Annotated in this window: 209 protein-coding genes, 6 tRNA genes, 1 other RNA gene, 1 pseudogene and 1 riboswitch (2 of these 218 running past the window's edge); of the genes and pseudogenes, 97 read left to right on the forward strand and 120 right to left on the reverse strand. The window is 40.1% G+C overall.

What is annotated here, in order from left to right:
• The 4 genes from F4W09_RS04415 to rpsB all read right to left on the reverse strand — a co-directional run.
• Positions 1-730, reverse strand: partial view of a helix-turn-helix transcriptional regulator gene (locus F4W09_RS04415; RefSeq protein ID WP_044739369.1) — the 5' portion only. The gene continues 101 nt to the left of window position 1, outside the view; the window shows 730 of its 831 coding nt (coding positions 1-730); its start codon is at positions 728-730; its stop codon lies off the left edge, out of view.
• Positions 731-825: 95 nt separating this feature from the next.
• Entirely contained in the window at positions 826-1,302 is a 477-nt protein-coding gene (locus F4W09_RS04420; RefSeq protein WP_026440986.1) for a DUF3465 domain-containing protein, read from the reverse strand.
• Between the two features lie 63 nt (positions 1,303-1,365).
• Entirely contained in the window at positions 1,366-2,241 is an 876-nt protein-coding gene (tsf, locus tag F4W09_RS04425) for a translation elongation factor Ts (RefSeq protein WP_016167396.1), read from the reverse strand.
• Positions 2,242-2,385: 144 nt separating this feature from the next.
• A complete protein-coding gene (gene rpsB, locus F4W09_RS04430) occupies positions 2,386-3,138 on the reverse strand; it encodes a 30S ribosomal protein S2 (RefSeq protein WP_016167395.1) in 753 nt (250 codons plus the stop codon).
• 208 nt (positions 3,139-3,346) lie between these two features.
• Between rpsB and map the strand changes: the two genes are divergently transcribed.
• From map to F4W09_RS04455, 6 genes are all read left to right on the forward strand, one after another.
• Positions 3,347-4,192, forward strand: a complete 846-nt coding sequence (gene map / locus F4W09_RS04435; RefSeq protein WP_016167394.1) for a type I methionyl aminopeptidase — start codon at positions 3,347-3,349, stop codon at positions 4,190-4,192.
• Between the two features lie 305 nt (positions 4,193-4,497).
• The gene (locus F4W09_RS04440) at positions 4,498-5,568 is read left to right on the forward strand and encodes an OmpW/AlkL family protein (RefSeq protein ID WP_016167393.1); all 1,071 of its coding nucleotides are present in this window, start codon (positions 4,498-4,500) and stop codon (positions 5,566-5,568) included.
• A gap of 426 nt (positions 5,569-5,994) precedes the next feature.
• A complete protein-coding gene (locus F4W09_RS04445) occupies positions 5,995-7,341 on the forward strand; it encodes an MFS transporter (protein WP_151504153.1) in 1,347 nt (448 codons plus the stop codon).
• A gap of 372 nt (positions 7,342-7,713) precedes the next feature.
• Positions 7,714-8,928, forward strand: a complete 1,215-nt coding sequence (locus tag F4W09_RS04450; RefSeq protein ID WP_151504154.1) for an MFS transporter — start codon at positions 7,714-7,716, stop codon at positions 8,926-8,928.
• Positions 8,921-9,058: a hypothetical protein gene (locus tag F4W09_RS17095; RefSeq protein WP_016167390.1), complete on the forward strand. Its 138-nt coding sequence runs from the start codon at positions 8,921-8,923 to the stop codon at positions 9,056-9,058. The genes F4W09_RS04450 and F4W09_RS17095 overlap by 8 nt, the downstream gene beginning before the upstream one ends.
• A gap of 107 nt (positions 9,059-9,165) precedes the next feature.
• Positions 9,166-10,122: a TauD/TfdA dioxygenase family protein gene (locus F4W09_RS04455; protein ID WP_151504155.1), complete on the forward strand. Its 957-nt coding sequence runs from the start codon at positions 9,166-9,168 to the stop codon at positions 10,120-10,122.
• Between the two features lie 74 nt (positions 10,123-10,196).
• On the opposite strand, the gene sthA is transcribed toward F4W09_RS04455, so the two are convergent.
• The gene (gene sthA, locus F4W09_RS04460) at positions 10,197-11,612 is read right to left on the reverse strand and encodes a Si-specific NAD(P)(+) transhydrogenase (protein WP_016167388.1); all 1,416 of its coding nucleotides are present in this window, start codon (positions 11,610-11,612) and stop codon (positions 10,197-10,199) included.
• Positions 11,613-11,807: 195 nt separating this feature from the next.
• Here sthA and lipA point away from each other — a divergent pair, with 195 nt between their 5' ends.
• Complete coding sequence (gene lipA, locus F4W09_RS04465; RefSeq protein WP_151504156.1) at positions 11,808-12,821, forward strand: lipoyl synthase; 1,014 nt, start codon at positions 11,808-11,810, stop codon at positions 12,819-12,821.
• A gap of 83 nt (positions 12,822-12,904) precedes the next feature.
• Here lipA and F4W09_RS04470 read toward each other — a convergent pair whose 3' ends face one another.
• On the reverse strand, positions 12,905-13,162 hold the full coding sequence (locus F4W09_RS04470; RefSeq protein ID WP_044739361.1) for a hypothetical protein: 258 nt from the start codon (positions 13,160-13,162) through the stop codon (positions 12,905-12,907).
• A 363-nt stretch (positions 13,163-13,525) separates the two neighbouring features.
• On the opposite strand from F4W09_RS04470, the gene F4W09_RS04475 reads away from it, so the two are divergent.
• Positions 13,526-14,758: an acetamidase/formamidase family protein gene (locus tag F4W09_RS04475; RefSeq protein WP_104440902.1), complete on the forward strand. Its 1,233-nt coding sequence runs from the start codon at positions 13,526-13,528 to the stop codon at positions 14,756-14,758.
• Positions 14,759-15,208: 450 nt separating this feature from the next.
• Positions 15,209-15,496, forward strand: a complete 288-nt coding sequence (locus F4W09_RS04480) for a hypothetical protein (RefSeq protein WP_151504157.1) — start codon at positions 15,209-15,211, stop codon at positions 15,494-15,496.
• A 139-nt stretch (positions 15,497-15,635) separates the two neighbouring features.
• Here F4W09_RS04480 and F4W09_RS04485 read toward each other — a convergent pair whose 3' ends face one another.
• Together F4W09_RS04485 and F4W09_RS04490 are read right to left on the reverse strand one after the other, a co-directional pair.
• Complete coding sequence (locus F4W09_RS04485) at positions 15,636-16,421, reverse strand: 3-hydroxybutyrate dehydrogenase (RefSeq protein ID WP_044739358.1); 786 nt, start codon at positions 16,419-16,421, stop codon at positions 15,636-15,638.
• A 58-nt stretch (positions 16,422-16,479) separates the two neighbouring features.
• Entirely contained in the window at positions 16,480-17,907 is a 1,428-nt protein-coding gene (locus F4W09_RS04490) for a GntP family permease (RefSeq protein WP_151504158.1), read from the reverse strand.
• A gap of 501 nt (positions 17,908-18,408) precedes the next feature.
• Here F4W09_RS04490 and F4W09_RS04495 point away from each other — a divergent pair.
• The 5 genes from F4W09_RS04495 to F4W09_RS04515 all read left to right on the forward strand — a co-directional run bounded on the left by F4W09_RS04495 (position 18,409) and on the right by F4W09_RS04515 (position 22,610).
• The gene (locus tag F4W09_RS04495; protein WP_026440987.1) at positions 18,409-19,302 is read left to right on the forward strand and encodes a LysR family transcriptional regulator; all 894 of its coding nucleotides are present in this window, start codon (positions 18,409-18,411) and stop codon (positions 19,300-19,302) included.
• 210 nt (positions 19,303-19,512) lie between these two features.
• Positions 19,513-20,214 carry a CoA transferase subunit A gene (locus tag F4W09_RS04500; RefSeq protein WP_016167380.1) on the forward strand — a complete coding sequence of 234 codons (702 nt, stop codon included), beginning with the start codon at positions 19,513-19,515 and terminating at the stop codon, positions 20,212-20,214.
• Positions 20,215-20,216: 2 nt separating this feature from the next.
• Positions 20,217-20,873 carry a CoA transferase subunit B gene (locus tag F4W09_RS04505; RefSeq protein WP_044739356.1) on the forward strand — a complete coding sequence of 219 codons (657 nt, stop codon included), beginning with the start codon at positions 20,217-20,219 and terminating at the stop codon, positions 20,871-20,873.
• Between the two features lie 81 nt (positions 20,874-20,954).
• Positions 20,955-22,136 (forward strand): thiolase family protein, encoded by a 1,182-nt coding sequence (locus tag F4W09_RS04510; protein WP_044739355.1) that lies wholly within the window; start codon positions 20,955-20,957, stop codon positions 22,134-22,136.
• Between the two features lie 84 nt (positions 22,137-22,220).
• Positions 22,221-22,610, forward strand: a complete 390-nt coding sequence (locus F4W09_RS04515) for a carboxymuconolactone decarboxylase family protein (RefSeq protein ID WP_016167377.1) — start codon at positions 22,221-22,223, stop codon at positions 22,608-22,610.
• Between the two features lie 54 nt (positions 22,611-22,664).
• Here F4W09_RS04515 and F4W09_RS17395 read toward each other — a convergent pair whose 3' ends face one another.
• Complete coding sequence (locus tag F4W09_RS17395; protein WP_016167376.1) at positions 22,665-22,790, reverse strand: KGW motif small protein; 126 nt, start codon at positions 22,788-22,790, stop codon at positions 22,665-22,667.
• Positions 22,791-22,982: 192 nt separating this feature from the next.
• On the opposite strand from F4W09_RS17395, the gene F4W09_RS04520 reads away from it, so the two are divergent.
• The gene (locus F4W09_RS04520; protein ID WP_151504159.1) at positions 22,983-23,855 is read left to right on the forward strand and encodes an alpha/beta hydrolase; all 873 of its coding nucleotides are present in this window, start codon (positions 22,983-22,985) and stop codon (positions 23,853-23,855) included.
• 51 nt (positions 23,856-23,906) lie between these two features.
• Here F4W09_RS04520 and purL read toward each other — a convergent pair whose 3' ends face one another.
• Positions 23,907-27,740 carry a phosphoribosylformylglycinamidine synthase gene (gene purL, locus F4W09_RS04525; RefSeq protein WP_151504160.1) on the reverse strand — a complete coding sequence of 1,278 codons (3,834 nt, stop codon included), beginning with the start codon at positions 27,738-27,740 and terminating at the stop codon, positions 23,907-23,909.
• A gap of 426 nt (positions 27,741-28,166) precedes the next feature.
• On the opposite strand from purL, the gene F4W09_RS04530 reads away from it, so the two are divergent.
• From F4W09_RS04530 to F4W09_RS04545, 4 genes are all read left to right on the forward strand, one after another.
• Positions 28,167-29,504, forward strand: a complete 1,338-nt coding sequence (locus tag F4W09_RS04530) for a deoxyguanosinetriphosphate triphosphohydrolase (protein WP_151504161.1) — start codon at positions 28,167-28,169, stop codon at positions 29,502-29,504.
• Positions 29,505-29,613: 109 nt separating this feature from the next.
• On the forward strand, positions 29,614-30,216 hold the full coding sequence (gene ruvA, locus F4W09_RS04535; RefSeq protein ID WP_016167371.1) for a Holliday junction branch migration protein RuvA: 603 nt from the start codon (positions 29,614-29,616) through the stop codon (positions 30,214-30,216).
• Between the two features lie 285 nt (positions 30,217-30,501).
• Complete coding sequence (ruvB, locus tag F4W09_RS04540; RefSeq protein ID WP_151504162.1) at positions 30,502-31,503, forward strand: Holliday junction branch migration DNA helicase RuvB; 1,002 nt, start codon at positions 30,502-30,504, stop codon at positions 31,501-31,503.
• A gap of 203 nt (positions 31,504-31,706) precedes the next feature.
• On the forward strand, positions 31,707-33,059 hold the full coding sequence (locus F4W09_RS04545; protein ID WP_151504163.1) for an amidohydrolase: 1,353 nt from the start codon (positions 31,707-31,709) through the stop codon (positions 33,057-33,059).
• Positions 33,060-33,165: 106 nt separating this feature from the next.
• On the opposite strand, the gene F4W09_RS04550 is transcribed toward F4W09_RS04545, so the two are convergent.
• A complete protein-coding gene (locus tag F4W09_RS04550) occupies positions 33,166-33,738 on the reverse strand; it encodes a hypothetical protein (RefSeq protein WP_151504164.1) in 573 nt (190 codons plus the stop codon).
• Between the two features lie 229 nt (positions 33,739-33,967).
• Between F4W09_RS04550 and ybgC the strand changes: the two genes are divergently transcribed.
• The 6 genes from ybgC to pal all read left to right on the forward strand — a co-directional run bounded on the left by ybgC (position 33,968) and on the right by pal (position 38,845).
• Positions 33,968-34,375, forward strand: coding sequence for a tol-pal system-associated acyl-CoA thioesterase (gene ybgC / locus F4W09_RS04555; RefSeq protein WP_044739346.1), 408 nt, complete (start codon positions 33,968-33,970; stop codon positions 34,373-34,375).
• Positions 34,376-34,398: 23 nt separating this feature from the next.
• Positions 34,399-35,097: a protein TolQ gene (gene tolQ / locus F4W09_RS04560; RefSeq protein ID WP_016165954.1), complete on the forward strand. Its 699-nt coding sequence runs from the start codon at positions 34,399-34,401 to the stop codon at positions 35,095-35,097.
• The gene (gene tolR / locus F4W09_RS04565; RefSeq protein ID WP_151504165.1) at positions 35,097-35,546 is read left to right on the forward strand and encodes a protein TolR; all 450 of its coding nucleotides are present in this window, start codon (positions 35,097-35,099) and stop codon (positions 35,544-35,546) included. The genes tolQ and tolR overlap by 1 nt, the downstream gene beginning before the upstream one ends.
• 1 nt (position 35,547) lies before the next feature.
• Positions 35,548-36,798, forward strand: a complete 1,251-nt coding sequence (gene tolA, locus F4W09_RS04570; protein WP_151504166.1) for a cell envelope integrity protein TolA — start codon at positions 35,548-35,550, stop codon at positions 36,796-36,798.
• A gap of 159 nt (positions 36,799-36,957) precedes the next feature.
• Positions 36,958-38,241 carry a Tol-Pal system beta propeller repeat protein TolB gene (tolB, locus tag F4W09_RS04575; RefSeq protein WP_171492395.1) on the forward strand — a complete coding sequence of 428 codons (1,284 nt, stop codon included), beginning with the start codon at positions 36,958-36,960 and terminating at the stop codon, positions 38,239-38,241.
• Between the two features lie 31 nt (positions 38,242-38,272).
• On the forward strand, positions 38,273-38,845 hold the full coding sequence (gene pal / locus F4W09_RS04580; protein ID WP_151504167.1) for a peptidoglycan-associated lipoprotein Pal: 573 nt from the start codon (positions 38,273-38,275) through the stop codon (positions 38,843-38,845).
• 55 nt (positions 38,846-38,900) lie between these two features.
• On the opposite strand, the gene F4W09_RS04585 is transcribed toward pal, so the two are convergent.
• On the reverse strand, positions 38,901-39,092 hold the full coding sequence (locus tag F4W09_RS04585; protein WP_016165948.1) for an NF038105 family protein: 192 nt from the start codon (positions 39,090-39,092) through the stop codon (positions 38,901-38,903).
• Between the two features lie 181 nt (positions 39,093-39,273).
• Here F4W09_RS04585 and F4W09_RS04590 point away from each other — a divergent pair, with 181 nt between their 5' ends.
• From F4W09_RS04590 to F4W09_RS04610, 5 genes are all read left to right on the forward strand, one after another.
• Positions 39,274-40,248: a class 1 fructose-bisphosphatase gene (locus tag F4W09_RS04590; RefSeq protein ID WP_016165947.1), complete on the forward strand. Its 975-nt coding sequence runs from the start codon at positions 39,274-39,276 to the stop codon at positions 40,246-40,248.
• Between the two features lie 52 nt (positions 40,249-40,300).
• On the forward strand, positions 40,301-41,077 hold the full coding sequence (locus F4W09_RS04595) for a TrmH family RNA methyltransferase (RefSeq protein ID WP_151504168.1): 777 nt from the start codon (positions 40,301-40,303) through the stop codon (positions 41,075-41,077).
• Positions 41,078-41,235: 158 nt separating this feature from the next.
• Complete coding sequence (locus F4W09_RS04600; RefSeq protein ID WP_026441292.1) at positions 41,236-41,850, forward strand: RNA polymerase sigma factor; 615 nt, start codon at positions 41,236-41,238, stop codon at positions 41,848-41,850.
• Positions 41,847-42,167, forward strand: a complete 321-nt coding sequence (locus tag F4W09_RS04605) for a hypothetical protein (protein WP_016165944.1) — start codon at positions 41,847-41,849, stop codon at positions 42,165-42,167. Before F4W09_RS04600 ends, F4W09_RS04605 begins: the two co-directional genes overlap by 4 nt.
• The gene (locus F4W09_RS04610) at positions 42,157-42,561 is read left to right on the forward strand and encodes a DUF3106 domain-containing protein (RefSeq protein WP_016165943.1); all 405 of its coding nucleotides are present in this window, start codon (positions 42,157-42,159) and stop codon (positions 42,559-42,561) included. The genes F4W09_RS04605 and F4W09_RS04610 overlap by 11 nt, the downstream gene beginning before the upstream one ends.
• A gap of 130 nt (positions 42,562-42,691) precedes the next feature.
• On the opposite strand, the gene F4W09_RS04615 is transcribed toward F4W09_RS04610, so the two are convergent.
• The 4 genes from F4W09_RS04615 to cxpE form a co-directional block, all read right to left on the reverse strand.
• Positions 42,692-45,106 (reverse strand): CSLREA domain-containing protein, encoded by a 2,415-nt coding sequence (locus F4W09_RS04615; RefSeq protein WP_151504169.1) that lies wholly within the window; start codon positions 45,104-45,106, stop codon positions 42,692-42,694.
• Between the two features lie 15 nt (positions 45,107-45,121).
• The gene (gene rbtA / locus F4W09_RS04620) at positions 45,122-46,942 is read right to left on the reverse strand and encodes a rhombotarget A (RefSeq protein WP_151504170.1); all 1,821 of its coding nucleotides are present in this window, start codon (positions 46,940-46,942) and stop codon (positions 45,122-45,124) included.
• Between the two features lie 360 nt (positions 46,943-47,302).
• Positions 47,303-48,007, reverse strand: coding sequence for a DnaA regulatory inactivator Hda (gene hda / locus F4W09_RS04625; protein ID WP_016165940.1), 705 nt, complete (start codon positions 48,005-48,007; stop codon positions 47,303-47,305).
• A 24-nt stretch (positions 48,008-48,031) separates the two neighbouring features.
• Positions 48,032-49,240 carry a chloramphenicol efflux transporter CxpE gene (gene cxpE / locus F4W09_RS04630; protein ID WP_151504171.1) on the reverse strand — a complete coding sequence of 403 codons (1,209 nt, stop codon included), beginning with the start codon at positions 49,238-49,240 and terminating at the stop codon, positions 48,032-48,034.
• A gap of 134 nt (positions 49,241-49,374) precedes the next feature.
• Between cxpE and purM the strand changes: the two genes are divergently transcribed.
• Positions 49,375-50,445: a phosphoribosylformylglycinamidine cyclo-ligase gene (gene purM / locus F4W09_RS04635; RefSeq protein WP_016165938.1), complete on the forward strand. Its 1,071-nt coding sequence runs from the start codon at positions 49,375-49,377 to the stop codon at positions 50,443-50,445.
• On the forward strand, positions 50,442-51,074 hold the full coding sequence (gene purN / locus F4W09_RS04640; protein ID WP_044740142.1) for a phosphoribosylglycinamide formyltransferase: 633 nt from the start codon (positions 50,442-50,444) through the stop codon (positions 51,072-51,074). Before purM ends, purN begins: the two co-directional genes overlap by 4 nt.
• 52 nt (positions 51,075-51,126) lie before the next feature.
• Here purN and F4W09_RS04645 read toward each other — a convergent pair whose 3' ends face one another.
• Entirely contained in the window at positions 51,127-51,927 is an 801-nt protein-coding gene (locus F4W09_RS04645) for an alpha/beta fold hydrolase (RefSeq protein WP_171492400.1), read from the reverse strand.
• Positions 51,918-52,943 carry a signal peptide peptidase SppA gene (gene sppA, locus F4W09_RS04650; RefSeq protein ID WP_016165935.1) on the reverse strand — a complete coding sequence of 342 codons (1,026 nt, stop codon included), beginning with the start codon at positions 52,941-52,943 and terminating at the stop codon, positions 51,918-51,920. Before sppA ends, F4W09_RS04645 begins: the two co-directional genes overlap by 10 nt.
• Before the next feature lie 130 nt (positions 52,944-53,073).
• Here sppA and F4W09_RS04655 point away from each other — a divergent pair, with 130 nt between their 5' ends.
• Positions 53,074-54,021 carry a lysophospholipid acyltransferase family protein gene (locus F4W09_RS04655; RefSeq protein ID WP_044740145.1) on the forward strand — a complete coding sequence of 316 codons (948 nt, stop codon included), beginning with the start codon at positions 53,074-53,076 and terminating at the stop codon, positions 54,019-54,021.
• Here F4W09_RS04655 and F4W09_RS04660 read toward each other — a convergent pair.
• The 3 genes from F4W09_RS04660 to F4W09_RS04670 all read right to left on the reverse strand — a co-directional run bounded on the left by F4W09_RS04660 (position 54,011) and on the right by F4W09_RS04670 (position 58,417).
• Positions 54,011-56,419 (reverse strand): DNA internalization-related competence protein ComEC/Rec2, encoded by a 2,409-nt coding sequence (locus F4W09_RS04660; protein ID WP_151504173.1) that lies wholly within the window; start codon positions 56,417-56,419, stop codon positions 54,011-54,013. The two genes, F4W09_RS04655 and F4W09_RS04660, sit on opposite strands and share 11 nt — an antisense overlap.
• 86 nt (positions 56,420-56,505) lie before the next feature.
• The gene (gene lolD / locus F4W09_RS04665; RefSeq protein WP_104440976.1) at positions 56,506-57,189 is read right to left on the reverse strand and encodes a lipoprotein-releasing ABC transporter ATP-binding protein LolD; all 684 of its coding nucleotides are present in this window, start codon (positions 57,187-57,189) and stop codon (positions 56,506-56,508) included.
• Entirely contained in the window at positions 57,182-58,417 is a 1,236-nt protein-coding gene (locus tag F4W09_RS04670; RefSeq protein ID WP_016165931.1) for a lipoprotein-releasing ABC transporter permease subunit, read from the reverse strand. Before F4W09_RS04670 ends, lolD begins: the two co-directional genes overlap by 8 nt.
• 25 nt (positions 58,418-58,442) lie before the next feature.
• Between F4W09_RS04670 and F4W09_RS04675 the strand changes: the two genes are divergently transcribed.
• Positions 58,443-59,012, forward strand: coding sequence for a PilZ domain-containing protein (locus F4W09_RS04675; RefSeq protein ID WP_016165930.1), 570 nt, complete (start codon positions 58,443-58,445; stop codon positions 59,010-59,012).
• Between the two features lie 9 nt (positions 59,013-59,021).
• On the opposite strand, the gene F4W09_RS04680 is transcribed toward F4W09_RS04675, so the two are convergent.
• Together F4W09_RS04680 and F4W09_RS04685 are read right to left on the reverse strand one after the other, a co-directional pair.
• On the reverse strand, positions 59,022-59,933 hold the full coding sequence (locus F4W09_RS04680; RefSeq protein WP_151504174.1) for a DMT family transporter: 912 nt from the start codon (positions 59,931-59,933) through the stop codon (positions 59,022-59,024).
• 12 nt (positions 59,934-59,945) lie between these two features.
• Positions 59,946-60,422: a YaiI/YqxD family protein gene (locus F4W09_RS04685; RefSeq protein ID WP_016165928.1), complete on the reverse strand. Its 477-nt coding sequence runs from the start codon at positions 60,420-60,422 to the stop codon at positions 59,946-59,948.
• Positions 60,423-60,703: 281 nt separating this feature from the next.
• Between F4W09_RS04685 and F4W09_RS04690 the strand changes: the two genes are divergently transcribed.
• Together F4W09_RS04690 and F4W09_RS17100 are read left to right on the forward strand one after the other, a co-directional pair.
• Positions 60,704-61,633: a hypothetical protein gene (locus tag F4W09_RS04690; RefSeq protein ID WP_016165927.1), complete on the forward strand. Its 930-nt coding sequence runs from the start codon at positions 60,704-60,706 to the stop codon at positions 61,631-61,633.
• Positions 61,634-62,052: 419 nt separating this feature from the next.
• Entirely contained in the window at positions 62,053-62,193 is a 141-nt protein-coding gene (locus F4W09_RS17100; protein ID WP_016165926.1) for a hypothetical protein, read from the forward strand.
• A 57-nt stretch (positions 62,194-62,250) separates the two neighbouring features.
• Here the strand turns inward: F4W09_RS17100 and serC are convergent, their stop codons facing one another.
• Entirely contained in the window at positions 62,251-63,330 is a 1,080-nt protein-coding gene (gene serC / locus F4W09_RS04695) for a 3-phosphoserine/phosphohydroxythreonine transaminase (protein WP_044740150.1), read from the reverse strand.
• Between the two features lie 1,042 nt (positions 63,331-64,372).
• Between serC and F4W09_RS04700 the strand changes: the two genes are divergently transcribed.
• The 5 genes from F4W09_RS04700 (at position 64,373) to gltP (ending at position 70,755) form a co-directional block, all read left to right on the forward strand.
• Positions 64,373-65,791 carry a TolC family protein gene (locus F4W09_RS04700; RefSeq protein ID WP_228155321.1) on the forward strand — a complete coding sequence of 473 codons (1,419 nt, stop codon included), beginning with the start codon at positions 64,373-64,375 and terminating at the stop codon, positions 65,789-65,791.
• Between the two features lie 18 nt (positions 65,792-65,809).
• Positions 65,810-66,973: an HlyD family secretion protein gene (locus F4W09_RS04705; RefSeq protein WP_044740151.1), complete on the forward strand. Its 1,164-nt coding sequence runs from the start codon at positions 65,810-65,812 to the stop codon at positions 66,971-66,973.
• Entirely contained in the window at positions 66,973-68,103 is a 1,131-nt protein-coding gene (locus F4W09_RS04710) for an ABC transporter permease (RefSeq protein WP_151504175.1), read from the forward strand. The genes F4W09_RS04705 and F4W09_RS04710 overlap by 1 nt, the downstream gene beginning before the upstream one ends.
• Positions 68,100-69,206 carry an ABC transporter permease gene (locus tag F4W09_RS04715; RefSeq protein ID WP_104440981.1) on the forward strand — a complete coding sequence of 369 codons (1,107 nt, stop codon included), beginning with the start codon at positions 68,100-68,102 and terminating at the stop codon, positions 69,204-69,206. The genes F4W09_RS04710 and F4W09_RS04715 overlap by 4 nt, the downstream gene beginning before the upstream one ends.
• 253 nt (positions 69,207-69,459) lie before the next feature.
• Entirely contained in the window at positions 69,460-70,755 is a 1,296-nt protein-coding gene (gene gltP, locus F4W09_RS04720; RefSeq protein WP_016165920.1) for a glutamate/aspartate:proton symporter GltP, read from the forward strand.
• Positions 70,756-70,814: 59 nt separating this feature from the next.
• Here the strand turns inward: gltP and F4W09_RS04725 are convergent, their stop codons facing one another.
• The 5 genes from F4W09_RS04725 to F4W09_RS04745 form a co-directional block, all read right to left on the reverse strand.
• The gene (locus F4W09_RS04725) at positions 70,815-71,252 is read right to left on the reverse strand and encodes a DUF3887 domain-containing protein (protein WP_228130554.1); all 438 of its coding nucleotides are present in this window, start codon (positions 71,250-71,252) and stop codon (positions 70,815-70,817) included.
• Between the two features lie 74 nt (positions 71,253-71,326).
• Complete coding sequence (gyrA, locus tag F4W09_RS04730; RefSeq protein WP_151504176.1) at positions 71,327-74,302, reverse strand: DNA gyrase subunit A; 2,976 nt, start codon at positions 74,300-74,302, stop codon at positions 71,327-71,329.
• A gap of 495 nt (positions 74,303-74,797) precedes the next feature.
• The gene (locus F4W09_RS04735; RefSeq protein ID WP_016165917.1) at positions 74,798-75,733 is read right to left on the reverse strand and encodes an FAD-binding protein; all 936 of its coding nucleotides are present in this window, start codon (positions 75,731-75,733) and stop codon (positions 74,798-74,800) included.
• 17 nt (positions 75,734-75,750) lie between these two features.
• Entirely contained in the window at positions 75,751-76,503 is a 753-nt protein-coding gene (locus F4W09_RS04740; protein ID WP_016165916.1) for an electron transfer flavoprotein subunit beta/FixA family protein, read from the reverse strand.
• A 505-nt stretch (positions 76,504-77,008) separates the two neighbouring features.
• Positions 77,009-77,614, reverse strand: a complete 606-nt coding sequence (locus F4W09_RS04745; RefSeq protein WP_151504177.1) for a LysE family translocator — start codon at positions 77,612-77,614, stop codon at positions 77,009-77,011.
• Positions 77,615-77,730: 116 nt separating this feature from the next.
• On the opposite strand from F4W09_RS04745, the gene F4W09_RS04750 reads away from it, so the two are divergent.
• Both F4W09_RS04750 and F4W09_RS04755 read left to right on the forward strand, forming a co-directional pair.
• Complete coding sequence (locus F4W09_RS04750; RefSeq protein ID WP_016165914.1) at positions 77,731-78,225, forward strand: Lrp/AsnC family transcriptional regulator; 495 nt, start codon at positions 77,731-77,733, stop codon at positions 78,223-78,225.
• 8 nt (positions 78,226-78,233) lie between these two features.
• Complete coding sequence (locus F4W09_RS04755; protein ID WP_151504178.1) at positions 78,234-78,794, forward strand: GNAT family N-acetyltransferase; 561 nt, start codon at positions 78,234-78,236, stop codon at positions 78,792-78,794.
• On the opposite strand, the gene F4W09_RS04760 is transcribed toward F4W09_RS04755, so the two are convergent.
• The 8 genes from F4W09_RS04760 to F4W09_RS04795 all read right to left on the reverse strand — a co-directional run bounded on the left by F4W09_RS04760 (position 78,774) and on the right by F4W09_RS04795 (position 86,704).
• Positions 78,774-79,142 carry a hypothetical protein gene (locus tag F4W09_RS04760; RefSeq protein WP_151504179.1) on the reverse strand — a complete coding sequence of 123 codons (369 nt, stop codon included), beginning with the start codon at positions 79,140-79,142 and terminating at the stop codon, positions 78,774-78,776. The two genes, F4W09_RS04755 and F4W09_RS04760, sit on opposite strands and share 21 nt — an antisense overlap.
• A gap of 213 nt (positions 79,143-79,355) precedes the next feature.
• The gene (locus tag F4W09_RS04765; protein WP_151504180.1) at positions 79,356-80,279 is read right to left on the reverse strand and encodes a tyrosine recombinase XerC; all 924 of its coding nucleotides are present in this window, start codon (positions 80,277-80,279) and stop codon (positions 79,356-79,358) included.
• Between the two features lie 10 nt (positions 80,280-80,289).
• Positions 80,290-80,904, reverse strand: coding sequence for an alpha/beta fold hydrolase (locus F4W09_RS04770; protein WP_151504181.1), 615 nt, complete (start codon positions 80,902-80,904; stop codon positions 80,290-80,292).
• Between the two features lie 104 nt (positions 80,905-81,008).
• A complete protein-coding gene (gene dapF, locus F4W09_RS04775; protein ID WP_151504182.1) occupies positions 81,009-81,854 on the reverse strand; it encodes a diaminopimelate epimerase in 846 nt (281 codons plus the stop codon).
• A 13-nt stretch (positions 81,855-81,867) separates the two neighbouring features.
• Entirely contained in the window at positions 81,868-83,112 is a 1,245-nt protein-coding gene (lysA, locus tag F4W09_RS04780) for a diaminopimelate decarboxylase (RefSeq protein WP_151504183.1), read from the reverse strand.
• Positions 83,113-83,136: 24 nt separating this feature from the next.
• Positions 83,137-83,361 carry an LPS translocon maturation chaperone LptM gene (gene lptM, locus F4W09_RS04785; RefSeq protein ID WP_016165907.1) on the reverse strand — a complete coding sequence of 75 codons (225 nt, stop codon included), beginning with the start codon at positions 83,359-83,361 and terminating at the stop codon, positions 83,137-83,139.
• A gap of 133 nt (positions 83,362-83,494) precedes the next feature.
• Positions 83,495-84,898, reverse strand: coding sequence for an amino acid permease (locus tag F4W09_RS04790; protein WP_016165906.1), 1,404 nt, complete (start codon positions 84,896-84,898; stop codon positions 83,495-83,497).
• A gap of 306 nt (positions 84,899-85,204) precedes the next feature.
• Positions 85,205-86,704: an alanine/glycine:cation symporter family protein gene (locus F4W09_RS04795; protein ID WP_151504184.1), complete on the reverse strand. Its 1,500-nt coding sequence runs from the start codon at positions 86,702-86,704 to the stop codon at positions 85,205-85,207.
• A gap of 350 nt (positions 86,705-87,054) precedes the next feature.
• On the opposite strand from F4W09_RS04795, the gene radA reads away from it, so the two are divergent.
• From radA to tehB, 3 genes and pseudogenes are all read left to right on the forward strand, one after another.
• Complete coding sequence (gene radA, locus F4W09_RS04800; RefSeq protein ID WP_016165904.1) at positions 87,055-88,437, forward strand: DNA repair protein RadA; 1,383 nt, start codon at positions 87,055-87,057, stop codon at positions 88,435-88,437.
• 125 nt (positions 88,438-88,562) lie between these two features.
• Complete coding sequence (locus tag F4W09_RS04805; RefSeq protein WP_151504185.1) at positions 88,563-89,537, forward strand: Tim44 domain-containing protein; 975 nt, start codon at positions 88,563-88,565, stop codon at positions 89,535-89,537.
• A 133-nt stretch (positions 89,538-89,670) separates the two neighbouring features.
• Positions 89,671-90,529 (forward strand): annotated as a pseudogene (gene tehB / locus F4W09_RS04810) (SAM-dependent methyltransferase TehB).
• A gap of 66 nt (positions 90,530-90,595) precedes the next feature.
• Here tehB and cysN read toward each other — a convergent pair.
• The 21 genes from cysN to F4W09_RS04915 all read right to left on the reverse strand — a co-directional run bounded on the left by cysN (position 90,596) and on the right by F4W09_RS04915 (position 114,576).
• Positions 90,596-92,206, reverse strand: coding sequence for a sulfate adenylyltransferase subunit CysN (gene cysN, locus F4W09_RS04815; protein ID WP_151504186.1), 1,611 nt, complete (start codon positions 92,204-92,206; stop codon positions 90,596-90,598).
• A gap of 84 nt (positions 92,207-92,290) precedes the next feature.
• Positions 92,291-93,199 (reverse strand): sulfate adenylyltransferase subunit CysD, encoded by a 909-nt coding sequence (gene cysD / locus F4W09_RS04820; protein WP_026441297.1) that lies wholly within the window; start codon positions 93,197-93,199, stop codon positions 92,291-92,293.
• A gap of 212 nt (positions 93,200-93,411) precedes the next feature.
• Positions 93,412-93,624: a hypothetical protein gene (locus F4W09_RS04825; protein WP_016165899.1), complete on the reverse strand. Its 213-nt coding sequence runs from the start codon at positions 93,622-93,624 to the stop codon at positions 93,412-93,414.
• 102 nt (positions 93,625-93,726) lie between these two features.
• Positions 93,727-95,172: an alpha/beta hydrolase gene (locus tag F4W09_RS04830; protein WP_151504187.1), complete on the reverse strand. Its 1,446-nt coding sequence runs from the start codon at positions 95,170-95,172 to the stop codon at positions 93,727-93,729.
• A 108-nt stretch (positions 95,173-95,280) separates the two neighbouring features.
• Complete coding sequence (ubiA, locus tag F4W09_RS04835; RefSeq protein WP_151504188.1) at positions 95,281-96,162, reverse strand: 4-hydroxybenzoate octaprenyltransferase; 882 nt, start codon at positions 96,160-96,162, stop codon at positions 95,281-95,283.
• 18 nt (positions 96,163-96,180) lie between these two features.
• Positions 96,181-96,651, reverse strand: coding sequence for a chorismate--pyruvate lyase family protein (locus F4W09_RS04840; RefSeq protein WP_016165896.1), 471 nt, complete (start codon positions 96,649-96,651; stop codon positions 96,181-96,183).
• 88 nt (positions 96,652-96,739) lie between these two features.
• Positions 96,740-97,015, reverse strand: a complete 276-nt coding sequence (locus tag F4W09_RS04845; RefSeq protein WP_016165895.1) for a hypothetical protein — start codon at positions 97,013-97,015, stop codon at positions 96,740-96,742.
• Between the two features lie 88 nt (positions 97,016-97,103).
• Positions 97,104-98,519: a type I glutamate--ammonia ligase gene (gene glnA, locus F4W09_RS04850; protein WP_171284946.1), complete on the reverse strand. Its 1,416-nt coding sequence runs from the start codon at positions 98,517-98,519 to the stop codon at positions 97,104-97,106.
• Between the two features lie 1,104 nt (positions 98,520-99,623).
• Positions 99,624-100,511: an aromatic amino acid DMT transporter YddG gene (gene yddG, locus F4W09_RS04855; protein WP_151504189.1), complete on the reverse strand. Its 888-nt coding sequence runs from the start codon at positions 100,509-100,511 to the stop codon at positions 99,624-99,626.
• Between the two features lie 172 nt (positions 100,512-100,683).
• A complete protein-coding gene (locus F4W09_RS04860) occupies positions 100,684-100,950 on the reverse strand; it encodes a PAAR domain-containing protein (protein ID WP_151504190.1) in 267 nt (88 codons plus the stop codon).
• Positions 100,951-100,972: 22 nt separating this feature from the next.
• Positions 100,973-101,737 (reverse strand): OmpA family protein, encoded by a 765-nt coding sequence (locus tag F4W09_RS04865; RefSeq protein ID WP_151504191.1) that lies wholly within the window; start codon positions 101,735-101,737, stop codon positions 100,973-100,975.
• 8 nt (positions 101,738-101,745) lie between these two features.
• On the reverse strand, positions 101,746-102,705 hold the full coding sequence (gene tagF / locus F4W09_RS04870; RefSeq protein ID WP_151504192.1) for a type VI secretion system-associated protein TagF: 960 nt from the start codon (positions 102,703-102,705) through the stop codon (positions 101,746-101,748).
• Between the two features lie 37 nt (positions 102,706-102,742).
• Positions 102,743-106,567 carry a type VI secretion system membrane subunit TssM gene (tssM, locus tag F4W09_RS04875; RefSeq protein ID WP_151504193.1) on the reverse strand — a complete coding sequence of 1,275 codons (3,825 nt, stop codon included), beginning with the start codon at positions 106,565-106,567 and terminating at the stop codon, positions 102,743-102,745.
• A 25-nt stretch (positions 106,568-106,592) separates the two neighbouring features.
• A complete protein-coding gene (locus F4W09_RS04880) occupies positions 106,593-107,999 on the reverse strand; it encodes a hypothetical protein (protein ID WP_151504194.1) in 1,407 nt (468 codons plus the stop codon).
• A gap of 1 nt (position 108,000) precedes the next feature.
• Entirely contained in the window at positions 108,001-108,993 is a 993-nt protein-coding gene (gene tssG, locus F4W09_RS04885; protein ID WP_044740175.1) for a type VI secretion system baseplate subunit TssG, read from the reverse strand.
• On the reverse strand, positions 108,957-110,765 hold the full coding sequence (tssF, locus tag F4W09_RS04890; RefSeq protein WP_151504195.1) for a type VI secretion system baseplate subunit TssF: 1,809 nt from the start codon (positions 110,763-110,765) through the stop codon (positions 108,957-108,959). The genes tssG and tssF overlap by 37 nt, the downstream gene beginning before the upstream one ends.
• Positions 110,766-110,782: 17 nt before the next feature.
• Positions 110,783-111,256: a type VI secretion system baseplate subunit TssE gene (gene tssE / locus F4W09_RS04895; protein ID WP_044740177.1), complete on the reverse strand. Its 474-nt coding sequence runs from the start codon at positions 111,254-111,256 to the stop codon at positions 110,783-110,785.
• 83 nt (positions 111,257-111,339) lie between these two features.
• Positions 111,340-111,843 (reverse strand): Hcp family type VI secretion system effector, encoded by a 504-nt coding sequence (locus F4W09_RS04900; RefSeq protein ID WP_016165884.1) that lies wholly within the window; start codon positions 111,841-111,843, stop codon positions 111,340-111,342.
• 48 nt (positions 111,844-111,891) lie between these two features.
• Entirely contained in the window at positions 111,892-113,373 is a 1,482-nt protein-coding gene (gene tssC / locus F4W09_RS04905; protein WP_044740178.1) for a type VI secretion system contractile sheath large subunit, read from the reverse strand.
• The gene (gene tssB, locus F4W09_RS04910) at positions 113,366-113,875 is read right to left on the reverse strand and encodes a type VI secretion system contractile sheath small subunit (RefSeq protein ID WP_016165882.1); all 510 of its coding nucleotides are present in this window, start codon (positions 113,873-113,875) and stop codon (positions 113,366-113,368) included. The genes tssC and tssB overlap by 8 nt, the downstream gene beginning before the upstream one ends.
• Positions 113,876-113,901: 26 nt before the next feature.
• Complete coding sequence (locus tag F4W09_RS04915) at positions 113,902-114,576, reverse strand: hypothetical protein (protein ID WP_052662108.1); 675 nt, start codon at positions 114,574-114,576, stop codon at positions 113,902-113,904.
• A 358-nt stretch (positions 114,577-114,934) separates the two neighbouring features.
• Here F4W09_RS04915 and tssH point away from each other — a divergent pair, with 358 nt between their 5' ends.
• The 6 genes from tssH to F4W09_RS04945 are packed head-to-tail and all read left to right on the forward strand — an operon-like array spanning position 114,935 to position 122,494.
• Entirely contained in the window at positions 114,935-117,601 is a 2,667-nt protein-coding gene (gene tssH / locus F4W09_RS04920; protein WP_418655080.1) for a type VI secretion system ATPase TssH, read from the forward strand.
• 25 nt (positions 117,602-117,626) lie between these two features.
• A complete protein-coding gene (tssA, locus tag F4W09_RS04925; RefSeq protein WP_151504197.1) occupies positions 117,627-118,739 on the forward strand; it encodes a type VI secretion system protein TssA in 1,113 nt (370 codons plus the stop codon).
• A gap of 5 nt (positions 118,740-118,744) precedes the next feature.
• A complete protein-coding gene (tssK, locus tag F4W09_RS04930) occupies positions 118,745-120,109 on the forward strand; it encodes a type VI secretion system baseplate subunit TssK (protein WP_151504198.1) in 1,365 nt (454 codons plus the stop codon).
• Positions 120,110-120,121: 12 nt separating this feature from the next.
• Positions 120,122-120,925 (forward strand): DotU family type IV/VI secretion system protein, encoded by an 804-nt coding sequence (locus F4W09_RS04935; protein WP_151504199.1) that lies wholly within the window; start codon positions 120,122-120,124, stop codon positions 120,923-120,925.
• A 14-nt stretch (positions 120,926-120,939) separates the two neighbouring features.
• Positions 120,940-121,518, forward strand: a complete 579-nt coding sequence (locus F4W09_RS04940; protein WP_044740182.1) for a hypothetical protein — start codon at positions 120,940-120,942, stop codon at positions 121,516-121,518.
• Between the two features lie 7 nt (positions 121,519-121,525).
• The gene (locus F4W09_RS04945; RefSeq protein WP_016165875.1) at positions 121,526-122,494 is read left to right on the forward strand and encodes a M15 family metallopeptidase; all 969 of its coding nucleotides are present in this window, start codon (positions 121,526-121,528) and stop codon (positions 122,492-122,494) included.
• 135 nt (positions 122,495-122,629) lie between these two features.
• Here F4W09_RS04945 and F4W09_RS17220 read toward each other — a convergent pair whose 3' ends face one another.
• The 8 genes from F4W09_RS17220 to F4W09_RS04985 all read right to left on the reverse strand — a co-directional run bounded on the left by F4W09_RS17220 (position 122,630) and on the right by F4W09_RS04985 (position 133,311).
• Positions 122,630-122,779 (reverse strand): zinc ribbon-containing protein, encoded by a 150-nt coding sequence (locus F4W09_RS17220; protein WP_304521100.1) that lies wholly within the window; start codon positions 122,777-122,779, stop codon positions 122,630-122,632.
• A 362-nt stretch (positions 122,780-123,141) separates the two neighbouring features.
• Positions 123,142-123,285 carry a zinc ribbon-containing protein gene (locus tag F4W09_RS04955; RefSeq protein ID WP_213064793.1) on the reverse strand — a complete coding sequence of 48 codons (144 nt, stop codon included), beginning with the start codon at positions 123,283-123,285 and terminating at the stop codon, positions 123,142-123,144.
• Between the two features lie 175 nt (positions 123,286-123,460).
• Positions 123,461-124,321, reverse strand: a complete 861-nt coding sequence (locus F4W09_RS04960) for a hypothetical protein (RefSeq protein WP_151504200.1) — start codon at positions 124,319-124,321, stop codon at positions 123,461-123,463.
• Positions 124,322-124,441: 120 nt separating this feature from the next.
• Complete coding sequence (gene acnD, locus F4W09_RS04965) at positions 124,442-127,066, reverse strand: Fe/S-dependent 2-methylisocitrate dehydratase AcnD (protein WP_151504201.1); 2,625 nt, start codon at positions 127,064-127,066, stop codon at positions 124,442-124,444.
• Positions 127,066-128,217 carry a bifunctional 2-methylcitrate synthase/citrate synthase gene (prpC, locus tag F4W09_RS04970; RefSeq protein WP_044740185.1) on the reverse strand — a complete coding sequence of 384 codons (1,152 nt, stop codon included), beginning with the start codon at positions 128,215-128,217 and terminating at the stop codon, positions 127,066-127,068. The genes acnD and prpC overlap by 1 nt, the downstream gene beginning before the upstream one ends.
• A gap of 96 nt (positions 128,218-128,313) precedes the next feature.
• Positions 128,314-129,198 (reverse strand): methylisocitrate lyase, encoded by an 885-nt coding sequence (gene prpB / locus F4W09_RS04975; RefSeq protein ID WP_044740186.1) that lies wholly within the window; start codon positions 129,196-129,198, stop codon positions 128,314-128,316.
• Positions 129,199-129,221: 23 nt separating this feature from the next.
• Positions 129,222-129,905: a GntR family transcriptional regulator gene (locus F4W09_RS04980; RefSeq protein ID WP_104440997.1), complete on the reverse strand. Its 684-nt coding sequence runs from the start codon at positions 129,903-129,905 to the stop codon at positions 129,222-129,224.
• Between the two features lie 430 nt (positions 129,906-130,335).
• Complete coding sequence (locus tag F4W09_RS04985) at positions 130,336-133,311, reverse strand: heavy metal translocating P-type ATPase (RefSeq protein ID WP_151504202.1); 2,976 nt, start codon at positions 133,309-133,311, stop codon at positions 130,336-130,338.
• An 82-nt stretch (positions 133,312-133,393) separates the two neighbouring features.
• On the opposite strand from F4W09_RS04985, the gene F4W09_RS04990 reads away from it, so the two are divergent.
• From F4W09_RS04990 to F4W09_RS05005, 4 genes are all read left to right on the forward strand, one after another.
• Positions 133,394-133,789 carry a MerR family transcriptional regulator gene (locus F4W09_RS04990; protein WP_044740189.1) on the forward strand — a complete coding sequence of 132 codons (396 nt, stop codon included), beginning with the start codon at positions 133,394-133,396 and terminating at the stop codon, positions 133,787-133,789.
• A gap of 71 nt (positions 133,790-133,860) precedes the next feature.
• Positions 133,861-134,451, forward strand: coding sequence for a 5-formyltetrahydrofolate cyclo-ligase (locus F4W09_RS04995; RefSeq protein ID WP_151504203.1), 591 nt, complete (start codon positions 133,861-133,863; stop codon positions 134,449-134,451).
• A gap of 148 nt (positions 134,452-134,599) precedes the next feature.
• A complete protein-coding gene (lon, locus tag F4W09_RS05000; protein WP_151504204.1) occupies positions 134,600-137,029 on the forward strand; it encodes an endopeptidase La in 2,430 nt (809 codons plus the stop codon).
• 131 nt (positions 137,030-137,160) lie between these two features.
• Positions 137,161-137,541, forward strand: a complete 381-nt coding sequence (locus F4W09_RS05005; RefSeq protein ID WP_151504205.1) for a VOC family protein — start codon at positions 137,161-137,163, stop codon at positions 137,539-137,541.
• Positions 137,542-137,823: 282 nt separating this feature from the next.
• Here F4W09_RS05005 and F4W09_RS05010 read toward each other — a convergent pair whose 3' ends face one another.
• The gene (locus F4W09_RS05010; RefSeq protein ID WP_151504206.1) at positions 137,824-138,762 is read right to left on the reverse strand and encodes a M20/M25/M40 family metallo-hydrolase; all 939 of its coding nucleotides are present in this window, start codon (positions 138,760-138,762) and stop codon (positions 137,824-137,826) included.
• 154 nt (positions 138,763-138,916) lie between these two features.
• Between F4W09_RS05010 and rlmH the strand changes: the two genes are divergently transcribed.
• The 3 genes from rlmH to F4W09_RS05025 all read left to right on the forward strand — a co-directional run bounded on the left by rlmH (position 138,917) and on the right by F4W09_RS05025 (position 141,176).
• Positions 138,917-139,399 carry a 23S rRNA (pseudouridine(1915)-N(3))-methyltransferase RlmH gene (gene rlmH / locus F4W09_RS05015; protein ID WP_026441300.1) on the forward strand — a complete coding sequence of 161 codons (483 nt, stop codon included), beginning with the start codon at positions 138,917-138,919 and terminating at the stop codon, positions 139,397-139,399.
• A 114-nt stretch (positions 139,400-139,513) separates the two neighbouring features.
• Positions 139,514-140,290 carry a DODA-type extradiol aromatic ring-opening family dioxygenase gene (locus tag F4W09_RS05020; RefSeq protein WP_151504207.1) on the forward strand — a complete coding sequence of 259 codons (777 nt, stop codon included), beginning with the start codon at positions 139,514-139,516 and terminating at the stop codon, positions 140,288-140,290.
• A gap of 115 nt (positions 140,291-140,405) precedes the next feature.
• A complete protein-coding gene (locus F4W09_RS05025) occupies positions 140,406-141,176 on the forward strand; it encodes an META and DUF4377 domain-containing protein (protein ID WP_151504208.1) in 771 nt (256 codons plus the stop codon).
• 65 nt (positions 141,177-141,241) lie between these two features.
• Here F4W09_RS05025 and gdhA read toward each other — a convergent pair whose 3' ends face one another.
• Positions 141,242-142,585 (reverse strand): NADP-specific glutamate dehydrogenase, encoded by a 1,344-nt coding sequence (gdhA, locus tag F4W09_RS05030; protein WP_026441301.1) that lies wholly within the window; start codon positions 142,583-142,585, stop codon positions 141,242-141,244.
• A 342-nt stretch (positions 142,586-142,927) separates the two neighbouring features.
• Here gdhA and F4W09_RS05035 point away from each other — a divergent pair, with 342 nt between their 5' ends.
• Complete coding sequence (locus F4W09_RS05035) at positions 142,928-143,719, forward strand: RnfABCDGE type electron transport complex subunit B (RefSeq protein WP_151504209.1); 792 nt, start codon at positions 142,928-142,930, stop codon at positions 143,717-143,719.
• A 2-nt stretch (positions 143,720-143,721) separates the two neighbouring features.
• Positions 143,722-144,420 (forward strand): endonuclease III, encoded by a 699-nt coding sequence (gene nth, locus F4W09_RS05040; RefSeq protein WP_151504210.1) that lies wholly within the window; start codon positions 143,722-143,724, stop codon positions 144,418-144,420.
• 51 nt (positions 144,421-144,471) lie between these two features.
• Here nth and F4W09_RS05045 read toward each other — a convergent pair whose 3' ends face one another.
• The 4 genes from F4W09_RS05045 to F4W09_RS05060 form a co-directional block, all read right to left on the reverse strand.
• Positions 144,472-144,654: a hypothetical protein gene (locus tag F4W09_RS05045; RefSeq protein ID WP_151504211.1), complete on the reverse strand. Its 183-nt coding sequence runs from the start codon at positions 144,652-144,654 to the stop codon at positions 144,472-144,474.
• Between the two features lie 85 nt (positions 144,655-144,739).
• Positions 144,740-145,399 carry an adenylate kinase gene (gene adk / locus F4W09_RS05050; RefSeq protein WP_016165854.1) on the reverse strand — a complete coding sequence of 220 codons (660 nt, stop codon included), beginning with the start codon at positions 145,397-145,399 and terminating at the stop codon, positions 144,740-144,742.
• Between the two features lie 85 nt (positions 145,400-145,484).
• Entirely contained in the window at positions 145,485-146,801 is a 1,317-nt protein-coding gene (locus F4W09_RS05055; protein WP_016165853.1) for a DUF445 domain-containing protein, read from the reverse strand.
• Positions 146,802-146,860: 59 nt separating this feature from the next.
• Positions 146,861-147,388 (reverse strand): hypothetical protein, encoded by a 528-nt coding sequence (locus tag F4W09_RS05060; protein ID WP_016165852.1) that lies wholly within the window; start codon positions 147,386-147,388, stop codon positions 146,861-146,863.
• Positions 147,389-147,640: 252 nt separating this feature from the next.
• On the opposite strand from F4W09_RS05060, the gene mrdA reads away from it, so the two are divergent.
• Positions 147,641-149,686 (forward strand): penicillin-binding protein 2, encoded by a 2,046-nt coding sequence (gene mrdA, locus F4W09_RS05065; RefSeq protein ID WP_151504212.1) that lies wholly within the window; start codon positions 147,641-147,643, stop codon positions 149,684-149,686.
• Positions 149,686-150,240: a 16S rRNA (guanine(966)-N(2))-methyltransferase RsmD gene (gene rsmD, locus F4W09_RS05070; RefSeq protein ID WP_104440998.1), complete on the forward strand. Its 555-nt coding sequence runs from the start codon at positions 149,686-149,688 to the stop codon at positions 150,238-150,240. Before mrdA ends, rsmD begins: the two co-directional genes overlap by 1 nt.
• Before the next feature lie 128 nt (positions 150,241-150,368).
• On the opposite strand, the gene F4W09_RS05075 is transcribed toward rsmD, so the two are convergent.
• Both F4W09_RS05075 and F4W09_RS05080 read right to left on the reverse strand, forming a co-directional pair.
• Positions 150,369-150,578, reverse strand: coding sequence for a hypothetical protein (locus tag F4W09_RS05075; protein WP_044740202.1), 210 nt, complete (start codon positions 150,576-150,578; stop codon positions 150,369-150,371).
• A gap of 268 nt (positions 150,579-150,846) precedes the next feature.
• Positions 150,847-151,140: a hypothetical protein gene (locus F4W09_RS05080; RefSeq protein ID WP_151504213.1), complete on the reverse strand. Its 294-nt coding sequence runs from the start codon at positions 151,138-151,140 to the stop codon at positions 150,847-150,849.
• Positions 151,141-151,776: 636 nt separating this feature from the next.
• On the opposite strand from F4W09_RS05080, the gene F4W09_RS05085 reads away from it, so the two are divergent.
• Together F4W09_RS05085 and F4W09_RS05090 are read left to right on the forward strand one after the other, a co-directional pair.
• Positions 151,777-151,986: a hypothetical protein gene (locus F4W09_RS05085; RefSeq protein ID WP_151504214.1), complete on the forward strand. Its 210-nt coding sequence runs from the start codon at positions 151,777-151,779 to the stop codon at positions 151,984-151,986.
• Positions 151,987-152,314: 328 nt separating this feature from the next.
• Positions 152,315-153,940, forward strand: coding sequence for a bifunctional 3-(3-hydroxy-phenyl)propionate/3-hydroxycinnamic acid hydroxylase (locus F4W09_RS05090; RefSeq protein ID WP_151504215.1), 1,626 nt, complete (start codon positions 152,315-152,317; stop codon positions 153,938-153,940).
• 76 nt (positions 153,941-154,016) lie between these two features.
• On the opposite strand, the gene F4W09_RS05095 is transcribed toward F4W09_RS05090, so the two are convergent.
• From F4W09_RS05095 to F4W09_RS05150, 12 genes are all read right to left on the reverse strand, one after another.
• Positions 154,017-154,628 carry a glutathione S-transferase family protein gene (locus tag F4W09_RS05095; protein WP_151504320.1) on the reverse strand — a complete coding sequence of 204 codons (612 nt, stop codon included), beginning with the start codon at positions 154,626-154,628 and terminating at the stop codon, positions 154,017-154,019.
• Between the two features lie 115 nt (positions 154,629-154,743).
• Complete coding sequence (locus tag F4W09_RS05100) at positions 154,744-155,637, reverse strand: LysR substrate-binding domain-containing protein (RefSeq protein ID WP_151504216.1); 894 nt, start codon at positions 155,635-155,637, stop codon at positions 154,744-154,746.
• Positions 155,637-156,842: an MFS transporter gene (locus tag F4W09_RS05105; RefSeq protein WP_151504217.1), complete on the reverse strand. Its 1,206-nt coding sequence runs from the start codon at positions 156,840-156,842 to the stop codon at positions 155,637-155,639. The genes F4W09_RS05100 and F4W09_RS05105 overlap by 1 nt, the downstream gene beginning before the upstream one ends.
• Positions 156,843-157,424, reverse strand: a complete 582-nt coding sequence (locus tag F4W09_RS05110) for a TetR/AcrR family transcriptional regulator (protein WP_151504218.1) — start codon at positions 157,422-157,424, stop codon at positions 156,843-156,845.
• Positions 157,425-157,577: 153 nt separating this feature from the next.
• Positions 157,578-158,102 (reverse strand): acyl-CoA thioesterase, encoded by a 525-nt coding sequence (locus tag F4W09_RS05115; protein WP_016165841.1) that lies wholly within the window; start codon positions 158,100-158,102, stop codon positions 157,578-157,580.
• 476 nt (positions 158,103-158,578) lie between these two features.
• Positions 158,579-159,508: a patatin-like phospholipase family protein gene (locus F4W09_RS05120; RefSeq protein WP_244948548.1), complete on the reverse strand. Its 930-nt coding sequence runs from the start codon at positions 159,506-159,508 to the stop codon at positions 158,579-158,581.
• A gap of 322 nt (positions 159,509-159,830) precedes the next feature.
• Positions 159,831-161,309: an alanine/glycine:cation symporter family protein gene (locus F4W09_RS05125; RefSeq protein ID WP_044740207.1), complete on the reverse strand. Its 1,479-nt coding sequence runs from the start codon at positions 161,307-161,309 to the stop codon at positions 159,831-159,833.
• 78 nt (positions 161,310-161,387) lie between these two features.
• Entirely contained in the window at positions 161,388-162,629 is a 1,242-nt protein-coding gene (gene gltS / locus F4W09_RS05130) for a sodium/glutamate symporter (RefSeq protein WP_016165838.1), read from the reverse strand.
• Positions 162,630-162,845: 216 nt separating this feature from the next.
• A complete protein-coding gene (locus F4W09_RS05135; RefSeq protein WP_151504219.1) occupies positions 162,846-163,295 on the reverse strand; it encodes a hypothetical protein in 450 nt (149 codons plus the stop codon).
• Positions 163,296-163,599: 304 nt separating this feature from the next.
• Entirely contained in the window at positions 163,600-164,934 is a 1,335-nt protein-coding gene (locus tag F4W09_RS05140) for a DcaP family trimeric outer membrane transporter (protein ID WP_151504220.1), read from the reverse strand.
• Between the two features lie 648 nt (positions 164,935-165,582).
• Positions 165,583-166,494 (reverse strand): KPN_02809 family neutral zinc metallopeptidase, encoded by a 912-nt coding sequence (gene ypfJ, locus F4W09_RS05145; protein ID WP_044740210.1) that lies wholly within the window; start codon positions 166,492-166,494, stop codon positions 165,583-165,585.
• Positions 166,495-166,533: 39 nt separating this feature from the next.
• Positions 166,534-167,460, reverse strand: a complete 927-nt coding sequence (locus F4W09_RS05150; RefSeq protein WP_044740211.1) for a DUF808 domain-containing protein — start codon at positions 167,458-167,460, stop codon at positions 166,534-166,536.
• 198 nt (positions 167,461-167,658) lie between these two features.
• Between F4W09_RS05150 and trpS the strand changes: the two genes are divergently transcribed.
• The 4 genes from trpS to F4W09_RS05170 all read left to right on the forward strand — a co-directional run bounded on the left by trpS (position 167,659) and on the right by F4W09_RS05170 (position 172,380).
• Positions 167,659-168,672, forward strand: a complete 1,014-nt coding sequence (gene trpS / locus F4W09_RS05155) for a tryptophan--tRNA ligase (RefSeq protein WP_016165833.1) — start codon at positions 167,659-167,661, stop codon at positions 168,670-168,672.
• Between the two features lie 379 nt (positions 168,673-169,051).
• Entirely contained in the window at positions 169,052-169,693 is a 642-nt protein-coding gene (locus F4W09_RS05160) for a YqiJ family protein (protein WP_151504221.1), read from the forward strand.
• A gap of 24 nt (positions 169,694-169,717) precedes the next feature.
• Complete coding sequence (locus tag F4W09_RS05165) at positions 169,718-171,427, forward strand: flotillin family protein (protein WP_151504222.1); 1,710 nt, start codon at positions 169,718-169,720, stop codon at positions 171,425-171,427.
• Between the two features lie 143 nt (positions 171,428-171,570).
• On the forward strand, positions 171,571-172,380 hold the full coding sequence (locus F4W09_RS05170) for a VOC family protein (RefSeq protein WP_171492396.1): 810 nt from the start codon (positions 171,571-171,573) through the stop codon (positions 172,378-172,380).
• Positions 172,381-172,397: 17 nt separating this feature from the next.
• On the opposite strand, the gene F4W09_RS05175 is transcribed toward F4W09_RS05170, so the two are convergent.
• The 13 genes from F4W09_RS05175 to sdhC form a co-directional block, all read right to left on the reverse strand.
• Positions 172,398-172,760 carry a hypothetical protein gene (locus tag F4W09_RS05175; protein ID WP_244948549.1) on the reverse strand — a complete coding sequence of 121 codons (363 nt, stop codon included), beginning with the start codon at positions 172,758-172,760 and terminating at the stop codon, positions 172,398-172,400.
• Between the two features lie 246 nt (positions 172,761-173,006).
• A complete protein-coding gene (locus F4W09_RS05180) occupies positions 173,007-173,768 on the reverse strand; it encodes a TorF family putative porin (protein WP_151504225.1) in 762 nt (253 codons plus the stop codon).
• A 70-nt stretch (positions 173,769-173,838) separates the two neighbouring features.
• Complete coding sequence (gene tynA / locus F4W09_RS05185; protein WP_151504226.1) at positions 173,839-176,139, reverse strand: primary-amine oxidase; 2,301 nt, start codon at positions 176,137-176,139, stop codon at positions 173,839-173,841.
• Between the two features lie 130 nt (positions 176,140-176,269).
• Positions 176,270-176,944: a response regulator transcription factor gene (locus F4W09_RS05190; protein WP_044740216.1), complete on the reverse strand. Its 675-nt coding sequence runs from the start codon at positions 176,942-176,944 to the stop codon at positions 176,270-176,272.
• A gap of 130 nt (positions 176,945-177,074) precedes the next feature.
• Positions 177,075-177,965, reverse strand: a complete 891-nt coding sequence (gene sucD / locus F4W09_RS05195; RefSeq protein WP_044740217.1) for a succinate--CoA ligase subunit alpha — start codon at positions 177,963-177,965, stop codon at positions 177,075-177,077.
• 11 nt (positions 177,966-177,976) lie between these two features.
• Positions 177,977-179,143: an ADP-forming succinate--CoA ligase subunit beta gene (gene sucC, locus F4W09_RS05200; protein WP_016165824.1), complete on the reverse strand. Its 1,167-nt coding sequence runs from the start codon at positions 179,141-179,143 to the stop codon at positions 177,977-177,979.
• A gap of 173 nt (positions 179,144-179,316) precedes the next feature.
• Positions 179,317-180,750 carry a dihydrolipoyl dehydrogenase gene (lpdA, locus tag F4W09_RS05205; RefSeq protein WP_151504227.1) on the reverse strand — a complete coding sequence of 478 codons (1,434 nt, stop codon included), beginning with the start codon at positions 180,748-180,750 and terminating at the stop codon, positions 179,317-179,319.
• Positions 180,751-180,810: 60 nt separating this feature from the next.
• Entirely contained in the window at positions 180,811-182,028 is a 1,218-nt protein-coding gene (odhB, locus tag F4W09_RS05210; RefSeq protein WP_044740220.1) for a 2-oxoglutarate dehydrogenase complex dihydrolipoyllysine-residue succinyltransferase, read from the reverse strand.
• A complete protein-coding gene (locus tag F4W09_RS05215; protein ID WP_016165821.1) occupies positions 182,028-184,868 on the reverse strand; it encodes a 2-oxoglutarate dehydrogenase E1 component in 2,841 nt (946 codons plus the stop codon). The genes odhB and F4W09_RS05215 overlap by 1 nt, the downstream gene beginning before the upstream one ends.
• A 744-nt stretch (positions 184,869-185,612) precedes the next feature.
• Positions 185,613-186,323: a succinate dehydrogenase iron-sulfur subunit gene (locus tag F4W09_RS05220; protein WP_016165820.1), complete on the reverse strand. Its 711-nt coding sequence runs from the start codon at positions 186,321-186,323 to the stop codon at positions 185,613-185,615.
• A 14-nt stretch (positions 186,324-186,337) separates the two neighbouring features.
• Positions 186,338-188,236 (reverse strand): FAD-binding protein, encoded by a 1,899-nt coding sequence (locus F4W09_RS05225; RefSeq protein ID WP_016165819.1) that lies wholly within the window; start codon positions 188,234-188,236, stop codon positions 186,338-186,340.
• A gap of 12 nt (positions 188,237-188,248) precedes the next feature.
• A complete protein-coding gene (sdhD, locus tag F4W09_RS05230; RefSeq protein ID WP_004695554.1) occupies positions 188,249-188,614 on the reverse strand; it encodes a succinate dehydrogenase, hydrophobic membrane anchor protein in 366 nt (121 codons plus the stop codon).
• Complete coding sequence (gene sdhC / locus F4W09_RS05235; protein ID WP_026441307.1) at positions 188,614-189,012, reverse strand: succinate dehydrogenase, cytochrome b556 subunit; 399 nt, start codon at positions 189,010-189,012, stop codon at positions 188,614-188,616. The genes sdhD and sdhC overlap by 1 nt, the downstream gene beginning before the upstream one ends.
• A gap of 996 nt (positions 189,013-190,008) precedes the next feature.
• On the opposite strand from sdhC, the gene gltA reads away from it, so the two are divergent.
• Entirely contained in the window at positions 190,009-191,286 is a 1,278-nt protein-coding gene (gene gltA / locus F4W09_RS05240; RefSeq protein ID WP_016165817.1) for a citrate synthase, read from the forward strand.
• A 73-nt stretch (positions 191,287-191,359) separates the two neighbouring features.
• On the opposite strand, the gene F4W09_RS05245 is transcribed toward gltA, so the two are convergent.
• The 4 genes from F4W09_RS05245 to F4W09_RS05260 all read right to left on the reverse strand — a co-directional run bounded on the left by F4W09_RS05245 (position 191,360) and on the right by F4W09_RS05260 (position 195,477).
• Entirely contained in the window at positions 191,360-192,958 is a 1,599-nt protein-coding gene (locus tag F4W09_RS05245; RefSeq protein ID WP_151504228.1) for a flavin-containing monooxygenase, read from the reverse strand.
• Positions 192,959-192,974: 16 nt separating this feature from the next.
• Positions 192,975-193,820, reverse strand: a complete 846-nt coding sequence (locus F4W09_RS05250; protein ID WP_151504229.1) for an SDR family NAD(P)-dependent oxidoreductase — start codon at positions 193,818-193,820, stop codon at positions 192,975-192,977.
• A gap of 18 nt (positions 193,821-193,838) precedes the next feature.
• Complete coding sequence (locus tag F4W09_RS05255; protein WP_151504230.1) at positions 193,839-194,795, reverse strand: metal-dependent hydrolase; 957 nt, start codon at positions 194,793-194,795, stop codon at positions 193,839-193,841.
• A 196-nt stretch (positions 194,796-194,991) separates the two neighbouring features.
• Positions 194,992-195,477 carry a type IV secretion protein Rhs gene (locus tag F4W09_RS05260; protein WP_104441004.1) on the reverse strand — a complete coding sequence of 162 codons (486 nt, stop codon included), beginning with the start codon at positions 195,475-195,477 and terminating at the stop codon, positions 194,992-194,994.
• Between the two features lie 239 nt (positions 195,478-195,716).
• Here F4W09_RS05260 and F4W09_RS05265 point away from each other — a divergent pair, with 239 nt between their 5' ends.
• A complete protein-coding gene (locus tag F4W09_RS05265; RefSeq protein ID WP_044740225.1) occupies positions 195,717-197,342 on the forward strand; it encodes an NAD+ synthase in 1,626 nt (541 codons plus the stop codon).
• Between the two features lie 118 nt (positions 197,343-197,460).
• Here F4W09_RS05265 and F4W09_RS05270 read toward each other — a convergent pair.
• From F4W09_RS05270 to coaD, 5 genes are all read right to left on the reverse strand, one after another.
• Positions 197,461-197,537: transfer RNA gene (locus F4W09_RS05270), tRNA-Met, on the reverse strand.
• A 464-nt stretch (positions 197,538-198,001) separates the two neighbouring features.
• Positions 198,002-198,078: transfer RNA gene (locus F4W09_RS05275), tRNA-Met, on the reverse strand.
• A 73-nt stretch (positions 198,079-198,151) separates the two neighbouring features.
• Positions 198,152-198,529, reverse strand: an RNA gene (gene rnpB, locus F4W09_RS05280) — RNase P RNA component class A.
• Between the two features lie 26 nt (positions 198,530-198,555).
• Positions 198,556-198,819: a YfhL family 4Fe-4S dicluster ferredoxin gene (locus F4W09_RS05285; RefSeq protein WP_016165811.1), complete on the reverse strand. Its 264-nt coding sequence runs from the start codon at positions 198,817-198,819 to the stop codon at positions 198,556-198,558.
• Between the two features lies 1 nt (position 198,820).
• Entirely contained in the window at positions 198,821-199,312 is a 492-nt protein-coding gene (gene coaD, locus F4W09_RS05290) for a pantetheine-phosphate adenylyltransferase (RefSeq protein ID WP_016165810.1), read from the reverse strand.
• A 252-nt stretch (positions 199,313-199,564) separates the two neighbouring features.
• Here coaD and smpB point away from each other — a divergent pair, with 252 nt between their 5' ends.
• Entirely contained in the window at positions 199,565-200,041 is a 477-nt protein-coding gene (smpB, locus tag F4W09_RS05295) for an SsrA-binding protein SmpB (protein WP_016165809.1), read from the forward strand.
• A 42-nt stretch (positions 200,042-200,083) separates the two neighbouring features.
• Here smpB and F4W09_RS05300 read toward each other — a convergent pair whose 3' ends face one another.
• The 3 genes from F4W09_RS05300 to rluD all read right to left on the reverse strand — a co-directional run bounded on the left by F4W09_RS05300 (position 200,084) and on the right by rluD (position 202,634).
• Positions 200,084-200,650 (reverse strand): flavodoxin family protein, encoded by a 567-nt coding sequence (locus tag F4W09_RS05300; protein ID WP_044741216.1) that lies wholly within the window; start codon positions 200,648-200,650, stop codon positions 200,084-200,086.
• 108 nt (positions 200,651-200,758) lie between these two features.
• A complete protein-coding gene (pgeF, locus tag F4W09_RS05305) occupies positions 200,759-201,499 on the reverse strand; it encodes a peptidoglycan editing factor PgeF (RefSeq protein ID WP_151504231.1) in 741 nt (246 codons plus the stop codon).
• A gap of 82 nt (positions 201,500-201,581) precedes the next feature.
• A complete protein-coding gene (gene rluD / locus F4W09_RS05310; RefSeq protein ID WP_151504232.1) occupies positions 201,582-202,634 on the reverse strand; it encodes a 23S rRNA pseudouridine(1911/1915/1917) synthase RluD in 1,053 nt (350 codons plus the stop codon).
• A gap of 71 nt (positions 202,635-202,705) precedes the next feature.
• Here rluD and F4W09_RS05315 point away from each other — a divergent pair, with 71 nt between their 5' ends.
• Entirely contained in the window at positions 202,706-203,695 is a 990-nt protein-coding gene (locus F4W09_RS05315; protein WP_151504233.1) for an outer membrane protein assembly factor BamD, read from the forward strand.
• A gap of 185 nt (positions 203,696-203,880) precedes the next feature.
• Positions 203,881-205,764 (forward strand): DNA primase, encoded by a 1,884-nt coding sequence (locus F4W09_RS05320; protein WP_044741217.1) that lies wholly within the window; start codon positions 203,881-203,883, stop codon positions 205,762-205,764.
• Between the two features lie 16 nt (positions 205,765-205,780).
• Here F4W09_RS05320 and hemA read toward each other — a convergent pair whose 3' ends face one another.
• Positions 205,781-207,064 carry a glutamyl-tRNA reductase gene (gene hemA / locus F4W09_RS05325; protein WP_151504234.1) on the reverse strand — a complete coding sequence of 428 codons (1,284 nt, stop codon included), beginning with the start codon at positions 207,062-207,064 and terminating at the stop codon, positions 205,781-205,783.
• A 79-nt stretch (positions 207,065-207,143) separates the two neighbouring features.
• Here hemA and F4W09_RS05330 point away from each other — a divergent pair, with 79 nt between their 5' ends.
• The 12 genes from F4W09_RS05330 (at position 207,144) to ribB (ending at position 214,355) form a co-directional block, all read left to right on the forward strand.
• On the forward strand, positions 207,144-208,856 hold the full coding sequence (locus F4W09_RS05330; protein WP_215899320.1) for a tetratricopeptide repeat protein: 1,713 nt from the start codon (positions 207,144-207,146) through the stop codon (positions 208,854-208,856).
• A gap of 9 nt (positions 208,857-208,865) precedes the next feature.
• A complete protein-coding gene (gene lolB, locus F4W09_RS05335; RefSeq protein WP_151504236.1) occupies positions 208,866-209,447 on the forward strand; it encodes a lipoprotein insertase outer membrane protein LolB in 582 nt (193 codons plus the stop codon).
• Between the two features lie 12 nt (positions 209,448-209,459).
• The gene (gene ispE / locus F4W09_RS05340; RefSeq protein ID WP_151504237.1) at positions 209,460-210,290 is read left to right on the forward strand and encodes a 4-(cytidine 5'-diphospho)-2-C-methyl-D-erythritol kinase; all 831 of its coding nucleotides are present in this window, start codon (positions 209,460-209,462) and stop codon (positions 210,288-210,290) included.
• Positions 210,289-210,363: transfer RNA gene (locus F4W09_RS05345), tRNA-Gln, on the forward strand. The genes ispE and F4W09_RS05345 overlap by 2 nt, the downstream gene beginning before the upstream one ends.
• A gap of 24 nt (positions 210,364-210,387) precedes the next feature.
• Positions 210,388-210,462 (forward strand) — tRNA-Gln (locus F4W09_RS05350).
• Between the two features lie 18 nt (positions 210,463-210,480).
• Positions 210,481-210,555: transfer RNA gene (locus tag F4W09_RS05355), tRNA-Gln, on the forward strand.
• A gap of 92 nt (positions 210,556-210,647) precedes the next feature.
• Positions 210,648-210,722: transfer RNA gene (locus tag F4W09_RS05360), tRNA-Gln, on the forward strand.
• Between the two features lie 36 nt (positions 210,723-210,758).
• Positions 210,759-211,712 carry a ribose-phosphate pyrophosphokinase gene (locus F4W09_RS05365; protein WP_016165799.1) on the forward strand — a complete coding sequence of 318 codons (954 nt, stop codon included), beginning with the start codon at positions 210,759-210,761 and terminating at the stop codon, positions 211,710-211,712.
• A gap of 100 nt (positions 211,713-211,812) precedes the next feature.
• On the forward strand, positions 211,813-212,109 hold the full coding sequence (gene rplY, locus F4W09_RS05370; protein WP_016165798.1) for a 50S ribosomal protein L25: 297 nt from the start codon (positions 211,813-211,815) through the stop codon (positions 212,107-212,109).
• A 19-nt stretch (positions 212,110-212,128) separates the two neighbouring features.
• Positions 212,129-212,710 (forward strand): aminoacyl-tRNA hydrolase, encoded by a 582-nt coding sequence (gene pth, locus F4W09_RS05375; protein ID WP_151504238.1) that lies wholly within the window; start codon positions 212,129-212,131, stop codon positions 212,708-212,710.
• Positions 212,711-212,854: 144 nt separating this feature from the next.
• Positions 212,855-213,235, forward strand: a complete 381-nt coding sequence (gene panD / locus F4W09_RS05380) for an aspartate 1-decarboxylase (RefSeq protein ID WP_016165796.1) — start codon at positions 212,855-212,857, stop codon at positions 213,233-213,235.
• A gap of 193 nt (positions 213,236-213,428) precedes the next feature.
• A riboswitch (FMN riboswitch) is annotated at positions 213,429-213,584 on the forward strand.
• Positions 213,585-213,695: 111 nt separating this feature from the next.
• Positions 213,696-214,355, forward strand: a complete 660-nt coding sequence (gene ribB / locus F4W09_RS05385; RefSeq protein ID WP_151504239.1) for a 3,4-dihydroxy-2-butanone-4-phosphate synthase — start codon at positions 213,696-213,698, stop codon at positions 214,353-214,355.
• A gap of 54 nt (positions 214,356-214,409) precedes the next feature.
• On the opposite strand, the gene F4W09_RS05390 is transcribed toward ribB, so the two are convergent.
• Both F4W09_RS05390 and F4W09_RS05395 read right to left on the reverse strand, forming a co-directional pair.
• Entirely contained in the window at positions 214,410-215,021 is a 612-nt protein-coding gene (locus F4W09_RS05390; protein ID WP_151504240.1) for a LysE family translocator, read from the reverse strand.
• A gap of 44 nt (positions 215,022-215,065) precedes the next feature.
• A complete protein-coding gene (locus F4W09_RS05395) occupies positions 215,066-215,551 on the reverse strand; it encodes a DUF1289 domain-containing protein (protein ID WP_044741220.1) in 486 nt (161 codons plus the stop codon).
• Positions 215,552-215,754: 203 nt separating this feature from the next.
• Between F4W09_RS05395 and trhO the strand changes: the two genes are divergently transcribed.
• Positions 215,755-216,687, forward strand: coding sequence for an oxygen-dependent tRNA uridine(34) hydroxylase TrhO (gene trhO, locus F4W09_RS05400; RefSeq protein WP_044741219.1), 933 nt, complete (start codon positions 215,755-215,757; stop codon positions 216,685-216,687).
• A 70-nt stretch (positions 216,688-216,757) separates the two neighbouring features.
• Here trhO and F4W09_RS05405 read toward each other — a convergent pair whose 3' ends face one another.
• Positions 216,758-217,888, reverse strand: coding sequence for a hypothetical protein (locus F4W09_RS05405; RefSeq protein ID WP_151504241.1), 1,131 nt, complete (start codon positions 217,886-217,888; stop codon positions 216,758-216,760).
• A gap of 333 nt (positions 217,889-218,221) precedes the next feature.
• On the opposite strand from F4W09_RS05405, the gene F4W09_RS05410 reads away from it, so the two are divergent.
• Together F4W09_RS05410 and F4W09_RS05415 are read left to right on the forward strand one after the other, a co-directional pair.
• Positions 218,222-218,845: a DedA family protein gene (locus tag F4W09_RS05410; protein ID WP_044737327.1), complete on the forward strand. Its 624-nt coding sequence runs from the start codon at positions 218,222-218,224 to the stop codon at positions 218,843-218,845.
• A gap of 23 nt (positions 218,846-218,868) precedes the next feature.
• A complete protein-coding gene (locus tag F4W09_RS05415; RefSeq protein WP_044737326.1) occupies positions 218,869-219,282 on the forward strand; it encodes an ABZJ_00895 family protein in 414 nt (137 codons plus the stop codon).
• Positions 219,283-219,294: 12 nt separating this feature from the next.
• On the opposite strand, the gene F4W09_RS05420 is transcribed toward F4W09_RS05415, so the two are convergent.
• On the reverse strand, positions 219,295-220,188 hold the full coding sequence (locus tag F4W09_RS05420) for a LysR family transcriptional regulator (RefSeq protein WP_151504242.1): 894 nt from the start codon (positions 220,186-220,188) through the stop codon (positions 219,295-219,297).
• A gap of 103 nt (positions 220,189-220,291) precedes the next feature.
• Between F4W09_RS05420 and F4W09_RS05425 the strand changes: the two genes are divergently transcribed.
• The gene (locus F4W09_RS05425) at positions 220,292-220,894 is read left to right on the forward strand and encodes a LysE family translocator (RefSeq protein ID WP_151504243.1); all 603 of its coding nucleotides are present in this window, start codon (positions 220,292-220,294) and stop codon (positions 220,892-220,894) included.
• 123 nt (positions 220,895-221,017) lie between these two features.
• On the opposite strand, the gene F4W09_RS05430 is transcribed toward F4W09_RS05425, so the two are convergent.
• Together F4W09_RS05430 and F4W09_RS05435 are read right to left on the reverse strand one after the other, a co-directional pair.
• Entirely contained in the window at positions 221,018-221,542 is a 525-nt protein-coding gene (locus F4W09_RS05430; protein WP_044737323.1) for a YecA/YgfB family protein, read from the reverse strand.
• 68 nt (positions 221,543-221,610) lie between these two features.
• The gene (locus tag F4W09_RS05435; RefSeq protein ID WP_016165788.1) at positions 221,611-221,820 is read right to left on the reverse strand and encodes a PA3496 family putative envelope integrity protein; all 210 of its coding nucleotides are present in this window, start codon (positions 221,818-221,820) and stop codon (positions 221,611-221,613) included.
• A 420-nt stretch (positions 221,821-222,240) separates the two neighbouring features.
• Between F4W09_RS05435 and rpoD the strand changes: the two genes are divergently transcribed.
• The 6 genes from rpoD to F4W09_RS05465 all read left to right on the forward strand — a co-directional run bounded on the left by rpoD (position 222,241) and on the right by F4W09_RS05465 (position 228,777).
• The gene (gene rpoD, locus F4W09_RS05440; RefSeq protein ID WP_151504244.1) at positions 222,241-224,130 is read left to right on the forward strand and encodes an RNA polymerase sigma factor RpoD; all 1,890 of its coding nucleotides are present in this window, start codon (positions 222,241-222,243) and stop codon (positions 224,128-224,130) included.
• Positions 224,131-224,252: 122 nt separating this feature from the next.
• Positions 224,253-224,540 carry a YbeD family protein gene (locus tag F4W09_RS05445; RefSeq protein ID WP_026441310.1) on the forward strand — a complete coding sequence of 96 codons (288 nt, stop codon included), beginning with the start codon at positions 224,253-224,255 and terminating at the stop codon, positions 224,538-224,540.
• 133 nt (positions 224,541-224,673) lie between these two features.
• Positions 224,674-225,336: a lipoyl(octanoyl) transferase LipB gene (lipB, locus tag F4W09_RS05450; protein ID WP_151504245.1), complete on the forward strand. Its 663-nt coding sequence runs from the start codon at positions 224,674-224,676 to the stop codon at positions 225,334-225,336.
• Between the two features lie 81 nt (positions 225,337-225,417).
• Positions 225,418-225,951: a hypothetical protein gene (locus F4W09_RS05455; RefSeq protein WP_044737322.1), complete on the forward strand. Its 534-nt coding sequence runs from the start codon at positions 225,418-225,420 to the stop codon at positions 225,949-225,951.
• Between the two features lies 1 nt (position 225,952).
• Positions 225,953-227,137 (forward strand): iron-containing alcohol dehydrogenase, encoded by a 1,185-nt coding sequence (locus F4W09_RS05460; protein ID WP_016165783.1) that lies wholly within the window; start codon positions 225,953-225,955, stop codon positions 227,135-227,137.
• 242 nt (positions 227,138-227,379) lie between these two features.
• Positions 227,380-228,777 carry an APC family permease gene (locus F4W09_RS05465; protein WP_016165782.1) on the forward strand — a complete coding sequence of 466 codons (1,398 nt, stop codon included), beginning with the start codon at positions 227,380-227,382 and terminating at the stop codon, positions 228,775-228,777.
• Between the two features lie 45 nt (positions 228,778-228,822).
• Here the strand turns inward: F4W09_RS05465 and F4W09_RS05470 are convergent, their stop codons facing one another.
• Together F4W09_RS05470 and F4W09_RS05475 are read right to left on the reverse strand one after the other, a co-directional pair.
• Complete coding sequence (locus tag F4W09_RS05470) at positions 228,823-229,377, reverse strand: flavodoxin family protein (protein ID WP_016165781.1); 555 nt, start codon at positions 229,375-229,377, stop codon at positions 228,823-228,825.
• A 69-nt stretch (positions 229,378-229,446) separates the two neighbouring features.
• On the reverse strand, positions 229,447-230,163 hold the full coding sequence (locus F4W09_RS05475; protein WP_151504322.1) for an SDR family NAD(P)-dependent oxidoreductase: 717 nt from the start codon (positions 230,161-230,163) through the stop codon (positions 229,447-229,449).
• Positions 230,164-230,342: 179 nt separating this feature from the next.
• Between F4W09_RS05475 and F4W09_RS05480 the strand changes: the two genes are divergently transcribed.
• A protein-coding gene (locus F4W09_RS05480; RefSeq protein WP_016165779.1) for a winged helix-turn-helix transcriptional regulator crosses the window boundary here: on the forward strand, positions 230,343-230,686 show its 5' portion. The gene runs 43 nt beyond the window's last position; the window shows 344 of its 387 coding nt (coding positions 1-344); the start codon lies at positions 230,343-230,345; its stop codon lies off the right edge, out of view.

A 230,686-nucleotide genomic window follows, 5' to 3' on the forward strand; every position in this document is an offset into this window, starting at 1 on the left:
CCAAAGCAATATTTTCACCACGTTTTAAAAGCTGTTTCGCTTGGTGCAAACGAAACTGAATGAGCCATGCGTGGGGTGGAAGACCCGTATATTTTTTAAATTGTCGCAAAAAATGCCAAGGGCTTAAACCTGCTGTTTCAGCCAACTCATTCAGGGAATAATCTTTTTCAGGTGCACTCGCTAATAAATCTTTAATCATCAATATACGATTCTGAGCTTCAGGTAATGGCAACTCACCTAGCTTAGTGCGGCTGTGATGTGACATTAAATAAGCCAGCGTAGATAGATATAAAGTTTGTTTAAATAGTTGATTATCTTTATTTTCTAGTAAATCGAACAGCAAGCTAAGTTGTTGTGCCAAGCCTTCATCCTGAATCACTGCGTGGGGAAACCACGGCATGGTTCCTGACGGTTGAAAAAAATCCTGACTCACATCCCTTAACATTTCAGGTGTTGGATAAATAGCACGATAGCGCCACCCTGTTTCTACTGCAGATGAACCTGTATGCACTTCATCAGCATTCACCAAAATGATATGCCCTTTAGGTGCAATATGCAGTGCACCTGTCCGATAAAACGACTGTGCCCCTTCTTCTATTACCCCTATGCAATAGCCTTCATGCACATGTTTAGAAAATTGTTTTTGTACATAAGAAGCATTCAGTAATTCCAAGCCGCCCAATTCTTGGACATGCTTAAATTTAACAAACTCATGCTTCACTTCGCTCATACAATCAATTCTTTATTCATGCCAGTCAAATCTATTTCACATGCAAAATATCATGTTTATTTTTACTGTATAGAACAAAATTGCTCTCTAATTCCCTATTGGTACATTCTGCCCTGATATTTTAACCAGCCATCAATATGCTGTCGTTGCGGATCATGATGCGTCCAATGAATAACACCTCCCTTTGAGTTGTATTCATATTCACCATAAAACTCAACCGTATCGCCTTTTTGCAGATTTTCTATTCTCGGTGCCAAATCAATATTATGTGCAACCAATACTGTTAATCCGTCCTTTAATAACAATATAAATTTCTGGTGTCTGGAGCCTTCATGATCATCAGCCAGAATTGCTTTAACTACGCCACTCGCACGGACTTGCACATTATTTTGTTGCTGTTGAAATGCCTGTTGTATTTTCTGATGGTCATCAACCGTAGATACTGATTCCGGAGAAGTTGCAATTGGAGATTCATTTTTAGGAGGCGTTTGCTGTTGTTGATTTATGCCAAGATATGCAGCAATAAGAACCAGAATCACCACAACAATTCTAAAATTTGTTTTATTCATCATTTTTTATCCTTTTTATTCGATATAAAAAAAGCCCCTTTTGGGGCTTTTTTTTGCAAAATAAAATTATTTTGCAGCAGCTTGAGCAGCAGCAACTTCTTCAGCAAAAGAAAGTTCAGCTTTTTTCTCAATGCCTTCACCCACTTCGAAACGTACGAATTGAGCAACAGTTGTACCAGTCGCTTTTAATACGTCAGCAACTTTCTTGTCGTTGTCGATTACGTACATTTGACGCTCAAGAACAACTTCGTTCAAGTATTTCTCAACTGAACCAGTAACCATCTTCTCAACGATGTTTGCTGGCTTGCCAGACTCAATCGCTTTCGCTTCAGCAATTTCTTTCTCTTTCGCGATAAGCTCAGCAGAAACGCCTTCAGCAGTTACAGCAACTGGGTTGAACGCAGCAACGTGCATTGCAACACCTTTACCAGTGTCAGCTTGACCAGTATAAGCAACTACAACACCAATTTTTAAACCGTGTTTGTAAACTGCAAGGTTTTCACCTTCAACAATTTTAGCACGACGTACTTGGATGTTTTCACCGATTTTTTGAACAAGAGCAATACGCGCTTCTTCAACAGTCGTGCCATCTTCAAGTTTAAGTTCAGCAATTTTAGCAGCATCAGTTTCGCCAGCAGCAAGTGCAGCAGCAGCAACTTTAGCAGAGAAGCCAGCAAAGTTTTCGTCTTTAGCAACGAAGTCAGTTTGGCAGTTTACTTCTAAAAGAATAGCTTTGTTGCCTTCTTGAGCGATAGTAATCGCGCCGTCAGCAGCGATGTTACCCGCTTTTTTAGCAGCTTTAGCTTGACCAGATTTACGTAGGTTATCAATCGCTAATTCGATGTCACCGTTCGCTTCTGTTAATGCTTTTTTACATTCCATCATTGCTAAACCAGTACGGTCACGCAATTCTTTAACCATGCTTGCAGTAATAGCAGTCATGTGTATCTCCTAAAAATCGGTAGAAAATGAATTCTTTTTAGAACAGAAACGGCCCAGAGGGATGCTCATGGGCCGTCTGCATACATGACGCTTACTTTGCCACCATCACATGTCGCAAAAATGACAAGCTTGCGTCAAAACGCATTAAGCCTCAGGAGCTTCTTTAGCAGCTTCGTCGCCTTTTGCTTGTGCATTTGCTTGAGTTTGAGCGTACTCTTTACCAGCAAGGATCGCATCAGCCATAGCAGAAGCGTAAAGTGTTACTGCACGGATCGCATCGTCATTACCCGGGATAACGAAATCAACGTTGTCTGGGTTAGAGTTTGTATCAACGATACCGATTACAGGAATACCAAGGTTTTTAGCTTCTTTAATCGCGATTGATTCGTGGTCAACGTCGATTACGAATAATGCGTCAGGTAAACCACCCATGTTTTTCACGCCGCCTAAAGCACGCTCAAGTTTTTCCATCTCACGAGTACGCTCTAAAGCTTCACGTTTAGTAAGCTTAGCGAAAGTACCGTCTTGAGATTGAGTTTGAAGGTCTTTTAAACGGTTGATAGATTGGCGAAGTGTTTTCCAGTTCGTCAACATACCACCTAACCAACGGTGATCTACATATGGTTGACCAGCGCGTTGAGCTTGTTCACGGATGATGTTAGAAGCAGCACGTTTAGTACCAACGAACAACACTTTGTTCTTTTTGCTTGCAAGATTGTTAACAAAGTTCAAAGCATCATTTAACGCAGGAACAGTGTGCTCAAGGTTGATGATGTGAATTTTGTTACGCGCGCCAAAAATGTATTGACGCATTTTTGGGTTCCAGAAACGAGTTTGGTGACCAAAGTGCGCACCTGCTTGAAGAAGGTCGCGCATGCTTACGTTGTAATCTGCCATTTTCTTTACCTTAAAGTTTGGGTTAGGCCTCCATATATCCGCATTCTCCACCCTTTTAGGGCACCCAGAGTAATGTGTCGATATATGTGCGGATTTTTACCAATTTCAATCAAACGACTCGTAAATATATTCACGAAAAAGCATTTGATAAAATGGGCGGCTATTTATACCATAGTCACATACAAATTTCCAAAAGTTTTTAGAGATCATGAATACAACTTATCAAGCTCCCCGTCGATTAATTAAAACTGCCGATGAAATTGAAAAAATGCGCGTGGCAGGACGACTGGCGGCAGAAGTGTTGGATATGATCAAACCGCATATCAAACCAGGGGTAACGACCCTCGAATTAGACACGATTTGTCACGATTATATTGTGAACGTACAAAATGCGATCCCTGCATGTTTAGGTTATGGTGCGGCACCTGGTCGTCCAGCGTTTCAGCACACCATTTGTACTTCAGTGAACCATGTTGTGTGTCACGGTATTCCATCTGAAAGTAAAATCTTAAAGAAAGGCGATATCTTAAATATTGATGTCACTGTGATTAAAGATGGTTATCACGGCGATACCAATATGATGTACGTGGTGGGTGAAGAGACTTCGATTCTTGCTGACCGCTTATGTAAAGTTGCTCAAGAAGCAATGTATCGTGGTATTGCGACAGTTAAACCAGGTTCGACCATTGGTGATATTGGTCTGGCTATTCAAAAATATGTTGAATCTGAACGTTTTAGTGTTGTACGTGAATACTGTGGTCACGGTATTGGTACGGTGTTCCATGATGAACCACAAGTATTGCATTATGGTCAAGGCAACAGCGGTATGATTCTTGAAGAAGGCATGACCTTTACCATTGAACCAATGGTCAATGCAGGCGTATGGCAAACCAAGTTACTGGGTGACAAATGGACAGTTGTGACCAAAGATCATAAATTGTCTGCGCAATATGAACATACCATTTTAGTGACTAAAGATGGTGTTGAAATTTTGACTGCACGTCCTGAAGAAGATTTATCTCGTTTTCAGACTGAAGCAGTGTCATTGGCTTAAAATCTAAGTCAGTTGTCAAAAAGGTCACCTTCGGGTGATCTTTTTTTATATCCAAAAACAACATCCCCTAACTATTTTATTTTTAATTAATAACAACTTAAAAAATACTCAAACAAGATTTATCACGCCCTATCACGCTTTTTATAAATAACATGATTGATTGATAAGTAACAGAACCATAAAAAAATTACGGTAATTTTCACAATTTTTTAAAACTATGCCTGTTTTAAAACAACAGTTTTCTTTCGCCGCGCTATTGAATAATGCCCTGAATAAAAATGATGAAAATGGACATGGAGTCCCCTATGCAAAAAACAGGATTAGCATTTTCAATTGCGATTACCCTTATTCCTACATTTAGCCATGCTAAATCCCCCTATTTCAGCCTAGAAGATGGTGATGGCTTTAAACGTTTTTCCATTTCTGTGGGTGCATTACATGTTATGCCACAAGGTCAAGTTCAACCGTTTCGAGTCAATACAGCAGTCAAGGAAGGTGAAACCGCAAAGGTCGGCAATATTCAGGCACAAACTGTTTTAGACAATATTCGGCCAGGCAGTGACGTTAATCCACTGTTAAAGGCAGCTCTTAAAGGATTGGCTGCAATTGATGCTCCCGTCCCTTCAAGTCTCAGTGGTACTGCCGAAATACACGGCTTAAGCCAATGGGATAATGCAGGTACTGGACTTCAAGCAGATGATGTTACAACTTTAGGCATCATGAGCAATTATTTCTTTACCGACCATGTTTCAGTTGAGGTCAAAGCAGGGATTCCCCCTAAGGTCGATTTACAAGGTCAAGGAAAAATCTATGCTCCCTTTTCTGCTATTGCCAGTCCTTTAGGCAGTGTTTTAGGTCAACTGGAACTTGAAAATGATATTTTGATTACTGATTTGTCAGCTCACGGCGCTGCTGCTTCGGCTCGGGCATGGACACCAGCATTTGAATTGCAATATCACTTTGGCAAAACTGGGGTGAATAAATTTCGTCCCTATGTTGGTTTAGGCGTCATGTATGCTTATTTTAATGAATTAGAAATGAACCCACGCATTGAACAAGATTTAATTGCCGCTGGTCATATGATTGCCAATATTAAAGAAGGTCATGCTGGCGGATCTTTAGAAGGTAAAACCAGTTCAGCCAATCCTCAAGTGGATCTTGAAGCATCTGATGCCTTTGCACCGATTGCCACAGTTGGATTTACCTACGATTTTAATAGCAATTGGTTTGCTGTCGGTTCGGTCAGTTATGCTCAACTGAGTAATGACACAACCATTACCGTGACCGATGCCAAACTCGGTGAACTTATCCGCTCCAAAGCCGATATTGAAATCAATCCAATTCTCGCTTATGCCGGTATTGGCTATCGCTTCTAAAATACCAAAACTCATTCGGATTTCTCTTCACGGTATTCATGAAAATAGTATGAAGACCGTGGATTAACTCCTGAGTTTTATCCCTCCAACTTCTCATCTAAAGTGCATTGTTCTGATGCACTTTTATTGAATGATTTAAAGAATGTATTATTTTTGATCAGATTTTATCCTTTTTATCCAGCGTCATTTTCTCAGAATTTCATAATCTCTGAACCTATATTAACCAATAGACTCAAATGTTTAATCATTGTATCTGTTAAATCAATGCAAAATCGTACTTTTGGCATATTGCTTGCATTTTAATCTATAAGATGAATCAACGTCGATTCACACAGTATGTAGACGGCCAACGATGTCCGTTCTGATCGGATTACAAGCAACTTAAAAAGCTTGTAAACAAAATTACGCTCAGTTCAGGGGATGGTTATGTCTTCAGCAATAAATAGCGATGAAAAAAAAGCGACACAAATTAAACTTTTTAATTTTTCTACACCCGCCATGCGTGCGTTCCATATGACTTGGCTCGCATTCTTTGTTTGCTTCTTCGCATGGTTTGCTTGCGCACCGCTCATGCCTGTAATTAAAGGCGAATTTAATTTAACCAAAGATCAAATTGCCAACATTAATATTGCAGCCGTTGCGATTACTATTTTAATTCGTCTGATTGTCGGTCCGTTGTGTGATAAATATGGTCCCAGAAAGACCTATACGGCCCTTTTATTACTCGGCAGTATTCCTGTATTTGGCGTTGCAGCCGCCAATACCTACGAATCTTTTTTATTTTTCCGTTTACTGATTGGTGCCATTGGCGCGAGTTTTGTCATTACCCAATATCATACCAGTATTATGTTTGCACCGAATGTGGTGGGTACAGCAAACGCCGCAGCGGCGGGTTGGGGTAATGCAGGCGGCGGTGCAACACAAGCCCTCATGCCACTTCTTCTTGGGGCAATTGTAATGTTTGGTGTAGAACAAAGCATGGGATGGCGCATTGCTCTGCTTGTACCGGGCATCATGATGGTGATTGTGGGCATCTTATATTGGAAGCTCACTCAAGATTGCCCTCAAGGGAATTTTAAAGAACTTCGTAAAGAAGGCATTGAAGTAGGAAGCGACAAAAAAGGCGGTACAGCAATTTTGCTGCAAGCTGCACGCAATTATCGCGTTTGGATTCTGTTCGTGTCTTATGCTGCATGTTTTGGTATTGAAATTTTCATTCATAATGTTGCTGCAATGTATTATGTAGATCACTTCAATATGGGCCTTAAAGAGGCAGGTTCAACTGCGGGTATCTTTGGGCTATTGGCACTTTTTGCTCGTGCTTTGGGTGGCATTGTTTCAGATAAAATTGCAATCGCAAAAGGCTTAGATGGACGCACCAAAGTGTTATTCACGCTAGTCTTACTTGAAGGTTTATTCTTAATCGTATTCTCTCAAATGAATACCGTCACACTCGCCATTATCAGCATGACCGTATTTGCACTCTTTACCCATATGGCATGTGGGGCTACTTATGCCTTGGTGCCTTTTATTGACCGTGATGCTTTAGGAGGTGTTGCAGGGATTATTGGTGCTGGGGGTAATGTGGGTGCAGTAGCCGCTGGCTTTTTATTGAAAGGCGTATTAGATGTACAAACTTGTCTATTCATCCTTGGCGGTTTAGTCACAGTTGCAGCCTTTAGTGTCATTTTAATTCGCTTTTCAGTTGAACATAAAACCAAAGAAAAACAACTTTTTGATCAAGCTGTATTAGAACGAAATAGTTTAGCGTAAAACTTTAAATCCTCAGGTACAGATGAGGGTGTATTCAGTCTCTGTACCTGATCAAAATAACCTACTGTTTCTTATGTAAAACATTCACTTGATTCGTAGAACCAAAAATCACTCATACATATAAAATTAATTCTTGAATGTATAAATCCAGCGAAATGACAAATCCGCGTTACCAAATGCTGAACGATTTCTCATCCAGCAGTGTCCTAAGTATAAAAACAATGATGGTTTCATTAGTTTTCACACATTCATAATGCTGCACCAATCCCCCAATCATTACGTCACTTTTCAAATGTTTTAATCAAATATCGAAATTAATCGATATATTGCGTACAATACAGCCAAACTCATATTTCAAAGACGAATGCGGCAATGACCCAAAGTCAATTTTCAAAACCTCTTATTTATATGCTGATTGGCAGCGCTATCATTTTGGCGCTTTCGCTAGGTGTTCGACATGCATTTGGACTCTATTTGGTTCCTATGAGCCATGAATTTGGTTGGGGGCATAACGTCTTTAGTTTAGCAATCGCATTACAAAACCTAATTTGGGGTGCTGTACAGCCAATTACGGGAGCTTTTGCCGACAAATATGGCAGTAAAATTGTCGTCACAGTAGGAGGTATTCTCTACGCGATTGGCTTATTACTTATGTCCGTCAGCTCAACTGGCTTTATGCTAAATGTCAGTGTTGGTCTGATTTTAGGTTTAGCTTTATCTGCAACTTCTTTCTCTGTGTTACTTTCTGCCGTTGGGCGTGCAGCCCCACCTGAAAAACGCAGTTTGGCTATGGGCATTGCCAGTGCAGCAGGCTCTTTTGGACAATTTATTATGCTGCCGTCAACCTTATTGCTATTGCAAAATATTGGTTGGTCAGCCGCTTTAATTGTCAGTGCGATTTTAATTGCCTTTATTGTTCCACTTGCTTGGATGCTAAAAGCACCCATGTATGTTGCACCGAATAGCCAAACCACAAGTAGTGCACCTGCCCTCAGTTTTAAACAAATTTTGAACATTGCAAAAGCACATAAACCTTTCTGGTTTTTATCTTTAGGTTTTATGGTGTGTGGCTTCCAAGTGGTCTTTATTGGTATTCACTTGCCTGGTTATCTGATTGATCACGGTTTTGATGCGACCACGGGCACGGTATTTTTGGCCCTAGTCGGGTTATTCAATATCTTTGGCACGTACGGCGCGGGCTGGTTAGGGGGTAAATTTTCCAAACCTAAACTGCTCATGGGTTTATATGCACTCCGTGGTATCGCCATTATTGCTTTTTTAGCCTTACCGTTAAGTACATGGACAATCTATAGTTTTGGCGTCATTATGGGTTTATTATGGTTATCTACCGTCCCATTAACCAATGGGATTGTCGCCAATATGTTCGGTATTCGCTATTTGTCTATGCTCAGCGGTATTGTATTTTTTACCCATCAAGTCGGATCTTTTTTTGGTGGATGGCTCGGTGGCGTGAATCATGACATCACGGGTAATTATCAAGCAGTTTGGATGATTTCAATTGCACTCAGTGTTTTAGGTGTACTGGTTCATTTCTTTGTCGATGAAAAGGCGGTGGTACATGAATAATTCATCTCTGTTTTGGCTTAAGACATCGATTAGCGCGGTTGTACTGGGACTGATTATTGCTGCCATTGCACTCTGGCTACAAACACCGCAACTCTTCGAGTACTTTAATCAAGCATTCTGCCCACACTAATCTCTTCAAGACTGGCTCTAGTTTTCATAAACTCAGCATTTATTCTTATTTCAAAAAATGCTGGGTTTTTCTTAGTTTAAAACAACAAGAAATTTAGAGTAATAACAATGACCAGTCTTACACAACTTTCTCAAGCCATTCATGATGCACCACAATGGCATTTAGCTAAAGCTCTTCAACATCCAAATGAAATTCAAATTACCCCATTGAAAGATCAAGCTTTAGGCGCAGTTGTGACAGGCTTAGATGCACGTAAAGCACAGTCAGGCGAAACCATTTTCCGTCTTAAACAAGCCCTAGCAGAGCATTTAGTTTTGATCTTTAAACAACAAAGTTTAGATGATTTACAGTATCTAGCTTTTGCCAGCTACTTTGGTTCCATTTTCCGCCCAAGCGCAGATAATCCCGTACTTGCCAGCCAATCGGATACTGGCGTCCCACCTGATGTTGTACCTGTGTCAAATGCAGTGGGGCAAGGAGACTACACAGGTCACGGCGAGCTAAGCCCACATGCCGATCACCAATGGACACCTCTCCCCTCTTTCGGCTCACTGCTTTATGCCATTGAACTTCCACAAAACGGTGGACAAACCACTTGGTTCAATACCATTAAAGCCTATGATGCCCTCTCAGATGAGCTTAAACAGAAAATCGACTCGTTACAGCTCATTACCTATAATCCGTTTGTCCGTGCACACAGTAATAAAGGGGCAAGTGGTTATGCAGACTCACCTTACTACCGCTTTAAAGATCAACCTATTCTAGGACATGCCTATCCACATCCACTTGTACGCATTCACCCTGAAACGGGACGTAAGGCTTTGTGGTTAAATACACGTTCAGAAGTTGAATTGGTCAATGTCGATGATATTGAAGGCAGTAAACTCATCGCAGAACTACGCGCACATATTCTAAAACCAGAATTCCGCTATGAACATCATTGGGAAACGGGAGATATCGTGTTTTGGGACAATCAAGTCACATTACATTCGAGAACACCCTTTCCCGCAGAACAACGTCGCCTATTAAAACGTATTAGCTTGGCAGGTGCTCGACCTTTCTAAACGATATTCATCATTTCTCAGCGCATAAAAAAGCCCATTAATTAAAATGGGCTTTTATTCACTTCACTGAATGTTTAGAACAAACGGTTCATACCATTCAAAGTCGCTACACGGTAGGCTTCAGCCATTGTTGGGTAGTTAAATGTCGTTTCCACAAAATACTTGATCGTATTATTTGGACTGTTCATCACTGCTTGACCAATGTGAATAATTTCCGCAGCGTTATTACCAAAGCAATGTACGCCCAAAATTTCCAAAGTATCGCGGTGGAACAAAATCTTCAATTCACCGACGGTATCGCCTGTAATTTGCGCACGAGCTAAATGACGGAAAGATGCCTGCCCCACTTCATAGGGAATTTTTTCTTCCGTTAATTGCTGTTCATTCTTACCAATCGAAGAAATTTCTGGAATGGTGTAAATCCCTGTAGGAATATCAACTACAGGTTCAATACCTTCTTCACCACTCATATTTGCCCCTGCACAACGACCTTGGTCATAAGCAGCAGAAGCCAAAGATGGCCAACCAATTACATCACCTGCAGCGTAAATATTCTCAACTTCAGTTTGATATTGATCATTTACAGTAATTTGACCGCGGCTGTTTGGCGTAATACCGACATTCTCTAGTCCAAGACCATCTGTATTACCAGAACGGCCATTACACCATAAAATCGCATCAGCCTTAATTTTCTTACCACTGAGCAAATGCATCACCACGTGATCATCGAAAGTTTCAAGATGATCAATCTGTTCGTTATGACGAATCAATACACCCTGCTCACGCAAGTGATATGACAAGGCATCTGAAATTTCATCATCTAAATAGCTGAGCAATTTCATTTGGGTATTGATCAGATCAACTTTATGATCCAATCCAATGAAAATTGACGCATATTCGCAGCCAATTACACCTGCACCATAAATGATGATTTTCTGAATCGAGAAATCCAAATCCAAAATTTTATCTGAATCAAATACACGCGGATGATTAAAATCAAGCATCGCAGGACGATAAGGACGGCTACCTGTCGCAATTACCAACTGCTTGAACATGATGGTTTCTTTAATCCCATCAGGCGTAAAGACCAATACTGTGTTTTGATCTTGGATATAAGCACGTCCATGATAAATATCAATCTTGTTACGATCGTAAAAACGCGAATGTGTTTCTACCTGTTGTTGAATGACTTTATGTGCATTGCGCAGTACTTGCTTCATGGTGAATTGTTTCCAATCCCCCACTTTTTGGAACATTGGATCGCGTTGATAGCGAATAATGCTCGATACTGTTTGACGCAACGCCTTACTCGGAATTGTGCCAACGTGAGTACAGTTTCCCCCCAGTTGCTCTCGCATATCAATAATTGCAACGCGCTTACCAGATTTGGCAAGTTTCATTGCCGCGCCTTCACCAGCTGGGCCCGAACCTAGAACGACCGCATCATATTTCAAGAAAGTTCCACTAACGACCTCTTTCTTACGTGCCATTCAACGCTCCTTTTCTATAAATTTGTGTCTATTTTCACTCTATTATGACTGAAAATAGCTGACTTTGCTGTATTTCATAGTCATATATTGAATGATAACGACATTTAGAAAATGAATAGTGTTTTCGCCCTATCAATGTGCAATTCCGTTATAATGTTTAAATATCTCTCCGTGTAAACAGTGGAAAAGTTGAATATGTCTGAAAGCCGTAAACCTGAACAGGGTGTCAAACTTCGTGGTGCAGAAAAAGTTTCACGTATTCCTGTCAAAGTTGTACCTACGGTTGAAGTGCCTCGTAAGCCAGACTGGATTCGTGTCAAGATGACAGCGCCAGAGGAAGTTCAACGCATTAAAACAACTTTACGTGCACAAAAATTACATACTGTATGTGAAGAAGCTGCCTGCCCAAATTTACCAGAATGTTTTGGCGGTGGTACTGCAACCTTTATGATTATGGGTGACATCTGTACTCGTCGTTGTCCATTCTGTGATGTTGCTCATGGCCGTCCAAATGCGCTTGACCCAGATGAACCACGTCATATGGCTGAAACTATTTCCAATTTAGGTTTGAAATATGCCGTAATTACTTCGGTAGACCGTGACGATCTATTGGATGGTGGTGCACAGCACTTTGTAGATTGTATTAAAGAAGCACGTAACTTAAGCCCGAAAACTCTACTCGAAATTTTGGTGCCCGACTTCCGTGGTCGTATGGATATTGCCTTACGTATTATGACTGAATGCCCACCAGACGTGTTTAACCACAATATCGAAACTGTGCCACGTTTGTATAAAGCGATGCGTCCAGGTTCAGATTACCAACACTCTTTAACGCTACTTAAAATGTTTAAAGAGTACTGCCCTAATGTTCCAACCAAATGTGGTTTGATGGTCGGTATTGGTGAAACTGAAGAAGAAGTCATTGCACTATTAGATGACTTACGTGCCCATGATGTAGACTATGTAACCATCGGCCAGTATTTACAGCCTTCTAAAGAACATGCACCGATTGACCGTTTTGTCAGCCCAGAAGAATTCGAGCGTTACGCAGAACATGGTCGTAAACTTGGTTTTAGAAACATCTGGTCTGCACCAATGGTTCGATCAAGTTACTTTGCTGACCGCCAATACTATGGCGAACCTGTACCCGCAGTGCGTCGTAAAGTTGACCCAGCAAAGAAAATTACAGTGCAAACAATTGAAGCTTAATTAAGTCTTTGATTTTAAAAACCCTTTAAATACATAATTTAAAGGGTTTTTTATTGTCATAAACATCAATTAAAGCGATTACGCTATATCCAGTACACGTTAAAACTATAAAAGAACTCATTTACTTCGAAACGAACTTGATAACCCAACTGGGTCAATTCAGCCGAAAGCTCCCGAATTTCACTAAGCGGCAAATGCTTAGGTAAAACAGCAAATACTGCTGTATTCCCCTGCTGAGCACTTTCTTCGATTAATTTTGCTAAGCGCTCTTTATAGAGGTTGATATCCAATTTGGCGGTTGCCGTAAGAATTTTGGCATGTTCGGCTGTAATAAAGCTCATTCTTGTTCTCTTGGTATTGATGAATTATTTCTTTTGATCATAGCAAACAGAATAGAGATAAAGTTGAAAAATTGTACGGATTTTTATCTTTAAATTTCTAACATGATCTATTTTCAAAAAACTGGGATGATGAGGTGATTGTATAAAAATATGACCAATTCAAAAGTTTCTCTAAAACTAAGCATATTTTACCTATGAGTAAATAACCCTCCAATAAATTGCATCATCATAAGTCAAATTAACTAATTTAATTTTCACACAATTTATTAGAAGTATTGAATTGATTGAGAAATCAAAATTGGCATAAGGATTGCTATATATCAAATACATAGATTGGGGATAGATTAAGTAAAGGTTAAACTTATGTTGAAAATTAAACTTATTTCATTGGCTGTATTAACGACATTGAGCTCAGCATTCACCTATGCCGATGATTTCAAAATTCTTAAACAAATATCTGAAAAACCAACCTTACTTAAAGAGGGTGCATATAAAGGCAACTACTATGTACCATCCACGCTAAATACCATTACTTGGGGTTATTTACCTAATCGAGATGCAAAACCAGTTTTGACGGTAAATTCTGGAAGCATTGTCACATTCGATACGGTCTCCCATGAAGGTTTACTTGAAGATCAAGGCCGTGATGCAGACAAATATTTCCAATCTAAAGGGGTCAAGTCTGAATATATTCTAGATGAAGCCAAAAAAATTACCCAATCCAAACTAGCACATGACTTCCATAAAGATGGCCCCCACATTGTTACAGGGCCAGTTGCCATTGCAGGTGCTGAGCCTGGGGATATTTTAAAAGTCGAGGTGATTAAGGTCGAACCACGTGTACCCTATGGTGTAATTTCGAATCGACATGGAAAAGGAGCATTGGTCGGAGAGTTTCCAAAGACACCTCAACAAGATAATCCATCTGCTGAACATCCTGAACGTTTCGGCAATGTTTCAATTTTCACCCCAATTGAAAAGAATGCTCAAGGTGAATATGAAGGCGTATTAAAAACTGCATCAGGTAAAGCGATTCGTTTCCCGCTTTATCCTTTTATGGGCATTATGGGGGTAGCTGCAAATACTTCTGAACCTGTTCACTCTGTACCACCAGCCTTGTATGGTGGAAATATTGATATTAATGAGCTTGGTGCGGGTGCAACTGCCTATTATCCAGTACAAGTCAAAGGTGCACTTTTTTACACAGGCGATAGCCATTTCTCGCAAGGTGATGGTGAAGTCGCACTGACAGCATTGGAAGCATCAGCGCGTGCAACCCTCAAATTTACCTTATTAAAGGCAGGTAAGGACAAGATTCCAGGTCAAGAAATTAAACAACCTTTAGCCGAAAATGCAGAGTTTTGGATTACTCCTGGTTTAGATGCCGATCTAGATGAAGCGATGAAAAAATCTACCCGTGAAGCAATCCGTTTTTTACATCAAGAATATGGTATTGATGAAGCGACTGCTTATGCTTACTTAAGTGCTGCAACAGATTTTGAAGTTTCACAAGTGGTTGACCGCACTAAAGGTATTCATGCCAAAATCCGCAAAGCTGATTTTAAAGAGTTTGAGCCAACAAACCCTAACAAATAACAGATCATTAAACTGAAAAATGAAGGTGATTGCACAATCGCCTTCATTGAATAAATAGTTTCAATACAATGGACAGAGGCGGTTCTCGTACCCATTACACCAGTTTAAATTCACTGTTGTTTACATCTCATCACCACATTTATACGGCAAAACATTGATTAAAAAATACTCAAAGTCATAAACTATTTATATAAGCTACAGGATAACAATAATGACAGGATTCAAACTCTTTACGTACTTAACGATGAGGATGCCCAGATAATTTAAGCCAGTAACAACTTTCGATCTCATGTGAACTAGAGCAAATTGATCTGTTTCGAAAAGCCTAATTGCCCCTGAAACTCAAAGTCATTTAAATGCTCGACCCAATTCTGATCTGAATATATCCTGCTTAAAGTGTCATTCCAGTACTGTAAGTTTGCGCCTAGGAAGGTTTTATAGGAGGTTGATATGAATTTTCTGACAAATTTATTGGTCGCAAAACCTCTTTTCATTTTTGGGATTGCCTGCGTATTTTTTATTGGCTATTTAATCGTGCGTAATTTTAGCCATCGGCGTAGTGCGAAATATTTAGGGCTTACCGCAATTTTATGGTTACTTTATGCATGTTGGGAATTTTGGGTTCAATTCAAAACGCCACAAGCAGATATACGTATAGACTTACTGATTATTTGGCCGGTTATTTTTATACTGACTTTCGTTTCTACGCTCTTACTTTTTTTTAAAAGCGAAAAATAAAGAGCCAAACAAATAGACACTCACCTTCTAAAAAAGAACCAGTCGTTTCCGACTGGTTAAGGAAAAAGCGACGACTCCATCTAAAGAATAGCGATTCTTTTATGGCTGGATAGAGTCGTATCTCAATTTATAAGTATTGTTATTGTGCAGTGTATCCTCCATCCATGACTACAGCCTGCCCCGTAATACCAGCACCTTTGTCACTGGCCAAGAAAATTGCATAATCAGCAATTTCTTCAACACGAAGCAAACGCTTTTGTGGCACCATCGCTAAAATCACATCTTCAAGTGCAGAGTCCAAACTCACATTACGCGTTTTAGCTAAATCTGCAATTTGTCCACGTACCAATGGCGTATCCACATAACCCGGGCACAGTGCATTTACGGTAATACCATCACGAGCACATTCTAAAGCAGCAACTTTAGTTAGCCCAATCACCCCATGTTTGGCACTGTTATAACCCGCTTTACCCGCAAATCCAATTAAGCCATTAATCGATGCCATATTAATAATACGACCTGATTTCTGTGCCTTCATAATTGGAAAGGCATGTTTAATTCCAATAAAAGAACCTGTCAGCATCACTTGAATCAGTTTTTGATACACTGCTGTTGGAAATTCTTCAATTGGCGCGACATGCTGAAAGCCCGCGTTATTAATCAAAATATCCAAAGTACCAAAAGTGTTTTGCGTTAATTCAATTGCTGCCTGATATTCGGCTTCATCCGTCACATCACAAGGGGCTGAAAGTGCCTGAAAACCCTGTGCTTTTAGTGCTTCAGCCGTTTCCTGACATTTTTCAGCATTCATGTCGGAGATCACCACTTTTGCACCTTCTTGTGCAAATTTTTTGGCAATTTCTAAACCAATGCCACTGGCCGAACCCGTAATAAATGCAACTTTATTTTCTAATTGCAAGCTCATGACTTACTCCTTTTACATCTAGCCTGCAACTTGCACAGGCCTAGTCCTCAACGTAATTTTAGACAATACCGAAAATTGTAAATGCTGCAATCACAACAAATACCGCAGTGGTTTTAATAATAGTGACAGCAAAAATATCTTTATAAGATTGCTTGTGAGTTAAACCAGTCACCGCAAGTAGGGTAATTACTGCGCCATTATGCGGTAAGGTATCCATCCCCCCTGATGCCATAGACACTACACGATGCATGACTTCTGGTGGAATACCTGCCGCGAGAATTGCTGCATTGTATTGTTCCGCCATCGCACTCAGGGCAATACTCATACCACCTGATGCCGAACCTGTAATCCCCGCCAGCACAGTTGTGGTCACGGCACCATTCACCAATGGATTGGTAAAAGTTGAACTTAAACCGTGGCTGATCAAAGCAAAGCCTGGTAATGCCGCAATAATGGCACCAAAACCATATTCCGAAGCGGTATTCATGACCGCAAGTAAAGCACCGCTAATACTGGTATTCACACCTTCTTTGAACTGCATAATTACACGCTGATAGTCATATAAAAATGCACTGATTATGCCGACAATTAATGCCAAGCCGACCGCCCAGATTGCACCCGTTTTCGCTACATCTACAGTGTAATTGGCCAAACCAATTGCATTAAAATCGAAGCCATTTGGGTACCATTTTGGAATTGCAGTAGATAAAAACTTGTTCATTACCGCAACTAAAATAAGCGGTACAAAAGCCAGTGCCTGACGTGCTCTAGAACCATTTTGACTATCTAAAAGATTTACTGTCGTAGTCGAATCTGTAGCTTGTACTTGTTCATTCGCGAACCCTGCATAACCCTCACCTGCTTGTTCAGCAGCACGACAACGCCATTGTAGATAAAGCAGCCCCATACATAGCACAAAAATTGCACCAATAATCCCTAAAAAGGGCGCCGCATAAATATTGGTGCCAAAGAACGTGGTTGGAATCACATTTTGAATTTGTGGTGTGCCTGGCAAGGCATCCATGGTAAAGGTAAATGCACCGAGTGCAATTGTGCCTGGAATTAAACGTTTTGGAATATTCGCTTCTTGGAACAGTTGGTTCGCAAATGGATATACCGCAAACACCACCACAAACAAGCTCACGCCACTATAAGTCAAAATTGCACCTAACAATACAACCGTTAAAATTGCACGTTTAGCCCCAATTAAACTGACAATGGTTTTTGCAATCGAGGAGGCAATCCCCGACATTTCCACAACTTTGCCGAAAATTGCACCCAATAAAAAGACCAAAAAATAGTCTTTAATAAAATTCACCATTTTGGGCATAAATACGCCTGAATAGAATGGTAAAACATGGTTGGGGGCAATTAAAAATACCGCAAGTAAGGCACAGAGGGGTGCCATGAGAATGACCGAAAATCCCTTATAGGCTGTGTACATCAACAAACCTAAAGACAGTAGGATGACAAATAAATCCCACATATTCTTTTCTCCCTGATAAAGAATACATAAGGGCGCACACATTGCGATAGACAATGTGATAGACCTTTATTTTTTGACCGAAAAAATGCTCAATTTTATTAAGAGTTATCCTAAACCCTATATAAAAACAACAAGCAGAAAAATTTTTAATACCACTTTTAGTATTTAAAAAAATAACACCAAAAATTCAAAACACAACATTTAAATATGATAAATAATCACCAATTCAAAATAAAAACATAAATATCAATAATTTAAAAAATAAAAATAAACAAAATTTAATATATTTAAAAATATGATTAATTATTTTAAAAAAATCATCAATCCTTTTCATTATAATAAAATTAAACACCCAATAATATTTAAAATTATTATAAAAAATAGAATTTAAATAAATTTAATTATCTGTAACTTCATTGTTTTTTTGCATTTCATGTGAAAAAGGATCAAAATCAAACCAGACCTCATATTTCACTCAGCCCGCATGGTACGCATCTAGTTATGACTTTAAAACAACTAAAAGCCTTCTTAGCCCTAGCCCGCAGTTTGAACTATGCCAATGCATCGAATGAACTTCATCTCAGTCAATCTGCATTAAGCCTCACCATTAAAACCTTAGAAGAAGAACTGGGTGGAAAACTTTTTAAGCGCAATACACGCCGAGTAGAATTAACTTTCGAGGGTAAATCCCTGATTCCTTATGCCAAAAAACTATTGGCAAATTGGGAAGATATGGAAAAAGATGTCAAACAACGTTTTAAATTACAGCGCGGAACACTCAATATTGCCTCTATGCCTTTTGTCACACATGCCATCATGCCGAATGTAATTCAAAACTTCTTAGGCTTACACCCGAATATTAATTTTTCAATTCATGACATTACCAATGAAAAAATTATTGAGAATGTGCTCGATGGTATTTTTGAACTCGGTATATGTTTCGAACCACAACAAATCGATACGCTTGAATTCTTACCGTTATTCAATGAAGATTTTCTTGCCTTATTACCCAAAGCACATCCATTAGCGCATACAACTTCAATTACATGGAAAGACCTCTGTGCCAATCCTTTCGTGACCTTGCAACAGCCTTCGATTGTGCGCTATCTGATTGAAGAAAATTGCAAAAAAAATAACATTCAATTGGACTTAAAAGTTGAATGTCATCAAATCAGCTCTCTATCGAGTTTTGTTGCATTAGGCATTGGAGTAAGTGTAATTCCACGTCATTTCCAACAGTTTATTGATACTGAAAAAAATGTACTGATTGAATTACAAGATCAAGATTTGATTAAACCTGTTGGAATTATTTATAAAAAGAATTTTGAAATTTCCAACATCACAGCGCAGTTTATTGAAACACTTAAGCAATACAATTACAAAAAACACATATAAAATAAATACTTAAAATTAAAAAATAATTTCTAAACTATTCAGCTTAGCTCATTACAAGGTGTTCAACCCATGTACTGTGCTAAATTTTGCCTATTTTTCACCCCATTATTGAGTTTTTCTGATTAATTGTTTGAAAATTTCAACTTCATTATCTGTCAAAGCAGTGCTAATAATGGATTCAAGATAACTAAGGGATTTAGAGAAGTTAATATGAATAAGCTCTATTCAAGTGCAACACTTGCATTGCAAGATGTAGTTAAAAATGGACAAACGATTGCAGTCGGTGGTTTTGGCTTATGCGGTATTCCAGAAGCGCTGATTGAAGCACTTAAACAAACTGGGGTTAACGAACTTACTTGTATTTCCAACAATGCAGGTGTCGATGATTTCGGTTTAGGCAAACTCTTACAAACCAAACAAATTAAAAAAATGATTTCATCTTATGTCGGTGAAAATAAAGAATTTGAACGCCAATATTTAAATGGTGAACTCGAAGTTGAACTTACCCCACAAGGCACACTGGCAGAAAAATTACGCGCTGGCGGTGCAGGTATTCCTGCCTTCTTTACTCAAACAGGTGTTGGCACGCTGATTGCCGAAGGCAAAGAACAACGCGATTTTGACGGTAAACCCTATATTCTCGAAAACTCATTAACGGCAGATGTTGCATTAGTCAAAGCCTACAAAGCGGATAAAGCGGGTAATTTGATCTTCCGTAAAACCGCACGTAACTTCAATCCAGAATGTGCAATGGCAGGTAAATTTACCGTAGTTGAAGTAGAACACGTGGTTGAAATTGGCGAACTCGATCCTGATGACATTCATTTGCCCGGCATCTATGTCAATCGCATTATCTTGAATGCCACCCCTGAAAAACGCATTGAACAATTAACCATTAAGCAGGAGGCTTAATCATGGCTTGGACACGCAATGAAATGGCTGCACGTGCTGCACTAGAACTTGAAGATGGATTTTATGTCAATCTTGGTATTGGTTTACCAACGCTGGTCGCCAACTATATTCCAGAGAATATCAATGTCTGGTTACAGTCTGAAAATGGTTTATTGGGTATAGGTGAATTTCCAACTGAAGCAACCGTAGATGCCGACCTGATTAATGCAGGTAAACAAACCGTAACTGCACGCAAAGGCGCTGCATTTTTCTCAAGTTCAGAATCTTTTGCCATGATCCGTGGTGGTCACGTGAATATTGCCATTTTGGGTGCGATGGAAGTTTCTGAACAAGGTGACCTTGCCAACTGGATGATTCCAGGTAAGAAAGTTAAAGGTATGGGCGGTGCGATGGACTTGGTTGCTGGTGTACAAAAAGTCGTTGTGCTGATGGAACACTGTGCCAAAGATGGTAGTCCCAAGATTGTGGAACAATGTGCTCTACCACTGACTGGCCAAGGTGTAGTCAATCGTATTATCAGTGATTTAGGTGTAATGGACATTACGCCTGAAGGTGTGAAACTCATTGAGCTGGCGAAAGATGTTAGCTTAGAACAAATTCAAGCGGTTACTGGCGTACAATTGATTGTCGATAACGTTCAAGAAACGGTAAGCGCATAAATCAGATGAGTTAAAGCAGCTTCGGCTGCTTTAGTTTTGATTTAACAAGAACGGAACAGATATAAATACACGGAGATAAACATGAATAAAGACATCGTCATTGTTGCTGGTAGCCGAACTGCAATGGGAAGTTTTCAAGGCGCACTATCAAGTCTTTCAGCCCCAGAACTTGGCGCAGCCGTTATTCAAGAGACTTTAAACCGTGCAAACGTTGCCGCTCGGGATATTGATGAAGTTATTATGGGCTGCGTTCTACCTGCGGGCTTAAAACAAGCTCCAGCTCGCCAAGCAATGCGCCTTGCAGGCATACCTGATCATGTTGGTGCAACCACTATCAATAAAATTTGCGGTTCAGGTATGAAAGCTGTGATGCAGGCTGCCGATGCTATTTGCGCAGGTAATGCTGAAATTGTCATGGCAGGTGGTATGGAATCCATGAGTAATGCACCTTACTTACTACCAAAAGCACGTTCAGGTTACCGTATGGGTCATGGCGAAGTGAAAGACCATATGTTCCAAGAAGGTCTAGAAGATGCAGAAACTGGACTTTCAATGGGTATTCTGGCACAAAAAATGGCCGATAAAAAAGGCTACACTCGCGAGCAACAAGACGCATTTGCAATTCGTTCTTTAACTCGTGCGCAAGCTGCTATTCAAAATGGTTTTTTACAAGCTGAAATTGCACCAATTACCGTGTCGAGCCGCAAAGGTGACGTGGTTGTGGCACAAGATGAAAATCCGTTTCATGCCAATATTGATAAAATTCCAAACCTACGTCCTGCCTTTGCCAAAGATGGCACCATCACCGCAGCCAATTCAAGTTCCATTTCAGATGGTGCATCTGCCATGTTGGTGATGTCGGCTGAACAGGCGGCAGCTCGCAGTTTAACCCCACTGGCCCATATTCGCGCTACAGCAACTAACTCTCAACATCCTTCAGAATTTACCATTGCGCCTGTGGCTGCAATTGAAAAAGTCCTGAAAAAAGCGGGATGGTCTGTAGAAGATGTAGATTTATGGGAGATCAATGAAGCCTTTGCTATGGTGACCATGGCAGCGATTGATGCTTTCAATCTAGACCCTGAAAAAGTCAACGTAAACGGTGGTGCATGTGCATTGGGTCACCCATTGGGTTCATCAGGCTCACGCATCATTTTAACGTTAATCTATGCATTAAAGCGTTTAGGTAAAACCAAAGGCGTAGCTACACTCTGTATTGGTGGTGGTGAGGCAACCGCAATTGCCGTAGAACTTGTTGATTAACTGTCAAGTTTTGAAAAAATCATACAGATCAAAGTGATAAAAGGTTAAACTTTTATCACTTTTTAATGAAGAAGAGTGACTCAAATGTCTCAGCAAGATTATGAAAATGGATTAAAAGTACGCACCGAAGTAATGGGTGAAAGTTTTGTCAAACGTGCTCAAGACAATACTGTACCTTTTACTCAACCGCTACAAGATTGGATTAATGAACATGCTTGGGGCTCGACTTGGCAACGTGAAGGTGTGTTACCTCGTAAATATCGCTCACTAATAACCCTTGCCTTTTTAACTGCACTCAAAAGTCCCACCGAACTGAAAGGACATGTCCGTGGTGCACTCAACAATGGAGCGACAGTTGAAGAAATTCAGGAAGTGTTACTACACAGCTTGCCCTATTGTGGCGCGCCTGCAACACAAGAAGCCTTCCGCGCAGCATTAGAAGTCATTACCGAATACCAAAATAACAACTCATAATTTACCAACGATTAAGAGCCAGATTTGATGGCTCTTAATGTCTTATTTTAGACATTACAGATTTTGTGCAATGACATAACCGAGTATTAAGCTCAATTGTAGACTGACCACAACCACGAACCACTTCCAGCCCTTTTGCTTAAGCACCATCTTATTTGGATATGTTGCTGTTTTTATCATTTGCTATCTCCAACACTATTATCATTTTAATAAACTACATATTTCGATTATTTATTAAGCAAATTTTACACCAACTTTTTAGCGCTTTACACCATTCAGATTTTTCAAACTATATCCTGATGATTTTAAAGTCGTACAACTGCATCTATAGCAGTGCTAAAATATCAACACAAAAAAAGAGTTGGGATAATAATGAAACGTCCTCTTTCCCTTGTTACTTTTTGTCTGCTCGTATTGTTTAATATGCAAACTAGCTATGCTAACTTTTTTCAAAATCTAGAGATTTTTCGAGCAAAAAATACAATACGTAATATTGCTTATGGGCCCAATACATTACAAAAATTAGATGTCTATCTACCACAATCTAATCTGCCGAATCAAAAACTTGCACCCATTTTAATGATTGTACATGGTGGAGCATGGAGTATTGGAGATAAGTCTCATCAAGGCTTAATACAGCATAAAGCGACCTATTGGAATCAACAAGGTTGGATCGTGATTTCAGTGAATTATCGCTTAGTTCCTAAAGTCACAGTGCAACAGCAAACTCAAGATATTGCCGATGCACTGAATTTTGTGCAAAAGAATGCCTCAAATTGGCAGGCTGATAGTCACAAAATCGTGATTATGGGACATTCTGCAGGTGCACATTTGGTCACCTTACTCTCTACTCACCCAGAATGGATTTCAAACTTTCCCAAACCATGGAAAGCAACGATTGCCTTAGATAGTGCTGCCTATGACATAGAAACCATCATGTCCAATCAACATGCTCAATTTTATGATCGTGTTTTTGGGTCTTCTAAAGAAAACTGGCGTTTGGTTTCACCCAAAGTTCAGTTAAAACATTCCTTGCCTGCTTTTCTGGCGGTCTGCTCCATCATTCGTCCTGATCAACCTTGTATACAAGCGCATTCATTTATTCAACAAGCCAAAGCTTTAGGTACTTCAACAGCCTATTTACCTCTGCCCTTGTCACATGCCGAAATTAATCGGAACTTGGGGCAAAATAATGACTATACCCGTCAAGTTGATAAATTTATGCAGCAGTATTTACAACACTAATATTCAAGCAAAAAAAAGCCGCCCGAAGGTGGCTTTTTAATGAGTTATGGATTAACCGATAAACTTACGTGCATTACGGAACATACGTAACCATGCACCATCTTCAGTCCACTCTTCAGGTTTCCAAGAATGCTGAATGGCGCGGAAATTACGCTCTGGATGCGGCATCATAATCGTTGCACGACCATCTTTAGAAGTTACACCAGTAATCGCTTCTGGAGAACCATTCGGGTTCAATGGATAGTGCTGAGTTGGGTTTCCATGACTATCTACATAACGTAAAGTCACTTGGTTCCCCGCATTTAACGCAGCAAGTTGATCCGCAGTTGCCACCACACGACCTTCACCATGTGCAACTGCAATCGGAAGAATCGAACCTTCCATACCTTCAAGCAATACAGAATGTGACTTTTCAATACGAACGTTCACTGCACGTGCTTCAAACACTTCTGAAGTGTTGCGATGGAAACGCGGCCAAGCATCTGCACCAGGAATTAATGGCGCAAGTTGTGACATCATTTGACAACCGTTACACACACCTAAAGTGAATGTTTCTTGACGGTTAAAGAATTTCTCGAACTGGTCACGTAAGCGTGGGTTAAATAGGACTGATTTTGCCCAACCACCACCAGCACCTAGAACGTCACCATAAGAGAAACCACCACAAGCTACCAAGCCTTCGAAGTCATTTAAATCCACTCGACCTGCAAGCAAATCACTCATGTGCACATCGGTTGTGTTAAAGCCAACTTTGTCAAATGCAGCCGCCATTTCAGTTTGGCCATTGACACCTTGTTCACGCAAAATCACCATACTTGGGCGGCGTAAATTAATAAACGGCGCTTCAACTGGCTCATTCAAATCAAAAGTAGGCTGTGCAATAATGCCTTGGTGTGAATTGTCTGCGATTAAGGCAAATTCTTGATCAGCAGTTTCAGAGTTATCACGTAAACGTTGAATTTGGTGTGATACTTCAGCCCAAGCATGTTGTAAGTCAACACGAGGTAAAGTCAAACCATTGATTGTTAACTGATCTGTGTTATTGACTGAACCTACAACTGAAATGGCATCTTTTAAGCTTGATGCTGCAACTTCGTCCGCAAGAGTCACCCAGTCAGAAGTACTGATTTGAAGCACTGCGCCAATTTCTTCTGCGAACAACGCTGCTGTAGATTGATTTTCTAGTGCTACACCTAAACGTGAAGCGAACATCATTTCTGCAACAGTTGCCAATAAACCACCATCACCAATGTCATGGTAAGCTTGAATTAAGCCACGGTTGTTCCAGTCTTGTACCAAATCAAAGAATGCTTTGAAATCCGCAAAACTGTCAACATCTGGAGTAACTGAACCAATCGCTTTATAGACTTGCGCAAGGATCGAACCACCTAAACGGAATTGACCTTTAGATAAATCAATACGAACCAATACAGAATCAGTATTTTTCAATTCAGGCGTTAAGGTCTTACGTACATCATTTACAGGTGCAAATGCGGTAATCACACCACTCATTGGCGAAGTCACTGACTTGTCCTGACCTTCGTCATTCCAAGTGGTACGCATTGAAAGTGAGTCTTTACCTACTGGAATTGCAATACCTAAAGCAGGACACATTTCCATACCAATCGCTTTGACACCTTCAAACAAGGCTTGGTCTTCACCTTTTTGCCCTGCTGCTGCCATCCAGTTTGCTGACAATTTAATGTCACTGATCTGTTCGATATTGGCACACATGATGTTTGAAATGGATTCAGCCACTGCCAAACGTGCAGATGCCGCTGGGTTTAACAATGCTACAGGTGGACGCTCACCCATTGCCATCGCTTCGCCTGTATAACCTTGTAAACTTGTCGTGGTTACTGCTGCATCAGCAACAGGAACCTGCCAACGACCTACGAGCTGATCGCGCGCAACCATACCTGTAATTGAACGGTCACCAATCGTGATTAAGAATGATTTAGAAGCAACTGTTGGGTTCTTTAATACACGGAAAATCGCGTCTTTCAAGTCCACTTGAGCAGCATCAAAATCATCGCCCTTACGCTCGATGGTTTCGTATGAACGGCTCATACGTGGTGTACCACCAAGCATGACTTGCATTGGCATATCCACTGCTTTGTTATCGAACAATGGATCATTTACAGTCAATTGACGAGCTTCTGTCGCTTCGCCTAATACAGCGAATGGGCAGCGTTCACGTGCACAAATCGATTCAAATAATTCTAAAGACTCAGGCTTAATTGCTAGTACATAGCGTTCTTGCGCTTCGTTTGACCAAATCTCCATTGGAGACATACCAGGTTCAAGTGAAGGAATCTTACGAAGGTCTAAAATAGCACCGAGCTCATGGTCATTCACCAATTCAGGCATTGCATTGGAAATACCACCCGCGCCCACGTCATGTACAGACACGATTGGGTTTTCATTTTCCATGCGCCAGCAGGTATCAATCACTTCTTGGCAACGACGTTCCATTTCTGGGTTTTCACGTTGTACCGAAGCGAAGTCTAGGCTTTCACCCATCGTACCGCTATCTACAGATGATGCAGCACCACCACCAAGACCGATCAGCATCGCAGGACCACCTAAAACGATGAGTAAGTCGCCCGGTTGAATCGCATCTTTTTCTACATGGTCAGGACGGATATTACCGTAACCACCTGCAATCATGATTGGCTTATGGAAGCCTTTCACTTCACCGTTTACATTCTGTTCGAAAGTACGGAAATAACCATTTAATGCAGGGCGACCAAATTCGTTATTAAACGCAGCACCACCCAATGGACCTTCAATCATGATTTGAAGTGGAGATGCCATACGCGATGGTTTACCGTAGTTTTCTTCCCACGGTTGTTCAAAACCAGGAATATTCAAGTTCGATACAGTAAAGCCTGTTAAGCCTGCTTTCGGCTTACCACCACGACCTGTCGCACCTTCATCACGAATTTCACCGCCCGAACCTGTTGCTGCGCCTGCAAATGGTGCAATCGCTGTTGGGTGGTTGTGGGTTTCCACTTTCATCAGGATGTGAGCCGCTTGGCTCTTGTACTTATAAGTGTAATGACCTGTATCTTCGTCTTTTTTCGGGTAGAAACGCTGTGTGTCATAACCCACAATCACCGATGCGTTATCTTTATAGGCAGATAAAACGTCAGTTGGTGATTCTTTATAAGTATTTTTAATCATTTGGAACAATGATAATGGTTGAACTTCACCATCAATCGTCCATTCAGAACCGAAAATTTTGTGACGACAGTGCTCAGAGTTCGCTTGAGCAAACATCATCAATTCGATGTCATGCGGGTTACGACCAAGCTTGATAAACGCTTCAGTTAAGTAGTCGATTTCTTCATCAGACAAAGCAAAACCAAATTCAGAGTTGGCTTGAACCAATGCCTGTTTACCCTGACCCAAAATATCAATTGAATTTAAAGGTTTTGGTGCAGTTTCTTGAAATAATGCTACAGCATCATCAATACTGCTGAATACGCTCTCAGTCATACGGTCGTGTAACGCCAGCTTTACTTCATTCGATACTTCAGAAATACCTTTTAAAGTAAACAAAACACCGCGTTCAAGGCGGTGTATCGGGGTATTACAGTTGGCAAAAATATCCGTCGCTTTAGAAGACCACGGCGAAATTGTACCCACGCGAGGCGTCACTAAAAGTTGGACTTCATCATTCGCAGCTTGACGAATTTGGAAGACTTCGCCTTCATTTAATAATTGTAAAGCAGATTGCTGCTGTTGCTCGTTGAGCGCTTGGTCAAACAGATAGACCCATTGGCTTTCTATTGATTGAACAGAACTAATTGACGCTAGACGTGATAATAGTTGAGTTTTCTTAAAAGAAGAATGTGCTGGTGCACCGGCCACGATAAACATGCTGATTTTGGCTCCACGGGCAAGTCTTTTGAACTTTACCGCAATGTGACTTTGAAGAGAGTCACATATTCTACTGTGAAAAGGTCAAATCAGCTAGATGGATAACCCTGATTATGTAACCTAATCCTGCAAGAATTTCACTTACAACCGTTTTATTACACTTTTTTAGATAAAATGACATAAAAATAAATAACTAGATTGACTAGCAAAGCTGAAATAGGGAGATTTTTTTCAAAAAAGATATTTATTATTGCCTAAAATATACACAAAACTTCAATTCAAGATTCTGCTTCATTCTTTTACCCTTCAATTTAAACCTCAACGCCACTTTATTTACCTTACAACCGACAAATCGTGTCGCACTGCTCTAGTGCAACCCAACATTTTTTGGCATGATTTAAGCAATCCTTCTATGAAACATAATAAATGGAACAAATGCGTTGGTTAGAACTGCTTTCCACAGTTCGGATTGGTAGTAAAAAACAAAGTACAGAACAAGCTCGAAGCCCTTTTCATAAAGATTATGATCGTATTATTTTTTCGCAAAGTTTTAGACAGCTCAACCGTAAAACCCAAGTCCACCCACTAACGCAACATGATGGCATCCATACGCGCCTCACACATTCACTTGAAGTATCGTGTATAGGCCGCTCTCTTGGCATGCTCGCAGCAGAGAAAATAAAAGACGAACTTCCTGTCTGGATTTCTCCTGCCGATGTTGGTGCCATCATTCAAGCTGCATGTTTAGCACATGATATTGGCAACCCCCCTTTTGGACATGCAGGGGAATATGCCATTCGTGAATGGTTTGATGATGCCTCACACGGCAATTTTTTGGCAAAACTCACTCCAGAAGAAGAAGCTGATGTCCGTCAATTTGAAGGTAATGCGCAAGGTTTACGCTTACTGACTAAAATTGACTACCATCCCAATGATGGTGGTATGCGTTTAACTTACGCTACTTTAGGTGCATATCTAAAGTATCCGTGGTTATCCAAAACTATTGCCGAACAAGGCAATACCCCAGCCAGCATGCGTGCTAAATTTGGTTGTTATCAGTCTGAAAAAGAAATATTGAGGCAAATTGCAGAGCAACTTGGACTCATTCAATTGGCAAAAGATCATTACTGCCGTCATCCACTGACCTATCTATTAGAGGCCGCAGACGATATTTGTTATGCCCTAATTGATTTAGAAGATGGCATTATTTTAAATATGCTCAGCTATGAAGAAGTTGAACCCATTTTTCTTGACTTAATTGCGGACTATGGTAAGCCTTCCGAACTCTCGATGGATACAACTTGGCAACAAAAAATTGCCGCATTGCGTGGTCGGGTGATGAAACGTTTGGTTGATGAAGTGACCACAGCTTTTGCCAAACATCATTATGAAATTCTGACAGGACAGCTCAAAGGCAGCCTATTGCAATATTGCGCTGAAGATATTGAGCTTGGGATTAACCGTGCTAAAGAACTGGCGCGGGATAAAATTTTTGAACATCCACAAAAAGCAGGTTTGGAAATTATCGCGCATCAAAGTTTGCAGAATATTTTAGATGCCTTTATTCCCCTCACGACGCCGCACAAAACCTTAAGCTTTAAAGAACAACGCCTGTTTACCATCTTACACCGTTCAGGTGCGCGTTTTGGCAACAATCATTATGAAAATATTATGCAAGTACTCGATATTATTTCAAAGTTTTCAGATCATCAAGCCTATAATCTTTCACAAGAATTGCAAGGCAATAAGTCTGGTTTGATGTAACCCATATTAAAGATAAACATGCTTTTAACATGACTTTTAAATAAGTAAGCTTAAAAGCACAACTTTCCTACTGGCAACCGTATACACCAAAAATAGTGAAGCTTTAAAAATGATTGGATGTTTAATTGGCGAAGTGTTTGCCCTCGAAGCCCCGACCGTACTGCTCAATGTCAACGGCGTTGGCTATGAGATTGACACACCTTTATCGACATTTTGCCAATTACAAAAAGGACAAAAAGTCACGTTATGGACGCATTTGGCAGTTCGTGAAGATGCACAATTACTGTATGGTTTTTTACATCAGCAAGAAAAACTCATCTTCCGTACACTGTTAAAAGTGAATGGTGTCGGCCCCAAAATGGCTTTGGGGATTCTTTCGACTTTAAGCGTAGATATGCTGATTCATACCGTTGAACATGAAGATGTGAATACACTGGTTAAAGTCCCTGGTGTCGGTAAAAAGACTGCTGAACGCCTAATGATTGAATTACGTGACCGTTTTAAAGCCATGTCAACAGGTACAGTTCCAAGCAACTCTACAGTGGAACAAATTCAATTTACAGGTAACTCAGCCGTTGCCGAAGCTGAAGCGGCTTTACAATCTTTGGGCTATAAACCATTAGAAGCGCAGAAATTGGTAAATGCGGCAAAAGGTGATTTTACTGAAGCCAGTGACATCATCCGTGCTGCACTCAAGTCGATGAATAAATAAAGTACTTCCTTTAAGATGTCATTCGATACACGTAAACGTCATTCGCAACTGTTCGAATCAGGAGACATTTGCACATCAATGTTTCTGCGATATAGTCGATACGAACTTTCATTCGATGAGTTTTACGAATGACAATGGTTTTGCTTACTTTTGCCTAAACAAAAGTAAGGCGAACCGCAGGTTATGCCTGAATTTCGCTCGAAGCTGGAAAGACTGCACCAAGGTACACAATTTCTTTTCTGACATTTTGCTACGAAGCCTATTCACTTAAAGTTTAAATAATATATGCAAGACCGTCTCATCGGTGGTTCCGAAAAACCCGAAGATCATATCGATCGAGCCATTCGCCCTACCTCACTGGATGACTATATTGGTCAACCAGTGGTACGCGAACAAATGGAAATCTTTATTGGTGCCGCGCGTGGTCGTGCCGAAGCACTCGACCATACTTTGATTTTTGGTCCACCTGGTTTGGGTAAAACCACACTGGCTAATATTATTGCGCGTGAAATGGGTGGCAACTTAAAATCGACTTCAGGACCTGTATTAGAACGTGCAGGTGATTTGGCTGCTATGCTGACCAATCTTGAAGAAGGCGATGTGCTGTTCATTGATGAAATTCATCGTCTTTCACCAGTCATTGAAGAAATTCTGTACCCTGCAATGGAAGATTACCAACTCGACATCATGATTGGTGAAGGTCCAGCTGCCCGCTCAATTAAATTGGATTTACCCCCATTTACCCTTGTCGCAGCGACTACACGTGCAGGATTATTGACGTCTCCACTACGTGACCGTTTCGGGATTGTACAACGTCTTGAATTTTACTCGGTAGCCGATTTAACCCATATTGTCACGCGTTCTGCCAAGTTAATGGATGTACCGATTACCCATGAGGGCTCGGCTGAAATTGCGCGTCGCGCGCGTGGCACCCCCCGTATTGCTAACCGTTTGCTACGTCGAGTTCGTGATTATGCCCAAGTCAAAGGTACAGGCGAAGTAACCCAAGACATGGCACAACGTGCACTCGATATGCTAAATGTTGATAAAGACGGTTTAGATACTCTAGACCGCCGTTATTTAAGCATGCTGCTTGAGCGATTTGATGGTGGTCCCGCAGGTATTGAAGCTTTAGCTGCTGCTATGGCTGAAGATTCAGGCACATTGGAAGATGTGATTGAGCCATATTTAATTCAACAAGGTTATGTAATGCGGACTGCGCGTGGTCGTATTGCCACCAATATGGCGTATTTACAGTTTGGGATGACACCACCTGAACCGAAATAAAAATAATTAAAAAGGGAGATTTAGTCTCCCTTTTTAATTAGTCAGATAAGACCATTTCCCTTTTCAATCTTTTAACTTGACTCTTATTACTTTCACTCATACTTTTTAATCAATTAAATATACCTATAGGGTTTTTGCCTTATCTTCAGCACAATGGCATGTTTTACAGCTCAATAATGAATTATCACAAGGCTGTGTATTGCATGAAACCATTCCAATTATCCTGTGTTTTTACATCGCTTCTACTTTGTAGCCCCATAAGTTTTGCCGATTGGATTAATACTGCTGTCGAAAAAAATGAAGCACAAACTATTCAGTTACGCCATCACATTCATCAGCATCCAGAACTAGGAAATATGGAGTTTCAGACTTCTAAACTAGTGCAGCAGCAACTTAAATCTTATGGCATAGAAGTGAAAACGGGATTTGCTAAAACAGGCGTGATTGGCATATTGAAAGGTGCAAAATCAGGTCCAACTATGGCATTACGCGCAGATATGGATGCCTTGCCTATAGAAGAAAAAACGCAGCTTGCTTTTGCCAGCAAAACGAAAGCCATGTATCAAGGTAAAGAAGTCCCTGTCATGCATGCCTGTGGACATGATGCACATACGGCGATGTTGCTGGGTGCTGCCAAAGTTTTAGCAGAAAATCGCGATAAACTGGCTGGTACAGTCATTTTTATTTTCCAACCAGCCGAAGAAGGTGGTGCTGACGTAGATAATTTCACGCAAGGCACTGAAATTGGCTCACGTAAAATGATTGCAGATGGTGCACTCAAGAATCCGAAACCAGAAGTAATTTTTGGCTTGCATGTTATGGCTGGAATGCCAAGTAATAACTTATTTTATAAAGAAGGTGTGATGCTTAACAGTGCGGATCACCTGCGCATTCAAGTCAATGGAAAACAAGTGCATGGTTCAATGCCTTGGGATGGTCGTGATCCGATTTATGCCGCTTCACAAATGATTAACAATTTACAAAGCCTGATTAGCCGCAGATCCAATCTAACACAAGGTATGGGCGTGATTAGTATTGGTAGTATTCAGGCTGGAACAACAGGCAATGTTATCCCTGAACAAGTCAATATGGTGGGTACCATCCGCTCTAACAATGAAGACATTCGCCAGAACCTATTAAAAAACATTCCAATCATGTTAGAACACAATGCTTTAGCCAATGATGTACAGGCAAAAATCGAAATTGCTGCCTATGCACCTGTCACGTCAAACAACCCAACCCTAACCAGACTGATGCAACCGACACTCAAACAGGTTGCAGGTGAAGATAAACTACATGTGCTGGCGCATAATGCGAGTGCAAGTGAAGACTTTTCATATTACGGTCAACTCATGCCTTCTCTTTTTGTTTTTTTAGGGGCAACGCCTCCATCCCAAAAAATGGATCAGGCTGCTCCGAATCATAATCCTTATTTTATCGTGGATGATGCCACCCTAAAAACAGGTGTAGAACTCCATATTCGTTTTATTCAGGACTATCCAAAGTTCGCCGCTCAAATCCAAAGCCAATGGAAGCAACCTAATGAGAAACTCTAAGATACGATAAGAAAAAGGTGATCACGCAGGATCACCTTTTTATCCCTATGGCAATCTAGACCCTCAAATCATTTCCGCAAAACCCTGTTCTCGAATGAAGAGTGAACTAAAGCTCCCTCACCTCTTCCACCAACATTAATTCACACGCCCCGTTGCCTGTATCTTCACGACTCAGTGAACTGCGCCACGTCCAGCCATCAGCCGATTTCACTTCGACCAAATGCCCTTTTAAATAAATCAGGTCATCCTGATCAACATCTGCCAATTGCTTTGCAATTGTAGAATTCGCAGGAATCAAATGTGTATTAGCACTATGCGTTTCAATTTCATGGTGCGGAATCGGTGGCTGATTTTCATAACGCCAGTAATACCAGCGATTACTTTGGCGTATCGAAAGCTGTTTATAAACAGATGGATCTGCCATCGCGCCCCATCCCAAGGCAAAATCGACAGGGCTAAGCTCTGCTTCACGTCCAGAATGGTAGGTTTCCCGTGATAAAACTCTAAATTGCCCCTCATAATTCGCTAAATTGGTCATGGTATAACCATTAAAGGTTTGCACAGTGTCACTAACTCGTTGATGATCTTTAGCATTTTCAATCGTAGGACTAGGCTTCCACCAGTAAATGAGCCCCGCAACAATCACAATCAACCAAATTAAATGGGCTCGACGGCTCATCTTTCCCCCCAAAAATGTAAATCGAAATATCCATTTTTATTATTTAAACTTAACCTCATCCATTTTCAGATTGAAATCTTGTGCCATTGGACGGTCATTTCAAACTGCTAAACTTCATGGCATTACCTAGCCCATGACTCAGACCCATTGTACCTGCAATTATTCTAAGCAGCTTTGGACAAGCACGGGCTTCGAAACACCATATTAAATCTAGACGTGGAACACTATCATGGCGAATAAATTCGAATTTCAAATTCGTGTATATATTGAAGACACTGACGCAGGCGGTATTGTCTATCATGCCAACCATATTCGCTTTATGGAACGTACCCGTACCGAATGGTTACGTGCCTCTGGTGTAGACCATTACTGGCACCAAAAAGACTACAACTTCGTGGTGCACAAAATTAATGTTAAATACATGCGTCCAATTCTCATGGATGACCTCATTACTGTTACAGCAAGTGTAGTTTCGTGTAAAGCTACGTCTTTTGTATTGCAACAAAATATTTATCGTGGTGAAATCTTGTTAGCTTCTGGCGAAGTCGAGTTAGCATGTATCAGTGCCGAAATGAAACCTCGTCGTTTGCCAGATGAAATTCGCGATCTAATTCGTAAAGAGTTAGAACAAATCTAAGAAAACTCGACTCCAGTGTAACTATGGCAAATCAATTAGACTCCACACTTCACGTTTCAGACCTCATTTTACAAGCAAGTCCTGTCGTACAACTGGTGATGCTTTTACTTTTATTTGCATCACTCTATAGTTGGTTTTTGATTGCCAAGTTACATCAGAGCTATAAAAAAGCCCAAGCAGATGATGAACATTTCCAAAAAATCTTCTGGTCGGGTGCCGAACTCAATACCCTTTACAACAATGCTCAACTCAACTCTAAACGTGTCGGGCTAGAAGACATTTTCTACCAAGGTTTGGGGGAATATCTCAAACTTAAAAAACGTCATGCAGCAACACAACAAACCATCGAAGGTACTGAACGTATTTTACGTGTTGGTTTAAGCCGTGATCAGGGTAATTTAGAACAAGGTCTAGGTGCTTTAGCCAGTATTGGTTCTGTCGCACCTTATGTCGGTTTGTTTGGAACTGTTTGGGGCATTATGAATGCCTTTATTGGTCTGGCAGATGTCGATCAAGTAACCTTAGCGACTGTTGCACCTGGTATTGCGGAAGCTTTGATTGCAACTGCGATTGGTTTATTTGCAGCGATTCCAGCCGTTCTAGCCTTCAACCATTTTACTGCTAAAGGCGAAGCTGTTTATTCAGACCGTGCTTTGTTTGCAGAAGAAATGGTGGCGCTATTACAACGTCAGTCGGTAGGTTCTGTTCAGGAAAATGACTGATGGCGATTCAACGTTCAGGACGCTTTGAGCGCATTAAAAAACCATTAAAGAGCGACATGAATGTCGTGCCTTATATTGACGTGATGTTGGTACTTTTGGTGATCTTTATGGTCACCGCCCCTATGATCACCAGCGGTATTAAAGTTGATTTACCGCAAGCTAATGGCACTCCGCTACAGTCTGAAGATGCTCCTTCTATCGTCTCTTTAAAAGCAGATGGCACCTACTTCTTAGAACAAAAAGGTCAAACGATGGGGCCGCTTGCGCTAACAGAACTCACCCAAATATTGGTCGAGTCTCAAGCGCAAGCTCAACAAAATAACAAAAAACTCAATGTGGTAATCAATGGGCATCAAACTCGTCCTTATGGAGAGGTGATGGCTTTAATGTCAAGCCTTCAAGATGCAGGCTTAACCCAAGTTGGTTTACTGACCGAACCTTTAAAGTAATATGAAGAATTTTAAAAAGCCACCTTTCAAACAAAACGCAATTGCACTGGGTTTTACCTTCGGTGTACATGTACTTGCGGTTGTTGGCTTGCTTTATTTAGGAATGAGTAAACCACCTAAACCACCCGAGCAAATCAAAACTATATTAATTAAACCGCAAGATTTACAACCTACTCCACTCGAAGAAACTGAATTTTCAGAAACTGCGCATGAAAATATTGCCCCTGAAATTACACAAACAGCAGAACCTAGCGTAGAACCTGCTCCTGTCATTCCTGTGGCACCTCCAAAAACCAATACAGCTGAGCAACAGACGGCTCGTTTAGCTCAGGAAAAAGCAAAAGCAGATGCTGATGCAAAAGCCAAAGCTCAGGCGGATGCTGCTATAAAAGCCAAAGCGCAAGCTGATGCTGCTGCGAAAGCCAAAGCGCAGGCAGATGCTGCCGCAAAAGCCAAAGCGCAGGCAGATGCTGCTGCAAAAGCCAAAGCGCAAGCAGATGCTGCTGCAAAAGCCAAAGCGCAGGCAGATGCTGCTGCAAAAGCCAAAGCGCAAGCAGATGCTGCTGCAAAAGCCAAAGCGCAGGCGGATGCTACTGCAAAAGCCAAAGCTCAAGCGGATGCCGCTGCAAAAGCAAAAGTGCAGGCAGATGCTGCCGCAAAAGCAAAAGCTCAGGCAGATGCTGCCGCAAAAGCAAAAGCTCAGGCAGATGCTGCCGCAAAAGCCAAAGCTCAGGCAGATGCCGCTGCAAAAGCAAAAGCGCAAGCAGATGCTGCCGCAAAAGCCAAAGCTCAAGCGGATGCCGCTGCAAAAGCAAAAGCACAGGCGGATGCCGCTGCAAAAGCAAAAGCACAGGCGGATGCCGCTGCAAAAGCAAAAGCTCAGGCGGATGCTACTGCAAAAGAACGCGCCGAAGCAGAAGCTAAAGCCTCTGCGGCTAAGAAAGCTGCCGAAGAAGCTGCCAATAAAAAAGCTGAAGCAAAACGTATTGCCTCTACAGCAAAACGAGATTTTGAAAACAAAGTTAAGCGTGCGTGGAATCCACCTGCAAGCGCATCAGGTCAGAAAGCCAGTGCCCGAGTCACCTTAAGTGAGAGTGGTGCAGTCTTATCAGTTGTCGTCAATGCAAGCGACCCAGATATGAAAGCAAGTGTCGAAGCCGCAGTTCGTGCAGCGGCACCTTATCCAATGCCTTCAGACCCTGATGCACGGCGTGAAGCGCGCACATTTACCTCATCTTTCACTGCTCAATAATCACAATCGCCATGCCAAAAGCATGGCGATTAAGTATTTTCACAGTGTTATAACAGTTTAGCCATAATGTAATGCTTTAAATCATGCAAATTCATGCCATTATGTTAGGCAATTTCACACAACCCACAAAGACTGACGTTTCAGAGTATGCAGCGAATGATGGAAAATACGCGTAAACATCTACTTGGTTTAGCAATCATGACGGCACTTATGCCGCTACTTGTTCAAACCAGTCATGCACAACTTCATTTAGAAATTGCCAAAGCACCAGAACAAGCCCCTAAAATTGCGATTATTCCATTCAGTAATGATCAAACCATTTATTCTATTGTTGAAAATGACTTGAATCGTTCAGGAAAATTTAGCAGTGCATCACAAAACTTACCTGCAACTGCAAGCATGGACAACCCCAATGCGGCAGCATGGCAAGCCGCAGGCGTACCCTATCTGGTTACAGGTAATGTAAAAGCAACTGCTACAGGAACCTTTGAGGTTCAATATCAACTGTATGATGTCGAGAAAAAACGATATCTACTCAATGAGTTATTGACCGTACCCACTTCACGCGTACGTCAAGCAGCACATATGATCAGCGATGCCATTTACCAAGCATTAACTGGCATTCAAGGGGATTTTAGCGGACGTATTGCCTATGTACTCCGTAATCCTGCAACACCTGAGCAGCGCTATACCTTACAAATTGCAGATACAGATGGTGAACAGCCTAAAACTATTCTCACCTCGCGTGATCCAATCTTGTCTCCTGCGTGGACACCCGATGCCCAAAAAATTGCTTATGTGTCGTTTGAAAGCAAACGTCCTGCGATTTATATACAAGATTTAGCCACAGGTCAACGTGAGAAACTGGCAAGCTTCCGTGGCTTAAATGGCGCACCAAGTTTCTCTCCAGATGGCAAATCAATGCTATTTACTGCATCTATGCATGGTAATCCAGAAATTTACCAAATGGATTTAAATACTCGCCAGTTACAACGCATGACCAATGACAGTGCAATTGATACCGAAGCGCGTTATGCACCTGATGGCAAGTCATTTATTTTTACCTCTGACCGCGGTGGATCACCACAAATTTACCGTTATAGCTTTGCCGATGGCAGTAGCAAGCGTATTACCTTCCGTGGTGCATTCAACGCACGAGGTACACTAAGTGCCGATGGTAAAAAAGTGGCATTGGTGCATCGTCCAAGTGGCAGCAGCTACAAAGTTGCAATTCAAGACATCAATACGGGGATCACCAATATTCTAACCCCAACCAGTCTGGATGAATCCCCAAGCTTCTCGCCAAATGGGCAAATGGTGGTGTATGCCACTCGCGAAGACAACCGTGGTTTGCTCTCAATTATGTCGGTCGATGGTCGTTTCCGTATGAATTTACCAAGTGAACAAGGTGAAGTTCGTGAACCTGCTTGGGCACCTAAATAATTTTTAAAAATCAATCTTTATGGAGATGAAGATGAACACTCTTAAATTGTTAGTTTTACCTGTTTTGGCTTCTGCCCTAATTATGACTGGATGTGCCAGCCGTAAACCTGCAGCCGAGATTCAAACAGGTCAAACACCAACTTCAGCAGGTACAACCGTCAGCACTGAAGGATTAAGTGAAGATGCTGCATTAAATGCACAAAATCTTGCAGGCGCATCTTCAAAAGGGGTTACGGCTGCAAACAAAGCTTTTCTAGCGAAACGTGTGGTGCATTTTGACTACGACAGCAGCGATCTTTCCAATGAAGACTATCAAACATTGCAAGCACATGCACAATTCCTCGTGGCAAATGCAAACTCTAAAGTGGCATTAACAGGTCACACGGATGAACGCGGTACTCGTGAATACAATATGGCACTAGGTGAGCGTCGTGCCAAAGCTGTAGAAAGCTTTTTAATCACGAATGGTGTAAACCCGACTCAATTAGAAGCAGTCAGCTATGGTAAAGAAATGCCAATCAATACAGGTCATGATGAAAATGCGTGGAAAGAAAACCGCCGTGTCGAATTGAACTACGAAGCTGTACCACCTTTATTAAAATAACAAGGTCTACAGACATAAAAAAGCGCTTTAAATTAAAGCGCTTTTTTATAATGTGTTAAGCAGGTTTCTGCTCATCTTCTTCATGCTCATGCTGCATGGATTCAATGAGGTCATGCTTATTGAAATTCTTGTATTCAGGCTTGGCTTCATATTCTTTCCAAGCTTCTTTCACCTTTTCAGGACTAATATCATCTAAACTAATGCCTTCATTTTGCGTTGGCATGGCATCAAACTTTTGTGTAGTCATTCTGCTGCTCCTCAATTCTTCTTCATCCTTCACATCAACATAGCATTATCCCTAAAAGTTGCAAGGGCAAAATCAAGCCAAATAATCGAGTTTAATTTTTCTTTTGTAGCATTCTCATCTAAAATAGCTGTCTAAATTTTTTTTGCTCAATTTGATTGTTTTCACTCGGAGTTTTCCTGCCATGGCATACCTCACCCTTTCCCAATTCTTAGAACAACAAACTGGGAATCTTACACCTGAACTTGCAAAAGTCATTGATACTATTGCAAATACGTGTAAAACGATTGACCAAGCTTTACAAAAAGGTGCACTTGCTGGGGTATTAGGCAGTGCGCAGCATGAAAATGTGCAAGGTGAAGAACAAAAAAAATTAGATGTGATTTCAAATGACTATTTAATTGATGCATTAAAAGTTCACCCACATGTCGGTGGTTTGGCGTCAGAAGAACTTGATGAATTCACACCTGCACAAGAAAATGGTGAATATTTGGTGTTATTTGACCCACTCGATGGTTCAAGCAACATCGACATCAACATGTGTGTTGGTACGATTTTCTCAATTCTTCCAGCTAAAAATGCCGTGACTCAATCAGCAGATTTCATGCAAGCAGGTGTCCATCAAGTTGCTGCGGGCTATGTACTTTATGGTCCATCGACCATGATGGCATTAACTGTAGGTGCAGGCGTAGTCTTCTTTACTTTCGACCCTGAATCTCAACAGTTCTTATTAACTACTGACAGCATTCAGGTGGCAGCAGACACCAAAGAATATGCAATCAATGCATCTAATCAACGTCACTGGGAACAACCTGTAAAACGTTATATTGATGAATTACTTGCAGGGAAAACTGGCCCGCGAGAAAAAGACTTTAACATGCGTTGGGTTGCATGTATGGTCGGTGATATTCATCGTATTCTTTGCCGTAGCGGCATCTTCATGTACCCATACGACCTTAAAGATCCGAAAAAAGCGGGTCGTTTACGTTTAATGTACGAAGCCAACCCAATGAGTATGTTGATGGAACAAGCAGGTGGCGCTTCTACAACTGGTCGCGTTCGTATTCTTGAGATTGAACCAACAGAGTTACACCAACGTGTACCTGTAATCATCGGTTCAAAAAATGAAGTTGACCTAGTAACTCAATACCACAATTAATTTAAAAAAACAGAAGTAGGTTTTGTGCCTACTTCTGTGGACTTTAGCAAACATGCCTATATTTTTTTTAGAATCGAAAGACAACCCAAAAATTAAACACTTACGTGGCTTAATTGAGCAAAACACCTATCGCAAAAAGCAAGGTCAAACCGTGCTTGAAGGTACACATTTGTGCTTGGCATGGTTGCAAGAGCAAAAAAAAATCAATGCCATTTTTACCACGGAACTCGCACTACAACACCCAGACCTAGAAGAAATCCAACGTCTTTATAATGGTTCAATTTTTATTTTAAGTGAATCTTTATACAAAGATTTAAGCACTTTAGGCACTACCCTTGCGTGTCTTGCTATTATCGATTTGCCATCGTCTTCTCAGGCATTGCAATACAATTTAGATACTTTGATTTTGGAAAATATCCAAGATCCAGGCAATGTCGGTACTTTACTCCGTTCTGCAGCTGCAGCAGGCGTTCAGCAAATTATTGCCACTAAAGGTACGGCTGCACTTTGGTCACCACGTGTACTCCGTGCAGGTATGGGGGCTCACTTCTCTTTAGATATTTATGAAAATGTCGAGCTGGAACAAGTTTTGCCACAGTTTAAAATTCCTGTTTATGTAACCAGTTCACATCGCTCAACCAGTCTATATGCTCAAGATTTAACGCGAGCGTGCGTCTGGATCATGGGCAATGAAGGTCAAGGGGCTTCAGACTATGCGCTTGCACATGCACAAGCTGTGGCAATTCCACAACCAGGTGGGCAAGAATCACTGAATGTTGCTATTGCAGGTTCTGTTTGCTTATTTGAAATGGTACGTCAACGTATCTAATACACTTTTTATTTTAAATTGTCCCGCCCAATTTCAAAAATAGATTACACTTGAAAAAATAATAACGGATATTGTCAACCAAACCATTATTTCCAACGTTATTAAGGATATGTATTGGAAATAATGGTGATAATCCAATGACAGGGTTTTCCATTTCTATGGATTTAGCGCCAAAGCAGTCTCAGCCTGAAAATTTAAGTGCTTTAAAAAGTACGGCTGAACAACGTCTGAAAAATTTTATGCAAGACGTGACTGGACGTGCACTCGTGATGATGGAAAATGCAACGCAAGGACAACAAGGCATCGCAATGGATTTAGTCCAAGAAGCCTTTATTTCTTTGCATAAATCCTATTCAGAGAAGTCGACTGAAGAATGGTATCCCCTGTTTTACACCATTTTAAATAACAAACTGCAAGATTGGCGCCGTAAAGAAGCTCGTCGCTCTCAACCTTTTTCCTTTTTCAAAAAGGTGAGTCTAGATGAAGATGATCTTGAAATTCAGGATGTTATTGATGAAGCAACCCCTAGTCCACTTGAGTTTCTGGATCAGGCTGTCACGATTGAAGAAATTCAAGCTGCGATTCGCCAACTACCAGTTCGTCAACAGCAAGCGTTTATGCTTCGGGCTTGGGAAGGTTTTGATACGCAAACAACTGCTCAAATTATGAACTGTAGTGAAGGCAGTGTAAAAACACATTATCATCGCGCGATTCAAGGTTTGCGATCTGCATTATCGCATTTGAATCCATATTCGGGAGGGTCATCTGAATGAAACAGGATGATTTCTTAAAACAAGTCACTTGTAAACTTGATGGTCTTGCGCAGCAACATAAGGCAAAACCTGTCGTGATGAATCATGTTCTGGATCATATCCAGCAACAAAAATCATCTCGCTTTGTCTATTTCAAAATGACTGGGTTTGCTCTTGCAGCAGCAATTGCAGGAATTGTGGTTTTACCGAATTCTTTCGATATGTCTGAAAAACCACAGAATCAAGTTGTAGTAACACCAAAACTTTCTCCACAAATGGTTGAAGATTTGGAAATGTTAATGGTTTTAGGTGAGGACAAGGTTCCACATGGCAGCTAGACGGTTAGCTTTTGCTTTTTGTGCACTCGGTTTCTTGCAAACAAGTTTTGCAGGTTTCGAACGTTTTTGGATTTTTTCTAAAGATGCCAATACTCAAGTGGCTGAGACGTGGGAAACGCTTTCTGAACAAGAACAGCGTGCATTGATTAAACGCTATCAATCTCTTAAAGAAATTCCTGATGAACAAAGCAATAGCTTACAACAACGTATGGACTGGTTTACGCAATTACCTGAACAAGAAAAACAGAAAATGCGCGAAACTTGGCAACAAATGAGTAGCCAAGAACGCAATGATTTGCGCGCGCGCATGCAAAAAGCGACACCCGAAGAACGTATTACTATACGTGAAGAGTATATGAATAAATACTTACACCATACCATTGAACAGCATTAAGAACGCTTTAACAGCAATAAATAACCATATATAAAAAGCCAATCTACAATAAGTAAGATTGGCTTTTTATATTCCACTCAACACTTAAATATTAACTTCATCACTACGCAATGAAGTTAATACCAACACTTTAACGCTTTTTTGTTTGACTATGATGGCGATACAAACCTAAACCCAATAAACCCAATAAACTCCACCATCCAATTGAACCGCCACCACCACCAGAGGTGACTGTATTCTTAGCTGTGTTATTTAAATAAATTTTTGCTCGATTTGAGGCCAAGCCTTCCGCATCAAATACGGTATATTCCATAATTTGATCGAATGGGCTGTAGTTATTTTTAACCTGCACCACCAAATTACTCGAATAACAAGTATCTCGCATGGCACTTCCAGGACATGGCCCATTTGGAACTGATGGGTCGACCATCATAGCACTGGGTAAACTATCCAATCGAATTGCCAATTCTTGACCCGCTTCATTACGATAAAAATCGGCTTTATTCAATCCAGCAATACTGCCTTTGGGACCATCATCATCAAAATCATTTTCAAGTGGATGCAAGGAAATTTTCTGGCTAGACCCATATTGCAAGCTGTAAGTATCCTCTTTTGCAATAGGAGCAATATTGGTAAAACTTGCGCTTAATAAACCAGAAGTGGTTTTAGTTGTATCCGCTTTCGAGGTAATACGATAAATACATAATGCACTTTCACCAATGGTAGAAATACTGTCATCCAGTCGATAAAACATGATTCGTTTAAGTTCTGGTACCCATTCACATTTTAACTTCGGATCTTGATCACCAATAAATTGGAAGTTACTGCCTTCACCAGAATAATGCCCCACACCTAAAACTTGGGTATTAATCGTATAATTTTCTGCATTCAATGCCTGAACCTGAGACTCGTTATTGACCCATTGTTCATCTGGCAATGCTAGCGCAAATGGATCAATATAAATTGCACGGTACTTGGCATACTTTTCAGTATTGCTCTTCAAATCCTTAAAAGCGCTCAATTCAGCTTGATATTGTGTTAAATACTTTGCATCCGTCGATTTATCATCAATTCGTTTTTGATATAAATCAATCGCTCGCTGATAGTCAGCGATCATCTGTGAATAAGATAAATTTTTTAAATTAATAATATCTGCTGCAGTTAAACGCATCAGCTCAACCGAACCAATATCACATGTATTTTTCATACTCGGATTGAGAATTAATGTGGCATCCGTAATGCGACTAAATCCGCGTTGATCAACATCACTGCATCCTACGGTACCCAGATTGACTAAATCATTTGCTGTCTGATTATTTCTAGGATAATACAGCGGTAGATATTCAGTATTGGCATTCGGTTCTGTATATGCAGTCAGTAATGTTGCCATCGAAATATTACTGACATCAATATTGGTGTTGGTCCCAGAAACATTACTTTCATAAGCCACCTTCGGCAGATTACATTGCCCTGTTACAGCGGCCAATTGCAAAGCATTATTGATTGCACTCATATTGAGCTTGGCATCGGTCACATTCCCGTTATTCAAAGCATAACGGCATGACTGCCCCGAGTTATAAGCCAACACATTAAACGAAATATTTTTACTACCTAATTGATCGTAAAGCAGTGTACTGGCCGCATTGTTCTCAACAATGGTATTACTGAGCAATGTCAGCGTGCTATTTTCACTTAAATTGGCCTGCGTGGCATTCGAAGAGACATTTTTAATGATTGCCCCTGTACTGCTATTCGCCTGATTTTTAGCAATCGTATTGGTTTGTAATAATATTGATGCTTCACCACAAAGATCCAACATACTCTGATTATTCGCTGCACCATTCGCCACAAGACTACTGTTTTGAATGGTAATGTTCGGCTTGGTGAATAACAAATTATTCAGGCACGTCATTGCTAGAACGCTACCCTGTCCTGCTTGGTTACCCTGTATTAAACCATGATCGATAGTCAAAGCGATGTTGCCATCAAGGTAAATTGCACCACCTTGTGCTGCACGTGAATTTACAATTGCAACATTAGACAAATTAATGTCTGCACCAGCATAAATAGCTCCACCCAATCCAGTACTTACCGCATTTGCCAAAGTTAAGTTTTTAAATGAAACCCCATATTTGGACAAAGAACTATTCAGAATCCGTGTTTGATTTTCTCCACTGATGGTTGTTTTAATCGCGGTCGTGGCAGGATAAGTATTGGTCAATACATGTTTCTTGGAATAATCAAGCGGTTCAGCACCATAAATCTCTATCACTGATTGCGGGACCAATTCACGCTTCAGTTTATAAGAGCCTTCTTTTAACTGAATCCGATCTTTTTGCCCTAAACGTGTATCACCTGCATTACATCCACCAAAAGCTTTATTATCGGCGGCAGTTTTTATGGCTTCGCGTAAAGAACATTGATTTAGATTCTCACCATCTTCATCATCAAACGTAGTGACATGAATAAATGTATCTTCTGCTGCCATCAATGACATTGCAGAAAGTACCATTAACGTCAGTAAACCTTTTTTATAATTTTTCACGGTCAATTCCCTTGCCTATTTCTTGTAACGACGTAATCCAATTAGTCCCAATAAACCGAATAAACTGAATACTCCTGCACTCCCGCCAGAAGTTTTCACTTTACTACTTTCCATTTGTCCAGCTGGTGCCTGAGAGACTTGCACTTTTATCTCTAAATAAGGGTTTTGAGAATCATTGAATCGTGTAGTTGTCGTAACTAAGCGAATCTTGAAAATATCAGCACCATGCCAGTTCCCATTCGGCTTGTACTGAATGTTTCCTTCCTCATCTATCGTTAAAGTCCCTTTAGGCTGAGTAATTGTTGGAACAACCTGTAAGCATCCATCTTGCCAAGCACCACCCGCTGGATTCATCCCCAATAAGGCTTCACATTGATCTTTCGGTAAAAGCTCTCCATCACCCAGTAAATCGGCAACCGACATTTTCGCAACTTCACCGTAATTGATATCATCCCCGATTAACGCGATTGTTGTTGGAAACACTAACTCAATAGCACCACGGTCACAAAGGACATTATTTGAATCACGTACTTGTCCACGCTGATCACTCGATTCACATTCGACCCGTGCAGTGTCAGAACCTGTAGATTGTTTACCCTTATTAACGATTAAAGAATCACTCAAGTTTTGATAAGACACCAATAAACGTGGCTTAAAGTAACCTAAAAAATCACTCGTTCCCTGATTAAATGGACAGACTAAACTTTGTCGGTCTAAATTTGCACTGCTACATTTTCCTTCAATTGTACTGCCTGCAACTAAAGCCGTTTGGGTCAAAATATCATTCGGATACTCTGCTAATCCTTGTCCACAAACCGCAGAAACTAAATTATTTTGTAAAATGCTTTGATCACCAGACTCAAATTTACAATCTTGCTGATTTGTAATCGGATACGGATTCCCCACCAAAATACTGTTTGCCAGAAAAGCTTTTCCCTGAGGAGCAACAAACTGGATACCTTGGGTATTCCCAATTATGGTCAGGTTATTTAAGCCAATGCCATCACGTAAATTCAGCAAGTAACCTTTATTCTGTAGAAAAGTACTGTTCTTAATAAAATTGGCGACATTTAATATAGAAGTCGGCAACTGATTGGTATTGAATAATAACGATGAATAAATGCCTGCCGATGTAGTATTTGCTGTCTCATTATTTCGAATAACACTGTTGAGAATTTTATATGCAGGACGTTGGGTAAATAAAATGGCACCTTCATTCGCATAGTTTTTCTCAAACAAACTATTCTGGATTACAACCAAACTATCCGTCGTATTTTCTATCGTTGAATTACCGACGTTATAAATTGCCCCACCTTGAGCAGCATATCCACCTGATAATGCTACATAACTTAATTGCAAATATTCATTGTTATAAATCAGTCCACCTTGTTGAGCACATTGAACCTGACCACAACCTTGTAGGCTGATTTCATACAGAGCTACACTCAGTAACTTCTCTTGTGAACCATCATCAATGCGTAAAATATTATCTTTCGCCTGCATTTGTAGCACGGCATTGTTTTTACCTAAAACAGGCGTCTCATTAAAATCAGCCTCATAATTGGTTTTAATGGTTAATTCACGCTGAATGTTTAAGTGTGAATTGAGTTTATAAACTTTCTGCTTCTCTAATAAAATGACAGGACTTGCATCTTCCCCACCACAGCCAAAATATCCTTCTTTAGGCATATCTTTATTGATATAGTTTACGGCCTCTCTTAATGAACATTCTTTATCATCCTTAACAACATCTTCAGTGGTGGTGACACTAATATTTGCACTATAAGCATGCCCCGCTAGACATAACATTCCCACACCAATGCTCTGCTTGAGCATACATCTCTCCTTAATTTTTTAATTATCTTGTTTTTCTAGATTGCATCTTCTAAACAATTTAATGCAATCTGATTGCAGTCCTTTTGCTGTACAGCCTAAAAGATGCCAATACAAATAAAATTGACTAAATTGCCAAATTCTTTGGGCATTAAGGCAACTACAGCACGATTGCACTGCATATTTTCTGAGCTAAGATAAGATTTGAATGGGTTTGGACATACTGAGGCTTCATGCTGATTTGCAGCATCATGTTCTCCTTAAGTTACATTTCTATTATTTTTCTATGCTCGCAAATCCCTGCGATGCGAATTTATCAGTACTTTCTCATAGCTATTTAAATTACTCAAGCGCTTTTATCTATTACTGATATTCATCAATTAAGGCATAAATCTGTCTTAAAGTGGCATGACTGAGTTTAGTCTTTTCGCCTTTAAGCAATTGAATTAACTGCTCTAAAGTTTGTAAAAGTATCGAAGCCTGCTGTGGGCCATGTAACAGAAGATAATCAATAATTTGCTGATCAATATGAATGCCACGTCGAGCCAGCACTGAACTGACTAAAATTTGTCGATCTGCATATAAACTGCCAGTCGGAACTTTGACACTGACCGCTTGGGTTAATCTGGACTGCAAATCTGGTAATTCTAATTTCAATTCAATTGGTGCAAAGCGAGAGGAAAAAACCAGTTGTCCGCCAACTTCATTATTATAATTGATCAGGTGAAATACTGCTTTTTGCCAATGCGGGACACCACAAATCGCTTCGATATCATCAAGTGCCACCAAATCATAGCGTTCTAAAGAAGTAATTGCTTCTGTAGGCGCATCCAGTAGCTCTAATAACGAAACTTTAATCGCCGATTTACCCACATCCAAATAAGAATCACAAATCGCAGAAAGTAAATGGCTTTTACCTGTACCCGCACCACCATAAACATAAAAGCGATTCATCAAACCTGCATGTAACTGGCGAATTGCATCAATCACATGCCCCCATCCCGGACCAGAAAAATCACTGATTCGGGCATCAAGTTGAGGTTCAATATCTAATTGCAGTTGACGCATATTTATGTTTAAGCCTTATACGCTTTATGGTTTAGGTTCGATGTTACTTGATTTTTCAGCTACTTGCTGATCTTTCGCAATTTGATCTTTAATTTCAATATCCACTTCCAGTTGTGACGTTTCTATACTAATAGAATCAGCTTCTGCATTGGAAGTGAAGATTGTTCGTGTACCGTACAACTGGCTCTTCTCATACCATTCTCGTGCATGTTTAAGCAGCACCACAATCACCGCAGCTACAGGCAAAGCAATTAACATCCCTAAAAATCCTGCCAATTGTGCACCTGCCAATACAGCAAAAACCACAGCGACGGGTGATAATCCAATTTTATCGCCTAACAAAAAAGGTTGAAGAATATAACCTTCTACAGCTTGACCAATCATAAAAACCACAACAACCAAAGCCAAATGCATCCAGTCCAATCCAAATTGGAAGAGTGATGCAATGACCGCAGCAATAATCCCGACCGCAAAACCTAAATAAGGAATAATACTGGCCAAGCCTGCAACCATACCAATAATCAGTCCGACTTCAAGGCCAATTAATTGCAAACCAACTGCATACACAATGCCGAGCAACAACATCACCAAAAATTGCCCTTTCACAAATGCACCGAGTACGCTATGGCATTCACCCACAATTTTTAAGGTCGATTGTTCGTAAGGACGTGGAATGAGGCGCCGCATACTATCGAGCATACGATCCCAATCTAACAAGAAATAAAAAGCAATAATTGGGATAAGAACTACTGTCCCACCGATTTGAATGAAGCTTAATCCAGACTGGGCAATTTTCAGTGCCATTGTCTGTAAACTGTCTGCACTATAATTGGTCTGGATATAATCCATCACTGCCGTAGACAGTTGATGCTTATCAATTTCCATCTGTACTAAATTAAAAGTACGCGACAACCAAGGTAAGAAGGTATCATTCAGCCAATGAATCCCTGCTGGAATACTGCTTTTGGCATACATTAGCTGCTGCCAAATTAAAGGCACCAAATAAGAAATCGCTAAGGTTAAGACTACACCAATTCCAATAAATACGATGCTAATCGCTAGCCAACGTGGCAATCCAATCTGATGGAACTTTTGAACTAATGGATTAAACAAATAAGCGACTAAAAAGGCGACAATAAAAGGCAATACAACAGGCTTTAATAAATAGAGTACCCACAAAATAAGTACAATACCTGTAAGAATAAAAATGCGCCGCAAGGTTCGGTCGACCATATAAACCCGCCTTTTTCGATTTAATCGTTATAAAAAGTAAAATATTTAATTAAAGATAGCATTTTAGAGCATAAATAACATAAGAGTTTCGTTTATTCAGGTTATAATCCCCGCGCAAATGCGGAGACTTCACTATGAGCAACTCAACTTCTACCCCAAACACTGGTTTAAGCTATAAAGATGCAGGTGTCGATATTGAAGCGGGCGACGCACTTGTCGATCGAATCAAATCTGTCGCTAAGCGTACAACTCGCCCTGAAGTGATGGGCGGATTAGGTGGCTTTGGCGCACTATGTAAAATTCCTAAAGGCTATGAAGAGCCTGTTCTAGTATCTGGCACAGATGGTGTGGGTACTAAATTACGTTTAGCATTGAACTTAAACCGTCATGACACAATTGGTCAAGACTTAGTTGCAATGTGCGTAAACGATCTTTTAGTGTGTGGGGCAGAACCATTATTCTTCCTTGACTACTATGCAACAGGTCATTTAAATGTTGATGTCGCTGCTGATGTCGTTACAGGTATTGGTAAAGGCTGTGAGCTTGCGGGCTGCGCATTGGTAGGCGGTGAAACTGCTGAAATGCCAGGCATGTATGAAGGCGAAGATTATGACCTTGCAGGTTTCTGTGTAGGCGTCGTTGAGCAAAGCAAAATCATTGATGGCTCTAAAGTTAAAGCGGGTGATATCTTAATTGGTGTTGCATCAAGCGGTGCACATTCAAATGGCTACTCTCTGCTTCGCAAAATTTTAGACGTGAAAAATGTCGATCTTACTCAAATTGTAGATGGTCGCCCACTTGCTGATACAGCAATGGAACCAACGCGTATTTATGTCAAACCAATTCTTGAACTTTGCAAACAAGTTGATGTTCATGCAATGGCACACATCACTGGTGGCGGTTTACCTGGTAATTTACCTCGTGTGTTACCAAATGGTGCTCAAGCAATTATTAATGAATCTTCTTGGGAATGGCCAGAATTGTTCAAACTTCTTCAAAAAGAAGGTGGTGTTGAACAATTCGAGATGTACCGTACTTTCAACTGTGGCGTAGGTATGGTTATTGCTGTTGATGCAAATGATGCAGATAAAACCATTGCGCTTTTAACTGAACAAGGTGAAAAAGCTTGGGCTATGGGTCACATCGTAGACAACGCAGAATCTGTTGAAGGTGCTGACGAGAAAGTCCGCGTAATCTTTGCATAATGAAAATTGCTGTCCTTGTTTCAGGAAGTGGCAGTAACTTACAAGCGCTGATAGATGCCCGTCTATCAGGGCAAATTGTAGGTGTAATTTGCAATAAGCCTGAAGCGTACGCGCTAAAACGTGCTCAACAAGCAGGCATCCAGACTGCTGTCATTGAGCACAAACAATATCCAACTCGAGAAACATTTGATGATGTAATGCATCAACAGTTATTAGATTGGAATGTTGATTTAGTGGTATTGGCAGGTTTCATGCGCATCTTAAGTGCTAAGTTTGTCCATGCATGGGAAGGGAAAATGCTCAATATTCACCCTTCTCTTTTGCCACACTATAAAGGTATGCATACCCACCAACGCGTGCTAAATACAGGTGATATGTATCATGGTTGTACCGTGCACTATGTCACCGCAGAGTTAGATGCAGGACAATCTTTGGCACAAGGTGTATTGAAAGTTGCACGTCATGATGATGTCGAACAACTTGCACAGCGCGTGCATGAACTCGAACACTTGATCTATCCTCAAGTTGTAGAATGGATCTGCACAGGTGCCTTGCAATATCACAACACCAATACCGTGATGTATCGCAATCAAGTTTTGAATGAACCCATTCAATTTTGTAAACTGTAAAGAATAATATTCGAATAAAAAATGCATCCTCGGATGCATTTTTTATTTTCTGTTATTGCTGAATCAACTGCTTAATCAATTCTACCGTCGCTTCAGGGCGTTCCAGAGGGAACATATGCCCGCCTGCAACCACACTAAATGGAATACCCACTTTTTTCTTGGCAACTTGCGGAAAACCGTGTTTTAGAAACTCACTTTGATCCCCGACCACCAAATGCATCGGAACTTTAGGTTTCGGCATAGGTAACCACCACCAAGATGGTGTATTACGAAATATTGCAACTTCAGCAGCTTTAGGAATGGTCAAGGTTACACCACCGCGCTCAGCATCTTCGGTTAAGGCATAATCTAAATAAGCCCGAAAGCACTCATCATCAAATTTTTGATATAGGCTTTTCGGTCGTAACATTTCACCTGCCTGTTCACGAGACTCCCAATGATCACGGCGGCGATTACTCAGACCTGCTGGCGTCATACGATCCACCAGTTTCGGTTGAAATAACTTCGCCGTGTGGAACAGTAAAGAGGCTTTACCCATAATCAGTGGTGGATCCAGCATAATCACTTGCTGAAATAATTCAGGTCGCTTATATGCTGTCATCATGGTCAAGACAGAACCTAAAGAGTGCCCCAATCCAATGACTGGACGCCCATGGGCCTGACGTACAATACTGTCGGTTAGCTGATCCACCAAGTGCGGCCAATGATTGGTCACAGGGTAACGCTGGTCAGTTCCGATGAGTGGAACATAGACAATATCGTAATCATCTCTAAGTAAATGAAAAAGCTTTTCATAAACTTTGGATGGCACACCATTGGCATGCGCAAAGTGGATCAGTGGTTTCATTGTAATTTTGTCGTTTGCTCAGCTTGAACTTGCTCTGAGAGTGAAGTTGCAAAACCTTGTCCGATTGAACTTCCCATACGCCCCAGAACAGAATCCAATGGATTATATTGAACGGTATAGTCCACTGTTTTATCGATTTTCAGTTCACGTTTCAAGCTATTTAGACTACCTGTACGGTCAGCAATCCCAAGTTTTACTGCTTGCTCACCTGTCCAAAATAGTCCAGAGAAAATGGCAGGGTCTTGCGATTTCAATTTGGCGCCACGACCTTTCTTAACCGCGTCAATGAAGTGATCATGTACATTATCTAATACGGCTTGTACATGTGCCTTCTGCGCAGCATCAACCGGTTGAGTCATTGATAAAATTGCTTTGTTTTCACCTGAAGTCATTGTGCGGTCTTCTACACCCAACTTTTGCATCAACCCATTCACACCATAATTCGGCATAATTACCCCAATAGAACCGACTAAACTCGATGGGTTGACAATAATTTCATCTGCCGCAGAAGCAATATAATAAGCACCTGATGCACCAGTATCACCAATAAGAGCATACAGTTTTTTATCTTTATGCTGTTGTTTGAGATATTGAATTTCTTGCCAAATTTCATCTGACTGGACTGGAGAGCCACCAGGTGAATTGATATTTAAGACAACAGCTTTACTATTGTTATTCTCGAATGCTTTCTTCAAAGATTTGATGGTGTCTTCACTATTCACACTTTGTTTATCTGCGGCAATTGTGCCAATAATATCAACTACTGCGATATGTGATCCTGTAGTCGAACTGACATCTGTAGGAGCAGTGCTACAGCTTTTACCCAAAATTACCAAGATGAAGAGAAGATAAGCAAAAGTCAGCAACTTAAAGAATATGCTCCAACGACGTGCGCGACGTTGCTCTTCCACGGAAGCCAATACGGCTTTCTCAAGAATTTGCCATTCTTTTCCTGACTGCTTTTCTAAATTTTGTTGTGTAATATGACTTTCGTTTTGTGGTTTAGGTGGCCAATCGGACATTTAATATGATCCAATAATGAATAAAATTACCCCCATTATATACATGCAAACGCAATAAACTATTTAAACCCTGTATTTTCGCCTATAATAATTACTGTTTTATATTTCTTATCCTCATATTTTTTAGGCAATGACTGACAAAACTTCAAAAACAATGACTGATCGCGTACTCCAATTTGTAAGTCGACAACCTATTCAAATTTCTCGCATGATTGCCCGTTCACTCGCGAGTTTAGTGAACGTATTAAAAATTTCTAAAACATCACAAACAATTCGTCTCAATCTTGAAATTGCTTTACCTGAACTGACTGACCAGCAACGTGAATTGATTACCCAACACGCCATTCGAAATGAACTCATATCCTATTTTGAATTCTTTAGTATTTGGGGCTCAGAAAATCAGAAAAACATCTCACGTATTCATTCAATTACTGGTGAACAGTATTTACACGATGCGCTGGCTGAGAAAAAAGGGGTGGTATTGATTGTTCCACATTTTGGCACTTGGGAAGTGATGAATGCTTGGGTCGCCCAATTTACTGAAATGACGATTCTATATAAACCTGTAAAAAATCCAGCAGCGGATAATTTCGTACGAAGTGCACGCAGCCGCGAACAAGCGAATCTGGTTCCGACCGATGAAACGGGTGTACGACAAATTTTTAAAGCATTAAAACAAGGTGGAACGACCGTTATTTTGCCCGACCACACTCCCAATGTTGGCGGAGAGTTGGTTCCTATGTTTGGTTTACCATTAGAGTCGAGTAATTTAAGTGCCAAGCTGATTCAAAAAACTAAAGCTAAAGCATTATTGCTATATGCAATTCGTAATGATGCGCATGGCTTTGACATGCATATAGAGCCAATCTCTGATGAAATTTATCATGGCAGTGCCAATGATGGTACAGAAGTTATTCATCATGAAATTGAAAAACTGATTCAACGTTTCCCAGAACATTATCATTGGAGCTATAAGCGTTTTAAAGCCAATCCAGCGTTACGCAATCTCTATAACTTACCTCATGAACAAGCCATATCATTGGTCATGAAAATTAGACAACAGCAGACTAGCGATTAAGCCAACGCTGCTGATCACGATAAAAATTTAATTGTATCGTTTGATCCTGTGCCTGTATAAATTGAATACTCCCCTTGTCAATTGTGCTGTAAAGCGGAATCTTAAGTTCATTTAAACGCTGTAGAGTCAGCTTACTTGGATGACCATAACGGTTATTAATTCCCGCAGAGGCAATCGCAATTTTGGGTTTTAATTGTTTTAAAAAATCATAAGCCGAACTGTTTTTACTACCATGATGCCCCAATACCAGAACATCCACTTTTAAATCTGGATAGTCCTTTAAAATCTGATATTCTGCTTCCCACCCCGCATCTCCCATAAGTAAAAAGTTGGCATACGGTTGGGCATTTTGCACTTGAACATAGAGCACACAAGAAAGCTCATTTTGATTATGAGTAACTTCAGTTAATTGCTGCTCTTTTGGTGATAATACCTGTATTTTGACACCCTTTAATTGCCATACCTGTCCTGAATGACAATAATTGAATTGAGACTCAGGCATTACGCGAACCTGCTCATTACTGTAAATTGTTTGAATAGGCAAAGTTGAACGTAAAGAAAAGTATGCGCCGCTATGATCTTGGTCTAAGTGAGTCAATACCAACTGATCTAAATTAGATATTCCCCTACTATTTAAAAAAGGACGAATGAGTTGCTGTCCTACACTAAATTTTTGTTCATCATAATGACCACCCATATCAATCATCATCTGCTGATTGTGGTTTTGTAAAAAAATAGCTTGCCCCTGCCCAACATCTAAAATTTGTAATTCAAACGCATGTTTTGATTCATCCAGTATAAAAATCGGTAAAAAGCAGACAACGCTCCAACTTTTTGGCACAATACCCCGAGGTAAAAACAGAATAATCAAACCCAAAATCAGCCCAAACATCACTGTCCAGCTCATGGCAATATTTTGTACCGTTGAACCGAATATCTGATCACCAGTATTTAAAATTGAAAGTAAAAAAGACACACCTAGATCATTCAATTTAAATAACAGAGTTCCTAATGGAGGAATAACCCACAAACACAGGGTCGCAATAATGCTTAATGGAACAACAAGCAGACTTAACCATGGTAATGCCAGCATATTACTGAATGGTGCAATCCAGACCACTTGTTGAAAGAAAACCAACATCAAGGGTAATAACGCTAAAAATATTTTCCATTGTGATTCAAATAAAATAGCAATGTATAACTTAAGTTGTGCATAACGCGTTAGCATCAACTGCTCAGGTTGCTGCTGTATGGTTTGATAAATTCGTAGCAACACTAAACAGGCGCAATAAGACAACCAAAAGGCAGCGGACAGAATACTAAAGGGATCTAAAAATAGTAGAATTGCAGCACTGAGGAGGAGTACTTGCAGGGCTTGTAATTTGAATCTCAATAAAATCAGCACAGCAACAATACAACTGGTTAACAGTGTCCTTAATGCAGGAATTTCAAACCCCACAAAAGCCGTATAGAGCAATACTCCCATACAAAATGGAATCACCAATAAATAAGGTTTGGGATAACGTAAATACCAACTGGGTGTAAAACGGATAATTAACCGATGAATCATCCAACACAACATTACGGCAAAGATCAAAACATGGGGACCAGAAATTGCCAATAGATGACTGAGTCCCATACGTTTAAATAATGCTTCAACTTCGGGGTTCAATAAACTTTGGTCACCTGTTAACAACGCCAAAAGTAAACCTGAGTGATGCAAGGATTGCTGTTGTAATGTATTTCGCAACTTTAATCTTTGTTGCTCAATGGCCAACTGTATTTCAGCAACTATACTGTTCTGCTGTCTTAAATAGGACATGAACCCCATAGCATAAAGTTGTTGTTCAGTCAGCTTTTCTGCTTTTTTTACTCGAAATGCAGCCATGATGTTTTGCTGCAAAAACCATTTTTCTTGATCAAATGCGCCTTCAATTGCATAACTATGGGCTGGTAACACCTCTCCATACAATCGGTAGTATTGACCCAATTCGAGCGAAGTGTCCGATGATGGATGGATATAAGCTAACCATTTTACAGGTTGCTTTTGATTATTCAGTACAACAATCTGTTGTTGAACATGATTGGATTGAAGTTGATTCAATGATTTTACATGCACAATCACTTCAGCAGGTTTCGCGGTCAATTCACGTAAAGAGAGACGTTGTGTTAAAGAACTGTCTGCGTATACGTAAGCCAAATTAAAACTCAGCAAACACAATAAACTTAGCCTTATTAATCGAATCGATGGCAAATTGAGTTGTGGGAATTTAAAGAGAACACATTGAAAAATCAAACATACTATTGCCAATAGAGCACAAGTTTGACCTGTCAGTGCCCAAACCTTTCCCATACCCGTGATACCTAAAATCCAAGCGACTAATATGTAATACATCATTATTTTTCATATTGTTTTTATGCGTGCCGCACATCATAAAGCCCACCAAGGTGGGCTTCAAGTACAAGATAAGAATTTAAATTTTATTACGGTTCAGCCCAAAGACCATCTTGCATATGCAATATAGAATCTGCCGTTTGTGCCAATTGCTCATCATGCGTGACAATTAACATTGCCATATTAAATTCTTGACGTAAATCGCTGAGTAATTCGAAAATTTTAACCGCAGTTTTCCGATCTAAATTGCCTGTAGGTTCATCCGCCATCATTAGTGCTGGTTTTGCTACCAAGGCACGTGCAAGTGCAACACGCTGACGTTCACCACCTGATAATTCACCAGGCTTATGCGTTAAACGATGCGATAGCCCAACACGATTTAATAAATATTCGGCCTGTGCTTTGACGTCTTTATAGTTCGTCCCTTCACGTAACATTAGCGGCATCGCAACATTTTCTAAAGCAGAAAATTCAGGTAATAAATGATGGAATTGATACACAAAACCGAGATGCTGGTTACGCAAATAGCCTCGTTCAGCTTCTCCCATATGGTCAAAACGCTGACCATTAAGCCAGACTTGCCCTTCTGTAGGACGATCTAATCCACCCAACACATGTAGCAAAGTGCTTTTACCAGAACCACTTGAACCTACAATCGAAACAAACTCACCAGCATGGACTTTTAAAGATAGACCTTTAATCACTTCAACCGTTGATTTGCCATCCGTAAAATGTTTAACCACATTTTTGGCTTCTAATACCACGTTACTCATAACGCAAAGCCTCCGCAGGTTGAATTTTAGCAGCACGTAATGCAGGGTAAATGGTCGCCAAGAAACTTAAAATTAAAGATAGGCTGACAATAATCACTACATCTTGCCATCTTAAATAAGAAGGTAAGTAATTAATAAAATAGGCATCAAATAAATGTAAACCTAGTGCTGTATTCACCCAGTCAATAAAACCACTAATCCCAGTTGCGAAAATAATGCCTAAAATCGCACCGGCTACAGTACCAATAACGCCAATGACTGTACCTTGTACCATAAAAATTTTGGTAATGGTCGCAGGTGAAGCACCTAGAGTTCTTAAAATCGCAATATCTGCCTTTTTATCAGTGACTACCATCACCAGCGACGAGACAATATTAAATGCCGCAACCAATACAATCAGGAACAACAGCAGACTGACCATCGCCTTTTCCATTTGAATGGCACTGAACAAATTACCGTGGGTATAAGTCCAGTCTGAAGCGTAATAATTGCCTGGCAATTCGCGTACAATTTCATTACTTACTTGTGGTGCAACAAAAATATCATCCAACTTTAAGCGTATTCCTTGTGCACCATCAGGCAAACGAAGCAACGTTGATGCATCATTCAGGGCAATATAGCCCATCATGGAGTCTACTTCCGCTCCAATGCTAAATATGCCAACAATTTTAAAACGCTTGAAGCGTGGCACCACACCCGCAGGTGACGGCGTTGCTTCTGGCAAGACCAACGTAACACTATCGTTCAAACCCAAGCCCAACGCATCGGTTAATTGCTTGCCTAAAACAATGCCAAATTCGCCTTTTTTCAATTGATCAATATTACCTTCGACCATGTGATCTTGAATAATCGAGACTTTTCTCTCGTATTCTGGCTCAATACCTGTCACCATAAGACCAGAGACCTGACCATGTGCAGTTATCATGCCTTGTAATTGAGTAAATGGCGCAACACCTTTAACATGCTCATGCTGTTCAACTTTTTTTGCAAGTTCAGGCCAATCTGTTAAAATTTGTGTTGATGAAACAGTGGCCTGAGGTATCATGCCTAGTACACGGTTTTTTAATTCTCGGTCAAACCCATTCATCACAGATAAAACTGTAATGAGCACAGCCACACCTAATGTGAGACCGATCATTGAAACCAGAGCAATAAAAGAAATAAAGTGGTTGCTACGCCGTGCGCGAGTATATCTTAACCCGATGTACAGCGAGATTGGTTTAAACATACCATCTAGTCCGAGGTAATACATTATGGAAAATTTACAGCATCAAAGCGCCTCAGCGGAACGTAGAGTTATGTCACGTATCGATGCTGCCTTGCGAATTAATTATCAGATTATTTCTGATGATGTTGCTCTTAATGATCCTTACGATCCAAATTTTGTCTTGCCCCGCTATTTTCTACTACTCGCAGAATTAGATCAATTTGATCTGGCATTAAACTACGAATTAGAACAATTAACTGAAAAAGATCAACAAATTGCTCGAATATTATCCTTATTCAATCAAAAATTAAACCTCATTACAGGCTCTTTATACGACGCAATTGTACAATCCATGTTACCTGTGCCTGAACATGTCAATTTTTCTGAGAGTGGATTTAGTTTTCACAGTGACCGTGAAATTCAGGAAGGCACTTACATTCATGTCACTTTGAGTCATCCTGAAAACTTCTTTCACATTGCTGCGACGGCTCAGGTTGTTTACAGCCGAGACGAAGGTAAAGGAAAATTCCGCACAGGCGCCTATTTTATTACATTACACCCACAAGATCGGGTCAAATTGGCTGAATGCGTCGACTTGGAACAATCCAAAGATTAAACTCGCAGATTATTTGGATCGCTTGAGTTTAAGAGCGAGCTCTCTGCTCGCTTTTAAATCTCGATAAAAATAGATAAATAAACCCAATAATAAAATGCCCGCACCCACAAAAACCATTACCGACAACATTTCCTGATTCAACAAGGCACCAATCAACATTGCTAGAATTGGTGTCATGACTGTGGTTAATGAAATGGTGGTCGGCTGTAAGTTTTGTACCAATTTAAAATAACAGAACATCGCAATCAGAGATGCCATGATTACGGTATACAACAATGCCAATATCGATTTTACTTGTGGTATATGAGTAGGTGCATACTGCCAAATAAAAGGAATTAAACAAGCCGCCACAATGCTCGACACTAAAATTGAACCTGTTGCTTGCGCAATAGGATTGATAGGTGCATTGACTTTTTTGACCCAAAACATTGATAAAGCATAAATAAATACGCTAAGCAACATCAGCAGGATGCCGATTGGATGCACATGTTGCTGACTACCCGTAAAGCAAATAATCGCTAAACCTGATACTGAAATCGTCATGCCCAACCATTGCAGTCGATGTAAATGTTGCTGAAATGCAAAACGACCTATTAGTCCTGCCATAATCGGGGCTAAACCGAACATCAAAGCAATCATCCCTGAGGATAAATAACGGGTCGCCATATAGGTAAAAATTTGCGAGCCAATAAAACTGGCAGCGCCTGCCAGATAACTTTGCAAACTAATTCGGTCAAATGGCAAATGTACTTTCAATACATAAACAAGTCCCAAAGCCAAAGGTAATGCGATGAAAAATCGCAAGACCAGTGCCCACATTAAATGGATGTCTGAAACACTCCATACAATGGCTAATGGTGTGGTTGCCCAAATGAACACCAATAAGGCATAGGTGAACATCAAATTGGCTTTGGATGGCATAGTCAATTCCATTTAAACGCTAGTTTTGCGCTTTTGCTTTTGAATCGTTTGATCAAGACTACTCGAAAATTCGCGCTTATCACGTTCTGAAATTGGCGGTGGACCACCAGTTTGTACACCTGCTCCGCGCAAGGTATCCATAAAATCACGTAAATGTAGACGTGCTTTTACATTGGCAGTGGTATAAATTTCACCACGGGGATGAATGGCAATCCCCCCTTTCTCAATCACTTGAGCCGCCAAAGGAATATCTTGTGTCACTACAATGTCATTGGCTTGCATACGCGATACAATTTCTTGGTCGGCTGCGTCTGCGCCACTCATCACTTGTATGGAGTTAATACGCACGGAAGGCGTAATCCCCACGTTTTGGTTGGCAACAAAAGTTACCTCTAACTGATAACGATCTGAAGCACGTAAAATCACTTCACGTAAAATTTTTGGCAATGCATCAGCATCAACCCAGAGTTTAAAAGCTAACACAGGCATCTACGATATTAAAAATTTCACTCAGTGTAACAAAAAGCTCTGCATTACTCTGCTGTTCATTTTAAATATACTTGAAAAGTATAATATTAATAAAAGGCAAGATGAAAAACGCGTTAACTTAAAATTGGGATGCTCACAAATATACAACATGCTTTCCTTTCTCAGTCCAGATTCATCACTTAGTTTGTATTTTTACCCTTATTTTCATCCAGATAGACTTGAAATCTCCAAATCACCCTCGATTAATAGATTAAAGCCACTGAACATTCAAAATTGTGCTTATGAAAAATCAAAACAGACCAGAAATGATCAGCATTGAAGATCAAAACTTCGGCAGTCATATTGAGCATTGGAATCTGCTGACAGAGAATCCAGCCACTGAAGTTCCCAAATGGTTAGGTCTGGCGCTTGATGAACCCATCATGCCAATGGGACTTTGCCGTGAAGAATGTGATATGGATGCATCTGTATGGTTGATTCAAGGTCCTAGCAAGGAAAAAGTACAACTTTGCCAAGTGATTGCTGTTGAAAACAATAAGCCTAAAGCGGTGAAGACCGCTTTTCCAAGTTTTGAAAGCCCGTATAAAGTCAAAGCCTCAATTGAGCGGATTATTAGCTGTAAATCTAATACTCAGGCAGTACTGCGTTTAAATTTAGGCGACAATAGCATTGTTTATGCATTTGATAGTCTCTACAGTGTGAATCATGATCAATACCAAAAAGATCAAACCTATTTGGTTCAATTAAATGCATGGGCCTATGAATTAGAAGCAGTTTCTGAACATGAACAACTGGTAGTAGATGATCCAGCTTCAATTAAACATCACCGTGCCTTGAATGATATTCTGGCTGCAAATGATGGTATTGCACCCGCCAATCTACAAGAGCAAATAGATGCATGGGAGCCTAAATCTGATGATGATAAAGCGCCCGTCACTGTCGACTTCTCCAAAATGGTGGCCTATTTGTATGGCGAAAAAATGGGACAAGAAGATGAGGCTTGGTTCCAAGGAAATATTGTAGGCAAAACTAGCCTAGAATTTATGGGGCAAGAATATACGCTCTACGATGTAACGCTTATTCATGATGAAAATCAAGAAGCTACCCTCATTCGTATTGCGACCAAAGATGATCAATATAGACATTTTAATATTGGTCAATACATTCGTGGCAATATTTGGGTTCAAGTGAGTATTCACTCAAAAAATTAATTTTTTCATCAAGATAGCATCTTAAAAAGCGGAATACAGATCATATCGAATCCATGATTTGTATTTCGCTTTTTTTATTTAACTCCCATTAAAAAAAGTCAGCCACATATCACTGCTTATATTTTATCCACAATTTTTTATTTTAAGATTCTTTTTAAATTCAAATAATGCACACTTATCCACAATTTTAAATTTATTTACTGCTGTATTCCTCTTAAAATAAAAAACAAATAAAAACATTTAGTTATAATAATACTGAGTAAAAGTTAGATTTATTGAATATAGAGAAGTTATTTAAATTAAAATATGCACGATTTTCAAATTAATGCAAATTAGTACTTTATTTAATCAATTTTTTATGTCTATAATATGAACAAGCAATAGGATTTAACGATAATATAGATCGGAACGAAATATCTATGAAAATCGTACAAGAAGAAAATTTACAGCGCGTTGAAACTCAACTTGAACAACGCTACCCTCTTGATGTGATGTCATGCATTTTTTTTATTTTTGGCATGATGTCATCGGCTTATATTCTGCACCAGTTTATTCTTTAATTTTACGCTTAAAATAAAAAAACCCATCTTATTCAGATGGGTTTTTGCATATTAGGATTAACCATTACGTTTTGCAAAGTCATCCATAAAGTTAACCAACGCTTGTACCCCTTCTAAAGGAACGGCGTTATAAATACTTGCACGCATACCACCTACAGAACGGTGACCTGCCAAATTCAACAAGTGATTTTCTTCAGCTTCTTTCAGGAATAATTTTTCTAAATCTGGATTCGCCAAAGTAAATGGTACGTTCATAATTGAACGGTTTGCTTCTGCAATTGGATTTGCATAGAAGTCGCTAGAATCAATATAGCCATAAAGCAATTGTGCTTTTTGCAGATTCACTTGATGCATGGCATCTACACCGCCATTTTCAAGTAACCATTCAAATACTAAACCTGACAAATACCATGCATATGTTGATGGTGTATTCACCATCGAATCATTTTTAGCTTGAGCAGAATATTTCAACAAACTTGGAATTTCTGGTTTCGCTTGATCCAGTAAATCTTCACGAATAATGACCAATGTTAAGCCTGCTGGACCAATATTCTTTTGCGCACCTGCATAAATCAACCCAAATTTAGACACATCTAAAGGCGCAGACAATATGCTTGATGAAAAATCAGAGACCAATGGCTTATCTGTTTCTGGAATGCCAGCGAACTGTAGACCACCAATTGTTTCATTATCTGCATAATGCACATACGCAGCATCATCCGATAAATTCCATTGACTTTGTGGCGTAATCGCGAGTTTGCCGTCAATTTTTGTTCCAGCTTCTACAACATGAATATCGCCATAACGCTGCGCTTCTTGCAACGCTTTTTCAGACCAAATACCCGTATGGATATAGTCCGCTTTGTTGTTTTTACCCAACAGGTTTAATGGAATTGCAGAGAATTGTAGTGATGCCCCACCCTGTAAAAATAACACTTTGTAATTTTCAGGAATGTTCATGAGCTTACGTAAGTCAGCTTCGGCCTTTTCTGCAACTGCAACATAGTCTTTGCTACGGTGGCTCATTTCCATAATGGACAGCCCTTTGCCATGCCAATCCAACAACTCTTGTTGAGCTTTTTCTAAAACGGCAGTAGGTAATGCAGCAGGACCAGCACAGAAATTGTACGCGCGCATGATTTTTCCTTTCAGAGGTGAAACACAATAAAATGATGGCATTTAATCATATCTTGCTCAGGCTTGCAGTAAATTATCCTGAAAATATTTCAATGCTATCGGGTATTTAAAGTCAAAACTTCAATAAAGATCGATTCTTTTTTAGGTGGAATAGCTTTATTAAATGATTTAACAGTCACTAAGTAGCTGACTATACGTACAATTAATGCTGAAATCATCACCATAGCATGAATCAACATCGTAGCTATTAAATAACAGCCCAATTCAACATAACGCTAAACATGAATTTTTTTCTTTTTAGGCCAAGTAAAATGTTGTTCTTTTAAATCTTTCAATAATTTTTCATCATGTATATTAATCCTGTGACATGTAGATTGAGCATACAAATTTTGGCTAGTCACCTCAAACTAAAATACCCACTACATTTGTCGTAGCTTAAAAAAACCGTTGAAAGCAGTATTAAATTCATTAAGCTAAGTATGGGATGATTCAACATAGAAACCAGCACCAACTCACAAGGACTGACCTTACTCTCATCCATTCTACAAATAAGATAGCCAGTTAAAATATGGTGTAAATCATGATATTTTGAGATTTATGTCTTACTACAATATTCGGAAGCGAGATGAGTAAGTAACCATAAGAAACATGAACGGTGCAAAACTCTGGTTCGAGTTGGATCAAGCAAAACCATTGTTCTGATAAAATAAATCTAAGATTTAATGAATATAGATCTGGTCTGATTGCATTGATACAAGTAAATGTAAATTGAAAACGTACGCTGTCATTGCTATTTTTATCTATGTAATTTTTTAAAAAGTTTAAATTTATCGTATTATCTATTTACTGGAAAATGAGTCTAGCATCTGCAACACTCACAATGTAAACGCGCCCGTTTACACCAATAAAATAAAGATCTGTATAATTCATTACAACAACAATGCGAGTTTGATTAATGCCACAGCGTTTTCAATTAAAACCAAGAAAATTAACGCTTAGGATGAATCCCGTTTTCCCTAGTTTTATTTGCCTATGTACGAGTATGCTATTTCATACTCCAAGTTATGCAAAATCAATCAGCTATATTGAGGCTGAACAAAACATACTGACTCAATCCTATAGCACTCGAGCTGCGCAAGCTCTACAACAATCTGCTCAACTGCAAGCCGAAGCAGTGAAAGGGCTCGGACTCCCGCGTATAGATTTAAATGTACGTGCTTATGCCTTCCATAATGAAGTGGATGTGCCACTAAACTCCTTAAAAAACAATCTGGATAATACGCTTACTCAGGGCGTGAATAATCAAATTGATCAATGGCAAAATAATAGTGGCATACCCAGCGGAATTACAGACACGCTAAAAGATAGTGTTGGGCAAGTCATTGACCGTGGCGTTGGATTAATTCCCAATGAAGCGACTGTGAATTTGGATGATCAAGTCGTACGTCCTACTGTTTCTGTTTTTATGCCTTTATATACTGGCGGGTTGACCTCTAGTGCCAAACAAATGGCACAAATTCAGTCAGAGCGCAGCGTTATCAATAACAAACAGCAACAAGACCTTCAACGTTTCGAAATTATTCAGGCTTATTTTAACTCTCAATTACAGACACAATTATTAGCGGCAAGCCGCTTTAATGCTCAAGCGATGCAAACGCATTATCAAAATGCATTGAAATTAGAACAGCAAGGCTTTATTAGCAAAGGGCAACGGATGCAATTTGAAGTTGCTAAAAACAATGCTGAACGTTTAGCACAAAATGCCCAAGCCAACCTACAAGCCAGCTTGTTTCAGTTGAATAATCTACTCCAAAGCAGTGAAATAACAGAATTAAGCACGCCTCTTTTTATCAATACAACCCAAAATCATTCGATTAATCAATTATTAAAAAGTTACCCTGAACAATCCTCTCTGGTTCAAAAATTGCAAAAGGATACTGAACTTGCTGGAGTAAAAGTAAAAGCGGAATCGGCAGCCAAAAAGCCGACTGTATTTGCCTTCGGTGAATACAGCTTAGATGAACATCAAAACTGGATTGTTGGTATTGCCGCTCAGTACAATTTATTTTCGGGCATCGACAAACAAAAAAATATACAAGCTGCTGAATTACAAAGATACGCTTTACAATTAACCACTGAGCGTACCAAGCAAGAAATCGAAAACATGATTTATAAATCATATAGCGAGCTTGAAACTGCACAACAAAGCCATGTTTTACTGCAACAAAACATGTTAGCCGCACAAGAAAATTTACGTATTCAAACACTTTCTTTCAAAGAAGATATGGGTACGGCCACACAAGTCATTGATGCTCAAAATGCCATGACGGCTCTTAAATCTGAGATGGCACTGAATGCTTATAAATATGTGATGTCATTAGCCACTTTATTACAAAGCCACGGTTCTATAGCTGAGTTTCAAAGCTATGTAAATCAAAAAAATACGCAATATATTCGTTAACTTTAATGGGGAAACCACATGAATCAAGATCAATCAACACCTGATCAAGAACCTAATGCTTCCTCATTGGAAGAAGAAAAAACAGCTAAATCTGAAACGGATGTATCAGTGCAACTGACCGAAAATAACACTGAGACAGAAAATTCAGCAGAACAGTTAAATGATGTCTCTAAAAAAGTGACTGATCCAACATCAAAAACTAAGCTTCTGAAAAGCTTCGGTATTATTCTAGCCATCTTACTGCTTGGGTTAATCGCATTTGGTTTGTGGAAAAGCTACCAACCCAAAATGGTTGAAATACAAGGAAGAGTTGAAGCGGAAACCATTCATATCAGTACCAAAATACCAAGCCGAATTGAAGAACTCTATGTACATGATGGGGAAAAAGTTCAAAAAAATCAGCCTCTCGTACGCTTATATAGTCCTGAGATTGATGCTAAAAAACAGCAGGCACTGGCTACTTTGCAATCTGCACTAGCACTGCAATCGACAGCTGATCGAGGCTCACAACAAGAGAATATTGATACCCTATTTGCCAACTGGCAAGCCGTGAAAGCTCAACAAGAGTTGGCACAGACAACCTACCAACGTGGAGCAAAACTTTTTCAGGAGGGTGTTATTTCACGTCAGCGCCGTGACGAAATGCAGGCTGCCGCCCAATCTGCTGCTCAGTTGACTGAAGCAGCCTATCAACAATATGCTCGGGCAAAACGAGGAAGTACAACTGAACAGAAATCCACAGCCGATGCGCAGGTTGAAATTGCTAAAGCTGCGGTTGCAGAGGCCAATGCGCTAGATGCTGAAACAAAATTATATTCACCTGTAAACGGTACAATTTCCAAAACCTACGGCAAAGTCTCAGAATTAGTCGCGATTGGCGTGCCTGTCATGAGTATTATTTTAGACGATGAGCTCTGGGTGAGCTTAAATGTTCGAGAAGATCAGTATGCTCAGGTCTATCAAGCTAAAACTTTGGAAGGATTTATACCCGCTTTAAATAAAACTGCACAATTTAAAATTGAAAACATTGATGCAGAGGGTGAGTTTGCCACCATCAAAACAACGCGACAAACTGGAGGCTACGACATCCGTAGTTTCAAGCTCCATTTAACACCAAGTACGCCCATTCCTGATCTCAAAGTCGGCATGAGTGTGCTGTTTAAAGTTAAAGAGAAATCCTGATGTGGGCTGGTCTCTGGCGTGAACTTCGCTATTTAGCCACACACAAATGGGACTTGTGTTTAGTTACACTCGCGCCTTTATGTGTCATTGTGCTATTTAGCTGCATGTTTGCACAGGGAAAACCTGAACATTTACCCATTGCGATTATTGATCAAGATCAGAGTAGTCTGAGTCGAAACATCGAAAAATATTTATCCAGCAATCAAAGCTTAACTATTTATACAGTAACGCCCGATTCCAATGAAGCCGAACGCCTACTGAATGAAACAAAAATATGGGGCTACGTACTGATTCCAGAAGGTGCTGAACAACGACTGGTTCAGGCCAAGGATGCTCAAATTGCTCTTGCATTTAACCAAAGCTACTTCAGCGTCGGCAATACCATTTCTTCAGCCATGCTCAGCAGTACTGTGCAAGCCATGGCAAATTACATGGGACAAAATTATTTAGAAAATAATATTCCCTATTTAGACATCCCTACCCCTAATGTGAAAATCTCGCCACTCCACAATCCGAGTCTCAGTTACGAATTTTATTTAGAACCTTTTGTCATTCCTGCTGTTCTACATTTATTACTCTGTTGTTGTGTGGCATTTTCCGTAGGTCAAGAATTTCAATTTGGGTCTGCAAAAGACTGGCTGAAATCTTCAACAATATGGATAGCGTTACTCAGTAAAGCTCTTGTATATGTTTTTATTTTCAGTATTTGGACATGGTTGTGGATGTTCTGGCTTATAGAAATTCGAGGGTGGTTTGTGGCTGGTCAACTCTGGCTCTTACTTTTAGCTCAGTTTTTATTTTATTTTGCCTATGCTTTAATTAGTGCAACTGTAGTATTAGCTACCCATAATTTAGCCAAAACTTTCGGCTTTATTGCTGTATATGGCGGTTCATCCTTAAGTTTTGCAGGTGTGACACTCCCCTTAAATAATGCTCCTGCATTTACCAAATTTTGGGCAAATATTATTCCGTACACCCCTTATGCCAAACTTCAAACTGAACAATGGGTCGTTGGTAGTCCGATACAACTTTCATTCATTCCTTTAGCAATTCTAGGTTGTTATTGTCTCGTCTATTGGACAACTTCTTTCCTGTTATTAAAAAAACGTCGAGTAGAGGTGCAGGAATGAAACAAACATTAAAGTCATTTCTTTTCTACTTTGTAAAAACATTTAAAGATATTACAAAGAATAGTTCCATTCTCACAACGATGGTGCTTTCTATCTTCTTTTATAGTTTTTTCTACCCAACAGCATACAAAGCACAACATGCTGAATCATTACCCATCATTATTGTAGATGAAGAACAAAGTACTTTAACTGCCAGTATCATTAATGCAGCAAGTAACAGTCCAAATATTCAGGTTCGTGCGGTAACAGGAAATTTTGCCGAAGCAGAGATGTGGGTAAAGCAACAACGTGCAGATGGTATTTTGCTATTACCAAATAATTTGTCTAATAGTATTCATCGCGGTGAAGTCGGAGGTGTTGGGTTATATTTGAGTGCTGCCTATTTTTTAAGAACTAAACAAATTGGTTTAGGATTGGCAACAGCCATTGAAAATACCCTCGCTGAACGCGCAGAAAAGTTTGGACAGATTTCACATTTTTCACCCGTCCTTTCTGTTCATCAAATTCCATTATTTAATACACTTTCAGGCTATGGCAGTTATATTTTTCCGGCGATTGCCCCATTAATTATTCATCAAACTATTGTCTTGGGCTTGTGTATGCTGATAGCAGGTTATCGCAACTCAAATTGGCGGAGCAAAACAACTGAGTTTTGGGGATTATTTGCTGCTGCGCTAAGCATAGGTTGTTTAGGCTGCTTTTATTTATTTGGTTTTACCTTTTGGTTCTATGACTATCCACGTGGCGGAAATTTTTTGGGAATGCTGATTGCTGTCCCAATTTTTATAAGCAGTGTGATTGGGCTGAGTCTTGTCTTGGCTTCTTATCTGGATCTTCCCGAACGCGCTGGTCATCTTATTGTTTTCACCTCCATTCCGCTATTTTTACTTTCGGGTACAGCATGGCCACATGCCGCTATGCCACAATGGATGCAATACTTAGGCTCAGTTCTACCATCTACTCAAGGTATTCAAATGTTTATTCAATTGAATCAGATGGGTGTACCTACGCAAATGGTCATTACTAAGCTCATTTATCTGAGTGTTTTTGCAAGCATCTGTTTAAGCTGGGCACATTATCGCTTATGTATCAGACCTAAATAGCCACATATTCACCACTTTTATTTTACAAATTAATCTATTTTCTATAATTAATCGTATTACCAAATTAAATTGATTAAATAACAATCAATCAATAATAATAAATTAAAAAAAGATCGCTCATTCTTCATAATAACTTCACAATAGCCACCTTCCATCTGCCAGCATTCTTCTTTTTTTCGTGCCATCGCATTTTGATGCAGCATAAGAGTTCTTGCAGATATTTTTTGCCCCTAATTTTTTTTCTGAGCTGAGTATGAAAAAAATTAAGATAAGCCTTGCATGGCAAATTGTAATTGCACTCATTTTAGGTGTACTTCTAGGCTCTTTTCTGCACTATTCTCCTGAATATCGTGATGCCTTTGTAACTAATTTATTGAGCCCATTAGGTTCAATATTCATTAGCCTCATCAAAATGATTGTAATCCCACTTGTAGTTTCAATGCTGATTCTCGGCATTGCGAATACAAGTCATGGTACCAATGTTGGTCGCCTAGGTTTCAAAACTATTTTATATTTTGAAATTATTACAACCATTGCCATTATTGTTGGCTTGGTTGCGGCAAATATATTCCAGCCAGGCGCTGGTATTGATATGTCGACGCTAACTCAAGTCGATATTTCTAAATATCAAGAAACCAGTCATGAAGTTAGCCAACATTCTCATGGTTTAGTACAAACCATTTTGTCGCTAATTCCACCGAACTTCTTTGCTGCATTAACTAGCGGTCAAATGCTGCCGATTATTTTCTTCTCGGTATTGTTTGGTATTGGCTTAGGTTCTTTGTCTAAAGAAACGAAACAACCGCTGATTCAGGTATTGCATGGTGTTTCTGAGACAATGTTCAAAGTTACACACATGATCATGAAGTTTGCACCTTTAGGTGTATTCGGCTTGATCGCTGCGACCGTTGCAAACTTTGGCTTTAGCTCGTTACTTCCATTGGTCAAACTTGCCGTATTGGTGTATGCCGCTATTTTCTTCTTCACTTTTATTGTATTAGGATTTGTTGCCAAAATTTGCGGATTCAGCATTTGGACCATTATTAAAATCTTAAAAGATGAATTGATTTTAGCTTACTCGACTGCCAGTTCAGAAACCGTACTTCCACGTATTATGGAAAAAATGGAAGCTTATGGCGCGCCAAAAACAATTACCAGTTTTGTTATCCCAATTGGCTATTCATTCAATTTGGATGGTTCAACACTGTATCAAAGTATCGCCGCGATTTTCATTGCTCAGCTCTATGGCATTGACTTAAGCTTAGGTCAGCAAATCATTCTCGTGCTTACTCTTATGATTACCTCTAAAGGTATTGCAGGTGTACCTGGTGTTTCTTTCGTGGTGCTATTGGCGACTTTAGGCAGCGTTGGTATTCCACTTGAAGGTCTGGCGTTTATTGCAGGTATTGACCGTATTTTAGATATGGCACGTACTGCATTAAATGTTGTTGGTAATGCCTTGGCTGTACTCGTGATCAGTAAATGGGAAGGCCAATTCGATACTGAAAAGCAAAAGAACTACAATGTACAACTGAATGATACTTTGTAATTACTAATGCAATTAAAAAGGACGCTAAGGCGTCCTTTTTTATTTAATACTGCTTTTGATTATTCAATTTTCTCACCAAATACTGACACGCTAATGTCTCGAATTTTGCTGCTGCCATTCGGTTTATCAAAACTCACGTCATACTGTACTAAGTTTTTATCATAGGCATATTCATAGGTCACAGTATATTTACTTGGCTGATTGCTTTCATTCAGCAATTTTTTTGAGACAATTTTTTTGGTTTTATAATTTTCTTGAGGCAAACCACGTGCAAACTTTTGCATATCTTTTTGATTGCCTTGATAGCGTGCCTGCAACTCAGGCTCAAAATGCGTCATTAATCGATCAAAGTTTTGCGCACGTAAATCATCATAGGCCTCTTGAGCAGCCTGTACTTGCTGTGGACTAGGATCTGGAATATTGGCCTGCTGTCCCAGTTTATCGCACCCACTGAAAACCAATACCGATGCTAGAATCGCATACTTCATCTTCATCATTCTTTTCCCATTATTTATGCAGCAAATCATATAGAAAAAGGACGCCTTAGCGTCCTTTTAATTTAGATCATCACTTATTCTTCTTCAGATTCATTCAAATCTGATTCGTTTTCAGTTTCATCTACAATCATTTCTTCATCAACTAACTTTTCATTAGCCACTGCTGATTCTACAGTTTCTATTTCATCTTCTTCGACTGCATCAATCGCCTCTACACCCACTAGTGTTTCATCTTCACCTAAACGGATCAAACGAACACCTTGTGCGTTACGGCCTGTTTGTGCAACTTCTGAAGCACGAGTACGAACCAAAGTACCACCGTCTGAAATCAGCATCAGTTCTTTGGTTTCATCAATCGCAACTGCACCGACCAATTCGCCATTACGCTCGGAAGTTTTAATCGCAATCACGCCTTTTCCGCCACGTTTCTTGGTTGGGAAGTCATCTACAGGTGTACGTTTACCATAACCATTAGCAGAAGCACACAGCACTTCACCTGTTTCTGGAACAACAACTAAAGATACAATGCGACTAATGAAGCTTGCATCTGCTGCATCATCTTCATCCGATTCAACTTCTTCTGACTCATCGACTTGAGCTGAACCAATTGTGACACGCATACCACGTACACCCTTGGCAGAACGGCCCATCGCCCGTACATCGGTTTCAGCAAAACGAATCGCCTTACCTTCATTAGAGAACAACATAATTTGCTGTTCGCCATCAGTAATCGCAACACCAATCAAGGTATCTTCTTCATTCAGCTCAATTGCACGTAAACCATTTGAACGTACATTACTGAATTGTTCCAACTCTACACGTTTCACAGTGCCTGATGCAGTTGCCATAAATACAAAGAAGTTTTTACGTAACTTTTCAGTCAATTCTGCAAATTCAGCAACAATTTCATCATCAAGATCTATTGTAGAAAGTTCTACACCTAGCTCTTTTAATTGTTTACGCAATGCATCTGATAATTCATCTGCATCTTCAGCCAATCCATCAAATGATGCTTTTAAAGCATCATAATGCGCTTCGATAATGCTGTTTTCGCGTAGTTTCACTACATTGGCACGAACAAAAGCTTTAAAGTCAGCTAAACGATCTTTAAATTTCTTTGGCGCATCAATCACAGGCAAAATTGCGGTAATCGTTTCATCTGCCTCTAACGGCAGTAAGTTCACCATTGGGCGACCTTTTGCACCGCGAGAAGCTTGTGGCACTTCAAACACTTTCAGGCGATATACTTTACCTACATTGGTAAAGCATAAAACCGTTGCATGGTTTGAGGTGACAATCAGATGTTGGATGTAGTCATCTTCTTTCATCGATGTTGCAGATTTACCACGTCCACCACGACGCTGCGCCGCATAGTCAGACAATGGTTGCGTTTTTGCATAACCCGTTTGCGAAACAGTTAATACAACTTGCTCTTCTGGAATTAAATCTTCACGGCAGAAATCAATACGTGATTCCACAATTTCAGTACGACGTGCATCGCCATATTGTTGAAGAATTAAAGCCAGTTCTTCTTTAATGACATTCATCAATAAATTGAAATCGTTCAGAATTGCAGTTAACTCAGCAATTTGACCTAGAATTTCGGTATATTCAGCGTGAAGCTTGTCTTGCTCTAAACCTGTTAAACGGTGCAAGCGTAGCTCTAAAATCGCACCGACTTGAGTCGGAGACAAACGGTACACATCACCATCTAAACCAAATGGACGGTTTGGATCTTCACCGTCGATCACTTCAGGACGAACAGAAACTGAACCCGCTTTTTCTAGGAGAGCAACCACACCACCCGCAGCCCATTCACCTGCTTGTAAACGTTCACGCGCTTCAGCTGGGTTTGCAGAGGTCTTGATCGTTTCGATGATGGCATCAATATTCGCCAACGCAACCGTCAAGCCTTCTAAGATATGACCACGTTCACGCGCTTTGCGTAATTCGAACATGGTGCGGCGGGTCACGACTTCTTGACGATGACGAATAAATGCCGCAATGATATCTTTGAGGTTCATTAACTTAGGCTGTCCGTTGTCCAGACACACCATGTTAATGCTGAAAGAATTTTCGAGTTGCGTATTCAAGAATAAGTTGTTCACGACAACTTCTGCATTTTCGCCACGTTTTAAATCAATGGCAATACGCATACCCTCTTTATCAGATTCGTCGCGTAGCTCTGAAATACCTTCGAGTTTCTTTTCTTTCACCAACTCAGCAATACGCTCGATGGTTTTCGCTTTGTTAACTTGATATGGAATTTCAGTAAAAACAATCGTAGTACGACCTGTTTTTTGGTCTTCCTCGAAGTGATATTTACCACGGATATGCAAACGACCTTTACCCGTACGGTAAGCATCTACAATGCCTGATTTACCATAAATAATACCGCCAGTCGGGAAGTCTGGACCCGAAATATGCTGCATCAAACCTTCAATGCTGATATTTGGGTTTTCAGCATAAGCCAGACATGCATTCACAACTTCCGTCATGTTATGAGGCGCCATATTAGTCGCCATACCCACAGCAATACCAGTCGTACCGTTAATTAACAAATTCGGAATGCGCGTCGGCATCACTTGCGGGATACGTTCTGAACCGTCGTAGTTATCTTCCCAGTCTACGGTATCTTTTTCGAGATCCGCCAAAATTTCATGGGTAAGCTTTTGCATACGCACTTCGGTATAACGCATTGCTGCTGCACTATCACCATCGACAGAACCGAAGTTACCTTGACCATCTACAAGCATATAACGCAAACTAAAATCTTGCGCCATACGAACAATAGTTTCATAAACAGCAGAATCACCGTGAGGGTGATATTTACCGATTACGTCACCGACAACACGGGCAGACTTTTTGTATGCTTTGTTGTAGTCATTACCCAATTCGTGCATTGCAAAAAGCACACGACGATGAACAGGTTTTAGACCATCTCGTACATCAGGTAAAGCGCGTGATACAATCACGCTCATTGCATAATCCAAATACGAGTGCTTGAGTTCATCCTCAATGGCAATCGGTCTAATTTCCGATACGCTCATGCATACTCCTTGTTATACAAGCAGGAATTCTGCCCGCATTTATATCTTAAATCTTGCAAAAATTTAACTCAGGGAATTGAGCTAAAAAACTAAAATACAGCCGTAAATTTTAGCATATTTTATCCCTTTTAGGTGCGTATTTAGCCGAGTTAATTTCGTTTGTTTTCCTTTGTTTATCGTCGTTTTTTTATACGAATTTTGAATCTGAATTAAGTTGAAAAATAAGCTATTTTGCAAAGCTAATATTCATAGCATATACAACACTTTAAATTGTTGTTTTACTTATAGTATTCGTAAATTGATTTAATATTTTTAATACTTCTAATGACTTTCGCGCTTTACAGCCTTTCTAAACTCTATTTTGCCTCACAGGTTATCTTCTATTTAGCCCTGATGAGATAAGCGCTAAGCGCAAAAAAACGCCCCTGTTCATAACAACTTAAGCATGACTTAAATTGCTTACACAAGAGCGTTTTTCGAACAATCGTTCAGAAATTAGATTTTAGATACTAATTCAGGAACAACAGTATTCAAATCACCAACTAACCAGTAGTCAGCAACTGCATTGATTGGCGCTTCTTCGTCTTTGTTGATCGCAACGATCACTTTAGAGTCTTTCATACCAGCCAAGTGCTGGATCGCACCAGAAATACCTACAGCGATATATAAGTCAGGCGCAACGATTTTACCTGTTTGACCCACTTGCATGTCGTTTGGAACGAAACCGGCATCGACCGCAGCACGTGAAGCACCTTGTGCAGCACCAAGCTTGTCAGCTAATGGGTCAAGTACTTTATGGTAGTTCTCACCAGAACCTACACCACGACCACCAGAAACAACAATTCGTGCAGCCGTTAATTCAGGACGTTCAGATTTTACAATCTCTTCAGAAACAAACTTAGAGATACCTGCATCTTTTGCTTCGCTTACAGCTTCTACCGCAGCAGAACCGCCTTCAGCAGCTACAGGATCAAACGCTGTACCACGTACTGTACCCACAATGATTGCTTCGTCAGATTGAACAGTTGCAATCGCATTACCCGCATAGATTGGACGCTTGAATGTATTTGCAGATTCAACAGCAATGATGTCTGTGATCATACTTACATCAAGAAGCGCAGCAACACGTGGAAGAATGTTCTTACCTGTTGTTGTAGATGCAGCCAATACGTGTTTGAAACCACCTTTCGCTACGTCAGCAACTAAAGCTGCAACGTTTTCAGCCAATTGGTTTGCATAAGCAGCGTTGTCAGCAAGTAATACTTTGCTTACGCCTGCAACTTTTGCAGCTGCATCAGCAACTGCTTGCGCGCCAGAGCCTGCTACCAATACAGTGATATCACCACCGATTTTTTGTGCCGCAGCAACAACGTTTAAAGTTGCACCGTTAAGTGTCTTGTTGTCGTGCTCAGCGATAACTAAAATACTCATGATTTTATCCTTCTGTATTAGATCACTTTCGCTTCGTTTTTCAATTTTTCAACAAGCTCATCAACAGATTTCACTTGTACGCCTGCTTTACGGTCAGCAGGTGGTTCAACTTTAACTGTTTTAAGCTTAGTTGCTGTAGAAACACCAAAATCAGCTGGTGACTTAGTATCAAGCGGTTTTTTACGCGCTTTCATGATGTTTGGAAGAGCTGCATAACGTGGCTCGTTCAAACGTAAGTCAGTGGTGATGATTGCTGGAAGTGACAATTCAACAGTTTGTAAACCACCGTCAACTTCACGAGTCACTTGTACTTTGTCGCCATCAACTTTAACTTCAGATGCGAACGTACCTTGACCTGCACCTAAAAGTGCGCCAAGCATTTGACCAACTTGGTTAGAGTCGTCATCAATTGCTTGCTTACCAAGAAGGATTAATTGTGGTTGTTCAGCTTCAACAACACCTTTAAGGATTTTAGCAACTTCCAAAGCACCAAGTTGGCTGTCATCAGCTTCAACCAAGATACCGCGGTCAGCGCCAAGTGCCATTGCAGAACGAATTTGTTCTTGAGCTTCTTTAGGACCAATAGAAACAACGATGATTTCTGAAACAGTTCCTTTTTCTTTTAAGCGAACCGCTTCTTCCACTGCGATTTCACAGAATGGGTTAATTGACATCTTAACGTTAGTAAGGTCTACCCCACTATTGTCCGGTTTAACGCGAACTTTAACGTTGGCATCAACCACACGTTTTACAGCAACAAGAGCCTTCATGTAATCCTCGGCTGTTTTAGCAAAAGTAAATGTTGAGAAAAGTTAGATTAACTCTTCACATAAAATTTTTTAGGTGTCCTATCTTGCAATTGTATGGCATTTCGGTCAAGTCACAATTACTGAATCCACTGTAAAAATGCGTAAAAATGGCTGAACGTCGCGTTCAAATTTTTATTTGCATGAATTTTAATTCTAAAATAGCAGTTTTACTGTTCTAATTTTAAACATTGATTTTTATTATTTTTTTACTTTATTTACTACATAATTTTTTCTGATCAATGACTTAAATTTCTGCTTTAGCTGTTTGAGCAAGTGACCAAGCATGGCTATAAAATCAAACAAATGACTTGTCAGTTTTGACAGAACCATATTCCTGATTAAAATTTTATTCCCTAGCTACCTTTAAGTAGCCGCCTAATCCAACTTATTGCTTCGACATGATAAGAAATCTGCTGTTATACATATAAAAAAGCATGCCAATCAAGAGCATGCTTTTTAATTTCAATTAATTGGCGATCAACCAGCTCGCAGCTAGCATGAGTAAACCGCCCGAACCTGCATCAACCCATTTTTGTTTTTGAGCATCTAATTGTGCATTTGCAGTAATTTTAGCAATAACAATACTTAATCCACTATATACCACCAAGCACAAGCCTATAAAAATAGACGATAGAATGAGACCTTGTATGACAGTATTTTCTGCATTACGCATAAACTGCGGTAAAATTGCAAAATAAATCAGCATCCCTTTTGGGTTTAACAATGAAGTTAAAAAGCCCTTAGCAATTGGACTGCCTGCAGAAGCCTTGGGCACATGCAAAGATTTGCTGTTAAAAACAGCGCGAAATAAACTAAAAGCCAGATATAAAAGATAAGCAATCCCTAACCAGCGAATTGTTTCGAACAACATCGGAAAAGAAACCAATATTGCCGCGATGCCCAAGGCAACCAAGACCGAATGCACCATATAGCCCATACAAACCCCAAGTGTTGCCATAAAGCCTGCTTTTACACCTTTCGCCATCACTTGCGAAAAAATAAATAGCATGTCAGGTCCTGGAGTACACACCAGTGGTAGAACGGTCAACGCAAAGAGTAAATATACAGACATATCCTTTTCCCTTTCGAATATCGACTGAAAGTGAAAATTAGTATCTTCGAATTTATACAAAATAGGATTGCAAATATTCTATAATTAGATCCATATTTCGAATTTAATTCTATTTTATGAAATCATCTTCCAAGAATATTTTAATCAAGCTAGATCGGATTGATAAAAGTATCATTCGAGCCTTACAAGAAAATGGTCGAATCCAAAACAATGATTTGGCTAAAGAAGTTGGGCTATCTCCTTCTTCCTGTTTAAGACGGGTCAAACTGCTAGAAGAAGCAGGTGTCATACAAAACTACACCACTGTGGTCGATCCTCAAAAGATTGGCTTCCAATTGATTTTATTTTCACGTATTTGGTTGGTCGGACAAGATGCTGAAACGATTGATCGTTTTATTGAAGCAATGAAAGAACTGCCTCAGGTCATGGAGTGTTATATTATTTTGGGTGAATGTGATGCCATGCTCAAAGTTGTCGTCCCTGATTTGGAAAGTTATCGAAAATTTCAGTCTACACATTTGACCAAAAAAAATGGCATTACCAGTGTCAAAACAGATTTACCTAGCCAAATTATTAAGCAAAGTTTTCAACTTCCGCTTGAAGATTTATAAGAGAGACAATGCAAAAGTTTCTAGAAAGTGCTCGCTTAATTTTACGTCCATGGCAAGAGGCTGATCGATTACCATTTTATCAGCTCAATGCAGACCCTGCTGTGATGCGTTATTTTCCCAAATGCTTGACTCGGACTGAAAGCGATCTGCTCATCGATAAATGCCAAGCTTTAATTGAACAGCAGGGCTGGGGTTTTTGGGCAGTCGAATTAAAATCTGAACAACGTTTGATTGGTTTGACAGGATTACATTCTCAACCTGATCAATTTAGTTTTTCACAGTGTACCGAAATTGGCTGGCGGTTGAACAAAGATTATTGGGGTCAAGGCTATGCGACAGAAGCAGCTCAACTTGCATTGAGTTTTGCCTTTCAAACCCTCAATTTAAAGGAAGTTGTTGCATTCACAGCCTCAATTAACCATCCTTCACAAGCGGTAATGAAAAGGTTAGGCATGCTATATCAACAAGAGTTTTTACATCCCGCCCTAACTGCCGAGAGTATTTTACAAAAGCACGTACTATACTCAATTCATCAGCATGATTTTAGCTCAGACGTGTACATTGCCTAAAAAGTCGCGATGTACATGACTCAGTTCAATCAATTCATAACGGGACAAATCGAAAATTTCCCAGACCAATTGAAAGTCATCGGTTGTATCCATAATTGGAATAAAGTTTGCAGATACATTCCACGTTGTACCGTCCCAAACATAACATTTACGAGTATCCTGTTGCACCGCTTGCACCATACCAGAGGTATTAATTCCTTCAATCACGGAATTTTCTGGCAATAGAGGCTGCACTTCAGGTAAGCAATATTCAATAAAATGTTTAATCTGACGCAAACCATATCCTGCAAAAATATCTTTCTGCACTGAATTTAATTGATCATATTTTTCTTGTATATTCGAAATCATGGCTTGCATTCCTCTTTCATTTAACACTCAAAATTCGCAATCGGTATATTTATGCTCCATACCGCATGCCATGCGACACTTATACTTCATCTTTTGATTTTTTATTATTCTACAATAGTACAAATATGCTCCTTTTCATTTTACTCATATAATGACTGAAGCAAATTTTGTACCAGAACAAAATCATTCAGGCATATATCTACACTGAAATTGTTACTGTTTTTTGAATTGAGCACGCGGATGTGCTTGATCATAGACATTGGCAAGTCGATCAAAATCGACATGGGTATATATTTGGGTGGTACTTAAATTACTATGCCCCAACATTTCTTGTACAGCTCTTAAATCACCGCTATTTGACAGCATATGGCTTGCAAAACAATGTCTTAATAAATGTGGATGTAAATCGACACTCACCCCTGCACGTTGCGCTTGAAACTTGACACGATTTTCAATTTGTCTGGCGCCCAGTGGATTGCCTTTACGACTAATGAATACATGAGCATCAGGAACAAAATCACCATGCCACAATGGATACAACTTTAGCCAATCCATTAACGCATCTCTGGCTTTGGAACCAAAGGGAACTACACGGGTTTTGTTACCTTTACCCGTGATCCGCAATAGAAGCCGATTAAAATCAATATCTTTAATTTTAAGACTTTGTACTTCTGCTAAACGTAAGCCACTAGAATACAATAATTCCAAAATTGCCTTGTCGCGCAACCATAACTCCTGATCAGATTCTTTTACAGGTTTAGGTTGATCTAAAATTTGCTGAATGGTTTCAATGTCGACCATACCTGGCAAGGGTCGTGGTTGACGTTTTAATTGAAAATCATCAGAAGGGTTAAATTCCAGATATTGCCCGTCTTGAGCCCATTTCATGAACTGGCGAATCGCAGACAATAACCGCTGCAAACTACTAGAACTCAATTGCTGTTGCTCTACTTTGACAGCCAAATATTCGCGTAAATCAGCCGTTTCGATATCTTGTAACAGCAGTTTTTTCTGATCACAAAACTGTAAAAAATCACCAACGTCACGCTCATATGCGAGTAAAGTTAATTTAGACTGATTTTGTATTTCTCGTGCTTTCAGCCACATACCGAGTAACTGTTGGGATTCTACAGACATCTTACCCACCCTAAACCTGAAAATTAAAATGAGTTAGATAATGCTGAATATGTGCTGCAACTGCTTCTGAATGGTGTTCAGCAAAAGCATGATCACCCCCATGAATAATATGAAGTTCAGCTTGCGGGAATTTTTGCTGTAAAGTCTGTCCAACTGCGATTGGGCTAATCGGATCTTGATCTCCCCACAATAACAATACTGGTATTCTGATCTTTTCAAGTTGCTGCGATAAATCGATTTGAATATCCACAAACCAGTCTGGATAGTGAAGATACTGTTGTTGATAAGCGGTTCGCCAATCTTGTACCTGAAATGGAGTTAAATCGATTCCACCTGAAGTAGCCAGAAGAACAAGGCCCTTGACCAAATCAGGGCGTGCTATTGCTGCCTGCACAGCAAAAATACCGCCCATAGACTGTGCAATCAAAACAGATTCAGACTGAATCTGTTGCAACACATAATTCGACAAACTGGTAAAATCGTAGACGTTTTGGTGGCTTGGTTCGTCACCAAAACTCGGATAAGCAATGACCTGTTCAGATTCTGTATGAGATAATCTGTTGATTAAAGGGTGCCAGAACGTGGTACTTCCCGATGCGCCTGGTAGAAAAATTAAATTTGGCATGTCTCTACTTTATATCTATTTATCTTTGGCTTCAGCATAGCCGATTTTGATCCATAAAAAAGCACCATCATAAAGACAGTGCTTTTTTCAACAACAATACTGGTTTAGCCTTGGAAATAACGCAAGTCGATACGTCCTTCATAAACGTTGGCTGTCGGACCTGTCATCCAAACTACATCACCATCACGCCATTCAATTTGTAACTTCCCGCCCGCCAGCTCAATTTCAACCTGATTTGCCAATAAACCACGGCGGATGCCTGAAACAGCAGCAGCACACGCCCCTGTACCACAAGCTAAAGTTTCACCAACACCGCGCTCAAATACACGTAAACGTGCATGTTTTTCATCAATAATCTGCATAAAGCCTGCATTGACACGTGCTGGGAAACGCGCATGAGACTCGACTTGTGGTCCCATGGTTGCCACATCAGCCGTAATGACATCTGGAACAACGGTCACAGCATGTGGATTACCCATGTTCACCACATCAATTTGAATCTGTTGTTGATTTGCCAACTCTAAGTCATACAAATTTTCTGGTTCATCTGCCAAAAATGGAATTTCTTGTGGTAGAAATTTTGGATAGCCCATGTTGACGCGTACCCAACCATTTGGACCCAATTCAGGCTCAACAATCCCAGCTTTGGTTTGTACCTTAATTTTGGTTTTAGTGGTCAGTTGACGTTCATGCACAAAGCGCGCGAAACAGCGTACGCCATTTCCACACTGCTCAACTTCCGAACCATCGGCATTAAAAATACGATATTTGAAGTCTGCTTCAGGTACATCAGGCGGTTCAACAATTAACAATTGGTCGAAGCCAATACCAAAATGTCGATCAGCAAGACGTTGAATGGTCAGTGCATCTAAATAAGCGCGCTGACTAATTAAATCCACCACCATGAAGTCATTGCCGAGACCATGCATTTTAGTAAATTCTAAAAACATTTTTAGTGACTCCTTAAGGCAATAAACGCTCTTTTTCCCAAAGTGATTCGATCGTTTCACGCTCACGAATCAGATGGGAGTCAGCACCATCTACCATGACTTCAGCCGCACGACCACGTGTATTGTAATTTGAGCTCATCACAAAACCGTATGCACCTGCACCTAAGACAGCAAGTGTATCGTTTTCACGAAGAGCTAAATCACGCTCTTTACCCAAGAAATCGCCTGTTTCGCAAATTGCACCCACGACATCCCATTGTAAAGTTTCGACATCATCTCGTGGCGTAACAGGTTGGATATCCATCCATGCTTCATACAAAGCAGGTCGAATTAAATCGTTCATTGCCGCATCAATAATAGCAAAGTTACGATGATTGGTCGGTTTCAATAAATCCACTTTAGTCAGTAACACGCCAGCATTGGCAGAAATACTGCGACCTGGTTCCATAAACACTTTTAGCCCTAATTTTTCTAAAGCTGGTTTGAGTGCATTGGCATATTCTTCTACAGTTGGTGGGACTTCATCTTTATAAGTTACGCCCAAACCACCACCAATATCGATATGCTTCAACTGAATGCCTAACTCTTTCAGTTGCTCAATCATGAGCATGACACGATCTAAAGCATCGACAAACGGTTTGGTTTCAGTCAGTTGTGAACCAATATGACAGTCAATTCCTATAATCTCTAAGTTCGGTAGACTGGCTGCATATTGATAGGTTTCAAATACCGTATCCGAAGGAATACCGAATTTGTTTTCTTTTAATCCTGTCGAAATATAAGGATGAGTTTTTGCATCGACATCTGGATTAACACGCAAAGAAATAGGCGCTTTTTTACCTAAAGTTGCTGCCACTTTCTGAATACGATCTAATTCGGCATGAGACTCAACGTTAAAACATGCAATCTCAACTTCCAGTGCCTTTTGAATATCTGCTTCAGTTTTACCTAAACCTGAAAAGACAACTTTAGATGCATCGCCGCCTGCTGCCAATACACGAGCAAGCTCACCGCCAGTCACGATATCGAAACCACAGCCTAACTTTGCCAAGACATTGAGTACCGCAATATTTGAGTTAGACTTTACCGCAAAACAAATTTGATGGTCGATAAAATCAAACGCACGATCCATATCTAAATAATGTTTTTCAAAAGTCGCTTTTGAATACACATACAGTGGCGTGCCATATTGCTGCGCAAGCTGTTCTAGGGAAGACTGCTCTGCGTGCAATACCCCATTAATGCGGGTAAAACTCATGGAAGATGTCCTTTCAATGACAAGTTAAGGAGTAGAAGATTTTGATTCTGTAGTTGCCTGTTGTTCAGCGGATTGGTCCGTTGGAACTTGCTCCGTTTTTTGCGCAGGCGCTACATTTGGATATAACAAATATTTTGCACGTTTGTCATAATTTGAATCGCTTGGTAATTGTAATGCCCCCGATTGACCACAACCGACTAATGAAGAACCCAACACCAATACACTTATGCAGCAAATGACGTGACGCATCTGACCACCTATCTCAAATTTTAACGAAGTATAACCCGATCAACGCATTGACCAAAGCATTAAACGCTAGAGATTATCGCCAGACATAAAAAAACGCCAGTTCTAAACTGACGTTTTTCTGTATAGACAACGATTATTTATGTTTTGGCTTATAGAAACCGAAATAACCAATCGCAAGAATAATAAGCCAAATTGGGCTGACCATTAATGCCTTCATGGTATCTGGCTCTAATGACAACACGTAAATCATGCCAATGAAGAACACAATCACCACCCAACATGTCAAAGGACCACCAGGCAATTTAAAGGTCGATTTTGCATGTAACTCTGGGCGTGTTTTGTAGTAAACCAAATAGCTCCACAAAATAATCAACCACACCAAAATAAACAGAATCGTGGATAGCGTCGTTGCCAAAGTAAAGGCTTCAACCGTATTTGGCACGAAATACTGTAAGGCTGCCCCACCCAACAAACAAATTGCAGAGAAATATAGAGCATTTGCAGGAACTGCACGCTTATTCAAATGACCAAAAGCTTGTGGCCCTTGCTTCTCACGTGATAAGCCAAACAACATACGACTAGTCGAAAATACTCCGCTGTTCATAGAGGACATCACTGAAGACAGCACCACAAGATTCATAATAATCGCAGCGGCTGCAATACCTGCCTGACTGAACAAATTCACAAACGGGCTAACTTCTGGATTGATTCTGTTCCATGGTGTCACTGACATCACAATGACCAATGCCAACACGTAGAAAAAGATAATACGAATGGGAATAGAGTTCACTGCTTTAGGTAAGTTGCGCTCAGGATCTTTGGTTTCAGCTGCTGTTGTCCCAACCAACTCTACCCCGACAAAGGCAAAAATTGCAATTTGGAAGCCTGCTAAGAAGCCTTCCATTCCTGTCGGGAACATTCCGCCATTCGCCCATAAATGAGTAAACGATGCCACTTCGCCTGTTGTTGAGGTAAAGCCTGTAAAAATCATCCACAAACCAACTGCAATCAGCACCACAATCGCAATGATTTTGACCAAAGCAAACCAAAACTCAAGCTCACCGAACAGCTTCACCGTCATTAGGTTCAAGCCCATAATGAAGATAATCGCAGCAACACTAATCATTGCTCCTTCAACTGGACTAAACGGTATTCCATTATTGAAGAATTGCAGATAATAAATAATAGCGGATAAGTCCGCGATACCAATGGTGATCCAACACAACCAATAGGTCCAACCCACGAAATAACCCGCCCAAGGACCAATTAGGTCTGTCGAGAAGTCAATAAAAGACTTGTATTTCAGGTTAGATAACAGTAATTCTCCTAATGCGCGCATTACGAAAAACACCATTAAACCAATGATCATGTAAATAAATAAAATTGATGGGCCTGCCAAACTAATGGTTTTACCCGACCCCATGAACAAACCAGTACCAATTGCACCACCAATCGCAATTAGTTGTAGATGTCGATTTGACAAACTACGATGGAGTTCGCCTTGTGCAGCTGACTCATTCGTGTTTTGATTTAACATCGCTATAAAAACTCTCTATTAATCCTTTAAGATTTTTTAACCAAATTAATCCAAATTACACATTTGCACTATTTTTAAGCACGCCTTCGCCATGTAAGTTTTTGGGTCAATCTAAGCTAAACAACTCTATCTGTATCGTTCAGCATTCAAGCCTTATACAATTGGGGCCGATAATACGCACTACATCAATGCAATACAATGCGCCTTTTGGACACATCAGTTCATATAAATCTTATACCATTCAATAAAAAAAGCAGCAGCCGTGACTGCTTTTTAAGTTCTACTTCACACTAACATTCAATTACTTTATTGATTATTCTGTTGTTTCTTTAAGCGTTCTTCCCAATACGTTGCATTACGAATACCTAGTTTTACAGGGTCAAAGGTATATTCTGTAACCCCTGCTTTTTGTTGCTGCTCATAATCTTTCAATGCTTTAATGGTAGGCTTCCATACAAAGTAGGTCACAATAATACCAACAATGTTAATCCAAGCCATTAAACCCACACCGATATCACCAATTCCCCAGATATAACCTGTTGCACTAATTACACCGTAAGCGACAGAAATCATGATAAAACATTTCGTAACGAACAATAACGATGGAGATTGAGTGATATAACTCAAATAAGTGATGTTGGTTTCTGCAATATAGTAATAAGCAACAATTGTGGTAAATGCGAAGAAGAATACCGCCAAAGCAACAAAAATTTGTCCAAAACCACCAAATACAGTGCTCACCGCCATTTGGGTAAATGCTGGCGAACCAATTTCGACAGTACCTGCAACATTTTGAACAATAAATTGTCCTGCTTCTAATGTGCCTTGTACGTTATACATACCTGTAATTAAAATCATGAAGGCTGTAGCAGAACAAACAAATAGCGTATCAACATAAATTGAGAAAGCTTGTACAAAACCTTGTTGCGCTGGATGTTGTACTTCTGCGGCTGCCGCTGCATGCGGTCCAGTCCCCTGACCTGCTTCATTTGAATACACACCACGTTTAACACCCCAACCAATGGCAGCACCCAGTCCTGCCATAGGGCTAAACGCATCGTCAAAAATAAGTTGCAGCACACGTGGCAATTCGTGAATATTAATGGCCACAATGACGAGGGCCATTAAAATATAGCCCAACGCCATAAATGGAACGACAAACTCTGCAAAACGTGCAATACGTTTAATACCACCAAAAATAATGATGGCCAACAAAGATAAAATTACAACCAAAGCAACTAATTTGAATGAACCTACATTACCAAAGACGATGGAACCTTCACCCGTAATTTGCGTAAAGGCATTCCCCACCGCATTGGCTTGAATACCTGGCAGGAACAAACCACAAGATACAATTGCGGCAACCGCAAATACCACCCCCAACCAACGTTGCCCTAAACCTTTATCAAAATAAAATGCAGGTCCACCACGGTACTGACCTTGGTATTCCACCTTATAAATTTGACCTAAAGTAGATTCTACGTAAGCTGTACTTGCCCCTAAGAAAGCCACAAGCCACATCCAAAATACTGCGCCCGGACCACCAAAACCAATTGCTGCTGCTACCCCTGCAATATTACCAACACCTACACGCCCCGAAAGTGATACGGCTAATGCTTGAAATGAAGAAATCCCTTGTTCTGAAGAACCACCATGTACTAATAATCTTGCCATCTCTTTCATTTGACGAACTTGAACAAAGCGCGTCAGAATAGAGAAAAATAAACCTGCTCCCAAACACAAATAAATAAGAGCCTTGCTCCAAATAATACTATTTACCCAATCAACAATTTCTGCTGCACTCATAGACATCAACCTTTTTTATATAATTTGAAAATGTTGCAATTGCTTTATTTTCATTTGTTTGAGCATGAGCAATATCTATGCCATCAAACTGCTGTGTCATGACAAGAAACAACCAAACGCTCAAACTCCTTCCATGGAAAAAGTGAACTGAACAAATCACTTGACTCAAAACACACTGTTTCTTACTTGTAAAAGTCTTATATCATGTTATTTTTCTGAGCAATTCCCTTTAACCAGTAATTACGATAAACAGCGACACTTCTTATTCCTTAAGAATTGCATTCACTGTATTTAATTGTTTTCGTAACTATTACTTTTATCTAATTTACAGATTATTTTCAATTTTATTTATGGCAAAAATTAAAACCGTATATCGCTGTGAGCAATGTGGTGCAGACCATTCAAAATGGGCTGGACAATGTGTTGAGTGTGGCGAATGGAATAGTCTGGTTGAAGTCCGCATTGAACCTGCGGTGACACATCGTGCCCAACCTAAAATGGGCGGAGGCTACGCAGGACAAGCAGCAAATATCACGACTTTAAATCAAGTCTCAGTTTCGCATGAAACGCGTCTTGCAACAGGTATTGGTGAGTTTGACCGCGTACTCGGCGGGGGCTTAGTCACTGGTTCTGTGGTATTGATTGGCGGTGATCCTGGTATTGGTAAATCAACCATTCTCTTACAAACAGCAACTTATATGGCAGCAGCCAGAAGTTCCGCACTCTATGTAACAGGTGAAGAATCCCTCTCGCAAGTTGCGCTACGGGCACAACGTTTAGACTTACCAACAGATCAACTCAAAGTAATGGCAGAAACTTGTGTAGAACGTATCTGTGAAGTTTTGGCACAAGAACGCCCTGCCGTTGCAATTCTCGATTCCATTCAAACCCTTTACACAGAAACTTTACAATCTGCACCGGGTGGTGTCTCACAAATTCGAGAGTCTGCCGCATTACTGACTCGTTTTGCCAAAAATAGTGGTACTGCACTGTTTATTGTGGGTCATGTGACCAAAGAAGGTGCTTTGGCAGGACCACGTGTACTTGAACACATGGTTGACTGCGTACTGTATTTTGAAGGTCAATCTGACTCACGTTATCGTATGATTCGCGCAGTAAAAAACCGTTTTGGTGCAGTCAATGAGCTGGGCGTGTTTGGTATGACCGATAAAGGCTTACGTGAAGTCGCCAATCCTTCAGCAATTTTCTTAAGTCGCTACGATGAAGCTATTCCAGGTTCAATTGTAATGATTAGCCGTGAAGGCACACGCCCACTTTTAGTCGAAGTGCAAGCTTTGGTGGATGATGCACACGGACAACCACGTCGCGTTGCCTTAGGCTTAGAACAAAACCGCCTAAACATGTTGCTTGCAGTCATGCACCGTCATGGTGGTGTACAAACCTCTGGACAAGATGTGTACGTTAATGTCGTCGGTGGTTTAAAAATTACTGAAACTGGTTCGGACTTAGCTGTTCTACTGGCGTGTGCCTCTAGTTTACGAGGTAAGGCATTGCCCCAACAATTAGCAGTTTTTGGCGAAGTTGGATTGTCAGGTGAAATTCGTCCTGTGCCAAATGGTCAAGAACGTTTAAAAGAAGCCATTAAACATGGTTTTAAATACATCATTGTGCCGCGTGCCAATGCACCACAGAAAGCCATTGCAGGCGTGCAAATTATTGCAGTAGCACGATTACATGAAGCATTAACCGAAGCTATGAATCTTTCTGAATGATCTAAGGTGAGTGTTAAAAATTAACTGTGCAAAATTAAACAAAAAAATTGTTTTTTCTTATTGAAAAAATTGACAAATGCCTGCATAAATACAGGGCTATTTATCATTTTTTATAGGAAAATTGAATGGAAGTTCGACAGCGTAGTTTAGTTGCAGGTATTTTAGCAGCGACGTTATTGGTAGCACCTTTGGCAGAAGCGAAACGTGCAGGTGGTGGTAAGAGTCATGGCATGAGCCGTTCTGCGACACCAACTCAGTCTTATCAACAACCTCGTCAAGCTACACCTGCTCAACAACCTGTTGCCCCTGCAACTGCACCACAAAAATCTGGTCCAGGTGTAGGTAGTATGGTTGCTGCTGGTGTTGCTGGTGCTGCCGTAGGTGCAGTGGCTGCAAATGCGCTTGCAGATGACCGTCCAGCTAGTCATGCTGAAGCTGCTCAAGAAGAGAAAGGCGGAATTCCAGGTTGGATCTGGATCCTTCTCGCTGCTGCTGTTGCCTTCTTCATTTTCCGCAAGATGGGCGCAAAAAAAAAATTAACATCCACTAATCCATATGCACCAAATAATGGCGGTCAAACTGCATCGCCATTTGGTCAAACACCTGCGGCACCGCGCACATCAACGGACAATACCAATATTTTTGGTCAATCTGTAGGTGGCGGTGCAGCAACTCAAGCACCTGTGAATAACGCGCCATTCGGTGCTGCCTATACCAACAGTGGCAATCAACTTCCTGATGGTACAGAGCCAGCCGCTTTCTTACGTATTGCACGCCAACGCTTTAACCATATTCAATCAATGAATACTGCCAGTAACATTGAAGAAATTCGTCGTTATTTAACGCCTGACTTATACCAGTCGATGTATAACGACATTATGGCGAACCGCGATCAAGACGTTGCTGAGTTCTCTAACTTGAATGCAATGGTAACGGATTCTGCGACTGAAAATGGTCAATATGTAGTGAGTGTGCGCTTTACAGGTACAGTCAGTGAAGACTTGAACAGTTTGCCGCAACCATTTACTGAAATCTGGCATTTTGTTAAACCTGCGGGTTCAAACCAAGACTGGTTAGTTGCAGGTATTCAACAGGCTTAAGCATTGAATTGCATAAAAACAGCGACTTCGGTCGCTGTTTTTATTTGTTATCAAATCAGGCTAATATCGCATGAAGAATATGCATAAACCCTTTTTCTAGCTGAGATGAAGCACCCAATCACAGGATATCCATATGCAATCTCTCGTTTGTTATAAAACCCTTCCTGTTTGGAAGCACGACAGCATTCCCTCCGCTTTTCAGCAAGCTCACAATACCAAACAAGGGACATGGGCAAAACTGCATATTTTAAAAGGTGAACTTGATTTTGCGATATTGAATGAACAAGGTGAAGTGATCTCAAAGCATCGTTTCAGTGTCTCTGAACAACCTCCTCGAGTTGAACCTCAAGTTTGGCATCGTATTGTGGCATTTAGTGATGATATTGAATGCCAGCTTAGCTTCTATTGCCAATCCGATCAATTGTTTACGCAGAAATATCAACTCACACCGACCCATTCAGAAATTTTAGCAGCTCAACCGTATTTACAAGGTGGAAAGGCATTGGATGTGGGCTGTGGTTCAGGTCGTAATGCCCTATTCTTAAGTCAGCACGGCTTTGAGGTCGATGTATGGGATGTAAATACACAAAGCTTACAACGCCTTGAACAAATCATTCAGGCCGAACAAATTACCAATATTCATATCCAACTGCGGGATTTAAACCTAAATCAGCAAATTGAAAAGCAATATGATTTCATCTATTGCACTGTCGTGATGATGTTCTTACAAGCCAGCACCATTCCACCGCTCATTCTCCAAATGCAACAAGCTACTAAATCAGGCGGATATAACTTGATTGTCTGTGCGATGGATAGTGAAGATTATCCTGTCCAACCTGACTTCCAGCTTCAAAGCGGGCGAGTTAAATGCACTTTATCAAAACTGGACGATCCTCAAATACAATGAAAATATTGGTGAGCTGCACCGTACTGATGAGCAAGGCCACCGAATTAAACAGCGCTTTGCCACGCTTTTTGCACAGAAGGTCTAGTTTGCAATATCTATAGGCAATAAAAAACCCACCTTAAGGTGGGTTTTTCTAAATTAATTCAATCTATTACAGGCGAACCAATTTCACGATTTGTTCTGCAAGCTCTTCTGCTTGTTCAGCAGTAAAACTTACATCGGTTGCATCAACGAGGTCAGTAATTACCACAACACCTGTTTCACGCAACAAAGCTACTTGTTCAGCGGTTAAACCTGCTTTCGCTATTGCTACCACACCTTGTTGAATCAACAAACTTTCTAACACTTGTGCTTGCTCAAGCGCTTTTGCTGTTACAGTGACTGCCGCAGGTTTTTGACCTAAACGTGCAGCACGATCTTCAGCAGAAACAGGGTTCGCATGTGCAGTCCATTCAACCGCGGCTTCAACCATACCCGCACCAACCGTCACATTGCTTAAACGGTCAATAAAGATAAATGAACCTGTATAACGGCTGTCTTGATAACGGTCAAATACGACTGGCGCATCAAATTCAACGGTTAAGTCTGCAATTGCATTTAGCTCTAACTGTTCAACTTGGGTATGCTCAAGTGTATTTACATTCACGCGGTAGTTAATTGCCGTTACTTTCGCTGGAACTGTTTGCGTACCAATCTTAACGTTATACAACTTACCTTTTACAAGTGGCTGGTCATTCATCCAAACCACAGTTGCGCGGACACTACGTGATAAAGAAGGCTCTTCACCTGCTTTTACCAACACGTTACCACGTGAAATATCAATTTCATCGTTTAAGGTTAAAGTAACAGCCTGACCAGCAATCGCATGCTCCAAGTTACCGTCATAAGTCACGATTTCTTTAACTGTCGACTTTTTACCTGAAGGTAACGCCACAATTTCATCGCCAACATGTACTTCACCCAGTGCGATTGTTCCGCAGAAACCACGGAAGTCGAGGTTTGGACGGTTGACATACTGCACAGGGAAACGGAATTCACTCTTGCTTGAATCACGGGTAATTTCTACAGATTCCAAGATGCTCATCAAGGTTTGACCTTGATACCATGGCGTATTGGCAGATGGGTTAACCACGTTATCGCCATTTAAAGCGGAAATTGGGACAAACAGAATATTGCTTGGTTTACGATCTAACTGGCTCACAAACTGTCGGTATTCTTCTTGAATTTCACCAAAGCGAGTTTCAGAGAATTCCACCAAGTCCATTTTGTTAATCGCAACAACAATGTTCTTAATACCCAACAAGCTCGCGATGTAAGTATGACGACGTGTTTGCGTTTGTACGCCATAACGCGCATCAATCAAGATGATCGCAAGGTCAGCCGTTGAAGCGCCTGTTGCCATGTTACGCGTATATTGCTCATGCCCTGGAGTGTCCGCAATGATGAATTTACGTTTTTCGGTTGAGAAATAACGGTAAGCGACATCAATGGTAATGCCCTGCTCACGTTCTGCTTGCAGGCCATCTACCAATAACGCAAGGTCAGGTGCATCGCCTGTTGTGCCGACTTTTTTACTGTCGCGGGTCACAGCTTGTAATTGATCTTCGTAGATCAATTTTGAATCATATAACAAACGTCCAATTAAAGTACTTTTACCATCATCGACGTTACCGCACGTCAAAAAGCGTAATAAGTCTTTTTGTTCATGCTGTTTTAAGTAAGCCAAAATATCTTGGCTAATTAATTCTGATTGATGAGACATTGCTCAAACTCCACAAATGCTTTGAAATCGATTTTTTAATCTCCCTAAATCCCTCTTTAATAAAGAGGGACTTTGATTAGGAAATTAGAAATAGCCTTCTTGCTTTTTCTTTTCCATAGAGCCAGCTTCATCATGGTCAATCATACGACCTTGACGTTCTGAGCTTGTCGCGAGCAACATTTCTTGAATAATTTCAGGTAAGGTATTCGCTTCTGACTCGACTGCACCTGTTAATGGGTAACAGCCTAAAGTACGGAAACGTACCGATTTCATTTGTGGAACTTCACCTTCGTGTAAACGCATACGTTCATCATCAACCATGATGAGTGTACCGCTACGTTCAACCACTGGACGTTCAGCAGCAAAATACAATGGAACAATTGGAATCTGTTCTAAATAAATGTATTGCCAGATGTCTAACTCTGTCCAGTTCGATAATGGGAACACGCGAATACTTTCGCCTTTGTTCACTTTACCGTTGTATAAATTCCATAATTCTGGACGTTGGTTTTTAGGATCCCAACGGTGTTTATTATCTCGGAAAGAATAAACACGCTCTTTCGCACGAGATTTTTCTTCGTCACGACGTGCGCCACCAAAAGCAGCGTCAAAACCATACTTATCCAGTGCTTGTTTCAAGCCCTGAGTTTTCATGATATCCGTATATTTTGAGCTACCGTGGTCGAACGGGTTAATGCCCGCATCACGACCTTCTTTGTTTTGATGTACGATCAAATCAAAGCCATGGGTTTTTGCCATGTTGTCACGGAATTGGATCATTTCCTTGAACTTCCAACCTGTATCTACATGCAGTAGTGGAAATGGAAGTTTTGCAGGATAGAACGCTTTCAAGGCAAGATGCAGCATCACAGCTGAGTCTTTACCAATGGAATATAACATTACCGGATTTTCGAATTCGGCAGCTACTTCACGAATAATGTGAATACTCTCAGCTTCAAGCTGTTTAAGATGAGTAAGTCTTTCCTCATTTATTGACATCGACAACACCGATTACTAATTCGTGCTTATTACACATTCAACAATTGATATTCATTATAGAGATTTACTATTCACAACTATTGCTTGTTTTATTATATTGATATGCAAAATTGTCATATAGAGCATAACTAATAATAACTATAAGTTTTCAAGCTATAGTCGATCTCTACCCTTTCAAAATGATTGCAAAGTCTTGGAAGATTAACCTATTCACTCTTTGCCTGTGCGGCAGCTTCGCGCTGTTGTCTTAGTTCAACACGCTTTTGAATTTCTGCACGCTCTAAATCATATTGCTTTTTATTATCTGCATCACTTTTTGCAGCTAAAAGTGCCATTCCGAGAATAAACACTGGAATGAGCAGCCCAAATGCCATGAGTTTCCAAGGCATCGGTTTTTTATTCACTTCAGGTTGGTTCATACGCAATAACTCAAATCTAATATCTTTTAAACGCGCAACAATATAACAAAAAAGAGCCTCAATAATGAGACTCTTTTTGCAAAGATGTATCTAACACAGGACTTAGAAATTACCTGTACATTGTGGATTTTGACTTGCATCTTTTTGTGCGTCGGTCAACACAATACCTGTAGCAGCAGACATATTTGCTTGAATGAAATCAAAAGCATCTGCATTTTTACAAACAATCGCTTGTGTATGCGTGGCATTCGGCACAATAGTCAGTTGGTATCCATCTGCATAAGCATTTTGAGGGAAATAGTTTGTCGCATTTGCTTTCATGTTTGCATATAAAGCCTGTGTAACTATAGGCAATACCGCTTGATCTTTCTCACCCTGAATAATAAATACAGGTGTTTTAATCACTTTTGCTGCGGTCGCGTTGGTGGCTGGTTGATTATCTATTAAAAATTTCTGAACTACTGGGTCCGTTTTAATCTTATTTAAATCAATGCCATATTGTGCAATTAAGTGTGTAGGATCTTCATTTAAGAAAGCAAGTACCCCGACTTTAAATTGTTCTTGTAAACCATTTGCACTATTCGGGTCTGCATAACCCAAACACGCACCATCATCGCCTGTACGGCCATATGCTTTTTCTGCAATATCCGCGGCACCTGCGGTAAAGATATTTTTTAAATCATAATTAGGTTGATATGCTTTAATACCTGAACTGGTCAGTGCTGCATAAGCCAACAACTCAGCATAACCATCTGCAATTTGATCAATTGCCGCTTGTCCTTGTTCTGCTGTAATGATGTTATTTGCAACTGCATATCGAACTTTTAGTAATTGTTCATCTAATCTATTCACACCCTTAGATTGATTATTTTCATCAAGATTCAACTGCGGATCGAGATAAATTTGAATAATTGTTCCTAAGCTTGACGCTGGTGCACCAGCGACTGCACCTTTATAACTGCTATCTGTATTGGCAAATTCCGCAGTACCCAACGAAGCATGTCCACCTTGTGACTGACCAATCGACATCCATGCGCCATTTAACTGCTTACCATAATGATCTTTTGCCGCTTTTACCGCTGCAATTGCGGAATTAGCCTGACTGGATAAGTTCAAATAAGGATGTACACCTGCTGTACCCAACCCCTCATAATCTGGTGCAATGATGACATAACCTGCGGCCAATAAGGTATCTGCAAGAATTTTAAAGCGAGGGTTAAGTAAATTTTTACTCGGAGCACAGTCATCTCCACCACCCACAGTCCCATGTTCCCAAACCACAACGCGATAGCCATCTTTGGGTTGAATGACTTTTGGAAACAATACCATGGCAGTGGCTGTTGCTGTTTTCCCTTGAACATTGGTCATATTATAGGTCATGACTTTAATCGACGAGCTATTCACTACTGTATCTAAAGCATAATTTCCTTCAGATAAATAGGTTTTATTAGAATCGGCCACCGTATTATCGTCATCATCATTACAAGCTGTTAAAAATAGACTTGAAAGTGTCAATGTAAGTGCCAAAGCTATTTTCGTGCGCTTCATAAAATATCCTTTTTTAATCTTTATTTTTTTGGCATGAAACTACATGCAGAATTATTAAGGCATAAAAAAAGTGCCCTGTATAGGACACTCTTTAACCATATGGTCATTTCAAACTATTAATTCTAAAAAAATTCCCATAAAAATTATCATTCCTACCCAACGATTGTGACGGAACGCCCAAAAACAGAGTTGCGGATCACGGTTTTTGGTTTTAACCGCTTGAAAGATAAAATCCCCAGCAACTAAAATTAATGCAAGCAAACCAAATGGCATCAATAATTGTTCTAGAAATAAAGCCGTTGCAATTAAAATCAGGCTTAATACCTGCAACGTACCAATAATTTGAATATCGTAACGTCCAAATAAAATCGCGGTTGATTTCACCCCAATTTTTAAATCATATTCACGATCAGTAATGGCATATTGCGTATCATAAGCAACCGTCCACGCTAAATTCCCAAAATACAATAACCAACAGGTTAATCCCAAAGGTTCACCCACCGCGGTATAGGCCATTGGAATAGACCACGAAAATGCAGCGCCCAAAAATACCTGTGGCAAATGGGTATAGCGTTTCATAAAAGGATAGATAAACGCGAGAAATAGCGCACCGAAAGAACAATAAAAAGTTTCTATCGGTAAAAAAAATAGCATACATGCACTGGCCAAAACCAGTATTAAAAACACATAAACAGCTTCTTTTGCACTAATCACCCCTGTTGCCAAAGGTCTGTTTTTGGTTCGCTCTACATGAGCATCTACTTTACGATCTGCGAAGTCATTAATCGCACAACCAGCAGCACGCATAAAAATGGTGCCCAAAATCATTGGAATTAAAATTCCTAAACTTGGCATACCTTTATTCGCAACCCATAAAGCCCACATGGTTGGCCAAAAGACTAATTCAGTACCAATGGGTTTATCGAAACGACATAAATAATAATAAGCTTCTAAGCGTTCACGCCAAGTAATATGTTGCACCGTAGCCATGAAAATCCTTTAACAATTTCATAATTTGGTTTTGCGTAGATACTGCTCGAATGCAGGTAAGAACGTTTCTTGAACAATAAATTTACAACCGTGCCAAGTATAACAACTTTGGCGTGTCCAACCATCTTCTAACCAAATCACACGGCGTTCACATGCTGGATTGGTACGCTGGAACAAAAACCAGCCAATTGGTTTTGTGCCAATATGTTTAAAAAGTCTTGCTCGACCTTGCAAACTTAGAATCGGAAAAATACTTTTCGCTTTAACCCAAGGCTGCATATCATTGCCATATAAAAAGCTTTCTCTAACCCATGAGGTATGCTGATGTGGCATTCTCATCCATTTTGCATCAATAAAATGTAGGCGCTGAAAATGTTCTTTAATCGGTTGTACCCTAAATTTTCCACCCGCTAAATCCGTGAGTTGCTGCGTCAATGAACCTGAAGCATACAACCATGTTTTCAGTTCAGTTGGAATCTGCTGCTGCATAACCTTACCTGTTTAATTGATCCACTTTACATTTAAACCCTTTTAGAGTTTATAAAGAATGTTATTGATTTAATTTAAAGATCAATTATTAACAATTATCTGTTTTTGCAATGACTTCAAACTTCCCTTGTGGCGTTTTCACCAAGATGAACCCTTCAGCACTCAGAAAAAAACTTTGGGGGTAATCATAGTCGAGTGCTAATTCTGGGCTTTTTAGTGCAACAAACTCTGCCTGTTTATAACCTTCTGGAGTACGCCCAACTTCAATATAGGTCACCATTGAGAAATTAAGTTTAAAACCTTTGTCATGGTCTTTGGGATCAATCCACGGATAAAAACTGGTGTGTTTTTTACGCTGTGCCATAAAGCCGTTCTATTTTTAAAATAAAACAGATAATACAAAAAAAACCCGCGACGAGCGCGGGTTTTTTACAGTGGAATTCCGTTCAGAATTACAAGCTGTAGTACATATCAAATTCAACTGGGTGAGTAGTCGTGTTAAGACGACGAACTTCTTCAGTTTTAAGTTCAATGTACGCATCAAGCATTTCTTTAGTGAATACGCCACCTTTAAGAAGGAAGTCATGATCCGCTTGAAGTGCTTCAAGAGCCATATCTAGGCTATGTGCAACTGTAGGGATTTTAGCTTCTTCTTCTGGAGGAAGGTCATACAAGTTTTTGTCAGCAGCTTCACCTGGGTGAATCTTGTTTTGGATACCGTCGATACCCGCCATTAACAATGCTGCAAAACCTAAGTACGGGTTCATCATTGGATCTGGGAAACGAGCTTCGATACGCTTGCCTTTAGGGCTAGAAACGTAAGGAATACGGATAGATGCAGAACGGTTACGCGCTGAGTAAGCCAACATAATTGGTGCTTCAAAGTGCGGAACTAAACGCTTGTACGAGTTTGTAGAAGGGTTAGTAATTGCGTTCAATGCACGAGCATGCTTGATCACACCACCGATGAAGTAAAGCGCCATTTCTGAAAGACCAGCGTATTCATCACCAGCAAACAAGTTCTTGCCATCTTTAGAGATAGACATGTGAACGTGCATACCTGAACCGTTGTCACCTACCATTGGTTTAGGCATAAACGTTGCAGTTTTAGCGTATTGGTGAGCAACGTTCCAAACAGCATATTTAAACTGTTGTACTTCGTCTGCTTTACGAACCATGGTATTGAAGCTCACACCAATTTCTAATTGGCAAGATGCAACTTCGTGGTGATGTACTTCTACACGACCTGGGCCCATGATGTCTTCAATTTTTGCACACATTTCTGCACGCATGTCATGTGAAGAGTCAACTGGAGGAACTGGGAAGTAACCACCTTTAACACGTGGACGGTGACCTGAGTTACCAGATTCATAGTCTTTACCAGTAGACCAAGCAGCTTCTTCAGCGATTAATGTATGACGAGCGCCAGACATATCGATGTCCCACTTCACTTCGTCAAATACAAAGAATTCTGGTTCTGGACCAAAGAATGCAGTATCACCAATCCCTGTAGATTTTAGATATTCTTCTGCACGGCGAGCAATAGAACGTGGGTCACGATCATAACCTTGACCAGTTGATGGCTCGATAACATCACAAGTAACAACTACTGTAGGCTCAGCGAAGAACGGGTCAATAAAACCTGTTTCTGCATCTGGGCGTAAAATCATGTCAGACGCTTCGATACCTTTCCAACCAGCAATTGAAGAACCGTCAAACATTTTACCGTCTTCAAACGTATCTTCATCAATTGTATCTGCTGGGTAAGTAACGTGCTGTTCCTTACCTTTAGTATCAGTAAAGCGGAAATCGACCCATTTTGCGCCACTTTCTTGGATGAGTTGAAGGACCTTGTTCGCCATGCTCATTTTGCTCCGATGATTTTTTGTTGCACCTGTGGAGTGCGTGTTAGTAGTTGGCAGTTATAAAGCAATTCTCATACCAACTTTTAAAAAGCAAAGCTAAAACATTGAATTATTTATCAGAATACAAGATTTATAAACTTCGCTTAACACCTATTATACTGTTTGAAAAATGAAATGCACCATATTCAGACATTTTCATTATCAAGCAATTAATCACCTCATAAAAAGAACCAAAATAGTGCATTTAAATATAAATGTTTTAATGCAGTGCATTTTTCAGCATATTTCACCATGTTGATGTGTCTTTTATTTATAAACCTCAGCGTAATTAATCAGGAAAGCTTATCAATAATATAAAATTTCGTCTTTGGAACTACTTCACACAATAATGAGATGACTTTTTACTCGACTTTCCATCCCCATCCTCTATTTTTAAGTACGTCTAACAAAAAGTTTGCACTACTTTATTGCGAGTTAAGACCATCCTTAACTCGAACTCATTTTGTGACCCAATGGTTCTGACATCTTTAAAAAAAAAGACGAAAGCTCAATATCTAGCAATATAGACAATCAAAAAAATTGACCAACACTGCTCTACAACAGGTCAAGAACAAAGGCCCGATCACAATGCTTTTTCAACGACTTAGCAGTTATCAAAAAATGATCCTTTTAAGATTTAAGTAAACGAAAAAATTGGTTACTACCTTCCTCATCTAATCACAATTATGAAATGTAAAAAATTTTATGTTTAAGTCTTTGTTCTCTCTTTACGAGAAGTTTACGCTACGGATAAGCACATTAAGCAAAGTAACATGCTAATTCTATTGCTGATATGGTCAACATACCTTTTCAATTTCACTATGATGAGCGGATTGATGCAATTGAAGATACAAAGAGCGGGATCAACTCAATATTCAACCTGTGATTAACGACAGTTCTAAGTGTGATCAGTAGTTGTACTGGACATAGATTACGAAGTTTGTTTCATTCTTCAACTGATCTGGAGCAGGAACCGTTGTATTTAAACAAATGAATGATGTAGCTTTTGACAGATTGGCAAATCATTTTTAGGCAGTTCAAGATAAAACAATGATGGCATCCCCTTCTTTATGAGGCAGTACGGGTAGACCACCAACATAAAAACGAACCTAAAGTGACCAAAGCAGCACCTTGCCAAAATGCCCATGACAGCTCCAAATCAAGTAACTGCATAGCAATAAATGAAGAAATAATCGGCGTGAAATAGGATGCCGCTGTAAGCAAATGAATATTGCCATGCAAAATGCCAATATTCCAAGCAGCGTAACCTAATCCAAATGCAGCAGCACTAATCGCCAAATAAAAAAAACTCTGTAGGTGAAGCTCAGGAACTTGAAAATCACCCATCCAAACATATTTAAGCCATAAGGCCACTGCAGTTAGGCAAAAAAATAGAGCTATTACATTCTGACCATCGCCAATTTTCTTCGTAAGCGTGCAATATGCTGCCCAAATAAAAGCACCCATAAAAGCTAAAGCATAACTGATGGGGTTAAGCGAAATATTCTGTATCAGTTGATTGAAACTAAACTCACCATTTCCAACTTGAACCTGAATAATTCCAAATAAAGTCAGTAATATCCCCACAATCACTAAAGGATGAAACTTTTGCTCTTTGGTTAAAATTAAAAGTAAAACGGTCAGGCTTGGCCACAAATAATTCAGAATGCTCACTTCCACAGCTTGTTGGTTATTTTGAGCAAATGCTAAAGAAAGTGACAGGCATAACTCATAAGCAACAAATAGAATTGAACCCCAAATGAGGTAAACTTTAGGAAATAAATGTAATTTTGGTGGTTTAAATAAGATCAGTAAAATGAAGGAACTTAAACTATAAATTAAACACACACCCAAAATTGGTCCGAAGCTATCCGTTACTTGTCGTAATAAGCCAACAATAGCGGCCCAGAATAAAATGGCGCACAATCCAATTATAGTGGCGAAACGATACGACATAATCCCTGACTTAACACGTGTAAATTCATGTGAATGTAGCAATAGTCAGATAGAGCGACAAGTTATTTATGCCAAAGACAAATCAATATCACCATCTCATTTAGATCCCGTTTGGACTGATCGTGATAATAAGTAATCAAAGAATCACGAATGATAAATTTTTATAACACTTTTAATTCGCACCTTGCACCATATTTTGCTTCGGTAATAATTTACAGCCGCAAGATAAAGAATCATTCACTCTCGCAACGGCTTTGCCCATCACCAACATATGCATATCTCCTGAAATAATGGTCGCGACCACTTTATGCAACGGACAAGTTGCTTTATCACCAATGCAAGCAACTGCAATCCCTTCGACCAAGAAACTTGCATTTCCAGAAATTACTTTACCACCACCTGTTGTTGGGCATCCAACTGTTATATAAGGCACCGCCATACCCTTATCCCCTTATTAGCAACTAAAGTACTTCAAACTCAATTCTACGATTTTTTTTACGTCCCTCTATTGAGGCATTATCCGCGACAGGTTTCTCTGAACCCAATCCAGCCGTACTTAAACGTCCTGCAACAATCTCTTTCTGAATTAGATACGTTTTGACTGCTTCTGCACGTGCCAAGCTCAACGCCACATTCTTTTTAGCATCACCAGAACTATCAGTATGACCAATAATTTTGACGTTCTTGTCTCGTACTTTATTTAATGCTACTGCCATCTCGTCCAGAATTTTTGTTCCTGTAGGCGTTAAAATTGCACTTCCAGATTCAAATTCTACAATTCGATCTTTCAAAGCATCATCTACGATTTTTTGTTCGGATTGATTAATCGTAAAACTCGTATTTACCCGATAAGGTGGCAGTACAAGGGATTGAAACATAGATGTAACTGGTTGAATTTCTGTTGGATTTATCAGTTTTCCTGTTAATTCAACTTGTGTTCCTTTTACAGTTAACTTACCAGCTGTGATTTTTTTTAAATCCGAAGTAATCACCCGTGCCACAGTATCATCCCAAGCTTGGGGTGTGGCGACAGGTCTTATTTGGATTTTATCCACAACCTGATCCTGCCCATAAACAGCATACAATTTCTGTAAAATTGCCTGTTTACTGGTTTGATTAGCAACCACACCTTCAACAATTACAGGCTGTGCATAAAGTAAAGCACTAGACAACAAACCACATGCCAAGATGATATTTTTGCAAATCGTTCTATTTTTAAAATTCATTGTTAATATTAGCCACGAATAAATGTTTGTTTAAAAAGTTTAACCCCTTGAGTGAGGCTCAATTGTCGCTCACACAAGGCCTGTTCTAAGGCCGCTAAACCGGCATTTTGTTCCAAATAGCGATCGATCCATTCGGCATGAATCAAAGAAACCCAACGTTCAGTGGTAAAATTTTGCATAAAAATATCGCTGAGAGCTGAAATATCGGCACCTTGAAATCCAAAGAGTAAAATAGGTTCTTCGGCATGCAACAACCCAATCAAAACTTCTGTATTTTGGCTACCAATGAACAAATGAATTAAATTGACCCAGAATGCTGCAATTTCATAACGATAATGTGCATTATGTATGGGTAAAATCAACACCTTATTTAAATTAGCAACGCCCACACTGAGAATAGGTTGTAATAACAAACCTAAGCCAATCATACTTTGAGCCAGTTGATAACTATTCATTTTCATTAAACTGGCAAATGAATACATGGTCTGATGATCAAAGAAATCGAGACTAAGATTAAGATGACAACTCTGCTTATCACGACCAAAATGTGATAATTGTTCCAGTAATTGGTCGGGTTCCCGAATTGCTTGCAACTTTTTATTCGTTTGAAATAAATCAATTAATAAAGGTTTATACACAACTGGTGCATAGCACAAATTCTGCATTGGATTAGAAGCTTCTAGCAAATGACACAATACCATTGGAAACTTTCGTCCCGAAGCATCTTCACTGGCTTCTAAGTTGGCAAGTAAAAGCTCTGATTCCATTGGATTGGCAATAAAAAAATCTAAGCTCGGCAGAGTTTGATATGATTTTTCAAAGTCAGGCTTTTGCATCGCCAACTCCAATGCTTCAGTCATCCAGCGATCAATCATTTGAATAACATTAGACTGCCCTTTACTTTTTAGGAAGTCTCCACGCGCTGGACTCTTACCAAAATAAAATGATGCTGTTTTACTTACTTGCATTGGGCCCCTCCCTCACTCCTTTTCGAGCATCGTGTCATTATGGTTTTACTCCTGATAAAGCTTGCGAAGGAGAAGTCAAATTTTGCGGAGCTTCTTTTATGTTGACTTGTGGTGGAGCAACTTGTGCAGCAACGACTCGTACAGCTTTGTCCATAACCACTTTATCCACCAGCTGCAGACCTGCATAACCTCGACCAGCACCCACACTGCCACCGCTATTACCACTAATCAGGCGGAAGTTTAACTTCACAGCAAGTGATGGATCTTTTGGACTGGCCCAAGTCATTTCAAAACTGCCGTTTTGTGGCTTTCTTTGCGCAGAATCAATCAAGCGGTTAATGCCATATTCACCTGGTGCCTCAAAAATGGTATGAGTTTGTCCTTCTAAATCGACAGCTGTGATTCTGACACCAGGAATAGCACCTGGATTTGGCCAAATGAAATTCACCCACTGCTGTATTCCATTTTCATACACCATTCTTTGACCATCAATATCGACGCTATAGGACAGAAATTTTGGATTCGGTAATGGATAGAATTGGAAATTCGATTGACTCGCGGCAGTAGAAGGTGCTGTTTGATTTAAATCACCTGTCGCTACACCATTCGCTGGCGCAACATAACTTTGAAAATTCATCACAAACTGCGGATTTAGACCTATACCTAAATCTTTCCATGTTTTAGATGACAACATATATCCACGTCGGATCACTAAAGGATCCAGACTTTCTTTAACAAAACGAGCAATACTGCCTGTCTCACCAAAAATCTGTGCAATTTCCGCGCTGGTCGCTTGTATTGTCGCGCCCTGATTAAATGGATATTTTTGTCCCAAAGTCGTGCTGAATGGTTGATATGCCTGCATGACCCATAATTTATTCAGTTCATCTTGTGCAGGAGGCAATAAAGCATTAAAAGCTTGGGTCAATGGACTCACCAATAGACGTTGTAACACTTGCTGATCTGTCGCATTCAGCCCAACCATTAACTTTTCATCGACAATTTTCTGCGTAGCATTAAATACAGAAGTTTGTTCATTAATCGTTTGTTTAACGACGGTTAAAGCACTTGGGCCAATATCCCCTGCATTTTTTAAATCATTAAACTTACTACGTACCTGAGAAAGGTTATTTAAATATTCATCCAAAAGAGACTGATTTTGCTGATCATCACGCTTACGTATCAGTTGATAGAAAAATACAAACTCTTGCGATATTGGCCCTTGAGCCTGATTGATGGCTTTCTTTATGGCATCTTCGTTATTTTGTCTTAATATCGTACGCTTGAACCATGCAACAAAACCTGTTTGTGGTGCTGCCAATTCAGCTTGTACAACTGGGTTATCCCAACTGGTTTCTTTCGTCACACGTTCTATCAATATTCTGATTGGTGAGTTTTGCGGTTCACCTAAGATTTCGACAATACGAGCATCACTTTTAAAGTCTGTTCCTTTTGCATAATGTACGGCGTTCAGGAACTTTTTCCATTCTGCAATATATTCCTGCTTATACAACTGGGTGAGTTGTTTTCGAATTTGATCTGGACTTCCAGTAAAAGTTAAATCATCCGATTGAGTCGTATTCAGCACCCAATCTTTTGTATCAGTCGGTTTATTCGCGGCATCTTCAATGGCTTGAGAAACGTAATCATCCCATGCCTTATAAGTGAATACACCTGGTAGCGCGTAGCCTCCCATTAATATGCTCTTATTATTTTCTCCCACAATTTGACCAACAGTCAGTGCAGGGAAACGAACTGATGCACGCATTTTAATTTCATTATAAACTCGGTCTCGCGCTGGCATACCCCGTACTACAGCCACCATCACTTGACGAGTTTGATCCACCAATTGTGTATCCGCTTCTAATACAGGGAACTGTTTTTGATTTGCTAGAGACATCGCATAAGTTAAAACTTGCTCCGCTTTTTGCATCAGCTCACTTTGTGGCATTGCTCCACGATTTGCCAATAACCAAGAACGCCAAAACTTTGTCACCTGATCACTGAGATGACTTGCATCCATATACTGTGGATTGCTCAGCATGATATATGCCTTTAAAGCATTATAAGCATCTTGAGGGTTAGTATCAGACGGTTCAAAGTACTGTTGATTTTTATTGGCGGCCAATTGTTGAATTTGTACATTGACATGATTCGCCTTTAACGTTGCTTCATTACTTTTAACCCGCTGCAAATATTGCGCAATATTCTGTTGCGAAGGTTCCAATACAATCTGCCGAATACCTTTCAAATATTCACCTTGTAATTTCTCACGCAATTGATTGCCTTGATATAAACCAAATGAAAATTTGAAAGGATGATCTTGATCAAAGGTATCTAATTGCTGCAATCGATTTTGCAGTATTAAAAGGGCTTCTAATTGTGTCGCTAAATCATTTTCGGATGTTTTTTCCAACTGTTGGACTTTGTTTAGGTCCGCTTGCACATCCAAAATCAACTGCTGGTTATTACGATAAGACCAAACCCATACGCCAAGTACCATAGCAACTGTTATTAAACCCACCATAAAGCCCAAGTAACGTTGGCGTTTACGTAAAGGATTAATATGTTGCTTAACCAAATTTTTATCTTTTAAAATTACATTTGAAAATAAACCTTTTAAAAAATAACCATGATTTTGTGCACTGATTTTCTTTGAGGCATCTTCAACATGTAGCCGATTCAAATCAAATTCTTGTGCAATTTGCTCAGTCATCGGGCTTTCAATGATGCCCTCCTGTAATGCACTGGTAAAATAGAAACCACGAAAAACAGGTTTAAATTGATAAGGGTTGTCTTCAAATAATGCGGCAATAAATGTCTTTACCGCTGGTTTTAATGTTTTAAACTCGAGCGGAAATGTCATTACCCCAGGTGAAATATTTTGTGCATGGCGACGACTTAAATGTGTGGTGCTTACGCTTTTTAAGCCATCAAATAGCGTATTATAATGTTGCTCAAATAAGTCTGAAGCATTCGGCGAAGAGTCAGCGTGATATGGAAGTGTTGCACCCCACACTTGATCGAATTCCTGCCCCTCATAACATTCAAAAAACTCAGTAAAACCCGCAATCAAATCCATTTTCGTAAACACCACATAAACTGGTGCAAAAACTTCTAATCGTTCTGTTAAGTCTTGAATACGTGCTCTTAAATTTTTGGCAAGTTTTAGTGATTTCTCAGGACTCTGACTAATCAATTCGGCAATACTAACCACCACAATTAAGCCATTCACTGGTGCTTTCGGTCGATTTTTTTTCAATAGTTTTAAAAAACCAAGCCATTCACCATGGTCCTCTGCATACACAGAATAACGACCTGCTGTATCTAATAAAACACCATCTGTTGAGAAAAACCAGTCACAGTTTCGGGTTCCACTTAGCCCAGCAGACACTACTTTTTGATGGGATTCTTCAAATGGAAACTTTAAGCCAGAATTATAAATCGCCGAACTTTTACCTGCTGCTGGATTGCCAATGACCATATACCAAGGCAGTTCATATAAAGCAGCATTGCCCTTCTTATCCCCCAATTTTGATTTACGAATCAGTTGAATGGATTCTTTCATTTGTTGTTGAATCAATCTTAATTCTTCATTATTTTTGGTTTGACTGTACTCAGATTCGGTTTCCTTACCCATTGCTTCTGCAAGTTGTTCACCTTGCTGTTCATACTTTCGACGTTGAATCAACCAGTAAATACCATAACCGATTAAACCCAAAAGATAGGCAATACACAGCATAATAAAGATATGCCGAGGCACCACATTAAATGAAGATATCAGAGCAACCAATATGGAAAGTGCAATCATTGCTTTTGGGTTGGTAATGTACTGCCACAAGTAGCCTAAAATTGTATACATTGTTATCTCGTCAATTTTAATATTCTTAAGTATTTAATTCTGATAGTAATTCTTCAGACTGAAATATCACATGTGTGTGTGGAGCATCCAGACTGAACATAAAACTATGCATAGATTCAGGTGCTTGAAGTCCAAGAAGAAATCCGAAAATCTTAGCCAAACTTTGCGTATGTCCTAAACTGTAATGACTATATAAGCAGTGATACGACTGTATGTTTGATGCACCAATACGTGTTGCTATTTGTTGAGCAACTTTGATTTGAGCAATATTGTCTGGCACCACAAAAAACGGAGTTTCGTTCTCATATTGTTCTAAGTTTTCAATACCTAATTTTCTAATAAAGTTCATTACATTGGTTTCATTTTCAACCAGTTCAATCACCTTGACTCTAGAGAGTCCCTCAACTCGAACCGATTCAGCTGAAATACAACAACTACCAATAAACTCTGCAGGAATATATTGATCCATTGCCCATAAATGTTCGTCGATAATGTCCTGATCTATGGCTGAGTCAACCACCGTGATATATGAAACTTCATCCTTTTGATGCTGAATAGCTTTAAGTAGTTCAATCCATTCCACATAAGCAGTTTCGGTACCCCAATAATGGTAATGCACGTTTATTTGTTGGACTAATAGCCCTAAACTCTGCAAATACTCTTCAACCAATACATCACTCGATTGTTCATTCCAAACATGGAGTAAATAATCGGAAAGTACGACATGAATATTCAACATATTGAGGCGTGGAACATCCATAACCACTGTTTGTTCCTCTTCATCTTCCTGATAGTCGGAACGAACCCAAGCAGGATGCATACGATATTCATAAGCAAGTTGTTGGTCATAAAACATCGCAGAATTTTTCAAATGCTCCACAATAGTTAATAAGGATGCACAATTTTCATTGAGTTCTGCCTGAATCAATGCCTGTATGCGTTGTTGAATTTCACTTATATCAGGACGATCCACTTCATGGTCTAAAGTCTCATCGACAGGATCAGGCATTCGGTAAGATAAAATTGGATTACCCATCTGATTCACAAGTTTGGAATCCAATGTAGGTGCAGGCATCTCAGCCATTTTGACAAATATTTCTTGGTTTTGCCCCAAAGCAGATTGCAACGATGCTGCATAAACATTTAAACGTAGATACTCAGGACATAGCTGATTTTTTGTATTTACACTGTCAGAAGATGAATGAGTTTCTATCAGTTGTGCATCTCGTTGCTTATTTTGTATAAATTGGTATAGCTTCCATATGAGATAAGGACTGAGTACTACCAATGAAATCAAAAAAGGCATCAACACAAAATAAAGCAATAAATCTTGTGCTGTCGGTTCAAATTTAGCATCGCGCCAATAATAAATAATCAGCGTAGAACTTACGAAAAATATGCTTAAAACTGTACTCAATATAATTTTAAGCATTTTAGATCTCTCGTATTAACGCATAACAAAATTCGTTATGATCTTCTGTCAATGTCGGCATTAAGAAAGTTCCCTGCCCCAAACCTAATGATTGGTTTGCACCAATTTGAACTGCTTTTTTGTCAGTTCTTTTCAAAATTAAACGAACATCGACATGCAAAGTCGGGTCACACCAACTCTTAAAAATCTTTCGGAGTTGTTCGCTTAATCCTTTCCCAGGCAAATAATCTAAATAATGTGGGTAGGTTAAAGGCCCAATTTGAACTTCAATTTTTCCGTCCACCTGACGGACTTTTTCGCCACAAAAAGTATTTAAACCTAAAGCATTTTTAGCCAAGCTGCCCAAACTGGTTTTCTGAACATCATTAAGCTGGAAGGTTTCCACAATAAATTCTTTAATTTCGATCTTTTGCTTAAACACACAATGCAACATCGTTTTCAAGGCATGGACATTATTATTCTGTCCTTGCATTAATCCTGAAAACTCGGCAAAAAAATCTTCCAATTCAGAAGGCTGATGTTGCTGACGTACAAAACCATTCAATGCATGTAAAATCGTTAAATAGTGATTATTCTGATCAATTTCGTAACGAACAGGTAAGTTATATACCAGACTGGAATCGACATACTGAGCGGTCAGCTTGTGATTAAAAAGTCCAATAAACTTCTGTACTTCATCACGTTGCTTGCGCGGTGATAACTTAATTTTCTGTGTATAGCTATAGGGTAATGCCCCTTGTATCCCGAGCAATCCCACCATCAAATTTTTGAGTTCAATTTTGTCATCTACTAGATTTAAGGACTCAAGCTCAGAAACAGGAAAATTGAGCTGAATTGAGCTCTCAAAACTAAAACGATCCGCCCAATGTTGAACCTGATTAAAAATAGGATCATGCCGTAACAAGCGAGTCGTTTGGATAAACTCATAAGCCGTAGGTGTATGAAACAGGCCATCAATTACAGAAGCTTCTTGCCACCAACGTTCTGAACGCATTGGTATAACTCCTGTCTTGATTGATCATCAAAAATAATTAAATCAACGAAACTGTTCATCTGTACTTTTAGGTTGAATACATAGCTCAATAACTGGCTAAAAATATATAAACTATGCCCCCGAAAGACTTCCACTTTGATTGATACTTTAACTTTTATACCGCGGACAAAAGCTGGGAATGGCTTGATATTCATCATTTTATGGGTAGATTCAAATTCAATGCCCTGAATAGCATCAATCAATAGATGATTTTCTTTGGCATTTGATAAATTATATAAAGCCAACAATTCTTGAATATGGGGTACTGCATTTTCTTGCATTAATGTCATTAAATTCAAAGACAAATGTGAAATCAGTCGCCACTGCTCTTCTTTATTTCCATTAAAGACATAACATGGGGTAGGTCGTTTTAAAACCTGTGCACGTCGAACCAAGCCTGTACCATTCATATTTAAAGTATGCTGACTCAGACTCATGCTCTCGTAAGGCAAATTACCATTCGAGCACAATAAGTTTGTACTAATAAAATCAGACTTGATTTCATGTGGATTCAAATGCCGAGAAATAATGGAATAACCCAATTCAATATTCTTATGTTGGTATTGTTTTTGATTCAGTGCATAAAAGTATCGGACATTCTCTTTATGGGCATGACTCATGGCAAAAAATGGTGTGATCGGATAAGTCACAGCATCCTGTTCATGTTTTTCTCTCATCATTTGCATATTAAGAATTGAATAAACACGATAAAATTCAGGGTGATGTGCATCCGTTAAAATTGGATATTCTAATTTTTTATGATCAATCTTCTGTGGCTCAGCCTTTTTCTCAAATAGATTAACGGCAGGACTACTAAATAACTTGAAATTTGCAATATTCAAAGCTGAATAATTATGAACAATTGCAGGGTCAGTCAAATTGAGTTTTAAATGAACATGTAATTCAAATTGGCTATTTCGTTGTGTTAATTTTTTCAGACCCTTTAAATTCAATTTAAGATAGTTGAACTTTTCTGAAAAGCAAAAATACTCCATTAAAAGCCGATAAGCATGATGAGTATGCTGATCGAGAGGCAATAGGCTTTCATTTTCAGCAAAGCCCATCACTTCAAATGGATTCTCAATTGCCAAGGTATGCTGACCTGATTTCAAGCTAAAACTGGTTTCAGATTTAAAAACTGCATCTAAAAACTGCAAAGGAAAATTTGAAATAGCATCTAAATAAATAGGTAAGACTTCATTGTCTAACCATGCTTCTGCCCCATTGAAAGCTTCAAAAGAAAAAACTAAAGTGGCATTTTGATTCAAATGTAAATGTGAGCTCTGATTGGTCTGAAATTCCAGAGATTTCAACTGGAGCGGTAAGAGCTGCACAGCCATACTGGTTTTAAACTCACACTGTACCCCTTTTACACTTCGTGATTTCAGTGTTGTATTTTCTGGGACAATCGTACCTTCCGTAAGCTTCTTTTGTTTTTCTATATCTTCGAAACTCACCACGCTACAAGCAGGAAAATGTCTCAAATATTGAGGAAACATCACCTCAAATAATGACCGTGTAAACACGTCATAACTATCTTCTAATTTTTTATCAATTCTTGCTGCAATTAATGAAAAAGCTTGAATCAGCCGCTCAATGTGCGGATCATCAATTTGCTCTTGATTTAGAGATAAACGTTGCGCAATTTTAGGATACTTTTTTGCAAATACTCTGGACTGTAGTGCAAACTCTTGCAACTGCTTTTCATAATAAGGTAAAAGTTCTTCAATCACAGCGTTGTCCTTATACCTTAAGCTTGCGCAGAAATAACATATTGTTGCGTCGTTGGTTTTAATAATGCATCAAAAACCACAGGCTCATATAAGGGATGGATATTTAAATAAGCCTGAATGGTTAAACACAATGCCCCCATATTGTGACCATCTAAAAGCATCTCCACTTTGACTTGTTTTAAGCGTGGCTCATGTGCAGAAATAGATTGTTCTATCGACTGACAAATTTTATCGCGATCAAGAGGATTTGCGGTCGAAAGTCCAACAAAATCAATAATGCCAAATTGTACAATCGATTGTTTTGACAAAGGATAAGCATCAATAAGATGATCTAATTTTGCTATACGGCTATTCAGTAAATCTTCAAGATCATTGGCGACTGACTGTCTTAATTCTTGAATTGAAAGTCCTTTTACACTCTCAGTTTCAGGAAGTAAGCGATCAAACAGTGTGGACTGAAAACCGTAGGGGTGTAATTGTTCTAAACTCATGCTCATTATCTCAGTCAATTTATTCTGCATTCAAAAAATAGAGGACAACATTCGTTATCCTCTATATATTGATCTGAGTTTAGTTACGCAGCATAAGATGCTGTGTTATTCGACAATGACCATTTCTTGGTCACAGCACCTTTCGCAGTACCGTTAATATCTTGTTGATTATAGGTCCACTCAACTGCAGCATATTTCAAACCGAAAGTTTCAGTTGGGACACCTTCTTCATTAACACTTGGTGCAACACTTGAAACTAAAACATGCTTCAATTTAATTTGAAGATATTTAATACGTTTATCACCATTGGCACGGTAAAAATCGATTTGCACTTCATCAAAAGTGTAACCTGCTGAACATGCTTCCCATAGTTTCGGGCTAGTTGCATCAAGGTCTTTTACAAAGTGCATATCTGCATGTTCAACACGTTCAGCGGTGTGGCCACCCACGCTAGATGAAGTTGCAGACTTAGGCTGACGAATATTGTGTGCCCAAGAGTTTACTTCTAACCAACCCTTGTGCTCTGAGTCGCGAGACTCACCATCAACTTTGTATTTACCTCGAAATTCGACGTATATATCTTTCATGAGATTATCCTATATTATAAAGTTCTTAATTATTGAGCTGTTCTTAATTTAATTAGAAGACTGAGGCAACTCAGTGACGAGTCGCAAAGATACGGACAACTCGTCCAGCTGGAAATGTGGTCTTAAAAAAACCACAGACTTGTAGTGACCAGGCTCTGCTGGGTTTTCTACAACTTTCACGGAAGCTTCTCTTAATGGAAACTGGGCTTTTGCTTCTTGAGAAGCCCCATCATCCAAGAGCACATATTTTGCTAACCATTCATTTAAAAATGCTTCGACATTGCCTGCTGATGCAAAACTACCGACTTTGTCACGCATCATGGCTTTTAAATAGTGTGCAATACGAGAAACTGCCATAATGTATTGAATCTGGCTCGATAATGCAGAATTTGCATTTGCAGTATCGCTGTCATATTTTTTTGGTTTTTGCGCTGATTGCGCACCAAAAAATGCTGCATAATCCGTGTTCTTACAATGTACCAATGGAATAAAACCAAGATCACTCAGCTCTTTTTCGCGGCGGTCTGTAATCGCAATTTCAGTTGGACATTTGAATGCAACTTCACCATCACTGGTTTTAAAGGTATGTACTGGCAAACCTTCTACCAATCCCCCACCTTCTACGCCACGAATTGCAGCACACCAACCATGCATATCAAATGCATTGGTTAAACGTGTACCAAATGCATAAGCAGCATTCATCCATAAATATTCATCGTGGTTTTGACCCGAAACCTCTTCTACAAAATTAAAGCCTTCGGTTTGCATGCCTTGCTTTGGATCATAGGGTAAACGACCTAAAACACGTGGCATGGTTAATGCCACATAACGGGCATCATCACTTTCACGGAATGAACGCCACTGCACATATTCAGCGGTTTCAAAAATTTTTGATACATCTCGCGGTCGGTCAATATCAGTAAACGATTCCAGACCTAACATATTGGCACTGGCAGCGGAGATAAATGGAGCATGAGATGCCGCAGCAACATGTGAGATTTGTTCTAACAAATACATATCTGCTGGGGTACGGTCAAATTCAAAATCACCAATCAAAGTTGCATACGGTGCTCCACCAAAGGAACCATATTCTTCTTCATAAATTTTCTTGAATAAGGTGCTTTGATCAAAATCTGTAGCGCTTTGAAAATCTTTAATCAACTCTTTTTTCGTGGTGTTTAATACCCGAATTTTAATGAGTGGATTTGAAGGTGATTCTTGACAGAAGTAATATAATCCGCGCCATGTTGATTCAATTTTCTGAAACTCAGCATGATGCATAATTTGACTTAATTGTTTAGAAATCAAGTCATCAATTTCGGCAATCCGCTTATCAATCGACATCGACATGTTATCTGAAACTGTAATTGTTCCAGCCATGACTTCCTTTGCCAGCTCAGCAATAAGGCTTTTCGCGCGATCATGCTCCTCATCATTTCGAGCAATACGACTCTGCTCAACAATGGAATCAAGTAAAGTCAATTCAGTTGAGTTATCTTGTACAGCAAGTGCAGATTGCATGTTACTCATTGTCCGCTCCTACTTCTTCACTCAGTTGGCGGACTTGTTCGGTATTTTTTAAAACATCATCTAACAAATCTTCTAAACGTTCACTATTCGAGATTTTGTTACGTAAATCCGTTAAACGTTCACGCGCTTCGACCAGTTTACGTAGCGGTTCAATTTGCTGTGCAATGTTTTCTGGTCTAAAGTCATCCATTGATTTAAAGGTTAAATCAACTCCAAAGCGCCCACCTGTTTCTGAAAGCGTATTTTGCACCTGAAAAGTCGCTCGTGGTGAAAGCGATTCCATGACTTCATCAATATTCTCTAAATCGACGTTCACGAACTTTTTATCTTTAAGTTTGGTTTTTTCCTGTTCTGAAGCCGCAGAAAAATCTCCTAAAACACCAACAACAAAAGGAAGTTCCTTGATTTCTTTACCTTCACCCACTTCTACGTCATAAGTAAGTTGGACACGCGGGGGGCGAATACGTTGCAATTTTTTTTGCACGCTTTCTCGTTTAGCCATGATTTAAAGCCTTGTATTTTAAATTGTTATAAACCAGCAAAAGGGTTGCTACTACTGTTTGTACTCGTATTTGTCGTATTGACTTTAGCTGTCGTTGTACTTGCCTTCACCTTATTGGTTGTTACTACTGCAGGTTTGGTTTTGGTCTTATTCTTTACAGTTGTGGTAACTTTTGCTGATTTCTTTTTCGATGATTTTGATGTCGTTTGATTCTTTTCAGCATTATCTAAAGCGGTTTCTAATAAAACTGAAGCAGGTTTTGCTGAATCTATCGATCGAATGAGTTCACTTGCTGCAGGATATGTAATATCTGAACTGAGATAGCGCATTTCTTTCTGACGCATTTGTTTTAATGCATCATTTGCAATATTAGTCGCTGCAAGAAACTTGACATCAGTCAGGGTATTGCCTTGTACTTTTTCAGCTTCAAGCTGCTGTACCAGTGCTAAAGCTTTATCGCTTCGACCAATTTGCTGAAAACGTTGTGCTGCCTGAACTAAATAACCATTTTTATTATCTGCGTTTTTTTTATCGCAAATTTGGCTATATGTTTTTAATAAAACAGGATCATTTTCACCAGAAACTAACGGATTTTTCTTGATGCAACTTCGAGAAATATCAATATCTGAATTACTCGCAAATGCACTCATAGATAAACTAGACAGCATTAAGCCTGCCCACAAGAGAATATTCGTCTTCAAAACAACCTCTATTATTAAGTCTTTGTCTAAAGTTTTAACCGTTTATATTCTGGTTTTTACTTTATGTATTTTTAAAGTAGGCAGATTTAACTAAATATTAACCACAGTAGTCAAGACAAATTTTGTCATCTTTCGACATTTAATTAATTTAAATAACACTTTTTTTCTTAAATTTTATGATATATGATTCGCACGACTTTATACCAATTACTTAAAAACATAATTTTTCATGCTAGAAAGTTATGATTTTTTTGACTAAGAAAATTTGATTATTACTTTTTTATTAATAACTTAACCAACAAAAATATTTGTATTAAAGTAGTAATTCAAATCTTAGTCTCAAAAGCTGAGATCCATAATGAATAATTTAAAAGTTTTAATTACAAAACTGTCTATTCCTGCACGTGAAGCTTTAGAAAAGGCAGCGAACTTTTGTGTTTCTCAACAAAATTTTGAAATAGAGATTGAGCATTTACTAACTGAATTGGTGAAACAAAATTCAGATAATGATCTGCAACTCGTATTAAAAAAATACAAAATCGCGCATGAAGAACTTTTAAATGATTTAAGCCAAAGTATTGCATTATTACCTAAAGGTAACACTCGTACCCCGATTTTTGCTTTGTCCATTGTTCGTTTATTTGAACAAGCTTGGCTAGTGGCCTCTGCTGAGAAAATACCTGTTATTCGAAGTAGCCATTTATTGATTGCATTACTTACCGCGACTGATTTACACCAGATTGCAACTCGGGCATCTGTACACTTAACCATGTTGCCAATTGACACGATAAAACATCAGTTTTTAGACATTTGTCGAAACAGTACCGAATGTCATACAACGCCAGCAGTACAGCCAAAAACAGATCTTCCCTCTAGTTCTATCCAACTATCAACTTCACAAACACCTGCTTTAAATCAATACACCATCAACTTGACGCAAAAAGCACAAAACGGGCAAATTGACCCTGTAATTGGACGCGAACATGAAATTCGCCTCATGCTCGATATTCTGATGCGACGCAGACAAAACAACCCGATTTTAACTGGCGAACCAGGCGTCGGAAAAACAGCGGTTGTTGAAGGACTGGCGTTAAAAATTGCACAAAACTCCGTTCCAGATGCACTCAAAAATGTACAACTTCACACCTTAGATATGGGGTTATTACAAGCAGGAGCCAGTGTAAAAGGTGAGTTTGAAAACCGCCTCAAACAAATTATTCAGGAAGTGCAAAGTTCGAGCCATCCTATTATTTTATTCATTGACGAAGCACATACACTGATTGGTGCAGGAGGACAAGCGGGGCAAAATGATGCTGCAAATTTACTTAAACCCGCACTAGCTCGAGGTGAACTGCGCACTATTGCCGCAACAACTTGGGCAGAATATAAACAATACTTTGAAAAAGATGCAGCCTTAAGTCGTCGCTTTCAAGTCATTCAAGTGGAGGAACCAACCGAAGCTGTCGCCATTGATATGCTACGCGCCATGATTCCAGTTATGACGGAACATTTTAAGTTACAAATTGATGATGAAGCAATTATCACCGCAGTTCATGCATCACATCGTTACATTACAGGGCGTCAACTCCCCGATAAGGCGATTAGCGTTTTAGACACTGCGGCTGCACGTGTCGCACTTACGCAGAATGCTCAACCTGTTCAATTAGACCAATTTCAAGCGCAGTTACACAATCTCAAATTAGAACTAAACATTCTACAGAATGAACATCAAAGTAATCCAATTCATGAAGAACGTCTGAACAGCATTCAAGAAAACATTCTGTGTTTAGAACAAAATATTCAAGTCATACAACAAAAATGGCAGCAAGAACTGGCTTTAGTCAAACAAATTCAAGCGCTGCAAGATGGCCAAACCGTTAACTGTAATGCGCAAATTGTTGAATTAAGATTTAAACTGCTCCAATTACAAGACAATAACCCTCTCGTGTATGACCGTGTGAATGCCACCATCATTAATGAAATTATTTCTGATTGGACAGGTATTCCTGTAGGTAACATGGTCAGCAATGAAATTAAACAAATACTAAACCTAAAAAGCAAACTTGAACAACGCGTCATGGGGCAAGATTATGCGTTAAAACTGCTAGTTCAAGGTATTAAAACTGCTAAAGCCAAGCTTGAAGACCCCAATAAACCACAAGGTGTGTTTATGTTAGTGGGACCAAGTGGTGTAGGTAAGACCGAAACAGCATTGGCGCTAGCACAGGAATTATATGGCGGTGAATCGCACTTAATTACCATTAACATGTCCGAATACCAAGAAGCCCATACCGTTTCCTCGTTAAAAGGTTCGCCTCCGGGTTATGTCGGCTATGGTCAAGGTGGCGTATTGACCGAAGCTGTACGACGAAATCCGTATAGTGTTGTTTTACTGGATGAAATTGAAAAAGCACATCAAGATGTTCAAGAGTTATTTTTCCAAGTCTTCGACAAAGGTACTCTAGAAGATGGTGAAGGACGTGTCATTGATTTTAAAAACACTACGATCTTACTGACTTCAAATACAGGCTCAAGCAGCATTATGCAAGCCTGTCTAAATCATCCTGTCGAGCAATGGCCTACTGCTGAGCAACTACTTGATAAATTAAAACCAAGTTTATATCAGCAATTTAAACCTGCATTTTTAGGTCGCATGCAAATTGTTCCTTATTTCCCATTACATGATGATCTTTTAATTCAAATCATTGAGCATAAATTAGGAAAAATTATCAAACGCATTGAGCAGCAATATCATGTGCAGGTTCAGTATAGTGATGATGTCAGTGAGCTATTACTTAGCCGTTGCACTGAAGTGGATAGCGGTGCCAGAAATATAGATCATATTTTAAATGCTTCGATTCTACCTGCTTTAGCGACAGAAATTTTGCTGGCTTTGAGCGAACAAAAGTTGCCAAATCAAATTTGGATAGACGTAGACAATGATGAATTCATTTATGTTCTTGATTCTAAGATAAAACAATCTAAAAAGAAAAAAGCTAAAGCAGTCAAAGCTGAAACTGTATAAAACGTAAATTGGATTATTTCGTATTATGAATATAGAGTTAGACAAGTTACTCGAACCCATTTCGGGTGCAAAAGCATGTGGGGAAGATTTATCCTTTTCCAATGAATTTCATGCCATTAAAAAAGCCAAGACTGAAGATGATCCATCTTTGGTCTTGGGTGACTGGATTACAGAACCCAAACAAGCAGACTGGAATTTTGTTGCAGAACAAAGTTGCCAACTTCTAATTGAAAAAACTAAAGATATTCGACTGCTCACTTGGTTATCTGAAGCATGGGCAAATTTGTATGGTTTCTATGGTTTATCGAAGAGTCTGGAGCTGTCACACCGTTTATTAGAACAATTCTGGCTCAAGTTACACCCTGCAATTGAAGAGGATGACTTAGATCAACGCTTGGGATTATTAAAAGGTTTAGTCAATCAACTTCCGCTATTAATCAAAAAAACACCATTGATTGAAAGTTCGCCAGCTTATTCTTTATGTGATTATGAAAATTTTCTGTATCAGAACAACAATCAAAGAAAACAAGCAGATGATGATACGGTATTTTCGAATCAACTTGAGCAGTTTGACCTCGCACTTGCGCAAAGTTCCCGAACGGTACAATTACAGAATTACCAAAGTTTTGAACAACTTTTATTGCATTGGGAAACCTTAAAACTGGTACTAGATCAACTCATGCAATTGGAAGCTCCAAGCTTTGCACATATTGATTCACAGCTTGAAGATATCCATAAGTCATTAAAGAAAATTTATAAAGCTGATCAATTTCAATATGGATCTGACACTTTAGATACTTCATCTACGCTTGAAATATCAACAGACACCCGTCAATTGCCTCAAACCGAAACAGCTTTCGCTATGCCCCTGCATTCACAACAAGGTTTTCAGCCTTCACCACAAAGTCATTTACAAAATCGGGAACAAGCTATCAAAGTTTTGCAGGACATTGCCGATTATTTTCAAACCCATGAACCCCATAGCCCAGTGAGTTATATGCTGCAAAAGACAGTGAAATGGAGTCAAATGCCTTTACATGAATGGTTAGCTCAGGTCATTAAACAGGAAAATCCACTTGAATCTGTTCAAGAATTATTGGGCATCTCCTCAACCAACAATGAAACAAGTAACTGGTAATTGACATGTTTAAAGCAGAAAAAATTCTTTGGGGCGAAGGCTTATTTTTACGTCCTCAACACTTTCAATTACAAGACCGTTATCACGAACAGCATCTGAATCATACCATTCGTGCGACCATCCCTTTTGCCTACGGTATCCAAAAAATTAGTTTCGATGAAAGCCAATTGAACTTAAATGTTTTGGCTTTAGAAGCGATTGAAATGATCTGGCAAGACGGTGAAATTTATGCCGCTCCCTCACGTGACCTTTTACCTGAACCCATTTTATTGGACAATTTAAACTTGCAAGGTGAAATGCAAATTTATTTGGCGATTCCTATTGTACAAGCCAATAAAAAAAATGTCTCATATGAAAAAAGTTCACAGCCAAGTCGTTATCATTGTTATTTGACAGAAACCCATGACCTGTTTACCGATGCGTCTCCTGCTGAAATTTCCCTATTGCGACGTCGGGCAGAATTTAAGCTATTAGAACCACATATCATGCCAACCCATGAAATGGATGGTTTATTGTATCTACCCGTTGGCATGATTAAACGCCAAAGTTCAGGACATTTTGAACTTGATCCGAAGTTTATGCCACCGTTATTGCATATTGAATCAAATGCAGCATTGTTAAATCAGTTGAAACGTTTGCTAAATATCATTCGTGCCAAGATTAAAACCATTCAATCTAATAATCGTGAAAATGAACAAAAACTGATTGAATTTCGTTCTGGTGATATTGTGTCTTTTTGGTTGGTCAATGCACTAAATACGGCATATGCCAGCCTCAATCACATTTTTCAACACCCTCAGATTCATCCTGAACGCTTATTTTCAGAACTGTTACGATTGACTGGTTCTTTACTGACGTTCTCATCCGTCTATGAAGTAGACCAACTACCCAAATACCAACATCACCAACTACAACAGAGTTTCAGTGATTTAGAGCAAATTTTACGTGACTTACTCGATACGATTATTTCAAACCGCTACATCAGTATTAGCTTAAAAGAAACACGCCCATCGTACTGGGTCGGTAGTCTTGAAACAGATAAAATTACCCGAGATACCCGACTCTATGTTTCTGTCTCTAGTAGCATGATGCAAACGCATGAACTAATTCAAATTGTTCCTTTACGCTTTAAAGTGGGCAGTACCATTGACGTCGAACAACGAGTGGTTGCAGCACTTCCTGCGATTCCATTACATCACTTAATGCAAGTTCCTACTGCCATTCCTGTACGTTCAGGGGTGAGTTATTTTGAAATTGAACCTCATCATGAACTTTACCAACAGATGTTGTCTTCTGAAACCATTTGTATTTATGTTCCATCTGGTTTCCAAGACATTAGTATTGAATTAATTGCTGTGATGAATAGCTAAGGAATAATAAAAATGAATTCTTCTAGTCAGGCACCCTCTTTGTTTGATGATGGTCAAATTGGTTCAAATACCTTGCCTTATCACCCGGCGATTGTGAAGCCAACATCCTGCCTAATTGATTTACTGTATGACGGTTTTTATGTGGTTTTTTTATTAAGAAACCAATATGTTCCCCAACAACCCGAACAATTTAGACAAAAAGTTCTGGATTTATTACACCGCTTTGAACAACAAGCACGCAAATTACAATTTTCTGCGGAAGATATTCATGATGCCAAATATGCCTATTGTGCCTTGTTGGATGAAACTATCGTCACGCAGCAAAACGATGCTTTTTTTAATTTGCAAAATCTATGGTTAATTAACCCACTGCAATTGAGTTTGTTTGGTTCACAACTGGCAGGTTATCAATTTTTTGAAGTTTTGGAGCAACTACGTAGTAAAGGTAAAGACCGACTCGCCTCACTTGAAGTTTTTCATTATTGCCTACTGTTGGGTTTTCAAGGCAAGTATCGAATTGAGTCGATTGAAAGCCTAAATCATTTGGTAGCACGAATTGGAGATGAAATTGATTATTTAAAAGGGAAAAAAGCTGCATTCTCGCCTTTTTCAGCCCTACCTGATCAAATCAGGAACATCATTCATCGTGAACTTCCTTTCGTTTGGATTATTCTATTTTTACTGATTTTTAGCTTTCTGGCTTTTGCAGGCTTAAGATATACCCTTAACCAGCAAACACAAAAGTCGCTTGCACCATTTAACAATGTGATTAGTACGCCAACTGAACAGGCCAATATCACGATTTATTTACCTTAAATGGTGGTAGTTCCATGGCTCAAGAAAAGCAAAACACCCTGCGCATTTTAAAAGCAAATCCTGCAAAACCACAAAAGCGTTCAAGCCTTTATGTGATTGCAGGTTTTGTCGGTGGCATTATTTTAAGTTGTGGATTTTTCGGTTTTTATCTTTATGCACAAAACACTGAAAAAATGACATCCACTGACATAGAACCGAATCAAGCTGAGACAACTACGCATACACCTCCCCAAGAAACCAAGCCCGTGGAAAATACGACTACAGCAGATGAGGATATTGATTATCCAAATCAAATCAATGAACAAGAGATGTCCGCACTATTTAAGCATTCAGTGAATAGTGCAACCAATCTCAATACGCATACGCCAAACAGCTCACCCTTCGCCAATCTGGGTCAAGAACCCAAATCAGCGAGTAAAGCCGTGGTCTCAATCGAAAAAAGAATGCAGAAACATCATACTTCCGCCCCGACAGCACAACCCTTGGCTCAAGGTGTAGTGAAGCCTGCCTTATTAGATCAACTGGATAAAGAAGCTGAATTAGCTCAGCCTCAAGCACAAACCACACATCCATCATCACCTGCTACCCATTAAAACCAAGATGATTATTTTTATTGGCTGTAGCTTTCTGGCGTTGGTGATTGGTTTGAGCTTGTTAATGTCTTACGAGCTTCGGCTGCGAACCCTAAATTATGTACGGTTGATTCTACCCAACAGCAAACAAAAGCTTGGGCATGCACGTCAGTTTGCGCAAGAAATGGGTTATGCAGCTTCCGCCGAACAAACTCAAACCCATTGGCATTTACAACAATGGTGGATTTTGATTGCTGGATTTTTTTTATTGGGCAGTATTCTACTTTTTGCCTTTACCCGCCCGATTGATCCGACCAAAGTCGAGGCCAATTATCTGGAAAAAGTCGACCCACAAATTTATGCCTTATTGAATGGTGAAATATTGACACCACCACCAGAGGTCGATGAACAGTTGGTGGATGCTGCAATTGTTGAAGCCATGCAACTAGAACAGCAATATCAAGCACAGAACAACAGTGTCACGGCTCAACCTTTCTCTTTAGAACGCGATACGACATTTGAACAAAGTCATGGGCATTTTGATACTTCATTGATTGACCGTAAATGGGATCGGATGAATTTACGCTACAAGCAACGGCTATTAATGGTGTTTAAAATCATGAAGGAACGTTATGGTTATGAACTGGTATTGTTAGAGGGTTATCGTAGTCCCGCGCGTCAAAATATGCTTTCTGGCAATAAAAATACCACGCGTGCTAAAGCCTTCCAAAGCTATCACCAATTTGGCTTGGCTGCAGATGTTGCATTTAAACGGGATGGTAAAGTGGTCATTTCTGAACGTGATCCTTGGGCTTGGAAAGGCTATCAACTATATGGTGAAGTTGCCGAGTCGGTTGGTTTAACTTGGGGCGGACGCTGGAAGTCTATTCATGACTATGGTCATACCGAGTTCCGTATGCCAGGTTTGAAAAAAACAGCGGAAATGGCAGAAAAACTCACTACGGAAGGACAGCTTTTAGCACAAGAGTTAAATTAATAATGCGCCCAATTAGGATGACTGCATACCAAGTCCTATATTTTTATATGGTTCATAACAACAAAAAGCCCTATGGATGAATAGGGCTTTTTTTAAAACAGGGATATCTGTTTTAATGTTGTTGCTTAATCACTTTTATTTTTGAAATTGAGTGCAAGCGCATTTGGTACACGGGGGTAAACGATCAGTACCAATTTCTAAGTAGACTCGACGTCCGCATTGAACACAAAAATAGAAGCCTGTTCCGGGTTTTTCGCCAGCAGTAACCATTTTTGTCCTCCTTATGTTGTTTTAGAAATGGTAACCCTAGTATAACGCGCTTATGCTCAATGTCCACTGATCATTTTAAAAAATAATGGTGTCATAAATGTAAGAAATAATGTATTCAAAAAATTGGTGAGCTAAATAAAATTTAATCATTAAAGTAAAGATTTGCTTACTTTACGTACACAAATGAGGCTTTAGATCACATATGCCTTGTTCTTTAGAGTGATTGATCGTGAACAAATATTCAAAGTTCTCAATACGGCTGAGTACTAGTATCAGGTTTCGTTCCCTTCCATAGTTTTCTTGATACAAATAAAAAGCCCTATCTTGTGTGACAGGGCCTTATTCCAAACAGCGAATCACTGTTTGTAGTGTGCAGCTTAAGCAATCTTGCTGTTAAATTGATTGCCAAGGCATTTGGTACACGGGGGTAACCGGTCTGTACCAATTTCTAAGTAAACGCGGTGTCCGCATTGAATACAAAAATAGAAGCCTGTTCCAGGTTTTTCGCCAGCAGTTACCATTTTTGTTCTCCATGTGTTTTAGAAATGGGGAACAGAGTATAGACAAGCTTTTCAGATTTTAGAGTCTATTTTGTGACCGTATGGGTCAACAATAAAACTAAGAATTACTGACACCGAAATTTCACTTCATTTGAATGAAATTCCCCTTATCTTGAAAGTATTTATCAGATACCCATCATTTCATTCCATCTTTAATTTTGATGGGATCTACAATAAAACCTTGTACGACTTTTTTTGCTTGTTGTTGAATGAGTTTCCAATCCTGCAGATGAACACGCTGAAATAATATAGAAAGACTAGCTTTCATTTCTGGTTCCAAAACAAATTCCTGTTTACATTGACGTGCTATAGGGTTTTCTGAATATCCACATGTAATTAAGGTAACTACATTTCCTTGTTCATTTTTTTCAACATATAAGTCATCTATATTATATAAAATATTAGACCCCGTATTTTTAGCTATTAATTTTTTATTTCGTTTCACCCATTCAGGATGTGGAACATACTTTTGTAAGTCATATTCATACTCATCTGTGGGCAAATATATACCTCTAAAATTGAATTCTTCTAACTGTTTTTTTGATAATATCTTCGTTTCTAACGTTGAATTGACTAATCTCTTTGTTAAATCTCCATAATAGCTTTTATCTGCGTAAACACCGACTCTTACCCAATGATTATCAGGCAGGTTAATTTCTGCGTTATATTGTTTCTCCGAATACGGTGATGCTTTATAATAGCGAACTAAAACCAATCCATCGGTGTAACGCATATAAAATCCAAAGGCCTGAATTTTAGATTTATAGGTCCGCGTCTGACGTTTATATTTCTTACCTGTTACGAAGCCTGTATTATCTTCATATTCAACCCTTGGGGCTTCTCTACCAAGGTTAACAGGCTTTCCCCCTAAATCGCCTACACTATAACGTGCGCCATATTGATCACGGGGTGTTATAAATTCAGGTTCTTTCTTTTTTTGCTCACAGGCTGTTAAAAAGAGTGAACTTATACAAGCAGCTATAATTATTCTTTTCATTTATTTTTTTCTTTACCTCCATACCAAATTCAAAAGTATTTTTATTCTATATTTTCATTTACATAAAAAACCCCACTCTAAAAGTAGGGCTTTTTTCAAACAATTTCAAATACTTTTAAACTAAGCTCTTAATTGCTCTTGCTCTTCTTGGCTTTCCAAAAAGTCCTGAGCAAAACGCTGAAGTACACCACCCGCTTCATATACAGACACTTCTTCTTCCGTATCTAGTCGGCAAGTTACAGGCACTTCCACAACTTCATTCTTACCATCCGCTGTGGCACGTTCAATCACTAAAGTTAAAGTCGAACGTGGCGCAATATTACCAATCACGCTGTATAGCTCAGTACCATCCAGTTTCAAGGTATTACGGTTTACACCTGCTTTAAACTCAAGTGGTAACACACCCATACCCACCAAGTTAGTACGGTGAATACGCTCAAAACCTTCCGCGACAATTGCTTCTACACCCGCAAGACGTACACCTTTTGCAGCCCAGTCACGGCTTGAACCCTGACCATAGTCAGCACCTGCAATAATGATCAGCGGTTGCTTACGGTTCATGTAAGTTTCAATCGCTTCCCACATACGCATCACTTCGCCTTCTGGCTCTACACGCGCTTTTGAACCTTGTTTAACAGTACCGTCAGAACGACGGACCATTTCATTAAACAATTTCGGGTTAGCAAATGTTGCACGTTGTGCCGTCAAGTGGTCACCACGGTGGGTAGCGTAAGAGTTAAAGTCTTCTTCAGGCACGCCCATTTTGTGTAGATATTCACCTGCAGCCGAATCCATCAAAATCGCATTTGAAGGCGACAAATGGTCGGTGGTGATGTTGTCACCCAAAATCGCAAGCGGACGCATGTTCGCTAAAGTACGTGGTGCAGCCAACGCCCCTTCCCAATATGGTGGACGGCGGATGTAAGTACTTTGTGGACGCCAGTCATAAAGCGGACTTTCAGCTTCTACGGTTACGCCTAAGTCAAACATTGGAATGTAGACTTTACGGAACTGTTCAGGCTTCACGGCTTCTTTTACTAACGCATCAATTTCAGCATCAGATGGCCAGATGTCTTTCAGGTAAATCGGGTTACCTTCTTTGTCATGGCCTAACGCATCTTTTTCGATGTCAAAACGAATCGTACCTGCAATTGCATACGCCACAACAAGCGGTGGAGATGCCAAGAATGCTTGTTTTGCATATGGATGGATACGGCCATCGAAGTTACGGTTACCCGAAAGTACCGCAGTGGCATACAAGTCACGGTCGATGATTTCTTGCTGGATTTTTGGATCTAGTGCACCTGACATCCCGTTACAGGTTGTGCAGGCATATGCCACGATACCAAAGCCCAGTTTCTCAAGGTCTTTCAGTACACCCGCTTCTTCCAGGTAAAGTGCAGCCGCTTTTGAACCCGGTGCAAATGACGATTTCACCCAAGGTTTACGAACTAAACCAAGTTCATTTGCTTTACGCGCCAACAAACCTGCCGCCACAGTGTTACGCGGGTTAGAAGTGTTAGTACACGAAGTAATTGCAGCAATAATGATTGCGCCATCTGGCATTAAGCCGTCAGAACGGTTTTCGACAACACCCGCAATGCCTTTTTCTTTTAGGTCGGCAGTTGAAACACGTGCATGTGGGTTTGATGGGCCAGCAATGTTACGGGTTACTGTCGATAGATCAAAACGTAGTACACGTGGGTACTCTGCTTTGGTCATATCAGACGCCCAAAGGCCGATTTCTTTTGCGTACTGTTCAACCAATGCCACTTGAGCATCTTCACGACCAGTTAAGCGTAAGTAGTCGATGGTGTTTTGGTCGATGTAGAACATCGCAGCCGTAGCACCATACTCAGGTGTCATGTTCGAGATGGTTGCACGGTCGCCCACAGACATGCTGTCAGCACCTTCACCAAAGAACTCAAGATAAGCACCAACCACACGTTCTTTACGCAAGAATTCAGTTAGAGCCAACACGATATCTGTTGCAGTAATACCTGCCTGACGCTGACCTACAAACTCAACACCAATAATGTCTGGCAGACGCATCCAAGATGCACGGCCTAACATCACGTTTTCAGCTTCTAAGCCACCAACGCCCACAGAAATTACGCCCAAAGCATCTGTATGTGGTGTGTGTGAGTCTGTACCTACGCAAGTGTCTGGAAATGCCACGCCATCACGCGCCTGAATCACCGGAGACATTTTCTCTAGGTTAATCTGGTGCATGATGCCGTTCCCCGCAGGGATCACATCGACATTTTTAAATGCTGTTTTGGTCCACTCAATAAAGTGGAAACGGTCTTCATTACGACGGTCTTCTACTGCACGGTTTTTCTCAAACGCGTCAGGATCAAAACCACCATATTCCACTGCTAAAGAGTGGTCGACAATCAACTGAGTCGGCACAACTGGGTTGACTTTAGATGGGTCACCACCTTTGTCTGCAATCGCATCACGTAAGCCTGCAAGGTCAACCAATGCAGTTTGACCCAAGATGTCATGACACACCACGCGCGCAGGATACCAAGGGAAGTCTAAGTCCTGACGGCGTTCAATTAACTGCGTTAAATAAGCAGTTAAGTTCTCGGCATCTGCGCGACGAACCAACTGTTCTGCCAACACTTTAGAGGTATATGGCAATGTCGCATAAGCACCAGGCTGAATATCTTCAACGGCTTGGCGTACATCATAGTAAGCTAATGATGTGCCTGGCAATGTCTTACGATATTGGCTATTCATTAAACACGCTCTGCTAATGGTTTAAATTCGAGGTTTTCAGGACCTGTGTAGTTCGCGCTTGGACGGATAATTTTGCCGTCTTGACGCTGTTCAATCACGTGCGCTGACCAACCTGCGGTACGCGCAATCACGAATAATGGTGTGAACATTGCTGTTGGAACACCCATCAAGTGGTAGCTCACCGCACTGAACCAGTCGAGGTTCGGGAACATGTTTTTCACTTCTTTCATCACGGCTTCTAAACGTTCCGCAATCAAATACATTTTTTTGTTTTCTTGTGCATCCGCCAATTCAAGCGCCACTTGCTTAATCACTTCGTTACGCGGGTCAGCAATGGTGTAGACAGGGTGACCAAAACCAATCACCACTTCTTTGTTTTCTACACGCTTGCGGATGTCCGCTTCTGCTTCATCGGCATTGTCATAACGTTGTTGAATTACGAAGGCAACTTCGTTCGCACCACCGTGTTTAGGACCACGTAATGCACCAATTGCCCCTGCGATGGTTGAGTACATGTCTGAACCTGTACCTGCAATCACACGAGAAGTGAAAGTAGAGGCATTGAACTCATGCTCTGCATACAAAATTAATGACGTATGCATTGCTTGAATCCATTGTTCACATGGTTTTTCACCGTGTAACAAATGCAGGAAGTGCGCACCAATTGAGTCATCATCAGTTTCAATTTCAATGCGTTTGCCGTTGTGACTAAAGTGATACCAGTAAAGCAACATTGAACCGAAAGACGCCATTAACTTGTCTGCGATGTCGCGTGCACCTGCATAGTTATGGTCTTCGTGTTCTGGAGTTAAGCAACCTAGAACTGAAACACCAGTACGCATCACATCCATTGGGTGCGCATATGGTGGGAGCTGTTCTAAAGCCGCTTTAAGTGATGCAGGTAAACCACGAAGACCTTTCAATTTGTTTTTGTAAGCTTTGAGTTCCGCTTTATTCGGTAATTTGCCATGAACCAAAAGGTAAGCGACTTCTTCAAATTCGCTTTGACCCGCAAGGTCAAGAATGTCATAGCCACGGTAGTGCAAGTCGTTACCGCTACGCCCTACGGTACACAGTGCTGTATTACCCGCCACTTGTCCGCTGAGTGCGACTGATTTTTTAGGTTTGAATCCGCTTGTTGTTGCATTCATGAGATCTTCCTTCTTCCATTGGGTGGATCAATTCGTTTTTATGCTTTGCGTCAGTTTTATTTCCTACACTGACGCAAAGATTTTATGGTTAAACTGTTATTTATTTTTGACAAAAGAGGCATCAAGGTATTGTTCAAACGCATGGTAATTAATGCGGTCATACAATTCTTGACGGGTTTGCATGGTATCGACCACGTTCTTTTGTGTACCTTCTTTACGTAAAGTAGTGTAGACATTTTCCGCTGCTTTGTTCATCGCACGGAAAGCTGAAAGAGGATAAAGCGCAATGCTGACATCCGCAGAAGCCAATTCCTCTGTGGTAAATAATGGCGTAGAACCAAATTCAGTAATGTTTGCCAAAATTGGAACATTCGTTGCAGCAGCAAATTGTTTATACATCGCCAATTCAGTAATCGCTTCTGGGAACAACATGTCCGCACCTGCTTCAATATAAGCACCTGCACGGTCAATTGCAGCTTGCAAACCTTCTACAGCCAAAGCATCGGTACGCGCCATAATCACGAACTTGTCATCACCACGCGCATCAACAGCTGCTTTAATACGGTCAACCATTTCTTCTTGAGTCACAATGGCTTTGTTTGGACGGTGACCACAACGTTTCGCACCGACTTGGTCTTCAATATGCATAGCCGCTGCACCAAACTTGATGAGTGCTTTGGTGGTACGGGCAATGTTAAATGCTGAAGCACCAAAACCTGTGTCGGCATCGACCAATAAAGGCAAGTCACATACATCGGTAATACGGCGTACATCTGTCAGTACATCATCGAGGTTGCTAATACCTAAGTCAGGCAACCCCAAAGAACCTGCTGCTACACCACCGCCAGATAAATAAATGGCTTTGTAACCTGCACGCTTTGCCAATAAGGCGTGATTGGCATTGATGGTTCCGACCACTTGTAGTGGATGTTCACTTGCAACCGCATCACGGAATTTCTGCCCTGCTGATAACGTTGACATACGTCCTCCCTCTCTCTTCATCATTAAATTAGGTTTTGTTCAATGTTCTGATAAGACGCAGCAATGTGGCGTCGCATCAGTAATTCCGCGAGTTCTGCATCACCTTCGGCAATAGCATCTAAAATACGAATATGTTCCGACAAGGCTCGATGCGGACGATTTGGCGTTTTGGAATACTGAATTCGATACATCCGAATCAAGTGATACAACTCATCACATAACATCTTTTCCAAAGTTTTATTGCCACAGTTCTTGATGATGCAATAATGAAAATCGTCCTGACCTTCTTGTAAGTAATAGCCTTTCCCTTCTTTAAAATTTGGGTCTTGCGCATGTAAATGCAGCACTTCACGCAAATTTAAAATCTGTTGTTTGTCGATGCTTTGTGCAGCCAAACGGCAAGCCAAACCTTCCAAGTTTTCACGAATTTGATACAGCTCAAACAATTGTTGATGCGATAAAGACACTACACGCGCGCCGACATGAGCAGTGCGTTCTACCAATTTTTGCCCTTCTAAGCGGTGGATGGCTTCACGTAAAGGTCCACGACTAATGCCATATACACGCGCCAGCTCTGGTTCAGAAATTTTACTGCCCGCTGCAATTTCACCGCTCACAATCGCAGTTTGAATTTTTCTGAAAATCTGGTCGGTTAAAGTCGCTGTAGCGACTTGTTTTGTCTGTGGAGACAGCTCGTCAATTTGCATATTGTCAACAATCAGATCAATTATTAGCTAAAATAAGCACAAATAAATTAAAATGCAACAAGATTGTCAACAACTTTGGTATTAGAGTTGAAAATGTGATGGACGAAGACTTGACAATGTTTGAGTAAAATCATATCGGGTATCCGTTCTGAAGATGTTTCAATACAACAGCTCTATAATTTATTTTAATTCAATACTTTAAATCTTATTTCAATCCTGATTCTGTGATAGAAAAGCATTTTTTATATCCATGTCGTGACCTACGCTTTCAACACTTGGTTTGAGTCCAATCACGAAGTTGTCCTGAATGACCCTTGAGTTTTATTGTCGACACTTCAGTTTTTATTTTGTTCTATCTGTTATGCCGTAAATAGAAAAAAGCCTCAAGGAAATGCTTGAGGCTTTTGTTACCATTTATATGCTGCTGGACTTATTTTGCCTTTTGCAAACGTAAGGCATTTAAAACCACAGACAATGAACTGAGCGACATCGCTACTGCGGCTAACATCGGAGTGAGTAATAACCCAGTGAGTGGATAGAAAATCCCCGCTGCGACAGGCACACCCAACCCGTTATAGACAAAAGAAAAGGCAAGGTTCTGTTTCATATTACGTACACCAAGTTTCGCCATATGCAAGGCGTCGGCTGCTCCACGAATATCACCTTTCACCAAGGTCACTTGTGCCGTCTGTTTTGCAATATCGGTTCCATTCCCCATCGCAATCCCGACATTGGCTTGGGCAAGCGCTGGTGCATCATTAATCCCATCACCCGCCATAGCAACAATTTTGCCCTGCGCCTGATATTTCTTCACAATCTCCAATTTTTCGATTGGGGTACAATTGCCATACACATGCTGAATGCCTAACTCTTTTGCCACCAGTTGCGCATTTTGCTCATGATCACCTGTCGCCATCACCACTTCAATGCCATCATCAATCAATTGCTGAATCACTTGATGCGCATTGGCTTTAATCGCATCATGGATAGAAATATAAGCCAGCACCTCTTGGCTATTGCTCAAGAAACTTATGACATTGCCTACTGCACGTTGCTGATCTAACTGGCTTTGTAGTGTAGTGTGTAACGTGATGCCGAGTTGTTCTAGCAACTTTTGACTGCCGATATACAGGGTTTGCTCGCCAATCTGACCTTTAACGCCAAAGCCCGTAACATCTTCAAAGTCTGCCACTTTCAACAACTGCTGTGCAGGAACCACCTGAGTCAAAGTTTGAGCAATCGGGTGACTTGAATATTGCTCAATCGAGGCAATCCACTGTTCAACTTGAGTTTGTTCCACATTTGGGCTTAGTAGCCGAATTTCTTTCAAACTCGGCTTACCTTCAGTCAAGGTTCCAGTTTTATCGACAATCAGCGTATTAACCTTACTTAAGGCTTCAATCGCTTCCGCATCTTTAAACAGAACACCTTTCTGTGCTGCACGACCTGTAGTGGCCATCACGGACATTGGCGTTGCTAAACCAAGCGCACATGGACAGGCAATAATCAGTACCGCTACAGCACACATCAATGCCAAGTCAAATTGCGCCCCACCAGACACCATCCATGCAACGAAGGTCAAAGCACTAATGAACAACACCACCATCACAAAATATTTGGCAAACACATCGGCCAAGCGTTGTAGTGGTGCTTTAGAACGTTGCGCTTCTGCCACCGTCTGAATCATTTTTGATAACGTTGTATTCGCCCCGACCGCCGTGGTTTGTATACGAATACTGCCCTGCTGATTCACTGTGCCGCCAATGACTGTGTCATGCACTTGCTTTTTCACTGGCACAGGTTCACCCGTCATCATGGCTTCATCGACATAGGTTTTGCCTTCTACCACCACGCCATCCAGTGGAATCTGATCACCTGAGGAAATCTGTAAAATATCGCCTTGTTTGACCATGCCAATATCTACTTCAATCACTTGATCATTTTGAACCAACTTAGCGGTGTTGACTTGGAGTTTGAGCAAGGCTTTCAATGAATCGGCTGTTTTGGCACGGGCTTTTAGCTCCATGATTTGACCAAGCAAACTCAGAGATACAATCATACACGCCGCTTCATAATACACCGCGACACCATGTCCTGTTTTGGCTGCCATCGGAATCAGGCTTGGAAAGATGGTCGCCACGACACTATAAATATAGGCGGCTAATACCCCAACCCCAATCAGACTCCACATATTCAAGTTACGGGTTTTATACGAGGTCCAACAGCGCTCAATAAACGGTTTACCCGCCCACAACACCACAGGGGTCGCGAGGACTAGCTCAATCCACGGCTGAATATGCGGTGAAATGAAACTATGGAGATGTGAACCCATCGCCAAAACAAACACGATTAACGTCAGTGGTAAAGTCATCCAAAAGCGATGACTAAAATCAACCAATTCAGGATTTGGTGCATCATCTAAAGTCGGTTGCATCGGCTCTAGTGCCATACCACAAATTGGGCACGTGCCTGGCCCTTTTTGCACAATTTCAGGGTCCATCGGACAGGTATAATCCATATCAGCAGCACCTTCAGGCACAGGACGCTGATCAGGTGGAATTAGATAAAACTCAGGATCTCCCTTAAATTTGTCTAAGCAAGATGGATTACAGAAATAATAAGTCTGTTGCTGATAATCCGTTTTTAACTCAGTATTTGGGTCAACAGACATACCGCAGACGGGGTCAATAAAAGCTGATGCTCCTGACTGGACATGCTGCTCATGTGCGTGTTTCCCGCCACCACAGCAACCTGTTTTAGCTGGTTCTGGTTTAGGCTTTGCTGCACAACAACTTGATTTTGATTCAGCTTGTGCTGTTTCTGGAGTTTTAGATTCTGTACCACAACATGTTGAGGCTTTCTTCTCTTCTGGTTTAGAAGTTCCACAACATCCTGATACTTTCGCGGACTTTTCTTCAACTGTCGTAACATAGCTTTCAGGCGCAGCGATAAATTTTTGCTGACATTTTTCACTGCAAAAATAATAGTTTTTGCCCTGCCATTCGCTATGTGGTTTACTCAAATCCGTGACCGTCATGCCACACACAGGGTCTGTAAAGCTTTCTGCTTGAGGTACTTTACCTTGCTGGTGGTTGCTCGCACAGCCACACCCTTTTGATGCAGTGACCATACTTTCTGCTTCAGGTTGGACTGAACTATCCGCTTGCTCAGTTTTCGCTTTGCTACAACAAGAACTTTGCGCTTTTTTTGAGGTTAGATAAGCTTCAGGATCGGCTGTAAATTTCTTTAAACAGCCTGAGCAACAAAACAAATAACGAACTGATTGATGCTCATACACATGTGGAGAATCCTCTGCTACCGTCATACCGCAAACAGGATCGATATTTATCACTGTAGACACTGATTTCTGTTTTAAACAGCAAGACGTTTTGTGTTGCTCACTCATTCTGGCTCACCTTTTATTTTTTGATTGTGTTAGCATAAAGTCTGTACCTAGGTACTGAGTCAAGCCTTTTGGAGATTATTTTATGCTCACTATCGGCAAACTGGCAAAACAGTGTCACGTTAATGTTGAAACGATTCGTTATTATCAACGGATTGGTCTTATGCGCATTCCTGAAACCACACAAAACTATCGTTATTACAGCCAACAAGACATTGAAACCTTAAGCTTTATTCAAAAAGGTAAAGATGCTGGCTTGCAGCTCAGTGAAATTCAAGATCTATTACATTTACAACTGAATGACCGAGAAAAAGTCCGTGATGTGATTCAACAACGACTGGAAAAAATTGATCAACGGATTCAAGAATTAAATGCACTGAAACAGCGTCTTTCAACTTGGGTAGATGAATGTAAAACCACGACAGACAGTTGCTGCCCAATTTTGCAAGAACTGAAAAAAGGTTCAACGACTGAACCATAAACAGTTACCGTCTTTTGGACTTGCCGATCATTTTAACACTCACCTTTTTGATACTCAGGACTGCGTTCACCATGTCGATTGAACTTGCCCAACTCAGAAAACAGCTTCGCAAACAACGCAGACAAGTTTCCGCTTATCAACAACAGCAGTCCGAGCAGCAAATTTTACGGCGCCTAAGATCTGTGCCCGAATTTAAACTGGCCAAGCATGTCGGCATTTATCTACATGCCTTTGGGGAAATTCAGACTCATAAAATCATTGAATATTGTTTTCATCAAAAAAAGTCGGTGTATTTACCAATGATTTGCAATATGAATCAGCGCTTGCTATGGGTCAAAGTTTCACGTAATCAATTTCAAAATAAGCGTTTTTCTCATCATCCGCTCGGTATGCAAGAGCCCATGGCAACACGTGGACAGCACGTTTCACATTTGGACCTGCTGTTGATGCCTTTATTGGCGTGTGATCTTTATGGCACACGAATTGGTATGGGGGGCGGGTTTTATGACAAAACCTTAGCTTCAGCACCCTACCACCGTCCTTTTCGCCTCGGGTTGGCCCATCACTTCCAATTGGTGCCACAGCGTCTTATTCGAGAAAAATGGGACCAACCTTTAGACGGACTACTTACGCCTCAACAACATTTACGCTTCAAGCGCTAAAATTGACATTTTTGACTGTTGAGAATACTTAAAAATCACATGTTTAGTCATTTTTTATACAATTTATTTTGACCTGCCCTTGTATTTTTTAAAATACCCATCACTATAAAAAACATGGCAACACCGTTGTCACTCATTAGGAGTGCCCATGTCTGAAATTATTATGAATCAAGAAACCTTAGAGCCTCAGGTTCCAAGTGTATTACCACTTTTAGCGTTACGTGATGTGGTGGTGTATCCACACATGCAAATCGCGCTATTTGTAGGTCGTGAAAAATCGATCAATGCAGTTGATGTGGCTCGTAACAGTGACAATCTAGTATTTGTAGTTGCTCAGAAAGATTCTCTTTCAGAAGAAATTGATCACGACAACTTATATCAATACGGTACTGTCGCGAAGATTGTACAAGTTGTGAATCATGAAAATGATGAAAACTGTATAAAAGTATTAATCGAAGGCTTGCATCGTTCAAAGCTAGAAAAAATCATTGATGAAAATGATTATCTAACTGCGGAACATGCGCTTAGCCCTATGTCAGTTCACATTGACGAAACAACCCAAGCAACACGTGTTCAAGAATTACGTGCTCTATTTGCTCAATATGCTGAAGCAAAATTACGTAATGCGCGTGAACTCGTTGCTGCAGCAAACAAAATTGATGATTTACTGCAATTGCTATTCTTCGTAGCGACTCGTGTTCCACTGAATATTGATGTGAAACAAAAATTCCTTGAGCACGATGAGTTTGAGGCACATCTACAAGAACTGATGACCTATTTGTTGCAACAGTCTGAAGAGCAACAGATTGAGCAAACTTTACATGACTCAGTGAAGCGTCAAATGGAGAAAAACCAACGCGAATACTTCCTCAATGAAAAGATGAAGGTTATTCAGCGTGAGCTTTCTGACATGAATGGCGGTGCAGAAGACGACGTAGCTGAAATTGAGAAACGTCTTGCTGAAGCAGATTTACCTGAGCACGTACGTAAAAAAGCAGAAGCTGAATTCCGTAAGCTTAAAGCGATGCAACCTGCGTCAAGTGAAGCGGCTGTGGTACGTAACTATTTAGAGGTGATCTTAGATACACCTTGGAATAAAGCCAGCAAAGTCAGCATTAACTTAAGCAAAGCGCAAGAAATTCTCGATGCAGATCATTACGGCTTAGATGACGTGAAAGATCGTATTGTGGAATATTTAGCGGTTCAATCTCGCGTGAAAAAACTCAAAGGCCCAATCCTTTGTTTAGTTGGCCCTCCGGGTGTAGGTAAAACCTCACTGGGCGAATCTGTTGCGAAAGCGACTGGTCGTGAGTTTGTCCGTATGGCGCTGGGCGGTGTACGTGACGAAGCGGAAATCCGCGGTCACCGTCGTACCTATATCGGTGCGATGCCGGGTAAAATTGTACAATCGTTAACGAAAGTTGGTGTGAAGAACCCTTTGTTTTTGCTCGATGAAATCGACAAGATGGCGCAAGACTACCGTGGCGACCCTGCTTCTGCATTGCTTGAAGTACTTGATCCATCACAGAACAACAAGTTTAACGATCACTATTTAGATCTTGATCTTGACCTGTCTGAAGTAATGTTCATCTGTACTGCTAACAGCATGAATATTCCTGAAGCATTGTTGGATCGTATGGAAGTGATTCGCCTACCGGGTTATACCGAAGACGAAAAAGTCAATATTGCTGAGCGTTACCTTGTTCCGAAAGCCATTAAGAACAACGGTTTACGTGCTAAAGAATTGACTGTTCATGAAGAAGCGATTCGTGACATCGTGCAGCGTTATACACGTGAAGCAGGTGTGCGTAGCTTAGAGCGTGAAGTCTCTAAAATTGCACGTAAAGTGGTAAAAGAAGCCGTCAGCAAAAAGGCGAAAAACCTACAAGTTGATGTCACTTCGGCTAATCTTCCAGACTACCTAGGTCCACACAAATTTGACTTTGGTATGGCAGAAGATGAAGCGCAAGTGGGTCGTGTCAACGGTTTAGCGTGGACGTCTGTCGGTGGTGAGTTATTGACCATTGAAGTTGCAGCGGTCAAAGGTAAAGGGAAATTTATCACCACGGGTTCACTCGGTGATGTGATGAAAGAATCGATTACCGCAGCCATGACCGTGGTACGTACACGTGCAGATGAGTTGGGCATCGAGTCAACTCGCTTTGAAGAGACCGATGTTCACGTCCACTTACCAGAAGGTGCAACACCAAAAGATGGTCCATCTGCTGGTTTAGCACTGACTACAGCATTGGTTTCTGCCTTTACAGGTATCCCAATTCGCCCTGACATTGCCATGACAGGTGAAACGAGTCTTGGTGGTCGTGCAATGCGTATTGGTGGTTTGAAAGAAAAATTGCTTGCTGCACACCGTGGTGGCATTAAATTAGTCTTCATTCCTCAAGATAACGTCCGTGATCTTGCAGAGATTCCTGAAAATGTGAAAGAAGGGCTTGAGATTAAAGCAGTGAAATCGATTGATGAGATTTTACCTCTTGCCTTGACATCAAAGCCTGAACCTTTGGTCAAAGCACCAATTGTAAAACCAGTCGATGATGGTAAAAAAGCCGCACGTCACTAATTTTAGCAAGAAAAAAAAGAGAGCTACGGCTCTCTTTTTTTATTACAAATTACTGTAAATAACACCACACATCTTCGTGCTTTTATCCCCTAAAATAAATTGCATCCAAAGGATGACACAGGACCATTAAAATGAAAAACCCTGTCGGATGGTTTGAAATATATGTCAATGACATAACCCGAGCCAAACAATTTTATGAAGCAGTATTTAATATTCAACTCTCTGAATTGACTCCTCCTTCTGAGGGTAACTCGCTTCAAATGTGGGCGTTCCCATCGGATATGCAAGTTTATGGCGCTTCTGGTGCTTTAGTTCAAATGTCAGGAGTCGCCGCAGGTGGAAACAGCACATTAATCTATTTTTCATGTGAAGACTGTGCAGATGAAGCAGCCCGAATTGGTGAAGCGGGCGGTAAGATTCATGAATCAAAAACTTCAATTGGTGAGTACGGATTTATTGTTTTAGCTTTTGATACAGAAGGAAATATGATTGGTTTACATTCTATGAAGTAAACCAGCGTATCGTAAATAATTTAAGGTTATCGTATGTTCTAACTTTGAATATTAAGCAGGTTTCCCTTCACAAATCAGACTTGAAAAAATCCAAAGAACACCCAATATTAAATAATAAGAATACATATGTGCTGTATGTTTCTTATTCTTAAAGGTTATCTGTTTCTCCAGGCAGATAATCTCTTGATCGCAGTCCTTACACTATTCAAGGACTGCGTTTTTTATTGGTATTCTTTAATTTTTCTACATAAAAATGATGATGCCCTTTTCATCCTACATTATTTACTTCAATATCGTTTGCACCAACCCATCGATCACCTGAGTCATCTTTTCAAGATTCAACGTCTTTAATGTGTCGGTAGCCGTATGATAATTCTTATTCCGATAAAAAGCGGTATCGGTCAGCATGATCGCAGGAATATCATAATTCCAATAGTTGCTATGACTTGAAAAATTCAATCCTGGGGTAAAAGACGGTGCGACTAAACGCTGGCATTCCAACTGCTGCATGGCAGCACAAAAATTCTCACCTAATCCACGCGAATCGATATCACTCACCGCTGCAATAAAATTACCGTGACTTGGATAAATCCACTTCAATCCAACAGGATATTCTTGCACCAGTGCTGTATCGTAGTAGCCAATCATTTCCAGAATATAAACCCCTTGAATCTTATCGCGTTGTGCTTGTACTGACTTGGCATGTACATAACTGCCCATATATTCTGTATTGGTATATGGCGGTTCTTCAAGCGTATAAAAAGCAAATTCTACATTATGGCTTAGATGGCTTTTTTCCTGTGACAAAATACGAGCCGCTTCAATCACTCCCGCGACCCCAGAGGCATTATCATCTGCTCCCTGTACTTGACCAAACACATCATAATGTGCGCCAACGATGACTTTTTCGGCTCCTCCCACATTTAATGAACAGACCACGTTGCGATAATTCTGCCGATTCACAATATAATTCTGAAATTGACAAGGAATACCAAATAAACGCATTTGCTCTTTGATCCAAGCTGAAACTCGATTTAATTCGGCAATATTTTGATGATTCCGAAATGAACCTGTACCAATAATTTGCTGTAAGTAAAGTTGGACATTCTGGACGTCAGCTTGTTGGCTGGTCGCAGAATTGGCCTGACTCTGCGTAACCACCGAAATAGCCGTCATCAATAAACCAACCCAAGCTACTTTCAAAAATTTATTCCTTTTCATTTATTATTATTCCACCGTCATCACAATTTTTTTTCGTTCTTAAAGAGCATTAATGCAACAGCCAGTAATTATTTTCAATTGCAAAATGTATATCGAGATTGGATTGTATTCATTCAACGCTATAATTCTGCTGAATTAGCATGTGATGCCAGATATGAAAATACGAATTCTGACCATTGGTCAAAAAATGCCAGCTTGGGTTCTGACGGGTTTTGAAGATTATTTCAAACGAATTCAACCCTTTGTACAAACGCAAATTATTGAGTTGCCCATGGCAAAACGTGGAAAAAATGATTCTGAAGCCGACATTTTAAAATATCGACAAATTGAAGGTGATAGCATTTTAAATGCACTCAAACAGAATGAAACGCTCATCGCGCTTGAAGTGGGTGGTCGTGAATTCAGCACCGAAAAACTGGCTGATACCATGAAGTCTTGGATGCTAGAAGGCAATGATGTCGCCTTGGCGATTGGTGGACCAGATGGTCATTCAGAAGCGGTTCGTAAAGCAGCCGCATGGCATTGGTCATTATCAAAACTGACCTTGCCACACCCATTGGTGCGTGTCATGCTGATTGAACAGTTATATCGAGCCATGAGCATTAATCACAATCATCCCTATCATCGGGCGGGTTAAAGCCATCTCCTATCATTCTATAATTGCAACAATACGTTGAATAGAAATGCTTTATTCAACTATTTCTCTTTGGCATGATGAACATATTCTCTTATTCAAATTAGGCGCAAGACGATGAATCTACAAACTTTACCAGGTTTATTTATTTCTCATGGATCTCCCATGCTTGCGCTTAACCCTGAACAAGTCGGTCCAGCCTTACAACGTTTGAGTTTAAATCTACCAACACCTAAAGCGATTGTCGTGATGTCAGCACACTGGGAAAGTCAGGCACTTGAGGTCAATACGGGCATCCGCCCAGAAACTTGGCATGATTTTCGTGGTTTCCCCCCTGCGCTATATGAAATTCGCTACCCTGCTCCTGGTGACCCCCAACTTGCCGAAGACATTTTAAAGCGACTGTCTGATGCAGGATTTGATGCCCACGCCAATAATAGCCGCCCGCGTGATCATGGTGTGTGGATGCCATTACTCCACATGTTCCCGAATGCAGATATCCCAGTGGTTGAAATTTCACTACCTATGCATATGTCAGCAGAACAGATTTATCAAATTGGGCAAGCTCTTTCAGTTTTACGTGAACAACAAGTTCTACTGATTGGTTCGGGCAGTATTACCCATAATTTGTCTGAATTGTCATGGCATGGGGAATCGCAGGATGTGCCTATATGGGCATCGACCTTCCGAAACTATGTAGTTCAAAAACTGTCGCATCAAGACTATGAAGCAGTATTGGACTGGAACAGTATTCCCTATGTACAGCGCAATCATCCAACTTTAGAACATTTTGCGCCTTTATTTTTTACAATGGGTACAGGCACACGCTTTAATATTGTCCATAGCAGTTTCACAATGGGCTCATTGGGAATGGACATTTACCGTTTTGACTAATCCTTTCTAAAAATTAAAGAAATGAATACAAATGTTGTACACGTATTCATTTCTTTTTTTTATTAATAATTTAACCTTTAGTTTTGTATCTATTCACTAAAGTGTTAATTTAAAAATGAAATTGAAATACCTTTTACTTGCTTTGTTGCCTTTTTCTCTTGCTGCTTGCCAATCAACTCAAACACCATCAAATTTGGATCAAGCCGTGAATGTACAATCAATTCCTGATCAAAACAAAACGCTTGCTGCCTATGAATGGATCAGCACTACATCGACCACGCCAAAACCTTTAACACTGTCGTTTAATACACAAGGACAATTGTCTGTAAAAACTAGCTGTAACGGTTTAGGTACGAGCTGGAAAATTGAAGGTGACAAAATTGTCACAGGTGCAATGATGGGCACACAAATGGCTTGTGCTGAACCCGCAATGCAACAAGAACGCTTAGCAGCAGATTTACTCGGTCAACGTTCAATTCAATTTACCTTGAATAGCCAAAATGTTGAAGCACCTACCTTAACACTGCTTTCTGCGAAAGGCGAAAAACATGTCTTTGTTGGGAAAATGACACCTGAAACTAAATACCAATCTCAAGGTGAAACCATCTTTTTAGAAATTTCGCCAGAAACAAAAACTTGTTCAGCTGGTGTCGCTCGCATTGAGTGCTTACAAGTTCGTGAAATCAAATATGATGACAAAGGTATAAAAACAACTGTCGATAAAGATTGGACTTTATTCTACGACCATATCGAAGGCTATACTCACGATTCTAAAACCCGCCAAATAGTTCGTCTAAAACGTTTTGAACGTCAAAACCCTGCTGCGGACCAATCTAAATATGCTTATGTGAAAGATATGGTCATTGAAACCGAAACTGTAAAATAAATACAAGTATAAAAAAGCCGATGCAATTGCATCGGCTTTTTTATCTGAACTGCTCGTTTTCTGTCTTAGAACACACCCTGCGACAGCATAGCATCAGCAACTTTCACGAAGCCTGCAATATTGGCGCCATCCACATAATTAATGCTACCGTCTGCTTTTGTGCCATATTTAACACAATTACGGTGAATATCTTTCATAATTGCATGTAAACGCTCATCGACTTCTTCGAAGCTCCATCCTAAACGCAATGCATTTTGTGACATTTCAAGACCCGAAGTGGCTACACCACCAGCATTAGATGCCTTACCTGGTGCATACAGAATTTTCGCTGCAACAAATTTTTCTACAGCATCGAGTGTTGAAGGCATATTGGCACCTTCTGCAACACAGAAAACACCATTAGCCAATAATACCTCTGCATCTTCACCCGTCAATTCATTCTGAGTTGCACATGGTAAAGCGATATCACAAGGAATCCCCCAAGGGCGCTTGCCTTCTAAATATTCAAATCCATGCTTAGATGCAAATTCAGAAATACGTCCACGGGCTTCATTTTTCAAATGCATCACTTCTGCTAAAAGTTCATCGGTGAAACCGTCTTTGACATAAACTGTACCATTCGAGTCTGAAAGTGATACCACTTTTGCGCCTAGGAACATGGCTTTTTCGGCAGCAAATTGTGCAACATTACCCGAACCTGAAATGGTCACAGTTTTTCCGTGGAAACTATCACCACGCGTTTTTAGCATTTCTTCAGCAAAGTATACTGTGCCATAACCCGTTGCTTCTGGACGTGCCAAAGACCCACCAAATGCCAAACCTTTTCCAGTAAATACACAAGAAGTATCATTACTGAGTTTTTTCATCATCCCAGCCATATAGCCGACTTCACGGCCACCAACACCAATATCCCCAGCAGGAATATCTGTGTTAGAACCTAAGTGACGGTATAGCTCAATCATTAATGCTTGGCAGAAACGCATAATTTCGCCTTCTGACTTCCCTTTAGGGTCAAAGTCAGAACCGCCTTTTCCGCCACCCATAGGCAACGTTGTTAAGGCATTTTTAAAAGTCTGTTCAAAACCCAAGAACTTTAAAATGGATAAATTGACAGAGGGATGGAAACGCATCCCCCCCTTAAATGGACCAATTGCTGAGTTGTATTGAACACGAAATGCTCGATTTACTTGGGTGTTACCTTGATCATCGACCCATGACACGCGGAATTGGATAGCACGTTCTGGTTCAATTAAACGCTCAAGTAATCCATGTGCTGCATATTTTGGGTTCTTTTCAATGAATGGCCACAGACTGGTCATCACCTCTTCTACCGCTTGTAAAAACTCGGGTTGGTGTGCATCACGTGTTTTTACGTAATCCAAAAAGTCGTTTAGGCTACTGTATTTCAACACTTCATCCTCAGCAATTTATGAATCAAAATAGGTCAAAATTAAATTAAGTGATAAATTTTGGCGCAAAACATTAAATACTTTTTATCCACCTTCCACAATATTTATTTAAAATAACTTGATATTTTCAATATATAACAAATAATTATTTTAACTATTAAATAAAGTTTGTCTTTCATATTTTTAAACCCTGACTTAACAATCCCACCTTTTTTTGCACCATATAAACACATTTAATGCATTAATTTGGAACACAAGATTAATCACCTAAATCATGCTAAAATTCAGAAAAATTTGACTCTATCTCTCTAATCCTGTTCTAAAAACAGGCGTGGTTTTCGCATGATTTCGCAAATTGCTCTCATTCAACACATCGACGCGCTACTTCCCCAAACTCAATGTGGTTTATGTGGTCATCGAGATGGTTGCCTTCCCTACGCCAAAGCAATTGCTGAAGGAGAAGCTACCAATAAATGCGTCCCAGGTGGACAACCTGTGGCTGATGCTTTAGCTGAATTGTTACAACGTCCATCTCTAAAAGCAGAGGAAAGCGTATGGCCACTTCAATCGGATGGTCGTCCACAACGAATGAAAGCCATTATTCGAGAAGATGAATGTATTGGTTGTACCAAATGTATTAGTGCATGCCCCGTTGACGCGATTATCGGATCGGGGAAACTCATGCATAGTGTGTTGACTGATTTATGCACGGGCTGTGAACTTTGTATTCCACCCTGTCCAGTTGACTGTATTGATTTAGTCGAAGATTTAAATAGCTTACCTAACGAAATTGAACGCACAATAGAACAAAACGATTTACGCCAACGCTACTATGCCCATATTCAACGTGAAGAAACTCGTCGCTTGCAGCGTAAGGGTCCTGTAGTACGTGCCGAAATTGATACAGCATTATTTGCTCAATTCTCTACTCAGCTTGATTCAGTACCTGTAATTGAAGTTGCCGACAAAACACCTACTGTCACCCAACAAGATGCCAAATCAACCATTGAGCTGGCAAAATTACGAACACAAATTAAAAAGTTAGAGAAACAACTTAGCGTTCGTGAAGATGTAAACAAGCGTGCTCAATTGCTAACCTTGACCGAACAACTCAATGCTTGGCAAGGAGCTTAAACATGGTGACCAAAACCTCTACCGTTAAAAACATGACCAAGAAGCAAATTCAAACCTTCTTTGAACGTTTACGCGATCAGCGCCCCAACCCGACAACGGAGTTAAACTTTTCTACACCATTTGAGTTATTAGTTGCGGTAACCCTTTCAGCTCAGGCCACTGATGTCAGTGTCAATAAAGCCACAGATAAATTGTTTCCAATCGCTAATACACCTGAAACCATTTTGGGGTTAGGTGTTGAAGGGCTCAAGCAATACATCAGAACCATTGGTTTATATAATTCCAAAGCTGAAAATGTCATTAAAACCTGCCAAATTTTAATTGAACGACATAACAGTCAAGTGCCGAATAATCGTGCCGACTTAGAAGCCTTACCTGGCGTTGGACGTAAAACTGCAAATGTGGTGTTGAATACTGCATTCGGACATCCCACCATGGCGGTGGATACGCATATTTTTCGATTAGGCAATCGGACAGGTTTAGCAGTAGGAAAAAATGTCCTCGAAGTTGAGCACCGACTGGTCAAAGTTATTCCTAAAGAATTTATGGTCGATGCGCACCACTGGCTGATTCTACATGGTCGTTACTGCTGCATCGCACGTAAACCCAAATGTGCTGAATGCGTGGTGTCAGATGTGTGTAATTGGCCAGAGCGTTTTGAATTTGGGGCTACCCGCGCAATTCCTGTTAATAATATTTAAGGAGCACAGCGCATCTAGCACAAGATACGCTGTTATCCAAAAATCACGCTCTTATTTTTTAGGCTGTTTTTGTTTCAATTTCGGATGTAACTGATATTGGGGTTTTTCCGCAGTTTTACTTTCTTCTTTTTGCTTTTGTTGGGTTTCTTTTAACATTTTAAAGCTGATATATAACAAACCCAGTAACATGACCAAGCATGCCAACACTAAAATGAATAAACCAATTTTTAACAAAATCGTATCCTCAAAAATTTAGGACAAATAAAAAGAGCCCTAATATGACTTAGGACTCTTTTAAAGTCAAAAATTCAGGTTTGAATTATTTTGACTGATCTAAAATTGCGAACAAATCTTTTTGTACGTCTTCAATTGGGCGTAAACCATTTAATTTGTCATAAGTCGGAGCATTTTCACCAGAAGCAGCACGACCTTGGTAGAATCCAACCAACTGCTCAGTTTCTGTATGATATGAACCTAGACGCTTACGAATAGTTTCTTCTTGGTCATCTGGACGTTGAACCAAGTCTTCACCAGTTTCGTCATCTTTGCCTTCAACTTTAGGTGGGTTGTAAACAACATGATAAACACGACCAGATGCAGGGTGCTGGCGACGACCAGACAAACGCTGAACGATTTCTTCGTCAGGTACATCAATTTCGATCACGTGATCGATGTTAATGCCTTCTTTTTCCAAAGCCTCAGCCTGTGGAATTGTACGAGGGAAACCATCGAAAATGCAGCCGTTCACACAATCAGGTTGAGCAATACGTTCTTTCACAAGACCAATGATCAGTTCATCAGAAACCAGACCACCGCTTTCCATTACGCTTTTAGCTTTAAGACCTAATTCAGTACCTTCACGAATTGCAGCACGGAGCATATCACCGGTTGAAATTTGTGGGACATTGTAGCGCTTACAGATCAACTGAGCTTGTGTACCTTTACCTGCTCCAGGTGGTCCGAGTAAGATAATGCGCATAAAAAAACATCCTCATTTAAAACAATATGTATGATACTTCGAGCCAACAATTATGCAGATCTAAACAGTCAGCATGAGTATCTAATTATAAGAAAGCCACAAACAAATGTATTGTACCAGCTATAAATCCAGTGACCCCACCTAATACAATCAGAATCCATTCGTCTTCCTGAAATGCAGGACGTAACAGGTTCTGGAACTCTTTCGGCGTTAACTCTCGGATACGCTCTCGGAACATTTGAAAGATTTTCTGTGCACGGCTCGCATTGAACGCAGGGTCGCATACTGGCACCATCGTAATTTCAATTGAGCGATCAATCAAGTCCGTCTTGAGTTTTGCGTACTCTTTTGGCCCTAAAGATAGCTGCAATGATGTACGAACCAGTGGAGTTTCCATAATTTGGTTAATATGCCGTTTGACGATACGACGAGTTTTGTCTTTTTTCGTGCCATACATCATTTCAGTCATGATAGATTTTAACGTAATCAAGTCTTCAGTAACGACACTGGCAAATACATCCGATACTTCTTCCTGACGCTTCATAAACGCGCCTTGAATATTATACGTTCCGATTCTCGGCCAGACTGGTTTCACCCAAGGAAACTTACGATCTTTAGTTAATTCAGTGAGTTGTGGGTAACGTACATAATGTGGCTCTATCGGGTTAAAGACCATCCAAATTGCAATCCAATTGGTTAAAAATCCCCAAACCGATGCCCAAAATGGGACTGTCCAGTGCCAAGGCACCACAAACCACACAATCATTTGGAACACACCAAAAAACATTCCTATTAGGGCACTAATATGCCAAATAAAATTGATTTCCTTTTGTCCCACTTTTAAGAACATACGCACCATTAAACGACGATCACCCTCCATTTGGCTGACCACCATTTCTCGCATGTCTACCAATGACTCGACGTTCACCGTTAATTCTGTTACCAGTTCTTTCAACACCTCTGGAAGCTGCTTGTGTGCCTGTGCATAAATACGGCGTTTAATCGAATATGGTAAATTTTCCCAAAGTACCGCATTGCGATCGACCATGACTTCATCAATCAGATGTTCCAGTTCAAAGCCAACCTGCTCACCAATAATACGCGCCATATCTTCTGGATCCATGGCATCTAAAAATTCGCGCAAAGAACCCAGTTTAGATAATGTATTATCCGTAATAATGCCTGAAATGCGTCCTGCTTTACGTGGCACAATACCTTGCCAACCCACAGGCAATGGACCTAAATGAAAACCCCAAAAAGTAATTGGATAGAACACCATTTTGAGTGCCATCCAAACATGTGCCCAAGTTACAAAAGCAGTTACAGGAATAATGCTCAGCACAGCCCAAAAATCGGGACGATTCAAAAAGGTTTGCCACAACTGATTGATGTACTCAAGCATGCATATTTTCCAAAATAATGACCAAATAACAGAGATTAATTCTTAATTTTTTAAACAGGTTATTTTCTGCCTAAGCCCATACTTAATGTATAAGAGAATTGTATTTTCGGTTCTATGTGTTCTACAACCACACCCTCACGATTTTTTAATTCTTCTCCTGCCCCAAGCCCGACACTGAATGTACTAATGCGATCTTTGTTTAATAAAACATATGCAAGATCTACACCTGCACCTAAGCGTGTTTCATCTTTATTATCCACTTGCTTACTGGCAATATGACCTGCATAGGCACCCACATAATACCCGTTTTTATCCTTTCCTGTGAAATAGTAAGGATATCTAAAACCTATTTGTGTTCCAAAAGGGGAATCATCGGTAAGAAAAAAACCCACTTTGGCATAGGCTATGCCATAAGGATTAACCCATTCTGTATTTAAATGAATCAGTTGTTGGGTTACCCCTGCTCCGAGATTCCATGTGCTGACACTTTCAGGAGGCAATTTCGCATCTGGTAAATAATGATGGTCTTGCGCATAAGCTGTATTGAATAATGTTATCAATGCTAACAAGGGATAAACTCTTGTCATTATTGTCACCTTTGTCCTTATTTTAATTGTGCATGCATTCCAAATTTTTTGCATGTTTTTGACTTTAACAGAATTGTTTCTATTCTTATATACAACACCTGATCTTTTTACTGTCTATAAAGTCAAAACACACTGTTGCAATTAAACAACCTAGCCCCCGCCCACTTCCAGCAGATAAGCATTATCAAAGCCTGTGACTTGAGTTAGAATAGCGCCTTCCTGATTCTCCCCCACTGTGTAAGTCAATCGCGTATGAAGCAGCACTTTCCTTTAAAAAATGTCCAACAAGAAAAGCGCATTTATCGCAATCGAGTATTAATCTCTGTCGGGATCGTCAGCTTTTTTATGTTGCTGTTGGTGGCACGTTATGCCTACTTGCAAATTATGCAATACCAACAGTTTTCAACGGCATCAGATCAAAACCGTATTAGACTTCAACCACTTGCTCCAGCGCGTGGTTATATTTATGATCGCAATGGCATTTTATTAGCCGATAACTACCCAGTGTTTACCGCGACCATGAGTCGTGCCGATGTGGAAGATATTGACGATACTGTTAAGCGTCTTACACCAATTTTAAATCTGACCGACGAAGATATTGAACGCTTCCTGTCTCGGATTAAAACCTCGAAGAAAACCGAACGTGTCTCGATCAAACTCAATTTAACTGAAACTGATATTGCCAAATTCAGTGAAGTTAAATTCCAGTTCCCTGGGGTCAATATCGAAACTCAAATGACCCGTTATTATCCACATGGTGAGCTGTTTGCCCATGTGATTGGTTATGTGGGGCGTATTAATGACAAAGAACTAAAAAGTATTGATAAGGACTTGTATGCGGGAACCAACCTGATTGGGAAAATTGGAGTTGAAAAATCCTATGAGGAACTCTTGCATGGCGTGCCGGGTAATGAATCGGTTGAAGCCGATGCACATGGTAATGTTCTACGCCATTTAGGACGTAAAGAACCCGTTCGTGGCAATGATTTATACCTTTCACTGGATTATGGCTTGCAGACTGTTGCTACGGAACAGCTGGCGGGTCGACGCGGTGCCATTGTTGCGATGGATCCTCGTACAGGTGAAATTCTAGCGCTGGTTTCCAGTCCAAGCTTTAACCCTAACCTGTTTGTAACCGGGATTAGTCATACTGACTATAGTGGATTACGCGACAATTTAGATCAGCCACTTTATAACCGTGCGGTACAAGGCGTTTATCCACCGGGTTCAACCATTAAACCAATGTTTGGTTTAGGGGGTATCCACTATGGTTATATCGACTGGGGGACCGCAATTTCCGATCACGGCTACTTTACCTTACCTGGCGATTCTCATAAATTCCGTGACTGGAAAAAATCGGGGCACGGCGTAGTCAATCTTCATAAGGCCCAAGTCGTTTCCTGCGATACCTTTTATTACGTACTCTCTTACCGTATGGGTATTGAGAAAATGAATTCATGGATGCGTCAATTTGGCTTCGGTCAAAAAACAGGGGTAGATTTACCGAGTGAAAGCGAAGGTTTATACCCAAATCCTGACTGGAAAATGCGTACCCGTAAAAGTAAATGGTTAAAAGGCGAAACGATTTCTGTGAGTATTGGACAGGGTGCTTTTACCGCAACGCCGTTACAACTGGCTATGGCAACTGCAATTACAGCCAATCATGGGGCACATGTGATTCCACATGTGTTACAAGTCAGCAAAGGGGCAAAACCACATAAAGTTTTGAATGCACCAGATGGACATATTCAGTTTAACGGTAAAGATGAAGACTGGGTTCAAATGCGTGACGCCATGGTAGATGTTATTGAAACAGGTACAGGTCGTGGTATTCGGACACCGATGTATAAAATTGCTGGAAAAACAGGTACAGCCCAGGTCAAAAGTATTGCGCAAGGGAAAAAGTATAATGAGGCTTTACTGACCGAGCGTCAGTTAGACCACGGACTTTTTGTTGGTTTTGCACCTGCTGAAAATCCTGAAATTGCCATCGCTGTTGTGTGGGAAAATGGTCGTCATGGTGGTTCTGCTGCACAATTGGCCCGCCCTGTCTTTGACTATTGGTTATTACAACGTAAAAAGAACCCGATTAAACCAGAAGGTCATCAAATTAGCGGTGGCTTAATGACTGCTGGAATTAAACCAGGCGAATTACCAAGTGGTTCTGGTACAGCTCCAGCATCCTCAACAACAGACTCTCAGGCACGACCAGCAAACTCAAATACTCATACAGCTCAACATGCAGCTACTCCTACCAACCAAGCTGCTCCTGCGGCTGCAGCGGATGATGTCGAATAATGAAAAATCAACTCAGAATTATTGGCGGAGAGTGGAAGCGCCGCCAACTCGCGTTTGCCAGTATTGAAGGATTGCGCCCGACTCCTGACCGCGTCCGCGAAACACTGTTTAACTGGTTAATGTGGGATATTCAAAATGCTCAAGTCTTAGATATTTGTACAGGCTCAGGGGCTTTAAGCTTTGAAGCCTTATCGCGTGGTGCCAAGCATGTGACCATGATTGAACCAGACCGAACTCAAGCGCAGTTTTTAAAACAAAATATTCAGTTATTAAAAGCAGAAAACTGCGAATTAAAAGTGGCGACTGCTCAACAGGCCCTTCCCACCCTAAAATCTAGTTTTGATTTAGTGTTTTTAGATCCACCATATAGCTTAAATCTTTGGGAAGAACTGGCCAAACTGGCTGATCCGTTGATTACTGAAAATGCCCTAATTTATATAGAGGCTGACCGAGAGCTCAACATGTTGAATTTACCGCACAGTTGGCACGCTATAAAGCAAACCAAAGCAGGTACAGTTCGAGCAGCTTTATATAAAAAAGTGGCAGGTCGTTAAAATACACTTTTCTTTATACTTATTATCTGTACTTTACTTCGACTTGCTTAAGATAAAAAACATATAAGAAATTGTTTTTAAAAATAAAAACCAGATGGAAAAACTATCCCCATCTGGTGCAATGATACTCATAAATCAATTAAAGGGTATCGGATAAATTCAACTTTGGGAGATGAACCATTTTTATCGTTCATATATTTTTGATGAGATGGTTCTGATTGATAATCAGTTTGTTGAAGCATTGGACTGGTATTTGAATGATCCATGCTTGTGCTAGGTGACATACAACCCATCATCAAGCCTGTAATCACTACAAGCAATAAGGTTGCTTTTATCATTTTCCTTCCCCTTTTTCTCTAGGGTCGAGTCTGTATTATTCACCTTTAATCCAAATTATAATCCCTTGATTTGTGCGTTTTTTGTACTATTTTTTAAAAAATGCCAATTCTACCGCTTATAAGAAATTGCGATATAGAGGTTAATCTACGATTGGCGCGCTGGCGCTTGCTTTTATTGTTCTTAGAACATCTCCTTCCTTTTACGTTTAATACAGTTAAATAAGGCGACAAGCCTTATTTAACCCAAGCATAAGACCTCAAAATGCAACTAATGTGGTAAGGGTCGAGTCTGCTTATAGTATGGTCGATCAGGTCGATGATCTGGCGGTCGACCTTCAGGTGGACGGTGTTCTGGTGGTCTATTTTCTGGAGGACGATGCTCTGGAGGGCGATTGTGCGGAGGTCTATAATCTGGACGTCCATTCCATCCATAACCATACGAGGGTCGATGATCATAGTCATGTGAATAACGATGATCATGATCATACCAATCATCGTCATACCAAACACAACCCGATAACATGATGACCGACAAAGTGGATAACACAATTAGTTTTATCATAATGCTCCCCTTGTCAACTGGGTGTACTTGTTCATTATTCAGGATAAGTATGGATAAAAAATCAGCTACTTGTTCTTTTTTTGTTATGTTCAAATAAATCTGTTTTTGTCTCTTAATAACTATATTGTGATTCATTAAAATAGAGTTGATGTCATTATATAAAACCTTTTACCAAAAGATTGTTCGTGTAAATTGAACCCATATAGCCTCCATTTTAATTAGGTGGAGTCATCTACCTGATTAAACTAATTTTCAAGAATATTGTCCTTTTTAATCTATTTAATTTCTGTTCAACATATCCCAATACAAAATAATTTCTTACAAGTCTCCCGTGAGTAATCCCTCTATAAAACAGCTTCTACCTACCCGTTTTGTGTAGTTTAAGTAAATGAAAATTGCTTGATGACATGCTGTTGAAATATTTAAATACAAATCCTGATGACAGTTTCACCTCATTGTTACCCTAGCTACACAGTTTGTACATTATTGTATTATTCACGTAATTCATTCTGTTTCGCTTTGTTGTTTTAATTGATTGAACGCCTGTGAATACTTAGCATGAGTCCTGTTCTGACTTAAGTGATGATAAGTAGAACATCTTTAATTTTATCTCGTTAATAACACAGGATGCCTATTATGAAATTAACTCATATCCTACTTGCAACAACATTTGCTGCTGCCGCAACCACAACTTTTGCTGCAACTACTGAACAGCCTCAAACTGAAGAGAAAGTCATTGTTTCAACCCAAGAACAACCTGCAACTTCTGCAGTTGAAGGCACGGCTGCTCAACCCACCACTCAACCTGCTGTAGATTCAGCAAGTGAAGCTACGCCAGCACAATAAGGCCTAGTACACCAGTTTTCTAAGACCTTCACTCCACCTCATTCACTCGAAGGTCTTAGAAATTTTCAGGTGATTCAGAGTATTCTGTCTCGCCTGAATCTCCTCAAAAATGCATGATCCTCTCGAATATCTGAATCATAAATATAGTTAATTACGATGATTCCCACGACATCAACTATCATCAAAATCAAAACAAATCTTTTTAAATCAACGTAATAACAAAAACTGAAAAATGGACTTAGGTCACTTTAATACTCGCTATCCACTATGGCATAGCTTGTTTGTAGCCCTCTCTTCACCGTTAATAGCCTCATTGTGAATTGATTGAATGGAATTCGCTGTGAGCACAAAAAATACTGAATTTACCACTGAAGTGGCAATCCTTGGCGCTGGTCCTGTAGGGCTTACGCTTGCAAATTATTTAAGCAAGCAAGGAGTACAAATCACCGTCATTGAACAACTGGATCAACTGATCGATTATCCGCGTGCCATTGGTATTGATGATGAAGCTTTGCGCACGATTCAATCACTTGGACTGGTTGAGCAAGTTTTACCGCACACCACCCCAAATCATGCTATGCGCTTTTTGACCCCAAAAGGTCATTGTTTTGCCGATATTCAGCCTTTAACTCGCGAGTTTGGTTTCTCACGTCGAAATGCATTTATTCAACCGCAAGTCGACAATGTACTGCTTCAAGGATTAAAGCAATACCCACAAACCCAAGTGCTATTTTCTCGTCAACTGACTGAGTTTAGCCAAGATGCTCAATCTGTCACGCTTAAAATGCAAAATAAGCAGGGACAAAATGAAGTTGTTAAAGCTCAGTACCTGATTGCTTGCGATGGCGGCAACTCTGTTGTGCGTCGTACTTTAAATATCGGCTTCGATGGTAAAACAGCACCAAATCAATGGATTGTGATTGATATTGAAAATGATCCATTGGCAACGCCACATATCTATTTATGCTGCGACCCTGTACGCCCATATGTATCCGCTGCATTACCACATGGTATTCGCCGTTTCGAATTTATGGTGATGCCTGGTGAAACTCAAGAAGAACTCAGCAAACCAGAAAACATCAATAAACTTTTGGCAAAAGTATTACCCAATACTCAAAATATTGAAGTGATCCGTCAACGTGTTTATACCCACAATGCTCGTATTGCAGACAAATTCCGTGTAGATCGTATTTTACTGGCAGGTGATGCTGCCCATATTATGCCCGTCTGGCAAGGTCAGGGGTATAACAGTGGTATGCGAGATGCCTTTAACTTAGGCTGGAAGATGGCATTGGTCGTAAAAGGAAAAGCTGGACCTGAACTCTTAGATTCATACCAAATTGAACGTAAAGATCATGCCAAGGCGATGATTGATCTTTCGGTTATGGCGGGTCATGTATTGGCACCGCCAAAAAAATGGCAAGGTTTTGTCCGTGATGGGATTGCTTATGCGCTTAATTATATTAAGCCAATTAAACAATACTTATTGGAAATGCGCTTTAAACCTATGCCGCAATACCATGATGGCGTGTTGATTCAAAATAAGCTGAAAAACTCACCTGTCGGTAAAATGTTTATTCAGCCCAAAGTTGAATTGGTTTCTGGTGAACAAGTTTTATTAGATGAAATCATTGGCAATGACTTTGCGATTCTGGCTTGGGGTGTAGATCCGCAATGGGGATTGTCTGAGACAAGCTTGCAGCAATGGAAAAAATTGGGTGTGACATTCATTCAGGTTTTACCTGCTGTTCAGCTACAAAACGAAAATCGCAAACAATACGATGGTGTCATTTGTGTTGGCGATATTGGGACTGATATTCGGACTTGGTTTGGTCGTACCAATGACTCTATGGTGATTTTACGCCCTGATCGCTTTGTCGCAGCCCTCGCAATTCCACAAAGTGTCGATCAAATTAGCCAAGCCTTGTTCTCAAAACTACATAGCAAAGCTTAAGTTATTTGAATTATCTCCCCCTGTAAAATGACAAAGCCCAGAACATATTCTGGGCTTTGCCCACTCATCAAAACAATTATTCAAAGGCATCAAACCAAGCTATTCCCTGTAGCGAAGCTCGAGTTTTCATCTGTCTTAAAAATGGTTTCGCTTCTTCAAAATACGGAATCAACTTAAACGACATGGCATACACCAACCAATATGCCAAATATAAATCTGCCGCGGTGCACTTTTCTCCAAGTAAATAAGGGTTTGCCTGACTTAGACCTTGCTTTAAAAATTGGAATAATCGTTGCTCATCGCCAAAACTTAAGCCCATTTTCTTACTTTCAATCAGATCATCAGCAACATTCAAGTTTTTAATGTCCATATATTCAGTTAATGGACCATGAATGTAGAATAGCCACTTTAAATAAGCTCCGCGCTTCGGGTCATTCAGTGCGGGAGCAAAATCCTGCTCAATATATTTATCTGCCAGATAGGCAATAATTGCAGGTACTTCAGTAACGACAATGTCACCATCTTTCAAACAAGGTACTTTTGCCATGGGATTAATGGCTAAATATGTTGCCTGATGCATCTCTTCATAGCTGATATTTATCAGTTCGACCTGATCTTCAATCTTTAGCTCTTTGAGGAAAGGTAAAATGATATTACCTCGAGATTGCGGATTGGTATAAAGCTGCATCATTGTTATTGCTCTACTGTTGTTATTTTGCGCTACCTTAGCATAGCTTAGCTCATCACTGCGTGGCGATTCTGTCATCCATGACCTAGAATTGGAGCATATTTTCAGTGCTGAATTAGAACATTCCAGTATAAAATTGTTCTTTTAAAATTTTTAAAATCAGTTCAATCGCTTCACTACGCTGCTCTTTACGATAGCTGGCATACAAACCAATGGTCGGCAAAGGTTCAATGGTATTTTTTACCACAATTTTATCGCCCAATAAGGGAATCACATAAGCAGGCACCAAACTCCAACCAACGCCCATTCCCACCAAATTCACATTTAAAAGAATGTTGGTTGAATGCTGAACTACATTTACATTGAGTTTGGATTGTTTAAAAAAGTCCTGAATAATTTTATAAAGTTGAGGCGAAGCCCCTTCATCGCTGATAATAAAGTCTTGCTGATTAAAACTTTTGATACTGACGTGACGCTGTGCTGCTGCGGCTGAATCTTTAGGCACAATGAGTGCCAATGGTTCATTAAAGATTTGTACAAATTCCAATTCACTCGATTCATCAACATAACGGGTAAAAGCAATATCAATGTCGCCTTTCTTTAAGGCTCTGAATTGATCTGCATCAGTCAAACTATGGAAATGAATTTTTAAATCAGGAAAATGCGCCCGAATATTGGGCATGATATAGGGAAAAATTTTCATTTCTGCTACAGGTACAAAACCAATATGCAATTGGTCTTTGCTGATATTTGCGACTTTACGCGCATCCTGAATGGCTTTTTCTGCATGCTCCAAACTGAGCAAAGCTTCTTTTAAAAATGCTTTCCCTTCTTCTGTTAATTCCACTTTACGGTTAGAGCGAACTAATAATTGCACCCCAACCTCTTGCTCTAAATCTTTAATTTGCTGGCTTAAAGAAGGTTGCACGGTACACATGCGCTGTGCTGCTTTAGTAAAATTTAACTCTTCAGCCACTGCGACAAAGTAGCGTAAATGACGTAATTCCATCAGTGTTCTCCTTCCTGTTGAACGGATACAACCTTAGCTGCCACTTTTACTCGATACACCATCAGTGTAACCAAAGTCATCATGGCACAAAACAGATAAGTCACGGCATAGCCCCAATAGGCAATTAATACGCCCATAATGACGGAACCCAGCGCTAAACCTAAATCAAACAATGTAAAGTAGGTCGAAATTGCATGTCCAATCCGTTGCTTCGGTACACTCTGAATCGCAACAGTCTGCAAGCATGGAAATAGCGTGCCGTAACCTATACCAATGAGAACTGCTGATAACCAGAGCACCCACGGTTGATTCAACTGACTCACCACCGCCAAACCAATCGCAAATAGTATAAAGGACGGATAAATCACCACACTGGCACCTTTTTGGTCAAACCAACGTCCTACCCAAGGTCGAACCAAAATCATGGAACAGGCAAAGACCAGAAAAAAACTACTGGTGTATGCCATCAACTGTTTGGTTTCAGTATAAGCTGCAATAAAGCTCATCACACTCGAATAAGCAAATGCAGTTAATAAGGCCACCATCCCCACTGACAGAACTCGAAACTCAATAATATCGTGTCGTGTTAAACTGGATAATGATGGTTTGACTAAGGATCGGCTATCTTCATCATGAATAGGAATGCACAAACAGAAAATAAATCCAACCGTAATTAACCCAGATAAGATGGCAAATAGCACGCTAAAACTAGCATATTGGGTAATGGTTAAAGCCAATAAGGGACCAAACACAACCCCTAAATTGGTCGACATGACAAAGTAGCCCATCCCCTCACCTTTACGATGTTCAGGAATAAACTCATTGGCAACAGGTACCGTGACCGTGGTTAAAATACTGAACCAAATGCCATGAATAAAACGCACCAACAGCAGGCTCCACATGCTATCAATCCATAGATAACTGAAGGCAAACAACACAAAGAATAATTCTGAGCCACGAAAACTGAGCTTCTTGCCAATTTTTTCCGAAATCAATCCTGAAAATGGACGTACCAAAATGGATGAAATCAGAAATAGTGTCAGTGCCAAACCAGCTTCTTTGACTGTGCCACCCAAATCTTTCATGATGTACACAGGTAAAATTGCCAGTAAGGCAAAATAATAGGTAAATAAAAATAGATTATTTAAAACACAAAATATGAATGCCCGATTCCATAGCCTGTCTACACATAGTGCCGATTTCATTTATGGACTCACTTTCTTGTCAGCATTCACACGGGCAGGTTGTAGCACCATGTCTAGCAATGCCTGAATATAAGCATCATCAGGCTGATGATTAAAGAAGATCATCTGATAATGAATCGGTGCATATAAGGTATCCAGCATCAGTTCAAATGGATAATCGGCACGAATCTCTCCATTTTGAATGGCCAATTGAATTAACTTGCGGGTCGCTTCACGACGGGGTAATAAATACTGGCTAAAAAACTCCCCTGCGGCTTGACGATGCTCGGATAACACCACCAATAACGCTCGTCCTATTGGACGATTTAAAGCATGCGATAACTTGAGTAATTGTTGTTTTAAATTAAATTCCAAACTTTGTGCATAATCCAGTTCAAATACCGAAGCCGTTTCCTGCTTAAATGCTTCAAAGACCAAATCAGATTTATGTTTCCACCAACGGTAGATGGTGGACTTACCCACACCTGCCCGAGCAGCGATCTCTTCAATTGTCAATTTACTGTATTCATAATCTTCTAGAGCTGTGATTACAGCATCTAAAATACATTGCTTACGACGTGAAGATTTTTCTAACTCAGACATAAACCACCATAAATCGAAACGATACGTATCGTTTTATACTAATGTAATTTTACTGACTAAACTAGAGGATTAAGACTAAGGACTATAAGTCAGAGACAGAAAAAAGCCCGTAAGTTAATAAACTCACGGGCTTCGCTTGAACACAGTTAAATTTTAACTGGCTGCTGAAGACTTTTTATAAATACTGCACGATGGGTGATGGTTTTCTTGCAAACGAGCCACTTTGCGCTGTTCTGCAGCTTCAAAACGACAACGCTTCCATTCATTGCTTAAGTCTAATGGTGGAATTTGTTTAGGCTTACCTGTTTCGTCCACTGCAACCATGGTGAAGTAGCAGCTATTGGTATGTCGTACCGTACGCTTTTGAATATTTTGTGCTTCTACACGAATACCGATTTCCATAGAAGTACGGCCTACGTGGTTTACACTGGCAAGGAAAGTGACCAACTCACCAACATGAATCGGCTCTTTAAAATTCACTTTATCAACTGATAGTGTCACAACATAACTACCCGAATAGCGACTTGCACAGGCATAAGCCACCTGATCCAGCAACTTTAAAATAGTTCCACCATGAACATTACCCGAGAAATTTGCCATATCTGGAGTCATCAATACAGACATGGTCAACTCCGACTGATCATCTAAAATTGGAGTAATTTGATCTAATGGGGACATCGCGTTCTCTAGACTCTTGCAAAGATAGTAGAATATGTACGCATTATTATATAACTTTTGTCATAAATAACATGTTCAAATCGGCAATTAAGTCATCACTATTATTTATAGTGATTACCATATCATTCAGTAAAATATATATTAATGCGCTCAACTTTAATATAAGCCTATAATTTTATTATATTTCTATTAAAGATATTCAATAATGATCATAACTTAATCACCGACCTTATCTTCGCAAAGTTCTATTTCAATGACTTAGAACCTGAAAAAAACACTCCACCAGCAGAAATGAGAAAGTGAAAGTTTTTGAAAATTTTAAAATTGGATGAATTTAGACAGATCAGTTGAAAGTGACATTCTGCTTAAATTAACTGGCCTCCCCACATGAAACAGCCTAATGGTTGTCCTCATTTTCACGCGCTCGATAAAATGAATTAAAACAATAAGCTCTAATGTTTCTGAGCGGCAAAAAGCTAGTTTTGAACAGAATATTGAGGAATTTTATAACCGCGTGAATAATTCTGTTGATCGAAGACTTTCAGAATATTGCTTAATTGTTTATCCGCAGCATTCATACCTGCCTGCATGGTTTCTTCACGCCCTTTGACATCAAAGATATGTGCTTTTTCACGTAAATCTGGCTGGATGACAATATCAGCATGTTTTAATTCTTCTTGAGCCAAACGATTCTGCATGATGTTGATATTTTGGTTAAAGAGACCCCAAACATTCTTGGTTTCGGTATGTTCAGGTTGCGCCAAAATGTCTACAGCTATCACAATATCTGCACCTAATTCCCGAGCAACATTCACAGGCACAGGGCTGACGAGTCCACCATCGACGTATTCCTCTCCTGCAATTTTTGTGGGAATGAACATACTCGGAATAGAAACTGAGGCGCGGACTGCTTGTCCAGTATTACCATAATTGAAAACTACTTTTTTACCTTCTTTTAGCTCAGTCGCCACTACATACATTGGCGTTTTTAAAAGTTCCAATGGTGTGTCGAGCACTTGTTCATTGACATAATTTTCAACTTTTTGACCATCAAAGAAACCCGTCATTGCCAGTTTTACATCACGAACATCATTGGCTTTCATATTCAGCGCAATCTCACGTAATTGTTGGGCATTTTTCCCACTGGCATAAATTGAACCCACTACACTGCCTGCACTGGTGCCCACAATCAAATCTGGATGAATCCCGTATTGCTCTAGCACCTGAATTACACCAATATGTGCATAACCACGCGCACCGCCACTACCCAAAACCAATGCCACAATCGGACGACGTTCTGTTTGTTTGAGTTTTTTGAAGTCGATACGATTCGCCTGCACTTGAGCTTCAGCAACTATAGGCGTAGTTGTTGGCTGGACAGAGGGCAATAATGATGACTGAGCCATACTCTGCCCCGAGAACATTCCCAAAATAATGCCAATAACTAAACTAGATTGAAGCGGTTTCAAGGTAGGTAAACTCTCTGATCGTGACTCATAGTTATTCTATGCAAAATAGATGGTTTCACTGTTGCATTTCGTAAAAATGAAACTTTAGCTCATTAAGATAATGAATAAAAACCTTAAAATCATGAAGAGTGTGCTGCATTTTTGCAATGTGGTTTCAATGTGCGAGGTTAAAACCTTTATCTAATCAGATCATCACAGCAAAATAAAAAAGCCAGCCTTGCAAATGCAGACTGGCTTTTTTAGTATCAGTTAATCTCTTTTATGACCAGATATCTGAATCAACTTTTTTCTTCAATTCCGGATATTTATCAATTTTAAATTCTGGTTCTTTAATACCTTGTTTTAATTGCTCACGGTAATCTTTCAACAATGTGCGTGCCATCGGTGTTAATAGTAAAATTGCAATCAAGTTAATGGTTGCCATGATACCCATAAACAAGTCAGCCATAGACCAAACGAGCGGAACACTACCAATTGCACCGAAGTACACCATCACCAATACAAAAATACGGAAGATGAACATGACTTTCGGGTTGTTATTAATAAACTGTACATTACCTTCTGCATAGGCATAGTTACCGAGTACAGCCGAATAACAGAATAAGAATAATAGAACAGCAAGGAAGTCTGATCCCCAATGTCCCACTTGAGTCTCTAATGCACGTTGAGTTAATTCAACACCAACAAAGCCTGCGTCTTGGTATACACCAGAAACCAAAATGATGATTGCTGTACTTGTACAGACAATGAAGGTATCTACAAACACACCCAGCATTTGTACTAAACCTTGGTTTACAGGATGTTTTACATCAGATGCAGCAGCTGCGTTTGGTGCAGAACCCATACCTGCTTCGTTTGAGAACAAACCACGTTTAATCCCTTGCATCATCGCCATAGATATAGCAGCACCAAAGAAACCACCAGCCGCAGCATTAAAATGGAAAGCTTCAGTCACAATCAGCTTTAAAATATCAGGCAAAATTGCATAGTTACTGATAGCAATATAGAGAGCAACAGATAGGTAAAGACCTGCTTTTAAAGGTACAAACATCTCTGCAAATTTAGCGATACGCTTAATACCACCAAAAATTGCCAATGCCACTAAAACTACAAGCGCAAGGCCAACCCAAGAGATTTCTAAATCAACACCACCTAAATGAGCAATAAGATTGGCTTTATCCCAACCCCATGCATGTGAAGATGCATTAGCAATTGCATTGATTTGTACTGAGTTAAATACAAAACCGTAAGTAAAGATTAATGCTAGTGCGAAAACCACACCAAAGGTTTTACTACGTAAACCTTGAGTAATATAGTAAGCTGGTCCACCGCGGAACTGTTTGCTCTTGCTATCTCTAACTTTAAAGAGCTGAGCAAGCGTAGACTCAATAAAAGCCGAGCTCATCCCAAGAACAGCGGTTACCCACATCCAGAACACTGCACCAGGACCACCAATTGCAATAGCGATTGCTACACCAGCAATGTTACCTACCCCAACACGGCTCGCAAGACCTGTTACAAATGCTTGGAAAGGTGTAAGACCATGCTCATCTTCGCCTTCTGTACGACTGCTTTTCATCACTCGGATACTTTGCAAGAACATGCGAATTTGCACTGCACCTGTTAAGACCGTATAAAAAATACCGACAGCCAGTAAGAAAATAACTAGGAAATCCCATAAAGGGTCATTAAAAAATTTTACCCACGACATCAGTGTGGCATTGAGTTGTTCGTTCATTTCCTTATTCCTAAAGACTCAGCAGATAGTATTTCGCAATTCAAAAAAGGCCTTGTGACCAAGACCTTTTACTTTCTCTTAAGCAAAGAACTTAAGAATAATTTGAATAACAGTTGCGTTGATTAAGTCAACGAAGAATGCCCCACAAAGTGGAACAATCAAAAATGCTTTATGTGAAGCACCATACATGTTCGTGATAGCTTGCATATTGGCAACCGCAGTCGGTGTTGCCCCCATACCAAAACCACAATGACCTGCAGAAAGTACGGCTGCATCGTAATTTTTACCCATGACTCGGAAGGTCACAAATGCTGCATACAATGCCATAGTGATGGTTTGCGCACCTAGAATCACAACCAAAGGACCAGCAAGGTCTGCAAGTTGCCATAATTTAAGCGAAAGTAATGCCATTGCTAAGTACAGAGAAAGTGATGCATTACCAAACACATCAATCGCACGGTCAAAGATATTTACTTTGAATACACCTTCAAGGATGTTACGAAGAATTACGCCACCACCCAGTGTCCAAACAAAAGTTGGTAATTCAAACCATGTACCCTTACTAAAACCTGTCATGAACTCGGCAAAAGCCAAACATGCGGCGAACATCCCTAGGGTCGTGATTGCATTATCTGCTGTAATTAAGCGTACTTGATGTGGATATTCAAACGGCGCAGACTCTTCCGCCTCTTGGTCTGTCATTGGCGTATGATCACGCTTCTCGATCTGAGCATCTGTATTGGCTTGAGCAAGTTGATAGCGATTAATCAACATTTTCGCCAATGGACCACCAATTAAACCGCCGATGATTAGACCAAAAGTCGCACTTGCCATACCCAGTGCCAATGCACCATGAATGCCATGCTTAACTTCTAAAATTTCACCCCAAGCACCCGCAGTACCATGACCACCTGTTAAGGTAATTGAACCTGCAATTAAGCCAATGAGTGGATCAATCCCAAGTAAAGTCGCCAGACTTATACCAACAAAGTTCTGTACCACAATGAATGAAGCAACAGCGATCAGGAAGATCACCAAGCCCATGCCACCCTCTTTAAGTTTAGAGAAGTTTGCACTTAAACCAATCGAAGCAAAGAAAATCAACATGAAGCTGGTTTGTAACTCGCTACTGGTACTAATGCTGAACCCCCAAATGTTGTATACAACAAGAGAGAGAACAGCCGCAACTAAACCACCTGCCACAGGTTCAGGGATATTATAACGACGTAAGAAGTCGATGCGATTCACAAGGAATCGACCCAACAACAATACAATGACTGCTGCAATCAGTGTATAAAACGCATTAAAAGTAAGTGCCATAATTCTTGTCCGTCAATTTTATCTGTTGTTATACAGATAAATAATAACGCTCTATGTAAGAAAAGCTGTAAGAAGCTTTGTACAAACAGTGAAACACGCTGCTGGTACAAAGCGCTTGCAGTTTGACTTTAGAGCAAGAGTTTTAGAAGTTGTATCGTGCCATAGCACCTACGCGATTATCTTTCCTTATTTCCCAGCGAAAGTTTCTCGCTTCCCTTAGACATATTTCATCCCTAGCGTGACTGGCATCATATTGCGCCAACCTTGTTGCAAGGTCTTAATCTGTACTACATCTGTGGATGCTAAGTTGTCAGCAAAGTTATTCATATCATTTGCCAACATAAGGCCATCTCCTAAAGTACTCTGACCCTTAGGATGGAATTGATAAGTTGTGTTTACGGTTGTTGTAGCAGAATGAACCGGTGTTTTCTCAACAACTGTAGATATTGTCGTTTTTAGTTTAATTGTGTTGCTTACCAATGGTGCTTGTTTTACTTGTGGAAAATTTTGTTGAATCAAAGCTTTTAATGCTTCGGCATCCACGCGTAATTGTGCAATTTCCTCTTGCTCAGCAGACGCTGCATGAGTCACTGTCATCATCAAAGTTGCCATGGTAACTGCCAAACTTTGACGAATTGCAGGCTTCTTCATGAGGGATAAACTCATTCTAAGCTCCTTGTTCGTTTGGTAATTTGCAAGTGATAAATCTATTTACATTGGGTAAACACAAATAGAGCTATACGACAATATCAATTTTTTAATCAATATCTATCAAAAACGAAAGCGCAACATTATGCTTAATTTTTACTAAAAATCTTATTATTTTTTTTAAACTCTACTTTAAGTGTTTCTAATTTAATCTACTTTTTGTTCAGGAATTCTCTTTTTGTACCTTTTGTTTTAGGTTAAGTAGTTGTTTAAATAAACAAAAAAAGAGGCATAAGCCTCTTTTTTTGTTTGAACAGAATATTTAGAAATTATACAGTGCAACCACGTTTACACGGTTTTCTTCACCTGTTTTACTAGTTAAGGTTGGTGTAGAGAATGTTTCACGTTCACCGTAGGTATATTCAAGACCTAAACTCACTGGTTTGATTGGGCTATAAAATACATTCGCCCAAGCTTGCCATAAGTCTTTGTTTAATGCAGCAGGGTTCGCTGAGGCATTAATATAATCCAAGTCCTTATCATGAGTCATATAACCATAACCCAACGTGCCACGCCACTTTGGATTAAACTGCTGAGTAATACCGACCGTAATTGAATCAAATTCACTTTGTTGAATATTCCCACCAGGTTTTTCAATTGAATAACCAGGGTTCGACCAAGAGACAAAACTACTATCCCCTTTGACATGGTAGTAATCAGCTTTTAAGGTTGTACTTGGCGTTACATTATATTTTGTTCCTAAGCCTACGCCCCAAGCCACTTTTTCATCATCAGAAGTTTGCTTGTCTGCTACCATGGTACGTGCTGAAATAATACCTGCATTGTTGGCAAATTTATGATTCAAACGTGCTGTGAGTGCTGGAATTCGCATTTGGTTATCTGGATCTGAACCTAAAGTAGTACCCGAATTATCGCTATATTTAGAATCTTCCAATGCAAAGATCAAGTTGGTTTCTGGACTAAAAGTACTGGTATAACGTACTTGTGGCGTACGCTTAACAGCACCACCCACATAGCCTAAAGCATCAATCGTTTCTGGCATATAATCAGGCACAGCAAAGTTTGACCATGTTTGACCAATGAGCCAGTTCGCATAAGTTAAGTATGCATGACGGATACGTAAAGTATCATTGCTGCCCAAAAAGTCGACTTCGACTTTACCGGCAACATCCCCCGCTTGAGTTGGCGTCTTAAAGTCAAAACCTAAACGTGTTGCAGCTAAAGTAGATTTGAAAAGATCGCTATTTCCTGGTGCTCCGTCTAAAGCAGCTTTATTGATTTGATTATATGGATGCGCTCTGCTTGGGCCGCCATCAATTTGATAAGTCGCATCTGCGCGAACATTGCCATAGAAATTAACTTCAGCCCCACCTACTGTAATCCCTAAGCCTTTTTTCTCTACTACTGGTTTTGCAGGTGCAGGTTGAGCAGTTGCCTGAACCTGATAATTCTGCTGCTGCGTGTTCATTTGCTTTTGTTGCTGTGCATATTGCTCTAACATGCCTCGCAACTCTTGAACTTCTTTACGTAATTGTTCAACTTCCGTATTAGTATCTGCCTGTACAGTTCCTGCTGCAACCACACCCATCGCTAATACTAACGTTTTTAAACGCACAGACATCTTTTGAGTCGTCATCCTAAATTCCCTATCCATCACAGTTTAAATTATTGTTTGTTCATTCCACTGAACATTTCTTGAGCCAAAATGTGACAGATAAGTGTTATATCGACTATATATGCTTTAGTCGAAGGCTATTTTTTTGTTTCTTATACAAATTACCATTCCATTTGCAATGAAATTAAGACTAAGTCTTTGTCTTTTCAATATAAGTATCGAATTCTTATTCACAAATAATGAATTTAAATTCATTATTTCAAAAACGAGATTAAACTAAACTGATGATTCCCATCAACAGCAATACCTTTAAGGTATTGAAATCAACCTATTAGATGTGCTTTTTTCTTAAATTAATACCTTTGAATTTCCTATTTCCACGTGTAATTCTTTAACGCATATTTCACAATATCCTGCTTATTTACTGAAATAACAAAGTCAGAACATCAATACAAACATCGAACTACTGCTGTAAATACGACATTTAAACTTCACATGTGTGCAATGCTTTAACCTTCTCGCTATAGCATCTCTAACCAAACTTAAACATCAATATTTAAGTCAGTCATAAGATCTAAAATGCTTTGGAATACAATGCATGCTCAATACAACCTTGTGGTATAAAAAAAAGGCGCAATTTTAATTACGCCTTTTGTATTCGCTTAAAGACTAAATCGGTTGATTAAAGGTATCGCAGTCTTTCAAGTTGCCTGATTTAAGACCTGCTTGAAACCATTTCATCCGCTGCTGACTAGAACCATGGGTGAAGCTGTCAGGAACAACCTGCCCAGTTGATTGCTTCTGTAAGTAATCATCTCCAATTTTATGCGCAGCATCCATCGCTTCTTCAATATCACCCTGTTGCAAAAATTGAGTGCGCTGCTGGTTATGATAGGCCCAAATACCTGCTAAACAATCGGCTTGTAATTCTTGACGCACGGACAATTGATTCGCTTCAACTTTCGAAGTCTGCGTGCGTGCTTTATGAACCTGATCAGAAATTCCCAAAAGGTTCTGCACATGGTGTCCAACCTCATGTGCAACCACATAGGCTTGAGCAAAGTCTCCAGCTTGATCTTGACGAGTTAATTCAGTCTGGTTTTGTTCACCACCAATGCCCATTTGCTGACGCATATCTTTAAAGAAAGTCGTATCAATATAAACTTTTTGATCGACTGGACAATAAAACGGCCCCATAGCCGCTTGTGCCGCACCACAACCTGAATTCACAGCCCCAGTAAACATGACTAGTTTTGGTGCGGTATATTGCTGATTCAATTGCTGTTGAAACACCACATTCCAAGTGTCTTCGGTATCAGCCAAGACTGTTCCAACAAAATCCATGGCTTCTTGTTGCTCTGGCGTTGGATTATCTAAACCTTTGGTTTCCGTACTGACCGAAGCTTGTTGTGTCACTTGTTGCGTGACTTGATACGCCTGCTGCGGATCTACTCCAAAAAATTTCCACGCGACAAATGCAACCACCAAGCCAAGAATACTGAAGCCACCCATTTTGCGACCTGCACCACCGCCACGACGGTCTTCAATATTGCTACTGACACGACGACCTTTCCAACGCATAGCCTTATTCCTTATTTTTATGAAGTAGACCCTTTAAGCTTAAGCCTGTTTTGAGTTCGGCCAAATCTTTTTAAACACAGTTAGTACAAGAATCACCGCCAAGCCTGCGGCAACACCAATCATCAAGTTAATTAAAGTTGGCGTTAATGCACCGACAATACTGCCAAAGTTAGGAATTAACTCTAAGTGATCAACTGTATCTTCTGTAAAATGATGGATAAGCGGTACCGCATGATTAATAATCCCTCCGCCCACCAAGAACATTGCAATTGTGCCAACTACAGTTAATGTTTTCATGAGCTTAGGTGCAAAAGCCAATAAAAAGCGTCCTACTTTCTGTTTCGCATTCGAGCTTTGTTGAGTTAGGTACAGCCCAATATCATCAATTTTGACAATCAATCCGACAAATCCGTATACCCCGATAGTCATTACAATCGCAATAATGCTGAGTACCGTCAATTTACTCATAAACGTAGCTGTTGCTACTGTACCCAAAGAAATCACCACAATTTCTGCAGACAAAATAAAGTCGGTACGAACCGCACCTTTGATTTTCTCTTTCTCATAAGTAACGAGGTCAGTTTCAATAGTGTGAAGTTCTTCTTCTGCCTCCTGCTCATTGGTCGCCTTTCGATGTTGCAAACTGTGTAAAACTTTTTCCACACCTTCATAACATAAGAATAGACCACCAATCATCAATAAAGGATTAATCAGCCACGGCGCCACTACACTAATTAATAACGCCAGTGGTACCAAAATCAATTTATTGACAAAAGAACCCTTCGCGACACTCCAGACTACAGGCAATTCGCGTTCTGCACGTAAACCGCTGACTTGTTGCGCATTGAGCGCCAAGTCATCCCCCAAAACACCCGCTGTTTTCTTGGCAGCCACTTTGCTCATGACAGCAACGTCATCTAATACGGTCGCAATATCATCTAATAATATTAATAAGCTACTTGCCATTATATTTATCCTAAGAAATTTGCTCTATTTTAATGGGATCTGAAGAAAAAAACTGTATTTACCTGATGATTTATGTTCGGATTTAATTTTTTTCTACTTCTATTTTTTTCTGACTGACATTAAAAAAAATTATGCCGTACAATGTAGCCCATTAATTGACTGCAGATGTAGTAAATACACTACTTTTTGGAAAAGAAAATGAGTAATCAAGATAATCGTCCAGTCATTTTGACTGGCGACCGTCCGACTGGGCAACTTCACTTAGGTCATTTTGTTGGTTCATTACGTTCACGTGTGGGTCTACAAGATTCACATCATCAACATCTTTTATTGGCTGATGCACAAGCATTGACTGATAATGCCGACAACTTTGAAAAAGTACGTCGTAATATCCTTGAAGTTGCAACAGATTACTTAGCTGTTGGTATTGACCCAACCAAAACCACCATCTGTGTTCAATCTTGTTTACCTGCGTTAAATGAACTTACGATGTTGTATCTCAACTTCGTGACCGTTTCACGTTTAGAGCGTAACCCAACCATTAAATCTGAAATTCAGATGCGTGGTTTTGAACGCGATATTCCAGCAGGCTTCCTATGTTATCCAGTCGCTCAAGCTGCTGACATTACCGCATTTAAAGCCACTGTTGTTCCTGTTGGTGAAGACCAAATTCCAATGATTGAACAAACCAACGAGATTGTTCGTCGCATCAACCGTCAAATCGGTCAGGACTTATTACCAGAATGTAAGGCACTACTCTCTAATATGAGTCGTTTACCTGGCTTTGATGGTAAGGCAAAAATGTCAAAATCTTTAGGTAATACGATTGTGCTTGATGCCAGCGATAAAGACATTAAAAAAGCCGTAAATGCGATGTATACCGACCCGAACCACCTGCGTATTGAAGATCCAGGTCAAGTTGAAGGGAATATCGTATTCACTTATTTAGATGCTTTTGATCCGAATAAAGAAGAAGTCGAAGAATTAAAAGCACACTATCGTCGTGGTGGTTTAGGTGATGGTACGGTGAAAAAACGCTTGGAAGGTGTGTTGAAAGAATTAATCGGACCAATTCGTGAACGTCGTATCGAACTTGCCAAAGACCCTGATTATATTATGGATATTTTGAAAGCAGGCACAGATAAATGCCGAGATATTACACAACAAACTTTGGATGAAGTGAAGTCAGGTTTAGGTGTATTCCACTTCTAAATACATTTGAGTAACATCGCAAATTAAAGGTCTTTCATAAGGCCTTTAATTTTTTAGAATAAAAAAACATCGCCCCAATCACAAGACTCTCCAATTATTAACGTGATTTAACATGAAGTAACGTGATTGCTCATGACCTTGAGACTCATTACGATTAACATTCTCCCATGATTTAGGAAATCCTAAATTGTTAACATTTCTCCTTAACCGAACTGTGCAAACAGATTCGTTGTTCTACGCAATGGTCACCCCAATCATTGCGTATTTTTTTGCCTAAAGTTTTTTAGACTTATTCTCATTTCGATGCTATCTTATATATTAAAGAATAAATTTGTATTTTATTTGTTATAAATATCATTAAAAAAAAGAGAATTCGATCATGTGGGAACTTGTGACGCACCCGTCAAATCTCATTTTTAGCATTTCAATATGCCTTCTCTTTCTCTTTGCCTTTTTTGAGCTAACGTTATTGTTACTGGGTGGAGGTACTCAAGGTATTCTTGACCAACTTTTACCTGCTGATCTCACTTCACCTGAAGTCGATATAGATACTGAAGCCAGTTGGTTGTTACAGGTATTGGACTGGTTATATCTGGGGCGTGTGCCTTTATTAATCTGGTTTATTATCTTTCTCACGATTTTTGGATTATTTGGGCTGCTATTACAAACAGTTGTTCACTTATTTACAGGAACCTACTGGAGTGCTTGGCTGTTAGCACCTGCAAGTTTCTTTTTGTGTATGCCATTAGTGCGTTTTACGGCAAAGGTCACCTCAAGAGTATTACCGCAAGATGAAACAACCGCAATATTTAGTGAAGAATTGGTGGGACGCACGGCGGTCATCGTCATTGGTATTGCTAAACCCCATTCCCCTGCTCAAGCCAAAGTCAAAGATCAATTTGGACAAATTCATTATATTCTGGTCGAACCAGAACAAGATGATGCTTTTAAACAAGGTCAACAAGTAGTGCTGACCCAAAAAACAAAAATTGGCTTTCAAGCCATACGTTCTGAAACTTAACAACACTTAAATTTTGAGTATACGATGCTAAATTCAAATCTTATTAATTTGTTACTAATTGCAGGCATTATTTTTGTCGCAATTCTTGTGATTGGCTTTATAGTCGCCCGTTTATATCAACGTTCAAGTAAAGAAATTTCATTTGTCCGTACAGGATTTGGTGGCGAGAAGGTCATCTTGAATGGTGGTGCCATCGTTCTGCCTGTATTGCATGAAATTATTCCAGTAAATATGAATACTCTTCGACTCGAAGTGGTTCGTGCAGAAGAACAAGCCCTCATTACACGTGATCGTATGCGTGTCGATGTAATGGCAGAGTTTTATGTGCGGGTAAAACCAACTGCTGAATCGATTGCAACAGCAGCTCAAACCCTTGGTCGAAAAACCATGTCACCCAATGAACTTAAAAATTTGGTTGAAGGTAAATTTGTTGACTCTTTGCGCGCGGTCGCTGCTGAAATGGCGATGGAAGAACTACACGAAAAGCGTGTGGACTTTGTGCAAAAAGTTCAACAAGTCGTATCAGAAGATTTATTCAAGAATGGTTTAGAACTTGAAACAGTCTCTTTAACTGGTTTAGATCAGACCAGTTTTAAATACTTTAACCCGCAAAATGCGTTCGATGCAGAAGGTTTAACCAAACTTACAGAAACCATTGAAGACCGTCGTAAAAAACGCAATGTAATTGAACAAGATGCAGATCTTGCAATTAAAACTAAAAACTTAGAAGCTGAGCAAGCACGTTTACAAATTTTACGTGAAGAAGAGTACGCCAAATTACAACAAGAACGTGAAATTTCAGTCCGTCGAGCAGAACAGCTTGCTGAAATTGCAGCACAAGAAGCAGCTAAAAAACGTGATGCAGAAGAAGCACAAATTGCAGCTGAACGTGAAGTTGAATTAAAGCGTATCGCTTCTGCCCGCGATGTAGAAAATGAAAATATCTTAAAAGCTCAACTTATTCAAAAAGCTCAGGTCGAGCAAAAGAAAACCATTGAATTGGCAGAGCAAGATCGCGCAATTGCGATTGCTGAAAAGTCTCGTGCAGAATCAGAAGCCAAAGCTCAAGCAGACCAAGCTCGTGCTCAGGCAGTTAAAGCAGAAGAAGAAGTTCTCACCGTCCGTGAAACGCAACGTGCTGAACGTGAAAAAGCGGTTGAATTGGTTGCAGCAAAACAAGCTGCTGAAAAAGATGCGATTGCCATTACTGTTGCTGCCGAAGCTGGTAAAAAAGCAGCGGTGGACGAAGCGGAAGCAATTCGAATTGCTGCTGAAGCGGAAGCTGAAAAAGCCCGCCTACATGCCAAAGGTGAAGCAGATGCCAAAGTTTTACTGGCACAAGCTATGGAAAAACAATATCAGGTTGATGCTGAAGGTACTCGTGCCGTGCATGAGGCAAATAACACCTTATCGTCTGAGCAAGTTGAAATGCAAATTCGACTGGCTTTACTGAAATATCTACCTGAAATTATTCGCGAAAGTGTTAAACCAATGGAAGGTATTGATGATATTAAAATTTTACAGGTCAATGGTTTAGGAAGTGTTGCACATCCTCATGGTCATGAATCGACTCCTGAACATTCAACTGCTTCACTGTCCGATCAAGTCGTGAATAGTGCTTTACGCTATCGTTCACAAGCTCCATTAATCGATAGCCTTATGAGTGAACTTGGACTGCATGGTGGTGATATCAATGGTTTGACCCAACAACTGAAACCGCAAAGCAAAGTATAAATTCCATTTATAAAATTAAGCGCAACTTAAGTTGCGCTTTTTTCATCAAAATATTACATATTGCCACGTCATACTCAGTTAAAATTCAACCTTATAGGACCTAAACACAAGGACCATGCATGCATCTTACGATCTATCCTGCTTTGTGGTTTGATAATCAAGCGTTAGAAGCTTTTGAATTCTATTGCTCAGTTTTTCCAAACAGCATGATCCTTGAACATAATCAGACAGTCGTAAAAGCATCTTTGTCCAATCAATGCTTTATTGGAATAAATGGTGGTCCCTATTTCTTACCTAATCCCGCCATCTCTTTTACAGTGATTTGCGATAGTCGCGAAGAAATTAACGCGCTATGGCAAAAACTTATTCTCGGCGGTGCAAGCATAATTGATCTCGGTCATTATTCTTGGAACGCTTATTATGGTTGGATTCAAGATCAATTTGGCTATACCTGGCAATTACAACTAGGTAATGGTGGTAAAACACAACAACACATTCTTCCCAATTTATTATTTTGTGGTATGCATCAGAACCAGTGTTCGCAAGCCCTACAATACTATCAGAAGATTTTTCCAGAATTTCAGCGCCATCAATTGCTTCGCTACCCTTCTGGTGACTTGGAAGGAAAAATACAAAATAGCATTTTTAGCTTGAACCACCTGAAATTTATAGCAAAAGATAGCCCCCATAAGCATATTTTTGATTTTAATGAATCCGTTTCTTTTGTGATTCCGTGTAAAACACAGCAAGAAATTGATTATTACTGGAATTATTTTACAGAACATGGTTCGGAAAGTTGGTGTGGCTGGTGCAAAGATGTTTTTGGTATTAGTTGGCAGGTCATTCCAAAAAACCTTGCACAAATCTTAGCGAGTCATCCCGAAGCCTATTCAACGCTGACACGTATGAAAAAAATTATTATCGAAGATTTACTTATTTCAAAAAATGAATAAAAAAATATTCGTGCATTTTAGAATAACTGTACCCAAAAGATTCGAATTAACTGCCCTCGATCATAGGGAAAATTTGACAAATATTCATAGCCAAGTTTATTACGCTTATTTAACTTAATTTCAATACCATAACCAAATGATATTCTTAAGGCATCTAAATCTGCACTGTTGAATTCACCTGTTCCGAGTTTATTGGTGAAATTGTCAGAATTATAAGCGGTATAATTAAACACTCGAATATATTCATTTTCATAAAAGTCATTATTCGCTACGCTATAGTCATTTTCTTTTTCATTATGCTGCTCCGCAAGATGCTGATAATAATAAAAAATTTCATCACCAATAAATTCATCCATGTAGACGTCTTCATTTTCAGCCATAGCAGCACTCATCAATAGAATAATCAGAGCGAATATCCTGAAAAAGAACACATAAACATGTCTTAACATCTGCAATACGGTGTCGTGAAAATAGAATTTTATGTATAAATATAGCATAGTTAAACAACATCACATACCATGCCAAATTAAACTACAACCCTGATTTTTCAGAAAATAAAAATCCTATTAAAAAAAGGCTTCATCATATTGAAGCCTCTTATCACTTTAAAATAATTATTTTCTGGATTAGAACTGTTTGGTCAGAGAGAATACAACACTTCCTTTCATAATATTGGCATCACTATCGATATTATTATCAATCCATACCAACTCTGAATTTAACCCCAAAACTTCCACACCTAAACCAATTTTATAGTCAAAATAATCATCTTGCTGACCATCACCACCAAATGCTTTAGCAAACTGTTCGTTGTCTTCCAGTTTGGTATAGCCCAAGCTCGAAACAAGTTTAATATTTTTATACACTGGAAATTTGTAACTTGTATTTAAGTAAATTTCTGTACCTGATTTAAAAGCGAACTCAGGTGAGTAAAACACTCCTGCTGTAAAATAGTCACCATCCTTCATTAAATCACTATGATTATAATTCACGCCAAACTCACTAAAATCGGTGTGATATTCTTTGATCGTGCCAGGATAATTCACATCGGCATAGTTAATATCTAGGAATGATTTTTCTGTGATGGGTAGATTATAGCCCACAAAAAAGTCAGCTTCGACATTCCCTCCTGCCCCAACATCCGCATTCGATGCCCATAAACTTAGATAGACGCCTGATTTATGCGAAAAGTTTAAAGCCCCTTGAACGGCAGGATCACGATTCGACATAGACACTCCACGGAAGCGATAATCCGTCAACATTGCCATAGAGCCTGCCACTGTAATTGTAGGTGTAGATTCAGAAGTCGTTGCTTCCTCTGCAAATACTGAAACTGATGACATTAAAAGTGATACAGTCAACAACCGTTGAACACATGATTTAAACATAGATTCCCCCAAATCTTAAGATTTGCCACATCAAGGTTTTGATATGGCATGTTTTATTGCTATCGCAGCATTAATGTGAATGTGTCGTCGTATCTTTTGGTGTGTTTAGATTCAAAGTTGGTGTTTCATCGAAGAAGTTCCATGGTTTAAGCAGTACATTCACCCACTCCGTTGGCATGATTGGCCATTCTTCTGCTCGAGCAACATGCGTTGTACCCGTGGTTAACCATACGACTAAGTCTTTGTTATTGATGTTGTCGTTATTTTGAACAAATTGCCCCAAGCCTGTATCTTTGTCAGAACGGTTTGGATACGCGCCCTCAGGATATAATTCTGTCGGGTTATATTTGGTCACCCAAATTTGCTTGTCCATGAAGTTTAAACGTTTGAATAACCATTCATCTGGACTAAAGTTTGCGCCTTTGGCAATTGGGTGCGTGCCACCAGCAAATGGAATCAGTTGATAAGAAACGGGATTGCCAACTTTGTTCTCTTTCGAATAGTTACTGATTAAACGAATGGTTGATGGATTAAATTTCTCTGCTGCTTCTTGTTCATTACTCACCACATGTTTTTCGATTTCCATCGTGCTTTTACGCACACCTTTTTTATTCACATTTACAACAGGGTTCATGTGGGTCAGTGTATTGTTCTCACCATCGATATCTAAGTCTAAACGGAAGTTATAAATATGCTGATGGGTTGTTCCCACAATATTATGATCAATCAAAGTTCCGTAACGGGTATCTTCTTTGGCTGTTGCATCATGCATAGTTGATGCTTTTACCCCTTTAACCGCTTCAATACCTGTAGCACCCGCATTAATCCCTATGGTGCCATTGTCTGAGAAGACCCAATCAAACATGTAGTCATAGTTACCAACTGTACTAATCCAGCGCACCACAAGCTCACGGCGCTCGGCACTTACATTGCTTTGTCCCATTTCTTGATGTTTAAACTCGGGTCCCGCATAACGTTCAAATACAGCAATTGCATTTGGAATCGTCATTGGTTTACCTTCGTAATCAGCAATCACTGCATCAAGCAGTACAGCATTCTCAGGAACATCCTTACCCCGCTCAATAGATGAGGTCAACGTACCCATTCCATATTCACCAGAGTCGAGATAAGACTTGAAGTACCAACCCATATCTGGATCACCATAAGGCACAACCATTCCCCCAAGATTGCCTTGGTACATGACTTTACGTTTTACGCCCTTATCTTTAAAAGTGACTGTGCCAACTTGTAAACCTACACGAGAATCAAGCCCGACATGGAAGCACCAGTTGCCCCAATGAATATACTGACCCGTAATGCTGTAGTTTTTACCCTCAGGTTCTACAATATTCAGAGGCTTACGTGTTTCTGCTTTTTTATCACGACCATCATAAGGACGTGGTGTCATGGGTACAGGCACTAAACTGCCCTCTTCAATTTTGACAATTTTCTTTTTGTCTAAATCGACGACAGCAACCAAATTCTCAATAGGATGTGCCCAATAGTTTCCATCACCTACATCAAGATAGCTGACAATTTTCAGTAAGCTAAGTTCTTTATTTAAACCATCTTCACCACCAAAGTATCCTACAGTCAGTGGTGTACCCACGACTTTAGTGACATCTGTAATGCCACGTTTTGCTAACGCAGCTTTATACTCTGGACTCTTCTGAATAACCTCTTGTACCATCATAAAGTCATCCAACAACACCATTCCATGCGTTGCAGGTAAGACCTTCCAAGCCTTTACTTGTTGTGTGTTCAGATCAACCACACCCTCAATAATATTATCGCTTTGTAATAAGCTAAATTCGGCTAAACGTGGACCTTTATATTCAGTATGATTCAGCACACTGTTCCAAACTGCATTTTTTTCAGGTTCTTGTAAACGAATACGGCTGAAACGTAATGCTTTCGGTGCACGTTGATCTGCCTGAATGATCTTCGTCACTGACTGGATTTCTTCTGTCGTTAAGGTATTTAACGGATGCTTTACGGTTTCAACTTGAAAGGTTTGATCAAGGCCAGATTGGAAAATCTCATTTGCCAATGTTTCCGATGCCATAGCTTGACCGTCTTTTACAATAATGGGTGCCGAAATTTTTAAAGGCTTTCCATTCACCATAATGGTGGTTGAATTTGGTTTTGCTCGGACTAAGGTCGAATTTTTGCTGATGGTATAGATATTGGCATATTGGTCTTGCTGTACCGTTGCACCAACCGATTGCATGGCTTGTTGTAACGGTAACATTTTCGCTGCTTCACCATGTGCCATCGCTTGATTTGCACATGCACCAATTGCCATTACACCAACAACATTTGATATTTGTTTAAGATATTTTTTCAGCATTTGTGAATGTAATGTTTTCATCTCGGATTTCCTTAGCCTTACAAACTGTTTTTCTATGCTGAAAAATTACGCTGTTCCCTATGCAAAAAAATCATCCCAAAGGATGATTTTTAAAATTGAAGATAGATCGATCTTATATTTATTATGAATGTCAGCCAGACAGTACTCGGCTCATCAATTCCTGACGGCTTCTGACCTGTGTTTTTTGATAGATATGCTGTAGATGGGTCTTAATAGTTGATATTCCACAATGCATTTCATTGGCAAGTGCCTGATTATTTAGACCTTTACATAACAAGCCTAATATTTTAGATTCTTGTCGCGTTAGTGACTCAGTTAAACCTTCATTAAATAGGCTAACCTGATGACTAGAAACGTCATAAATTTGATTAAAACAACAAGCGGTCAAATCATAAAATGATTCAACCATTTTTAACTCTTGATCAGAAAATTCCATATAGGCTGAAGACCGAACCAAACTCATGCCACGAATAGGAACCCCATTCTGCCTAAAAAAAAGTTCAATCGTATCTTTTACATTCCATTTTTTTCTAAAGTCATCATACTCATTATTAGAAGCCACGGCTTGTAATACACTAAACTTCATATCTGTTTGATGGTATGCAAAACGAAAATGTACAGGGTCAAAACATTGCATACCTCCCAAGTATTCATCGACTGCTTGACGAGATATGCCTTTAAATGAATATTGACTCGCTGTTGTTTCCGAATCGATATTAAACGCAACCAATCCGTCAAATGGCAGCACTTTTTGGATATTACGGGTGAACTCTTCGCTGAACTGATTCCAATTTACCGCTTGCATGGTATCAAAACACTATTTTGAATGAATACTTGCTTAGAGCAATTTATATACCAAATAGAATGCGATAAACGTAAAAAAGCGCATGTTACCTAAGTAACACACGCTTTTTTTACTTAATAAATCTTAAAAATTAAGCTAAACCTTTGTCTTTCAATACCTGTAACATGGTTGCACCCAACTCTGCAGGACTGCGTGTATACGCCATTCCAGCACGTTCAAAAGCAGCGAATTTTTCTTCGGCTGTTCCCTTACCACCTGAAATAATTGCACCTGCATGACCCATGCGCTTACCTTTTGGTGCTGTTACCCCTGCAATATAACCTACTACAGGTTTAGAAACATTAGACTGAATATATTCAGCTGCTTCTTCTTCAGCAGTTCCCCCAATTTCACCAATCATGATAATCGCATCAGTATCTGGATCATCTTGGAACAGTTTTAATGCATCAATTTGGTTCATACCCGGAATTGGATCTCCTCCAATACCAATACAGGTTGATTGCCCAAGGCCAAGTTTAGTGGTCTGAGCAACAGCCTCGTAAGTCAGGGTTCCTGAACGTGAAATAATTCCGATACGACCCGGTTGATGAATATGACCCGGCATAATTCCAATCTTACATTCGCCTGGCGTGATCACACCAGGACAGTTTGGACCGACTAGACGCGTACCATTGCCATTGGTTTCTAAATAACGCTTGGCTTTTAACATATCCAGCGTAGGGACACCTTCGGTAATTACTACAATCAGTCCAACACCTGAATCTACCGCTTCAATGATTGAGTCAAGGACATAAGGCGCTGGCACATAAATCACAGATGCATCAGCTTGTGTTTCACGCACAGCATCTTTCATGGTGTTAAATACAGGCAAATCTAAATGTGTGGTTCCACCTTTACCTGGGGTCACACCACCCACGACTTTGGTTCCATAATCGAGAGCTTGTGCAGAATGAAACGTACCATTCTTACCTGTGAAGCCTTGTACCAATACTTTTGTGTTTTTATTAATTAATACGCTCATGATGGCACTCCTTATGCTTTTACTGCTGCAACAATTTTTTCTGCTGCATCAGCCAAGCCGTTTGCAGAAGTTAATTTCAAACCTGATTCATCTAGAATTTTTGCACCCAATTCTGCATTGTTGCCTTCTAAACGAACCACGACAGGAACACTCACATGTACTTCCTGCACTGCAGCAATAATGGCTTCCGCAATCATGTCACAACGAACAATACCACCAAAAATATTAATCAATACACCCTGTACCGAGGTATCTGCCAAAATCAATTTGAAAGCTTCAATTACACGTTCTTTGGTTGCACCCCCACCAACATCAAGGAAGTTTGCAGGCTGCCCACCATAAAGTTTAATGATATCCATAGTAGCCATTGCCAAACCTGCACCATTGACCATACAGCCAATATTGCCTTCAAGTGCAACGTAGTTCAGATCAAATTCCGATGCTTTTAGCTCACGTTCATTTTCTTGTGACTTGTCACGAAGTGCAGAAACTTCTGGCAAACGATATAAGGCATTCGAATCAATACCAACTTTGGCATCAACACATAAAATTTCACCATTTTCACGAACAGATAATGGATTAATCTCGAATAAAGCAAAATCATTTTCAATAAATGCCTGATATGCAGCAGTCATAATTTTGACAAATTGTGCAATCTGAGCATCTTTTAATTTCAAAGCAAATGCGACTTCACGTGCTTGGAAAGGCTGTAAGCCCACCAAAGGATCTACTTCTACTTTGATAATTTTCTCTGGAGTTTCTTCTGCAACTTTTTCAATTTCAACACCACCTTCGGTCGATGCCATAAAAGTTACGCGTCGACTTGAACGATCAACGACTGCTCCAAGATATAACTCACGCTCTACTGGATAGACATCTTCACAAACCAAGACACTATTCACAGGCTGACCATTAGCATCGGTTTGATAAGTCACTAAACGAGTACCGATGATATGGTTTGCGTAATCTGCCGCTTCAATGCTGGATTTGACGACTTTAACGCCACCAGCCTTACCTCGACCACCAGCGTGCACCTGCGCTTTCATGACTGCGAATTTTCCGCCAAGCTGCTCAAAAGCTTTTACTGCTTCTTCAGCATTGGTTGCCAATACACCTTCTTGAACAGGCATACCATATTTTTTTAATAACGCTTTGGCTTGATACTCATGTAGATTCATTGACTAACCTTTTACTACTTCTTTGCTTTGTTATGGACCGACTAATTCCTAGACTCACGTCTTATTTGGTATTAGTCCTTTTACATTTTTTCTTTCTTATTTGTAGTAGATTGTTCTGGTAAAAACAACCTTTAATCAAAAAAAAGAGCGGTTAAAACCGCTCTTTTCTTGTCTTATTTACGTTTACGCTGAATTGCGTGAATTGCTCGGCCATCGACAGCCAATGCAGCTTCATGAACAACTTCAGAGAATGTTGGGTGACCAAAAGTCATCAACTGAAGATCTTCAACAGAAGATACAAACTCAAGTGCGATCATCCCTTGGTGTACGATATCAGACGCAGCAGGTCCAATTACGTGCATACCCAATAAACGGTCAGTTTTTGCATCCGCAACGAACTTCACGAAACCTGAATTTTCACCAGCAGCCATTGCACGACCATTTGCAGCGAAACCGAATTGACCAGTTTTAACTTCATGACCTTTTTCTTTCGCTTGCTCTTCTGTTAAACCTACCCACGCCGCTTCTGGGTGTGTATAGATTACAGAAATGATTGTGTCATAGTTGACTTGTGCAGCATGACCGTGAATTCGTTCAACAGCCATTACACCTTCTTCCATTGCTTTATGCGCAAGCATTGGACCGCGTACTAAGTCACCAATTGCATATACACCTTCAACAGAAGTTGCACACCAATCGTTCACTTCCACTAAACCACGTTCAGTGAGTTTAATACCTGAATCATCAGCCAATAAACCTTCTGCATAAGCACGACGACCAACACAAACGATTAATTTATCGAAAGTTTGAGTCTTGTCTTCGCCACCTTGCGTGTACTTAACTGTCACTTCACGACCGTTAACTTCAGTACCAGCAACTTTAGCGCCTACGCGAATGTCTAAACCTTGTTTAGTCAATACTTTTTGGTAGTCTTTAGCCAATGCTTTATCAGCCATTGGTAAGAATGCATCCATTGCTTCAAATACAACAACTTCAGCACCAAGACGACGCCATACTGAACCAAGTTCTAAACCAATTACACCAGCACCAATAACACCTAAACGCTTAGGAACTTCTTGGAATTCTAAAGCACCAGTTGAATCAACAATAATGTCTTGATCAACAGGAGCTACAGGAATATTTACAGGCACAGAACCAGATGCAAGAATCACATATTTTGGCTCTAAAATTTGAGTTTCACCTTCATGAGAAACAAACTCAACTTTTTTACCAGCAAGTAATTTACCAGTCCCTTTTAACCATTCGATACCATTACCTTTAAGAAGGCCGTCGACACCCATAGTTAATTGGTTGACGATTTTATCCTTACGGTCAAGCATTTTAGCCAAGTCAAACTTCACTTCACTTGTTGTAATACCGTGATCATCTAAATGATGAACTGTATCTTCGTAGCGGTGAGAAGAATCAAGTAAAGCTTTAGAAGGAATACAACCCACGTTTAAGCAAGTACCACCTAAAGATGGTTTGCCTTTGTGAATACGTTTTTCGATACAAGCAACTTTAAAACCTAATTGCGCTGCACGAATCGCTGCTTCATAGCCACCTGGGCCACCGCCAATTACAACAAGATCAAATTGTTGAGACATGTTTATCTCCAAATACAGGCTTAGAGGATAGCTCTAAGCCTGTTATTTTTATTCTATCAATTAAAGGTCAAGGATCAATTTAGCTGGTTCTTCTAACAATTCTTTGATTGTTACCAAGAAACCTACAGCTTCTTTACCATCGATTAAACGGTGGTCATAAGAAAGCGCTAAATACATCATTGGCAAGATTTCTACTTGACCATTCACTGCCATAGGACGCTCTTGGATTTTGTGCATACCTAAAATTGCAGTTTGTGGTGTGTTCAAAATTGGCGTAGAAAGCAATGAACCGAATGTACCACCGTTAGTGATAGTGAACGTACCGCCAGTCATGTCTTCGATACCTAATTTACCATCACGCGCTTTGTAAGCGTAATCACGGATACCATTTTCAACTTCAGCATAGTTCATACGGTCTGTATCACGAAGCACTGGTACCACTAAACCACGGTCAGAAGATACGGCTACACCGATGTCATAGTAACCATGGTAAACGATGTCGTCGCCATCAATTGATGCATTAACCGCTGGGTAGCGTTTAAGCGCTTCAGTTGCCGCTTTAACAAAGAAAGACATAAAGCCAAGACGCGCACCATGACGCTTCTCGAATGCGTCTTTGTATTGCGCACGCATTTCCATGATTGGCTTCATGTTCACTTCGTTGAACGTCGTTAACATTGCAGTTTCTTGAGTCGCTGCAAGTAAACGTTCAGCAACACGCTTACGAAGACGTGTCATTGGAACACGTTTTTCAATACGCTCACCTACTGCAACGCTTAAAGGTGCAGCAGCTGGCGCTGCAGGTTTAGTTTGATGATTTGCCACATCTTCTTTAGTGATACGACCACCACGGCCTGTACCCGCAACATCAGCAGCAGGAATACCAGACTCAGTTAATGCTTTACGAACAGCAGGAGCTTGATCTTGAACTTGTTGAGCACGTTCAACGACTGGTGCAGCACCTGCTTGAGTGTTTGCAGCAGCTTGTTCAACTTTCGCTTCATCTTGAACTGCTTCAGTTGCAGCAGCACCAGAAACCGCACCTTCTTCAAACTGAGCAATCACTTCAGCTGAAAGCACTGTGTCGCCTTCATTTTTAATAATTGTAACGATTGTACCGTCAGCAGGAGCAACGACTTCTAAAACAACTTTGTCTGTTTCAATGTCACAGATCACTTCATCACGTGATACTGCCTCACCTGGTTGTTTGTGCCAAGTTGCAATCGTACCGTCTGCAACTGACTCTGGGAATACCGGTGCTTTAATTTCGGTTGCCATTATTTAGAATCTCCTGATTGTTCAGCTACGATCGCTAAAGCGTCATTAACCAGCTGAGCTTGTTGTTTTGCATGCAAATATGGTGAACCACAAGCCGGTGCAGCAGAAGCTTCACGACCTGCATAACTGATACGTACTTGTTTACCTGATTTCATCACATCATCGTATAAACGTGGTGCGATAAATAACCAAGCACCTTGGTTCTTCGGCTCTTCTTGCGTCCAAACAATTTCTTTTACGTTTGGATATTGAGCAAGAACTTCAGCAATACGTTGTTCTGGGTATGGATACAATTGTTCAATACGAATGATTGCAGTGTTATTTAACTCTTGCTCACGACGTTTCTCAAGTAAATCGTAGTAAACCTTACCACCACAAAGTACCAAACGGGTTACGTCTGCTTTGTTGATGTTATCGATCTCATCAATCACTGTCTGGAATGTGCCGTTTGCAAGCTCACTTAAAGTAGACGTTGCAAGTTTGTGACGAAGCAAAGACTTCGGCGACATGATGATCATTGGCTTACGAATTGGGCGAATCGCTTGACGACGTAAAGCATGGAAAATCTGTGCAGGTGTAGTCGGTGTCATCACTTGCATGTTGTCTTCAGCACATAGCTGTAAGAAACGTTCTAAACGTGCAGATGAGTGTTCTGGACCTTGACCTTCAAAACCATGTGGAAGAAGTAAAGTTAAACCACAAACACGTTCCCACTTCGTTTCACCTGATGCGATAAATTGATCGATTACAACCTGTGCACAGTTTGCGAAGTCACCAAATTGCGCTTCCCAAATCACCAAGCTCTTAGGAAGCGTGGTTGCATAACCATACTCAAAACCTAACACCGCCATTTCTGACAATAATGAGTCATAAATTGCTGTACGTGGTTGATTTTCTTTGATGTGGCAAAGTGGGATGTAAGTTGAACCATCTACTTGGTTATGCAACTTCGCATGACGGTGTGAGAATGTACCACGACCAACGTCTTCACCTGTTAAACGAACAAGGAAACCTTCATCCAAAAGTGATGCATAAGCTAAAGTTTCAGCAGCACCCCAGTTCAATGGCATTTCACCAGTTTGCATTTTCAGGCGATCATCAATCACTTTTGCAACCTGACGCTGCATTACGAAGCCTTCAGGAAGCTCACGCATTTTGCGACCAAGTTCTTTTAAGCGATCTTCAGAGAAAGTTGTATCCCAAATGTCTGTGTATTCATGGCCTAGGTATGGCGTCCAATCTACAAACATTTTTGTATTTGGCTCTAATACCAATGCGTTAGCAACATGCTTGCCCGCTTCTAGATCAGAACGGTAATCTTCTACCATTTGATCAGCAGCAGCACGATCTAACACATTTTGCTGAACCAATTGGTCTGCATACAATGCACGAGTCGTCGTTTTCTTGTTGATGACTTGATACATCATTGGCTGAGTTGCTGCTGGCTCATCCGCTTCGTTATGACCACGACGACGGTAACAGAACATGTCAATTACAACGTCTTTACGGAATGTATGACGGAAGTCATGTGCCAATTGAGCAACAAACAATACTGATTCAGGATCATCACCGTTTACATGGAAAATCGGTGCTTGGATCATTTTTGCAATGTCTGTACAGTATTCTGTAGAACGCGCATCACGTGGATCAGAAGTAGTGAAACCTACTTGGTTATTCACAACAATGTGAACCGTACCACCTACTGTATAGCCACGAGTTTGTGACATTTGGAAGGTTTCTTGGTTAACACCTTGACCAGCAAATGCCGCATCACCATGAACAATCACTGGCAATACATCATCACCGCCAATGTCTTTACGACGAACTTGACGTGCACGTACTGAACCTTCTACTACTGGTCCTACGATTTCTAAATGTGATGGGTTAAATGCCAATGCCAAGTGAACTTCACCACCAGGAGTCATGACGTTAGAAGAGAAACCTTGGTGGTATTTAACATCACCAGAACCTTTTTTATGTAAGCTTTTACCTTCAAACTCACCAAATAGGTCTGCTGGGTTTTTACCCATGATGTTAACTAAAAGGTTTAAACGACCGCGGTGTGGCATACCAATGACAACTTCTTTACAACCTACAGAACCTGCACGTTGAATCAAAGCATCAACCATTGGAATGAAAGATTCACCACCTTCAACACCAAAACGTTTTGCACCGACGTATTTATTACCAAGGAATTTTTCAAGACCTTCAGCAGCAGTTAAACGCTCTAATACGTGTTTTTTCTGTTCTGCTGTAAAATTGAATTGGCCACGAGCACCTTCAAGACGTTGTTGAATCCAGCGTTTTTCTTTGGTATCAACAATGTGCATGTATTCTGCACCAATCGAAGCACAATACGTTGCTTCCATGGCTTGAACCATTTCACCTAAAGTTGCTTCATCTTTACCAATCAACAGATTACCTGTATTAAATACTGTGTCTAAATCCGATTGAGTTAAGCCATGTGCTGCAAGATCAAGATCAGGCACGATTTCACGTTTTGCCAAACCTAAAGGATCAAGCTTCGCTTTCTGATGACCACGGTTACGATACGCTGCAATAAGTTGTAATACGCCAATTTGACGACGCTCATGTTCAGTACTAACTGTGCTTTGCACCACCGCCTGAACACGGCTTGAATTGCGGCCTAATAAGAGGAATTGCTCACGTACATTGCTGTGTGGTTGATCACCTTTCGGGAATTTATCGAAGTATTCGCGCCAATCAGCACCAACTGATTCCGGCGACGTCAAATACTGCTCATAAAGTTCTTCAATATACGCTGCACTATCAGCGGAAAGTTCAGTGTCAAGACGCAAAGCGTCAGCAACTTCTTGCATTTGTGGACCCATTTCCTATTGCAAAAATATTTTAGGTGCCTTTTAAGCAACCCCATGATTGATAATGTCAAATTGGTAACATGACATTAGTCCCCAGCAGACATCAGCCTCAGGGCGTTATCACCACATTAGGAGTATCCTGATGTGAAAAATGAACAACAACACCCTCAATGGCATCATCACTCATCCATATATACTCGACCGAAACCGAGCAATTTTTTGCAAAATCGTTTTAGAAAAGATAAATTCTCGATTTAGCTTTTCTAAAACCACTTAGAAAATAGGTAAGCACTCAATTTATATCAAAAAACGGGTAATAATTAACCATGGTTTTTTCAATATAACGATGCATTAAATCGTAACATGTTCCACTTTCACCAATTGATTTTTTTGACACATACCATCCATAAATCAGCGAAATACACTCCACATTTTATGCTGTAAACTATGGTGATTTATCATCAATTAAGATGCAATCTAGACCAAAGTTCTATTTAAGTTTTTCAAATAGCAAAAAAGAGCACCTTCTTACAAACTGCCCTTTTCTAACGTTATATAATAGCATTTATTCTACGCAACAACCGCTTTTCAGCATAAATAATCCCTTCGTTTTACACGAATCGCACAAATTATGTCTATGTGCTTTCACTGGAAGTGTAAAACTGTATAACAAACTATTTTTGCATTTCATAAAAAAGCACACCCGAAAGTGTGCTTTTTTTAAGTCTCATTAATCTTTAAAGATTAGCCAGCCATATCTAAAAGCATATTACGGATATGACCGATTGCTTTAGTTGGGTTTAAGCCCTTAGGACATACTGATACACAGTTCATGATGCCTTTACAACGGAACAATGAGAATGGGTCATCAAGACGAGCCAAACGCTCTTGAGTCGCTGTATCACGCGAATCGATAATGAAACGATACGCATTTAATAATGCAGATGGACCTAAGAATTTGTCTGGGTTCCACCAGAATGATGGGCATGAAGTTGAACAACATGCACACAAAATACATTCATATAGACCATCTAAGTGTTCACGCTCTTCAGGAGACTGTAAACGCTCCTTCGGTGGCGCAGGTTGATTATTAATCAAGAATGGATGGATTTTATTGTACTGATCGTAGAACTGGTTCATATCCACAACCAAGTCTTTCACAACAGGAAGACCTGGAAGCGGACGAACAGTAATCACATCCGGCAAATCATTGAGATTCCAAAGACATGCTAAACCGTTTTTACCATTGATGTTTACACCATCAGAACCACAAATACCTTCGCGGCACGAACGACGGAATGTTAACGATTCATCCTGTACTTTCAATGCAAGAAGTGCATCAAGCAACATACGATGCTTATCAGTCAATTCAAGCTTAAAAGTCTGCATGTACGGTGCTGCATCCTTATCAGGATCGTAGCGGTAGATATTAAATGTACGAGTACCTCTACTCATCTTACTTCTCCTAATTAGAACGTACGTGGTTTAGGTGGAATAGCAGCGACAGATAATGGCTTGTAACGCACTGGTTTGTACTCTAGACGATTGTCAGCAGAGAACCATAATGTGTGCTTCATCCACTCATCATCACGACGACCATATGGGTATTCTGGATGATCTGGAGACTCTTCAAAATCTACAACTGTGTGTGCACCACGACATTCTTTACGTGCAGCAGCAGAAATCAAGGTCGCTTTAGCAACTTCATACAAGTTTTCAACTTCTAGAGCTTCAATACGCGCCGTGTTGAATACCTTAGATTTGTCTTTCAAATGAATGTTACGAACACGTGATTCAATCGCAAGAATTTCTTTCACACCTTTGTCAAGCAATGCTTGTGTACGGAATACGCCAGCATGGTCTTGTACGATGTCACGAATTGCATCAGCAACTTCTTGTGCATTTTCACCTGTTGTTGACTCATCTAATTTACGGATACGTGCAACAGTTTGCTCAAGTACAGTTGTAGGAAGCGGTTGGTATTCATCACCATGGTGTTTAGTCACGTAGTCGATGATGTGTTCACCAGCAGCTTTACCAAATACAACCAAGTCAAGCAGAGAATTCGTACCTAAACGGTTTGCACCATGTACAGATACGCAAGAACATTCACCAATTGCATAGAAACCTTTTACTGGTTTAGTGAAGTTACGTTCACCTGCATTGGTAGAATAAACATCAGTCTCTTTATTGTAGTTCGCTTCAAGCGGTGAAGTTTCACGGCTTTCTGGCACTACAACTTGACCATGAATGTTTGTAGGAATACCACCCATTTGGTAATGGATTGTCGGTACTACAGGAATTGGTTCTTTAGTGATGTCAACGTTCGCGAATTTCTTACCAATCTCAAATACAGATGGAAGACGTTTCATGATTGTTTCAGCACCCAAGTGCGTCATATCAAGCAAGATGTAGTCTTTCTTAGGACCACAACCGCGACCTTCTTTAATTTCTTGGTCCATCGAACGTGATACGAAATCACGTGGTGCCAAGTCTTTTAAAGTTGGTGCATAGCGTTCCATGAACGGCTCACCAGCATCGTTACGAAGGATCGCACCTTCACCACGACAACCTTCCGTCAACAATACACCTGCGCCCGCAACACCTGTAGGGTGGAACTGCCAGAATTCCATATCTTGTAATGGAATACCTGCACGAGCTGCCATACCAAGACCGTCACCAGTGTTGATATATGCGTTAGTAGATGCACGGTAAACACGACCTGCACCGCCAGTAGCAAACAATGTCGCTTTCGCTTGGAATACTGCAATTTTACCTGTTTCTTGGTCGTATGCAGTTACACCGAGTACATCACCCGCTTCATTACGGATAAGGTCAAGTGCAATCCATTCAACAAAGAATTGAGTACCCATTTTCACGTTGCTTTGATAAAGCGTGTGAAGAAGTGCGTGACCTGTACGGTCAGCAGCAGCACAAGCACGTGGAACGGCTTTTTCACCATAGTTTGCAGAGTGACCACCAAATGGACGTTGGTAAATCGTACCATCTGCGTTACGGTCAAATGGCATACCCAAGTGTTCTAATTCATAAACAACTTGTGGTGCTTCACGCGTCATGAATTCGATTGCGTCTTGGTCACCTAACCAGTCTGAACCTTTTACAGTGTCATAGAAGTGGTAGTGCCAGTTATCTTCTTGCATGTTACCAAGAGATGCACCAATACCGCCCTGCGCTGCAACTGTATGTGAACGTGTTGGGAATACTTTAGTCAGAACCGCAACTTTTAAACCAGCTTGAGCAAGTTGGTAAGACGCGCGCATACCTGAACCACCACCACCAACGATGACAGCATCGAAAGTTTCGTGTGGAATATTTGTGTAATCTTCTTTAGGGGTTATAGCGCCCATGATCTCTTCCTATCAATTCGCCCAAAAAATCTGGATTGCCCAGATCGCATATGCAAATACAGCAATAATTACTGCTGAAGTCAGTACAAGGCGTAAACCTGAAGCCGAAGGCCCCATTTGACGAGTAGTCACATAGTCAGTGAATACTTGCCACATACCAATCCATGCATGTGCAACAAGAGATAAGACTGCTAATAAAGATAAGATCTTCATTGGAGCTGTCATCATAAAGCCGTACCACTGTTCGTAGCTAAAACCACCATTGCATAGGATCCAACCTAAAACAACAACAGTATAAACTGCTAATACGACAGCACTTACGCGCTGGATAAACCAATCGCGAGAACCTGAACCCGTTAAACCAGTAGCACTTTTCATTAGATAACAATCCATACAAATGCCGCAATGATACCGATTGCAGACAAGATCAATGAAATAGTAGCTGCGACACGACCACTTTGCAGTTCTTCAGCAATACCTAGATCCGCAAGTAAATGCTTAACACCCGCAATAAAGTGGAAAATTAAGCCGGCTACAAATACCCATACGATAAAACGCACGATAAAACTATTAAAAATAGCTTGTACTTGCGCAAAACCTTCAGGAGAAGACAATGACTTGTCTAAAATCCATAAAAGTACCGGTACGAGTAAAAATACGATGACACCTGATAGACGGTGTAAAATTGATGCAATAGCCACAGGGGATTTTAAGTTTACTTCTAAAACTTGACCCATGGACAAATTGACAGGTCTGTTGCTTTTCACAGCGGGCATCCTGTAAGTAAAAACTCCATCCGGAGTTTGTTGGAATTAATTCGAAGGAAAGCTGGCATTGTCAGGCAAGCAAATGCCTAAACTCAAAACGACACCGAATTATAAAACGCGAAAAGTCAAAATACAAACAATCAAAGACTGGTTTTTTAACAAAAAATCTTTAAATAAGAATCATTAACAAAATTAACATTCTATAAAAACCAATAATTTAGCTCAAATTCATTGCTATGCTATTGGTTTTTATCATTTATCCTCTCAGTTCTGACCTTTCTAACCCTAATTCCATGTTTTTGTATCTTTAGACTAAAGATAAGCAAGATATTTGCTCTATTTGATAATCCTTTCCTTTATATGGAAAGACTTGCATTTCCTATCAAAATGTTCACTATTTATTTAGAACAATAATTTTATGATATAACGTGATTAAATAATGACTTAGCCATAATTAAATACAAACTACTTATAAATTTTAAGGGTTTAAATTGCTCAGAAATTGCAAAAAATTACGTTTAAAGCCTATTTTTTAATCAAAATCCAAAATTCAATGAGTTATTTTTTGATCAATTGAATCAAACTTTAGGATTAGAACTTAATGCCAAATTTAGCTAAAAAATGAAATAAAATATGAACAAAAATGAATGTAAGTTATGAAAATTAGATGAATTTCGATTCAGTTTGACCCCACCATTTGTTCAAAAATACTCTCCTCATATTTTTTATAAATATTTACAATTCAGATGGAGCACTATTTTTTTTCTGCACCTCAAGAATATTTTGACATATCATAGCGCGGCGGTGCTGTGATTTTACTCATTGCTCTAAGGAAGGATTTGACTAAACCTCTGTGAGGGCGTCAGTTTTTATCCATAAGTATAATTGACAAAATTTCAGTACTCTCTAATCTAATTAGCAAATTTTTGATCCGTCTGATTCGCGCATTAAAAGATTCGTATTACGAGTCAGATTAAACATTCACCGGGACAGGAGATCTATTGAATGTCTGAAGCAACTGGCAAAAAAGCCGTATTACAGCTTGATGGCAAAGAAATTGAATTACCAATTTACAGCGGCACATTGGGCCCAGATGTAATCGACGTTAAGGATGTGTTGGCCGCAGGTCACTTTACTTTTGATCCTGGTTTTATGGCTACAGCAGCTTGCGAATCAAAAATTACCTTCATTGATGGTAACAAAGGTGTACTTTTACACCGTGGTTACCCAATTGACCAACTTGCAACTAAAGCAGACTACTTAGAAACTTGCTACCTATTATTAAATGGTGAGCTTCCTACTGCTGAACAAAAAGTTGAATTTGATGCTAAAGTACGTAACCACACTATGGTTCACGACCAAGTAAGCCGTTTCTTCAATGGTTTCCGTCGTGACGCTCACCCTATGGCAATCATGGTGGGTGTAGTAGGTGCGCTTTCTGCGTTCTATCACAATGGTTTAGACATTGAAGATGTTAACCACCGTGAAATCACTGCTATTCGCTTAATCGCGAAAGTTCCTACTCTTGCAGCTTGGAGCTACAAGTACACTGTAGGTCAACCATTTGTTTACCCACGTAATGACTTAAGCTATGCAGAAAACTTCTTGCATATGATGTTTGCTACTCCAGCAGACCGCGATTACAAAGTAAACCCAATTCTTGCGAAAGCAATGGATCGTATCTTCACGCTTCATGCTGACCACGAACAAAACGCGTCTACTTCTACTGTTCGTTTAGCTGGTTCTACCGGTGCTAACCCGTATGCATGTATCGCTGCTGGTATCTCTGCACTTTGGGGTCCTGCTCACGGTGGTGCGAACGAAGCTGTTCTTAAGATGCTTGATGAAATCGGCACTGTAGAAAACGTTGCTGGCTTCATGGAAAAAGTGAAGACTAAAGAAGTTAAGTTAATGGGCTTCGGTCACCGCGTTTATAAGAACTTTGACCCACGCGCTAAAGTAATGAAAGAGACTTGTGACGAAGTTCTTGGTGCACTTGGTATCAACGATCCACAGCTTGAACTTGCTATGGAACTTGAGCGTATCGCGTTATCTGATGAATACTTCATCAAGCGTAACCTTTACCCGAACGTAGACTTCTACTCAGGTATCATCCTTAAAGCGATTGGTATCCCAACAGAAATGTTTACTGTAATCTTCGCGCTTGCACGTACTGTTGGTTGGATCAGCCACTGGTTAGAAATGCACAGCGGACCTTACAAAATTGGTCGTCCACGTCAGCTTTACACTGGTGAAGTTCAACGTGACATCCAAGGTCGTTAATTCGAAAGAATTGATGATTAAAAAAACCACCCTTCGGGTGGTTTTTTTATTTCGTGTGGAATAAAACTAAATATCAAGCAATATCATAATCAGCCAAGTCCAATTTTTTTAGTTGTTGTTTCAATTGCTTTAACGACCACGGCCATGCAGCAAAATTTCGCCCATTTTTATCTAAATAATAAGATTTACAACCACCACGGTTAAAAACAGTCTTCTGCAAGTTCTTTTGTACTGCAACATTATGTTCATGAAGTACTTTAGGCTTAATTTGTATCCGCTTAATGCCCTGATCTCGCATTTGCAGTAAACCGCTCATAATGTAATCCAGTTGCGCTTCAGCAATTCCAATAAATGAATCATAGACCAGAATATTTGGACCCAACACCAAAAAGGCATTAGGTACATGTTCCAAGCTTGCACCTAAAAATGCCTCTGGAGAGCTTTCTTTCCAACGCTCAGCCAAGAGTTGCTCATTCGTATCATAAACCCGCTTACCTATAGGCGGGTGTGAAACTTCAAAGCCTGTCCCCCAGATAATCACATCGACCTCGTACTGTTCACCATTCGCAGCAATCAATTTATTCCCTTGTATTTCAATCAAACCCTGTGGCACAAGCTCTACATTTTCTTGTTGTAAGGCAGGATAATAATTATTGGCAAATAAAAGTCGTTTACAACCAATTGAGAAATTAGGTGTCACATTTTTACGTAATGTATGATCTTGAATTTGTAATTTTAATAGCTGTTTGCTCAGCAGATTAATCGGTTCTAATATTTGAGGATGACGCAATCCAAAGTTAATCCCATTTAAAATTTGCGCAACACCTCCACGCCACAACTGTTGAATTACAGGATATTTTGCAATGATGCCTTTAGCAGCATCATTCAAGGCGAGATCTGCTTTAGGTAATACCCAAGGTGCAGTACGTTGAAAAACAATCAACTCTTTAACATCAGGTTGAATTTGAGGAATAAACTGGATTGCAGATGCACCTGTGCCAATTACCGCAACCCGTTTATTTGTTAAATCGTAGTCATGTTTCCAACGTGCCGAATGAAACATTTCCCCCTGGAAGGTATCAATCCCCTTAACTTGAGGCACAGAAGGTTCTGTAATCGGGCCAGTAGAAAAAACCACTGTCTTAGCGAGAAATTTCCCCTGTGATGTTTCTAAAACCCATTGTTGCCGCGCTTCATTCCATTTGGCAGACAAAAGCTCATGCTTAAATTTGATTTTGTCATTCAAATTGAATTGCTTCGTGACCTGCTCTAAATAGGCCAAAATTTCTGTTTGCTTAGCAAAGAGATGACTCCAAGCATGACTTGGCGCAAATGAAAAAGAATACAAGGCAGATGGTACGTCACAACCACAGCCTGGATAAGTGTTGTCACGCCATGTTCCACCGACGCGATCTGCTTTTTCAAACACTAAAAAGTCAGTATAGCCTGCTTGTATCATCTTATAAGCAGCAGCTATACCAGATATTCCCGCACCAATCACGATACAATCATATACACGCGTTGGCTGTGGTTGTTTTGCTTTAGTTCGTATTTTGTTTTTTTGTTGAGGCACGGAAGTTTGGTTTTCCTCCAGCCCAATAGATTTAGCACCTTCTTCTAAGGCGGATTCAATTTTCTGATCTGAATTTTCCAGTAAAATATTCTCTGTCATGTTGAGTCTCTTATTGTTATTTCACATATTTTTGCAACAATGGATAACCGATTCCAAGTAACTTGGCATACAGACTTGGGGCAGCTCGTTTTAACCACCAAAATAACTTGGCATCTGGCTGTGGAATGGTATACAGCTTATTCTCATCTAGCCGATCCAAGGTTTTAATTGCGACTTGATCGCTATTAATAAAAGCATGATTCATCAGCAAATGATCAGCCAAACCAGAGTAACGTTGTGGCAAACGGCCATTTTTCATAATGTTGGTAGGCACCAGCGTTGGACAAAGCACATTAACACGAATATTGGCACTGCGAAGTTCTGCGGACAGCGTTTCAGACAATGCTAAAACGCTCGATTTGGTGACGTTATATGCTGTCATTTCGGGTGCAGCAGTAAACCCTGCGGCAGAGGCTACATTAATAATCGCACCATGGCCTTGCTGTTTAAATTGCGGCACAAAATAATGGCATCCATGAATTACTCCCCATAAATTGACATGCATACACCATTGCCAATCTTCTAGGCTGACTTCATCAAACTTTCCACCCAAACCAACCCCCGCATTGTTAACAATGAGAGTGGTCGCATGCCCCATTAATTGTTCAGCTTGCTCTGCTAATGCTTTCACTTGCTCAGCACACCCCACATCACATTGCACAGCAAAAGCATCTATTTGATATTGATTTTGAATCAAGCTCACGGTTTCTTCAGCAGCATTGAGATCAATATCTACACAAACCACCACCCCTCCGCGCTGAGCAAGCTCCAGCGCAAAACTCCGCCCAATACCACTCCCCGCACCTGTTACCACGGCATAAGCATGCTTGCTTGGTTTACTTTTTTTATTAAAAAATGTCATTTTAAAATTCCCACTTTGTTATGAACGTAAACTAGGGGTATATTCACGCGTAAAATAAGGCGTTAAAATGCCGTGTTCAGGGTTTAATAGCTTTTCTTTGTAATAGCTTAAATAAGCAGAAGTATCATGATCATTGGGATGAAAATCAGGACGCAAATAATCAAAAATATGCTGCATGGTGCTGCCATAGACACCATCCTTTAAACCAAAAATTAGGCTAAAACTGTAAGGTAGTTCCTTCCAGTAGCTCCAACGAATTAAATTCTTCGGTTCTCGGTAGAATGGCACCATAAGTGAGGCAACTGAAATTAAAATAAGAATCGTGATGAGCGCAGGGAAAAAGCCTGCAATACGCAGTGCATAATTATTGGATAAAGCTTGAAATACATCATAAGCAATGTCTTTATGCTCAGACTCTTCAAGCATATGCCACATCCAGATGGCACGCTGCTTTTCATCTCGAGAACGGAAGAAAATTTCCTCATGCTTCATCATGTATTCAGCCAATACAGCAGTGAAATGCTCAATACCCGCCATGAGCGATAATTTCATGGGTTGTGGTAAACGGTTAAATCCATAGTCAAATACCCAACCCGCCCACGTACGAAACAACTGCACAGGATAATCCGCTTCTCGAAACGCATCATTTAACTCATTATGCATTTTGGAATGAATCGCCTCTTGGCCAATCAAAGCCATCACACGCTGTTTCAGCAGTGGATCTTTTACCAGTTCACGATGATAGCGTGCCGTATCTATCACCAAATCCTCTCCAAACGTGAGAAAAATGGAAAGTGATGCGAAATACGCACTCGCCAATTCCGTATTCAGATAAAATTTAGGATCAATTTCTTTCGGGTCGAAGTCAAACCGCATATGCCGAATCGGAATCATCGAGGACTGTTTCAAAGTATTAAAACGAGAACCAGAAAATACATGATTCAATGTATTTTTAAGTGGTGTAATGAATTGCATGACCATTCCTTATTTTTCTACTGTAAGTGCAACTTTGTGGTATTGCGCATACTGCTTAAGCATGTAGCTACAGTAAAAAAATTAAGTGAGCCTATACGGCTTGCCACTAGCAATTCAGGTCATTTCATTTGCAATTTCTGCCTTTCCTCATGCTTGTCCGACAGTTTTCCGACAAAATTATCTGCATGGGACAAAATCATGCTTTGGGTGCCAAAAAAGGAATGCATTGTTCATAAGCATCGCAATTCTGGCCTTGTGTTTTTTTTATAAAATAATCTTGCACTATTTGTGCCTGCTGCTCGATTCCATAACTTAAAAATAGTTTTCCTTGCTGGATTACATAGTGGTAACGACGATCAAACAATGCCTTACGAACCACCGCAATGCCTTGTTGATACTGCCAAACATGTGTCATTTCATGAATAAACCATGACTGTAAAGCAACCGAACATTTTGAAAAGTCATGACAGTAATTTTGTACATGAAAATAGATATGCCCATTTGGACTGATGGCATGATTTTTGAGAACTGCCTTATGTGCAATAATTTGTACTTGATCCAACTGAATCGCGTCCGCGAAAATCCAGCGTACCAATGATTTTTCACCTTCGGTCAAAGGTCGTCGCGACAAAATGCCAAAGCTTCGAATATTCTGTATCAATGCTGATAAATATCGTGACATATCTTTAACCTTTTCAGTGAAATATCAATAACGGCTCAGGTACAATTATGAATAATTTTTCTAAATGCAAATAAGAATTTTTTTTGGATTTATACACTACATTTGTCGCAATTCGTATATAGTATCAACGCAAATTATTTATTCATTGTTTTGTCGTTGATTACACAGTACTGAACCGATAACGATAAAAAACTCAGCCATATGTGTACACATCCCTATAGCTTTAGGATTAAGTTGGAATGAAAAGTTTTAAAATTGCCATAGCACAATTCTCTCCGCATATTGGTAATATCGAAGCAAATGCTGAAAAAATGCAACAATTGGCAAACGAAGCCAAAGCGCAAAAATCAGATTTAATTATCTTCCCTGAATTATCAACTATTGGCTACCCTGCCGAAGACTTACTATTGCGCCCAAGCCTATCTAAACGCACACAACAAGCGTTTGAACAGCTTAGCCAAGTAAAAGATATTGTCATGGTCTTTGGTTTCGTTAATCAAACCGAAGATGGTCAACGCTATAACTCTGCCGCTGTCATGAAAGACGGTAAGATCCTAGGGATTTATAATAAGCAAAACTTGCCAAACTATGGTGTTTTTGATGAAAAACGTTATTTTAACGAAGGGCATCAGCATTTAGTATTTGAATACCTCGGGCATAAATTTGGCGTACTGATTTGTGAAGATATCTGGTCACTGAATACCGTACAGCAATTAGCTCAATTAAATGTTGAAACTGTGCTTGTACTCAATGCTTCGCCATATGAAGTAGGTAAGCCTCAGCACCGTATCAACACCATGCAAGAACTTGCAAAACAATTAAATATTCATTTGGTTTATGCTAACCAAGTCGGCGGTCAGGACGATTTAATTTTTGACGGCACCAGCTTTGTCATCAATAAAGACGGCGCAGTTGCTCTACAAGCACCGAGCTTTCAGCAAGCCCTGTTCTATTCAGACTATCTTGCTGAACAACAAAGCTACCAAGTGGCCGAAAGCACTCCAACTCTTGACACTATGGCCGAGATTTATCAAGCCTTGGTGATGTCAACGCGTGACTACGTTCAACGCTCAGGCTTCCCAGGTGTGATTCTGGGTCTTTCTGGTGGAATTGACTCAGCATTAACCCTTGCAATTGCTGTAGATGCAATTGGTGCTGACAAAGTGCAAGCCGTAATGATGCCTTATACTTATACTTCGCAAATCAGTGTAGAAGATGCGGCGGCACAAGCGAAGAATATGGGGATTACTTTTGGTATCGCGGAAATTAATCCAATCGTAAACAGCTTCATGCAGACACTTTATCCATTCTTTGGTAATGCCCCTGCTGATGCCACAGAAGAAAATCTACAAGCTCGTACACGCGGTACGCTGTTGATGGGCTTATCCAATAAATTTGGCAATCTGGTTCTTTCAACAGGCAATAAATCAGAACTTTCTGTCGGCTACTGTACGCTATATGGCGACATGGTCGGTGGCTTTGCTGTTCTGAAAGATGTGTATAAGACCATTGTGTTTGAATTGGCGAAATACCGTAACAGTATCTCTGAAACTCCTGTAATTCCAGAACGCGTGATTACTCGTCCGCCTTCAGCAGAACTCCGTCCAGACCAAACTGACCAAGACTCATTACCTGCTTATGACGTCCTCGATGCGATTCTATATGCCTACATCGAAGAAGACATGAGTCAAGATGACATTATTGCCAAAGGCTTTGATGCAGAGGTTGTGAAAAAAGTGATTCGCCTCGTCGACTTTAATGAATATAAACGTCGCCAAGGCTCTATTGGACCGCGCATTAGCTCGCGTGCCTTTAGCCGTGAACGTCGTTATCCAATTATCAATGGTTGGAAAGCTGGCGTATAATCGCGAATAGCAACATGGAAGCCCAAACTTTTGTTTGGGCTTTTTTATACGTTGTATATTTTCTTATCTTTTTCACGCACAAAAAAAGAGACCAAGCTGAGAGCTTGGTCTATAAAAATGGTGGCTATGACGAGACTTGAACTTGTGACCCCCGCATTATGAGTGCGGTGCTCTAACCAACTGAGCTACATAGCCGTAAACTGTGTGCGCATTATCTAAATTTCATGTCTATGCGTCAAGCGTTTTTACGCCCAAATGCTCAGAGTTTATACAACCAATCTTTCTCAAGGCAAAAATACCCCATAACTGTATATTTTTCATCATGTTATCTATTAAAAATACAAAAAATCATAGACTGCATATTTTCCAGTCTCTATTTGTTTTCAATCAAAATTCCAATTTGTTGTTCTATCCTACTCAATTTCGGCACTCAAAAAATAAGCCCCAAATCACTTATAACATCAACTTATATTTTTGGATTTAGTTAGGACTAAACAACACTCATCATAATGAAATTTATCCAAGAACTTTTTAGCGTTATTTTTCATATTTCGACCATACTGCTTAGTAAATCATTCAGATAAATAACAACGCGATAAAAAAAGACATGCTAAATTTTAGACAAAAAAAATCACGTTATAGGAACGTGATTTATAAAATGGTGGCTATGACGAGACTTGAACTTGTGACCCCCGCATTATGAGTGCGGTGCTCTAACCAACTGAGCTACATAGCCGTAAACTGTGCGCGCATTATGTTGTTTTATTTACAGCACGTCAAGTACCTAATGTGCTTAATTGATCAAAATTTGGTGAAGTGAGCCGATAAGCCGGGTTCTGTCGTGAACGATCATTCCTCTAGGCGTACAATCACTCATACGCTCCAGCGACCTACCCGGATCCAGCATGGGCCATGCCTAAAGGATCCCTATTTGGTCTTGCTTCCGGTGGGGTTTACCATGCCATGAACTGTTACCAGTCATGCGGTGCGCTCTTACCGCACCCTTTCACCCTTACCTCCGATCTCAATTGCTTGAAACCATAATGAAGGCGGTCTACTCTCTGCTGCACTTTCCGTCGGCTCACGCCGCCCAGGCGTTACCTGGCACCTTGCCCGTTGAAGCCCGGACTTTCCTCCCCTGCTTTAGTCACGGAGACCTCCACAGCAGCGATCGTCTGGCTCACTTCGAGGCGCATCTTACCAAATTTAAAAACTAATTGCTTGTGCTTTTTTGAGCAATTAAACGTTGATACTTATCCAACAACTGTTCTTGCGTCTCCGCATGGTTTGGATCAAGTGGAATACAATCTACAGGACAAAAAAGCTGACACTGCGGTTGATCATGATGTCCCACACATTCGGTACATAAATCTGGGTTAATTTCGTAAATCAATTCGCCCATAAAAATGGCTTCATTAGGACAAACAGGTTCACAAACATCACAATTGATGCATTCATCAGTTATATATAAAGACACTCTACCAACCTTGTTGATGCTTTTGCTCAAAAGCTTTGACCACCGCTTCAGGAACGAATTTGGTGACATCGCCTTTCAGACGAGCAATTTCACGAATTAACGTGGAAGAAATAAATGAATATTGTTCAGACGGTGTAAGAAACACGGCTTCAAAGCGTGAATCGAGTTGACGGTTCATATTTGCCAATTGAAACTCATATTCAAAGTCCGAAACTGCACGTAAACCGCGTAAAACGGCTGTGGCATTCTGTTCTCGGAAAAAGTTTACCAATAAACCATCAAATCCTACAAACTCTACATTAGGCAAATGACTCAGAGAAGCCTGCGCTAATGCTACGCGCTCTTCTAACTTGAACAATGGATTCTTATGATGCCCAATCGCGATTGCAACCACAACCTCATCAAACATTTTTGATGCACGCGTCACAAGGTCGACATGCCCATTGGTAATTGGATCAAATGTTCCTGGATAGATTACGCGAGTTTTAGACATCCATTTGTACTCTGATTTATTTTATTGGAATGTATTTTAACAAAATCTTGTTTTTTTGGTGAAGAAACTGCATAAATTTGAAAAATCTTCACTATTTGTGCCAAAACGACTCAGCAAACTCCCTTAAGAAAAATAGCAGTATGTCAATTTTGTTGCGTATTTGATTTAGATTAAATCTTTCCGATCTTATTTAAGAATTGTCAGTAGGTTCATGTTGGGGCACAATAGTCATAACTTTGGAAGTAACTGATTATGGCGAAAGCAACTGTAGTTAAAAAACATAATGGCGGTACGATTGCCCAAAATAAGCGTGCCCGTCATGATTATTTTATTGAAGAAAAATTTGAAGCGGGACTGTCTCTACAAGGCTGGGAAGTTAAATCATTGCGTGCTGGGCGTATGACCCTCACGGAAAGTTATATCCTGTTTAAAAATGGGGAAGCCTATTTATTTGGTGCACAGATTCAACCTTTGTTGTCAGCTTCTACACATGTAGTGCCTGAAGCTACTCGCACGCGTAAATTATTGTTAAATCGCAATGAAATTGCCAAGTTACTTGGTGCTGTGAATCAAAAAGGATTCTCTTGTGTACCTTTAGCCTGCTATTGGAAGGGCCCTCTGGTCAAGCTTGAGATTGCTTTGGTAAAAGGTAAACAATTACACGATAAACGTGCGACTGAAAAAGATCGTGACTGGCAGCGTGACAAAGCCCGCCTGTTCCACAAATAATAAAAAAACCTCCGATTGGGAGGTTTTTTATTTTTCGGACTGTCAATAATCTGCTTTTAGCTCGACCAAATACTTACCAAACTTGCGTGCTGTTTCTAAGTCGCCTTCTGGTGGCGTCACTTCCACACTGGCATTATCGGACTGGGTCATTAACCCTAAAAAGCTCGACATACGGTTAATATCTTGTTGACTACGGCCAGTTGGCATAAACGGTAAACCTGCCCATAACATACCGTGTTGCATGGCAAATAAATTGATCTGTTGCAGAACAGCCAATTTATCGCCACTTAAGCCACCACCATTGGTAAATCCTGCGGCCAACTTACCTTGCCAAGCACGGGCTAACCAACGCTTAGAGGAATCTTCCATAAACTGTTTCAGTGCAGAAGTCAGGCTTCCCATATATGTTGGGCAGCCCATAATAATAATATCGGCTTGATCTAAAAGCTCCCACTGGACTGCTGCTACAGAAATCAAATGCACATCTGCACCTGCCTGCTCTGCACCTTGCGCAATATATTGGGCTACCTTGGCCGTATGACCATAAGGACTATGATAAACCACACATACATGTACAGGAGCAGAAGAAACGAGATCAGTGACAGACATGGAAACTTTTAAAACCAAATAATTAAGTCAAGTTTAACACTTTTCGTTCGCCAGAGGCGAGTGCATAGCACAATGTAAAAATCGTTGCACCCATCAAGCGTGCCATGTTCATTTTAAAAATACAAAGGTCGCCATTCTTCCAGTTTTAGCATTACGACGATAAGAATAATATTCTTCAGTTTGTCTATAAGTACACTGGTCACCACCTAAAATCTTGGTGATACCATGTTGCTGCAAAATATAGCGCGCAATGGCATATAAATCAGCAAAGTATTTCCCCTGTTCTTTCGATGGTTCGAAGGCTGAGGCCAATGCAGGATATTTGCCACAGAAGATTTGTTTTACTTCAGCCCCTACTTCAAAGCACGGTTGACTAATCGCTGCCCCTAACCATGCCCAAGCGGGAGGATGTTGCATCGCTGCAATGGTGTTTTCCACAATACCATTCGCCAATCCACGCCAACCTGCATGTAGGTTTGCCACCTCAACAGCATCGGCATCCCCAAGGACAATAGGTAAACAATCCGCAGTCATCATCATTAAGGCATGCTGCTTCTGTTGAGTCACTAAACCATCGCCTTCTAGCGCTTCGAAACAGATCTGTTCATTCACAGTGTGACAAATCGTGCTATGGGTCTGTGTCATCCAAGTTATTTTTTTCACACCAAAAGCAGAGAACTCTTCGAGTAGCTGCATACGATGTTGCTGCACCCGATGGGCATTATCCTGAACATGTAAGGCCAAATTAAAACCATCAAGTTCTAGTTTATCCGATGCGAGAGTATGCTCATGTTGCACACGCGTTTGTCCGACAAAAACACCTTCTGGAAAGCCTTGAACAAATTGCATGTTAAATCCCTTCTTTAACTTAAATCATCTTTGCGTTATTCCCTGTCAGGAAACTTCGCAAAGATTACATTTTCAACGGCTGTTAATAAGCAGCATTTTCACTACGCAATACATCGACTAATGTTGCAAAATCTTCTGACCACGGCGCTTCAAACATCATGTCTTTACCCGTACGCGGGTGAACTAAACCCAATTGCACAGCATGTAATGCCTGACGTCTAAAACCACGTAAAGTATCATTCAATAATTCAGATGCCCCTGCTGGAACACGTACACGTGGCATATAGACTGGATCTCCAACCAAACCATAACCAATATATGCAAAATGCACACGAATTTGGTGCGTGCGTCCAGTCTCTAAGCGAGCTTGTACACGAGTAAAGTGCTGAAAACGTTCTTTTACATTGTAGTGCGTTACAGCATCTTTCCCACCTGGTAGAACGGTCATTTTAACGCGATCAACAGGATGACGTTTAATTGGCTCATCGATGGTGCCGCCAGCAATCATGTTGCCATATACGATTAAATCATAAACACGATAGACTGACTTATCTGCCAGTTGCTTGCTTAATGCGAACTGAGCTTCTAGGTTTTTCGCTACAACCAATAAGCCACTTGTGTCTTTATCAATACGATGCACCAAACCTGCTCGCGACAGTTCAGCCGACTTTGGATAATGATAAAGTAAGGCATTCACCAAAGTGCCCGTGGTATTTCCAGCGCCAGGATGCACCACCATTCCAACAGGTTTGTTAATCACAATGATGTCATCATCTTCATAAACAATATTGAGTGGAATGTTTTCAGGCTGACTGGTGGTTTGTGCTTCTAGCTCAACATCTAGAGTCAGTTGCTCAAATCCTTCACATTTGTACTTTGGCTTAACAATGTTACCATTTACCAACAAATGCCCATCCTTCAGCCACTGCTTAAGTTTTTCGCGTGAAAAATCGCTCCAAACATTCGCTGCAACCTGATCAATACGTTGACCGATATAGCTTTCATCCAATTGAAATTGCAACGATAAACGTGTTGCAGTTGCATCAGAAGTATGGTTATCTGCTTCGTCTGTATCTTCAAGTAAATTGAAATCAGTTTCTGCAAAATTTGTATTAGTAGATTGTGCTTGGGTCATTTGATCATTCAAACAAAAGTGGTTTAATAGCGCAATTGTAGCTCATTGCCCGTATTAACAGAGGAATTTTTATGTCGCTACCACGTTATAAAATTACAATGCTCGCTCTTTCTTTAGGCATTGCATCTGCAATGGTGGGCTGTAGCAGTAATCCAAAAAAAGAAGTGGTGGATACAGGCCCACAATTAAGTGAGCAAGTGTATATACAAAAAGCTGAGAAAGCGCTAGATAATGGTCAATATACTGATGCAGCCAAGTATCTAGAAGCGATTGATACTTACTACCCAACGGGTGATTATGCACAGCAAGCCCAGCTTGAGTTGTTGTACACGAAATTCCAGCAAAAAGATTATGAAGGCACGATTAGCCTTGCAGAGCGTTTTATTCGCTTAAACCCGCAGCATCCAAATGTAGATTATGCTTATTATGTTCGCGGTGTAGCGAATATGGAACAAAACTATGATGGTTTAATGCGCTATACATCATTAAAACAGTCACATCGTGATACCAGTTATTTAAAACTGGCTTACCAAAACTTTGTCGATTTCATCCGTCGCTATCCATCAAGCACATATGCAGTAGATGCAGCACAACGTATGAAATATATTGGCAATGAGTTGGCTGAAAGTGAAATGAATGTCGCGCGCTTTAATATTAAGCGTAAAGCATGGCTCGCTGCTGTAGAGCGTTCGCAATGGGTGATTGAACACTACCCTCAAACCCCACAAATTCCAGAAGCATTGGCAACAGTTGCCTATGGTTATGGACAATTGGGGGACAAAGCCACAGCACAACAGTATATCGATGTTCTAAAATTGAACTATCCAAATCTGGTGAAGTCTGATGGCAGCGTAAATTTACGTGCTGCACGCAAAGAAGGCAGTTGGCTCAACCGTGCAACTTTAGGCGTCTTTGGTCGTGAAGAACAAAGCACTGTTGAAACACCAAAAACTACTGCACCTGCTGAGCAACGCAGCCTGACTAACCGTATGACGTTTGGTTTGCTTGATCGTCCTGCAACTTCGACAGAAGCACCCGCATCGAGCACTTCTGCTGAATAAAAACCGCAACACATCGTGCAATTTGATTAAGGGCAAGTTATCATACTTGCCCTTTTATATTTTGCATATCGCTTGATCGGACTGATCAAACCATATACAAATAAATAGTTTTCTTTTGCAAAAGTTAGGTTCAAGCAAATCTGGCTTTGCATTTTCATTTTGCTGCATATATCACGATAACGACTATGGCCATTCCTCAGCACACGATAGATCAAATTCTCGATCGAACTGATATTGTCGATTTAATTGGTCAACGCGTGAAACTTAAGAAAACGGGACGCACATACTCAGGTTGCTGCCCATTTCATCAGGAAAAGTCGCCCTCTTTCCATGTCTATCGTGATAAACAGTATTATCACTGCTTTGGCTGTCAGGCTAATGGTAATGCTATTCGCTTTTTAATGGACATCGACAATCGTAACTTTGTCGATGTAATGAAAGACCTGTCCAGTCAAACAGGTATTGAATTACCCAAAGACAATCAAGACTCCAAACGTCTGTCTTATAAACGCGAAGCGAAAACGGTTACAGAGCCACCAAAAACAACACCTATTACCCCTGTTCAATCGCCACCTACAACTGAGTTGCAAATTGATCACGATCCTTTTGAAGAATTTCGTAATGTCGATGATCCTTTTGCCCAGTTTGAACCGTTCCAAACATTCAATGAAGCCCCAGCGCAAGAGGGTAATCTATACGACTTGCTCGAAAATGTAGCGCAATTTTACGAACGACAGTTACCACAGAGCCAAAGCGCACAACAATACTTTAGACACCGTGGCTTAGGCGTAGAAACCATTCAATTCTGGCGTTTAGGTTATGCACCAGAAGATTGGCAACATCTGGAAAAGGCCTTTCCGCAAGACGTTCAGGGTTTAAAATTATTGGGCTTAATCCGTACCAGTGACAAGGGCCGCGATTTTGACTTATTGCGTGATCGCGTGATTTTCCCGATTCGTGATGCCAAAGGTCGTGTAGTCGGCTTTGGTGGTCGTGCCTTGAATGATGAAATTAAACCGAAATATATTAACTCCCCAGATTCCGAAGTTTTCCATAAAAACCAGTTACTGTATGGACTTTATGAAGGTCGTAAGCAAAAAGCCCAAGACTGGCTGATGGTTGAAGGCTACATGGATGTCATCGCGCTACAACAAAATGGCATTTATGGCGCAGTTGCAACATTGGGAACTGCAAGTAATACAGAGCACTTAAATATTCTATTCAAACAGAATAATCGGATCACCATTGCCTTTGATGGTGATGCCGCAGGTCAAAAAGCGGCACGACGTACCTTAGAAATTGCCTTGCCCTTATTAAATGATGGCCGTGAACTGAAGTTTTTTGTACTCCCGAATGACCATGATCCAGACTCGCTAATTCGTCGAGAAGGCTTAGAAAATTTCCAGCGCTTATTACAGCAAGCCCCATTACTGTCCGATTTTGTATTTGCACATTTAACCCAAAATCAAGATATCAGCAGCCCCGAAGGTAAAAGTCTTGTGATGGCCGAACTGCGTCAATTGACTGAACTATTGCCGAAAACAGGTTCTTTTCGTTATCTTTTAAATCAATCCTTTAAAGAAAAATTGGGGTTTGGTAAGCGTTGGACACCACAACTCAGTAATGATGCGTCTTTATCATTTAACATTCGGACCAAAGATGAAGACTTTGCAATTGCAATTCTGATGCATCATCCATTCTTATATATTCATTTTGAAACTTTACGGGCCTTTGTTCCAAGTCATGAATTACTCTCGCATATCCTCAACATTCTCAATCGAATTTTTGATAACTTGCCTGATGACCAAGAGCTAGCAACCTATTATGTATTGGGCGCTTGTAGCACTTTCAGTTTAGAAATTGCTGATATTATGCGACGTACCAATATTGAAGTGCTCACCCATGCACCAGAAATGGCGGATAAACTGGCAACCGAATACGCGTTGGGATTACAAGAAAAATATTTACGGCAGAAATTAAAAGACCCGAATTCATTACTCGAATCACGTAATTTACGTCAACAATTGAACGAACTAACCAAGAAAATTGGGCTGCGTCTATTATCTTAAGTCTAACAAACCATATTTATTTTTTTGCTTTACGTCGATGTGCTGCAACGTTGGCTAAACTTTGCTGTAATTGTTCAAAATAAGCAAGATCTTCTGCTTTGGCTGCATCGCGCAGCACAATAGAGGTTGGATGTAGCAATTTCTGCGTTAGACGATGAGCAAAGTCTTGCATAATTTGCGCAGCATTTTCCCCTTTTGCTAAGCGTGCCAATGCCAACTGCAATTCTTCTTGTTGTAATTCATGCCCATGTTGACGATATTGATGAATAGTTTCGCCCGCTTCATTGACTCGTTCATGGGTAATTAGCTCAATAGCTAATTGATTCACCATCACTTCCGCTTCAACTGCTGCCTGACGGCGCTGCGCAAGATTTTCATCAATGACCGACTGTAAATCATCTACACCGTAAAGATAAACGCCATCCAAAGATTCGACTTTAGGCTCTATATCACGCGGTACAGCAAGATCAACCAAAAGCATTTGCTGATAACGGCGCTTCTTCAAGGCACGCTTTACATCTTGATAAGAAATAACCTGATGCAAGCTTCCTGTACAGCTTGAAATCACATCCGCACGATGTAAATTCTCAGCTAAATCGGCAAACTCAAGAATTTCAACTTCGACCTGATGGGCAATTTCTTGAGCTAACAATTCTGCACGTTCACGGGTGCGGTTACAAATCAGTACTTTACCAACCCCCATTTCCGCCAAATGTTTTGCAACCAAGCTATTCATTTCACCTGCCGCAACAATCAGCACAGTCATTTTTTCAGGTTGACTAAAAACTTGTAAGGCTAGTTGCGCAACGGCATACCCCATTGAAACAGCATGACTTCCCACCGCAGTTTCTGAACGAACGCGTTTTGCCGCATAAAAAGCATATTCGAAAATTCGATTTAAATTACCTGAAACTGTATGCGCATCTTTGGCTAAAGACAGTGCAGATTTTACCTGCCCTAAAATTTGCGGTTCACCGAGCATCAAAGAATCTAGCCCGCTAGCCACCCGCATTAAATGCGTCACTGCTTGCGCATCTTCATAACGGTAAACATGATTGACCAGTTGCTTTACATCTAGATCATTTGCTTGGGCGAGCCAATTGAGTACCATATCCGCATTTTCAGATATGGCATAAACCTCGGTGCGGTTACACGTCGACACGACCACCAAATCATTTAATTCAGTGTTGTGACTTTGCTGAGCAAGCAATACACTAAGCTTTTCAGCATTAAATGCGATTTGCTCACGCAACGCTACTGACGCGGTTTGATGGTTGACCCCCAATGCAAAGAAAGACATATCAAATCATCAATTCACTAAATTTATGCTATTGTGCAACATCGGTGTCATAAAAAGCATTACTTGGATCAAGAAAAAATTGCGTCAAACAAACAGCCGTATAAACGGCACGACGGTAAAACAGTATTCTACCACATTCTTACTGCTTGGTAGCATGGCTTCTGGTACTCATGTAAGAGCATCAGAGGTTGTTTATCATGCAAATTCAAATAATAATGCCATAAAACAAAGCATGATTGCCGAATTTGCTTTGGCTTATCACGATATTCCAACGGCTCTGCACAACTACACCGTTCTGGCCATTCGTAGCAATTCTACTCTAGTGAAACAACGCGCACTCAATATTGCTTTGGAACAAGATGACTTAAAAGCAGCACTCGATATTGCCACACACTGGGTGGTACAAGAACCCGAAGATGTGCCCGCACTATTTTATTTATCGCATATCGCCTTAAAAGCACATGAATACGAGCTGGCAGCAGAAACGCTCGATAAAATATTAATGATTGATCCCAATGCGGATTTAGAGCAAATTTTGGCGGGTATTTCACCGGAATCACAAACTGACCGTGAAGTCCTGCTCAAGACATTGTCCACAAGTAAAGAAAAGGACAATCCATCCATTTTGGTACTGATCGCTGGTTTAGAAGCGCAAAATGGTCAATTTGATCATGCATTAATTACCATTAACCGTGCTTTACGCAAGCGCCCGAAAGTCACAGGCTTTATTCTCATGAAAGCCAACTTGCTGACTGTATTGGGTGATGAGCAAGAAACATTGAAATGGTATGATAAATCTAGTCGTAAACATCGTGACAATTTAGAAGTTCGACTCGCAGAAGCCAAATACTTAATTAAATTAAATCAGTCCGAGACTGCGCTTAAAAAGCTCGAAAGCATCTTAAAAAAATGGCCCAAGCAAGAAGAGGCTCTCTTTTTAGCAGGTCTGACCAGTATTGACTTAAAACAATATGAAGATGCAGAAAAATTTTTGGTCGAACTAAGATATTCAGCTCAATATCAAAATGATGCCTACTACTATTTGGCCGTCAATGCTGAACGCAAGCAGCACTTTGAAACAGCCAAAGCCTACTACCGCTTGGTCGATGGTAACCTCTATCCTGTGTCTAGACGCAGTATGATTAATATTTTTGCACAGCAAAACAAGCTACAAGATGCCTTGCGCTTTTTAACTCAAGAACGAGTGAATTATCCGCAACATGCCAGTTTCCTCTATCAGGCGCAAGCCGATATTTTAAAACGCATGAACAATAGTAAGGCGGCCCGTCGTTTATTAGATGAAGCCATCAAAAATCTGCCAGACGATCCTGACTTGATTTATGCCGAAGTATTATTACTCGATCCGTTTCAAGACCGTATTAAGTTAGAACAACTCCTCAATCGCTTGTTAGAGATTGAGCCGAATAGCCCAACCTATTTAAATGCGTATGCCTATACACTTGCTTTACAAAATCGACGTTTAGACGATGCACGGCATTATGTTGAACTCGCACTAGAATACACCCCAGATCAGGCATCTATTTTAGATACGTTAGGCTATATCACCTATTTACAGAATGACTTTGAGACTTCGGCACAAGTGCTTGGGCGGGCTTACACCTTAAGCAATAGCATTTCAATAGGTGTTCGATACGCTAAAGCATTATATATGCAAGGGAAAATTACTGAATTTAGTACTGTGTTACAACAATTAAAACAAAAACATCCAAATGATCCTCAATTGGAACAACTGAGTTCGTTACTGTTACCTCAACAAATGAAAAAGAGCTAATTGATTTTGATGCGTGTATTTTCAAAAGTCGGTCTGACCGTATTTGCCAGCAGTGTTTTATTTCTAACAGGTTGTAAGCAATTTACCAAACCACAAATTCCTGCTGAAGGCCCAAATGCTACTGAACAGAATCATTTTAATTTACAAGGTAAAATAGGTGTTCGTACCCCACAACAATCGGGTAGCGCCTTTTTTACATGGCAGCAACAACAGCAAGAATTTGATATCGAACTCAGTGGTATTCTTGGTGTCGGTAAAACTCAAATTACTGGAAAACCAGGTGCTGTAAGCCTCAATAGTGCTAAAACAGGTTTAATTCAAGCCGCTACGCCAGAAGAACTCCTAGAACAGGCAACAGGTTGGCAAGCGCCTATTACTCATTTAATTGATTGGGTACAGGCTCGACCAGCAACACTGCAAGCACAAATTAGTAAAGATGCAGCGAATCGTCCGCAACAAATTATTGAAGATGGTTGGAAAGTCGATCTTAGTTATAATGATACTGCTCAACTACCAAATAAATTAGTTCTGAAACAAGAACTTGAATCTGGTAAAGAAAATCGTATTACAATGCTTATCCAAAACCGTTAATTCTGGCTAGCTATGATTCGCGTACCTTCTCCTGCAAAACTCAATCTGTTTTTACACATCACTGGACGTCGTGAAAATGGATATCACGAGCTGCAAACTATTTTTCAGCTTATAGACTTATGCGATTGGTTGGAATTTGAACCTACTCAACAAAATGACATTCAGATCGAAGGCCTAAATACCGTCGATCTAGAACAGAATTTAATTTACAAAGCCACACAAATGTTAAAGCCTTTGGCAAAGCATCTCACTGGCTTAAAAATAAACATTGAGAAAAATATTCCGATGGGTGCAGGACTCGGCGGCGGATCATCTAATGCTGCGACGACCCTCATTGTTGTGAATCAACTCTGGCAATGTGGATTAAACACTGAACAATTGGCAGAGCTGGGTGTGAAACTTGGTGCAGACGTCCCTATTTTTGTACATGGGCAAAATGCATGGGCAGAAGGCATTGGTGAACACTTAACATTCATCAACTTAGATCAAAAACAGTACATAGTGCTGAAACCTGATTGTTTTATCAGCACTCAACTGCTTTTTTCACAAAAAACGTTGACAAGAAACTCGAAGCCATCTAAATTTTGCGCCTATCAGATAAAGCCATCTGACTTTGGAAATAACTTTGAACCTTTGGCAAGAAGTCTATATCCTGAAGTCAATGAAGCGATGCAATATTTAGATCAGTTCAGTGTTGCAAAACTTACAGGTACAGGTGCTTGTGTTTTTACTGAAGTAACTGCTGAAATGCATGTCAATGAAATTCTTAAACATGCACCTTGTAAATCTTACTTGGTGAACAGTTTAAATGAATCTCCATTACGTCATTTTAAAGTTCAATAGGGGCGTCGCCAAGTGGTAAGGCAGCGGGTTTTGATCTCGCCATCCGTTGGTTCGAATCCAGCCGCCCCTGCCAATTTCACCTGTAGATGTATGTATTAGGGGCGTCGCCAAGTGGTAAGGCAGCGGGTTTTGATCTCGCCATCCGTTGGTTCGAATCCAGCCGCCCCTGCCATATACACACATCAAACTTAGGGGCGTCGCCAAGTGGTAAGGCAGCGGGTTTTGATCTCGCCATCCGTTGGTTCGAATCCAGCCGCCCCTGCCAATTTCAAGTTTAAAAGACAGAACAACACTTTGCATCTTCTTGTTAATTTACCTTGACATGAACACGCAAAAATATTAAAGTTCTGCCGCATTAGGGGCGTCGCCAAGTGGTAAGGCAGCGGGTTTTGATCTCGCCATCCGTTGGTTCGAATCCAGCCGCCCCTGCCATCTAATTTCAAACACACCAACCGCCAAGGGTGCTTCATGCCCAATCTTGTCGTTTTTAGTGGAACTGCTCATCCACAATTCGCTCAAAAAGTCGTAAGCCATTTGCACATTCCTTTAGGTGCTGCTTCAGTTTCTACCTTCTCTGATGGTGAGATTGCTGTTGAAATCACTGAAAATGTTCGTGGTAAAGACGTATTTATCGTACAACCTACTTGTGCGCCAACTAATGATAACCTCATGGAAATCTTAGTGATGGCAGATGCCTTACGTCGTGCAAGTGCTGGTCGTATAACGGCTGTCATTCCTTACTTCGGTTATGCACGTCAAGACCGTCGTCCTCGTTCATCACGTGTTCCAATCACTGCAAAAGTTGTCGCAGATATGCTAACCACTGTAGGGATTGACCGTGTTGTAATGATCGACTTGCATGCAGACCAAATCCAAGGTTTCTTCGATATCCCTGTTGACAACATTTACGGTACGCCTGCATTACTTGCAGACTTACGCCAACAGTCTCATGACAACCTTATGGTTGTTTCTCCAGACGTTGGTGGTGTAGTTCGTGCTCGTGCTGTTGCAAAACAAATGGGCGATATTGATCTTGCGATTATCGATAAACGTCGTCAAAAAGCGAATGAATCACAAGTGATGCATTTGATTGGTGATGTAAAAGGTCGTGACTGTGTCATTGTTGATGACATGGTAGATACAGCAGGCACTTTATGTAAAGCTGCTGATGCACTAAAAACCTTTGGTGCTCGTCGTGTAGTTGCCTATGCAACTCACCCGGTACTTTCAGGCAAAGCTATTGAGAATTTGAAAAACTCTGTCATCGATGAACTCGTTGTTACAGATACAATTCCGCTTTCTGAAGAAGCACAACAGCTTGGTAAGATTCGCCAAGTTTCAGTTGCCAGCATGGTTGCTGAAACAATTCGTCGTATTAATAACGAAGAATCTATTAGCGCAATGTTCGATAGTTATCTATAATACAGCGCTGAAATTCCAAAGCCCTGCCCAGTGCAGGGCTTTGTCTCACTAGATCGGTCGCAGATCTAGTTTATTTAAACTTAAATTAAGGATGTCTATCATGGCAAACTTCGTATTCAATGCACAAGCACGTGAAGCAGCTAACCAAGGGAAAGGTGCGAGCCGCCGCCTTCGTCACGCTGCGCAAGTTCCAGCTATCATCTACGGTGGTAACGCTGAACCTGTAGCTGTTACTTTAGAACTTCGTGAGCTTGTTAAAGCTTTAGAAAACAATGCATTCTTTGAAGAAGTTGTTGAAATCAAAGTTGGCGACAAAGTTGAAAACGTTAAAATCCAAGCGTTACAACGTCACCCAGCTAAAAACACACCTATGCACGCTGACTTCAAACGCGCATAAGTGTTAATGGTGTAAATTAGTGGCTAATATATCGCTAATTGTCGGTTTGGGTAATCCTGGAAAGGAATATGCCCAAACCCGCCATAATGCAGGCTTCTGGTTTGTCGAACGCATTGCAGAAAAATATGGCATTACATTAAAAGCCGACCCTAAATTCTTTGGAATAAGTGGTCGTGGTAATATCGAAGGTCAAGACATTCGTCTGCTTTTACCTACAACCTTTATGAACCTTTCAGGTAAAAGTGTTGTTCCCTTCTGCAAATTTTATCAAGTTGCGCCTGAAGCAATGTTAATTGCCCATGATGAGCTTGATATGAACCCTGGTATTATTCGCCTCAAAACGGGCGGTGGTCATGGTGGTCATAATGGACTGCGTGACATTGTTCCACATCTTGGTCCAAATTTTCATCGTTTGCGTATTGGTATTGGTCATCCTGGTTCTAAAGAACGTGTCTCTGGACATGTACTCAGCAAAGCGCCTAGCAGTGAACAAGGTTTAATGGATGACGCAATCGACCATGCACTGTCACGGCTCAAGTTACTCGTGAATGGTGATATCCAACAAGCAATGAATCAAATCAATGCTTATAAACCCAACTGAATTTATTTGAATTGTTGAACAATCTTTCTTGCCATACTGTCCATTTCAGAGCAAAATGCGTTTTTTGCCCATTACTGAACCAGTAAGAAGCGGATTAATCAAACAAAAGATAACGGTCTTAGGTCCACTCAGGAGACGCTCACCATGCTATCTCGTTTACTTAAATGCAAAATTCACCGCGCTGTAGTTACCCATGCTGAACTTCATTACGAAGGTTCATGTGCAATTGATGGTGTGTTAATGGATTTGGCGGGTATTCGCGAATACGAAGAAATCCATGTTTGGAACGTAACTAATGGTAAACGTTTCGCGACTTATGCGATTCGTGGTGAAGACAATTCAGGCATTATTTCTGTGAATGGTGGTGCTGCTCACCAAGCGGATGTTGGTGATCTTGTGATCATTGCAACTTTCGGCGCCTTTACCGAAGCTGAAGCCAATGCACACAAACCACGTTTGGTCTATGCTAACCCAGACAACACAGTCAACCACACTGCAAACTGTATTCCTGTACAAGTGGCTTAAGATGTAGGAAAAGCTCGCATAATGCGGGCTTTTTTTATTGCTGTAAAATTACCAGATTCTCCTAATTTTCTAATTATTTTTTCTTGTATCGCGTGGTATTAGCAATTTTTCTGTAAACCTTCTCAAAAATAATGATGACGCTAAAGTTAGATAAAATATCACATTTTATATAAATCGGACTATAATAGAGCCACATCGCTTCAGGGCGGGGTGTAATTCCCCACCGGTGGTAATTTCAGCACAATATTTAAGGTGCCGATTTAGCCCACGAGCATGTAGCCTTAAAACTGCATGCAGATTTGGTTCAATGCCAAAGCCGACGGTATAGTCCGGATGAAAGAAGACGACGTCATCAACACCCTTCTTATTGCCTAAAGAACAGTAAGATGGTTTTGCTACGAGCCTATTTTCACATGTCCTGAAATGTTCAACCGTATTTTCAACTTACGCGAGCGTTTCAATGTCTAGTTTAATTCAACCCGAAATTTTCTTTTCAGCCCTTCCTCCAGCTGAACAACGTATCCAGCAAGCTTTAGCTGATATTCGCCAAGGTAAACCTGTTTTGGTAATGGATGATTTTGATCGTGAAAATGAAGCCGATTTAATCATTGCAACAGAAACATTAACCGTTGAAACCATGGCACGAATGATTCGTGATGGTTCTGGTATTGTCTGCCTTTGCATCACCAACGAACTCGCAGACCATTTAGAACTACCACCTATGGTGAGTGATAACTCTAGCCAATTTAAAACCGCCTTTACCGTGGCTATTGAAGCTGCTCAAGGGGTAACAACTGGGGTTTCAGCGCAAGACCGTGTAACCACTATTCAAGCAGCTACCCGTACAGGTGCAGTTGCCAGTGATTTAAACCGTCCAGGTCATGTGTTCCCATTACGCGCACGTGATGGTGGCGTACTTAGCCGTCGTGGACATACTGAAGGTACAATTGACCTTGCTCGTCTGGCGGGACTTAAACCTTCTGGTGTTTTATGTGAATTGACCAATTCGGATGGTAGTATGGCTTCTGGTATTCAAGTTTTGGCGTATGCAGAAACACACCAGCTTACAGTTATTACTATTGAGGAACTAGTGCAATATCGCTTAGCCCATCACGTATAAATTGCAGAGTCCCAGTCTTCATGCTGGGACTTTTTGTCTGATTCAAAATCGTGTTCAAAACAATGTGGCATAAATACCATAAAGTGCAACAACTATTAAAATTACACCACAACAAGCTAACAAATGCTGATACATCTTAGAGCGTGAAAAGCGATTAAACATCAAATACACACAAGAGAGTGTCGCAAAATCAAGTGCAATCCAACTTACGGTCAGAATACCCAAACTCAAATTCAAATTTGGCGTAATCTGCACAAATTGAGGGAAGAAAGAAGCAAAGAAAATAATATCTTTAGGGTTTGAAATGGCCACAAGGAAACCCTGCTTAAATCCACCATTTGCAACAGTACCTGAAGCACTCTCTGTGCCAACGTCACCCTGCCAAACTTCTCTTAAAATCTGGATACCCAAATAAACAATATACAGGCAACCTAAAACCTTAACTACATTAAACCATTGCTCACTAATCGTGAGAAAACCTTTTAGAATCGCAATCGAAGCAGCAATCAGTACCAGAGAAGCCAAATTAGTACCAAAAATGGTCTGTAAAGCCCTACGGTAACCTCCTTTTAGACCTGCACTTGCGACCAATAGCATGACTGGACCAGGTGTAGCGATCATAATCACAACGGCAAAACAATATAAAAAATATTCAATATAATTCACAAGTCATTACTTTCTTTTATACACATTAAAATAAAGTGCGCGTTTTAATCTTCTTCGTCACCACGTAATAAGCTATGACTAATTCCATCAGCACGTAAAAATGCCAGATCATAACTTGCTGTTGCCAATGCTAATACACGACGTTCAAATTCTTGCCACAGGCCTTTCACTTGCTGTTCAGCAATACCTAAACCACTTTCTGGGGTGAAATTTTTGTTTTTTTCACAGAGTTTCAAGGCATGATATAATTTACGTCCTTTTGAAGCTTCTGGTCGTAAACGTACACGCTTGGACAAAACAAAACCTTCTACGTGGCGTAAATCTGCCAAAGGCAACATAGGAACTAAAATCTGATCAAGTTGAGCATCTAATCGAACCCAAACTGCATTTTGCTGTGCTGCTGAATATGTATTCCACTTAATCACTTCATGATTAAAACGACGACATCCCCGACAAACTGCATCACCAAAGACCGTAGAACAACGCCCTGCACATGGCGTGAGTGAAGCGATCCGACGATCATTACTCAAAATAAACTCCTAAAATCAGCAAGATACTATCGTAAAAATGATATTCGAAGTTTTTAACATCTATTAAAAACCGCTCAAGCATAATACCTTTTCTAAGCGTATTAAAAAACCATAATTCTTAATGGGTTTTCTCGCTTATTCTCACAAATCGCGCTAAAATACGCGCCTTAAATTTTATCCTTCGTTTATATTTGGAGTACTCCATGAACGCTACTGTAGAACAGCTTGCACCTGTAGAACAGCAAGCGACCTCTGGTTGGGTGGTTGCCGCACTTTATCAATTCAAAGAAGTTCAAGATTCTGCTGATTTACAACAGCGTCTTTTAGACTTGGTAAATTCTATCAACCTCTGTGGTACTCTCATTGTTGCAGACGAAGGAATTAACGGTACCGTTGCAGGTGACCGTGCGGCAATTGATGCTGTTCATCAATTTCTTTTAGATGAAGGCTTCAACGCAATGGAATATAAAGAGTCGACTAGCTCTGAAAAACCATTCCGTAAAATGAAAATCAAACTCAAAAAAGAAATTGTCACTCTGGGCGTAGAAGTTAAGCCACGTGATTTAGTTGGTCACTACCTAGATCCTAAAGAATGGAACGAACTGATCGCGCGTGATGACGTGATTTTAATCGATACTCGTAATGATTACGAATATAAAGCGGGTACTTTTAAAGGTGCGATTGATCCTCAAACTGAAACTTTCCGTGAGTTCCCAGAATACGTAAAGAAAAACCTTGAACAGCATAAAGACAAGAAAATTGCGATGTTCTGTACAGGTGGTATTCGTTGTGAAAAATCTACTTCTTTGCTTTTACAAGAAGGCTTTGAAGAGGTGTATCACCTGAAAGGTGGTATTTTAAAATATTTGGAAGAAACTCCAGCTGAAGAAAGCATGTGGGAAGGCGAATGTTTTGTATTTGACGGTCGTACAGCAGTGACTCACGGCGTTGAAGAAGGTCAAAATATTAAATGTCATGCATGTGGTTGGCCATTATTACCGACTGAGGTTGAAGAGCCAAGTTATGAACATGGTGTATCTTGCAAATATTGCGTAGATAAAACCACGGATAAGCAGAAAGACGGTTTCCGTATGCGTCAATCTCAAATTGCAGCGGCAAAACGTAAACGCCTTTAATTTAAAAAATAAGGTCATCTTATTGATGACCTTATTTTTTCCAGTTTAACGCAAATTTAACCACAGTAACCTAATTAAGGTTCATCTGCTTTTTAAATTCCACACTCACACAGTTTATTGTAGGAACTGTTGGAGATTTTGCTGCTACAGATCTTAATTTCAAATCCTCATCGAAACTTAATCCCACTTGAGAATATGTATTAATATCTGTATATGGTCCAGTGTTTACCATTAAATCAGAAAGAACCAAACCATCTTCATCAAAATAAAGTCCCAAACCATCCTCTTGCTCTTGATCAAGTAATGCGGATACGACCTGACTACCTTTCGTTAAGGTCACAATACCATTTTGTTTGGCAAGTATACATTTCTCATCTGAATTCACATCAACTAAATTATTTTCTGTAAAATCATCAACAACCTTGTCTGAACACTTATTATAATTTTGCATATTATCTACTGCTGGTAACAATTGACATGCACTCGTATTAAACTTAAAGATGATTGGAGGCTTATTTTCTATTATCGTAGCACTCTTCGGTAATAAAGATAAATTACCATCCTTAACTAAAGTTAATAATGCATTGTAATCTTGAATACTTTTACCACTCTGAATTGCTTCTAATAGTGATTGAATGGCTTGGTGAATAGGATTATCTGTTGCAATGATCGTATTAAAGACATCAACTTCACCATCAAGAGCATATTCTTTTTTTATCAACTCTTTGACTAAAGCTGAATTCGCTAATTTCAATTGATCGACTATTATTTCACCAGACTGATACCATATGGCAGGCATTTGAGTACTTGCATAGGTAATCGCTATATCCGTAAAGGGATTAATGTTTACACTACCCTCTTGACCAACATAACCATGGTAACTTTCTCCGTTCGCCTTAACTTCTAAACGACATGGAAATTTACGACTATCAACTTCCCCTTGCCACTTACCCTCCGCGTCAACCATCACTGTATTTTTAAAACCGACACCATCCTTACAGATTGCAGTCACCACTGCATCTTTTAAAGCAGATGCCGCAAATGCTGTACCTGACACTGTACTATATGTGATTTTATCGGTCTGATTAGATTGTTTTACACCCGCCTCCGTTGATGAATCATTATTACTTCCACAAGCAGTAAGTAAAAATAATGAGAATAATAAACTAAGTTTAGGTGTTGTTTTTTTATTAAAATGCATGAGATCACTCTATTAAATATTTTTATCCACTATTGCAAATATGCGCAAGTTGGGGCAGTAATTATACAGACCTTTCTATTTATAATTCCACATAACAATAATAAATAAGATAGGTCTTACGTTCACAAAATGACTAAATTTAAATTAATATGAACCAATTAAATTGAGTTAACTATTCCTTAATTATAATTCTTAACTCTTACTTCTATACATGCGTACAACTACTAAAATCTAAATTTGCAATACAAAGGCTCGTTAACTAATAAGTCATTGCGATTTATTTAAACAACAATTATTCTAAGCATCAACATATAGATTATATTAAAAAACACTATGGGACTTAAAGATTGGGTCTTATCCATTATGGAGCAACTAGGCTATCTCGGTATTGCCCTGCTGATGTTTTTGGACAATGTGTTCCCCCCTGTACCATCTGAAATTATTATGCCTTCTGCTGGCTATACCGCCTCACAGGGTGAGCTACGACTCATTGGTGTGATTATTGCGGGTTGTATTGGCTCTCTAGTAGCCGCAGCAGTTCTATATTGGATTGGTTATAAATTTAATCATGCAACTATCTTTCGCTTCGTTGACCGATATGGCAAATATTTCTTTGTTAAATCAACCGATGTTAAAACTGCCCTAGACTGGTTCGAACATTATGGACACCGCATCGTCTTTTTTGGTCGTATGGTTCCTGCTGTTCGCTCACTTATTAGTATTCCTGCTGGCATGAGTCGGATGCCATTCTGGAAATTCATGTTCTACAGCAGCTTAGGCACCATTATTTGGACCAGTTTCTTAGCCTGTGTAGGTTTTTATTTTGGTGAAAACCAAGCTCTGATGCATCAAATTTTTAGCCAAGTAGGCTATGTGATGCTTAGTCTTGCCTTGTTAACCATTTCATGGATTTTATATCGCCGACATCAAAGAAAAAAACAACATTATAAAGACTAAATTGATTTAATTTAAGGATTTACATGAAGCATTATTTAAAACATTTTGCTGCAATTTATAGTATCGCTTTAGTGATTCTTGTAGCTATTCTGATTTTTGGTTTACATTTAGGTGGAATCACCCTAATTCCAGCTTTGATTGCTTCCGCCTTATTAAGCGCAAGTCATTTTGTCAAAAAAGAACAACGCCTGCCCAGCAGTGATGAAAAAATTCAATTGGTTTGGGGCTGTAGTGCGATTGCTATTATCATCGCGAGTTTCTTTGTATTTTTCTTGGTACTAATGAACCCTAATGCAGAGCAAATTTTAAAAACTGCCGATGAAGCAGGTCTAGGTATTTCAGCACTCACCATGCTGTGTTTAATCGCAGTACATGGCATCATTTTCCATTTTGCCTATGGTTGGTATGCTGCTTATTTTTTAAGAAAAATACAATAATTTCCCTTCTAATTACGAACCCTTGCCTACTTTTTGCATACTAAATTTAGATTGAGTCATTTGCATTTCTTCAATAAGCCATTGCTTAAAAATAATTTTACGAGGATCATCTTCAAATGGTGATGAAGAAAGCAAATAATAAGCAGAACCATCTTCAATCACAGGGCAAAGCATTTTAAGTATTTGAAAGTCAAATTCTTTTTCAATCATATATACTGATGCGATAGTTGCCCCTAAACCCGCCAAACAAGCTTCTATACAAAGATAAAAGTGCTCTAAAGATACTTTTTCATATTCTTGTAACTGAACTTTAAAATGGTCGTGCAATTGAGACCACATTTTTTCTCGAGAACCAGAAACAAACAATTGTTGAATGGATTCAATCTGGTTTTGGCTAGAAATACACACCATGTACTCATCTGCAGTCTTTTCACTATATATTGCTTTCCCCCAATCAAAATCATTCCGCCTAAGAGCCAAATCAATGTTTTGTGTTTTAAAATTAGGATTGCCACCACCTGTTAATAGACTAATATCAATTTCAGGATAACGCTGTTTAAACTGAACCAAACGCGGAATAAGCCATTTCATCGCTATAGTCGGTTCACAAGACAAAATTAGCGGCTGCTTGCTGTGATCCTGCTTTTTAAGCTGCTGCAAACATTGATCAATTTGCGGAAAAACTTGCTCACAACATATCAGTAATGTTCTTCCTTCTGTCGTTAGGTGTAACTTTTTTCCTTCTCGAATAAATAAATCACAGCCTAGAGTTTCTTCTAAGTTTTTTAATTGTTTACTCACAGCACTTTGCGTCACACATAACTTTTCCGCAGCAACGGTTACACTCTCATAGCGTGCGATATAATAAAAAAACTTAAGGGAATTCAATGAGCATCGCTCAATCATTCCAAAAACTCATCCATTTATACGAAATAAAGTCAATTTTAAATATATCAAATATATGAAAAATATATAAATCCTTTAGTTCAATTCAAATAAGGATCTATGAGTGAATGAAATAATAGCGATTTCGATCATCACATTACTAGCCGTCATCAGCCCTGGGGCTGACTTTGCTCTCGTTAGCCGTAATAGTTATTTATATGGTCGCCAAAGTGGCATCTATTCAGCTTATGGTATCGCCTGCGCTGTATGGATACACATCGGGTATAGCCTGTTAAGTCTGAGTTTTCTAAAACATCATATGCCTAATCTTCTTGATGTTATTCAATATGTCGGTGCGCTTTATTTGATGTATATCGGCTATAAAACCTTTACACAACGTCCTATTGTTGAACTGACAGCATCGAACGCAGCTCAGCGCTGGCAAGCATTCAGACAAGGTTTTTTCACCAATAGCTTAAATCCCAAAACCACCTTGTTTGTAATGAGCATCTTCACACAATTACTCTCAAACCAAAATCATACGTCAACCTTAATTGGATACGGAGTTTTTATCTCTGTTAGCCACCTCTTTTGGTTTATGCTCATTTCCTTATTTTGTTCCACACCTGCCATTAGAAATAAAATCTTACAGCAACAAATGACTATTAACCGTTTAATTGGCAGTATCCTGAGTTGTTTAGGTCTGGGTTTATTGCTTGTTCACTAATCCAAAATAATTGAGCTAGAGAAGCTCAATTATAAAGTTTTGAAATAAAAAAACGTCCACTAGGGACGTTTTTTATTTTACGATAAATCAAATATTTCACGAACAGTCGAACATCATGATGTATTAGGCTGGTGTATGATACATCAAATATAATTCGTTCAAATTATCTGGAATTTCTTCCGCTAACTCATCCATCAATTGACCATTACGACGGAATGATTCCATTTGCGGATCTTCTTCGTCGATACCACTGAACACCATGATTGGTAAAGTTAAATCAACCAATTGTTCTTCGTATTCTGGTGCAAACCATGCTTCTTCATTTAAGAACATCGCATCGACAAAGCCAACACTCCAGTCCCCTAAGCTTGACTCTACGTCAGCTTCTTCAATTTCAAAAGGAAATTCAATTCCTTCCTCATTCGCCAAATTTTGACGAATACTGTCTAGCCAAGATTTAACTTGTGCAATAATCTCAGCAGGAACTTTTTTCTGATTACCCTCAAAAAGTTCATCCAACCAGCGATCAAATTGCGGACCAACAGCAATTGCACATAAAAAACCATGAGTCGCTGCGAAATCTAGACCATGCTCATTTTGGTCACCATCTAGATATTCACTCAATAGGTCTAAATCTAAAGCACTCATTTTATATCCAAGCTTAAAATTGTAAGACGTAGCATAACATTTTCAACACGCGATTCTCATCGTGAGTTTTAATCATCCTCATCATCGAAATCGTCGTCATCGTCTATATCATAATCAAAATCTTTTAACTCGCGCTCTAAACGGCGTTGTGCGAGTAGGTCATCAATTAATCGACGTTTTTCCAGCGACTCTTTTGCGCTAATCTTGCCTGATGCCTCGTCAAAATTGACGTCATCATCACCGTAGTTATCATCTAATTCAAAATCTGTTGAAGACACTCAAACTACCTCAGAATAAAAATATAATGGGTCTAGGCGCTATTTATCGTTCTTCCGAAACCTTGTCAAGTTTTATTTAAATTTATTGCATTTAATTGGAGTTTTAGCCTTTCTTTTTAACCAGTTTTTATGGCATGATATAATCCACCCTGCGTCTTTTAGTTTTTTGACATTAAATTCAAAATGAATTTTGATTCTACGTTTTGAATTTTGAACTGACAAGCGCAAGGGATGAACTTGAAAATAACAATTTCACCCCCATCTTTATCCTTAAATTTATATTGAATATTTTATCAGGCGGCTTAATTGGCTGATTATTCCTGATGAGATAGATTGCAGTTTATAGATAATTTTATGAAGCAAACTGAGCTATCCAGCACGGTTTTTCACAGTCACAGATTCAACCAAGAGTGAGCAAAGATGAGCGATATGACTTCCCCTACTTCGCAAGTAGCGGCTCTGATTAGCCGAGGCAAAGAACAAGGTTACTTAACTTATGCCGAGGTTAACGATCATCTCCCAGACTCGATTACTGAAAGCGAACAGATTGAAGACATTATTCAGATGCTTCAAGACGTTGGTATTCCTGTACACGAACGTGCACCCGAATCTGACGATACAATGTTCGAAGACAATGCAGAAGCTGCCGATGAAGTTGCAGAAGAAGAAGCTGCTGCCGTTCTTGCCTCTGTAGAAAACGAACCTGGTCGTACCACTGACCCTGTACGTATGTATATGCGTGAAATGGGTACGGTTGAGCTTTTAACCCGTGAGGGTGAAATTAGCATCGCGAAACGTATCGAAGAAGGTATTCGTGATGTTCTGCATTCTATTGCTTACTGGCCTAATGCAGTTGAAGTCGTTTTACAAGAATATAATGATTTTCTAGAAGGCGAACGTCGCCTTGCAGATATTTTATCAGGCTATTTAGACCCTGAAACCGATGATGACATTCCAGAAGTCTTAGAAGATGAAGCTGAAGAAATTGAAGATGAAGAAGAGGCTTCAACCAAGTCAACTAAAGACGTAAAACTGGATGACGATGACGAAGATGAAGAGTCTGAAGGTGATGACGATTCTGAAGGTGATTCAGGTCCAGATCCTGAAGTTGCGAAAGTGCGCTTTGCAGAACTTTCAAATGCTTGGGAAGAAACCAAAACGGTAATTGCTAAACATGGTCGTAATAGCGACGAAGCTAAAGCGGCACTTGAAGCCCTTGCAACTGTGTTCATGATGTTCAAATTTACTCCGCGTCTATTTGATATCATTTCAGAAATGATCCGTGGCACCCATGACCAAATTCGTACCTCGGAACGTGAAGTGATGCGCTATGCAGTTCGTCGTGGTCGTATGGATCGTACTCAATTCCGTACATCATTCCCAGGTCAAGAATCTAACTTTGCTTGGTTAGATGAACAAATTGCCAAAGCCCCTGCTGAACATAAAGCTCATTTGGAAAAAGTTCGTCCTGATGTGCTTGCTTTCCAACAAAAAATTGCCGATATCGAAAAAGATTTGGGCTTGAATGTTAAAGACATTAAAGACATTTCTAAACGAATGGCAGTTGGTGAAGCGAAAGCTCGTCGTGCGAAAAAGGAAATGGTTGAGGCCAACCTTCGTTTGGTTATTTCGATTGCCAAAAAATATACTAACCGTGGCTTACAATTCTTGGACTTGATTCAAGAAGGTAACATCGGCTTGATGAAAGCAGTAGATAAGTTTGAATACCGTCGTGGTTATAAATTCTCGACCTATGCAACGTGGTGGATTCGTCAGGCGATTACTCGTTCGATTGCAGACCAAGCACGTACCATCCGTATCCCTGTACACATGATCGAAACCATCAACAAGATCAATCGTGTATCTCGTCAGCTTCTTCAAGAAATGGGGCGTGAGCCTACACCTGAAGAACTCGGCGAACGTTTGGAAATGGACGAAGTTAAAGTTCGTAAAGTCCTCAAAATTGCCAAAGAACCGATTTCTATGGAAACACCAATTGGTGATGATGAAGATTCGCATTTGGGAGACTTTATTGAAGACAGCAACATCACCTCTCCAGTCGATGCTGCAACTTCAGAAGGTCTCAAAGAAGCAACCCGTGAAGTACTTGAAAACTTGACTGAACGTGAAGCGAAAGTTTTGAAAATGCGTTTTGGTATTGATATGCCAACCGACCACACTTTGGAAGAAGTGGGCAAACAGTTTGATGTAACACGTGAACGTATTCGTCAGATTGAAGCCAAAGCACTTCGTAAGTTACGTCATCCTTCTCGTTCTGAACATTTACGTTCATTCCTAGAAAACGACTAATTTGTAAAGATCCGATGGAGGCTTGAAATTTTATCGCTTGTCTCCATTATGTATTTAAGAGCAACACCTAACGCCTGCACTCTCGCAGGCGTTTGAAATAAGGGGGACTGACGCTCATGACTATGTTAGACCGCACACCATCTCGTGAATTACAAGAACATCTTTGGGTGTTCCCAATGGACTACCCGATTAAACTCATTGGTCTTGCTGGCACTGAGTTACGTGTTGCTGTAGTTGAAATTTTAGTAAAACATTTCCCTGAATTTGATGGTGAATCGATCCAAGTACAACCATCACGGACAGGTAAATATCACTCTCTCACTGCGCAATTACGCTTTGAAGAGCTAGAACAAGTCCATCAGTTATATGCAGATCTTGCGGCTTGCCCATTAATTAAAACTGCACTATAAGTACTCAAAAAAACACGCGAATTGCGTGTTTTTTTATATCAATTTTTATTCCATTTTAGATATATCTCCCTATCCGACTCCGCTCAGCTTATAATTTAGTTCACATTCAAATCTTGTTAAGGATGCTGTCGACGTGACTGATGCTGTACTCAAACCGACTTTAATCATTCGTCAATTTACTCAGCTTACCCCTTATGCCGATCGCTTTCAGGACATGAAACAATTGACCGAACAGCGCGATGCTGAAACGCCTGACGAACTATGGTTATTACAACATCCCGATGTACTCACTCAAGGGCAAGCAGGCAAACCAGAACACATTTTAATTCCTTCAAACATTCCTGTAGTACAAACAGATCGAGGGGGACAAGTGACATGGCATGGCCCAGGTCAATTGGTGGCTTACTTCATGTTCGATTTAAATCGTCTTGGTTGGAATGTGCGAACGCTGGTGTCGTATGCAGAAAACTTGATGATTGAGTTGTTGAAAAAATACGGGATTAAAGCCTATGCCAAACCCGATGCACCTGGCGTGTATGTAAATGAACGTAAAATAGGCTCTTTGGGGTTTAAAATTCGTCGTGGGCGCAGTTATCACGGACTAGCACTCAATATTAATTGTGATTTGGCCGGTTTTCACACCATTAATCCATGTGGTTATGCAGGCTTAGAAATGGTACGCATTCATGACTTAATTCAACAAAACCCACCAAGTTTTGAAAACTTATGCGTCGATATCATTGAAACTTTAGAAAACAGCGGGTACTTTAATAAAGTTCAAATTGTTCAACAATAAGCACTTTACTTTACGTAGTAAAATAAATTAGAGTATTTACTCTAAATAAAATAAAAGACTCTAAAACTAAGGGATAAGCAAGTGATTTTAAACAAATCAGTAAAACCTGCTTTACAGCTCGCCTATGTCAAACTCATGATGGATGTGATTGGCAGAGGATTGGTTATGGCAAGTCAGGTGGATGATGAAGTTCGGCAGGAAGTTGCAAAATTCCCTGCAAATTTCGTATTGTCCATGAAAGTATTCCCGCATGGTCCCGCTTTTATTGCCAAAGTCACCGATGATCATCAATTGTTATTATTGAATGACACTGAGCAAAAACCAGACCTCACCATTACCTTCAAGCATCTCAGTCATGCCTTTTTAGTCTTTTCTTTTCAGGAAAGTACCGCTCAAGCATTTGCCAATGACCGAATGATTGCCGATGGCGATTTATCTTATGCCATTCGTTTAGTTCGTTGCTTGAATAAAATGGAAGCGTTGATTTTACCAAAATTACTGGCTGAACTTGCAGTGAAACAATACCCACACGAACTTAGCCTAAAAGAAAAGCTGACTGGTGCAGCCAATATTTATCTTAAAGTGGCTCAATCATATTTCAAACGGAGTGCATAACATGGCAAAGCCTTATTATGAATTTTTCTGCCCAGTTAAAGTTATTGCAGGTAATGCTGCGTTAGAGCATATTCCTTTTGAACTTGCGACTTTAGGCGCCAAACGCCCTATGATCATTACCGACAAAGGCGTACGTGGTAACAAATTATTAGCCCCTATTGAAGCTGCTTTTGAATCGACCGATGCAGTGATTGGCTGTATTTTTGATGATGTACCCCCAGATTCAAGTTTAGATACTGTGCGTCGTGCCGCTGCTTTATATCGTGAAAACCAATGTGATGCGATTATTGCCGTTGGTGGTGGCTCTGTGATTGATACATCGAAAGCCACTAATATTTTAGTCAGTGAAGGCGGTGATGATTTACTGCAATATTCAGGTGCACACAACTTACCTAAGCCTTTAAAACCTTTCTTTGTAATTCCAACCACATCAGGCACAGGTTCTGAAGTGACCATGGTTGCAGTTGTATCCGACACAGCCAAGAATGTAAAAATGGCATTTGCTTCATACTACCTTATGCCGCATGCTGCAATTCTTGATCCACGCATGACGCTTACTTTGCCACCGCATTTAACTGCGATGACGGCAATGGATGCACTTACTCATGCAATTGAGGCCTACACGTGCATGGCAGCCAACCCGATCAGTGATGCTTATGCAACGGCTGCGATTAAGAAAATTAGCACTAATTTATTTAATGTTTTAGATAACCTTAATGATTCACAAGGTCGTTTAGAACTGGCGCAAGCATCTACAATGGCAGGCATTGCTTTCTCTAATTCTATGGTCGGTCTGGTTCATTCTTTAGGCCATGCGCTCGGTGCTGTTGCTCACCTCCCCCACGGCCTATGCATGAATCTATTCTTGCCTTATGTACTCGAATACAACAAAGAAGTGAATGGCGACAAAATCGCAGATCTACTCCTTCCTCTTACAGGAGCAGATATTTATGCACAAACCCCAGCACATTTACGTGCGGATAAAGCCATCACGACCATTCAAGCCATGCGTGACCGCTTGTTCAGCCTGACCAAACTACCAAGAACGCTACAAGAAACGGGTAAAGTCACCGAAGCTCAATTAGATGAAGTGGCTGAAAAAGCCTTAAACGATGGTTCCATCATCTATAATCCCAAAGAAGCATCCTTTGAAGATTTAAGATCTATCCTTCAAAAAGCATGGTAGAAATTCAATAAATAAAAAGCCTGATGTTCTAACATCGGGCTTTTTTATAAATGACACATTAGTCATCTAATTTTTACCTATTTGGCAGAGAATTTGCTAAAAATTCTACAAAATTACTGACAAGTGACATCAATTTAGGATAGATTGGCGCACTTTATTTTATTCGTAGGGGGGATCGTTCGTCTCAAACGATCCTTATAAACATGACTGATCCTTGATCAACGATTAAGAGGATAACGCCGTTGACAAATAACTCTGGGACTCAATCGGCAGCTAAACTGCAAAAAACGCTTGGATTTTGGCACATCGTCATTATTGGCTTAGCATATATTCAGCCAATGACCTTGTTTGATACTTTCGGGTTAGTATCTGAAGAAAGCCATTATCATGTTCCGACCTCTTATATTATTGCCTTGGTTGCAATTCTATTTACTTCAGTAAGTTACGGGCACATGATCCGTCGCTACCCTTCTTCTGGTTCTGCCTATACCTACGCCCAAAAATCTATTCATCCTAATGTCGGTTTTATGGTGGGTTGGTCATCTTGGTTAGACTATTTATTATCGCCAATGGTGAATATCGTTCTGGCGGTGATTTATTTAGAAGCGTTATTTCCAGATGTGAATCATTGGGTTTGGGTTGTGGGTCTTACTGCACTGATGACAGGGGTAAACTTACGTGGTGCGCGTTTTGTTGCCAACTTTAACAGTCTGATTGTTTTCGTTCAGTTGGGTGTAATTGCATACTTTACATGGATGGTGTATCAATTACTGGCTGGTGGCGTGAATGCAGATGGCACTTTGGTTAATGCTAAATATCAGCTCTGGAGCCTTGAACCATTTTGGAACGAGATGACCACTGTTGGTGCATTAATTACAGGTGCAACTTTACTCTGCTTCTCTTTCACAGGATTTGACTCTTTAAGTTCTTTAGCAGAAGAAACCAAAGATACTGAAAAAACGCTACCTAAAGCTATTTTCATGACGGCATTATTTGCAGGTGTGATTTTCATCATCAGCACTTATTTCATGCAAATTTACTTCCCGAATGATCCTAAAACTTACTTTGAAGATGTCGCAGCAACTCAGCCAGATATCTTACAGGCTGTGGGCGGTGTAGCCTTCAAAACAGCCGTATTGTATTTTGCAATTGTGACGGTTATGGCATCAGGTATTTCTGCACATGCGGGCGTATCACGCTTAATGTATGTGATGGGTCGTGATGGCGTCATCAATAAAAAAGTATTTGGTCATATCAGCCCAAGAACATATACACCATCTTACAATATTTTGATTGTCGGTTTAGTTGCTTTAACAGCAGGCTTTATGGACCTTGATATTGTAATTTCAATGATTAGTTTTGGTGCTTTAACAGCATTTACTTTTGTGAATTTATCGGTGATTTCACGTTATGCACTACGTGATGGCCGTACAAAATCTGCCAAAGAAATTATTAATTTTGTGGTTATTCCAATGCTAGGTTTCTTAAGTATTTTTGCCATGTGGCTTGAAATTGAAGAAACTGCTTTGAAATATGGTTTGTGGTGGGCAATGTTTGGGATCTTATACTTAGGTTATAAAACCAAAGGGTTCAAACAACCAGCTCCGCAACATAATGAATTTGATGATCATCATCATTAATTCTCGTAAAAAAAGACGCTTGATGCGTCTTTTTTTTATGTTGGTTTATGCCAAAAACTTGTTAGTAATCTTGGCAATACGCTGTGCATAAGCTTTAGCAGTTTTGAGGTCGCCTACAGGAATTTCATCAACACTCGCATCTGAAGGTGTTTGGACCAATAAGCCAACCGAACCACCTAAATTATTTACATCTTCACGGGTTGCTGATTTACTATTTGCAGGCAATAAGCCCAAACTCACCCAAATTCCGCCATGCTGAGAAGCAAGAGTTTGTAACTGAATTAACGTGACCTGTTTATCACCATTTAAACTGGCACTATTGGTAAATCCACCAAAAATTTTGTCTTGCCATTCACTCGTGAACCATTTTTTCGATGTTGCATCAGCAAACTTTTTAAATTGCCAAGGGGCAGTTCCCATATAGGTAGGTGCACCAAACACAATCGCATCTGATTGATCAAGTGTCGCCCAATCCTGTTCCTGAATATCACCATTTGCATCAATTTCAATTAAATTTGCTGAAATTTCCTGAGCAAAGGTTTGTGCAATCACTTTGGTATGACCATAACCAGAAAAATAAACCACAGAAATATTAGACATCTTGTTTTCCTCTATTTAAATCAAATATTTTTAAACTTTAATACACTCATGCAATCACATGACTTTTTGCTAAATCTGATCAGGTTTGAGTTTGACATAACTTGCCACGACGTCACTCAAGCCTTGTTTTAAACTTTGGGTTCTCTCCCCCACCAGAACTTCATAAGCATTTTGTTGAATCCCTTCAAAAATCTGTTCTGCAACAAACTCAGGGCTAAACTTAGTAAGAGGTAATGATCGGGTTAAATCTGTATCAATAAATCCAACATGAACACCCATCACCTGAATATGAAACTGAGATAACCATTGACGACATGAGTTGGTATAAGACCATGCAGCAGCTTTAGAAATTGCATAACCTGTTAATGAGGTACTCGGCTCCCAAGAGACATCCGACAAAATATTCACCACATAACCTTGTTGTTTCTGCTGCAAAATAGGCGAAAATATTTGCGTAACCCTCATCATGCCAAACAAATTGGTTTCTAAAATTTTATGGGTTGTATCAATAATATTGGTGTCTACTGGATGCGTATTTAACAGTGCAATGCCTGCATTATTGATCAATATATTCGTATCAGCACAGGTTTGCGCTGCGCGCTGGATCGATTGCTCATCATTCACATCAAGTTGCACAGGAATTAAACCTTCTTCTTGAAACCCTGCAACTTGGCGCATGGCAACATAGACTTTTTTTGCGCCTTGTTTACGTGCTTCACGTGCAATTGCCAAACCTAGTCCGCGATTAGCACCTGTAACAAAAACAACAGCATCTGTAACTTTCATTGCATAACCATCCAAATAATGATTGGTGATTGCAATACAGCCCTTATTGATAACAGTAGCGCAATCTTGATTCATTTATGATACACTTTTGAAACCTAGTATCAATTAGTTACCACAAGGTAACTGGTGTAAAAATTGATATTAAAGTGCAAAAATGCAATCAATGAGGTTGATAAGTTATGAATAAGCCATTGAAATTTAATATTTTTCACCCTGATTGTCCTGCACGACTTTTTTTTGAAAAATTTGCAGATAAATGGATCTTATTAATTGTATATACGCTAGATCAGGAATCTCAGCATTTCAATGAATTGAAAAAGAATATTCTAGGGATTTCACCTAAAGTACTCTCACAAAAATTAAAAATATTAGAACGTGATGGATTTTTAACGCGTACTATTCATGAAGACAATGTCATTCGTGTTGAATATGCACTGACTGAAATAGGCAAAGATTTTGTGCAAAATGCCTATTTAATGAAAGATTGGGTCGAAGCCAATATGGGGAAAGTCTTAAAATCAAG

This window comes from Acinetobacter tandoii, from assembly GCF_008867985.1.
Taxonomy (GTDB): Bacteria; Pseudomonadota; Gammaproteobacteria; order Pseudomonadales; family Moraxellaceae; genus Acinetobacter; species Acinetobacter tandoii.

What these genes read in the sequence shown, in the direction of transcription:
- F4W09_RS04755 (WP_151504178.1), top strand. Translation starts at nt 78,234, where the DNA reads ATGCAAAAGTTTCTAGAAAGTGCTCGCTTAATTTTACGTCCATGGCAA.
- F4W09_RS04440 (WP_016167393.1), top strand. Translation starts at nt 4,498, where the DNA reads ATGCAAAAAACAGGATTAGCATTTTCAATTGCGATTACCCTTATTCCT.
- F4W09_RS05260 (WP_104441004.1), bottom strand. Translation starts at nt 195,477, where the DNA reads ATGTCACGATATTTATCAGCATTGATACAGAATATTCGAAGCTTTGGC.
- F4W09_RS05315 (WP_151504233.1), top strand. Translation starts at nt 202,706, where the DNA reads ATGTCGCTACCACGTTATAAAATTACAATGCTCGCTCTTTCTTTAGGC.
- ypfJ (WP_044740210.1), bottom strand. Translation starts at nt 166,494, where the DNA reads ATGCGTTGGAAAGGTCGTCGTGTCAGTAGCAATATTGAAGACCGTCGT.
- sdhC (WP_026441307.1), bottom strand. Translation starts at nt 189,012, where the DNA reads ATGCCCGCTGTGAAAAGCAACAGACCTGTCAATTTGTCCATGGGTCAA.
- F4W09_RS04685 (WP_016165928.1), bottom strand. Translation starts at nt 60,422, where the DNA reads ATGCCTGTGTTAGCTTTTAAACTCTGGGTTGATGCTGATGCATTGCCA.
- ubiA (WP_151504188.1), bottom strand. Translation starts at nt 96,162, where the DNA reads ATGGCTACGGTGCAACATATTACTTGGCGTGAACGCTTAGAAGCTTAT.
- F4W09_RS04990 (WP_044740189.1), top strand. Translation starts at nt 133,394, where the DNA reads ATGCTCACTATCGGCAAACTGGCAAAACAGTGTCACGTTAATGTTGAA.
- F4W09_RS05110 (WP_151504218.1), bottom strand. Translation starts at nt 157,424, where the DNA reads ATGTCTGAGTTAGAAAAATCTTCACGTCGTAAGCAATGTATTTTAGAT.
- F4W09_RS05410 (WP_044737327.1), top strand. Translation starts at nt 218,222, where the DNA reads ATGGGACTTAAAGATTGGGTCTTATCCATTATGGAGCAACTAGGCTAT.
- cxpE (WP_151504171.1), bottom strand. Translation starts at nt 49,240, where the DNA reads ATGGTCGACCGAACCTTGCGGCGCATTTTTATTCTTACAGGTATTGTA.
- F4W09_RS05220 (WP_016165820.1), bottom strand. Translation starts at nt 186,323, where the DNA reads ATGAGTAGAGGTACTCGTACATTTAATATCTACCGCTACGATCCTGAT.
- F4W09_RS04760 (WP_151504179.1), bottom strand. Translation starts at nt 79,142, where the DNA reads ATGATTTCGAATATACAAGAAAAATATGATCAATTAAATTCAGTGCAG.
- F4W09_RS04935 (WP_151504199.1), top strand. Translation starts at nt 120,122, where the DNA reads ATGAATTCTTCTAGTCAGGCACCCTCTTTGTTTGATGATGGTCAAATT.
- F4W09_RS04840 (WP_016165896.1), bottom strand. Translation starts at nt 96,651, where the DNA reads ATGCAGCAGCAGATTCCAACTGAACTGAAAACATGGTTGTATGCTTCA.
- F4W09_RS04470 (WP_044739361.1), bottom strand. Translation starts at nt 13,162, where the DNA reads ATGAGCTTTATTACAGCCGAACATGCCAAAATTCTTACGGCAACCGCC.
- lpdA (WP_151504227.1), bottom strand. Translation starts at nt 180,750, where the DNA reads ATGTCTCAACAATTTGATCTTGTTGTAATTGGCGGTGGCCCAGGTGGC.
- radA (WP_016165904.1), top strand. Translation starts at nt 87,055, where the DNA reads ATGGCAAAAATTAAAACCGTATATCGCTGTGAGCAATGTGGTGCAGAC.
- F4W09_RS04770 (WP_151504181.1), bottom strand. Translation starts at nt 80,904, where the DNA reads ATGCCAAATTTAATTTTTCTACCAGGCGCATCGGGAAGTACCACGTTC.
- pgeF (WP_151504231.1), bottom strand. Translation starts at nt 201,499, where the DNA reads ATGCAATTTGTTCAAGGCTTTCCAGAAGGTGTTTTTGTCGGACAAACG.
- F4W09_RS04450 (WP_151504154.1), top strand. Translation starts at nt 7,714, where the DNA reads ATGACCCAAAGTCAATTTTCAAAACCTCTTATTTATATGCTGATTGGC.
- F4W09_RS05420 (WP_151504242.1), bottom strand. Translation starts at nt 220,188, where the DNA reads ATGATTGAGCGATGCTCATTGAATTCCCTTAAGTTTTTTTATTATATC.
- F4W09_RS05405 (WP_151504241.1), bottom strand. Translation starts at nt 217,888, where the DNA reads ATGCATTTTAATAAAAAAACAACACCTAAACTTAGTTTATTATTCTCA.
- F4W09_RS04660 (WP_151504173.1), bottom strand. Translation starts at nt 56,419, where the DNA reads ATGATGTATTACATATTAGTCGCTTGGATTTTAGGTATCACGGGTATG.
- F4W09_RS05090 (WP_151504215.1), top strand. Translation starts at nt 152,315, where the DNA reads ATGGAATTCGCTGTGAGCACAAAAAATACTGAATTTACCACTGAAGTG.
- F4W09_RS04805 (WP_151504185.1), top strand. Translation starts at nt 88,563, where the DNA reads ATGGAAGTTCGACAGCGTAGTTTAGTTGCAGGTATTTTAGCAGCGACG.
- F4W09_RS04830 (WP_151504187.1), bottom strand. Translation starts at nt 95,172, where the DNA reads ATGAAGCGCACGAAAATAGCTTTGGCACTTACATTGACACTTTCAAGT.
- F4W09_RS05245 (WP_151504228.1), bottom strand. Translation starts at nt 192,958, where the DNA reads ATGACAGAGAATATTTTACTGGAAAATTCAGATCAGAAAATTGAATCC.
- F4W09_RS04530 (WP_151504161.1), top strand. Translation starts at nt 28,167, where the DNA reads ATGGAACAAATGCGTTGGTTAGAACTGCTTTCCACAGTTCGGATTGGT.
- F4W09_RS04900 (WP_016165884.1), bottom strand. Translation starts at nt 111,843, where the DNA reads ATGAAAGATATATACGTCGAATTTCGAGGTAAATACAAAGTTGATGGT.
- serC (WP_044740150.1), bottom strand. Translation starts at nt 63,330, where the DNA reads ATGCGCGCGTACAATTTCTGTGCTGGTCCTGCTGCATTACCTACTGCC.
- F4W09_RS05020 (WP_151504207.1), top strand. Translation starts at nt 139,514, where the DNA reads ATGAATCTACAAACTTTACCAGGTTTATTTATTTCTCATGGATCTCCC.
- purL (WP_151504160.1), bottom strand. Translation starts at nt 27,740, where the DNA reads ATGTTTATCGTGGCCGGTGCACCAGCACATTCTTCTTTTAAGAAAACT.
- glnA (WP_171284946.1), bottom strand. Translation starts at nt 98,519, where the DNA reads ATGAGCATGGCGAACAAGGTCCTTCAACTCATCCAAGAAAGTGGCGCA.
- hda (WP_016165940.1), bottom strand. Translation starts at nt 48,007, where the DNA reads ATGCGTCAACTGCAATTAGATATTGAACCTCAACTTGATGCCCGAATC.
- F4W09_RS04880 (WP_151504194.1), bottom strand. Translation starts at nt 107,999, where the DNA reads ATGCTTAAAATTATATTGAGTACAGTTTTAAGCATATTTTTCGTAAGT.
- tagF (WP_151504192.1), bottom strand. Translation starts at nt 102,705, where the DNA reads ATGCAAGTAAGTAAAACAGCATCATTTTATTTTGGTAAGAGTCCAGCG.
- F4W09_RS04985 (WP_151504202.1), bottom strand. Translation starts at nt 133,311, where the DNA reads ATGAGTGAGCAACACAAAACGTCTTGCTGTTTAAAACAGAAATCAGTG.
- odhB (WP_044740220.1), bottom strand. Translation starts at nt 182,028, where the DNA reads ATGGCAACCGAAATTAAAGCACCGGTATTCCCAGAGTCAGTTGCAGAC.
- F4W09_RS04995 (WP_151504203.1), top strand. Translation starts at nt 133,861, where the DNA reads ATGTCGATTGAACTTGCCCAACTCAGAAAACAGCTTCGCAAACAACGC.
- F4W09_RS04710 (WP_151504175.1), top strand. Translation starts at nt 66,973, where the DNA reads ATGTGGGCTGGTCTCTGGCGTGAACTTCGCTATTTAGCCACACACAAA.
- lon (WP_151504204.1), top strand. Translation starts at nt 134,600, where the DNA reads ATGTCTGAAATTATTATGAATCAAGAAACCTTAGAGCCTCAGGTTCCA.
- F4W09_RS04590 (WP_016165947.1), top strand. Translation starts at nt 39,274, where the DNA reads ATGGCATACCTCACCCTTTCCCAATTCTTAGAACAACAAACTGGGAAT.
- ruvB (WP_151504162.1), top strand. Translation starts at nt 30,502, where the DNA reads ATGCAAGACCGTCTCATCGGTGGTTCCGAAAAACCCGAAGATCATATC.
- ispE (WP_151504237.1), top strand. Translation starts at nt 209,460, where the DNA reads ATGATTCGCGTACCTTCTCCTGCAAAACTCAATCTGTTTTTACACATC.
- F4W09_RS05255 (WP_151504230.1), bottom strand. Translation starts at nt 194,795, where the DNA reads ATGCAATTCATTACACCACTTAAAAATACATTGAATCATGTATTTTCT.
- F4W09_RS04475 (WP_104440902.1), top strand. Translation starts at nt 13,526, where the DNA reads ATGTTGAAAATTAAACTTATTTCATTGGCTGTATTAACGACATTGAGC.
- F4W09_RS05470 (WP_016165781.1), bottom strand. Translation starts at nt 229,377, where the DNA reads ATGTCTAATATTTCTGTGGTTTATTTTTCTGGTTATGGTCATACCAAA.
- F4W09_RS05460 (WP_016165783.1), top strand. Translation starts at nt 225,953, where the DNA reads ATGGCAAAGCCTTATTATGAATTTTTCTGCCCAGTTAAAGTTATTGCA.
- F4W09_RS05010 (WP_151504206.1), bottom strand. Translation starts at nt 138,762, where the DNA reads ATGAAAAGGAATAAATTTTTGAAAGTAGCTTGGGTTGGTTTATTGATG.
- F4W09_RS04600 (WP_026441292.1), top strand. Translation starts at nt 41,236, where the DNA reads ATGGATTTAGCGCCAAAGCAGTCTCAGCCTGAAAATTTAAGTGCTTTA.
- yddG (WP_151504189.1), bottom strand. Translation starts at nt 100,511, where the DNA reads ATGTCGTATCGTTTCGCCACTATAATTGGATTGTGCGCCATTTTATTC.
- F4W09_RS04550 (WP_151504164.1), bottom strand. Translation starts at nt 33,738, where the DNA reads ATGAGCCGTCGAGCCCATTTAATTTGGTTGATTGTGATTGTTGCGGGG.
- F4W09_RS04860 (WP_151504190.1), bottom strand. Translation starts at nt 100,950, where the DNA reads ATGGCGGTGCCTTATATAACAGTTGGATGCCCAACAACAGGTGGTGGT.
- tssM (WP_151504193.1), bottom strand. Translation starts at nt 106,567, where the DNA reads ATGTATACAATTTTAGGCTACTTGTGGCAGTACATTACCAACCCAAAA.
- F4W09_RS05005 (WP_151504205.1), top strand. Translation starts at nt 137,161, where the DNA reads ATGAAAAACCCTGTCGGATGGTTTGAAATATATGTCAATGACATAACC.
- F4W09_RS04585 (WP_016165948.1), bottom strand. Translation starts at nt 39,092, where the DNA reads ATGACTACACAAAAGTTTGATGCCATGCCAACGCAAAATGAAGGCATT.
- rbtA (WP_151504170.1), bottom strand. Translation starts at nt 46,942, where the DNA reads ATGCTCAAGCAGAGCATTGGTGTGGGAATGTTATGTCTAGCGGGGCAT.
- tssG (WP_044740175.1), bottom strand. Translation starts at nt 108,993, where the DNA reads ATGCGTTCAGAACGTTGGTGGCAAGAAGCTTCTGTAATTGATGGCCTG.
- F4W09_RS04610 (WP_016165943.1), top strand. Translation starts at nt 42,157, where the DNA reads ATGGCAGCTAGACGGTTAGCTTTTGCTTTTTGTGCACTCGGTTTCTTG.
- F4W09_RS05180 (WP_151504225.1), bottom strand. Translation starts at nt 173,768, where the DNA reads ATGTTTAAATCATGTGTTCAACGGTTGTTGACTGTATCACTTTTAATG.
- rlmH (WP_026441300.1), top strand. Translation starts at nt 138,917, where the DNA reads ATGAAAATACGAATTCTGACCATTGGTCAAAAAATGCCAGCTTGGGTT.
- adk (WP_016165854.1), bottom strand. Translation starts at nt 145,399, where the DNA reads ATGCGCATTATCTTACTCGGACCACCTGGAGCAGGTAAAGGTACACAA.
- F4W09_RS04865 (WP_151504191.1), bottom strand. Translation starts at nt 101,737, where the DNA reads ATGAATTTTAAAAATAGAACGATTTGCAAAAATATCATCTTGGCATGT.
- F4W09_RS05080 (WP_151504213.1), bottom strand. Translation starts at nt 151,140, where the DNA reads ATGATAAAACTAATTGTGTTATCCACTTTGTCGGTCATCATGTTATCG.
- map (WP_016167394.1), top strand. Translation starts at nt 3,347, where the DNA reads ATGAATACAACTTATCAAGCTCCCCGTCGATTAATTAAAACTGCCGAT.
- mrdA (WP_151504212.1), top strand. Translation starts at nt 147,641, where the DNA reads ATGAAGCAGCACTTTCCTTTAAAAAATGTCCAACAAGAAAAGCGCATT.
- sucD (WP_044740217.1), bottom strand. Translation starts at nt 177,965, where the DNA reads ATGAGCGTATTAATTAATAAAAACACAAAAGTATTGGTACAAGGCTTC.
- F4W09_RS04960 (WP_151504200.1), bottom strand. Translation starts at nt 124,321, where the DNA reads ATGAAAAGAATAATTATAGCTGCTTGTATAAGTTCACTCTTTTTAACA.
- F4W09_RS04505 (WP_044739356.1), top strand. Translation starts at nt 20,217, where the DNA reads ATGGCTTGGACACGCAATGAAATGGCTGCACGTGCTGCACTAGAACTT.
- lipA (WP_151504156.1), top strand. Translation starts at nt 11,808, where the DNA reads ATGTCTGAAAGCCGTAAACCTGAACAGGGTGTCAAACTTCGTGGTGCA.
- tssE (WP_044740177.1), bottom strand. Translation starts at nt 111,256, where the DNA reads ATGAGTTTAGAACAATTACACCCCTACGGTTTTCAGTCCACACTGTTT.
- trpS (WP_016165833.1), top strand. Translation starts at nt 167,659, where the DNA reads ATGAGTAATCAAGATAATCGTCCAGTCATTTTGACTGGCGACCGTCCG.
- rluD (WP_151504232.1), bottom strand. Translation starts at nt 202,634, where the DNA reads ATGACCCAAGCACAATCTACTAATACAAATTTTGCAGAAACTGATTTC.
- acnD (WP_151504201.1), bottom strand. Translation starts at nt 127,066, where the DNA reads ATGAATAGCCAATATCGTAAGACATTGCCAGGCACATCATTAGCTTAC.
- F4W09_RS04715 (WP_104440981.1), top strand. Translation starts at nt 68,100, where the DNA reads ATGAAACAAACATTAAAGTCATTTCTTTTCTACTTTGTAAAAACATTT.
- F4W09_RS05365 (WP_016165799.1), top strand. Translation starts at nt 210,759, where the DNA reads ATGCCCAATCTTGTCGTTTTTAGTGGAACTGCTCATCCACAATTCGCT.
- F4W09_RS17100 (WP_016165926.1), top strand. Translation starts at nt 62,053, where the DNA reads ATGAAAATCGTACAAGAAGAAAATTTACAGCGCGTTGAAACTCAACTT.
- F4W09_RS04605 (WP_016165944.1), top strand. Translation starts at nt 41,847, where the DNA reads ATGAAACAGGATGATTTCTTAAAACAAGTCACTTGTAAACTTGATGGT.
- tssK (WP_151504198.1), top strand. Translation starts at nt 118,745, where the DNA reads ATGTTTAAAGCAGAAAAAATTCTTTGGGGCGAAGGCTTATTTTTACGT.
- tssB (WP_016165882.1), bottom strand. Translation starts at nt 113,875, where the DNA reads ATGGCTAAACGAGAAAGCGTGCAAAAAAAATTGCAACGTATTCGCCCC.
- F4W09_RS05430 (WP_044737323.1), bottom strand. Translation starts at nt 221,542, where the DNA reads ATGAGTGCTTTAGATTTAGACCTATTGAGTGAATATCTAGATGGTGAC.
- lptM (WP_016165907.1), bottom strand. Translation starts at nt 83,361, where the DNA reads ATGCGTCACGTCATTTGCTGCATAAGTGTATTGGTGTTGGGTTCTTCA.
- tsf (WP_016167396.1), bottom strand. Translation starts at nt 2,241, where the DNA reads ATGACTGCTATTACTGCAAGCATGGTTAAAGAATTGCGTGACCGTACT.
- F4W09_RS04515 (WP_016167377.1), top strand. Translation starts at nt 22,221, where the DNA reads ATGTCTCAGCAAGATTATGAAAATGGATTAAAAGTACGCACCGAAGTA.
- gltS (WP_016165838.1), bottom strand. Translation starts at nt 162,629, where the DNA reads ATGGCACTTACTTTTAATGCGTTTTATACACTGATTGCAGCAGTCATT.
- prpC (WP_044740185.1), bottom strand. Translation starts at nt 128,217, where the DNA reads ATGAATGCAACAACAAGCGGATTCAAACCTAAAAAATCAGTCGCACTC.
- tolQ (WP_016165954.1), top strand. Translation starts at nt 34,399, where the DNA reads ATGGCAAATCAATTAGACTCCACACTTCACGTTTCAGACCTCATTTTA.
- sucC (WP_016165824.1), bottom strand. Translation starts at nt 179,143, where the DNA reads ATGAATCTACATGAGTATCAAGCCAAAGCGTTATTAAAAAAATATGGT.
- gltA (WP_016165817.1), top strand. Translation starts at nt 190,009, where the DNA reads ATGTCTGAAGCAACTGGCAAAAAAGCCGTATTACAGCTTGATGGCAAA.
- F4W09_RS04655 (WP_044740145.1), top strand. Translation starts at nt 53,074, where the DNA reads ATGACTGACAAAACTTCAAAAACAATGACTGATCGCGTACTCCAATTT.
- gltP (WP_016165920.1), top strand. Translation starts at nt 69,460, where the DNA reads ATGAAAAAAATTAAGATAAGCCTTGCATGGCAAATTGTAATTGCACTC.
- F4W09_RS04735 (WP_016165917.1), bottom strand. Translation starts at nt 75,733, where the DNA reads ATGAGTATTTTAGTTATCGCTGAGCACGACAACAAGACACTTAACGGT.
- F4W09_RS05250 (WP_151504229.1), bottom strand. Translation starts at nt 193,820, where the DNA reads ATGACATTTTTTAATAAAAAAAGTAAACCAAGCAAGCATGCTTATGCC.
- F4W09_RS05060 (WP_016165852.1), bottom strand. Translation starts at nt 147,388, where the DNA reads ATGACAAGAGTTTATCCCTTGTTAGCATTGATAACATTATTCAATACA.
- tolB (WP_171492395.1), top strand. Translation starts at nt 36,958, where the DNA reads ATGGAAAATACGCGTAAACATCTACTTGGTTTAGCAATCATGACGGCA.
- F4W09_RS05265 (WP_044740225.1), top strand. Translation starts at nt 195,717, where the DNA reads ATGAAAAGTTTTAAAATTGCCATAGCACAATTCTCTCCGCATATTGGT.
- F4W09_RS04445 (WP_151504153.1), top strand. Translation starts at nt 5,995, where the DNA reads ATGTCTTCAGCAATAAATAGCGATGAAAAAAAAGCGACACAAATTAAA.
- F4W09_RS04670 (WP_016165931.1), bottom strand. Translation starts at nt 58,417, where the DNA reads ATGTTTAAACCAATCTCGCTGTACATCGGGTTAAGATATACTCGCGCA.
- rsmD (WP_104440998.1), top strand. Translation starts at nt 149,686, where the DNA reads ATGAAAAATCAACTCAGAATTATTGGCGGAGAGTGGAAGCGCCGCCAA.
- F4W09_RS04690 (WP_016165927.1), top strand. Translation starts at nt 60,704, where the DNA reads ATGAAAAATCAAAACAGACCAGAAATGATCAGCATTGAAGATCAAAAC.
- F4W09_RS05445 (WP_026441310.1), top strand. Translation starts at nt 224,253, where the DNA reads ATGTTAGACCGCACACCATCTCGTGAATTACAAGAACATCTTTGGGTG.
- trhO (WP_044741219.1), top strand. Translation starts at nt 215,755, where the DNA reads ATGAACGCTACTGTAGAACAGCTTGCACCTGTAGAACAGCAAGCGACC.
- gyrA (WP_151504176.1), bottom strand. Translation starts at nt 74,302, where the DNA reads ATGAGCGTATCGGAAATTAGACCGATTGCCATTGAGGATGAACTCAAG.
- F4W09_RS04790 (WP_016165906.1), bottom strand. Translation starts at nt 84,898, where the DNA reads ATGTTAAATCAAAACACGAATGAGTCAGCTGCACAAGGCGAACTCCAT.
- F4W09_RS04510 (WP_044739355.1), top strand. Translation starts at nt 20,955, where the DNA reads ATGAATAAAGACATCGTCATTGTTGCTGGTAGCCGAACTGCAATGGGA.
- F4W09_RS05300 (WP_044741216.1), bottom strand. Translation starts at nt 200,650, where the DNA reads ATGTCTGTCACTGATCTCGTTTCTTCTGCTCCTGTACATGTATGTGTG.
- smpB (WP_016165809.1), top strand. Translation starts at nt 199,565, where the DNA reads ATGGCGAAAGCAACTGTAGTTAAAAAACATAATGGCGGTACGATTGCC.
- F4W09_RS05225 (WP_016165819.1), bottom strand. Translation starts at nt 188,236, where the DNA reads ATGGGCGCTATAACCCCTAAAGAAGATTACACAAATATTCCACACGAA.
- F4W09_RS04795 (WP_151504184.1), bottom strand. Translation starts at nt 86,704, where the DNA reads ATGAGTGCAGCAGAAATTGTTGATTGGGTAAATAGTATTATTTGGAGC.
- rpoD (WP_151504244.1), top strand. Translation starts at nt 222,241, where the DNA reads ATGAGCGATATGACTTCCCCTACTTCGCAAGTAGCGGCTCTGATTAGC.
- F4W09_RS04940 (WP_044740182.1), top strand. Translation starts at nt 120,940, where the DNA reads ATGGCTCAAGAAAAGCAAAACACCCTGCGCATTTTAAAAGCAAATCCT.
- panD (WP_016165796.1), top strand. Translation starts at nt 212,855, where the DNA reads ATGCTATCTCGTTTACTTAAATGCAAAATTCACCGCGCTGTAGTTACC.
- F4W09_RS05105 (WP_151504217.1), bottom strand. Translation starts at nt 156,842, where the DNA reads ATGAAATCGGCACTATGTGTAGACAGGCTATGGAATCGGGCATTCATA.
- nth (WP_151504210.1), top strand. Translation starts at nt 143,722, where the DNA reads ATGGTGACCAAAACCTCTACCGTTAAAAACATGACCAAGAAGCAAATT.
- F4W09_RS05055 (WP_016165853.1), bottom strand. Translation starts at nt 146,801, where the DNA reads ATGCTTGAGTACATCAATCAGTTGTGGCAAACCTTTTTGAATCGTCCC.
- F4W09_RS04980 (WP_104440997.1), bottom strand. Translation starts at nt 129,905, where the DNA reads ATGCAAATTGACGAGCTGTCTCCACAGACAAAACAAGTCGCTACAGCG.
- F4W09_RS05035 (WP_151504209.1), top strand. Translation starts at nt 142,928, where the DNA reads ATGATTTCGCAAATTGCTCTCATTCAACACATCGACGCGCTACTTCCC.
- F4W09_RS05415 (WP_044737326.1), top strand. Translation starts at nt 218,869, where the DNA reads ATGAAGCATTATTTAAAACATTTTGCTGCAATTTATAGTATCGCTTTA.
- F4W09_RS05475 (WP_151504322.1), bottom strand. Translation starts at nt 230,163, where the DNA reads ATGAAAGTTACAGATGCTGTTGTTTTTGTTACAGGTGCTAATCGCGGA.
- F4W09_RS04705 (WP_044740151.1), top strand. Translation starts at nt 65,810, where the DNA reads ATGAATCAAGATCAATCAACACCTGATCAAGAACCTAATGCTTCCTCA.
- F4W09_RS04490 (WP_151504158.1), bottom strand. Translation starts at nt 17,907, where the DNA reads ATGTGGGATTTATTTGTCATCCTACTGTCTTTAGGTTTGTTGATGTAC.
- F4W09_RS05120 (WP_244948548.1), bottom strand. Translation starts at nt 159,508, where the DNA reads ATGGCTCAGTCATCATTATTGCCCTCTGTCCAGCCAACAACTACGCCT.
- F4W09_RS05215 (WP_016165821.1), bottom strand. Translation starts at nt 184,868, where the DNA reads ATGCAAGAAGTTGCTGACGCTTTGCGTCTTGACACTGAACTTTCCGCT.
- F4W09_RS05025 (WP_151504208.1), top strand. Translation starts at nt 140,406, where the DNA reads ATGAAATTGAAATACCTTTTACTTGCTTTGTTGCCTTTTTCTCTTGCT.
- lolD (WP_104440976.1), bottom strand. Translation starts at nt 57,189, where the DNA reads ATGAGTAACGTGGTATTAGAAGCCAAAAATGTGGTTAAACATTTTACG.
- sthA (WP_016167388.1), bottom strand. Translation starts at nt 11,612, where the DNA reads ATGGCACGTAAGAAAGAGGTCGTTAGTGGAACTTTCTTGAAATATGAT.
- pal (WP_151504167.1), top strand. Translation starts at nt 38,273, where the DNA reads ATGAACACTCTTAAATTGTTAGTTTTACCTGTTTTGGCTTCTGCCCTA.
- tssC (WP_044740178.1), bottom strand. Translation starts at nt 113,373, where the DNA reads ATGAGTAACATGCAATCTGCACTTGCTGTACAAGATAACTCAACTGAA.
- dapF (WP_151504182.1), bottom strand. Translation starts at nt 81,854, where the DNA reads ATGTTTTTAGAATTTACTAAAATGCATGGTCTCGGCAATGACTTCATG.
- F4W09_RS05115 (WP_016165841.1), bottom strand. Translation starts at nt 158,102, where the DNA reads ATGTCCCCATTAGATCAAATTACTCCAATTTTAGATGATCAGTCGGAG.
- tolR (WP_151504165.1), top strand. Translation starts at nt 35,097, where the DNA reads ATGGCGATTCAACGTTCAGGACGCTTTGAGCGCATTAAAAAACCATTA.
- F4W09_RS05100 (WP_151504216.1), bottom strand. Translation starts at nt 155,637, where the DNA reads ATGGAATTACGTCATTTACGCTACTTTGTCGCAGTGGCTGAAGAGTTA.
- F4W09_RS04680 (WP_151504174.1), bottom strand. Translation starts at nt 59,933, where the DNA reads ATGCCATCCAAAGCCAATTTGATGTTCACCTATGCCTTATTGGTGTTC.
- F4W09_RS17395 (WP_016167376.1), bottom strand. Translation starts at nt 22,790, where the DNA reads ATGATAAAAACAGCAACATATCCAAATAAGATGGTGCTTAAGCAAAAG.
- tynA (WP_151504226.1), bottom strand. Translation starts at nt 176,139, where the DNA reads ATGAAAACATTACATTCACAAATGCTGAAAAAATATCTTAAACAAATA.
- F4W09_RS05135 (WP_151504219.1), bottom strand. Translation starts at nt 163,295, where the DNA reads ATGAGTTTATCCCTCATGAAGAAGCCTGCAATTCGTCAAAGTTTGGCA.
- F4W09_RS04500 (WP_016167380.1), top strand. Translation starts at nt 19,513, where the DNA reads ATGAATAAGCTCTATTCAAGTGCAACACTTGCATTGCAAGATGTAGTT.
- rpsB (WP_016167395.1), bottom strand. Translation starts at nt 3,138, where the DNA reads ATGGCAGATTACAACGTAAGCATGCGCGACCTTCTTCAAGCAGGTGCG.
- coaD (WP_016165810.1), bottom strand. Translation starts at nt 199,312, where the DNA reads ATGTCTAAAACTCGCGTAATCTATCCAGGAACATTTGATCCAATTACC.
- F4W09_RS04545 (WP_151504163.1), top strand. Translation starts at nt 31,707, where the DNA reads ATGAAACCATTCCAATTATCCTGTGTTTTTACATCGCTTCTACTTTGT.
- ruvA (WP_016167371.1), top strand. Translation starts at nt 29,614, where the DNA reads ATGATTGGATGTTTAATTGGCGAAGTGTTTGCCCTCGAAGCCCCGACC.
- F4W09_RS04845 (WP_016165895.1), bottom strand. Translation starts at nt 97,015, where the DNA reads ATGGCACAGCGTAAAAAACACACCAGTTTTTATCCGTGGATTGATCCC.
- F4W09_RS05190 (WP_044740216.1), bottom strand. Translation starts at nt 176,944, where the DNA reads ATGCAAGCGGTAAATTGGAATCAGTTCAGCGAAGAGTTCACCCGTAAT.
- F4W09_RS04520 (WP_151504159.1), top strand. Translation starts at nt 22,983, where the DNA reads ATGAAACGTCCTCTTTCCCTTGTTACTTTTTGTCTGCTCGTATTGTTT.
- tssA (WP_151504197.1), top strand. Translation starts at nt 117,627, where the DNA reads ATGAATATAGAGTTAGACAAGTTACTCGAACCCATTTCGGGTGCAAAA.
- F4W09_RS04495 (WP_026440987.1), top strand. Translation starts at nt 18,409, where the DNA reads ATGACTTTAAAACAACTAAAAGCCTTCTTAGCCCTAGCCCGCAGTTTG.
- F4W09_RS04745 (WP_151504177.1), bottom strand. Translation starts at nt 77,614, where the DNA reads ATGTCTGTATATTTACTCTTTGCGTTGACCGTTCTACCACTGGTGTGT.
- F4W09_RS04955 (WP_213064793.1), bottom strand. Translation starts at nt 123,285, where the DNA reads ATGGTAACTGCTGGCGAAAAACCTGGAACAGGCTTCTATTTTTGTATT.
- F4W09_RS05150 (WP_044740211.1), bottom strand. Translation starts at nt 167,460, where the DNA reads ATGGCAAGTAGCTTATTAATATTATTAGATGATATTGCGACCGTATTA.
- F4W09_RS04480 (WP_151504157.1), top strand. Translation starts at nt 15,209, where the DNA reads ATGAATTTTCTGACAAATTTATTGGTCGCAAAACCTCTTTTCATTTTT.
- F4W09_RS04455 (WP_151504155.1), top strand. Translation starts at nt 9,166, where the DNA reads ATGACCAGTCTTACACAACTTTCTCAAGCCATTCATGATGCACCACAA.
- F4W09_RS04675 (WP_016165930.1), top strand. Translation starts at nt 58,443, where the DNA reads ATGGAAAATTTACAGCATCAAAGCGCCTCAGCGGAACGTAGAGTTATG.
- tssH (WP_418655080.1), top strand. Translation starts at nt 114,935, where the DNA reads ATGAATAATTTAAAAGTTTTAATTACAAAACTGTCTATTCCTGCACGT.
- F4W09_RS05140 (WP_151504220.1), bottom strand. Translation starts at nt 164,934, where the DNA reads ATGACGACTCAAAAGATGTCTGTGCGTTTAAAAACGTTAGTATTAGCG.
- F4W09_RS04420 (WP_026440986.1), bottom strand. Translation starts at nt 1,302, where the DNA reads ATGATGAATAAAACAAATTTTAGAATTGTTGTGGTGATTCTGGTTCTT.
- F4W09_RS04750 (WP_016165914.1), top strand. Translation starts at nt 77,731, where the DNA reads ATGAAATCATCTTCCAAGAATATTTTAATCAAGCTAGATCGGATTGAT.
- F4W09_RS05160 (WP_151504221.1), top strand. Translation starts at nt 169,052, where the DNA reads ATGTGGGAACTTGTGACGCACCCGTCAAATCTCATTTTTAGCATTTCA.
- F4W09_RS04825 (WP_016165899.1), bottom strand. Translation starts at nt 93,624, where the DNA reads ATGAACCAACCTGAAGTGAATAAAAAACCGATGCCTTGGAAACTCATG.
- F4W09_RS05175 (WP_244948549.1), bottom strand. Translation starts at nt 172,760, where the DNA reads ATGGCTGAAAATGAAGACGTCTACATGGATGAATTTATTGGTGATGAA.
- hemA (WP_151504234.1), bottom strand. Translation starts at nt 207,064, where the DNA reads ATGTCTTTCTTTGCATTGGGGGTCAACCATCAAACCGCGTCAGTAGCG.
- F4W09_RS04725 (WP_228130554.1), bottom strand. Translation starts at nt 71,252, where the DNA reads ATGATGAAGATGAAGTATGCGATTCTAGCATCGGTATTGGTTTTCAGT.
- F4W09_RS05085 (WP_151504214.1), top strand. Translation starts at nt 151,777, where the DNA reads ATGAAATTAACTCATATCCTACTTGCAACAACATTTGCTGCTGCCGCA.
- F4W09_RS05320 (WP_044741217.1), top strand. Translation starts at nt 203,881, where the DNA reads ATGGCCATTCCTCAGCACACGATAGATCAAATTCTCGATCGAACTGAT.
- F4W09_RS05095 (WP_151504320.1), bottom strand. Translation starts at nt 154,628, where the DNA reads ATGCAGCTTTATACCAATCCGCAATCTCGAGGTAATATCATTTTACCT.
- ybgC (WP_044739346.1), top strand. Translation starts at nt 33,968, where the DNA reads ATGGCGAATAAATTCGAATTTCAAATTCGTGTATATATTGAAGACACT.
- lolB (WP_151504236.1), top strand. Translation starts at nt 208,866, where the DNA reads ATGCGTGTATTTTCAAAAGTCGGTCTGACCGTATTTGCCAGCAGTGTT.
- F4W09_RS05075 (WP_044740202.1), bottom strand. Translation starts at nt 150,578, where the DNA reads ATGATAAAAGCAACCTTATTGCTTGTAGTGATTACAGGCTTGATGATG.
- ribB (WP_151504239.1), top strand. Translation starts at nt 213,696, where the DNA reads ATGTCTAGTTTAATTCAACCCGAAATTTTCTTTTCAGCCCTTCCTCCA.
- F4W09_RS04700 (WP_228155321.1), top strand. Translation starts at nt 64,373, where the DNA reads ATGCTATTTCATACTCCAAGTTATGCAAAATCAATCAGCTATATTGAG.
- F4W09_RS05165 (WP_151504222.1), top strand. Translation starts at nt 169,718, where the DNA reads ATGCTAAATTCAAATCTTATTAATTTGTTACTAATTGCAGGCATTATT.
- F4W09_RS05125 (WP_044740207.1), bottom strand. Translation starts at nt 161,309, where the DNA reads ATGAACGAACAACTCAATGCCACACTGATGTCGTGGGTAAAATTTTTT.
- lysA (WP_151504183.1), bottom strand. Translation starts at nt 83,112, where the DNA reads ATGAGTTTTACCCGCATTAATGGGGTATTGCACGCAGAGCAGTCTTCC.
- F4W09_RS04945 (WP_016165875.1), top strand. Translation starts at nt 121,526, where the DNA reads ATGATTATTTTTATTGGCTGTAGCTTTCTGGCGTTGGTGATTGGTTTG.
- cysN (WP_151504186.1), bottom strand. Translation starts at nt 92,206, where the DNA reads ATGTCTCATCAATCAGAATTAATTAGCCAAGATATTTTGGCTTACTTA.
- tolA (WP_151504166.1), top strand. Translation starts at nt 35,548, where the DNA reads ATGAAGAATTTTAAAAAGCCACCTTTCAAACAAAACGCAATTGCACTG.
- F4W09_RS04485 (WP_044739358.1), bottom strand. Translation starts at nt 16,421, where the DNA reads ATGAGCTTGCAATTAGAAAATAAAGTTGCATTTATTACGGGTTCGGCC.
- purM (WP_016165938.1), top strand. Translation starts at nt 49,375, where the DNA reads ATGAGCAACTCAACTTCTACCCCAAACACTGGTTTAAGCTATAAAGAT.
- prpB (WP_044740186.1), bottom strand. Translation starts at nt 129,198, where the DNA reads ATGTCAACGTTATCAGCAGGGCAGAAATTCCGTGATGCGGTTGCAAGT.
- F4W09_RS04595 (WP_151504168.1), top strand. Translation starts at nt 40,301, where the DNA reads ATGCCTATATTTTTTTTAGAATCGAAAGACAACCCAAAAATTAAACAC.
- sppA (WP_016165935.1), bottom strand. Translation starts at nt 52,943, where the DNA reads ATGTCCGATTGGCCACCTAAACCACAAAACGAAAGTCATATTACACAA.
- rplY (WP_016165798.1), top strand. Translation starts at nt 211,813, where the DNA reads ATGGCAAACTTCGTATTCAATGCACAAGCACGTGAAGCAGCTAACCAA.
- F4W09_RS04740 (WP_016165916.1), bottom strand. Translation starts at nt 76,503, where the DNA reads ATGAAGGCTCTTGTTGCTGTAAAACGTGTGGTTGATGCCAACGTTAAA.
- sdhD (WP_004695554.1), bottom strand. Translation starts at nt 188,614, where the DNA reads ATGAAAAGTGCTACTGGTTTAACGGGTTCAGGTTCTCGCGATTGGTTT.
- F4W09_RS04765 (WP_151504180.1), bottom strand. Translation starts at nt 80,279, where the DNA reads ATGTCTGTAGAATCCCAACAGTTACTCGGTATGTGGCTGAAAGCACGA.
- F4W09_RS17095 (WP_016167390.1), top strand. Translation starts at nt 8,921, where the DNA reads ATGAATAATTCATCTCTGTTTTGGCTTAAGACATCGATTAGCGCGGTT.